Origin of the sequence: Arthrobacter sp. D5-1 (assembly GCF_017357425.1) — a bacterium.
Taxonomy (GTDB): Bacteria; Actinomycetota; Actinomycetes; order Actinomycetales; family Micrococcaceae; genus Arthrobacter.
The window spans coordinates 963,268-1,192,522 of sequence record NZ_CP014571.1; the positions used below are offsets into that span (position 1 = coordinate 963,268).

Below are 229,255 nucleotides of genomic sequence, written 5' to 3' on the forward strand. Positions count from 1 at the left end.
GTCACTCGTGACCGGCGCTGAGAGCTACGCTGCCGTCGCAGTCGCTCCAGCCGGGGCACCCGGGTCCGCACTCGACGTCGTGCGTTCCACGTTCGGGGACCCCACCGTCGCCGCACGCCAGCGCACCGAAGCTGCCCGTCCGACGCCCCAGCAGGAATCGCGCCCCTCCGGCGTGCTGATCGACCTCGCCCGCCGCGAAGTGCACCTCGACGGCGAGTCACTGAACCTGACATTCAAGGAATTCGAGCTCCTCAACTACCTCGTCGAGAACGGCACTCGCACCGTGGGTCGCGACGAACTCCTTGAGGGTCTGTGGCGCAACGCCGAAGAGGTGCCCAACGAGCGCACCATCGACGTCCACATCCGCCGCCTCCGCTCCAAGCTCGGCCGCCTCGCCAACACCGTCCGCACGGTCCGCGGCCAGGGCTACCGCTTCTACGAGCACCCCGAAGTTATTGTCTGGGCCGCTCCGGAATACTCGATCTAAGTAGCACCGCAGCCGAAAGGCGGCAACATCCCTCTGCGCCGGCGCTCGTTCCTCCCCACGGCCGCCCTCACCTCGCAAGCCCACGGACCGGCGTGCGTGGGGTCCTGACCCACTTTGATCTGCCAACAGCCCTTGAGCAACCGCACCAGGTTGACCACGGGCTGTTGATCTCCCAAAGAAGGTCAGGAAGGCCCGGGGGAGGGAGTCTGCAGCGGATAGGGTTGGTTCATGAGCGACCACCACATCAAGCGCCTCGTGATCATGCGGCATGCCAAGGCTGATTGGCCCATGGGTGTGCCTGATCATGAGCGTCCCCTCGAAGAGCGTGGGCATCGGGAAGCGCCGCTCGCGGGCAAATGGTTGCTCAAGCAGGGCGTGGTGCCGGATTTCATCCTGTGCTCGTCCGCGCTGAGGACCCGCCAGACCTGCACCTGGGTCTGCGATGAGCTGGGTGACAAAGCGCCGACCCCTAAACTCGAGGACGGCCTGTACGCCGCCTCCGCGAACCGCATGTTGACGGTCATCAATCATGTTCCTGACACGGTGACCACGCTGATGGTCATCTCACACATGCCCGGCGTCCAGGATCTGGCCATGCACTTGGCTTCGCGTGATTCGGACCACGACGCGTACATGGATGCCGCTACCCGATACCCAACGAGTGCGTTGACGGTACTGGAGACGGAGAAGTCCTGGGCTGAGCTGGACGGGCAGGACGCGCGGCTGACGCACTTCAGCGTGCCCCGCGCATAATCTGCTATTGCGAGTTACTTGGGTCTCCGTGGGCTAACTGCGGCATGCACATGCAACGAATCTCGAAAACGGGCAGGCCCGCCGCTTCGTCTCCGTGCCCTGTTGCGATCAGATACTCGCCGTCGAACATATATACCGGCAATTGCGGTGCCATGTATTCGTTGTAACGGCTGGGGTACACCCATTGCCCGCGGATATCGAACGCCGGCAGTGCGTAGGGATCGCGCCGGTTGTGGGCACTCGGATACAGTCCGTCGTCGATCATGATGTAACTCACCAGGCCATAGGTGTGATGGTGGTTCATGTCCGTTGGAAAGAGGATTGCTTCCACAGTTGGGCCCCTTCAAAAGTTTCGACTATCGCGCTCCGGACGGCGCGGAAGGCTAGGTAAGGTTAGCCTAAGCTAACAGTGAGCCGAGCGTCGAATGTTCTCCTGTGTGACGTTGATCGCACCCGGTTAGCCTTAGGGCAGGGGCAACCCGTCCGAAACCTCGCGCAGTACGCGAACGGCCTGGCGAATGGTGGGGCTGGCGGTCATCGTTTTCCTGTACACAACCCCAACTGAACGTTGCTGGACGGGATTCATGACGGGGATGGCAACGACTCCCGGTGGGAGCAGCGGCCTTCCCAGGCGTGGTACCAGCGCCACGGCTACCCCTTGCTCCACCATGGCGATGTGCGTGGAAAAGTCCGGATCGTAAACGCGGATGTCGGGAACCCGCCCCAGCCCGGCGAAGATCTGCAGCAGGGCCTCGTTGCAGATAGCCCCCGCCGGGGTGCTGATCCAGGTCTCGTTTAGCAAGTCTTCACGCTCGACGGCGGTGCGGGACGCGAGAGGGTGGGTGCTGTTAACAAGGACATCGGCTTGGTCAACGCAGAGATCCTCGTGGACCAGGTTCTCCGGGATCACCAGGGGTACGGAGTTCCAGTTGTGGACCACTGCCAGTTCCGCCTCGCCGGATGCCACCCGCTGCACGGCTTCGCGCGGGTCTTCAGCCAGCACCGTAATCTTCACGGCGGGGTGGGTGGCCGCCATGCGCCCGAGCATGGGTCCCACCAACCCCCGGCATGCGGTGGAGAAGGCCACCAATCTCAGCAGGCCCGACGGCTTGGCGGGATCAGCGAGCAGCGTTGCCTGAAGCTCCTCGAGTTCACCCATGATCCGGCGGCCATAGCCGGCCAATGCCAGCCCACGCTCGGTGAGGAGCACGCCGCGGCCATTGCGCTCCAGGACCACAACACCGGTCTGTTTTTCCAGTTTTTTGATCTGCTGTGACACCGCGGAGGGGCTGAACCCCATGACGTCGGATGCTGCCACTACCGAGCCATGCTGTTCCACGGCTACAAGCGCCCTCAGGGCTGAGATATCGATCATGAAGCAAATCTACGCGGTTAGGTACAGAATTCAACGCTGGTGCTTCACGCTAAAGGGAGGCAGAGTGTACTTGTGAACCTTCGCCACGCTGCCCTTGCCGTCTTGGTCGCCGTCTTATGGGGTATCAACTTCGTCGCCATTGACCTCGGCCTGCACACGAACGGCAGGGAAGTCCCTCCGCTGCTCTTCGTGGCAATGCGCTTCCTTCTCGTCGTTTTTCCGTTCATCCTGTTCATCCGAAAGCCGGACGTGGGCTGGAAGGCGATAGTCGGCGTCGGACTCTTCATGAGTGCCGGTCAATTCGGCCTCTTGTACCTGGGCATGGCACTCGGGATGCCGGCGGGCTTGGCCTCGCTGGTCCTCCAAGCGCAGGTCCTGTTGACCATCCTGCTGGCATCGAGGTTCCTGGGGGAGAAGCCCAGCCGGCGTCAGATGGCCGGAGTGGTGCTGGGCATCGCAGGCCTGGGCGTGGTGGCACTGGGGCGCAGCGCTGTGGCGCCGGTCCTTCCCCTCGTGATCGTTTTGGCCGCGGCGTTGTCCTGGGCTGTTGGCAACGTGGTGGCCCGGCACTCCAAAGCCGCTTCCGGGTTGGGACTGGTGGTGTGGTCCGGCGCAGTGGTCCCTGTTCCGTTGGCGGGGTTGTCGTTGGTAGTCGACGGGCCTGGCACCGTGTGGGCAACGCTCACGGACCTGCAACCGGCCACCATCCTCAGTGCGATTTACACGGCGGTGTTTGCTTCCCTGATCGGGTATGGCATCTGGAACCGGTTGTTGTCGCTGTACCCGAGTTCCGACGTCGTGCCCTTTACGCTGTTGGTCCCGGTGGTGGGGATGACGGCGGCGTGGCTGGTCTTGAATGAAATTCCCACCCTTACCGAAATCATGGGTGGGCTGATCCTGCTGCTGGGCGTGGCCACGGCAGTGCTCGGGACTGGACGAAAAATCCGGCCCGAAGTGACCATTGCGGGGCCCGCTCTGCGGCTATAAATCCCGCGGAGTCATGCAGAGCGGGCCTCGCAACGGCGGAATCAGCGCAGCGTGAAGATCGTCCGGTGCCAGTCCTTCTTGATGACGCCGTCCAGCTCCACCATCACGTGCTTCACCTGGGTGTATTCCTCGAAGGAGTACGCAGACATGTCCTTTCCGAATCCGGACTGCTTGAAACCGCCATGGGGCATCTCGGAAATGATCGGGATGTGGTCGTTGACCCAGACGCAGCCTGCCTTGATCTCGCGGGTGGCGCGCATGGCTCGTTGGAGGTTGTTGGTCCAGGCTGACGCTGCGAGTCCGTAGACGGTGTCGTTGGCGAGATGGATCGCTTCGTCATCGGTGTCGAAGGGAAGAACCACCAGGACCGGGCCGAAGACCTCGTCCTTGACAATCTCCGAGTCAGGCGCCGCATCCACCACCAACGTGGGGCGGTAAAAGGCGCCGTCGGCAAGGCCCTTGCCCGTGGGAGCGTAGCCCCCGGCCACCACTTTGCTGTAGCCCCGGGCCCGCTCCACCATCCCCGCCACGTGGTCCCGTTGCTTGAAGGAGACCAGCGGGCCAAGGTCCGCGTCGGGATCCCCGGGTGCACCAAGAACGATCCCCTCGAAGTGCTCGGCGACCTTTGCCACGAACTCGTCATAAACACTGCGGTGCACAATGGCTCGGGTTGCTGCGGTGCAGTCCTGACCCGTGTTGATGAGGGAGCCGGCCACGGCGCCATGCACTGCGGCGTCCAAGGTGGCGTCGTCGAACACCACAAAAGGTGCTTTTCCGCCCAGTTCAAGGTGCACGCGCTTGGCGTTGACGGCAGCAGCTTCCAGGACCGTGCGGCCAATGGCGGTGGAGCCTGTAAAGGACACCATGTCCACGTCCGGGTGCTGCATGAGGGCGGCCCCTACAGAGGCTCCGTCACCCACCACCACGTTCACCACGCCGTCGGGCAGTCCGGCATCCGTGAGCGCCTGCGCGAACATGAGGGATGTCAGTGGTGTGATCTCGGCAGGCTTGAGGACAATGGTGTTGCCGGCGGCGATCGCGGGCAGTATCTTCCACGCCGCCATCTGCAGAGGGTAGTTCCACGGCGCAATGGACCCCACCACGCCAATCGCCTCGCGGCGGATGGAGGAGGTGTGCTGTGGCGAGTACTCAGCTGTGGCTTTGCCTTCGAGATGGCGTGAGGCTCCTGCGAAGAAGTCGATGTTGTCGATGGTGCCGGGGACGTCGAATTCGCGGGTCAACCGCAACGGTTTGCCCGTCTGTGAACTTTCCACCCGGGAGAACTCCGCGGCCCGTTCCTCCATAATCCGGGCGAACTTTTGCAAAATCCCGGCTCGTTCTCCTGCGGTAGTCCGGGACCACGCCGGGAAGGCTGAACGGGCTGCAGCCACCGCGGCCTCGAGGTCCGCCACCGAGGCGAGGCTGACGGTTTCCACCACGTCCGAAGTCGCCGGGTTGATGACGTCCAGGGTGTTTCCCGAGGTGCCGGGCAGGAGTTTTCCGTTAATGAACTGATGCATGGGGTGCCGTGCTTTCCCTGCCGGGCGTCGGTGTCCGGGCAGTGATGAAGGAACGACGCCGGGTGGCGGCGTGCGTGCGGTGAAGGTGGGTTGGGTGCGTGGCAGGCTGTCAGGCCTGCGGCGCCTGCGCGCTTTCGCGTTCGGCGCTGTCCAGGATGGCTGCGAGACCGGCTTGGAAAGCTTTCAGTGAGTCGAGGGTTTGCAGTGCAGCGTGGTGCTTTTCAAGGAGCGGGTGCCCGGTAATTCGGGTGAAGACCCTGGGGTTGAGCCAGGGATCGTGGCCCTCGGAGTCCGGGAGCCGCTGGATTTCCACCGCAATGCCGGCGCCGAGCGCAAGGGTGTAGCTTTCCAAGGCGGCGTAGTAGTGCACCACGCGGTCCTCTTCGAGCCCGGCGTCGGTGAGGCATTGGAGGACGAACTCGATTGCCGTCAATTCACCGGGGCCGTAAGTGTCCGTGGCGAAGGACTCGCTGCCAAGGGAGGGGTGCTGCATGAAGACCCGGAGGAGTTCATCGAGGTACGTCTCCAGCCGGGTGCGCCAGTCCTGGTCGCGTGCCGAGGCCAGCGTTCGATCCACGGACATCATGAACAACTTGTCCAGCGCTGCCCTGACGATTGCGTCCCGGTTCCGGAAGTGGCGGTAGACGGCGGTGGCGTCTACTTCAAGTTCCTGCCCCAGTCGTCGGACGGTCAGCCGCTCACTGGGTTCCTGGCTGGAAATCCGGAGGACGGCGTCAATGATGGTAGCTGGGTCCAAGCGCGTGCGGCGGTCCGTTGACTGTGCTGGCTGCACCATCTGTTGTCCGCCTTCCATGCGATCCCCGGTTGATTATCAACCTACATGATCCATGGCCACCTCCTTTCGAGGACAAGTCAAAGTCTTTGTCAGCACTGATGTCAACACCGTTGACATTAATGTGATCCGGCTCATAGTCTGTCTCGCAGAGTTGAATTTCCCACGAAAGGACTCGATCGTGCACGCAGAGATTTTGTTGGAGAACGGATGGGTTTACACCGGCAATGACGCCGGACCCGTCCAGGCCAGCGTGGCAATAGGCGAGGGCAGGGTGATCGCCGTCGGCGGCGCTGAAGACTTCGAGGCAACGGCGACGCCGGACACCCGCCGTGTGGACCTGGAAGGGCAACTGGTGCTTCCCGGATTCCAGGACGCCCACATCCACCCCATCTTCGCAGGGATAGAGCTGCTCCAGTGCGACCTGACGGAGGTGGGCAGCGCAGAAGAAGCTGTAGAAACAGTGGCCCGCTACGCCGCGGACAACCCGGACCAACCGTGGATCGTGGGCGCAGGATGGTCCATGGACCTGTTCCACGGGGGCACCCCTGGCCGGGAGTTGCTTGATGCCGTGGTCCCGGACCGGCCCGTGTACCTCGTCAACAGGGACCACCACGGAGCTTGGGCCAACACTGCGGCGTTCAAAGCCGCCGGGATCACCAAGGACACACCTGATCCGGACGGTGGTCGGCTGGAACGCGAAGAGGACGGCACACCGGCAGGCACCGTCCACGAAGGTGCCATGGACCTCTTCAACGCGGTAAAGCCGGCAGTGCCTTACGAGTTGGCGTACCAAGGGTTGCTCGCATCCCAGAAATTGCTGCTCGCCCAAGGCATCACTGCCTGGCAGGACGCCTGGGTCCCCATCCCGGAGGGCGGACATGCCGATCACCTGGAGGTCTACCAGGACGCAGCGAAGGCAGCGGACCTCAAAGTCAGGGTCACGGCATGCCAGTGGTGGGACAGGACCGCCGGTATGTCCCAGCTGGAAGCAATCGTGGAACGCCGGAACACGGTGGCCGCAGCATTCGACCCCCTGCAGCTCAACGCCAACACGGTCAAAGTCATGGTGGACGGCGTGGCCGAGAACTACACGGCCGCCATGCACCACGTCTACCTGGACCACCACGGCCACCACACGGACAACCGCGGGATCGAGTTCTTCGAGCCAGAGCAGTTGAAGGAGTTTGTCACCGCCATAGATGCCGAGGGTATGCAGGTTCACTTCCATGCCCTTGGCGACCGCGCTGTCACGGATGCCCTGGACGCGCTGGAGGCAGCCCGGAACAGCAACGGCGCCAACGATCACCGGCACCACCTCGCCCACTTGCAGGTGGTCCGCGGCCAGGACATTCCCCGTTTCCCTGAGCTCAATGCGGCCGCCAACGTACAGGCACTGTGGGCCTGCCACGAGGAACAGATGGACACCCTGACGCTCCCGTTCCTTGAACCGGGCGCCGAGGACAGACACTATCCCTTCGGTGAGCTGGCTTCTGCGGGTGCCCGATTGGTGGCGGGCAGCGATTGGCCGGTCTCCACTGCCGACCCCATTGCGGCCATCCATGTGGCAGTGAACCGCACAGCCCCGGGAGAAAACCTCCCCCCGCTCGGCCCGGCATCACAAAAGCTCAGCCTCAAACAGATCGTGGACGCCTACACCCACGGCACTGCTTGGATCAACCACCTGGACGCCGCAACGGGGACTGTGGAACCGGGGAAACTCGCCGACCTCGCGGTCCTGGATGTCAATCTTTTCGAGCTTCCTGTGGAGGAACTGCACCGGGGAGTGGTGACGCAGACGTGGATTGGGGGCGAGTGCGTCTATGACCGGGCGGCAGCCCAAAGCCCGGTCGCGGAAACAGCCCGCGGCCAGCAGCCGGCGGTGATGCAGTGAGGCCGCCAACAGCGGGTGGCACCATGCGCCGCAAACAGCGGACGACGCCGTCGCGCATCACCGCGGTGATGGTGGCCGGCGTCGTGCTCGGCCTGGTCCTGGGCGGCTGCGGCGCGCGGCCCGCCAGCGTGACCGGCTCCGCGGGCGGTGCCAAGTACACCCTGGCCGACTCCACAGATGCACCCACCAAGGAGATCGACAACTTCAGTTGGGCCATGTACGCGGAGCCGTTCTCCCTGGACTACGCCTACGCCTTCGACTACCCGGACAATACCGTCCTTTCCAACGTGTGCGAATCGCTCTTCCGATGGAACGCTGACCTCTCGACCTCGCCCGGCCTGGCCACGGGAGTGGAGAATCCTGATCCCCTGACGTGGATTTACACCATCCGCCAAGGGGTGAAGTTCCACGACGGCACCGAGATGACGGCGGATGACGTCGTCGCTTCCCTGAGCCGCCACCTCGACCCGGAGGTGGGCTCGTTCTGGGCATCGTCCTACCAAAACGTGGAGTCCATCGAGAAGACCGGCGACTACGAAGTCACGGTCACCACCACCCGTCCGGACTACGTGTTCAACTCTTCCCTGGTGGGCGCCCCGGGTGTGGTGGAGTCCGCAGCAACCCTTGAGGAAGCGGGCAAGGACTACGGCAACTCAAAAACGGGCGTGAACTGCACGGGACCGTTCCAGTTCGATCAGTGGGAAGCAGGGGAGAGCATCACCCTCAAACGCTTCGACGACTACTGGGATCCGGACCTGAAAGCCAAATCGAAGCAGGTCACGTTCACCATGCTCCCGGACGCCACCTCCCGCATCAACGCCTTCCAAACGGGCGAAATCGACGGCGGCTTCGCGATCCCGTCCAATGCGATCGACATCCTCAAAGCCAACAAGGACGCCGGGTCCCTGTACTTCGGCAATGACACCTCCGTACAGAGCATGGTCTTCACCAACCTGGCCGGGACCTTCCAGGACGTCCGGGTGCGCAAGGCACTCATGATGGCCATCAACCGGGACGCACTGATCAAGGCCGCGGAGCAGGGCTACGCCAAGAACACGGATGCACTGACCACCAGGAGCGTGTGGAAGGACGTCCCGGCTGCCACAGCTGATGAGGCCTTTGATGGGCTCCTCTCCACGCCCTATGACCTGGAAGAGGCAAAGAAGCTGGTGAAGGAAGCCGGGGCCGAAGACAGCAAGTTCGTCTTTGCCACCGCCTCCCTGAATGCCGCGTTCGACATCACTGCACGGGCCATCGCGTCCGCAGCCAAGGAGATCGGCTTGGAACCGGAAATCCAGACCATGTCCAACGACAAATACACCACCTTGTTCTCGGACCCGGAGGCCCGCAAGAATGTGGACCTGCTGGTGACGTCCTGGTACCTCTCCAGCACCGAGCCCTTGGAAATGTACAGCGTGCTGCGGACCGGCGACTTCAGCAATTACGGCGGCTGGAGCAACGCGGAATTCGATGACCTGGTGAACTCCGCCTACAGCGTGCAGGACCCGGAGGCCCGCGGCAAACTCACCGGCCAGGCCGCCAAGCTGGCCAGCGAGGAAGTGGTCTGGGGACCGCTCTACGAAACCGTCACCTCCATGTGGCTCGGCAAACGCATCACCGGTGCGGACCCGTCCATCAATTACATGTACTACCCGTGGGCAGCCCAGATAGGAGGTCGCTGATATGACCGCTACAGAACAAGTCCAGGCTGCCAACACGCCGGGCGCTCCCAGCCACAAGCGGGACAAACGCAGGGCGGTCCGCCCGGCGGTCTACATCGTGAAGAAGCTGCTTGCCCTGGTGCTGACGTTGTTCGTTGCCTCCGTGGCCGTGTTCTTCTCCCGTTTCCTGGTCCCCGGAGACCCTGCCCGCTTCCTGCTCAGGGGACGCAGCCCCAAACCCGAGGCACTGGAAGAGATCACCCGGCAGTTCGGCTTGGATAAGCCGGCCTGGGAACAGTACCTGAACTGGCTCGGCGGCATCCTGCACGGGGACTGGGGCCGCTCACTGACCTACCGCCAGGACGTCTCCGACGTCTTGCTCGGCCGGCTGCCCACCACCCTGCAACTCGTCGCCTTGGCCGCGGTGTTCATTACTGTCCTCGGCTTGTTTGCCGGGATCGTCGCCAGCCTTAACAAGGGTTTCAGCGACCGCTTCATCCTCATCACGCTCACTGCGGCCGGGGCTGTTCCTCCGTTCGTTGCGGCCATTGCCCTGGTAGCGCTCTTCTCCGTGGGGCTGGGCTGGTTCCCCTCCTTTGGAAGCGGCGACGGCGGATGGGACCGGATCTGGCATCTCACCCTCCCGGCGCTCGCGTTGGGCATCACCTACATCGCCATGGTTGCCAGGGTGACGCGGTCCTCCATGAACGAGCAATTGCTCCGCGAACACGTGGAGGTGGCCACCAGCCGTGGACTCACCCGTGGGTCCGTGATGGCACGCCATGTGCTGCGCAACGCCTTGGGGCCCATCCTGACCGTGAGCGGCGTGCTCGTGGCCGGACTCCTGGTCTCCAGCGCCATCATCGAGCGGACCTTCGGCCTCTCCGGCATCGGGCAACTCCTGGTGCAGTCCATCGACAGGCTCGACTTCGGTGTTGTCCAAGCGATCGTCATGGTGGTGGTTGCAGCGTTCGTCCTGGTCAACACCGTGGTGGATCTCGTCCAACCCCTCATTGATCCGCGGATCGCGGCCGGAACGGAGTCCCGATGACGTTAGCCATCCAGCTGCCACAGGCGGGGCTTCGCCGTTACGGCAGCCTCCTGTCACCCATGGCGTGGGGCGCGCTTGCCGTTGCCGCCGCCGTCGTACTTCTTTCCCTGTTCGCCCCGGTCCTGGCGCCGTACGACCCGGACTATGTAGACCTCAACAACGTTTTGGCCGGTCCCAGCGGGCAGCATCTGCTGGGTACGGATGCCTTGGGCCGCGATCTCCTCAGCCGGCTCATGCACGGTGGTCGGACGTCGCTGCTGGGGCCCACCATCGTGGTGATCGGATCCACTGTCCTCGGATTGCTGCTTGGCTTGGTGGCTGGCTGGTCGGAGGGCTGGCTGGGCAAGGTTTTGGGCCGCCTTTTTGATCTCCTCTTTGCTTTTCCCGCGCTGCTCATGGCCATGCTTGCCATCGCCCTGTTCGGTAAGGGGCTCTTGGCGCCCATCCTGGCCATGACCATTGCGTACGTTCCGTACGTGGCCCGGCTCGCGCAGTCATTGGTGGTGGCCGAACGCAGCAGGCCGTACGTCCAGGCTTACAGGGTGCTCGGTTTCCGAACACCCTGGGTGGTGCTGGGACGGGTTCTCCCCAACCTCATTCCCACTGTTGGGGCCCAATCGACCCTGAATTTCGGCTATGTGCTGGCAGACCTCGCGGCGCTCTCCTTTATCGGGCTTGGGGTCCAACCGCCCACCAGCGACTGGGGCGCCATGATCGAGGAATCCCGCGGCGCCCTGCTGGGCGGCTATCTCCTGCCTGCCTTCTGGCCCGCTGTGGTGGTGGTCCTGGTGGTGGTGGCCGTCAACGTCATCGGCGAGGAAATCTCAGACCGCATTGGAGGAAAAATTTCATGAGCCACCTCTTGCAGATTGAAAACTTTACGCTTGGGTTTCCGGGCAGGCCGCCGCTGCTGGACAGCGTTTCCCTGCACGTGAACGACGGCGAAGCAGTCGCCTTGGTGGGGGAGTCCGGCTCAGGCAAGTCCCTGACCACCCGTGCCGCGCTGGGGTTGTTTCCCGGTGGTGCACAGTCCTCCGGCGTCGTGTCCGTGAAGGGCCTCGACACCCTGACGGCCAGCAAGCAGCGGCTCATGGAGCTGCGCCGCGGACATGCCTCGATGATCTTCCAGGACCCCCGGGCAGGCATCAACCCGGTCCGGACCGTGGGGGACTTCCTCACTGAAACACTCGTGCGGTTTGACGGCCTGAGCCGCGCCGAGGCCACAGAACGCGCAGTGAAACAACTGGAGCAAGTGGGGCTTCGGCGGGCCAAGGAACTCATGGACCAGCACCCGCACCAACTTTCCGGCGGCATGCTCCAGCGCGTCATGATTGCTGCGGCCCTCCTGAACTCGCCGGACCTGTTGCTGTGCGACGAGCCCACCACCGCCCTGGATGTCACCACCCAGGCCGGGATTGTGCGGCTCCTGCGCGAAGAACAACAGTCCCGCGGGATGGGCATGCTGTTCATCACGCATGATCTCAACCTGGCTGCGGGCCTGTGTGAGCGCGTCTATGTTCTCCGTCGCGGGGAAGTGGTGGAACACGGACCAACCCAGGCTGTTTTCCTGACGCCCCAGCAGGACTACACACGGCAGTTGGTGGAGGCGACTCCTGTCATAGAGGTGGGGTCTGGCTCCGCCTTGGCTGCGGCTCCCGGGCATGAGCCGGCAGGGTCTCCTTTGCTGGAGGTCTCCTGGTTGTCCAAGAGCTACCACCTGCCCGGCGGAGAAGTCATCAGCGCCTTGGAGAACGCCCATTTCAGCTTGCCTGAGGGCGGGTCCTTGGGCATCGTGGGCGAGTCCGGTTCCGGGAAGTCCACGCTCGCCAGGCTGGTGCTGGGGCTTGAAACCGCCACAGCAGGCGAACTCACCCTTCGCGGAGTCACCAGGCCACACCGGCCGCTGAAGGCATCCGAAAGGAAAGTGTTGGCCAAGGAAGTACAGATTGTTTTCCAGGATCCGTACCTGTCCTTGGATCCCCGGATCGCTGTTGGCAATGCTGTTGCCGATGTTTTCCGGCTGCACCAAAAGCAGGGACGCAAGGAAGCCAAGGACAGTGCACGCGACCTCCTGGCAAGGGTGGGGATCGGGTCCGAACGGTTCGACGCCAAGCCCCGGGCCCTCTCTGGCGGACAGCGTCAACGTGTCGCCTTGGCCAAGGCCCTTGCCGCACGACCCCGCCTGTTGGTACTGGACGAGGCCACCAGTGCGTTGGACGTCTCCGTCCAGGCCCAGGTGCTCGAACTCGTGGAGGAACTGCGTGACCAGCTTGGACTGACCATCCTGTTCGTCACCCACGACCTGGCCGTGGTGTCACGCCTCTGTTCTGAGCTCATCGTGATGCATCAGGGACGGATCGTGGAGCAGGGGCTCACGGCACGAATCCTTGAGGACCCTGGAGATGAGTACACGCGGAACCTCATCGCCTCCCGTCCCCGGCCCTTGTGGGACGTCCAACCGGTCATTGCCTGACCGGATAAGAACATCACCATTGAAACAGGAGAACCTCCCGTGAAGACCACCGTTTTCGAACGGAATGTCCCGCAGACCGCCGTCGTATCCCACGCGCTGGAAGGTGCCGCCCATCGGCCCTTCTGGATCGACGACCTGAAGGACTCAGCTACTCATTACCCACAGCTCGACGGCGATGCTGCCGCCGACCTCGTGATCATCGGCGGCGGATACACCGGCCTGTGGACAGCACTTCGCGCCAAGGAACGTGACCCTGGCCGGACGGTGATCCTGCTGGAAGCAGAACAAGTTGCCTGGGCGGCGTCCGGCCGTAATGGCGGCTTCTGCGAGGCGAGCCTGACCCACGGCCACGAGAACGGCAAGAACCGTTGGCCCGGCGAGTTGGAGATCCTGGACCGTCTGGGCATGGAGAACCTGGACCGCATGCAGGAAGCCGTGGAGAAATACGGCATGGACTGCGACTGGGAGCGGACCGGTGAGCTCAACGTTGCCGTCGAACCCCATCAGGTGGCGTGGCTCCAGGGGGACGACAGCCCCGGCAGCGTCTTCCTGGACCAGGAGGCCATCCGGGCAGAGGTCAATTCCCCTACGTACTTGGCGGGACGTTGGCACAAGGACTCCGTGGCGATGGTCCACCCGTACAAACTCGGCCTTGAACTGGCGAGGGTGGCAGCGGAGTTGGGCGTGGTGATCCACGAAGGAACGCGTGTGCGTGAACTCAAGGACCATGATTCCGGCGTCACCGTGGTCACGGAAAGAGGCAACGTAGAGGCCGGGTACGTGGTCCTTGGCACCAACGTGTTTCCGTCCCTGCTCAAGCGGAACCAGCTCATGACTGTTCCGGTGTACGACTATGCGCTCATGACCGAACCCCTGACGGCAGAACAGCTGGAGTCCATCGGGTGGAGCAAACGCCAGGGAATTGGCGATGTTGCCAACCAGTTCCACTACTACCGCATCACCAAGGACCACAGGATTCTTTTTGGCGGGTACGATGCTCTCTACTTCTGGGGCCGTCGCGTGGACCAGCGGCACGAATACCAGCCGGAGACCTGGGAGAGGATCGCCTCCCACTTCTTCACGACGTTCCCGCAGTTGGAGGGACTGAAGTTCACGCACAAGTGGGCCGGTCCCATCGACTCGAGCACGCAGTTCTGCGCGTTCTTCGGTACAGCGCGGAAAGGGCGCGTTGCGTACGCGGCTGGTTTCACGGGGCTGGGAGTGGGGGCCACAGCCTTCGCGGCGGACGTCCTCCTGGACCTGCTGGCCGGCCTCGACACCGAGCGCACCCGGGTGGAGATGGTTAGGAAACGGCCGCTTCCCTTCCCTCCCGAGCCGCTGGCCTCCCTGGGCATCAACCTGACCCGCTGGTCCATGGACAGGGCCGACCACAATCAAGGAAAACGGAACCTCATCCTCAAAGCGCTCGACGCCGTCGGGCTGGGTTTCGACTCCTGACCCTCCCAACTAAGTAACAGCACATGTCGTAATGAGTGCCCATTGCGACATGTGCTGTTACCTACTTGGGGACGTTAGCGCTTGGGGGCCGGCTTGCGCTGGGCGGACGCGCTCGACGCCGGTCGCTTGGCAGGCGTCGTTGGCGTCCGGGGTGCGGGACGCTTCACGGCCGGGGTTTTCGTGGCGCCGGAAGTACGCGGTGCTGATTGAACCGGTCGCTTGGCCGGTGTCCCTGCGCGCGTCGCAGGTTTGCGCGGCGCGGGGGTGCGCTTTGCCGCCGTCGAAGGCCTTTCGGCAGAGGCAGCGGCACGCGAACCAAACGACGGCACCACCGCGCCGAGGAACAGCACAGCCAGTGTCCCGACCCCGGCCGCGGCAGCCAGGTAGAAGTAGATGTCGGAGTCCTGGGTGCTCCCGGCACTGCCCAAGGCGTTGGCATCCTGGTTGAAGGCGATACCCCACATCCTCAGGAACGCGATGCCGCAACCAATGAACAGGCTGGTGCCCGCCGCGCCAAGGAGGACCACGAAGTAGCGGCGGCGGTTGAAAACCTGGACGAGGGACGCCAAATAGCAGACCAGCACGGCGCCCAGGAACAGGTACAGCACCAGCTCTTCCAAGACCACGGCCGCCAGTACCAAGAGCCCGAGCGACACAAAGGCTGCCACTACCGCAAGCTTTCCACTGTTCCCCATGTGACGCATGAGGTTAATCATCGCCGACCAAGTGGCCACGCCACGCCGTCGTACATTGCAGTTGAATACCGTTCCGAGGCCCGCTCGGACTGCGCTACTTGATGACGTATCCGTGCATGATGGTCATCACGGCGTCGACGCTCTGCTCGCGGGTCCGTTCCGGGTTGTACGTCTGACGGTCCAGTCCCACCACGAAGATCGCTCCGAAGATCGCTGCCTCCAGTGAACCCCGGGCAATGGACTCGTTGACCTTGTACCCGGACGCAACGCTTTCCACGGCCGAACCAATCACGGCCAGGAGCTCAGCCCGGAGTTCGGCGAATACGGCGCTCCACTCGCCGGGCGTGCGCCAGTTTTCACTGACCCACAGGCGGGCGAAGGAGGGGTAGTCGTCCATGAATTCCATGGCTTGGCCCACCATGTTGTTCATGGATTCCAAGGGGTCGCTGGCCTGTCCGCGAACGTCCTGGAGCCGGACCAGCATGATGTCCACACCGTGCCGAAGCAGCTGGGCAATCAGGTCCGACTTACTGCCGAAGTTGTAATAGACGGTCCCCTTGGAGACACCAGCCGCCGCCGCGATCTCGTCCACTGTGACCCCCGCGGCGCCGCGCTCGCCGATCAATTCCATGGAGGCCTCGAACAGGCGCTGCTTGGTGGCGTTGGTGCGGCCGGGGCGGAGTTTCTTCTCTGCAGGACCGGTGGGGACGGGCTCGGTGGTGCTCATACTGCGATCTCCGGCTTCAGCGTCTTGAGGGTCCACACCTTGTGCTTGCGGACGGCGAGCGTGGACAACGCCATTCCCAGCAAAGTGTATCCAAGCAGGCCCAGGACAGTGGGCCAGATCATGCTGAGCTCACCTCCGTAGATCAAGTGCCGCATGCCGGTCACCACGTAGCCCATGGGCAGGACCTCGTGCACCACGTGCAGCGGCATGGGGGTGGTTTGCCACGGGAACGTTCCTCCCGAGGACACCAGCTGCAGGACCAACAGGATCAGCACCACGAACTTGCCGGGTGTCCCCATCAGCGCCACGATGCCCTGGATGATCGCGCTGAAGGCCATCACTGCGGCCAGCATGAACAGCCACATGCCGATGGGGTGTGCGGGGTTCAAGCCCAGGCCAAGGTTCACCACGAGAGTGAGGATGGTGGCCTGCAGCACCGAGACCACGAAGAACGGCAGCCAGCCTCCGACGGCGATTTTCCAGGCAGGGGCGTTCGACGCCAGGGCCCGCTGGGTGATGGGCCGCATGGCCTGGACCAACATAAACACGCCGATCCACAGTGCCAGGGTCAGGAAGAAGGGTGCCAGTCCGGCGCCGTAAGAGCCTGCCTTCGCCTGCGAGACGTTGTCCACCGCCACGGGATCAGCAATCACCTTGGACACGCTGCTCTTCTGTTCATCGTTCGGGTTGGGGATGTCTCCCGCCCCCTTGGCGAGCTCGGTGGCAAGGGTGTGTGAACCATCGGCTGCGGTCACTGCGCCGCTGGCTAGCTGGCTTGCACCGTCGTCCAGTTGGCGGGCACCGTCGTCGAGCTTGGCCGCGCCGTCCAAAGCGGTCTGCTGTCCGGCGGCCAGTGTGGCTGCGCCGGTGTTCAGCTGTCCGGCACCTGCGGCGGCTTTCGAAATCGCGTCGGTGAGTGTTGGCGTGGCGCCGGCGAGTTTGGCAGCTCCGGCGCTCACGGCAGCAGAGCCGTCCGAGAGTTGCTGGATCTTGGCGGCGTCGCCGGAAATCTTGGCCTTCGCGTCCGTCACGGGGCTCGATGCCGCGGCGGCGTCGAAGTCCGCCAGGACCTTGGCGGCCTGCTCCTGCGTCAGCACACCGGCCGCGACCAGCCGCGCGTTGGACTCGACCACCCGGTTACGGAGGCCTTTGTCTGCCGCTTCGAGCTGCCCGACGACGTCCTGGACTTTGGCGTTCAGCTCGGCGTTTCCGGCGGCTACTTGGGCGGCGCCGTCGGCGAGTTTCCTGGAGTCCGCAGGCAGCGTCGCCGTCTTGTTCTTCAGCTCCGTGAGGCCTGAGCTCAGCTGGCTGGCCCCGGTGTTGAGCTGGACAGCACCGTCCCGCAGTTTGGTTTGACCGGCCACGAGTTGGTCGGCGCCGGCCACCAGTTCGGTGGTGCCGCCATGGAGGGTTGTGGCGCCGTCGCTCAGCTTCGTCACGCCCGTGGCCAGTTCCGAGGCTCCGTCCGCGGCTTTGACGATGGAGGCATGGATGGTTCCGAAGCCTGTGAGGAGCTGGTTTGCCGTTTCCTCACCCACCTCCTTGGCCACTGTGGAGTGAACCGCCGTGGTGAGCTTGTCCACGATGGTGCTCAAAAGGTAGTTGTTGGCGTCGTTGGTGGTGACGTGCAGCATGGCCTGGTTGGCGGCGTCGAAGCTGCCGGGCGAGACCAGGTTGGCGGAGAAGTCCTTGGGGATGCGCAGCGCGAAGGCGTACTCACCCGTACGGACACCGGCGTCTGCATCCTCGGCGCTGGAGACCGGCTTCCAGTTAAAGACGTGTCCCTCCACCAAGCTGTCGGCCACTTTCCGGCCGGCCTGCAGTTCGGTGCCGTCCGACGACGTTGCTCCCGTGTCCTCCACTACCAGCGCGGCGTCGATCTGGTTCAGGTTGCCGTACGGATCCCAGTTCGCATAGAGGTACACGGCGCCGTACAGCAACGGGACCATCGTCAGGGCGAGGATGGTCAGCTTGGGCAGGAGCCCGCCGGTCATGCGCTTGAGTTCGGAGCGGGCGAGCCGCAGAACAGTCACTTTGCAGTCCTTTGGAGGTTTTCGGATTCGGGGTCGACGGCCGCCTGGGGCGCCGCTGGAGTTTCGAGTGTTTCCGGCTCTTCAGTCACCGGCTCGGCAGCATGTTTGGCTTTAGGCTCGACGGCGGCCGCTGGCTTGGTTTCGGAGTGCGGGCCCTCCGCCTCCGGTTCGGGTGGATGCATCACGGAGTTGCCGATCACCGCGGCGGCTCCGGTCCAGTTCTCCGGGAGGGCACCGACGACGGCGACCACGGCAAGCGGCCGCCCGGCGTCGGACGCCAAAGCCTGAAGCCTGGGCAACCACGCTGCGGGATCTGCGCTGTGGCGGTCGGGGGAGTCCACCACGAGGAGGTCCGTGGCCGGATCCGCGAGGGCGAGTGCGGTCAGGAGTTCGAGCCGGCGGGTGGCGGGAATTTGTTCGATCCAGAGTCCCGCGATGTCCTCGAAGCTGTTGACCTTCAGCCACGGTTTGCTCAGCAACGCGCCGCGGTAGCGGCGGGGGATGAGGGAGAGGTCTTCGGTGACGAGGTCACGGACGCTGAGGTGCTGCTCGGGTTCGTTGACGCCGGGGGAATCCACCAGGGCGCTGGCGAGCCGGATCTTCTTGGTTTTAGTGGTGGTGTCCCAGCTGAGGACGCCGTTGCTGGGCTTCATGCGGCCGCTCAGGGCCAACGCCAAAGCGGTCCGCTGGTCCTGGCCCTCTCCGGCAACGAGCAGAAGTTCGCCGCGGCGGACCTGAAGTGACGTTGCCGGCAGGAGATCGTCCCGGCGGCCGTTGATCTGGAGTTGCTGTACGGACAGCACAATGAAGCCTTTCGCAGAAATGGTGTCTGCTGAAAGTCTAACTAAACTGACTGGTCAGTTCAAATAGAGATTTAGAGTCCGTACTTTTCCAGTAGCCGCAGCCATACTTCGCTGATGGTCGGATATGAAGGAACGGCGTGCCAGAGGCGGTCCAACTTCACCTCGCCCACGATCGCGATGGTGGCTGAGTGCAGGAGTTCTGCAACGCCGGGGCCCACGAAGGTGGCGCCGATGATCACCTGCCGATCCTCATCCACCACGATCTGGGCCCAGCCCTTGTAGTCGGGGGAGTGCAGTTGGGAACCGGACACGTTGATGGGGAGTTCCACGCCAGTGACGTTCCTTCCCTGCAAGAGGGCCTGCTCCAGGCTGGGCCCCACGGAGGCAACCTCGGGGTCGGTGAACACCACGCTCGGCACGGCATGATCGTTGGCAGTATGGGCCCACGGGCTCCACGGTTTCGGTGTGCCCTGGAGCTTGCCGTTGGCCCTTGCCACGATCGCGTCACCGGTAGCGCGGGCCTCGTACTTGCCCTGGTGGGTCAAAAGGACCTTGCCGGCGGCATCCCCCGCGGCATACAGCCAGAGTCCGCTGGTGCCATCGCTGGCCGGGCCCTCAACCAGGCCGCTGGCATCGGTCGTGACGCGGAGCGGCTTGCCGTTCCGGGGCTCGACGCCAACATTCTCCAAGCCCAGATTGGCCAGTGCGGGGTGCCTGCCTGAGGCCACCAACAGTTTGTCAGCGGTGACAGTTTTGCCGTCGAACGCGACTGTCACTGTGCCGTCGTCGTTCTTCTGTGTTCTCTCCACATCGGTGTGGACGTGAACGGTGACGCCGTCGGCGCGGAGTCCGGCCATCACCAGGGTGGCCGCCTCTTCCGGATAGCTGCTCAACAAACGACCCCGGGCAATCAGGGTCACGTCCGAGCCGAGCCGGGCGAATGCCTGCGCCATCTCCACGCCCGCTACGCCGCCGCCGAGCACGGTAAAGCGCCTGGGAATTTCCTTCGCTGCCGTGGCTCCGCGGGTGGTCCAGAACGGGACATCTTTCAAGCCGTCAATGTCCGGGATGGTGGGGGTGGAGCCGGTCGCGACCACCACGGCATGGTGTGCCTTGAGCGCGTAACTGTTACCGTCGAGGCCATCCACCTGGACCTCGCGCGGGCCCGTGATGCGGCCGCGGCCACGGATGAGCTCGATGCCCGCGCTGTCCAGCCACTCCACCTGGCTGCCGTCCTGCCAGTTGTTGGTGAACCAATCCCTGTTCTTCAGCGCAGCTTGGGCGTCAACCACTCCAGTAACAGCCTCGCTCGCGCCGGGCACCACCTGGGCAGCGTGGAGCACGTTCCCGGGACGAAGAAGTGCCTTGGAAGGGATGCAGGCCCAATAGGAGCACTCGCCGCCCACCAACTCGCTCTCGATAATCACCGCCGTAAGGCCGCCGCGGACCACCCGGTCCGCCACGTTTTCCCCTACGGCGCCCGCGCCGATCACGATTACATCGAATTCCCGGGAGGTCTCGGCAGTCATGGGAGAAGCCTACAACCGGCACCTGTACGTTGTGGGGCCCGCTCTGCGCGCCAGCGCCGGATTTTGGGGCGCAAAAGGGCCCAGCCAGGCGGCCACACTGTCCATATTTCGAGATGCACATCTCATATTGTGGGATTGGTGGCTAGGCTGCTTCGCATGGGAGAAGATTTGAGGCCTTTCGTCGATTGGGACTGGTGCAAGGAGAACGCTGGAAAAGTCGTTCTTGCCGATTCCCGCTGGTATCTGGACGGATCCTCCGGGAAGGACGCCTATGACCGCGGCCATCTTCCTGGTGCTGTTTTCATGGACCTTGACCAATGGTTGTCCGGGCCGGCGTCTCCTGAAGCCGGGAGGAACCCGTTGCCCGACCCCAACGTGTTTGCCGAAGGCATGCGGCGTGCAGGGATCAACGACTCGGACACGGTGATCGCCTACGACGACGCCGGCGGAGTCATCGCGGCCAGACTCGTGTGGATGCTCCGGTCGACAGGACACAACGCAGCGATACTGAACGGCGGCATGGCCGCTTACCAAGGCGAACTCACCACGCAGGCACCTTCACCACGGATGGGGGACTTTTCGGCCCAGGCCTGGCCAGCGCATCTACTGGCGGATATCTCCGAGGCCTCGTCTGCCACGTACCTGAGAGTGGATGCGAGGAACCGTGACCGCTTCGATGGACTCCGGGATCCCGTGGATCCCCGTCCCGGACACATCCCCGGTGCCGTGAATGTTCCGTGCCGCGGGAACCTCGACTCCACGGGACACTTGATCCCGGAACTGCAGGTTCGCGCGAACTTCGAGCTTGCCGGCGTTCTGTCCGCAGAGGGCGTCGTCTCCTACTGCGGCTCTGGAGTAACGGCCTGCCATAACCTGCTGGCCATGGAGCATGTGGGTATGGGCCATGGGAGGCTGTTCGTCGGCGGGTGGTCCCAGTACTCCCGTGCGCAGGAGATGCCAGAGGCGACGCTGTCACCGGGGTTGTGAGGCCTGCTTTGCGGGCCCGGCGCGGATTTTGAGGTGCGGAGCGGGCCTCGCAACGCTGCGAATCACGCGTGCATTGCGCCTTTGAACCAGCCCGTGATGGTGGCCGGGTGCGTGATGGCGGTGCCCACCACCGCGGCGAACGCCCCGGCGTCAAGGGCTTGCCGTGCGTGCGCAGGGGTATGGATGCGGCCCTCTGCGATGAGTGGCTTGCCCAGTTGGGCGGACGCGATCTGCTCCAGGAGCTCCAGGTCCGGGCCGTCAGTCTTGGGGCGCTCGCCGGTGTAGCCGGACAATGTAGTGCCGATCAGGTCAGCACCCGCCTCGACGGCGGCAACAGCGTCGTCGAAGGAACCGCAATCAGCCATGACCAGTGCGTGTGATTCCGCGTGGAGACCAGCCACCGTTTCGCCCAGGGAAAGCCCATCCGGGCGGGCCCTCCGCGTTCCGTCAATCGCCACAACGTGCGCACCGGCATTCGCTACCGCCAAGGCGTGGCGCAGCGTGGGTGTGATGAAGACGCCATCGTGGCCGTCTTTCCACAGGCCAATGACAGGAACCTCGACGGCGGCGCGCGTGAACTGCACGTCCGCCAACCCTTGGACGCGGATCGCCGCAGCGCCTCCGCTGACAGCCGAGGCCGCCACCTGGGCGGTGGTCCGGGGATCGCGCATGGGCTCGCCGGGGTAGGCCTGGCACGAGACGATCAGTTGTGAGCGGAGGGCCTCGAGGCCTTCGGTGGTGAGAATCATGGGATCTCCCTTTACTTAGGGCCTGGTAGGACGAGTTTCGCGGCGCCAACAATCGCCGCCGTGTTGCCAAGTGTTGCCCGGAGGACAGGGATGGCAGCCAAGGGAGCCAGGAGTTCTTCCCGGAGTGCCGTTTCCATGGGCTTCCACCACAGTTCACCGGCATCGGCAAGGCCGCCGGAGATCACCACGGTTTCAGGATCAAGGATGTTGATAAGGCCGCCCACTGCCTGTCCAGCAGCGGCTGCGCCAATGTCGACAGCACGCAAAGCCGCGGCGCGGCTGTCCGCAGAGCCTGCGGCAGCACCGCCGTCGTGGGCTTCAGCAGCGGCCAGCGCAAACACGCCCCGCGCGTCCAATGCCTCCCGTGCAGAACCGCCACAGCGAAGAAACGCCTCAAAAAGAGCGGGCCCGGAAGCCACAGCCTCAACGTGCCCGGAACCACCGCACACGCACGGCAGTGGAACACCGTCGGAGTAGGCATAGGGAGAAGCGAAATGCCCCACATGCCCACCCACAAAACGGTGACCCACTACAGGAACGCCGTTCAGGACAAAACTCCCGCCAACTCCTGTTCCGAACGCCACCATGAGTGAACTCGATGACCCGGCGGCGGCGCCAAGCCAAGCTTCTCCGAGCGCGTGTGCGTGGACGTCGTTGACGGCGCGGACGGCCGGGGCAGGAAGCGAAAGACGCGCGGCAAGCCCCGAAACAAGCGCAGTCCCGGCCCAACCATGAATCGCATCGGTCGCGGAGACCACCACCCCTGAAGACGCGTCTATCACACCGGCGGAGCCGATGCCGACGCCGGAAACCGACATGCCGGCGTCGGCAGCGCGCTCCACCAAGCCCGCGATCAGCGCAGCGGTGGCGTCCAAAATTGCTTCGCCACCGGCCCGGTTCAACGTAGGAATGGTCTCCGACATCAACACGTCGCCGGAAGGCGTGACAACTCCGGCGGCGGTTTTGGTGCCGCCGAGGTCAACGCCGATCACGTGGTTCATGGAAGGGGTCATCGAAGCTTAGACCAGCCCGTTCCGCTCCAGGATTGAACGAATGAGAGCAGTCTCGGAGTCATCCAAGGAAAGCATCGGCGAGCTCATGGTGTTGGATTCGATGACGCCCATTACCTGCAGTGCGGTCTTGAAGGCGCCCAGGCCCGCAGCACCACCGGAAACGCGGCCGTTGGGGGCGTAGACGATCTCGAAGACGTCGGCCAGGCGGTCCTGCTCCCTTGCCGCGAGAGCCCAGTCACCGGCCTGGGCGGCGTCGAACAGGCGGCGGTAGCCGGCCGGATCAACGTTGCCGAGGCCCGGAACAACACCCTGCGCGCCGCCGAGGAGAGCGCCGTCCACCACAACTTCGTGACCCGTGAAGATGTCGAAGTTGGGGATGTCCTTGGCCGCGAGGAGGAGTTGGCGGAAGGAGACGTCGTCACCGGAAGAGTCTTTGACGCCGGCAATGACGCCATCGCGGCCGAGCCGGACCAGCAGGTCGGTGGGCAGCTTGAAGTGCGTGCGGACAGGAACGTCGTAGGCGAAGATCGGCTTTTCGATGGCCGCGTGGATGCTGCGGAAGTGCGTTTCGGTCTCCGCGGCGTTGCCGATTGCGTAGTACATGGAGGTGACCACGATCGCGTCAGCGCCGAGGTCAACCACCTTGCGGGCTTCCTCGATGACGCGGGTGGTGGTCTGCTCGTTGGCACCCACGATCAGCGGGACCGCCCCGGCATTGGCGTCGGCGATGGTGGAGACCACCAGTTCACGCTCGTCGTTGGTCAGATAGGGGACTTCGCCGGAGGAGCCCAGGACGAAAAGGCCGGACACACCGCCGTCGATCAGGTGCTTGGTGACGTTCTTCAGCGACGCGGTGTCGATGCTGCCGTCTGCGTGGCGGGGGGTGATGACCGGGGGGATGACGCCCTGGAACTGAGTGGACACAGAATTCTCCGTTGTTTGTAGCTTGTGAAAGGAAAAACTAGATGTGGAGCAGGCTCGGCGCGGCACCCAGCAGCTTCTTGGTGTAGTCGTTGCTCGGGTTGTCGAAGACCTGGCTGGCTGTGCCTTGCTCGACGATTTTGCCGAAGTACATGACGCAGATCCGGTCCGAGACGTAGCGGACGGTCTGGATGTCGTGCGAGATGAACACCATGCCGAGGTTGAGCTGCTTCTTCAGGTCGGACAGCAGGTTCAGGACCTGCGCCCGGACGGAAACGTCCAGGGCCGACGTCGGCTCGTCCGCCACGATGATGTCCGGGTCCAAGGCCAGCGCCCGGGCAATCGCCACGCGCTGGCGTTGACCTCCGGAAACTTGCGACGGCGTCACTTCGGCTGCCGATTGCGGCAAGCCCACCAGCGCCAACAGTTCCTTGACCTTGGCAGCACGGGATGACGCGTTGCCGATGCCATGGATCTGCAGGGGATCCGTCAGGATGTCCAGGATGGTCATGCGCGGGTTCAGTGCCGTTGCCGGGTCCTGGAAGACCACGGAGACCGAACGGCCGAATTCCTTGCGCATGGCCGCGTTCCGTTTGATGGCCGGTTTTCCGTGGAAAAGGACCTTGCCCGACGTCGGCGGTTGAAGTCCCACAAGCACTGACGCGAGTGTGGACTTGCCGCAGCCGGACTCACCAACGATGCCCACGGTTTCGCCGCGGCTGATGGTGAAGTCCACGCCGTCCACCGCTTTGACGATGTTCGGACGGAACAGGCCACCAGTCCGTGCGTGGTGATAGACCTTGACGTCCCTGAGCTCAATGACCGGCTTTGATTCTTGGTGAATTGATTGGCTCATTTCGCGTCCTCCTTCAAATGGCTCGCCCAGTAGTGGTCGGCGTCACCGCCGTTGACGGAGTCAACCGAAGAAACCGTGGTGAGGACCAGCTTCTGGTGGGGATCGGCGTCGGGCCTCAGTGAGCGGGCCGCGAAGCGGTCTCCCGTGGCAAAGTCCCGAGGTGACGGCACCGTGCCCGGAATCTGGTGGAGACGGACGGCGTCGGCCTCAATGGAGAGGACAGCACCCAGCAGGCCACGGGTGTACTCATGCTTGGGGTTCTGCAGGAGCTCGGAGGCCTGTGCGGACTCCACCACCTGGCCCGCGTACATCACCGTGATGCGGTGCGCCAGGGAAGCAACCAAGGCGAGGTCATGGCTGACGAACACCATCGCGAAGCCGAGCTGTTCGCGGAGCTCGTTGAGGAGGTCCACCACCTGTTTCTGGACAGTGACGTCAAGGGCGGTGGTGGGCTCGTCGGCTACAACGATCTTCGGTGAACGCGACAACGCCATGGCGATCAGCACGCGTTGGCGCTGGCCGCCGGAGAGCTCGTGCGGGTAGCTGGCGAGGGTCCGGACGGGATCCAGTTTCACCATCTCCAAGAGCTCGGTGGGAGTCTTGCGGCCGCCGCGCTTGGTGAGCTGTTCCAGCTGGTCCTTGATCTTCATGGACGGGTTCAGCGAGCTCAGCGCGTCCTGGTAGACCATGGCGATCTGCTCGCCGCGAAGGCCTTCGTACGCCTTGGGGTTGCTGTGTTCGGTGGTGGAGTCCAGGAGTTCCTTGCCATCGAAGGTGATGGACCCGGTGACTTGGGCGGTCTTGGGCAGGAGCCCCATCACAGCAAGTGAGGTGATGGACTTGCCACAACCGGATTCGCCTACCAAGCCCATGGTCTCACCTTCGCGGACCGTGAAAGAGACGTTGTCCACGATTGCAATGTCGCCGAAGCGGTTTGGGAAACGGATGGACAGGTTCTTCACTTCGAGGACATTGCGGGCTCCTGGGGAGACCTGCGGGAGCCGGTCGGTGCGCTTCGCCTCGATGGCTGCCAGGAGCTCCAGTTCGCGGTCCAGGAGGAGGTGCGGGTTGGCGGCGGCCAGCCTCACGTCGGTGAGGACGGCCGCAGTCTCGACACCGGAGGTGACGGTGTCGCTGGAAGCCGCACGAACGCCGTCGAGCTCGTGTTGCTCAACCACGGACGGCTGGGCCACCGAGGTTGCTACCTCAGCGTCGACAGCAACGGCGGCTGAAGCACCGTCGTCGTCCTTCACCACCGGCGCGCGCCGAAGCTTCGGGTTCACCATGGCGTCGGTGAGGCCCTCAGCCAGGATGTTCAGGGACAACACGGTCAGCAGGATGGTCAGACCCGCGAAGGTGGTAGCCCACCAACCGCCGGAGAGGACCAGGTTGCGGCCATAGGAAATCACATTTCCCCAGGACGGCGCGGGATCCTGGACGCCGGCCCCCAGGAAGGAAAGCGAGGCTTCCAGGATGATGGCGTCAGCCACCATGACCGTTGCGAACACCAGCACTGGAGCCGCGGTGTTGCGGACGATGTGCTTGACCAGGATGTAGAAACGTCCGGCGCCGATCACGCGTTCAGCACGGACGTAGTCTTCGCCGTACTGTGCCAGCACGTTGGCGCGGACTACGCGGGCAAGCTGCGGTGTGTAGATGATGGCGATGGCAATGATGATGGTGGGGACCGAGTTGCCGAACGCGGCCAGCAACACAGCTGCGAGAGCGATACCCGGGAACGCCATGAGGATGTCCATGAGCCGCATGATGATCTCGTTGACGGATTTGCTGGAGGTCGCGGCGAAGGAACCAAGGAGCGCTCCGGCAAGGATGGCCAACGCAACCGCCCCGAGGCCGATCATCAGCGAGGACTGTGCGCCGAAGAGGAGGCGCGAGAAGATGTCGCGGCCCAGGCGGTCGGTGCCGAAGAAGTGCTCGGCGCCGGGCGGGGTGGCCGGGATGAAGGTCTCCAGTGGATCGTGCGGGGCGATGACCGGCGCGAAAATGGCGGCGAGGACAATCACGATGAGGAAGAGCAGGGCGATACGCGAGCCCCAGGGCAGGGCCTTGAAACGAATGCCCGGGGCACTTAGCCGTTCTGCGAGCTTGCTGCGCATGAGCTATACCGTCCTGATTCGGGGGTTGATGAGCAGGTAGAGAAGGTCCACCACGATGTTCACCAAGACAAAGGTGACCGAGATGGTGAGCACCACGCCCTGGACCAGGTTGACGTCAAGGTTGGTGATGCCGTTGAGGATCAGTTGGCCCATGCCGGGCAGGGCGAAAATCATTTCAATCACGACGGCGCCGCCCAGCAAGTAGCCGACGCGAAGTCCCAGCACGGTCACCGGGGTGACGAGCGCGTTGCGGAGGACGTTCTTGGAGACGACCTCGCGGTAAGGGACCCCGTTGCCGATGGCGGTGCGGACGTAATCGCGGTCCAGTTCTTCCACCATTGAGGTACGGACCACGCGGATCAGCGACGCAGACACCGGGATGCCGAGCGCCAAGGCCGGGAGGGCCATGGAGTTGAGCCAACCGCCGAAGCCGGATTCCGGCGTCGCGATTCCGCCCGAGGGGAACATGGGGTTGGCGCCGAGCGCGAACCACTGGATGAGCAGGATGCCCAGCCAGAAGGACGGCGTGGCGATCGCGGCGATGGAGAAGACGCGGACCAACTGGTCCTGCCACTTGTCGCGATACAGGGCGCCGAGGATGCCGAACGCGAGCGAGAGCACAATCGCGATAAGGACACCCAGGAAGGTCAGCTGCAGCGTCAGGGGAAACGCTGAGCCGATCATGGACGCCACCGACTTTGCCGGTGGGGTGGTGACACCGAGGTCGAACTGCAGGAGCTTGCCGAGGAATCGGAAGTACTGCAGGACCAGGGGATCGTTCAGGCCATTGTCCTGGCGGTACTGCTGCTTGGCTTCTTCGCTGGCGCCGTCGCCGAGGGCCGAACTGGCCTGGTCGCCGGGAGCGGCCTGCAGGACGAGGAAGACGAGCAACGTAATGCCCAGGATCATTAATGGCAATGCTGCAAGTCTGCGGCCAAGCAAACGCAATATCGTGACCAATGTGTTCTCCGGTTGGTTGGGGTGGTGCTGGTTGTGGGGCCCACTCTGCGGGGCTATTAGGGAGATTCAGGCCGCAGGGCGGGCCTCACAACAGGGAGGGTGCTTAGGCGGTTCGTCCGACGTCGATAAATGACAAGCCGGTGGTGGGCAGAGGCTGGAAGCCGTTGAGCTTCTTCTCGTCCCAGGCGCTGGGGAGCTGGCGATGGAAGACCGGGTACAACGGAACCTCGTCGGAAACCATGTCCACGATTTCACCCACGATCTTCTTGGCCGCGTCACCGGATGCCTGGGAGCCCTTGTTCATGAGTTCCTGCAGCTTGGCGCGTTCCGGGGTGGTCCAGAAGGCGCGCTTGTCCATCCAGGTTGCGCCGGAGTAGAACCAGCTCAGGAGAAGGTCTGCGTCATTGCCGAAGACCGAGGGATCGCCAGGGGCCGCGACTACGGAGAAGTCGCCCTTGCCCACGCGGTCGCTGTACAACGCGCCGGACTGAAGGCTCTTGACGGTGACCTTGACGCCCGGGATCTTGTTCCAGGACTCGAGGATCAGCGGTGCAACGTCCTTGACCCAAGCGGTGTCCGTGGTGAGGAGCTCGAATTCGAGGGTGGTGACGCCGGCCTGCTTCAGGAGGTCTACAGCTTTGGAAGTATCAAAGCTGTAGACGTTCTTGGCCTTGACGTAGTCCGGGTGGCCTTCCTGGAAGTAGGAAGTGGCGGCTTTGGCGTTGCCGAACAGCGCTTTCTTGATGATGGATTCTTTGTCCATGCCGTAGTGCAGGGCCTGGCGGACCAGCTTGTTGTCGAACGGGGCCTTGGCGCAGTTGAACATGAGGAACAGCAAGCCGAAGGATTGGACGGATTCAACTTTGACCTTGGACTTCAGTCCGTCGACGTCAAGGTAAGGAACGTCTTCGATCGCTTGGACACGGCCGGACTGGACCGCCGTGACACGGGCTGCGGCATCTGAGAGCAGCAGCCAGGTCATGCCCTTGGCCAGCGCAGGCTTGGGGCCGTTGTAGTCGGCGAACGCCTCGAAGACGATCTTGTCGTCCTTGACTGCGGAGATGAGTTTGTACGGTCCGGAGCCGACTGGCTTAGCGTCGAACGCCTTAAGGTCGGTAGCGAGTGCCTTGGGGACGATCTTGACCACTGAGATGCGGGGTCCGAAGCCGGGGAAGGCGTACTTAAGGGTGAACTCCACCGTCTTGGCGTCCAGCGGCTTGACGTCCTGGATGAAGGGAATGAACTGGGAGAACAAGGACTTGTTGGCCGGATCCATCACACGGGTGAAGGAGAAAGCGACGTCCTCGGTGGTGACGGGGGAGCCGTCGTGGAATTTCGCGCCCTCGCGAATGGTCACCTGGTAGGTGGTGTCGTTGATCTTTTTGGGGTCCGCTGCGGCGAGGGCGTTGTAAGGCGCGCGGGTGGCCGGGTGCAGTTCGATGAGGCCTTCGAAGATGTGCAGGTTGGCGGCCATCGGCGTGGCTCCGGAGGAGCTGAGGGGATCGAAACCGGTGGACAGCGCGTAGGAGATGCCGGCCTCAATGGTGAGGTCCTTATTGACCGCGGCAGTGTTGGTGGTGGTACCGGTGGTGGTGCTGGCAGCGCCGCCGCACGCAGAGAGTGTTGCCGTGAAGGCGGCTGCTGCACCAACTGCGCCGCTTAGCTTCAGGAAGTTCCGGCGGCTGGCGTCGTTGACCAGCGGCAGGCTGTGGATCGTCTTGCTCATAGGGTGCCTCACCATTCGCGTTTCGTGGGTTATCGGATGTAGGACGTCCGATGCTCGTATGGAAACTGTAAGGGCGGTCACAACGGAACGTCAAGTGAGAATGTGCGCTTGGGTTGCTGCCGCGCGCCTGGCGGCCTGCCGGCTGCGGCCGGTCCTGAGGGGAAATCTCAACGATTTCCCAGTACATAGCTATGACGGAGGTGGGACATCCGATATTGTATGTTGCGAGTCACTCATTCTGGGGTGGGCACTAAGCTCGCCTCAATATTAACACCGCACCTGCTCTCGGAACCGGCCTTTGCCGGTCTGCGGGCCGGTGCATCGGCAAGGAGAAAGCCATGACAACTTCCGGTGTGGTTCCGCAGGCGCGGTTCAGTGCACAGGCCCGGCTGCGTGCGTTGCAGTCGGACATTATGGAATTGATTCTTGAGCGCGAGCTCGAGGCGGGCGATCCGTTGCCGACCGAGAGCGAGCTGTCCGGTGCCCTGGGCGTGGGCCGCAACACGCTCCGAGAGTCACTCAAGGTGCTGCAGGCCTTGGGTGTCATCGAAATCCGTCACGGCTTCGGCATGTTCGTGGCGCCGAGCAACTTTGACGCACTGGCTGACGGCCTGACGTTCAGGGGCCGGCTCTCACTGCGGCATCAGGGGCTGGAGGCCTTGCAGCTGGTGGATGTGCGCCAGGCGTTGGAGTCCGGCCTGATCGGCTCGTCCATGGATGTCATGACCAAAGAACAGCTCGCGTCCATCGAAGAAGCCGTGAAGCAGATGGAAGAGCTGGCCGCTGCCGGCGAAAACTTCGTGGCCGCGGACGCCGAATTCCACCGTCGCCTCTTCGAACCCCTCAACAACGAGCTCCTGATCAACCTCATGGGCGTGTTCTGGAAGGTGTACCGGAAGATCCACGTGGAGATCGGTCCAGGGAACGAGGACCTGGCGAAGACTGCTGCGATGCACCGAGACATTTACGGAGCTGTGGCGGCAGGGGACAAGGTCCTGGCGTCCGAGCTGCTCAACCGACACTTCGATGGCATCCGCCGCCGCATCAGCGAGGCAGTCGGGGAGTAAACGCCCCGTACTTAACGAAAGGGCCGTCGTCGTACTTTTGAAAAGTACGACGACGGCCCTTTGCGTTCGGCGTGCAAGTCACCGCACATGCAAGTCAGTGGGGCTGGCCCGGGCACAACAAAAGACCCGCACCGGCGAACCGGTGCGGGTCTTGATTTGTGCGCCCAAAGGGATTCGAACCCCTGACCTTCTGTTCCGTAGACAGACGCTCTATCCAGCTGAGCTATGGGCGCATTTCGTGTGATTCTCGGCGGTCTGTTTCTCTGACCCCCTCGAACCTCAATAAACTTTACAGAAGTTCATGTGAAGTTCCAAATCGAAAAGCTGTAATCTGCGCAACTAGACCGGTCTACGTGACCTTAGTCACTTAAATCTCCGTTCTGGCTAACCCAACCCCTTATTTCTAGCGGTTTTTACTTTTGGGCTGTGTGGATGTCCGATGTCTGACAACGGATTGGTCTGGTCCGCGGCCCCTATCGTTTAGGACACACCACTGAACCCGAGGAAGGGAACCGCAATGGGCGATCTGGCGCGACTGCCGCTGCTTGAGAAGGCACCTACTACGCATGCACGCCTGCTGGCCTGGGTTGAGGAAGTTGCCGAGCTGACTCAGCCGGACCGCATCCACTGGGTTGATGGCAGCGAAGCAGAAAACAAGAAGCTCACCGACGAACTCGTTGAGGCCGGCACGTTGAAGCGGCTGAACCCGGAGACGTTCCCGAACTCTTTCGCAGCATTCTCCGACCCTGCTGACGTTGCCCGTGTAGAAGAGCAGACCTTCATCTGCTCCGAGAACGAGCGCGACGCAGGCTTCACCAACAACTGGATGGCCCCGGCCGAAATGAAGCAGAAGCTGCGCGGATTGTTCGCCGGCTCCATGCGCGGCCGCACCATGTACGTCATTCCGTTCGTCATGGGCCACCTGGATGCCGAGGACCCCAAGTTTGGCGTCGAGATCACCGACTCCGCCTACGTTGTTGCCTCCATGCGCATCATGGCCCGCATCGGCACGGATGTCCTGGACCGCATCACACAGACCGACGCCTTCTTCGTCCCCGCCCTCCACTCGCTGGGTGCACCGCTGGAAGCCGGCCAGGCTGACGTTGCCTGGCCGTGCAACACGGACAAGTGGATTGTGCACTTCCCCGAAGAGCGCTCCATCTGGTCCTTCGGCTCCGGCTACGGCGGAAACGCCCTCCTGGGCAAGAAGTGCTACGCGCTGCGCATCGCTTCGGTGATGGCACGCGACGAAGGCTGGCTGGCCGAGCACATGCTCATCCTTAAGCTGACCTCGCCGGAGCAGAAGACCTACTACGTTTCCGCGGCATTCCCGTCCGCTTGTGGCAAGACCAACCTTGCGTTGCTCGACCCCACCATCAAGGGCTGGAAGGTTGAGACCCTTGGCGACGACATCACGTGGATGCGCTTCGGCAAGGAAGGCGAACTCCGCGCCGTCAACCCCGAAGCCGGCCTTTTCGGCGTTGCACCGGGTACCGGCTGGGGCACCAACCCGAACGCCATGCGCGCCATCGCCAAGGGCAACAGCATCTTCACCAACGTGGCACTGACCGACGACGGTGGCGTCTGGTGGGAAGGTATGACGGAGGAAACTCCGGCGCACCTGACCGACTGGCGCGGCGAGTCCTGGACTCCGGACTCCGACGCCCCGGCAGCGCACCCGAACTCCCGCTTCTGCACGCCGATCGACCAGATCGACATGCTGGCCGAGGAATACTTCAGCCCGGAAGGCGTGGAGCTCTCCGCAATCCTGTTCGGCGGCCGACGCAAGACCACCATCCCGCTGGTCACCGAGGCCCGCGACTGGTCCAACGGCATCTTCATGGGTTCCACGCTGTCCTCCGAGACCACCGCTGCTGCCGCCGGTGCCGTCGGCGTCGTCCGCCGCGACCCCATGGCCATGCTGCCGTTCATCGGCTACGACGCGGGGGACTACCTGAATCACTGGGTGAACCTGTCCGCCAAGGCCAATCCGGAGCGACTGCCAAAGATCTTCCTGGTCAACTGGTTCCGTCGCACGGCCGAAGGCGGCTTCGCCTGGCCTGGCTTCGGAGACAACGCCCGTGTGCTCAAATGGGCCATCGAGCGTCTCGAGGGCAAGGCCGACGCTGTGGAAACGCCGATCGGCTTCGTGCCCACCGGCGAATCCATCGACCTGGAGGGCTTGAACATGACCCCGGCCGAGGTTGAGTCGGCTGTTCGAGTCGATCCTGAGGAATGGGCAACTGAGTTGGCATCCATTGAAGAATGGTTCGCGAACTTCGGCGATTCGCTCCCGGCGGCGCTCCAGTCCGAGCTGGACGGTCTGAAGACCCGTCTGGGCTAGACCTCTTAGGAACAACGGCGTTCTTAAGTGAACGACGACGGCCCGTCACCTTTCGATTGAAAGGTGGCGGGCCGCCGTCGTTCTTGCGGCAGATGTCACCGGCGGGTTTTCCTGCCTTGGTTGGCGGGCCGCACGTCCGGGCCCAAGACTTCGTTGTGGATCCGGGTGGAAGTCGGTGTTCGCAGCGTCTGCCGTCATTGCCCACTGAGTGCCCAGCCCACCCAAGGTGCCGGAACGGTGGCCCCTTATGGCTGGGCGGCCGGTACCCTGAACTCCGGCCGCAGCCCGATGGACTGGAACACCGGGTTCATCTGGCGGGCGTGGGGGAGAGAAGCGATAACCACGGTATCCAGTTCGGTGTAGAACGCTTCCCTGGCCCGATTCATCGCGTGGCGAAGGGCGCATTCATTGATGAGCGGGCAGTTCTTGGTGGGGGACTGGCACTCCGCTGGATCCTGTCGGCTGTCCAGATGCCTCAGGACTTCCCCAACGGTGGCTCGCCGCCCTGATTCATTGAGCCGGGAACCGCCCAGCCGTCCTCGTTCAACGTCGATATATCCCAGGGCACGGAGGCGGACCATGGCCTTGCTGACATGGTTGTACGGTGTACCCACGGCATCCGCCACTGCCTGGGTGGTCAGGAGCAAACCTTCGGGGGCCGCGGCCAACACCATGATGGCGCGGAGGCTGACATCTGCGAACGCGTTGATTTTCATGGCATCAGCTCCCGGGTAGGGTCCAGCTCACGGGCAGGGTCTAGTCCACCCAGATGGATGGCTCGTGTGTATCGGGTTCCATCGCGCTGAAGGCAAAGCCCTCCGCCGTGGGAGTGTACGGAATGATCGCTGCCAGGACTTCGCCGTTCCGGTGTTCGGCTGCACCATGGATACCGTCGGACCCATGGTCCGGCAGGCTGACGTCGCTCACCACTGCTACGGCCCGGTAATCGTCCCGGCCCTGTCGCAGCAGATCATGGACGTCGGTCAGCATTTGGCCGGCGTCGACGTCACCGTTTTCGTCCGGCTCACCGGGAGCAATCATCACTATCCGCAGTTCGCCGTCGTTGGACAGCGTGATGCCGAAAGGGAAAAATCCGCCGTTCTGCTGGATGTGTTCCTGGGCAGTGCCCAAAGCGGTGCCCAAGGTTTCACGGAGTTCGCGGTCCTGGTCGGTTTCTTCCGGGACGTCTGTGGCAGCGTGCTGATCGTTCATGCCTGAACCTAGGCCCGGACCAGTGCGAGGACGCGGTCGCGGATCTTTTCCATGGTGGGCTGATCCTTCGCTTCGGCGTTCAGGCGGAGGAAGGGTTCGGTGTTGGAGGGGCGCAAGTTGAACCACCAGCTGCCGTCCTTGGCCGTAAAGGTGCTGCCGTCCATGTGGTCGATGTCAATGTCTTCTGTTTCAAAGTCGGCGCGGACGCGTTCAACGGCGGCTGCTTTGTCCTCGATCTCGGAGTTGATTTCTCCGGAAGAGACGTAGGGCTCGTACTGGCGGCCGAGTTCGGACAACGGACCGTCCTGCTCGCCCAAAGCAGCCAGGACGTGCATGGCGGCGAGCATGCCGGTATCGGCGTTCCAGAAGTCCCGGAAGTAGAAGTGAGCGGAGTGCTCCCCGCCGAACACGGCACCTTCTTCGGCCATGACGGCTTTGATGAAGGAGTGTCCCACACGGGTCCGTACCGCACGGCCGCCATCCTTGGCGACGAGCTCCGGGACGGCTTTTGAGGTGAGGAGGTTGTGGATGATCACAGGGGTTTCTTCCCCTGCGGCCTGGGCACGGGCGATTTCGCGCCGGGCCACCATGCCGGTGATTGCAGACGGCGAGACAGACTCGCCCTTCTCGTCGATCACGAAGCAGCGGTCAGCGTCGCCGTCGAATGCCAGACCGATGTCCGCGCCGTGCTTGACGACGGCGGCCTGCAGGTCGCGCAGGTTCTCCGGCTCCAGGGGGTTGGCCGGGTGGTTGGGGAAAGAACCATCCAGTTCAAAGTACAGCGGGACAATCTCAAACGGCAGTGCCGGGAGCAGTTTGTCGCCAAGGACTGCCGGGGTGGTCAGCCCCGCCATGCCATTACCGGCGTCGACCACGATCTTCAGCGGACGGGAGCCGGAAAGGTCCACGAGCTGGCGCAGGTATTCCGAGTAGTCCTTCAGCACATCACGCACGCCGATCTCGCCGCGGGTACCCGCAGCCGGGATGGTCCCGGAGTTCAGGTACTGCTCTGCCAAGGCCTGGATTTCCTTCAGGCCGGACTCCGAGGAGATGGGCTGGGCGCCGGCTTTGGCCATTTTGATGCCGTTGTATTCTGCCGGGTTGTGGCTGGCCGTGAACGTGGCACCGGCAGCGTTCAACGCACCGCAAGCGTAGTAGAGCTCATCGGTGGAGATCAGGTCCAACAGAAGGACGTTCGCTCCGCGCGTTGCTGCGCCGTTGGCGAAGGCCTGGCTGAACTCCGGAGAGGACGGACGCATGTCCCCTCCGACCAGGACGGTCTCGCCTTCGAGGCCCAGGACGTCGATAAAGGCAGCACCCACGGCCTCGACGATTTCCGCCGTGATGGACTCACCAACGATCCCACGGACGTCATACGCCTTAAAGGATGCCGAGAGGTCGAATGTCTTGTTCTGCTCGCTAGTCACGCGCTCAATCCTACTGTGGCAACGCAAACGGGCTGGAATGCGGAACCTGGCTTGTGGATAATCGTTGTCCACATAGCAGGACCTGCAGGTTATGGCTGTCAGGGTCGGCTGGAATACTGGGGTGATGGCCAACAACTCCCAGAACGCTGCCGTTTCCGTGCAATCACCTACCCAGCACCAGGCTTTGGAATGTCTGCGGGAGTTGGTGGGGCACCCGGAAGCCCAGTTCCATGACGGCCAGTACGAGGCCATCGAAGCGTTGGTTGATGCCGGACGCCGGGCCTTGGTGGTTCAGCGTACCGGTTGGGGAAAATCGGCTGTCTACTTCGTTGCCTCGCTGCTGCTGCGCAGGCGGGGTGCGGGCCCCACTCTGATTGTTTCGCCGTTGCTGGCGCTCATGCGGGACCAGGTTGCCGCTGCCGCACGGGCAGGAGTCCGGGCTGTGGCCATCAACTCCGCCAATGCCCTGGAATGGGACACCGTCCTGGCCCAATTGGCCGCTGATGAGGTGGATGTCCTCCTGGTCTCTCCTGAACGGCTGACCAACCCCTCCTTCCGGGAGAACCAGCTCCCGGAACTCATCCGCCGTACCGGCCTTTTGGTCATTGATGAGGCTCACTGTATTTCGGACTGGGGACATGACTTCCGTCCGGATTACCGCCGGATTGCGGACCTCATTGCACAACTGCCGGCGTCGGTTCCCGTCCTGGCCACCACGGCCACCGCCAATTCCAGGGTGGTCCATGACATCGAGGAGCAACTCGGTGATGGCGTACTGACCATCCGTGGCGCCCTGGGCCGTGAATCGCTGCGCCTGGGCGTCCTGACACTGCCCGATTCCCGGGACCGCTTGGGCTGGTTGCTGACGCATCTGGCGGATATGCCTGGCAGTGGCATCATTTATACGCTCACGGTCTCGGCGGCTGAGGATACTGCCAGGCTTCTGGCTGAAGCCGGACACAATGTTCTCTCATATACCGGACGCACAGACCCTGCCGGCAGGGAGCGCGCAGAACAACTCCTTAAGGACAACCAGGTAAAGGCTCTCGTGGCCACGTCCGCCTTGGGAATGGGATTCGACAAGCCGGACCTGGGCTTTGTCATCCACCTCGGCGCGCCGTCCTCGCCTGTGGCTTACTACCAACAAGTTGGCCGTGCAGGACGTGGAGCGGCCAACGCAGATGTCCTGTTGCTTCCAGGCTCCGAGGACCGTGAAATCTGGCAGTACTTTGCCACGGCCTCCATGCCGTCGGCCGAGAAAGCGAACGCTGTCCTCACTGTCCTCGGCGAAGCCGGTTCGGCGCTGTCCACGGTGGCTCTGGAAGCCAGGGTGGATCTTCGCCGAACACCGCTGGAACTCCTCCTCAAAGTCCTGGCGGTCGATGGAGCCGTGGAACGCGTCGGTGGGGGCTGGCGCTCCACCGGGGTCCCGTGGAACTACGACGCCGATCGTTACTCACGTATTGCCGAGGCACGCGTGGACGAGCAGGATTCCATGGTGATCTACCAGGACACCGCCGGGTGCCGCATGGAATACATCACCTCGGTGCTGGACGACGAAACCGCGGCCGCGTGTGGGCGCTGTGACAACTGCGCCGGCCGATGGTTTCCCGTGGACGTGGCAGCCTCCGCCGCCGATGCCGCAGGACAGACTCTGCGCCGGGCCGGAATAGCCGTGGAACCACGCCTTCAATGGCCCAGTGGAATGGACCGTCTCGGTGTTGCGGTCAAGGGAAAGATCAAGCCCGATGAGAGTGTGTCCGAGGGACGGATTCTTGCCAGGCTCACCGACCTTGGCTGGGGTGGGTCGCTCCGCGAACTGTTCGCTGCCGGGGCGCCGGACCGGGCGGTGGATCCAGCCATGCTGCAGGCATGTGTCCAGGTCCTGCGCGAATGGTCAGGTGCTGAGGGTGGGACTCCCTGGAGCGGAGTCGGCCGTCCGGCAGCCGTGGTCAGTGTCCCCTCACGGAGCAAGCCGCAGTTGGTCGGGACCTTGGCTCAAGGAATCGCGGGCATAGGGCAAATGCCCTACCTCGGACAACTGCAACCCCAGCACGGCGGGCCCACCGGCGCACGTGGAGGGAACAGTGCGTACCGGCTGGCAGGGGTGTGGGACAGGCTGGTGGTCGGTCCCGATCTCGCCCAGGCTTTGGCGGGCCTCGGTGGCCAACCCGTGCTGTTGGTCGATGACCTCATTGACAGCCGATGGACCATGACGGTCTCGGCCAGGGCGTTGCGCCAAGCCGGAGTGGGCGCGGTGCTGCCGCTCGCGCTGGCCCAAGCTGGGTAGTCCGGCGAGAGCCGGGTAGTGCCGCCCAAGCTGGGTAGCCCATCGGTCCCTCTCCGCTGGAACTACGTCATGTTGTGATCGCTCCCACGCTGCATCTATAGGATCGAGCAAACAGCCTGCTCACCGTGGCAGGCACACGCCAGAACCCGGACCGGAGCCATGAGCGCAAACCCGAGCAACACCGACGTCGATGCCGCCGACCAGACGACGTGGCGGCCGCGCCTGGCGCTGCTGGTGGCTGCGACGTTTTTCATGGAGTTCCTGGACGGGACCATCCTCACCACGGCCATTCCCAGCATTGCCTCCGATTTCCGGGTAGCACCGGCCGACATCAACATCACCATGACGGCGTATCTGGTAACGGTCGCCATGGGCATCCCGTTGAGCAGTTGGCTGGCGGAGCGTTTCGGCGCGCGCAGGATTTTCTGTCTCGCAATCTCGGTGTTCACTCTTGCCTCCCTGTTCTGCGCGATCAGCACCGACCTGACCATGCTCACGCTCAGCCGGGTGGCCCAGGGCATGGGCGGAGCCATGATGGTTCCCGTGGGGACCCTGGTGGTGCTGCGGGGCACTCCCAAATCCGAACTTCTCCGGGCCACCGCCTACCTCGTGTGGCCTGGCCTGCTTGCTCCCGTGCTGGCTCCGATGGTTGGCGGCGCCCTGACCACCTTCCTGTCATGGCACTGGATCTTCATCATCAACGTCCCACTGGGGCTGGCTGCCTTCATTGCGGCCCTCAGGCTGGTGCCGCGGACACAATTCGACGGGAAGCGCCGACTGGACTGGTTCGGCCTGTTGCTGACCACGCTGGGTGTAGGCGCGTTGGTGGTGGGCTTGGAGACCCTGGGTGGGCACGCATCAAATGTCCTGGCCGCCGGAGTTGTCTTTGCCGGAGTACTGTCGCTGGCCGGCGCGGTCTGGTGGATGAGCAAAGCGAAAGTTCCCCTGTTCAACCTCAGCGTCTTCGGTACCCGGACCTTCAGGGCAACATCCACCGGGGGTTTCATCTACCGGTTGACCATCAGCTCGGTCCCTTTCCTGCTGCCCCTGATGTTCCAGGACGGGTTTGGCTGGGATCCCCTGAAGGCCGGTGTCATGGTGGCGGCGGTGTTCGTGGGCAACATTGGGATCAAACCGGCCACTACGCCGTTGATCCGGCGTTTCGGATTCAAACCGGTGCTCGTTTTTGCCTCGTTCGCGTCGGCCGTGACGTTTGCCATGTGCGCTTTCCTTGACGCCCAAACACCCGAACCGCTCATTTTCGCCCTGCTGCTGTTCAGCGGCGCCTTCCGTTCCATTGGTTTCTCCGCCTACGCCTCGGTGCAGTACGCAGATATCGTCCCGGGGCAGTTGCCCTCGGCCAACGCCATATCGGCAACGCTGGTTCAGTTGGCGGCAGCGGCCGGGATCGCCGTGGGTGCTTTGTTCCTGCGCCTGTTCGAGGCCACCGAGGTGTTCGGTCCGGATCAAGTGGCGGCCTATAAGGGGGCCTTCGTGGCCATGGCAGTTCTGATGCTGATCAGCACTGTGGACAGCCTCACCCTCCACCGCCATGCGGGGGCTGAAGTCAGCGGCGGTTCAAAGCGGCGTTAAACGCAAAAGGTCCCGGTTTGAAAACCGGGACCTTTTCGCGGAGACGGGGGGATTTGAACCCCCGGTGGAGTTGTGCCCCACACTTCATTAGCAGTGAAGCCCATTCGGCCGCTCTGGCACGTCTCCCTTTGCTATTGCTAGCCCACCAAGGATACGCAGAACGTGCCGTCGAGCGCAAAACGCGGCCATTCTCCTGCCCATTTCGCTGGTTCGCGGCGGGACGGGCCGTGCGAACGGCCTGGCAGGCAGCGAACCAGCGAATCGGACCTGACGGAGCGGCTAGTTGCTTCCGGCCAGCGAACGCCACAAGAAGTGGTTGCTCCGCGCCTGCAACGCCGCAGCCTGCCTGTTGTCCGAGGCACCGGCATGGCCACCTTCGAGGGCTTCGTGGAACCACACATTCGGGATGCCCATGGCCTGCATGCGTGCAGCCATCTTTCGGGCTTGGACGGGTCCCACCCGGTCATCCGAAGTGGCAGTCCAGATGAACGTCTCGGGGTAATCCACGCCGTCATGAAGGAGGTGGTACGGCGAGAAGGTGCGGATGAACTCCCACTGCGCGGGGACATCGGGGTCCCCGTATTCAGCAATCCACGAGTACCCGGCCGAGAGCTTGGTGTACCGGCGCATGTCCAGGAGCGGCACGCCGCAGGACACGGCACCGAACAGTTCGGGGTACTGGGTCAGCATGTTTCCCACCAGAAGCCCGCCGTTGGAGCCTCCGACGCAGCCCAGACGCGGACGGCTGGTAACGCCGCGGGAGATCAAGTCCCGGGCCACCGCAGCGAAGTCCTCGTAGGCGCGGTGGCGGTTTTCCTGGAGGGCAGCGCGGTGCCATGAGGGCCCGTATTCGCCACCGCCCCGGATGTTGGCCACAACGTACACGCCGCCGCGCGAGTGCGTGCCGGTGCCGTCCTCGGAGGCAACGCCCACTGTTCGCCGCTCAAGCCATGCCCGGCCGATGGATCCGCTGTAGGCCGGGGTCCGCGAGATCTCGAACCCGCCGTAGCCGGAAAGCTGCGTGGGGTTCTGGCCATCAAGTACCAGATCCTTGGACGCCACCTGGAAGTAGGGAACCTTCGTTCCATCGGCAGAGACAGCAAAGTGCTGTTGGACCTCGTACCCGGCTTCGTTGAAGAACGACGGCGACCGCTTCACTTCGGCATGCCGGCTCACCACGCCGCTGGACTGCCCGTCATCGCCGCGTGTCAGCGCTCCCCGGGTGAGAGTGGTGGGAGTGGTGAAGCCGGTGGCCACCAGCCAGAAGTCGTTGCCGGCTGCGCCCAGGTCTTCGTCGTCCACGGCATAGGCATTGACATCGTGCAGCGGCGGGCAGGCATCCAGGAGGGTGGATGCCCATGCACCCGCGGAGTCAACCGTGGAAGGGTCCAGCACCCGGATTTCCGAGGAGACGTCGCGCAGGAGGTTCAGCAGCAGGTAATCCTTGGTCCAGCTCCAGGACTGCAGCGAGGTTTGGGCATCCGGCGTAAACAGGACCAACAGCGAACGGGACCCCGCCAGGTAGGAGTCGAAATCGGCCGCCAGCAGAGCTCCCGCCGGGTACACGGAGCCCTCAACCTCCCAGTCTTTCTGCGGACGGAACAGCAGCCAGTCGCGGTGGGCGCTGATGTTGACGTCGGTGGGAACGTCGATTGCCACCCACGAGTCCTCGCGCAGCAGCCAGGTGCTCCGGTTGTAGAAGTCGATGTAGTCCACGGCGAAGGTCCGCTCGTAGCCCGGGGTCGAATCGTGGGCCACCATGGCCAGCATGTGGTCCTCGGGAATCTCAAAGAGGCGCTCGGCCTGGGCCAGCGTCTGTCCGCGCCTCAGCTTCACGCCGGTCCTCGCATAGGAAGACGTCGTTGCAGGCAGTCCCTCCGCAGTGCTGGACACCAGCAGGGTGTCGGCATCGAGCCAGCTGACGTTTCCCTTGGCAGTGGGGAGGTCAAAGCCGCCCTCCACGAAGGTGCGGGATTCGACGTCGAACTCGCGGTGGCGGTCTGCGTCGCCTCCGTCGGGGGAGAGTGAGACCATGGCCAGGCGGTACTCGTCGCCATCGGCCGGCCGGAGGAAACCGGCGCCGTGGAAGACCCACTCCACACCTTCGGCGGCGGCAAGGGCATCGACGTCCAGCAGGACGTCCCACTCGGGCTCGTCGGTGAGGTAGCTTTCCCAGGTGGTGCGGCGCCAGAGGCCTTTGGGGTGTTCCTGGTCCTTCCAGAAGTTGTAGTAGTAGTCGCCCCGCTTGGAGACCATGGCGATGCGGTCTGTTGAGTCGAGGACCTCAAGGATGCCGGCTTCAACAGCCGCATATTCGGCATCCTCGAGCAATTCCTCGGTGCGGGCGTTTTGTTCGCGGACCCACGCCAGCTGTTCCTCGCCGTGGATGTCCTCGAGCCAGACGTTTTCATCCGTGGGCTCAGCCGCCACGTCCGCAGCATGGCGGGGCCCGGAGGTGGTGGCGGTGTCATTCTCGGGAAGTGGCGTCTGATCAGCTTCTGTGGTGGTCATCGCCCCATCCAAGCAACACTGTTCGACCGTAAGCAAGTCACAGGAAGTTAGGCTTGAGCGTGGCTAAATCGCAAACCATCCGTGTTGCCCTTATTGGGGCCGGCCCTCGGGGCACCAGCGTCCTTGAGCGGTTGCTTGCGAATTGGGCTGCCGGTAGCCCTCCGGGAACCACCCTGCACCTTGATGTGGTGGATCCTTTTCCGGCCGGATCGGGCCACGTGTGGCAGCCCGAGCAGTCGCGCTTGTATCTGATGAACACCCAGTCTTTCTATCCGACACTCATCCCCGAAGACCCGAGGCTGGCCCCGCCGCTGGCAGGTGGTTCCTTCGACCAGTGGCGTGAGGCCCGGCGTCGTGATGGTGCGGGACTGAACGATGCTGAGAAGGCCGAGTTGGCCACCCTCGAGTCGAACAATTTCCCCAGCCGCGCGCTGTACGGCAGGTACCTGCGCCAAACCTTGGCGGGATTGCTGGAACGGCTTCCCGACGGCGTCGAGGTCACCTTCCATGAGACCACCGCCGTGGCGGCACGCCCTTTTGTGAACAGCACGGCGAACAGCGCGGGGGACGGGTTCGACGTCGAACTCGCCAATGGCCTCACCCTCACCGTCGGCTCCGTGGTCCTCGCCCTGGGGCACATTGAGTCCCGGCTGAATCCGGAACAGCGCTCATTCAAGCGCGCCGCTGACGAACAGGGCCTGCTGTATTTTCCGCCCGCACCGCCGGCCGACGTGGACTGGCAATCCGTGCCGGATAACGAGCCAGTGCTGGTCCGGGGCATGGGATTGAACTTCTTTGACGTCATGGGCCAGCTGACGGAGGGGCGCGGGGGCAAGTTTGTTGACGCCGGTGCGCCGGGAGCCGGGGTATTGGAGTACAGGGCATCGGGGCGCGAACCGAAAATCATCGCCGCCTCCCGCCGTGGCACGCCGTACCGGGCCAAGGCCGGCCTGGATGCCTACTATCCGGGCAGCATCACCATGCGGTACCTGACCGAAGACGCAGTGGACCGGTTCCGTGCAGCGGGAATCCAACCTGGTTTTGACCATGATCTTTGGCCACTCCTGCACCGCGACGCCTTCTGGGCCTACTACTCAACGCTGGCCCGCTCCCAGCCGACGGCAATCAAGGACCCTGCGCAGTTCCTGGCTGATCTTGAGGATGCGCTCCAACCGCACGCGCACACCACCACGCACTGGGAAAGCAGCGTGGGCGACCTCGTGGAAAAGCATGTTGTGTCTTCCCGCCGGTTGAACCTCCGCGGACTGGCCGCTCCACTGGCAGGACGCACCTTTGCCTCTCGACGTGAGCTGGACGCAGCCATCACGGCCTACCTGGATGATGACGCGCGACGATCGGCCCTCGGGGAGGCGGACCCCGTCAAGATGGCCATCGGTGCGCTCCACACCGGCCGGGCCATCCTCAAATCGGTGGTGGCAGACGGCGGCATCACGGACGAATCGTGGCTCTCAGGGTTGCGCGGCTGGTTCGAGTCCTTCGTCGAAGGGCTGGCCAGCGGAGCCCCTGCACTGCGCTCGGAGCAGCTGGCCGCTTTGGCGCGTGCCGGCGTCGTGAGTTTCGTGGGCCCCGACCCGAAGTTCAGCGTGGACCGGGCAGCCAAGGTGTTCCGGGCGGTTTCGCCGTGGGTGCACGATGCGCCGGCCGAAGCACCTACCTTGATCGAGGCGATGTCGCCGGCCAACAGGGTGGGAATGAACGTCTCCCCGCTGCTGGAGCAGCTGATGGCTGATGGCCTGGTGCGCACCAAGATCATGATGGGCGGCGAAGGCGCTCCTGTGCAGACCACGGGATTGGACGTTGAACCGCATCCATACAGGCCCCTGGCGGCGAATGGATCCGTCACAAGGAACCTGTACGTCTTGGGTCTTCAGCTCTCCGCGGTGCAGTGGGGCACGGCCATCGCTGCGGAAGCCCGACCCCGGACCGGACCGGCCTACGCCAGCGGACAGCGGACCCTCAGGGATGCCGACGAGATTGCCCGCAGTATTCTGGCCCGCTGAGCCACGCACGGCTACGGATCGGCGTAGCGTTCGGCACTAAGTCATAGCGTTCAGCACAAAGGCAGGGCCCTCACGAAGGGTAAGTTCGTGAGGGCCCTGCCTTATGGCGTTACGGGTTTGCTAGCCCCGCAGGCACCTCTGGTACTCCAACCAGGCGAACGCGTACCGCAGCCACCCCACAATGTCGTACCACTTGGACGGCTTGGTGGGCGCGGTGCATTGCGGCGGGTTCGGGCCGCTCTCAGCAACCGTCACGAGCGTCTTCACCACGGTTCCGCTTTCGACGGCGGTGAGCACCAACGTGCCAGTGCCGGCCGCTGCCGAGGCGGGAACCTTGAGGTCCACCGTGGCTGCACCTGCTGTTACCGGTACGGATCCGAGCGTCACCGCTGCACCCTTGCTGTCAACAAAGACGGCATTGAGGGTGGCATTGGCGGGGCTGCCGATCGATGTCAGGTTCAGCTTTGAGACAGCCAGTGCGATGGGTTCGCCGGCCTTAACCCCGGCTGCGGTGGAGTTCACCACAGCGACGGAACGACGGGCAAAGTCCGGCGACACCGGCTTGTGCTCCTGCAGGTATTTGATCCAGGCATCCCGGTCCACCAGTCCGGTGTCCTTGGTGTTGCTGCCTTCCTTGAAGACCCGGAAGTTGTCACCACCGGTGGCCAGGAAGCTGAACGTGCCGATCCTGTACTGCTTCGCGGGATCGATGACGGCGCCGTTCACCCAGATGCCGGTGACGCGGTCTCCTGCGGGACGGGCGGCGTCGTAGGTGTAGTTGATGTTCTTGGACAGGCCAAGCTGCTGGTAGGGGCGGCTGGGCACGGTTCCGTCAGCGTTGGTCTGCCACTGCTGCTCCAGGAGCGTCTTGAACTGGGCACCTGTCAGGGACGTGGTCCACAGGTTGTTCACGAACGGCAGGACCGCGTTGGCCTCTGCGTAGGTGATGGTGCCATCCGGGGCGTAGTAGAGCTCGTTACGCAGGCCTCCGGGGTTCACGACGCCGATCTCCGCCGCACCCAGTTCGGGTGCCTTGAGCGTATCCACCAGGGAGTCTGCCACCAGGTTGCCCAGCGTGGATTCATTCGCGCGGTCGTCCCGCTTGGGGGCGCCTCCGGCAGGATCCGGGGTGAAGGCGGTGGTGATATCGGCGGTCACTGCACCAACGGGCTGGTTGCCGATTTCAGCAGCTTGGGCCAGCGCCTTGTCCACGATGGTCTTCACTGCGGCCACCCTCGGGTACGCAGCAACCAGGCTTTCGGCGGTCTCGGTGGTCCGATCCACGATTGCGGCCTTGTACGCCGTCACGGACTTGCTGGCGGTGTCCACAGTGAGCGTCACGCTGCCCACGTTCTCGCCGTAGTTGCCGGTCTGCACGATGGGACGGGTTTTGCCGGTCGGCTGGCCGTTGGCGTCCAGTACCGGTGCGTCCCAGGCGTATTCCTTGTGGGTATGTCCGGTGAAGATGGCAGCGACGTCGGGAGTGGTTTCGTTGACCAGCTTGGCGAAGGGGCCGCCCGCGGCGACTTCCTGCTCCAGCGTGGCGCCCTCAGGAGTGCCGGACGCGGCGCCGTCGTGGCTTTCCACGATGATGAGGTCGGCTAGATCGTCGGCCTTGATCTTCGCGGCCACCCGGTTGATGGCCTCCACAGGATCCCCGAATTCGAGGTCCGAGATTCCGGCGGGAGTCACCAGTGAAGGAACTTCCTGGGTGACAGTGCCGATGACGGCCACCCGCATGCCGTTCATATCCAGCACCTTGTACTCCGGCAAGACCGGCGTGGTGGTGCCCTTTTGGTAGACGTTCGCACCGAGGTACGCGAACTTTGCGTTGGTACCTCCTGCGACGACGCGGTCGCGCAGGTCCTGCCAGCCGCCGTCGAACTCGTGGTTGCCCACAGCGGAAGCCTGCAGCTCCAAGGTGTTCAGGACGTCGATGGTGGGCTGGTCCTTCGCCACTGAAGAAGCGAAGAGGGAGGCGCCGATGTTGTCGCCGGCCGAGATGAAGGCCGTAGCCCCGGGGGCAGCTGCCGCGCGGAGCTTCTCCACCGTTCCGGCAAAGAGCACGGTGTTGGTGTCGATGCGGCCGTGGAAGTCGTTGATCCCCAGGAACTGCAGGTCAACGCTTGCGGGTGCCTCCGCAGTCAGGTCCAGGCCCACCACCACAGGATCGTGGTCGCTGGCCCGGAACTCGTCCGCGGCATAGTAGTTGGTCACATTGTTGTTATACCTGCTGTACTCCAGTGCGACGGACTCCACGGAATTGATGTTCCAGATGTCGGTTCCCGTGACGGCCTTGGCCGCTGCGGGTGAAGCCAGGATGTGGTCCAGGGAACCCACCATGCCCCCGAACAGGTATGAGTGCTTGCCGGTGCCCACCTCAAGATCGGCATAGCCGGCGCCCGTGAGGACGTTGATGGGATCTTCCTTGGCGTAGGCGTTGAAGTCACCGATCAGGAAGACCTTGTCCGTGCCCTTGGACGCCTGAAGATCCTTCGAGAAAGCGAGCAGCGATTCAGCCTGCTTGGTGCGGGCAATGTTCGAGGCACCCTGGCCCTTGTCGGTATCGTCCGGGGTAGCGGCCGAGCCCTTGGACTTGAAGTGGTTCACGATCGCGATGAACTTCTTGTCATCGGCACCGCCAACCGGTTTGAAGACCTGGGCCAGCGGCTTGCGTGCGCTGGCGAAAGCCACGGTGTCGTTGTGGATGATGGACTCGCCCACGGGCTCCGCCACGGCCTTTTTGTAGATGAACGCGGTGCGGATCATGTCTTCATCGCTCAGCGGGGGAGCGTTGGCGGGCGTCCGCACGTAGTCCCACACGCCAGGTGTTTTGACGTTGAGGGCCTCCACCAGCTTGGACAACGCGTAGTCGCGCTCCTTGCCGAACTGCGCGGAGTTCTCGATTTCCTCGAGGGATACGACGTCGGCGCCGGACTTGGTGATGGCCGCTACGATCTTGGCCTGCTGGCGCTCGAAGTTCTCCGCGTTGGCAGCACCGCGGGCGTTGCAGCCTTCCTTGACCGTGATGGGGTTGCCCTCGCGGTCGGTATAGAAGACGCAGCCGGCCAGCTGGTCACCGGTGGTGGGGAAGTAGTTGAGCACGTTGAAGGAAGCGAGCTTGAGGCTGCCTCCCACATCGGCAGGACCTTCCGGCCGGGTGGCGGTGAAGCTGGCCGGTTGGACCGAACCAGCATTGGCCGCGTTGAGTGCGGTGAGCGGCTGGAACTTCCAGGAGTTGTTGCCGTAGCCAAGGATGACGTCGGTCCGGAACTGTGCGGGCGAACCCACACGAACGGGATCCGAGGTTGTCAGGTACGGCAGTTGCTGGGCCTTGGTGGTGGCGTCCTTGAGGAAGTTGGTGGACGCACCGTCGTCGAGCTTGATGCCCCGCAGCGCGTTGTCCGCCACCACGGCAGCGTACTCCGGCGAGCCATAAGCGGCCACGGCCGTGGGCTGCACCAAGGGCGAGGTCCCGGCCGCGAGGCCGATTTCGCCGTACTGGTTCAGGGAGTAGTTATCCGTGACCGTGAAATCGCCCTGGGGGGCTACGAGCATGCCTTCGAGGCTTTCCCTCGCGGCCTCATTCGCCGGCAAGGCAAACGGCGTGGACTTGACCTCGGGGGCCGCCTCAGCGAGCTTCTTCAACCCTGCAGCTTCAACCGTGAGCTGGGTCTGGTTGGCGAATTCGCTGACGACGCCTGTGAGTTCCAGGTAGTCGCCCTGCTGGACGGTTCCCGTGGTCGTGGGTGAGTAGACGAACAAAGCGTCCGACGCCGTCCTGGCCGCCCCGGCAGTATCGCCGCCGGTTCCGGGGGTCTGGACGTAGTAGCCGTTGAACCCGCCGGTGGCGTACAGTGCGGTGACCTTGCCGCGCGTGGTCACGGTGCTGCCGACCAGGGGGCTCGCCGTACCCGTTCCCTGGATCTCGGCAATGGCCTTGACACCGGGCTCCGGCTCCGGATCCGTGGGAGGGGTTCCACCGCCGTTGGAGGCCGTGGGGGTAATGGTGGCGTTCAGGCTGAAGTCCGTGGCGTTGGAGTCCGTGTCCGCCCCGTTGGTGCGGTTCAGGCTCTTGACGTCCGAGTTGCCGGTGGGCGCAGTGGCCGCGGCGGTTTCGAACGTGTTGGAGGTGCCATAGCCCAGGAGGTCGGCAATGGCGGCGTTGCCGGTCACTGATCCAGCCGGGAGCGGGGACACAGCGGTGGACTGCTTGGCCAGGACCAGTGTTCCTGTGGTTCCGCTGGGGTTCAGCGTCCCGGTGGCTTGGACATCGGCCGTGGGAAGGGCCGGGGCGGTGGAGGCTCCGCTGTTGGTGGCTCCCTGGACCAGGAAGTAGCCCTTGGCAGGGATGGTGCCGGTCAGGGGGGTGATCCCCGTGGGTGCGGCGGTGGCTGTGCCTGAACGGTACTGCAACGACCAGCCTGACAGGCTGACCGGGGAATCCGAGGAGTTGTAGAGCTCAACGAACTTGTTCTTGAACGCGGCGCCGGCACTGCCACCGCTGAGGTAAGCCTCGTTGATGACTACCGCCGATGAGCCGGCAGGGGCGGACGGATCATCCGCCGCCATGGCCGGAGCGGCCGTCAGCGGGGCGGCGAGCAACCCCACTGACAAGACCGTTCCTGCCAGTACTTTCCACTGTTGTTGGTGCATCCGCTCTAACTTTCATTAGGGGACCCTGTGGGGCCCTTTGGACGACGCCCACAATCTTGTGAAGTGGGCGTTGTTCCGGAAGTTACTCCGGGGTAAACCTATTGCTCGGGCATAGCAGAACACGATGGAATGAATGGGAGGTGGACCGGGGGTGGCCGCTGGGTTCCCTTGGCACTCGTGCGTTACCTGGCGGCACCCTTAAGGGTGCCGGTGGTGGCGGCTCCGGCCTCGCCACCGATCAGGCAGACGATCTCCCGGTCACCGTTTTTCCAGGAGTCGCTGGTGGGGTGGAGGAAGGTCACATCCAGCGCAGATTCCTCGAACGGCAGGCCAACAAACGTTGCGAACTGGGCACCGCAGTATTCTTCAGCCTGGGTGCCCACCTCAGTGTCGCCGGGGAACGCAGACGCGTCCATGTTGGTCAGCGCGTAGGCCTCAAGGTCGTGGCTCTGATCGCACGGAATGATGGTGACATCCATAACTTCCTGGCTGTCCGGATTGGCGATGCAGTCGCCCAACTTCACCTTGAAGGCATCGGCCTTGGACGATTCCGTAGGCTTTCCTGACTCATCCCGCTTGGCGTCGCCGCTGCTGATCAACGAACAGCCCGCCAGCGCAATCGATGCCATGCCCAGCACGGCAGCGGTCCTCAATCGTCGTGAAAAGTGGTGCATGTGGGTCCTCATTCCCCGCGGGACAGCAGGCAAGGGGCCTGCGATCGACAGTGAGGGACCTGACAAGGACCCACGCCGGCTGATCCCCCAACGCCGGCAATGAGTGGATCCGGCCGGCTGCCCTCGGTGGAGGGCGCCGGGCAGACCCGGTGCAGTGAAACCCTAGGCCGTTTGGCCCAGGTCCTGGATGACTTTGAAGACAGCTCCCGTGGGGTCCTGCAGCGTAGCCAAACGACCAAACGGTGTGTCCTCTGCAGGTTGTGTGATGGTGGCGCCCAAGGCTGTTGCTTGCTCCACTGTGGCGTCCGTGTCCTCCACGGCGAAGTACACGCTCCACATGGAGGGGACCTGTTCCGGAAGGAAACCGGAGGCATCCATGATGCCCGCCTTGGCGTCGTCTCCGGCGCCGAGGGTGGTGTACCGGAAATCCGGAGTATCGCTCATGACGTCCGTGTCCCAGCCAAAGACTTCCTGGTAGAAGGTGACCGCTGCCTCGTAATCCTTGGAAAGGAGTTCGTGCCACGCAGGAGCGCCGGCCTCAGCCGCCAGCTCGTAGCCCGTCATTTCCCCGAATTCCCAAGCTCCGATGGACGCGCCTGAGGCGTCACCGTACATGGCCATGGTGCCCTGCTCGGGAACTTCCATGGGTTCCAAATACACCTGACCCCCATGGGTGGCTGCTGCCTCGGTGGTTGCCTTGATGTCATCGGTACGAAGGTAAGTGGACCAGACATCCGGCATGGCACCCATGTCAGCCTGCTTCGCCATGATGCCCGCCACCATCCGGCCGTCCTTCAGCGCCGTGATGTAGCCGCCGTACTTTTCCTCATCCCCGGTCTCATACGTCCAGCCGAAAAGCGCGCTGTAGAACGTCTTCGCTTTCTCAGTATCGGACGTCATCAGATCAATCCAGCAGGGTGCGCCGGGAGTGATGTCAGGCTTAGGCATGGGTCAGGCTCCTGTTGTTATTCCGCGGCCAAAGCTACGGCATATGTCAGTGGTGTGGAGACAGAAAGAACACTATGCGGGGGGTCTGACAGTTTCAATGATCTACCGGGTGTCAGTTCTCAGTTGCGCGCTTGGCGGCCCTGCGGAACAACAATCAAACAAACAAAAATGCCCCGGGTCCTGGAACCCGGGGCATCTCATTGGCGGAAGGTAAGGGATTTGAACCCTTGGTACGGGGTTACCGCACACTGGTTTTCAAGACCAGCTCCTTAGGCCGCTCGGACAACCTTCCTCGCCTAGTAGTGTTTCATAGGGAGTTGGCTGTTCCAAAACATCACGTCCTCCAGCCCCTGCCCCGGGGGTTTGAGGACCAGCAAGAAACCGGGAGTTCGTCATGAAAGCCGTCTACATCTCAGAGCCAGGCGGGCCCGAAGTCCTCGAAATCCGCGAGGTCCCCGCACCGGTGCCAGGCGCCGGGGAGGTCTTGATCGACGTCGTGGCTGCCGGACTGAACCGTGCGGACGTCCAGCAGCGGCGCGGCTTCTACCCGCCACCGCCAGGCGCATCCGACATTCCAGGGCTTGAAGTCTCCGGACGCATCGCAGCCTTTGGTCCCGGCGTCACCAAGGCGTTCTCCGTGGGGGATAAAGTCGTTGCGCTGCTCTCCGGCGGAGGCTACGCCCAGCAGGTGGCCGTACCTGCGGAGCAGGTTTTGCGGATTCCCGAAGGTGTGGACCTCATTACCGCCGCGGCCCTGCCTGAAGTTGCGGCCACCGTCTATTCCAACCTCATCATGACAGCGCAGATGCAGCCCGGGGAGACAGTACTCATCCATGGCGCCACCGGCGGCATCGGCACCATGGCCATCCAGTTGGCCAAGGCCTGCGGTGCAACGGTAGCGACCACTGCCGGAACCGACGAGAAGGTGGGAACCGCCAAGGCCTTCCTGGGCGCCGACATCGCCATCAACTACACCGAAGAGGACTTCGCTGAAAGCCTCAAGGCGCAAAACGGGGGCAAAGGCGCGGACGTGATCCTCGACGTCGTGGGTGCCAAGTACCTCCAGCAGAACGTCGACGCGCTCGCCGAGTACGGCCGCCTGATCGTCATTGGCCTGCAGGGCGGGACCACCGCCGAGATCAACCTCGGCCAACTCCTCAGCAAACGGGCTGCCGTGATTGGTACGGCGCTTCGGCCGCGGTCCGTGGCCGAAAAAGGCATCATCATGTCCGCGGTCCGCGAGTCCGTATGGCCGATGCTCACCGACGGCAGGATCAGGCCGCTCGTGGCCAAATCCTTCCCACTGGAACATGTCCGGGAAGCCCATCAGTATTTCGACTCGGGCGAGCACGTGGGCAAGGTCCTGCTGCTCCTCTGATCGTTCCGTCCAACCGCTGCGAGGAGCCATATGTCCATCCGGCACAGTCTGCTGGCCCTGCTTCAGGACCAGCCCCGGTACGGCTACGAACTGCGCGTCGAATTCGAGGACCGGACCGGTGCCGCCTGGCCGTTGAACATCGGACAGGTTTACACCACCCTGGACCGCCTTGAGCGCGATGGCCTGGTCAGTAAAGACGGCGACGACGGCGGTGGCCACGTCATCTACAGCATCACTGACGCCGGTGCCGAGGAAGTCGAGGCGTGGTTTGGCGGCGCCGTGGACCGTGGCGCCCCGCCGCGGAACGAGATCGCCATCAAGCTTGCCCTTGCCGTGACGCTGCCCGGTGTGGATACCTCCGCGGTGATCCAATCCCAGCGTGAGGTGTCCGTCAGGGCGTTGCAGGAGCACACGCTGGCGAGGAAGGCAGTGTCCGCCAACCAACGTTCCGTGGACACCGCGGGGCTGCTGGTACTCGATTCCTTGATTTTCCAAGCCGAAGCCGAAGTGCGCTGGTTGGACCTGTGTGAAGCGCGCATGGTGCAGGCGCAGGCCAACGGGGGAGCCACCTAGTCTCCTCCGGTGCGGGAGCATGGTCATCCGCCGCAAGGCTGTGACCGTTCACCGCCGCGTTGTTCCACGTTGGCGCGTTCCCCCTTTACTTGTCTGTGACGGTTGTTACTGTGCTGGAAGGCACCCGGCGATGCGGCCCCCACCGCGAAGATCGCCACCAACGGCAGCACCCATCACTGCAGCAGTTCTCAAGGAGGAGATATGGGCAAGGTTTCTGACAAGGCCGGACTCACGGAAGGATTGGATCCTACGCTGCCTTCCCCGGCCGTGGATGACTCAGTCCGTGAGGCAGAAGAGCGGAGATGGACCCCGGCAAAGATCGGGCTGTGGGTGGCGATCTCGCTGCTGGGAGCGGTGGCATGGTTCATGCTGGCGCTGGTACGCGGCGAAACCGTGAACGCCATCTGGTTCGTTTTCGCTGCGGTATGCACCTATCTGATTGGCTACCGGTTCTATTCCAAGGTTATTGAGCGCTACTTGCTCAAGCCGGATGATCGCCGCGCCACTCCTGCCGAGTACAAGGCTGATGGCAAGGACTATGTCCGCACCGACCGGAATGTGCTGTTCGGCCACCACTTCGCCGCCATTGCCGGCGCGGGGCCGCTGGTGGGACCTGTCATCGCAGCCCAGATGGGCTATCTGCCAGGCACCATCTGGATCATCATCGGTGTCGTTCTTGCCGGTGCCGTGCAGGACTACCTGGTCATGTTCTTCTCCATGCGCCGCGGTGGCCGTTCCCTCGGCCAGATGGCACGTGAAGAACTTGGCGTCATTGGCGGCACGGCGGCCCTCGTGGCCACCCTGCTCATCATGATCATCATTGTGGCCATCCTTGCGCTCGTCGTGGTCAACGCCCTGGGCGAGAGTCCGTGGGGTGTCTTCTCTGTGGGGATGACCATCCCCATCGCACTGTTCATGGGCGTTTACCTGCGCTTCATCCGGCCAGGAAAGGTGATGGAAGTGTCCATCATCGGCTTCGTTTTACTGATGGCGGCCATCATCGGCGGCGGCGCAGTGGCCGGAACCGAATGGGGTGCAGCCTTCTTCCACCTCGACAAGGTCACCATTGCCTGGGGCATCATCATCTACGGCTTCATTGCTGCCATCCTGCCGGTGTGGCTGCTCCTGGCCCCTCGCGACTACCTCTCCACCTTCATGAAGATCGGCGTGATCGTGATGCTGGCTTTGGCCATCATTGTGGTTCGTCCGGAAATCACTGTCCCCGCGTTCAGCGAGTTCGCCAGCCGTGAGAACGGACCCGTTTTCTCCGGGGCGCTGTTCCCCTTCCTCTTTGTCACCATCGCCTGTGGCGCCCTGTCAGGATTCCACGCCCTTATTTCCTCCGGCACCACTCCCAAGCTGATCGAGAAAGAACGCCAGACGCGCTTCATCGGCTATGGCGGCATGCTCATGGAGTCCTTTGTGGCCATCATGGCCCTGGTAGCTGCGATTTCGATCGACCGCGGCATCTACTTCGCCATGAACGCACCCCTTGCCCTCACCGGAGGCACGGTGGAATCCGCAGCGCAGTGGGTGAACAGCCTCGGCCTGGCCAACGTGAACATCACCCCGGACGTGCTGGCCCAGACGGCCAAGGACGTGGGCGAGGAGAGCATCGTCTCCCGGTCCGGTGGTGCACCCACACTGGCCGTAGGCTTGGCGCACATCATGCAGCAGTTCATCGGTGGACCCGGCATGATGGCCTTCTGGTACCACTTCGCCATCATGTTTGAGGCGCTGTTCATCCTGACCGCAGTTGACGCCGGCACGCGTGTTGCCCGGTTCATGCTGCAGGATTCCATTGGCAACTTTGTTCCCAAGTTCAAGGAAGCCTCCTGGCGTCCCGGCGCTTGGCTATGCACCGCCATCATGGTGGGTGCATGGGGTGCAGTGCTCCTGATGGGTGTCACCGACCCCCTGGGCGGGATCAATACGCTCTTCCCGTTGTTCGGCATCGCCAACCAACTCCTTGCGGCCATCGCGCTGGCGGTGTGCCTGGCCATCACTGCCAAGCGTGGCGTCTTCAAGTGGCTGTGGATCGTGGCGGTCCCTCTGGCCTTTGCGGCAGTAGTGACGATTACTGCCAGCTTCCACAAGATCTTCTCGCCGGTTCCGGCAGTGGGCTACTTCGCCAACAACCAGGCCTTCTCCAAGGCCTTGGCGGACGGCAAGACGGAGTTCGGCACGGCAAAGACCGTTGCAGCCATGGAAGCGGTGGTCCGTAACACCATGATCCAGGGCGTCCTTTCGGTCATCTTCGTGACGTTGAGCATCATCGTGATTGTCGCCGCCCTGTTGGCGACCATCAGGGCAATCCGTGCAGGCGGCGGACAAGACCATGAGGACCCGGCCCTGCCATCCAAGGTGTATGCTCCGGCCGGACTGATCCCCACCTCAGCGGAGAAGGCCCTGCTGGCGGAGTGGAATGCCCTGCCTGCGGAGAAGCGCACGCAGAAGGCCGGGCATCACTGATGAATGCGGTGGCCAAAGGGCTTCGCGGGTTCGCCACCTACATGGGTTCGCTCATGGGTGCAGACGCCTACCGCAAGTATCTGGAACACTTCAATGCCAGCGGCCATACCGGTCCTGCCATGACGGAGCGTGAGTTTTGGCGGGACCGGATGGACCGGCAGGACAGCAATCCCCAGGGCCGCTGCTGCTGACGGAGAACCAAGTTTCGCTACGAACGAAGTCGGAATCGAGGAACTGGACGGGGGTTCGCGTGAACCCCATGAGAGTATGAACGAATGAGCGATCTGAACGACATTCAGCCCACGGATGAGGCTTCGGACGACACCCCCGTGGAGGGAACCATGCTGGAAGAGGGCCACAATAGGCCCAACGGACAGCAACCCGGCGGGGGAGAGTCCGGAAAGGATGCCAAGCCCAAGGGCGGCAATCTTCACGAACTTGTTGACGAACCGGCAAAGGTGATGCGGATCGGCACCATGATCCGCCAACTTTTGGAGGAAGTTAAAGCCGCGCCCCTGGACGACGCTGCACGTGGGCGCCTCGCCGAAATCCATGAGCGCTCCATCAAGGAACTCGAGGACGGTCTCGCACCTGAACTCATCGAGGAGCTGGAACGCATCAGCTTGCCTTTTCCCGACGAAAAGGCGCCCTCCGATGCGGAACTTCGCATCGCCCAGGCACAGCTGGTGGGGTGGTTGGAAGGCTTGTTCCACGGCATCCAGGCCGCCATCGCCGCACAGCAGGCCGCCAAGGAACATGCCGCCGCGCAGATGCAACTTCGCCAGCTCCCGCCGGGAACTGTCATCGCGCCGGGCATCGTCATTGGCGAAAATGGCCAGCCGCAGCGTGCCGCAGCGCCGGGGGCTCCCGGTGCTGCTTCGCACGGCCGGCCGGAAGACCCCGACCACGGTCCGGGTCAGTACCTCTGAGTTCGCTCGTGGGTTTCTTTGGGGCCGTCCGCCAAGGACGGAAGGACGATCTGGAGCTCGGTAAGGGGTTGTGGCGACGCGCCCACGACCGTTTCCACCGCGGCCTGGACCGGTACCACCAAGTTCTTGAGGGCGTTGATGATGAGCAGCTGTACAACGAGCTTGTGCAGATCGCCAATGATCTTGCCGAGTTGTCTCCGCGCGTGAGGACCATTTGCGTCGAGGCGCAAAGACGATCCCCAAGCGACGGCCTGGATGTTCCGGGGGCCCTGGCAGGGGTGCACCGTGCGTTGTCCAAGGCTGGAAATTCCCTGGCCACCACCGCGGAGGCGGCCGCGATGTTGAGGTTGGCCGTTGGCCCGGTTCCTGTGGGCGCACTCTCCGTGAGGCGGCGCTCGGAAGCCGTCTTTGAGCAGGTTGCCGATGCAGAGCGCCAGCTCGGAGCCTGAAGGGCCGGGAGAAAGATGCAAGGCGTGAGCAACTACAAGCGTGCGCCTTTATTCCTCCTGCACAAGAAGTTAAGCGCATAGCTGATCTCCGTAACATTCCGGGCTTTTCACAGGTTCGTGCTGGCAGTATGGCAATCATGACTTCGTCACCAACACTTACTTTCAACGACGGCAACACCATCCCCCAGCTCGGCTACGGGGTGTGGCAAGTTGAAGACGATGTAGCCGAAAAGGTGGTGCGCCAGGCTTTTGAAGCCGGCTTCCGCCACATCGATACCGCCAAGATCTACGGCAATGAGGCAGGTGTCGGCCGGGCCATCGCCTCCTCCGGCCTCTCCGCCGACGAAATCTTCATCACCACCAAGCTGTGGAACGCAGACCAAGGCTACGACTCCACGCTCGCAGCCTTCGAGGAGTCCATGGACCGACTCGGCCTCGAGACCCTGGATCTCTACCTGATTCACTGGCAGCAGCCCAAGCAGGAAAAGTACGTTGACACCTGGAAGGCGCTCATCGAGCTCAAGAAGCGTGGCCGCGTCAAGTCCATCGGTGTATCCAACTTCACCAAGGAAGGCCTGCAGCACATCATCGATGAAACCGGCGTTGTTCCGGCCATCAACCAGGTGGAACTGCACCCCTTCTTCAACCAGGCTGACCTTCGCGAATTCAACGCTTCCAAGGGCATCCTGACCCAGGCTTGGTCCCCACTGGGCCAGGGTGGCGAGCTCCTTCAAAGCGCCACAGTTGCTGAAATCGCCGCCAAGCACGATGCCACGCCCGCCCAGGTGGTCATCGCCTGGCACCTGGCCATCGGCAATGTGGTCATTCCCAAGTCCGTCACCGAGTCCCGCATCCAAGAAAACTTCGCGGCGCTCAACGTCACGCTGGATGCCACCGACATCGAGGCCATCAACGGCCTCGACCGCGGTGCCGAAGGCCGCATCGGACCGGACCCGGCAGTCTCCGACTTCGCTTAAGTCCCAAGCCTTGACCCTGGTGCCCCGTCCCCTCCTTGGGGGCGGGGCACCTGCCGTTAAGGCACGACGCCGGCATTCGCCGTCGTGACGTAACGCACCTCAGTCCGTGGTGGAATTGAGCAACCCCAGCGGACGGAGGACGGAGCTTGCATGGAGGTTTTTGACGCATTGGAGCGGCAGATCGTTGCCGCGCTCCAACTGGATCCGCGGTGCCCCTGGCGGAAGATGGCGGCGGTCCTTGGGGAAGCAGAACGAACTGTCGCGCGCCGGGGTTCACAGCTTGTGGAGTCCGGAGCTGTCGCTGTAGTGGGCATCCGGCCCCGGCCGTCCGTGGTGTTGGTGGAGATGAGATGCATGCCCGGCACTGTGCGGGCCGCGGCCCACGCACTGGGGCAGAGGCCGGATACCACCTTTGTCTACACCACCACGGGTACCGGAGACTGCGTGGCAGAGATCCTCACCGAGCCTGCACGCATGGCCGATGTCCTCTCTGACGAGTTGCCCGCCACCATCGGTCTGCGCGATTCCACCAGCTACCCCGTGTTGCGTTACTTCCGCACCATCCGGGGGTGGCGGCCGGAAATCCTCACCAGTGACAAGGCGGAGGCGCTCCGCTCCAGTCTCACCCCGGACTCCGGCATCCTGGTGCCGCGGCAGGATTTGAGCAGGCAGGACCACGAGCTCGTGGCTGCCCTCTGTGCCGATGGCCGGATGAGTTTTGAAGCGTTGGGCCGCCGGGTGGGTGTTTCTGAAGCAACAGCACGCCGCCGTACTGAGTGGCTGCTTGCCAATAACCAGGTTCACTTGCGCGCCATCGTTGAGCCGGCATCCTTTGGCTTGTATGTCGAGGCACTGCTCTGGATCCGGGCTTCTCCGCAGCACGTTGAACAGGTTGGCAAGAGCCTGGCGGAGCTGCCTACTGTCCGTTATGCGGCGGCGATCGCCGGTAATTACCAGATTATGGCCGATGTCACGGTGGAGGACATGGCAGACCTCTACCGCTTCATCACGGACTCGGAGTGGGCGCAGCATGCTGTCACTGTGGACGTGTCCATCCTGCTGGACGCCCGAAAGCGTGGCGGGCGGGTTATGCGCGCACGGTAGTGATGGCCTCGCCTGCCGTAGAAAAAACAGGAGCGATCGCGGCGTAGCCGGTCTGCTGTTCGAAGGCACGGCCGTAGCGGAGCAACTGCATGTCCGTGTAGTGGTTGCCGGCGAGCTGCAAGCCGATGGGGAGCCCTGCGGAGCTGAAGCCTGCCGGGACGCTGAGCACGGGCAGCCCTGTGGCGGACAACAGGCAGGCTGAGCGCATCCAGTCGAGGTAGGTCTGTGAAGGAACACCCGCGATGTCCTGGGGGTACCGCAGTGCGGCGTCGAAGGGAAGGACCTGGGCGCAGGGGCTGGCAAAGAGGTCGTAGCGCCCAAAAAATGACTGGACGCTGCGTTCCAGGCGAGTGCGGGCTGCGGCTGTCTCGATCAGGTCGCGGGCGGTGAGGTCGAAACCTTTGTGGACGTTCCAGTGCACTTCCGCTTTGATAACGTGACCAGAGCGCTCCAGGATGGGACCCAGTCCTGCGGCGAAGTCCATGGCGCGGGTGTTCCCGAACACCAGGTCGGCTTCGCTGAAATCGGGGGTGGCTTCTTCCACGATCGCGCCGAGGCCTTCGAAGACCGCGAGTTGCCGTTCGAGATGCTCCAGGATTTCAGGGTCCACCGGCACCCCAATGCCAAAGTCCCGTGACCAGCCAATCCGGACCCCGCGCATATCGGCCTCGAGCCCAGCTCGGAAAACCTCCGGATCAAGGCCTTCCGGATGGGGCACTCGAGGGTCCTTGCCGGCCGTCACGGACATGAACAGGGCAATGTCCTCCACGCTGCGTGCCATGGGTCCGGTTCGGCCCAGCCACCCGTAGGCGTTGACGTCGGACGGCATGGGGATCACTGCCGTCGATGGCCTGAAACCCACCACATTGCAAAAGGAGGCCGGGATGCGGAGCGAGCCGCCCATGTCGCTGCCGTCGCCGATGCTCTGGACGCGGGAAGCGACGACGGCGGCCACCCCGCCGCTGCTGCCGCCGGCGCTGAGGGTGGGTGCGTACGGGTTGGTGGTGGTTCCGAAAAGGTCGTTGAACGTGTGGGATCCGGCGCCAAACTCGGGAACGTTCGACTTCCCGGTGCTGACAACCCCGGCCGCCTTCAGCCGGGCAATGATGAGGTCATCGGCGTCGGGCACAAAGTCGCGCAAGGCAAGCGAGCCCTGAGTGGTGCGCATCCCGGCGGTATTGTTCGTGTCTTTGTGGGTCATGGGCACGCCGTGCAGGGGCGGAAGGTCTGCTCCCGAAGCCGTCACGTGGTCCGCGCGGTGGGCCAGGGCCTGGGCGCCTTCGGCGTCGAGAGTCACCACTGCGTTGATCACGGGGTTCACGTCCGCGATGCGCTCCAGGTGGTCGGCAAGGGCTTCGCGCGCAGAGATCTTCTTCTCCCGGATCGCTGCGGAAAGTTCGACGGCGGACAGCTCGCCGATGGTGTCAGGCATGGTGCTCCTTTGCTGGATGTCTACTGCTTGAAGTGTGCCCGGTCACACCTGACCGCGGAAGCCGGAACCCGAAGAAAGCAAGCCGTGACGGATTCAGCCAACATTCCGGCTGATTCCGTCAGCTATTGTGTGTGATCCGGCTCATAGTAAATGGTGTTGGTAACCCCATGGCCGATCTGGTTACTGGGTATGGATTTGCCCCACAACGCCACGGGCCGCACAGCGTCGTCCGGCCGCGGACTGGGGGGCTCACACCCGGAGGTTCCCATGCACCAACCCCTGGCACTGCAACCGTTCACCCCCACCGATTCGACCGACATCATGGCTATCGCCAACAATCCTGTCCTGTGGATCTGCGTGGCCGGTGTCTTCGGCGTGATCATCATCCAGTCCGTCATCTTCATGAAGGCTGCCCAACGCGCAGCGCCATCCGTAGAGATGAGTCCGCAGGACATCAAGACTTCGTTCCGTTCCGGTGCGGTCTCCGCCATCGGACCATCCCTGGCCGTATCACTCGTTGCCATCGCCCTGCTGGGCCTCTTCGGCGCCCCGGCTGTGCTTTCCAGGATTGGTTTGATCGGCTCTGCTGCGTACGACGTCTCTGCGGCCGGCATCGCCGCAGGCTCCATAGGCGCGAAGCTCGGCGACGCCGGCTACACGCAGAGTGTCTTCGCCGTCGCGTTCTTCGCCATGAGTATCGGCGGTGCCATGTGGATGCTCGCCACCCTGATCCTGACACCGCTGCTTCGCAAAGGTGATGCCAAGATCCGCTCCGTGAACCCTGCGGCCATGGCCATCGTCCCAGCGGCTGCCCTGATGGGAGCCTTCTCCTGCCTGGGCTTCACCGAACTCCCCAAGTCCGGCGTTCACGTTGTGTCCTTCCTTATCTCCGCCGCAGTCATGGGGTTGTGTCTGCTGCTGGCCAGGAAGCTCGGCAAGAGCTGGCTGCGCGAGTGGGGGCTCGGCTTCTCCATCGTCATCGGACTGGGCGCTACCTACCTCGCCGTCGGCGCCTGATCCACACGTCCATCCCCTGTCTTTGAGCACGAAAGGAACACCCCGTATGTCTTCCACTACTTCCGCTCCCATCACCACCAGCACCTCCGCCATGGCTGAGTTCGGCCGCACCACGTCCCGTTGGGGTCAGATCACCATGATCTTCGGACTGCTGGTCTCGGTAGCTGGTCCACTGTTTCTTGTCTTCGCCAGTGGCCTGGACATAGGCCCCGCACAGCTTTGGATCGCCTTTGCTGCGGTGGCCGCAACCTTCGGCATCATCTGGATCGTTGAGCCACTCACGTACTACCCGATCCTCGGGCCTGCCGCGATGTACCAGGCCTTCATGATCGGCAATATCTCCAACAAGCTCCTGCCGGCCGCTTTGATCGCGCAAACCAATATCGGTGCCAAGCCGGGCAGCAAGCGCGCCGAGCTGGCCGCCGTGGTCGCCATCTGCGGTGCCGCGGCAGTCCACCTGATCTCGCTTGCGATCTTCGTGGGACTCCTGGGGAGCTGGCTGATCAGCGTCATCCCGCCGTCGGTGCTGCTGGTGACCCGCCTGTACGTGCTGCCCGCCGTTCTTGGCGCAGTGCTCGTGCAGGCCATCGTGTCCATGAAGCAGCCCCGCACCACAGTGTTTGCGCTGGTCGTCTCGGCCGTCGTCGTGTTTGTTGTGCTGCCCCTGGCGCCGTCGCTCGCCATGGTGTCAACCGCTATCGCCGTGCTGGGCACCATCCTGCTCGCATGGTTCTTCCGGGGTAGGACCACCATCACCGAAGCGAAGCCGATCCACATCGAATAGCACTCTCCAGCACCCCGTCCCCACAATCACCAGGAAGACAGGCCCATGACCCACACCGCCACAGCCCTCCAGCTCGACGCCCAACAAACCGCCAAGCTTCACTCCCTGTACCGGCACCTCCACGCACATCCGGAACTGTCCATGCAGGAGTTCGCCACTGCTGAATTGATTGAGGAACAGTTGGACGGGCTCGGTTTCGAGCACTTCCGATGCGGCGGGACGGGCGTGGTGGGAATCCTGCGGAACGGTGAGGGTCCCGTGGTGGCGTTCCGTGCCGACTCGGATGGCCTTCCGATCGAGGAAGCCACCGGGCTGGACTACGCCAGCACCGATACCGGAACCCTCCCGGACGGCACAGTGGTCCCCGTTATGCACGGCTGCGGTCACGACACGCATGTAGCCAGCCTGCTTGGCGCCGCGGAGGTGCTGGCAGGGAATCCGGAGGCTTGGTCGGGAACGCTGGTGCTGATTTTCCAGCCTGGCGAGGAAACTGCCGCCGGCGCGCTCGCCATGCTCGACGACGGACTGTGGGACAAGGCGCCGCGGCCGGAGGTGGTTTTCGGGCAGCACGTCATGCCCCGGCCTGTCGGCACTGTCGCGATTTCCAGCGGCCCGGTGGCTGCCATGGCAGATTCGCTGCGGGTCACCGTGTACGGCCAGCAGTCGCATGGCTCCCAGCCGCAGGACTCCATCGATCCCATCGTCATGGCCGCCCATATGGTCACGCGACTCCAGGGGATAGTGTCCCGTGAGCTGGATCCGCGGAAGTCCGCCGTCGTCACTGTGGGGACCTTCCACGCGGGACTTAAGGAGAACATCATCCCGGCCTCGGCCGAGTTCACGCTCAACATCCGAACCTTCGACGACGACGTCCGCGGCCAGGTCCTCGCTGCCGTTCGCCGCATCATCGAGGCCGAGGCCGCTGCCTCGGGGGCGCCCGCACCGGACATCGAGGAGATGTACCGCTTCCCGCAGTGCTTCAACGATCCCGACGCCGTCCCTCCCGTCATCGAGGCACTGCGGCTGGCGTTGGGGGCTGAGGCAGTGGACATCACACCGCCGATGATGGGCAGCGAGGACTTCGGGCACCTGGGTACCGCGATCGGAGTGCCGTCGGTGTTCTGGATGTTCGGTGGCACGCCCGCCTCGGGGATTGAAGGTCCAGTGCCCGTCAACCATTCGCCGTTCTTCGCACCCGAGCTGGAAGGTTCTCTGGCCGGGGGAGTATCGGCCGCCGTCGCCGTGCTGATGTCCCGGCTGGGCAGCTGACTCCCGCGACCCACGTTCCGGGTTCCAGACAGTCCAGGATCTGAACGGCCTGGAGCGTCCTAGGAGGGGGCCCATGGGGGAAATTGAAGATCCTTTGGGATTCGACCACGCTGATGACCTCTTCTTCGGTCATGGGCTCTGCAGCGCCTTCCCGAGCGGGGGCTTCCCCGGGCGGCAGGACCTGGACGGCACCGGCGCTCTCAAACATTTCGAGAATTTGGGGAAATGTTCGATATTTCCACCATTAAGCTGGGCGGCTCAGTCCCGGACTTAACAAACAAAAACCCCGCTGGTTCAACGAACCAGCGGGGTTTTTCTCTGAGCTTCCTATCAGAATCGAACTGATGACCTTTTCATTACGAGTGAAACGCTCTACCGACTGAGCTAAGGAAGCACCGCGCCAATCACCGGTTTCCCGGGCGATCACGCAAGACACAACTGTAGTAGAGGCACCGCATCCGGGTCAAAACGAGAGCGGTGGCGGCCGTTGCAGGGATGTTCACCCCAGCGTCGGGCCGGGTTCAGGCAGGCGTTTCCCTGCCGCCGGAAGCTGGGGAATCAACTGTGGCGAGGTACACCCGCCACACAGACAAGCCAAAGGAGCCGCTCAATGACCGGGGACGCATTGACCAGGGACGCCAGCCACACATCCAACCGGCTGAGGCTGGCGGTGGTGGACATGGTGGGCACCACCATCACCGATGATGGCCGCACGGAATTGGCCATGTCCCGGGCGCTGGCCGAGCACGGCATCGAACCCGGCAGCAGCAGATTCGAGAGCATGTTGGGCTATGCCCGGGACACCATGGGCTTTTCGAAAATGACCGTGTTCAGCCACCTTTTCGACGACGCAGAGGTGGCTGCCAGTGCCAACAAGGTCTTTGAGAAGGCGTACGACGAAATGATCGACGACGGCGGCGTCCGCGCCATTCCGGGCGCGGAGGACGCCATCCTGTGGATGCGTGAGTCCGGCATGCAGGTGTGCCTGGCCACGGGCTTTGGCCGGCACACGCAGAACATGGTGCTGGAATCTTTGGGATGGATGGGCCTGGCCGACCTCAGCCTGTGTCCTGCCGATGCCGGACGTGGCCGGCCTTACCCGGACATGATCCTGACTGCCGTGCTCGCCCTGGACCTTGACGACGTGCGCGAGGTAGCGGTGGTCGGCGATACGAGCTCGGACATGCTCTCAGGCATCCGCTCGGGCGCGTCCCTCATCGCCGGGGTGCTGACGGGCTCGCACTCCGAAGCGACGCTGCGAGCAGCCGGCGCCACCGTCGTGGTGGATTCCATTAAGCAACTACCGCTCTTGGTGGAAAAACGCGAAGCCAGGCACCTCTAGCACTTCAGGCCGTCCTGCGGCAGCTTGCCATCAACAAAGTACTCGTCGACGGCGGTGCTGACGCAGGAGTTCGAGCGGCCGTAGGCGGTGTGCCCCTCACCTTCCCAAGTGACCAGTGAGGCGTTTTCCAACTGCTTGCGCAGCGACTGGGACCACTCCAGGGGAGTGGCGGGGTCGCCGGTGGTGCCCACCACCACGATGGGAGCGGACCCGTTGTATTCAACAGGTGCAGGCGTGCGGGTGTTCTTGTACGGCCAGTCCTTGCAGTTGACTCCGCCGTAGGCAAAGAAGGAACCGAAGGTGGGGGAATCCTGGATCAGGCGGGCTTCCTCGGCCCGCATACCCGCGGTGTCAGTGACCATGGGGTAGTCCAGGCAGTTGATGGCCTGGAACGCGAAGGCGGAGTTGGAGCTGTAGGTGCCGTTGGCCTCACGGTCGGCCCCAAGATCGGCAAGCCGCATCATCTGGGACACGTCCCCGGAGAAGGCGCTCTCCAGAGCCTGGGTCAGGGCGGGCCAGCTTTGGTCGTTGTACAGCGGCAGGATCAGTCCGTTGACGAAGTCATTGCTGGTCACCAAACGGCCGTCCTTGGCGGTCTGGGGATTCTGGTCCACGGCGTTGATGAGGTCCCTGATCTCCTGGACGCCGTTATCTACGGATCCGCTGAGGGGACACTGGTTCTGGCCCTGGCAGCTGGCTACGTAGGTGCGGATCGCCCGTTCGAAGGCCCGTGCTTGTCCGGCGGTCAGTTCCTCGTTGCTGATGGACGGATCCACGGCGCCGTCCAGGACCAGGCGGCCCACGTTGTCCGGGAAAAGTGCAGCATAAGTGGATCCAAGGAAGGTGCCGTAGGAGAAGCCCAAGTAGTTGAGCTTGGCGTCGTTGACCACGGCGCGAAGGACATCCAGGTCCTTGGCCGCGCTGACGGTATCAATCTGTCCCAGGACATCCCCGGTCTGCTCCAAGCACTGTTCAGCGAAGGCTTTGTTGAAGGCCAGTGCGGCTTCCAGTCCTTCGTCGGTGTTCTTCCGGAACACCTTTTCGCGGGCAGCATCACGTTCGGCGTCGGTCATGCACTTGACGGGAGCTGAGCGTTTCACGCCGCGGGGATCAAAGCCCACCAGATCGAAGTTGTTCTTCAGTTTTTCGGTGAAGTTGGTGTTGCCTGCATCCTTGATGTAATCCACCCCGGAGCCGCCGGGGCCACCGGGGTTGACCAGGATTGATCCCTGCTTGTTGCCGGTGCTGGGCAACTTGATGACGGAGAGCGTGATGTCGCCGGCCCCTGGGTTTGCGTAGTCCTTGGGCACCTGGACTTCGCCGCACTGGAAGCCATTTTCGCAGGAACTCCACTCCACCGGCTGCGAGTAGAACTTCTCCAGGCCCTTGGGGGCCGAGGCCGCTATTGAGGGATCCACGGTGCTGGTGGACGGCTTGGCCGTGGGTGCCGGCAGGAACGGCACAGTGCAGGCGCTCAGCACCAGTGCGGCAGCTACGGCAACACCAGCAGCCACGAAGCCGCGACGGGCCCCACGCTGGGCGGACCGGTCCCTTGAAGGGGCACCGGCGGGCCGGTGGGGTGCGGACGTCATGGGTTCTCCTATTGCTGGATGAGGCTCGTGGCCATGGACTCGACCGCCAACAGGGGAGCCACATTGGTGGTGGTGATTCGGACACGGGCTTTGTTGATGGCGTCCATCCGGGCCAGGGTGGTTTCCGGGGTTGAACTGCCGGCGTAGTCTTCCAGTTCGCTCTTGAGCTCAACGTTGACCAGTTCCACAGCGTTCCCCAACTGGATGATCAACACGTCCCTGTAGAAGGACAGCAGATCCGTCAGGGTACGGTCCAGGGAGTCGGTGATGGACCGCTTGGCCCGCCTTTTCTGGTCGTCCTCAAGTTGTTTGACCTGGCTGCGCATGGAGGGCGGCAACGTGCCGGACTCTGGGGCGCCGAGGCTTGCCAACAGGGCGATTTTCTCCGCCGCATCACGCTCGTCATTGGAGCTGTTGGCCTCTTCGGTGGCGATTTTCACCAGCTTCTCGGCCATCATCACCGCAGCGGTGACGCCGCGAAGGCCAAGGGGAATCTTTACCGTATCCAAGCGGCGTTGCCTGGCATCGGCGTCGCGTGCCAGCCGCCGGGCAATACCGATATGGCTTTGCGCAGCGCGTGCGGCGCGGTCAGCGAGTTGCCGTTCGACGCCGTCGCGCCTTACCAGGAGATCGGCGACGTCGGATGCCGGCGGAAGTCGAAGGCTTACCGGACGGCACCGGGAACGGATGGTGACCAGGACATCAGCGGGGGAGGGGGCACACAACATCCAGATGGTGCGGGGCGTGGGTTCCTCGATGGCCTTCAACAGCACGTTGGTGGTCCGCTCGGCCATGCGGTCTGCGTCCTCCACCACGATGATCCGCCACCGGCCAGTCGCCGGCCTGTCGCCCGCTTTGGATACCAGTGCACGGGCCTCGTCAATGGTGATAGTGACTTTCTCGGTCCGCACGAACGTCACATCAGAGTGTGTCTCGCCGAGAATCGTGTGGCAGGCCGCGCATTGACCGCAACCGCGAAGGGCGACGTCGTCCTGCTCGCAATTCAGCGCTGCCGCGAAGGCCTTGGCTGCATTGGAACGTCCGGATCCCGGCGGACCGGTGAACAGCCACGCATGGGTGAGACCGGTTTCACCCTGCGCCGCCTGCTTCAATTGCGCTACGACGGGTGCCTGCCCTTGGAGGTCGTCCCAAACACTCACGGACGGTCGCCCGGAACGCGGTCACCCAGCAAAGATTCCACCCGTTCAAGGATCTGGGCGGCGAGGGTGTCAATGTCGGAATTGGCCGGCAGGACCAAGTAGCCCGTCGGTGTGGCCTCGGCGAGTTCCAGGAAAGCATGGCGGATGGCGGCGTGGAAGGCATCAGGCTCGGACTCCAGCCTGTCCTCCGCGGCGTCCCCGGCAGTCCGCCGCCGGCGGCCGTCGGAGGGGTCGACGTCGAGCAGTACGGTCAGGTCCGGGCGCAAGCCATCAGTGGCCCACTGGTTGAGCGTCAAGACTCCCTCGGCACCCAAACCGCGTCCAGCACCCTGATAGGCCACTGACGAGTCGATGTAGCGGTCAGTGATGACTACCGTTCCCTCAGCCAATGCAGGGCGGATCACCTGGCTCGCATGGGCGGCGCGGGCCGCAGCAAACATGAGCGCTTCCGTACGGGCATCGATGGTTCCGTGCCCATGGTCCAGGACCAGGGAACGCAATTTCTCGCCAATGGGGGTGCCGCCGGGTTCCCGTGTGTGCAGCACGGAAAATCCCCGCGACTGAAGGGCGTCAGAGAGCCGGGCGGCCTGCGTGGACTTGCCCGCTCCATCCCCGCCTTCGAAGGCAATAAAAAGACCTGGGCTCTGAATACTCACGCGTCTAGCCTACCGAGCTTCACTGACATCAAGACGCGTAACGCCTTTCATCCGCAGCCTTGCCCGCGGCTACGCTGAAACCATGAGCCTTTCCGATCAGCATGCCGCCGATTTGTCTCCGGAAACCGTTGTCGTTGCTGCAGGCCGCCCCGAACGGGCCCACGATGAGCCGGTGAATCCGCCTATCGTCCTGTCCTCGACCTATTTCGGCACAGGTTCATTAAGCGACGGGGACCGCGGCTACGGACGGTATGCCAACCCCACGTGGGACCCGTTCGAGGATGCACTCGCCAAGTTGGAAGGTGCCACCCTCCCGGGCCTGCTGTACGCCTCCGGCCTCGCGGCCGTCAGTTCCGCACTATCGCTGGTACCTGCAGGCGGCGTGGTTGTCATGCCGTCCCACAGCTACGCGGGGTCCTTGGTGATGGCCACGGAGCTGGCAGAGAAGGGTTTCCTGGAGCTGCGCACTGTGGACATCACGGACACGGATGCCGTGAAGGCCCTCATCAGCCCGGAGACCGGCAAGAAAGCCGATCTCCTCTGGCTGGAGAGCCCCACCAACCCCATGCTAGGCATCGCCGATATCCGTGCACTGGCCGATGCCGCGCACGCAGTGGGCGCAATCGTGGTCACGGACAACACTTTCTCGACGCCGTTGGTGCAGCAACCGCTCAGCCTGGGATCCGACGTCGTGCTTCACTCGGTGACCAAGTACCTGGCCGGACATTCGGATGTGGTCCTTGGCGCCCTGGTGACATCCAATCCGGAGCTGCGCGCCACGCTTCTGCACCACCGCATCATCCATGGTGGCATCGCCGGGCCGTTCGAAGCCTGGCTGGCTCTGCGCGGCCTCCGCACCCTCGCCCTGCGGATTGAACGCTCGCAGGCAACGGCTGCAACCCTCGCCGAACGCCTCAGCACCCACCCGCGGGTTGAAGCGATCCGCTATCCGGGCCTTCCCACCGATCCCGGACACGAGCGCGCCAAGGTGCAGATGAAGGGCTTCGGCTCCATCCTGTGCATCCAGATTGCCGGAGACGAACAGCGCAGCGGTGCTGACGCTGCGGACGAACTGGTCCGGGCGCTGCAGCTCTGGCTGCCCGCAACGTCGCTGGGTGGCGTCGAGTCACTGATTGAGCGCCGGCGCCGGCACACCGCTGAGCCGCTGAGCGTTCCGGAGAACCTGGTCCGGTTGAGCGTTGGAATCGAGAACGCGGAGGACCTCTGGTCCGACCTTGAGCAAGCGCTGAAGTCGCTGGACGGCTAGGCTAAAGGGCGTGGACGGAAAATTCTTGATCGCGATTGTCACCAATGCGGTGTACTTCATCCTTGGCCTGGTAGCCCTTGCCTTGGAAGTGTGGGCCTTCGCTGACTGCCTGCGCCACCGCCCGACGCTCTTCGTGGCCGCTTCCAAGCGGACCAAGACGTTCTGGACTGCGCTCACCGGCATTGCTTTCGCCATCGGGGCACTGACGGTCTTCACCGGCGGAAGCGGCTTGGGCCTCTTCGGTATCGCTGCAGTCACCGCGGCCTGCGTGTACCTTGCCGATGTCCGCCCCGCCCTGCGCGAGGCCGGCAGCGGCGGCAACCGCAACGTTGGCCCTTACGGTCCCTGGTAAGCACTTCCGGAAAGCGCTACTGGGGCGCCACAGCGTCCCACGCCACGGTCACTTCACCGAGGCGCCACCGCGCCGGCCCGTCGTGAAGCGGCCATCCGGCGTCGCGCAGTGAACGGCACATGTCTGTCCACCGCTGCCGGTTTCCGAACGACGCCAGAGGTGCCGCCTCCAGCCACGCCTTGTCCATCGCCTGCAGGAACGCGTGAACCGGTTCGCCGGGAACGTTCCTGTGAATAAGGGCTTTTGGCAGCCGCTCAGCGATTTCGGACGGCAGTTCGAAACTGCCGAACCGTACTGAAAAACTGAGGCTCAACGGGCGCTCGGAATCCAGGGCCACCCATGTCACCCGGCGGCCGATCTCATCACATGTGCCGTCAATGAACAGGCCTCCCGGCGCCAGCCGCGACTGCACCAGCCGCCAAATTCGGGCAACGTCGGCTTCCTCGTATTGGCGCAGCACATTGAAGGCGCGGACCAGCACCGGATTTCCGGGTACGGGAACCTCGAAGCCCCCAACGTGGAAGCTCAGCCCGGGCCGCTCCAGTGCTTTGGCGGTCCTGACGCGTTCCGGTTCAATCTCGATCCCGCAGACGCGGACATCCGGCCGTACGGACTGCAGGCGTTCAAAAAGCTCGACGGCGGTGGTCGGCGAAGCGCCATACCCCAGGTCCACCACCAGGGGCTCGACGGCGGCGCGAAGCCGCCACGCCTGAGGCCCGGCAAGCCAACGGTCCAGGCGGCGCATGCGGTTGGGATTCGTGGTGCCGCGGGTGATGTTGCCGATCGGTTTGCCTGACAGGTTGCCGCCCCGACTGCGGGGAGAACCCACCCGTTCCGCTTTTTGCACCACGGCCCCCACTTTATCTCGCGCGGACGTAATGCCGGGCAGGCAATGGAGCCGCTCGGCTAGGATGAAAACCATGACTTACAAGCTGATTCTGCTGCGCCATGGCCACAGCGACTGGAACGCCAAGAACCTGTTCACCGGCTGGGTGGACGTAGACCTGAACGATCAAGGCCGCGAAGAAGCAGTCCGCGGTGGAGAGCTCCTCGTGGAGAACAACATCCTGCCGGACGTCCTCTACACCTCGCTCTTGAAGCGTGCCATCAACACCGCCAACATGGCACTGGACAAAGCCAACCGAGGCTGGATCCCGGTCAAGCGCGACTGGCGCCTGAACGAACGCCACTACGGCGCGTTGCAGGGCAAGGACAAGGCCCAGACCCTGGCCGAGTTCGGTGAAGAGCAGTTCATGGAATGGCGCCGCAGCTACGACACTCCGCCGCCGCCCCTGTCCGACGACAGCGAATTCTCCCAGGCACACGACGTCCGCTACAAGGATCTTGGTGACGCACTGCCGCGCACCGAGTGCCTCAAGGACGTCCTGGTACGCCTGCTCCCTTACTGGGAATCGGACATCAAGGAAGACCTCAAAGCCGGCAAGACCGTCCTGGTCACCGCGCACGGCAACTCCCTGCGTGCCCTCGTGAAGCACCTGGATGGCATCAGCGACGACGCCATCGCCGGGCTGAACATCCCCACGGGCATCCCGCTGGTCTATGAACTGGATGAGGACTTCCAGCCCATCAACCCCGGCGGAACCTACCTGGATCCCGACGCCGCAGCCCAGGCCATCCTCGCGGTAGCCAACCAGGGCAAAAAGTAGCGCCTGAGCACCACACGACGGCGGCCGGTCACCTGAGGGGCGGTTTCTAGGAGTCGTTGCAACACCTGTTGGTTAGGTGGTTAGTAGTAAATCACGTAGGCGCTCGGCTGGGGTTTTCCAGCCGAGCGTTTTGCGTGGGCGGCCGTTGAGTTCCTGGGCGACGTGTTCGAGGTCTTCGGGTCCGTAGGCGGATAGGTCGGTGCCTTTGGGGAAGTATTGGCGTAGCAGGCCGTTGGTGTTTTCGTTTGAGCCGCGTTGCCAGGGGCTGGCGGGGTCGCAAAAATAGACCTGCATGTCGGTGGCGAGGGTGAAGGATTTGTGGGCTGCCATTTCGGCGCCTTGGTCCCAGGTCAGGGAGCCTCGCAGGTGTGCCGGCAATGTCGCCATTGTTTTGATGAGGCCGTCGCGGACAGTTTCGGCGGTGTGGTCGCCCGGGAGGTGGACGAGCATCACGTATCGGGTGGTGCGCTCGACTAAGGTCGCGATCGCGGACTGGTTCAGGGCCCCGGTGATGAGGTCGCCCTCCCAATGGCCGGGCACCGCGCGGTCCTCGATCTCGGGTGGTCGTTCGGAAATCATGATCATCGGGTCGACGAATCTGGGGGTGCGCTGCTCGTCCGTGCGGTGGGGTTTCCGGCGGGTCCGGCCGGTGCGTAGCGCTGCCTGGACCTCGCGTTTGAGTCCGCCCCGTGCCTGGAGGTAGAGGGCCTGATAAATGGTCTCGGTGCTCACGCGCATCTCCGGTCTGTCGGGGAATTCTTCGACCAGGGTGTGGCTGATCTGCTCTGGAGACCAGCGTAGGAGCAACTTGTCTTTCACGTAGTTGCGCAGGCCCGACTCGATGGCCAGTTTGGCGGACTTGGGCCGCCTCCGCCGGGTAGCTGCCTTGCGATGCGCTCCGTGGGGCAAGTAGCCCAGGAGGGGGTCGGTATTTCGTGCCAGCTCCCGGCTGACTGTTGAAGGCGATCTGCCGATGGTGCGGGCGATCGCCCTCACCGAGGAGCCAGCTGCCTGCAGATCCCGGATCAATTCCCGTTCCTGAACATTGAGGTATCGCGGGTCAATAGGTTTCTCTAACGCTGATACTTCCACCGGCACCACTCCTGGTGTGCCGGTGGAAGAGGTCTTAGTGGTCACACCACGTTTGTAATCGACCACCCGGCCATCCGGATAAATGCGTCGCCCACCAGACTTCCTGATCCCGCGTTCCCACTCCCGGGCGGTCTTAGGATTGACACCTACGGCGGTGATGGCTTCGCTTCGGCTCATTCCGACCTTCCGCAGCCGGAGGAATTTTTCCCGCCGGTCGGATCCTGGGGCTTTGCTGGCAATTCCCGCTTCCGAGGCCCAGCGGTGGCAGGTATTGACGTTCAAACCAAGTTCGGCAGCGGCCAGAGTCACGCTCTCCACGCGCCGGAGGACCGTGAAGAACTCTTCCTTCTGCTCTGGCGCGTACTGCGTCCTGACGACCTTCTCGTTCCGGACGCCGGCCTTCCGGCACCACTGGTAACAAGTCACCCGATTCAGTCCAAGTTCCGAAGCTGCGGCAGTGACGCTGCCAAGACGATCAAGGGCTTGAAAGAACTGAGTCCTTAGCTCAGGCGCGTACATCCGCCGGTTTACCGGTACCTTCTTTAAAGACGACACGGTCGTTGCAACTCCCAAAAATTCTGGGTGTTGCAACGACCGCTAGAACCGGCCAGGTGACCGGCCGCCGTCGTTGTTTCTGCGGTATAGGAAGGGCTAGAAGCCTTCAGGCTGCCATTCACCCGTCACCAGGTAGGTGACCTTGCGGGCTACGGATACACCGTGATCAGCGAAGCGCTCGAAGTACCGGCTGGCCAAGGCAACGTCCACGGTGGTGGACGGGCTCTCGCTCCATTCAGGGGCGGCGATGGCCTTGAAGACGCTGAGGTGGAGGTCGTCCACGGCGATGTTGATCTTGAGGATGTCGCGGGCGACCTCAAGGTCGCGGGTTTCAAGGAGCTCGATGACCTTGGAGGTGATCTCGATGTCGTGCTGCGCCATGGCCTTGAAGGTCTGGGTCAGCGGAGCAGGGATCACGGTGGCCGGGTAGCGGAGACGCGCCAGCTGGGCTACGTGTCGGGCCAGGTCACCCATGCGTTCCAGCGACGCACTCATGCGCAGCGAACCCACGATCATGCGGAGGTCGCTGGCCACAGGGCCCTGCAGGGCAAGGATGTCGATGGCACGCTCGTCGAGGCTGTTCTGCAGGAAATCGATCCGTGCATCCGCCGCGATGACGTCCTGGGCAAGATCCACGTCGGCGCCTTCGAAGGACGTTGTGGCCTTCGTGATTGCTTCGTGAACCAGCTTGGAGATCTCGATGAGGTCGTCACCTACCTGGGTGAGCTCCTCCTGAAAAACCTTGCGCACTAAGGCGTCCTTTCTTTGGAAATCCGGTTCCCTGGATGCGGGCCGGACTTCAAAACCATTGGCAGTCCAACCAGTAACTGTGTCAGGAGCCAGTGAACTGTTCGGCACCTTTAGATGAACGTTAGTTGAACCGTCCGCGTTTGGCGCCGGATCAATGCTTGTCCGTCTTTCCACAGCATAAGCTGGAGCCGTGGATCCATTGCTCATAGGTGTCGTCGCCGGCCTCGTTGGCCTGTCGTTGGGCGTCTTTGGCATGCTCGCGTTCAGGATCAGTGAGCGGCAGCGGAGCATTGTGGACCTGGACGTTGCTGAGCCCCGCCTTCCTGACGGAGCTGCGGAAGTGCTAGCCGTCGTCGGGCGCGCGTTTGTTGTGGTGGACGTGATCGACGGCGTGGTGCGTGCGAGTCCCGCTGCGTATGCCTACGGCCTGGTCCGCGGGCACACAGTGGTGCACAAGCAGCTCCTGGACATGACTGCGAAAGTCCGCCGCGACGGCGTGATCCTGGAGGAGCAGTACGAGCTTCCCCGTGGTCCTTTGGGCAAGGGAACCATCGTGGTGCAGGTGCGGGCGGCCATGCTGGGCCAGGAATACATCGTGCTCCTCGCGGACGACCGCACGGAAATCACCCGCACCGAAGAGATCCGCAACGACTTCGTGGCCAACGTGTCCCACGAGCTCAAGACTCCCGTCGGCGCCATCTCCCTCCTGGCTGAAGCTCTGGAAGCCTCGCCGGATGACGAGGAAGCCGTACGCCGCTTCGCCAAGCGCATGCACAAGGAGTCCGGCCGGCTCGCGGCCCTGGTACAGGACATCATTGAACTTTCCCGCCTGCAGGGTGCCAACGTCGCCCAGCAAGGGCATGCGGTGGACATCAACACCGTGATCACCGAGGCAGTGGACCGCTCGCAGCTGCCGGCGGAGAGCAAGAACATCCAGATTGTCGTGGGCGGCCATTCAGACTCACTGGTCTTCGGCGACCGCGACCTGCTGGTGACTGCGCTGCGCAACCTGATAGACAACGCCATCCGCTACTCACCCGAAAACACCCGGGTGGGAGTGGGCATCCGAACCCGGGAAGGCGTCGTCGCCATCTCAGTGACGGACCAGGGCGAGGGTTTGACACCCGAGGACCAGGAACGCGTTTTTGAACGCTTCTACCGCGTTGACGCCGCCCGTTCGCGGCATACAGGCGGCACCGGTCTTGGCCTGAGCATCGTCAAGCATGTGGTCTCCAACCACGGTGGCGAGGTGACCGTCTGGTCCCAGCCCGGCCAAGGGTCCACGTTCACTATCCGCCTGCCGGAGATGGAAGGCCAGGAGGACGACGGCGCCCTCCCGGCTCCCGCTGGCACAGCGGACGCGTCCGGGGAACCTAAGGCGCCTGCTGCCGCCGTCGAACCCCACCGGGCGGTTAACCAAGCCAACACTGCGATTCAACAAACCCCTGTCGCGGGGCAACAGCCCCATATCGCGGGTCAACAAGGGGGCGCCAGCGGCGCCCAAGAGCAAGGAGCCAGCGCTTGAGCCGGATTTTGATTGTGGAGGACGAAGAGTCCTTCAGCGACCCTCTGTCCTATCTCCTGGGCAAAGAGGGCTTTGACGTCGAGGTAGTGGACAACGGCAGCGATGCCTTGGTGGAGTTCGACCGGAACGGTGCGGACCTGGTCCTCCTGGACCTGCAACTGCCAGGAACTCCGGGAACGGAGGTGTGCCGACAGTTGCGCCAGCGTTCCAGCGTGCCCGTCATTATGCTCACGGCCAAGGACTCGGAGATCGACAAGGTGGTTGGCCTGGAACTCGGCGCCGACGACTACGTCACCAAGCCCTACTCCTCCCGTGAGCTGGTGGCCCGTGTCCGTGCGGTCCTGCGCCGTCAGGGCGAGCCGGAGGAGCTCATCACATCCACCGTGCAGGCCGGTCCTGTCCGCATGGACATTGAACGGCACGTGGTCAGCGTCAACGGCGAACAAGTATCTTTGCCGTTGAAGGAGTTCGAACTGTTGGAGATGCTGCTCCGCAACTCGGGCAGGGTGCTGACGCGCGGCCAGTTGATTGATCGTGTGTGGGGTTCGGATTATGTTGGCGACACCAAGACGCTGGACGTTCACGTGAAACGCCTCCGCAGCAAGATCGAGCCCGATCCCTCTGCGCCCCGCTACCTGGTGACGGTGCGTGGACTCGGCTACAAGTTCGAGCCGTAAAGATTTCGCTGCAATAGCTGCGGTAATGACAAAAGGAAGGGTCCCGCCTCGGCGGGACCCTTCCTTGTGTTGTCTGTCTTGCAGCGCGCTGCCTGCTAGTGGCCGGCTGCTGCGGATTCGGTGGACGTCGACGTCGACGTCGGCGTTGCCGTGGGAGTAGGCGTGGTGGGCAGGTACTTGGTGTACTCAGCCAGCGTGCCGTCGACCACCGGAACGTTGATCGTGGCGGAATCCGACCCGCTGCGGATGGTGACCGGAGTCAGTCCACCCGGGATCACGCCTGCGGTGCTCAGGATGGCGGCGTCCGTGGTGTCGTTCAACAACGTTTCCGAGTTGGCCTTGACCGGGATCTCCGTCTGGGCGCCGTTCGCGCCGCTGATCGTGAGCGTCGCATCAGTGCTGGACTGGTTGAAGACGGCGCCGATCACACGGCCGGGCTCGTTCTCACCGGAGGCAACAATCAGGATGTTGCGCAACTGCAACTGACCGAGATCAGCTTTGATCCCGTCCGATGCCGAGTACTGGTGGGTAGTCTGCTGGGCGTTGACGAATCCGCAGCCGGTGACGGACAGAAGACCGACGCCGATTGCAGCCGCCGCAATTGCCAGCTTGCCGCGCTGGACAGGGTTCATCGCAGTATTGCGCACGACACCTACTCCTCAAGAGTCATTGGAACACTTTTCAGCCATAGCCTATCGGCAAACCCGCCAAAATAAGGATTCGGGAGGCCATTATGGCGCGGGCATCGGAGGAGATCTTGGTCGCACGTTGCTTGCTCGAAGCATCTTTCCCGGATTACGTCAAGACCTTGGAGGAAGTCGTTTAAGGCCTTTTTCCCTGTATTGGCGCGGTAGAACGGCCTGCTGGGTGCCAGTCGTATGCCTTAATCGTGATAGACTAATCTGCGGGAAAGGGGAAAGTCCACATGGTTTTTGAGGTCGGCGAGACAGTAGTTTACCCTCACCACGGTGCAGCAAAAATTGAGGAAATCAAGATGCGCACCATCAAGGGCGAAGAGAAGATGTATCTCAAGCTCAAGGTGGCTCAGGGTGATCTGACCATTGAAGTTCCAGCAGAGAACGTTGACCTTGTTGGGGTCCGGGACGTAGTGGGCAAAGAAGGCTTGGAGCACGTTTTTGACGTTCTCCGCGCCGAGTTCACTGAAGAGCCTACCAACTGGTCACGTCGTTACAAGGCGAACCTGGAGAAGCTTGCTTCAGGCGATGTCATCAAGGTGGCGGAGGTCGTTCGCGATCTTTGGCGTCGTGATCACGATCGCGGCCTTTCCGCAGGCGAGAAGCGGATGCTGGCCAAGGCGCGGCAGATTCTGATTTCAGAACTGGCCCTGGCTGAGAAGACAGACGAAGAGAAGGCTGCAAGCGTTCTTGACGAGGTCTTGGCTTCCTAAGAATTGAGCCCCGGTGGTGCGAAAGCGCCGCCGGGTTTCTTTTTGCCACAAAGTACTCTGGTGACCATGAGTAATCCTTCCAAGCGCGCCGTTACGGCCGTGATCGTGGTTGCCGCCGGTTCCGGTGAGCGCCTCGGCTACGGCATGCCCAAAGCCCGGGTTCCGCTGGGCGGCGAAGCCATCCTGATGCATGCCCTCCGTGGGGTGGTCGCAGCGGACGTCGCGCGCCAGATCTGCATTGCAGTGCCCAAGGGCGACACCGAACTCCGCGAGTTGATCGCCGACTTCACCATTGACCTGGTGGATGGTGGCCCGGAAATCTCAGTGGTCGACGGCGGATCATCCCGTGCTGATTCCGTCCGGGCCGCTTTGGCTGCTTTGGAAGACGGCACGGAATTCGTCCTTGTGCACGATGCAGCCCGCGCCTTGGCCCCGGAGCGCGTCTTCGAGCGCGTAGCCGATGCCCTGGCCTCCGGTGCGAAAGCTGTCATTCCGGCCATGCCGGTGGTGGACACCATTAAGACCGTCGCCGAGACCACGGGCAGGGACTCGTCCATTGCGCCGGAGATAGTCACGGGAACGGCGCCGCGCGAACACCTCAGGGCCGTGCAGACGCCGCAAGGCTTCGAACTGGCCACCCTGCGCCGCGCCCACGAGGCTGCTGGACTCTTTGACGACAAACAAGCCGCCACCGTGACGGACGACGCCATGCTGGTGGAGCTGCTGGGTGTTCCGGTCCACTCCGTCCGCGGGGCCAGCCAGTCCCTTAAGATCACCACTCCGCTGGACCTCATCATCGCTGAAGGCCTCCTGGAAGGTCCGCTGGGGATTCGATGGGTGGAGGGCTGATGACGTCGAGCCGGGACATGATCCTGCCCCGTACCGGCATCGGTGTGGACGTGCACGCGTTCGCCCCCGATGATGATCCCCAACCGCTCTGGTTGGGCGGGCTCTTCTGGGAAGGCGAGCAAGGACTCTCGGGGCATTCGGACGGCGATTGTGTGGCCCACGCGGCAGCCGATGCGCTCTTCTCCGCCTGCGGGATCGGGGACCTCGGCACGCACTTCGGTACGGACCGACCCGAATATGCAGGAGCCTCCGGGGTGACGCTGCTCAGCGAGGCAGCCCGCATCGTCCGTGCAGCAGGGTTCGAGATCGGGAACGTCGCCGTGCAGTTCGTTGCCAACCGACCCAAGTTCGGCCCCCGACGGGAAGACTCCCAGCAGGTTTTGAGCGAGGCCGCGGGTGCTCCCGTCAGCGTTACGGCCACCACCAGCGATGGCCTGGGCTTCACCGGCCGCGGCGAGGGAATCTCCGCTGTCGCCACGGCCCTCGTTTACCCGGTCAGCGCCCACGAGGTGGCGCCGGCGGAGCCGAGTCCCGCGAAAGGTGCGCCGCATGCGTAAGCTGCCTGCCGACGTCATGCGTTCCGCAGTGGCGCTGTCCGCAGGCCTTGCCGCGGTCCTCCTGCTGGGCGGTTGTGCCGGGACACCGAAGATGGACGTGGCGGCCAGCTGCGAGTTCCTGAACAACGACACCTTCAAGCCCGAGGGCAACCAGCAGCAGCAGTCCAAGCAGATCGCTGCGCACTATCACGGGATCGCGGACAAACTGGCTCCGGAGATCGGCAACCCGATCAAGGACATGGCGGCGATCATGGACGAAGCCGCCGCTTCATCGCTCGGCGCGGCCACCAAGGACCAACAGGAGAAGCTCACCGTCCAGTTCAACAAGATCGGCGAATACTGCAAGTAGGCAGGTCATGCCGTGTCATCGGCTAATCTGGAGCGGTGACCCTGCGCTTCTATGACACCGCCTCCGCCGAAGTCCGCGACTTCGTTCCCCTCGAAGACGGCAAGGCCAGCGTCTACTACTGCGGGGCCACTGTCCAGGGAATGCCGCACGTGGGCCACGTCAGGTCGGCCATTGCCTTCGACCAGCTGACCCGCTGGCTCGAATTCCGTGGCCTCCGCGTCACAGTGGTGCGGAACGTCACCGACATCGACGACAAAATCCTTGCCAAGTCCGCCCAGTCCTTTGGGCCGGACTGGGACGCCGAACCCAGCGCGCGCCAAGCTGAAGAATGGTGGGCGTTGGCCTACCGCTACGAGCAGGAGTTCGAGGACGCCTACGACTCCCTGGGAGTCCAGCGGCCAACCTACGAGCCCCGCGCCACCGGCCACATCCCGGAAATGCACGCGCTCATCCAGCGCCTCATCGACCGCGGCCATGCCTACCCTGCCTTGGACGATTCCGGCGATGTCTACTTCGATGTCCGCTCCTGGAGCAAGTACGGCTCGCTGACGCGGCAGAATATCGATGACATGCAGGGAGCCCCCGACGCCGACCCTCGCGGCAAGCGTGACCCGCGGGACTTCGCGCTGTGGAAGGGTTTCAAGGACGGCGAGCCCGTTACCGCCAAGTGGGACTCCCCGTGGGGTGCCGGACGTCCCGGCTGGCACCTCGAATGCTCTGCCATGGTCACCAAATACCTTGGCCCGCGGTTCGACATCCACGGTGGGGGGCTGGATCTCCGTTTCCCGCACCACGAGAACGAGATGGCCCAGTCCCAGGCTGCCGGCGATGAATTCGCCAACTTCTGGATGCACAACGGCATGGTCACCTTCGAGGGCGAAAAGATGTCCAAGTCCATCGGCAACACGGTGAGCCCGGCCGAAATGCTGGAGCTCGCATCGCCCCGCGTGGTCCGTTACTACCTGGGCCAGGCGCACTATCGCTCCATCCTGGATTACCGGCCCACCTCGCTGCAGGAGGCAGCTGCCGCCGTCGAGCGTATTGACGGTTTCATTGCCAAAGCGTCGGCCAGGCTCAGCGGCGGCTCCGCCGCTGAGGTGGCACCGCAGGCCAACATGCCGGCGGCCTTTATTGCTGCCATGGACGACGACCTGAATGTTCCGCAGGCGCTGGGTGTGCTCCACGAGACCGTCCGCGCGGGCAATACCGCCTTGGCGTCCGGCGACCTCGATGCCGCCAAGGCTGCCCTTTACAGCGTGCTCTCCATGACCGAAGTTCTTGGCTTGGATGCGGTCAAGCGTCCGGAAGCCGTGCAGGGACGCGAGCACGCCGCATTGGAGGTACTGATCGACGCTCAACTCGCAGCCCGGGCCACCGCCAGGGCCAGCAAGGACTGGGCCGCATCCGACGCGATCCGCGACACCCTGGCCGCAGCCGGCGTCGTCGTCGAAGACGGTGCGGACGGGGCCACCTGGAGCCTTAAACGCGACTGAAGAACCCGCGCGGCGGCCGAATTGCATCGGGTCAGTAGACTTGATTCCAGACTTACTCACAAAATCAAGGATGGAATCTCATGGCCAACAATGGTCGCCGGTCGGTCAAGCAGAAGAAGGGCCCCACCACCGGAACCGGTGGCCACGGCCGCAAGGCCCTGGAGGGCAAGGGTCCCACGCCCAAGGCGGAGGAACGCACCTACCACAAGGCATACAAGAACAAGCAGCTGGCTGAACGCTCAGCTGCCAAGCGCGGATCCGGCACCCGTCCCGGTGGCGCCGGTGCACGCTCCGGCCCTAAGGGACGTGCAACCGAAGAGCTGGTCACCGGCCGTAACTCGGTGGTCGAAGCCCTCCGCGCCGGCATCCCGGCCAAGGCACTGCACGTCGCCATCCGCATCGAGATGGACGACCGCGTCAAGGAATCCCTCAAACTCGCAGCTGAGCGTGGCATCCCCCTGCTCGAAACCGGCAAGGTTGAGCTGGACCGCATGACCGAGGACGCTGTCCACCAGGGCCTCGTCCTGCAGATCCCGCCGTACGAGTACGAGGACGCCTATGACCTCGCAGAGACAACCCTGGCCAAGTGGAAGAAGGGGCACATCTCCAACGCCCCCATCTTCGTTGCCCTGGACGGCATCACCGACCCCCGTAACCTCGGTGCAATCATCCGCTCCGTGTCCGCGTTCAGCGGCCACGGCGTGATCGTTCCCGAGCGTCGCTCCGTAGGCGTCACCGCGTCCGCGTGGAAGACCAGCGCCGGTGCCGCTGTCCGCGTACCTGTGGCCCGCGCGTCGAACCTCAACAATGCGCTCAAGCAGTTCAAGAACATGGGCATCTACGTCCTGGGCCTGGACGGCGATGGCGATGTCTCCCTGCCTGACCTCACCGTTGCCACCGAGCCCGTCTGCATCGTGGTCGGCTCCGAAGGCAAGGGCCTAAGCCGGCTCGTCCGCGAAAACTGCGACCAGATCGTCTCCATCCCGATCGACTCCGCCATGGAGTCGCTCAACGCTTCCATGGCCGTAGGCATTTCGCTGTACGAAGTGTCGAGGCAGCGCGCCGCTAAGTAGTCCTTGCTGAGGCGCCGCAAGCGCCATCCTTCGCATGCTCGATCGTTCTCCGCTTGGACGCATGCTTCCGGATGGCCCCTGCGGCGCCTTTTGTGTGCCTGGAGTGCCGTAGGCGGCTATAACCCTCTCTCACGTCCCTCGGGCTTGAGCGGCACGCTCTCTCACGTCCCTCGGGCTTGAGCGGCACGCTCTCTCACGTCCCTCGGGCTTGAGTGGCACGTTCTCTCACGTCCCTCGGGCTTGAGTGGCACGTTCTCTCACGTCCCTCGGGCTTGAGTGTGGCACGTTCTCTCACGTCCCTCGGGCTTGAGTGGCACGTTCTCTCACGTCCCTCGGGCTTGAGTGGCACGTTCTCTCACGTCCCTCGGGCTTGAGTGGCACGTTCTCTCACGTCCCTCGGGCTTGAGTGGCACGTTCTCTCACGTCCCTCGGGCTTGAGTGGCACGTTCTCTCACGTCCCTCGGGCTTGAGTGGCACGTTCTCTCACGTCCCTCGGGCTTGAGCGGCACGCTCTCTCACGTCCCTCGGGCTTGAGTGGCACGCTCTGAACTCTTCGGGGCCTCTTGCTTTCGGTAGTAGTCCCAGTACCCAGCGAGCTTTCCTTCACTCAGAAACCTCGGGACGTGAGAGAGCGTTGGTTTGAAGGGCTAGGGATGTGAGAGAGCGTTGGTTTGAAGGGCTAGGGATGTGAGAGAGGATCGGTGGGGGAGTCAGAAGTCGCGGCGGTTGGCCAGCACCGGGAGTTTTTGGCGGGCTTCCTGCACCACGGCGGGATCCAGGTCGTGGAAGATCAGGCCGGGTTCGCCGTCGAGGGATTCCAGGACCTGGCCGAACGGGGATACGACGGCGGAGTACCCCACCCCCGTGGGCGCGGCACCTTTGGGCTCAACGCCCTGCGTGGCGGGATCTCCTTGGCCGCACGCGAGCACGAACGTGGTGGTGTCCACGGCGCGGGCCCGGGCAAGAAGTTGCCACTGCTCGGCTTTGCCCGGCCCGGCTCCCCAGGACGCCGAGACGATGTTCACCACCGCGCCACGATCAGCGTTGGCCGTGAACAAGGCAGGGAACCGGATGTCGTAGCAGGTGGCTAAACCAAAGGTGAGGCCGCCGGCGTCGAACGTTACGGGGTCTGTACCTGCCTCAACGGTGTCCGACTCGGCGAAGCCGAACGCGTCAAAGAGATGGATCTTGTCGTAGCTAGCCTCGACGCCAGGCCCGGTGGCCAGCAGCGTGTTCCGCACGCGACGCGCTCCTGAATCCGAAGGAGTGCCGGGGGTGAACATGCCGGCCACGATCACTATCTGCAGTTCGTCGGCGAGGGCGCGCACCCGCCCGGCCCACGGCCCATCCAGGGGTTCAGCGACATCCAGAAGAGAATTCCCGAACGCGCGCATCATGGCTTCGGGGAAGACCACAAGTTCGGCGCCGCCGCCTTTCGCCAGACGGGCGTACTCCTCCAGGAGCCGCAGATTGTCGGCCAGATCCCGGCCGGTGATGACTTGGGCGAGTGCCACGCGCACGATAGAACCTCCTGTTGTCTCCGTCCCAGTATGCCAAGCGGGTGGGACAACAGCTGGTCCATGCGACTTATTCGCGTCGTCTCCCCGCCGCGCAGCTGGCGTCGGAACAGCGTTCCAGCACGTGAGCGGCCCAAGTAATCCGGCCATCAGCAGGCAAGTAATCAAATCGCGACGAGGAACGTCGTCACATGCGCGGCCGGCGCGGCACATACTTGGCGTGGAACTAAACTTGCAAGCAATGGTTATGCCTATTTTTGACACAGCAGCCGCCGTCGACGCCTCGCGGCCACGGCCCCTCGGACTGAGCACGCCCCAGCCCGGCCTTGACGATGCCGAAATGACGCAGGACCACCAGGTGAACGTGGCAGTTTTCGCGCCCGACCTGAAACAGGTGGAGATCGCCTTCCAGGCTCCCGGAGAGCCGTGGCGCGCCCACATCCTTCCCAACCTTGAGGATGGAGTGCATTTCGGGCTGGTCAGTGGGATGCCTCCGGGCACCCGTTACGGTTTCCGCGAGGCCCCTTCCGAGCGCGGCTTCCCCTTGTCCCTGCCGGCTGTGGACCTGGACGACGACGGCGAACATCGCCTGTTGCTTGACCCCTACGGCCGCGCTGTGGACCAGCGGGGCGAGTTCCTCACCAGTGTGCACGTGGAAACAGGTTTTGACTGGGGCGAGGACCGGCCGCCCCGCATTCCTTTGCGAACCTCCGTCATCTACGAAGCGCATGTCCGTGGTCAGACGATGCTGCACCCGGAGATACCGGAACACCTAAGAGGTACCTACGCCGGGATGGCACATCCGGTGATGATCCAGCACCTTACCGAGCTCGGCATCACGGCCGTCCAGCTCCTGCCCATCCACTTCCACCTGGATGAGTCCCACCTCCAGGACCTGGGCATGACCAACTACTGGGGCTACAACACAGCCGCCTTCTTTGCACCGCATTCGGACTATGCCACAGAGGCGGCGCGCAAGGCCGGTCCCCACGCGGTACAGGACGAGCTCAAGGGCATGATCAAGTTGCTGCATGCGGCGGGCATCGAGGTCATCCTGGACGTGGTGTACAACCACACCGCCGAAGCTGGTCCGGATGGACCGCCCCTGAGCTTCCGTGGACTGGCAGAGAAGCGCTACTACCGGCACGATGCCCATGGGCGCTACCTGGACACCACCGGCTGTGGAAACACCTTGGACTTCAGCGATCCCGTGGTGGTGGACCTGGCCCTGGATTCCCTGCGGTATTGGGTGAACGACTTCCACGTGGACGGCTTCCGCTTTGACCTTGCCGTGACCTTGTGCCGGGACGCGGGCAACACCTTCGACCCCCAGCATCCCTTCCTGCAGGCCATCGCGGAGGACCCGGTACTGTCCGAGGTCAAGCTCATTGCCGAGCCGTGGGACGTCGGTTACGGCGGCTGGCAAACAGGCCGTTTCCCCCACGGTTGGTCGGATTGGAACGACCATTTCCGTGACGGCGTCCGCAGCTTCTGGCTGTCCGACCGTGCCGCCATCGAAGCAGGCGGCCAGGGCGGTTCCGTGGCATCGTTGGCTGAACTCATGGCCGGTTCCGCGAACCTCTTCGCATCTTCCGGACGCACGCGGCTTGCATCGGTCAACTTCATCACGGCCCACGACGGCTTCACGTTGAAGGACCTGGTGAGCTACGACCGGAAGCACAACGAGGCCAACGGTGAGCAGAACCGCGACGGCCACGGCGATAACCGCAGCTACAACCACGGTGTTGAGGGCCGGAGCGAGAACGAGGCCATTGTGGCCGCCCGCGCCCTGTCCGTCCGCAACCTGATGGCAACCCTGCTGTTGTCCTTCGGCGTCCCCATGATCACGGCAGGCGACGAAATCGGCCGGACCCAGCAGGGCAACAACAACGCCTACTGCCAGGACAACCCCACGGCATGGCTGGATTGGAGCCGCACCCAGGAAGCCAACGCCATGTTCCGGACTACGCGTGAGCTGGTCCGGCTCCGCCGCTGGTTCCTGCGCCACCAGCCTGAGAGTTTCCCCGGCAACGCGAACGATTCCAGCCTGCAATGGTTCGACGACAAAGGCCAGCGGATGACTCCCGCACGTTGGAACGATCCCAATGTGCGCTCCGTCCAGCTCCTGATGGGGCACGAGGACAGCGAAATCCGTGGCTTGATCGTAGTGAACGGAAGCAACCAGGATGTGAAGATGGTGCTGCCGGAGATCCTGAGTGAAACGGGCATCGGCAAGCGCATGTTTGAGCTCCGCTTCACAACGTCGGTGCTGCATGAACGGCGGAAGGGCGCGTTGGTGGCCTCAGGCGAGCGGGATATCCTGCAAGCCAACACCATCAACATCTACCGCACGTAGGCACTCACCCTTCAGGAGCTCTTCGCATGAACCGCAGCCGCAGCAAACTGGTGGCGTTCGCGGGGTTGGTGATCGCCGTCGTCGTGTTGGTGGTCGCCATGGTGGGCGGTGGCTCGCTCACGGCCACACCCACAGCGCCAAGCACGACGCCGGAACCTGGCTCCGTGTCGACGTCGGCCGCAGCGGTGGCAAACCCCTCAACGCTGCCCGCCATCAATGCCTCCCAGTTGCCCAAGGAAGCCCGTCAAACGCTGGCGCTGATCGCCAAAGGCGGCCCTTATCCCTATAGGGAAGACAACGGAAATTTCGGCAACTTTGAAGGCCGCCTGCCCAAGAAGACCAGCGGCTTCTACAAGGAATACACGGTGACCACGCCAGGAGAATCGGACCGGGGCGCCCGCAGAATCGTCGTGGGCAAGGACTCAGCCAAGTACTACACCCCGGACCATTACAAGTCGTTCAAGTTCATCGTCGAAGGCAAGTAGGAGCCCATGAAGATATATTCAGCAGACACCTGGACCCTGGAAGAACTGCAGGAACAGATTTCCGACGCCGGCCGCAGGACCGTGATGGTCCCCCCGGCAACCACCAAGCAGGCGGTCCTGGAAGTCTTCGCCCAGGTCCTGGACTTCCCTGAGTACTACGGCGTGAACCTGGACGCCCTGAACGACTCCCTGCACGACTACGCCGACGCCCTCTCTGAGGACGACGGCGGCCCCGTCACCATGATCTGGCAGGTCCCGGCCGCCTACCGCACAGACCGATCCTTCGGGGTAGTCTGCGAAGTCCTCCAAGACGCAGAGCGCTACGCCGGCCGCGACCTCGCAGTCATCGCCGTTTTCGAGAATTAGTCGCGCCAAGGTTGCTGGCCACTGCACAAACAGCGGCTTGCGTGCTCTGACGGAGAGCTGGGATGTGGCTCAGCATTGATTCCCGTGCGTTCGTGATGCCCGCCGAGACGCTTAAGTGGTGCGTGCCACCCAATCGTGACGCAAGAATTTAAACATTTCTGTGCTTTCTCCGGTTATTACCATAGTTTGACGTTAAATGTGTCGAGCGATACATTTTGAGGGGCCTTTAGGGTCTACGTCAATGCGTGTTGGGGAACGCGCAGGATTAATTGCTGACCTCATTCCGCACCAGCTGAAATGAGGATCACGATATGAAGAAGCTTGCACGGATGGCTGCTGTCATCGCACTATCTACCTCGGTGCTCTTTGCCGCCAGTCAGTCGGCGAATGCCAGTATTTTCTATGCAGACAATAACTACGGCGGTGCTACATACGGAGCCGACAACTCGACCTGGATGGGGTCGTTTGATAACAAGGCAAGTTCGGTAAAGAACTTCGGCTACTACGTCACTTGGTGGCAGGACATCAACTATGGCGGTGCCGGCTTTGGCAGCGCTAACGACTATAGCGCCATGGGTTGGTATGTACCCTTCCTGGGTACGTGGAATGACAACATCAGCAGCTTCCACAGGGGCTAAACCTACACGGCCGTTCGCATAACGAAATGTGAATAGCACCATGTTTTGACCTGCTGATCAAAGAATTGGCAGGTCAAAGTTCCTGTCTGTGAAGAGGCTCGGCTACTACTAAGTCGAGGCGTAAGAAACGAGATTGGATGCGGGATGGTGTCGAGGACAACTCTTAAGCGACGGGCATGCTGGAAAAGGTATTTTGTGGCCTCGCTTGCCATAGGCGTAGCGTTGGCTATTTCGTCGTGTTCGGAGGGTGTGGACAGTTCAATCACGCCGGACTCATCGGGAAAAGTGAATCTGGATTACGAGAACTCTCTGATCGTATTCCCAGTGGACGCGTATAGGATTTCGGCCCGTGATCGCTCTCAGATTCTCCTGGCGAGGGAAGTCATCATGACCACGTGCATGAAGAAATTTGGCTTCATCGATGATCCGAATGCTGCTTATCCGAAGGCAGAGAACCGGAACTTCGGCGTGTGGAACGTTGATCGCGTGAGACAGCACGGCTTTCGGCTTATTGGAGAAGACGCTCAATCGAACAAGAAGCACGACGAGGCAGGTACGTGGGGGGATGCCAGGTACAAGTGTCTTGCCAGTGAAAAGAGCAAGATCGATGAAGTCACTCCACCTGATGACCTGATGAATGGTGGTGCTGCAGCGGAGATCGCTGTGAAAAGTCTCGGTATGGCATCAGAAACTGACGCTTGGAAGAATGCCAAGGGCGACTGGGACAAATGCATCTCAGCGGCTGGCCTGACACCCGGGCGGGACGCCGCCAACGCCAAGTGGTCGAGCCAGCAGTCCTTTGACCTGCAGGCGAGGACAGATCAGCAAAACCCGTCGAAGTCGGACACAGCCGAGGGCGTCCGAATCGCCACGATTGAGGCCGAATGCAACCAGGAAGTCCGACTCACCCAAACGCTCGGTGATATTCAGGCAAGCTACCAGCTGCCGCTTATCAAGCAGAATGAGGCAGTTCTTACCGAGCTCAAGAAGAAGAGCCAGAACTATGTAGATGCCGCTGAGAAGTTACTGAAAGAGACGCAGTGATCGATGAGCATCCCCGGCAGAGAGCTGCGGAAGCTGTCGGATTGAGTCGACTCTCGCGACGGTGGCTAATCGTCCTGTTGGCAGTCACCGCAGTTATGTCCGCGGGGGTGGGGTTGCTCGCTGGAATCGTCTTTGATCAATCAGAGATCATCCGGCCAGAGGACTCCATGGCTGAGATTCCTGTCTATGCCATGGTTGAAAACCGTGTCGTCGACGACCGTCTTACCTACTCAGGAGTTGTTAAGGCCGGACCGGCGGTGCCTATCCACATTGACTTAGAGGGTCAGGAACCGATTGTCGTGCGCCAGACGCTTCAGGCGGGGGACACGTTGAAGTGGGGCGACCTTGCAGGTGTGGTTTCAGGCAAGCCCTATTTCGTCCTGCCTGGTCCGCTCCCTTTGTATCGCAATCTTTCCCGAGGAGATGCGGGAGATGACGTTTTGGCGCTGCAACGGGCACTTCTGCAGTTGGGGTACCCTTCCTCCGAATCTGGTCACATGGACAGCGCAACCATGGATGCTGCATCCTCTTTCTTTGCCAGCGAGGGTTTCGCCTTGAGCAGCGGGAGAATGCCTACCGAGCAAAGTCAACAAGTCGAACCGGGAGCTACACCAAAAACCACGGCACCAGTCGACGCTAAAACCGCCACGCTCTCGATCCCGTACAGGCAACTGATAGCCCTCCCCGTCGCCAGCGCGACCGTTGTCTCCGCGCTGAACATAGGGCAGAAAGTTACGCCCGAGAGTCCTCTCGCCATGTTCCAGGCCGAAGATAACTTCGTGGAGTTTATCGCCGAGGTCCAGCAGGCTGAGTCTCTCAAGGCAGGCCAGGATGTCACTGTCAGGGTCGCGGAAAAGCAAATGACAGGACGGATAACTGGGCTGGGTCCATTCACTGATGCGGGAGATGGCCGACGTGCGGGACATCCCGTGACGGTTGAGCCTACGAGTAAGGCGGATCTGGTCTTATTGACTCCCAATTTGAGTGTCACGGTGGCTGGCCAAGGTAGCGCGGCAGAAGCCCTCGCTGTGCCGTTATCTGGTATCCGACAGGATGCCGAAGGCACCTACGTTCTCAGAAGCTCGGGCGACGGAAGAAACTCAAAGGTCCCCGCAACGCGCGTCGCCATCACGATTCTTCGGTCAGGGGGAGGTTTCGCCGCAGTCTCTGGTGATCTCAGCCAAGGTGACGAGGTCCAAATATCGTGACGATTTCACGACCGGGGCCTCTCACGCGCAGAGCAGAATATACAGGCTCCGATAACGCATTGGCGATCAGCCTGGAGAGAGTATCGCGTACATATCCAGGTGCCGATTCCCCCGCTCTATCTGACGTCTCACTGGCAATTGAGTCCGGTGAGTTCGTGTCCATTGTGGGCCCTTCAGGCTCAGGGAAATCGACGCTTTTGAACGTCTTGGGCTTGTTGGACAGAGCAAGCTCCGGACGTCTCGCCATTCGTGGGCAAGCCGTCGACGCCGCTTCAGAACGAAGCCTCGACACGATGCGATTACGCCTGATTGGGTTCGTTTTCCAGTCCTCAAACGTCATCGGTGACGATAGTGTGATCAGCAATGCTGCTATCGGATTACGGGTCCAAGGCGTGCCGATGGACGAGCGGGCGTCGGCTGCCTTGGACGCGCTGGAGTTCGTAGGTCTGGAGCATAAACGCAAGGTCCAAGCCAAGCTCCTATCAGGCGGCGAACGGCAACGACTTGCAATAGCACGGGCAATTGCGACACACCCGCGGATCATTCTTGCCGACGAGCCAACAGGCAATCTTGATTCAAACAACAGCAGACGGGTCATTGAATACCTTCGGAAACTCAACTCCGAAGGTGTCACCGTCATTGTCATCACCCATGATGTGGACGTGGCGAACCAAGCGGATCGCCGAATTGAGATCCGGGACGGTCGAATCACGAGTGACGTCGAAACGAAGTCCCAACCAATGCCGCAACCTAGGGTTCCGGTCGACCTCGAGCCGTTTGGTGCAGCCAGTCAGCAGTCATGGGTCTCTCGCACCGTGTGTTCCCTCATGGATGACTGGGGCGATGCACTGAGCGCGCTCTCGGCCCGCACCCTGCGAACAATGCTTCTCATTCTTGCATTTGCGATTGCCATCGGGGGGATGACGGGTGCCCTGGGTATCAGTTCGACGACGTCGAATGCCATAAACAATCGGCTGGCTATCGCCTCACAGGATCGGCTGTCCATCTCCATCGAAGACGGACCTGCCGTGCTTCGAGACGATTTCGATGGGCTTCGCTCCGGGGTAGATCGCATTGCCCGTCTTCCTCATGTAGTCGGCGCATCCTATGTGTACTCAGCGGTTCCGGCAGACGTACACATAACACGGGTTAAGCCCTCCGACCTGGAACCCGAAACGCCATTGTCACTCCACTCCTCCTCGAAGAACTACTTCAATGACTTCGGAATCGAGCTAATTCCCCACAACATCCGAAGTGCCCTCGATGACCCACTAGCTGGTCCACTCGCAGTAGTCTCGACAAAGGCGGCAATTGCGCTCGACATACCGTTCAGCAAGAAATCCGGGCCGGCGACAGGGGTGAGCATATGGATCGATGACCAACTTGTGCCGATTGTTGGTGTCTTCGAACCTGGCCCAAACTTTCCTGAGTACGCTGACTCCGTATTCGTAAACGCCAGCATCATGCGTGCCGTCTCAAGATCAGACCTAAAAGTTCAAGTTCGAACCGAAAAGGGCTTCTCGGCTGCGATTGCCCGAGTAGCACCGCTTGCATACTCGCCGAGCGACCCGGGGAAGGCAAAAGTAGACGTCACAGCCGATATTCAGTCAATCAGGCAGGATGTCTCAAATGATCTCGGGTCGCTCATCGCATTGCTATCGCTGGTCCTGATGCTCCTGGCGATCATCACTGCGGCTTCCTCGATGTACCTGACCGTTCAGAACCGATCGGCAGAGATAGCCCTTCGACGAGCGATCGGCTCAAGTCGATGGCTAATTTGCCGATCCTTCATCCTTGAGGGCTTCATCGTTGGAATGACAGCAGGTTCGCTCGGCGGCATCATCGGAACTGTGACCACGCTTTGCGTCTCCTGGATCCAGGCCTGGCCGCCCGTATTGCCCCCGGAGCTATGGCTGGTGGGAGTCCTTCTGGGTGCGACCACCGGTATTGTGAGCGCCATATACCCCGCGTGGGTCGCCAGTCGCCAAGATCCCGCTATTGCGATTCGCGCGTAGCAATCCCACCTGAGTTTCCCCCCGAACCAGCTTCGTGGATGCTAAACAGTACCCTCCCCCAGCGGCCGCCCGCTTTTCCGTCGTTGAGCAACAACGGAAAAGCGGGGCCATACACTTTCAAAGGCTTAGGCGTTCGCGATCAACCCCAGCTCAGCTTTGGAAGCCAGCGCCGAGTGCTTCGGGAACACCCGGACGGTGTAGCCGAAGGAACCGGACCGATTGATGACCACGGAGCCGTTGAACAGATGCCGTCCGTTGCCGAGGTCTTCCACGGAGTCCAGTTCAGCCACCACGATGTCCTCGAGTTCGTCGGACTCCTCGGCCCGCCCAAAAGCTACCTCGACGGACACGTCATCCGGGGTGAGGCTGTTGAGGGCCACGTAGGCGTTGACCTGGAGGCTGTCGCCTACCTGGGGTTCCTCGGAGACCCCCACGGAGTCAACGTGCTCCACCATTACCTGGGGCCACGCGTTCCGGACCTTGGTGGTCCAGGCGGCGAGTTCCTTTGCTTCCTTGAAGGATTCGGCAACAGCCCTGCGCCCGGAAACAGCGGCCGGGCAGTAGAGGTTGTTGACGTAGTCGTGGAGCATACGTTCCGCGGAAACGGCGGGGCCGAGGTTTGCCAAGGTGTGCTTGATCATGGATACCCAGTGAGTGGGAACGGTCTCGCGGCTGGACTCGGACGGTCCCGCAGCTCCAGCGCCTTGGGCAACGGTGGTGCCGTAGAAGCGCGGAGCTACCTGGTTTTCGAGGAGCTCGTACAGAGCGGACGCTTCGATGTCGTCACGTTCATCCGCTGAGGCGCCGTTGTTGGCTGTGGGAATCGCCCAACCGTTTTCGCCGTCGTACATTTCGTCCCACCAGCCGTCCAGGACGGACAGGTTGAGTGAGCCGTTGATGGCTGCCTTCATGCCGGAGGTGCCACAGGCTTCCAACGGGCGGAGCGGGTTGTTGAGCCACACGTCGCAGCCCGGGAACAGGGTCCGTGCCATGGCGATGTCGTAGTTGGGCAGGAAGACGATCCTGTGCCGGACTTCGGGATCGTCGGTGAAGCGCACCAGGTCCTGGATCATCTTCTTGCCGGCATCGTCTGCGGGGTGCGACTTGCCGGCGATGACCAGCTGGATGGGGTGTTTCGGATCGAGCAACAGGGCCTTCAAGCGTGCGGGGTCGCGCAGCATGAGGGTAAGTCGCTTGTAGGTGGGCACGCGACGGGCAAAGCCGATGGTGAGCACGTCCGGGTCCAGCACGGAGTCGGTCCAGCCGAGCTCGGCGTCGGCGGCGCCGCGCTTCTTCCAGGAGGCCCGGAGCCGGCGTCGGACGTCTTCGATGAGTTGGGCGCGGAGCTCCCGGCGGAGTGCCCAGACGTCTTCGTCGCTGACGTTGTAGGCAAGGTCCCACCGGCCCAACGCTTCAGCCTCGGCGCCAAACTGGTTCCGGGCCAGGGTGGAGATGCGGGGGTCCACCCAAGTGGGGACGTGGACGCCGTTGGTGACGGAGGTGATGGGGATCTCGGAGTGGTCGAATCCCGGCCACAGGCCTGCGAACATTTCGCGGGACACCACGCCGTGCAGCTTTGCCACGCCGTTGGCACGCTGCGCCAGGCGCAGGCCCATGACTGCCATGTTGAAAACGGAAGGGTTTCCGCCGTCGAAGTTTTCACGGCCGAGTTCCAGGATGCGGTCCGTGGGCACCGCAGGTGCCAGTCCGGCTTCGAAGAAGTGCTTGATCTGGACGGTCTCGAAGCGGTCGATGCCGGCGGGGACGGGCGTATGCGTCGTGAAGACGGTGGACGCGCGTCCGGCCGCGAGGGCCTCGTCCCAGCTGAGGGGCACGGTGGGATCGGACATGGCTTCCTGGATGCGTTCGATGCCCAGGAACCCTGCGTGGCCTTCGTTGGTGTGGAAGACTTCCGGCGCGGGGGTGCCGGTGAGTTCCTGATAGACGCGGAGGGCCTTGACGCCACCCATACCCAGGAGGAGTTCCTGCTGAAGCCGGTGGTCGCCCCCGCCGCCGTACAGGCGGTCGGTGATGCCGCGGGCGGCTTCATCGTTGGAGGGAACGTTGGAGTCCAGCAGCAGCAGCGGAACGCGTCCGACGTCGGCACGCCAGACGTGCGCGTGGAGTTCGCGGCCGTTGGGCAACGGAAGGGAAATGTGGACGGGCTTGCCGGGCATGCCGTCCTTGCCGGGGTGGCGAAGAAGCGTGAGCGGCAGGCCGTCGGGGTCCAGCACCGGGTAGGTTTCCTGCTGCCAGGCGTCCCGGGACAGGGACTGCTTGAAGTAGCCGGCCTGGTAGAGGAGCCCGACGCCGATCAGCGGCACGCCGAGGTCCGAGGCGGCTTTAAGATGGTCGCCTGCCAGGATGCCGAGGCCGCCGGAGTACTGCGGAAGGACCTCAGTGATGCCGAATTCGGGGGAGAAGTACGCAATGCAGGCGGGAGCGTCTTCGCCGAGGCCCTGGTACCAGCGCGGTTCGCTGAGGTACCGGTCCAGGTCGGAGGCAGCTGCCTGAACCCGCTCCACCACGTCGCCGTTGTTGGCGAGGTCCTGCAGTTGTTCGCGGCTGATGGACCCCAGAAGGGCTATGGGGTCGTGCTGCGACGCCTCCCAAAGAGCCGGGTTGAGGCTCCCGAAAAGTTCCCGTGTGGGCCGGTGCCAGGACCAGCGCAGATTGGTCGCCAATCGGGCCAGGGGCCGGATGGGCTCGGGGAGGACGGTACGGACTGTAAACCTTCGAATAGCCTTCACGAGCGCCACACTAACGGACGGACATGGCAGTCGGAACTGGATTGGGTTTCTTTTAGGTAAAAGTCATCTTGCGTCGAGTAGATAGGTCGTGTGCTTAGCATTCTGTGATTTTTGTCGCTAACGTCGTGGTTGTGACGAAAACCGCGCGAACCATCACCGCTCTGAAATCCAAGACGACTACGGACATCACCCAGGGACTGCGCTTCGGCCGGTTCCCCATCACTGCCGTGCAGCCGGTGGTTGAAGGTGGCCGTTTCCCGGCGAAGGCCTTGCCGGGCGAGGACCTCGTCGTCGGCGCCACAGTCTTCCGTGAGGGCCATGACCAGCTCGGCGTGTCCGCTGTGCTGCTCGATCCCCGGGGCAAGGAACGTCAGCGTGTCCGCCTGACCCCTGCCGAGGGTGAGCAGTGGAAAGGACTGGACCGCTGGGAGGGCCTGATCACGCCCACCGGCACCGGGGCTTGGTCTTTCGTTATTGAGGCGTGGCACGACCGTTACGGCACCTGGCATCACAACGCTGAGGTCAAGGTGGGCGCAGGCATCGACGTTGAGCTGATGCTCGCCGAGGGCGCTGCCCTCCTCGCGGAAGCAGCCGACGACGCCGGACGCAGCGCTGTTGAGAAGCGCACCTTGCGTGCCGCTTCCGTCGTGCTGGCCGATACCACCAAGACTGCCGAGGAGCGCCTTGGCGCCGGTTTCAGCCCTGAGGTGCTGGCCGCCGTCGGACGTGTTCCGATCCGTGAACTGGTGACTGTTTCCGAACGTTTCCCGCTGCAGGTGGAGCGCGACCTCGCGGGTCGTGGTTCCTGGTATGAGTTCTTCCCCCGCTCAGAGGGCGCTGTCCTGGATCACTCCACTGGTGTGTGGACCTCCGGTAATTTCCGTACGGCAGCCAGGAGGCTCGACGCCGTGGCGGAGATGGGCTTCGATGTCATCTACCTGCCGCCCATCCACCCGATCGGTTTCCAGCACCGCAAGGGCCGCAACAACACCTTGACGCCGGGACCACAGGACCCGGGTTCGCCGTGGGCCATCGGTTCCAAGGACGGCGGCCATGACGCCATCCACCCTGAACTGGGCACCTTTGACGACTTCGACGCCTTTGTGGCGCGCGCCAACGAGCTGGGGCTTGAGGTTGCCTTGGACCTTGCCCTGCAGGCAGCCCCGGACCACCCGTGGGTGACGTCCAACCCCGAGTGGTTCACCACGCGGGTGGACGGTTCCATCGCCTACGCGGAAAACCCACCGAAGAAGTACCAGGATATTTATCCGCTGAACTTTGATAATGACCCGACGGGACTGTCCAAGGAAATCCTGCGCATCGTGCAGTTGTGGATCAGCCACGGCGTGAAGATTTTCCGCGTGGACAACCCGCACACCAAGCCTGTGTGGTTCTGGGAATGGCTGATCGGCAAGATCAACAAGAAGAACCCCGAGGTTGTCTTCCTGGCGGAGGCCTTCACACGCCCGCCGATGATGCACGCCTTGGGGCGTGCTGGCTTCCAGCAGTCCTACACCTACTTCACGTGGCGGAACACCAAGACCGAACTGGAAGAGTACTTCCACGAAGTCAGCCATGTGAGCCCGGCGTACTTCCGCCCGAACTTCTTTGTGAATACCCCGGACATCCTCACCGAGTACCTGCAGTATGGCGGTCCGGCAGCCTTCCGCATCCGGGCTGCACTGGCTGCAACGGCCAGCCCGCTCTGGGGTGTCTACGCAGGGTTCGAGCTCTACGAGCACGTGGCCCGTCCGGGTGCCGAGGAGTACATCGACAACGAAAAGTACGAGTTCAAGGCGAGGGACTGGGAGGGCGCCGCCGAATCAGGACGCACGCTGGCGCCCTACATCACCAGGCTCAACACCATCCGCAAGAAGCACGTGGCGCTGGGCGACCTGCAGAACCTGACACTGCACAGCAGCACGGATGATGCCACGATCGTGTACTCCAAGCACAAGACGCTGCCGGATGGCACCAAGGACACCTTGATCATCGTGGTCAACGTGGATCCGCACAGCACCCGCGAAAGCACGGTCTCCCTGGACCTCGCGGCCCTGCAACTGGACCCACGGGACCTTAACGAGGACGGCCGGTTCCGGGTGGATGACCTCATCAGCGGCGAGAGCTGGGAGTGGGGCGAGCACAACTACGTCCGCCTGGATGCGCATGTTGAACCGGCACACATCCTGAGCATCCGGAGGCAGCTTTAGTGAGTTTTTCTCCGCAGAACCCCAGCCAGTACTTCACTCCGAAGAACACCTTCGAGTTGAACGCCCCCGGTCTCCAGCATGATCCACACTGGTACCGCAAGGCAGTCTTCTACGAGGTACTGGTGCGGGCCTTTGCGGATGCCAACGGGGATGGCTCCGGCGATTTCCATGGGTTGATCGAGAAACTGGACTACCTCCAATGGCTGGGCGTTGATTGCCTCTGGTTGCCACCGTTCTTCCATTCGCCGCTGCGGGATGGTGGCTACGACATTGCGGACTACACGTCCGTGTTGGATGAGTTCGGCACCATCAGCGATTTCAAGCGGTTGGTTGCCGAGGCACATGCCAGGGGCGTCCGCGTCATTATCGACCTTCCGTTGAACCACACCTCGGACCAGCACCCGTGGTTCCAGGAGTCGCGCAAGGACCCCACGGGTCCCTACGGCGATTTCTACGTCTGGAGCGATACGGATGAGAAATACCAGGACGCCCGGATCATCTTCGTTGACACCGAGGAATCCAACTGGACGTTCGATCCCATCCGCCGGCAGTTCTTCTGGCACCGCTTCTTCAGCCACCAGCCGGATCTGAACTTTGAGAACCCCAAAGTCATCGAGGCCCTCTATGACGTGATCCGGTTCTGGTTGGACCAGGGGATTGACGGGTTCCGTGCGGACGCCATTCCCTACCTGTTTGAGGAAGATGGCACCAACTGCGAGAACCTGCCGGCCACGCACACCTTCCTGCAGGACCTTCGGCGCATGGTGGACGCGAACTATCCCGGCAGGGTGATCATTGCGGAGGCCAACCAGCCGCCGCATGAAGTGGTGGAATACTTCGGCACCGAGGAAGCACCCGAATGCCATATGGCGTTCCACTTCCCCATCATGCCGCGGCTCTACTACGCACTGCGTGACCAGAAGGCCGCACCCATCATCGAGACCCTGCGGGAGACCCCGGACATTCCCAAGGGCGCCCAGTGGGGAACTTTCCTGCGCAACCATGATGAGCTCACCCTGGAGATGGTGCCGGCCGAGGAACGCGCCGCGATGCTGGGCTGGTATGCCCCTGATCCCCGGATGAGGGCAAACATCGGCATCCGCCGCCGGCTCGCGCCGCTTCTGGACAACTCCCGGTCCGAGATTGAGCTCATTAATGCGCTGCTCCTTTCCCTGCCCGGCAGTCCCTTCCTGTATTACGGGGATGAGATCGGGATGGGCGACAACATTTGGCTCGATGACCGTGATGCCGTCCGCACGCCGATGCAGTGGAACCCGGACCGCAACGCAGGTTTCTCCGGAGCAGATCCGGGCAAGCTGTACCTGCCGGTCATCCAGTCGCTGGTTTACAACTACGGCATGGCCAACGTTGAGGCCCAGGCCGCGCACTCCGGTTCGCTGCTGCGCTGGACCCGCCAGATCCTCAGCGTCCGCAAGAACCACCCGGTGTTTGGTCTGGGCGGCTTCCGTCACATCGAAGCCGATCATGAAGTGGTATTGGCCTATGTACGGGAATTGCCGGCAGGCAACCCCGAGGGCGAGGACGCCGAAACGATTCTGTGCGTCTTCAACCTCTCCCAGCACCCTGTGTCGGCAACGTTGGACATCCCCGAATTCGCGGGCCGCGGCCTGCGCGATATTTTCGGCGGCCAGCCATTCCCGGCCGTCGGCGACAACGGTCATCTGACCGTGATGCTGGGCAGCCACAGCTTCTACTGGCTGCGGGTGCGCTCGGCCTTTTCCAATCCGTCGTCGCCTTTTACCCAGGCGATTCCCGTGGTGACCTCCAAAGGATGAGATGAGCAAGGCAAACTTGAACCCCTCCATTGAAGGACTTCTCCGTCACTGGCTGCCAGGCAAGCGCTGGTTCCCGGTCCAGAGCCCCGACTTTGCGCTGGAGCAGGTGGGCGCTGTCAGCCTCCCTGGCACTCACGGCGACACTGCTTTTGAGGTGGTGCTGCTGGCGGTGACCCACCGGACGGCCGACGGCGGTCCCCGGACTGACGTGGTGCAGGTTCCGTTGAGCTACCGGAGCCAACCACTGGTGGACGCCCCGGCGGCATTGTTGGGGGAGTTTACGGACGACTCGGGCCTGCGCCTGGTGTACGACGCCGTCTACGATTCCGATTTCGTCACCGCCTGGCTGGAACTGATGCGGAGCGAAGGCAGCGTGGGAGGTGCACGGGGACACCTCACCCGTGGCCGCGTCGCGCTCCCTGAAAACCCCACCTCCGTACGGGTCCTGTCCGGCGAGCAGTCCAACACGTCGGTCATCATCGACGACGGCGATTCGGCCGCGATCGTGAAGATCTTCCGCGTGCTGGCGGCTGGAAAGAATCCCGAAGTAGAGCTTGGCGCCGCCCTGACCGCCGCCGGGACCGCCGAAGTTCCTGCGACGCTCGGCTGGATCACCGGCTCGTGGGAGGGCCCGGCATCGAACGGATCCGCGCCGGCTACCGGAGAACTGACCGTGGCACATGAATTTCTGCTTGGTGGGTTGGACGCCTGGCGGTTGGCCGTCGAAGCAGCCGCAGCCGGTAAGGATTTCACTGCCGAGGCCCGCGGGCTCGGGGCCGCGACCGCCACGGTTCACGCAAGGCTGGCGGAAACGTTCGGTACCCAGGACGGGCAGGAACAGGGGCCCAATATCATCGCAGCTGTAGCACGGCGCGTCCGCCAGTCGTGGGCTGAGGCGGCATCCGCCGTCGGGCCCTATGACGGCAACCTCGACCAGCTGCTGGCCGCACTGGATCCCCGCGATGTGGGGCAACTGCAGCGCGTCCACGGAGACCTCCACCTGGGACAGATCCTGTTGGTTCCTGCAGACGAATCGGTGTCCGGCGACGACGGACGGCCAGGGCGGTGGGCCATCCTCGACTTCGAAGGCGAGCCCCTGCGGACCATTGACGAGCGCAACAGTCCTGATCTTCCCCTGCGTGATGTCACGGGCATGCTGCGCTCCTTCGACTATGCGGCGGGTGCTGCTACGCGCGAAAATTCCCATGCCAACGTGCCTGAAACCTGGGTGGATGACTGCGCTGCAGCGTTCCTTGAGGGCTACAGCGACGTCACCCCCGGAACCATAGACCGCCGCTCGCCGCTCTTTGTGGCATTGTGGCTGGACAAGGCCTTATACGAGGTGGTGTACGAGTTGCGGAACCGGCCCGACTGGCTGTCGATTCCGGTCAACGCATCACGACGAATCCTCGACAACACAAGCCGCGGCAAGCATGCGGCAGCTACAGCGGAAGGTAATGACATGACTGGCTCTGCACGCACCGAACGGCCCCGAGTTCCCTTGCACGTGGACTCCGAGACCTTGGAACGCGTGGCAGCCGGCGCCTATCACGCGCCGCACTCGGTCCTGGGCGCACACTTGGACGACCACGGCCACGTCACCGTCCGTACGGTGAAGCACCTCGCAAAGTCCGTGGCGGTGGTGACCGAAAGCGGCCGGACCGACATGGAACATGAAGCCCATGGCGTGTGGGCCGCCGTCCTGGAACCGCTGCAGGCCGGCCACGTGCCGGACTACCGTTTGGAAGTGGTGTACGACGTCGAACCCGTCACCATCGATGACCCGTACCACTACCTGCCTACCGTCGGTGAAGTGGACCTGCACTTGATCGGTGAAGGCCGCCATGAGCGCCTTTGGGATGTGCTCGGCGCCCACGTGCAGCACTACCGTTCCGCGCTCAGCGAGGTGGACGGTGTCTCGTTCGCAGTGTGGGCCCCGAACGCCCAGGCAGTTCGCGTCAAGGGCGACTTCAACGGCTGGGATGGCCGTCAGCATGGCATGCGTTCCCTGGGTTCCTCCGGAGTCTGGGAACTCTTCATTCCGGGGGTTGTAGCAGGGGCGTGCTATAAATACGAGATCCTGACCAAGTCCGGCCACTGGATAGAAAAAGCCGACCCGTTGGCGTTCGGTACAGAGGTCCCGCCATTGACGGCGTCGCGCGTTGTGGACACCAGCTACCGCTTCAAGGATGCGGAGTGGATGACAGCCCGCGCCGCGAAAGATCCGCATAACTCGCCCATGAGCGTTTACGAAGTTCACCTGGGCTCTTGGCGATTGGGTCTTGGCTACAAGGAACTTGCCAAGGAACTTGTGGACTATGTGAAATGGCTCGGGTTCTCCCACGTCGAGTTCATGCCAGTGGCCGAGCACCCCTTCGGTGGTTCATGGGGCTACCAGGTGACGTCCTACTTTGCGCCGACTTCCCGCTTTGGCCACCCGGACGAGTTCCGTTTCCTGGTGGATTCACTTCACCAGGCCGGCATCGGCGTCCTCCTCGACTGGGTACCTGCGCACTTCCCCAAGGACTCCTGGGCGTTGGCGCAGTTCGACGGTCAGCCGCTGTACGAGCACTCCGACCCCGCGTTGGGTGAACACCCGGACTGGGGAACCCTGATCTTCGATTTCGGGCGCAGCGAGGTCCGCAACTTCCTGGTGTCCAATGCGCTGTACTGGCTGGAAGAATTCCACATCGATGGCCTCCGGGTGGACGCTGTTGCCTCGATGATCTACCTGGACTACTCCCGCGAAGAAGGGCAGTGGAAGCCCAACAAGTTCGGCGGCCGCGAGAACCTCGAAGCCATCTCCTTCATGCAGGAAGTCAACGCCACCGTCTACAAGTCCCATCCCGGGGCCATCATCATCGCCGAGGAATCCACCGCCTTCCCCGGTGTCACGGCCCCCACCAACCACGGTGGACTGGGCTTCGGGCTCAAATGGAACATGGGCTGGATGCATGACTCGCTCAAGTACATCTCCGAAGACCCCATCAACCGCAAGTGGCATCACGGCACCATTACGTTCTCCCTGGTTTACGCCTTCACCGAGAACTTCCTGCTGCCCATCAGCCACGACGAAGTAGTTCACGGCAAGGGCTCAATGCTCCGGAAGATGCCCGGTGACCGCTGGCAGCAGCTGGCCAACCTCCGCGCCTTCTTCGCCTACCAGTGGGCGCATCCGGGCAAGCAACTCATCTTCATGGGCACCGAGTTCGGCCAGGAAGCCGAATGGTCCGAGCAGTATGGACTGGACTGGTTCCTGGCGGACATTCCGGCGCACCGCGGACTGCAACTCCTGATCAAGGATCTCAACGAGCTCTACACCTCGACGCCCGCCCTTTACCAGCGGGACAACGATGCCGGCGGGTTCCAGTGGATCAACGGCGGGGATGCCGACCACAACGTCTTGTCCTTCATTCGCTGGGACCAGGATGGCAAACCGTTGGTCTGCGCTGTGAACTTCTCCGGCGGTCCGCATAAGGACTACATCCTGGGTGTGCCTGCAGCGGGGGAATGGACCGAAGTCCTGAACACCGACTCGGAAACGTACGGCGGCTCCGGAGTGGTGAATGCAGGTTCCCTGAAAGCCTCGTCACCCGGAACCGATGGCCAGCCCGCCGCGCTGACCGTTACTCTTCCTCCGCTCGGCGCCTCCTGGTTCGCGCCGGCCGGGCAGCCTCGGCGTTCGTAATCACCCAATAGGGCAGTAGGTCTTCAGGCGGAGAGGGCCCGGATCCAGGATTCCGGTCCCTCTTCCCTTTGTTTCCGGGGATTTTGCCAGGCTAAGCGACCGTGTCGTTGCCGGGTTTTGCCATCGCGGGGAAGTAGGGGTATAGTTAGTACCCGCGCTGCTCCCCAGTGGAGGACGGTGAAGCTGACAAGAAACCGCAAGGAAAATCAAGTCAAGTTCGCCGATTTGACCCGGAGGCAGGCAGCGTGTAAGTTTGAAAAGTTGCTCCGGAGCGATCCAGCGAAGGCTGGTGGTACTGCTCTGGGATTGTGACCTGTTGTTTGAGAACTCAATAGTGTGCCAAGTTTGTTGATACCGATTGTTTTATTGATTGGTTGAAATTATGGCTGGATCATTGCGCACCCCCGTGTGTGGTGGTCTGGTTTTCAGCTGGTTTCGAATTTTGTGCAGCCGTGCCGGCCGTTATTTCCGGTGGGTGTGGTTGTGTCTGTTTGATTTGTTTTTCTTCAACGGAGAGTTTGATCCTGGCTCAGGATGAACGCTGGCGGCGTGCTTAACACATGCAAGTCGAACGATGATCCCAGCTTGCTGGGGGATTAGTGGCGAACGGGTGAGTAACACGTGAGTAACCTGCCCTTGACTCTGGGATAAGCCTGGGAAACTGGGTCTAATACCGGATATGACCGTCTGACGCATGTCAGGTGGTGGAAAGCTTTTGTGGTTTTGGATGGACTCGCGGCCTATCAGCTTGTTGGTGGGGTAATGGCCTACCAAGGCGACGACGGGTAGCCGGCCTGAGAGGGTGACCGGCCACACTGGGACTGAGACACGGCCCAGACTCCTACGGGAGGCAGCAGTGGGGAATATTGCACAATGGGCGCAAGCCTGATGCAGCGACGCCGCGTGAGGGATGACGGCCTTCGGGTTGTAAACCTCTTTCAGTAGGGAAGAAGCGAAAGTGACGGTACCTGCAGAAGAAGCGCCGGCTAACTACGTGCCAGCAGCCGCGGTAATACGTAGGGCGCAAGCGTTATCCGGAATTATTGGGCGTAAAGAGCTCGTAGGCGGTTTGTCGCGTCTGCTGTGAAAGACCGGGGCTCAACTCCGGTTCTGCAGTGGGTACGGGCAGACTAGAGTGCAGTAGGGGAGACTGGAATTCCTGGTGTAGCGGTGAAATGCGCAGATATCAGGAGGAACACCGATGGCGAAGGCAGGTCTCTGGGCTGTAACTGACGCTGAGGAGCGAAAGCATGGGGAGCGAACAGGATTAGATACCCTGGTAGTCCATGCCGTAAACGTTGGGCACTAGGTGTGGGGGACATTCCACGTTTTCCGCGCCGTAGCTAACGCATTAAGTGCCCCGCCTGGGGAGTACGGCCGCAAGGCTAAAACTCAAAGGAATTGACGGGGGCCCGCACAAGCGGCGGAGCATGCGGATTAATTCGATGCAACGCGAAGAACCTTACCAAGGCTTGACATGAACCGGTAATACCTGGAAACAGGTGCCCCGCTTGCGGTCGGTTTACAGGTGGTGCATGGTTGTCGTCAGCTCGTGTCGTGAGATGTTGGGTTAAGTCCCGCAACGAGCGCAACCCTCGTTCTATGTTGCCAGCGCGTTATGGCGGGGACTCATAGGAGACTGCCGGGGTCAACTCGGAGGAAGGTGGGGACGACGTCAAATCATCATGCCCCTTATGTCTTGGGCTTCACGCATGCTACAATGGCCGGTACAAAGGGTTGCGATACTGTGAGGTGGAGCTAATCCCAAAAAGCCGGTCTCAGTTCGGATTGGGGTCTGCAACTCGACCCCATGAAGTCGGAGTCGCTAGTAATCGCAGATCAGCAACGCTGCGGTGAATACGTTCCCGGGCCTTGTACACACCGCCCGTCAAGTCACGAAAGTTGGTAACACCCGAAGCCGGTGGCCTAACCCTTGTGGGGGGAGCCGTCGAAGGTGGGACCGGCGATTGGGACTAAGTCGTAACAAGGTAGCCGTACCGGAAGGTGCGGCTGGATCACCTCCTTTCTAAGGAGCTGCTAGCAGCTGTTCCGTGTTCTGTGTATGCAGTTCGTGGTGGTTGTCAGTGTTGCCCATTGCGCAGGCGTCTGTTCTGCGGTGGGTGCTCATGGGTGGAATATCAACGAATCAAACTTGTTTGGCATGGCCTTTACCGGTTGTGTCCTGGTGCCAGTACGGCAGCATGTGTCTCTGCTTTTTGTGGGGGTGGGTGTTGTTGGGAACGCTGCCGGGGTGCATGGTTTGTGGGGGTTGTGTTTGGCGCACTGTTGGGTCCTGAGGCAACAGGACCTTTTTGCAGCAATGCAGAGGGCATCGTTCTGGTGTTTCTTTTGTTCCTGCTTCCGGTTCTGCCGCGTGTCCCTGTGTGGGGTGGTGGTGGTCTGGTTGATGGGGTTGTTGTTTGAGAACTACATAGTGGACGCGAGCATCTGAGACATGCATGGCTGGCCTTTCGGGGTTGGTGTGTGTGTTTCTACAGCAATTTCTTATGAATGAACCTGGCCCTTGTGGTCGTGGTTCTCTCGAGTAAGTTTTTGATCTTTGTGTGGTCAAGTTTTTAAGGGCACACGGTGGATGCCTTGGCATTAGGAGCCGAAGAAGGACGTAGGAATCTGCGATAAGCCTGGGGGAGTTGATAACCGAGCGTTGATCCCAGGATGTCCGAATGGGGAAACCCCGCACAACGCTGCAAGGTGATTGTGTGACCCGCATCTGAACACATAGGGTGCGTGGGGGGAACGCGGGGAAGTGAAACATCTCAGTACCCGCAGGAAGAGAAAACAATAGTGATTCCGTTAGTAGTGGCGAGCGAACGCGGATCAGGCTAAACCGTTCCATGTGTGATAGCCGGCGGGCGTTGCATGGGCGGGGTTGTGGGACTTTCCGTGATGGTTCTGCCGGACCGTTGGGGTGATGTGCAGGCATAGGTGAACGGTCTTGAAAGGCCGGCCAGAGAGGGTGGGAGCCCCGTAACCGTAATGTTGTGTGCAGCCTGGAGAGTATCCCAAGTAGCACGGGGCCCGAGAAATCCCGTGCGAATCTGTCAGGACCACCTGATAAGCCTAAATACTTCCTAATGACCGATAGCGGACCAGTACCGTGAGGGAAAGGTGAAAAGTACCCCGGGAGGGGAGTGAAACAGTACCTGAAACCGTGTGCTTACAATCCGTCGGAGCAACCGCGAGTGATCGCATAGTAGTTGTGACGGCGTGCCTTTTGAAGAATGAGCCTGCGAGTTAGTGTTACGTCGCGAGGTTAACCCGTGTGGGGTAGCCGTAGCGAAAGCGAGTCTGAACAGGGCGAGTGTAGTGGCGTGATCTAGACCCGAAGCGGAGTGATCTACCCATGGCCAGGTTGAAGCGACGGTAAGACGTCGTGGAGGACCGAACCCACTTCAGTTGAAAATGGAGGGGATGAGCTGTGGGTAGGGGTGAAAGGCCAATCAAACTCCGTGATAGCTGGTTCTCCCCGAAATGCATTTAGGTGCAGCGTTGCGTGTTTCTTGCCGGAGGTAGAGCTACTGGATGGCCGATGGGCCCTACAAGGTTACTGACGTCAGCCAAACTCCGAATGCCGGTAAGTGAGAGCGCAGCAGTGAGACTGTGGGGGATAAGCTTCATAGTCGAGAGGGAAACAGCCCAGACCACCAACTAAGGCCCCTAAGCGTGTGCTAAGTGGGAAAGGATGTGGAGTTGCGAAGACAACCAGGAGGTTGGCTTAGAAGCAGCCATCCTTGAAAGAGTGCGTAATAGCTCACTGGTCAAGTGATTCCGCGCCGACAATGTAGCGGGGCTCAAGTACACCGCCGAAGTTGTGGATTTCACACATTGCCCTAGCCTTCGTGGTTCAGGGGTGTGGAGTGGTAGGGGAGCGTCGTGTGGGCAGTGAAGTCGCGGTGGAAACCAGCGGTGGAGCCTACACGAGTGAGAATGCAGGCATGAGTAGCGAAAGACGGGTGAGAAACCCGTCCGCCGAATGATCAAGGGTTCCAGGGTCAAGCTAATCTGCCCTGGGTAAGTCGGGACCTAAGGCGAGGCCGACAGGCGTAGTCGATGGACAACGGGTTGATATTCCCGTACCGGCGAAAAACCGCCCATGCCAAGCGGGGGATACTAACCGCCCGGAGCCTGCCCGCTCACCCTTGTGGTGTTGTGGGTTTTGGCCGAGCGCGGGACCTGATCCCGGGAGGTAAGCGTATTAACAGGTGTGACGCAGGAAGGTAGCCGGGCCGGGCGATGGTTGCCCCGGTCTAAGGATGTAGGGTCAGGGATAGGCAAATCCGTTCCTGTGTGCTTCGAGCACGTTCCTGAGATCTGATGGGACTCCCGTATGGGGGGATCCGGTGATCCTATGCTGCCTAGAAAAGCATCGACGCGAGGTTTTAGCCGCCCGTACCCCAAACCGACACAGGTGATCAGGTAGAGAATACCAAGGCGATCGAGAGAATTATGGTTAAGGAACTCGGCAAAATGCCCCCGTAACTTCGGGAGAAGGGGGGCCTGCCCCGTGATGGAGACTTGCTCTCCGTGAGCGGGTGTGGGCCGCAGAGACCAGGGGGAAGCGACTGTTTACTAAAAACACAGGTCCGTGCGAAGTCGCAAGACGATGTATACGGACTGACTCCTGCCCGGTGCTGGAAGGTTAAGAGGACCGGTTAGCCACCTTGTGTGGCGAAGCTGAGAATTTAAGCCCCAGTAAACGGCGGTGGTAACTATAACCATCCTAAGGTAGCGAAATTCCTTGTCGGGTAAGTTCCGACCTGCACGAATGGAGTAACGACTTCCCCGCTGTCTCAACCATAAACTCGGCGAAATTGCAGTACGAGTAAAGATGCTCGTTACGCGCAGCAGGACGGAAAGACCCCGAGACCTTTACTATAGTTTGGTATTGGTGTTCGGAGTGGCTTGTGTAGGATAGGTGGGAGACGTTGAAACCCGGACGCCAGTTCGGGTGGAGTCATCGTTGAAATACCACTCTGGTCACTTTGGACATCTAACTTCGGCCCGTGATCCGGGTCAGGGACAGTGCCTGATGGGTAGTTTAACTGGGGCGGTTGCCTCCTAAAAAGTAACGGAGGCGCCCAAAGGTTCCCTCAGCCTGGTTGGCAATCAGGTGTCGAGTGTAAGTGCACAAGGGAGCTTGACTGTGAGAGAGACATCTCAAGCAGGGACGAAAGTCGGGACTAGTGATCCGGCGGTACATTGTGGAATGGCCGTCGCTCAACGGATAAAAGGTACCTCGGGGATAACAGGCTGATCTTGCCCAAGAGTCCATATCGACGGCATGGTTTGGCACCTCGATGTCGGCTCGTCGCATCCTGGGGCTGGAGTAGGTCCCAAGGGTTGGGCTGTTCGCCCATTAAAGCGGTACGCGAGCTGGGTTTAGAACGTCGTGAGACAGTTCGGTCCCTATCCGCTGCGCGCGCAGGAAATTTGAGAAGGGCTGTCCTTAGTACGAGAGGACCGGGACGGACGAACCTCTGGTGTGTCAGTTGTACTGCCAAGTGCATCGCTGATTAGCTACGTTCGGATGGGATAACCGCTGAAAGCATCTAAGCGGGAAGCTCGCTTCAAGATGAGATTTCCATACACATTTATGTGTGAGAGGCCCCCAGCCAGACCACTGGGTTGATAGGCCGGATGTGGAAGCGAGGACTAAAGACTCGTGAAGCTGACCGGTACTAATAGGCCAACAACTTACACCACACAACACACTGCACGCGTCCACTATGTGGTTCCCGAACAACAACCCGCACCAAGGGTTGCCGGAACCAACAACTAAATAACAACACCACAGTTGTAACCACAAAGTCTTCCCACCCACCCCCACCAACAAGGGGGCCGGGACGGGTAACAGAGTTACGGCGGTCATAGCGTGGGGGAAACGCCCGGTCCCATTCCGAACCCGGAAGCTAAGACCCACAGCGCCGATGGTACTGCACCCGGGAGGGTGTGGGAGAGTAGGACACCGCCGGACAACCATTAAGGCAAGAGCCCCGACCACAGGTCGGGGCTCTTCCCCTTTAACCACCCTTACCACCCCCTTCAAATTCCTGCGCCGGCGGTAGAGTTGGTGGTCATGGAAAACCTCTTCAGCCACCCCGCCTCTGAACCCGAACCGTCCCAGCAGGCAGGCGACGCACTTCAGCCGCTCATCTTCACTGTTGTGGTGCCCACCAACGTTTCGCATGCTTTCCAGGGATTCACTGATCATCCGCACCTGTGGTGGCCGCTGGAGCAGGAAAGCGTGTTTGGTGGCTCTTCGCGGTTGATGGTGAAACAGGTTCCGTGTCTTGAAATCTGAAGGGCTCGTAGCCCTGCTGTGATGGATGTTCTCTACGCATTCATCAAGAGTCAGGAGCTACGAGCCTTGAACGAGCCTACTTCGCCGCGCCCCGATGCTGCCACCGCCATTTTCAACCTGCCCGACTACCGGGTCACCGGCACCGAGGTCCTCGCCTTCGGGCAGCGACGGATCCGCGTCGTGGCCACCGCCGAGGCCGGCTGCCCGTCCTGCGGCGTGATCAGCACCCGCGTGCATTCACGCCGGTCACAACGCCTGCGTGACATCCCTGTCGCCGGCCCGGTCGAAGTGGTCTGGGCCAAGCGGAGGTTCTTCTGCGATGAGTACCTGTGCCCCCGCCGGACATTCACCGAGGAGACAGCCGAGGTACCGCGCCGGGCACGGTCCACCCGCCGGCTCCGTGAGGCCCTGGTGGCCGCCGTGATCGGTTCCGGGAGGGCCGCCGCCGAGGCTGCCTCTTCATTCGGTGTCTCGTGGTGGCTTGTCCAGCGGGCACTGGATTCCGCGGCGCTGACGCTGCCCGATGTCGATGCCCTGGCACCGCGGATGCTCGGCATCGATGAACACCGCTACCGGTCCGTGCGGTTCTTCCGCGACCCTGCCACGAAGGCCTGGAAACGCTACGAACCCTGGATGACCACCATCGTCGATCTCGACACCGGACAAGTCCTCGGGATCGTTGACGGCCGCGACAGCGAGGGGGTAGGAGACTGGCTGTTCGCCCGCCCGCTTCAGTGGCGGCTGGGCGTGCAGGTCGTTGCCATCGACCCCTCGGCGGCGTTCCGCAATGCCCTGCGGATGTGGCTTCCACGCACCGCTGTCTCAGTCGACGCGTTCCACCTGGTCAAGCTCGGCAACGACATGCTCACCGAAGTCCGGCAACGACTCACCCAGCAGACCCATGGTCGGCGGGGGCGCTCCATCGATCCGGTCTGGGCCAACCGGCGACTGCTCCTGCGCGCCGGGGACACGCTCTCGGATCGGGCCCGGGACAGGCTCAGCAACGTGTTCGCGACCGACGATGTCACCGGGAAGCTGCAGGCCGCGTGGCTGGTCAAGGAACAGCTCCGGGCCCTGCTGACTACCGGCTCTCTTGCCGACGCTGCCGCCGCGAAGGACCGGCTGCAGGTCCTGGTCGAGCGAGCCGCGCAGCCGGAGACGAACCGGCTGTGGCGCACAATCTGCCGGTGGTGGAAAGAGATCGAAGTCCTCATTGTCACCGGTGCGACAACCGCGAAAGTGGAAGCCAACAACACCGCGATAAAACACATAAAGAGGACGGGTCGGGGATTCACCAACGCACGCAACTACAAAACCCGTATCCTGTTGCGCAGTGCCGCCAGAACAGCGGCATGAACATCCCTCACGGCAGAACGTTCACCACGAACCGTGAAGAGCCTGTTTGGTGCGGGGTCCCATGTTGAGTTTGAAGAGAACCTGATTCTTGAAACGGCCGAGGACGGCCGGACGTCGGTGTGGGGCACTATTGATGACTGGCAGCCCCCGCTGTCCTTCCACGCCAGCTGGTACCCGGCTGGAACGCCGTTGTGGTCCACGGAGATCCGGGTTGTTTTTGGTGCCGTGGATGAGGGCACGGAGGTACGCCTGATCCACGACGGGTGGGAAGGTGCCGAGGATCCGGTAGCGTCCAGGGCATCTTACGCCGAGGGCTGGCCCCGCGTGCTGGCATGCTACGTACGGTTCATGGGTGGAGCCAGTGCCTAGGGTCCGCCGGCTCCAACCCAGTGATTGGCGTTTGCTGCGTGAGGTGCGGCTGGAGATGCTCAAAGACACACCTATGGCTTACGTGGAGAGCCTGGAGTCAGCGCGGCGGCAGACCGATACGCAGTGGCAGGAACGTGCGGCTGCAATGTCCAGGAACTGCAGCCTTACATTGGTTGCCGATGCAGGCCAGGACGGCAGCACCTTCTGCGGATTGATGCGTGTGGTGGTCAAGGACCGCCAAAGCACGGAGAAGCCGCTGCAGGCCATGCTGCTCAGCGTCTACGTGGCACCCGGGCACCGGGGGCTGGGATTGGCCGACGAACTCCTCAACGAGGCGTGCAAAGCCGCCTCGGAAGAACTCGCCGCCGGGAGCATCCAGCTGGGGGTGCATGAGGACAATTCAAGGGCGCTGGCCTTCTACCGGCGTCACGGTTTCGAGACCACGGGTGCCAGCAGGCCTTATCCGCAGGACACTTCCAAGCTTGAGCTCACCATGGAGCGCCAGCTGTCGTAGCAGTCGACTCGAGGAGCACAGCAAGAAGCTGCTAGAAGGTACCTGCTTTGGGAACCGCGGTACTGGAGCGCACCACCAGCTTAGTGGGGTGTTCGGTATCGGCAGGTTCCAGGACGAGGTCCTTGGTGATGGCACCCAACAAGGTGCGGACGGCCAGCGCTCCTTGGCCTTTGGCGTCCTGGTCGATGGTGGTCAAGCCCAGGACATTGCCGAGATCATGTCCGTCGATCCCCATGACCGAGAGGTCATCCGGGATGCGGAGCCCGAAGTCCCGCGCCGCGAGGATGGTGCCGATGGCCATTTCGTCGGAGGCAGCGAAGACGGCGGTTGGCCTGTCCGGGGCACTGGCCAGCAGCTGCCGTGCCGCAGCGTAAGCGCCTTCAATGGTGAAGTCAGCGGAAACGATCCATTCGGGCCTGACGGGACAGCCGGCGTCGTTCATTGCTTCTTCGAATCCGCTCCGACGCGTTCCTGGAAGATGGAAGTCCTGGTCGTAGGCTTCGTTGCCGGTGATGTGCGCGATCTTGGTGTGCCCCAGACCGAGCAGGTGGTTGGTGGCCTTTCGCGCGATCGAGGAGTCGTCGATCCTGATGGTTGATGCTCCGGGTAAGGGCCCGCCAATTCCGACGATCGGCCGGTGCATGGCGTGGAGCTGCTGGAGCTCGTCCTCGCTCAGTTCCAGCGATACCGCGATGACCGCGTCCACCCGCTTGCGCAACAGGAAGTCGTTGAAGACGCTGTGCCGGTGCTCGGGGTTTTCCCCGATGTTGTACAGGGTGAGGTCGTACCCCGCTTCAAGCAGCGCGGCCGATGCGCCCTCGATCACCGCTGAGAAGAACCAGCGGTGGACCGAGGGCACCACCAAGCCAACGTTGTGCGTGCGCCCGGAGGCCAAGCTGGAGGCGTGGTAGGACAGCACGAAGCCCAGCTCTGATGCGGCGGCGCGGGCACGCTCCCGGCTGGTCGGCGATACATTGCCCTTGCCGCTGAGCGCCCGTGACACGGTGGCAACGGACAGCCCTGCTCGCTCGGCCACGTCCTTGATGCCCGTCATGCCGCTCCTAGGTGAAAAATCAGCTGACTGTCAGCCAGATTGTCTCCCCTGAGCCTAGTTGATCAGCGCCTGATGCAGGGGCGCTGCGCAGGATGGTGCTACCGGCCGGGAGCGGCAGGGGATCGGGGCCTACGTTCATGATCACCAGGGTGTTGCCATTCAGGTACGCCAGCGAAGACCAAGTGCAGTAGTCCTCAACCCAGGCCAGGGAACCTTGCCCGAGCCGGAGCGTGGCGCGTTCGGTGAGCATGGCGCGGTACAGGTTAAGGTGCGACGCCGGATCGGACTCCTGCAGGTCCCTCGCCAGCGTGGGCCAGGACTCGGGCTGCGGCAACCAAGGGTCCATGCCGCTGCCAAACCCGGAGTGGGGTTCGGCCGAACGCCAAGGGAGCGGCACGCGGCAACCGTCGCGGCCGATACGGGCTCCGCCGGTGCGGGCGAAAGTGGGATCCTGGCGCATGCTGCCGGGAATGCTGGAAGAATCGGGCAGGCCCAGTTCTTCGCCCTGGTAGAGGTATGCGCCGCCTGGGAGGCCGAGCATGAACATGGTAGCCGCGGCAGCCCGGCGTCGTCCGAGTTCTTCGTTGGGCTGCGCGTCATCGGGGCCGATGCCGTCTCCGTCGCGGGGACCAGGTCCGTCGTACCCGAAGCGTGAGACGTGCCGGACAACATCATGGTTGGACAGTACCCACGTGCTGGGGGCGCCGACGGCGTCGAGGGACACCAACGAGTCGGTGATGATGTGGCGCAGGCGATGTACGTCCAGGCCGGCGTGCAGGTAAGGGAAGTTGAAGGCCTGGTGCATTTCATCAGGGCGGACCCACTGCGCCAGTCGGGGGAGCGGATCCACATTGGCTTCCGCACAGAGGATTCGGTCCGGGCCGTACTCTTCCAGGATGGAACGCCACCGGCGGTAAATGTCGTGGAGGGCAGGCTGGCCGAACATCGGAGCGTCCTGGCCCGGGAAACCATCGGAGCTGTTGCCGTCGGCGCGGCCGCCCCAGTTGGGCAGGCCGGCTGCCTTGACCAGCGCGTGGGCTACGTCCACCCGGAAGCCGGAGATGCCGCGGTCCAGCCAGAACCGGAGCACGCGTTCGAATTCAGCGTGGACGGCTGGGTTGTCCCAGTTGAAGTCCGGCTGCGAGGAGTCGAAGAGGTGCAGGAACCATTGACCGGGCTGACCGTTCGGCTCGGTGATACGCGTCCATGCCGGACCGCCGAAGTGCGACTGCCAGTTGTTGGGCGGCTCGCTGCCGTCGTGCCCCTGGCCGTCGCGGAAGATGAACATCTCCCGCTCCACGCTGCCTGCACCCGCGGCAAGTGCTGCTTGGAAGGCGACGTGCTGGTCGGAGCAGTGATTGGGGACGAGGTCCGCGATGACGCGCAGGTTGAGCCTGTTGGCTTCGGCGATGAGGGCGTCGAAGTCGGCCAAGGTGCCAAACAGGGGATCGACGTCGCAGTAGTCGCTGACGTCATAACCCGCGTCCCGCTGGGGTGAGCGGTAGAACGGCGACAACCACACGGCGTCGACGCCCAACGCCGCCAATTGCGCGAGTTCAGCGGTGATGCCCGCCAAGTCTCCGACGCCGTCGCCGTTGAGGTCCCGGAACGAGCGCGGATAGATCTGGTAGATCACAGCGGAACGCCACCAACCGTGGGCCGCGGAGGCATCGTGGATCGGGGTCAGCTGCGTAAAAGCTGCAGTGGGCTCGTGGGTCGCAACCGAGAGCAATGAATCAACGGACATGAACACATCGTAGAAGAGAATTCCCCAAAGTGTAAACGTTTCCAGTCCTAAGGCTACTGTCTTTGCAATGCGACCGACGGCTGGGCTTTTCAAATTCGCATGCCGCCCTGTACTTAGTGGAAGCGCTTGCAGTTGATTCGGTGGTGGCCCGCTGGCTGAGCCGCCGTTCAACCTCGATAGCTGGAGGATCGACGTCGGCAATATGACAGGACGCCTGGGATCTGTAGATCTCAACCATGAGGTTGCCCGGCTTATCGCGGACCGGGTTCGTGAGATCAACCCGAACGCGGCCCTGCTGGCGGCGGAATCCACGGCCGACGCCGCCCCCGATTTCACTGGCGAGCACTGGCCAGGCGCCATGACCTACTCCAACCTCACCCGCCCGCTGTGGTCCGTGGCTCGCCAAGGACGCCCCCAACATCAACTTCTGTGGCTCGCCCCAAACAGGGCCGCACAGGATCGACGCCGAGGACTTCCTCGCGACGCACCAGGACCTCGCCGCGGGATTTAGCTGGAGTGTGCGACAAAACAACATGAGCGCACTGAACACGCACGACACGGCGCGGGCGGGAACGGTCATGATCGACGGCGGCCCGGACGTGGGCGCCGCGCTCACCTTCTGCCTGCCGGGGGTGCCCGTGGTGTTCGCCGGTGACGAGTTCGGCTTGGAAGGGTTCAAGGGGTTGGCCTTTGTTCGGGAAACGGCAGAGTCTTCAGTACTGGTGTTCGTCACGAGGGAGGCCGCCGACATTGTCCTCGACAACTCGGTTCTCAGCGACGCGCAGCTCGAAGCGTTGCTTGCATCGCCGCTGCACCGCTCCGGAACAGTGACGTCGGCACCTGCCCAGCCAGCCGGCGTCGAGGGTGTCTATCTACGCGCCGACGGCATCTCTGCCGGGATCTGGGAGCTGCCCGGAACGGTGATCCCCGCCGGGTAGCAGGTGGGTGTGGCCGTGCTCTGCCGTTCTGTGCTGGCTAGACTGTGAGCACCAAAACACTGCGAAGACTGCCGGTTTGGCGTGTCCGCGGTGCGTACGTGGAGGGACCACTGTGTCGGACGAAACGGCTATGGCCGGAACATCAGCGGAAAGCATCACTGGCAGGACGACGGGCCATCGGGAAGCCTCCCAGCCCACAACTGGGCGGCAGCTGTTCCTGAAGGAGCTCGCAGCCGGACTACGTGCCGGGCAGGTGGCAGGGGATGAAGAAACCCTCACCGTGTACTCCGTCGATCAAGGACCACTGCTGGAGCGGCACCTGCCGCTCGCCGTCGTCTGGGCGGAATCGGTGGAGGACGTCCAGCACATCGTTCGCAGCTGCGCCGCGCACCGGATTCCTATCGTGGCCAGGGGAGCAGGCACCGGTGTGTCCGGCGGAGCCCATGCCACGGAAGGCTGCATCGTCCTGAGCCTTGTACGGATGACCCGCATCCTGGACCTCAACCCGGACGACGAGACCGCCGTCGTCGAGCCCGGCGTCATCAACGCCGATCTGAACGCTGCCGCCGCAGAGCACGGCCTCATGTATGCGCCTGACCCCGCAAGCTACAAAATGTCCACCATCGGTGGCAACGTGGCCACCAATGCCGGGGGACTGCGATGCGCTAAATATGGCGTCACAAGGGACTCCGTGCTGGCACTCGACGTCGTCATGGCTGATGGCTCGTTGATGCACACCGGACACCAGACCTTTAAGGGAGTTGCCGGCTACGACCTCACCGCGCTGCTGGTGGGCTCCGAAGGGACGCTGGGGATTGTGGTGGGCGTGACCGTCCGCCTGAAGTACCTGCCGCGAGAGGTCCACACCATTGCGGCGTTCTACCAGGACTTCCGCAGCGCGGCCGCCGGAGTGCTCGCCGTGGGCAAGGCCCGGGTCCAGCCGGCCATCATGGAACTGCTGGATAACGGAACCCTGGTGCAGTTGGATGAAATGCATGGAGGTGACCTCCAGACCCGTGGCAAGTCGCTGCTCCTGATCCAGACCGATGGCTTCGGCGCGGCTGCGGAAGCGGACGTGGTGCGGCAAGTGCTGGCCGCAGGCGGCGCAACGGTGACCACCGAGGCCAGCGAGGAAGCCGAGATGCTGGTGGAACTGCGACGCAACAGCCGGGGCGCGGAAGTGGATGACGAATTCAGGGTTGGCGAGGACATCGCCGTGCCACGATCGCGGTTGGTGGACTTCGTGGCCGAGCTCGAGGCCATGGCGGCCCGCTTCAGCGTGATGCTTAAGGTGGTGGCGCACGCCGGAGACGGCAATCTGCACCCGACGTTCTGGATGGAACGTGTGGACCCTGTTACCGATGCGGCTGCTTTGGAGCGGCTCAACGCGGCGTTGGATGAATCCATCCGGATAGGCCTCGAAATGGGTGGCACCATCACCGGAGAGCACGGCGTGGGGCAATACAAACTGCGCTGGCTGGGCCTGGAACAACCGGAGCCCGTGCGGGAGTTGCAGCGGCGGATCAAGGAGCTGTTCGATCCGCAGGGAATCCTGAATCCGGGAAAGGCAATTTAGGTCTTCTGGTATTCCAAAAGGTCCATGCGGCCTGCCTGTCACATCTGATCAGCTAAATTACCTGCATTTACTTCCCACCATTCTCCCCCTAGGCTTACTTGGTATACCAAAGTTGCTATGAGGAGAAGATGTGCGCGAGAAGCGGCAGGCCCGGGTTGGAGCAAGTCCGAGGTTGATGACGGGCTTGGTGCTGCTTGCGCTGGTCATGGTGTCCATCAATCTCCGGCCCGCCATCACCACCATCGCCGGTGTGATGGGCCAGATTCCGGACGTCTTCGCCCTTGACCCCGCACTGCTGCCGCTCCTGGGAACCTTGCCGGTCCTGGCGTTCGGAATCTCCGGGCCGATGGGACCCTGGCTGGCTCGGCGATTCGGAACCGGTCCAGCGGTGGCCATTGCGCTCACCGCCTTGGCCGCCGCGCTGGTCCTCCGGGCCACAGTCCCGGCGCTCTTGCTGCCGGGCACCTTCGTTGCAGGCATGGCGATCATGACAGCCAGCGTGCTGGTTCCGCAGATCGTCAAAGCCAACCGGGGCACAGGCTGGTGGACAGGGCTCTGCACCATGGGCTTTGGACTGGGGGCCGCGCTGGGGGCCGGCCTGGTTCAACCTCTCCAGCAGTCCTTTGGGGGGAGCCTGGCCGGGGCGCTGGCTGTGTGGGCGGTGCCGGCACTCTTCGGAGCTGTCCTCATCCAGCGCACCGGAAGACGCCCGACGGCGGCACTGGCTGCCGCGGGCAAAGCCACCTCAGCGGCGGGGGACGCTTCGACGCCGCGGTGGGATGCGGCGTCGTCCGCTGTTGTCCCCCCCGCACCCGCTATGCCCCTGCGGAAGCAGCGCACAGCCTGGGCGGTGACGGCATTCTTCGGGCTCCAGGCGATGCTTTACTTTGCCATCACATCCTGGCTGGCCGTGTACCTGGTGTCCCGGGGGCTCGCGTCCGCGGACGCTGCAGCGCTCTTGGCCTGGTTCAGTCTCGCGGGGCTCCCGGCCAGTCTGCTGGCCCCGGTCCTTGCCAGCCGACCGGCCATTCTGCGCTGGATGGCTCCGGGACTTGGCGTGCTGGTGGCCGTGGCACTGCTCGGTGTTCTGGTGGCACCAGCGGAGCTTCAGTTCCTTGCTGTCGGGGTGCTGGGAATCGTCCAGAGCGCCGGATTCGGGCTGGCCATGGCCCTGGTGGTGATTCGCTCGGCCGGGCCGCAATCCGCGGGACGATTGTCCGCCATGAGCCAGGGATTTGGGTTCGCTGCGGCGTCGCTCGGTCCACTCGGAGCGGGGCTTCTGCACTCCATGACAGGCGGGTGGGAAGCAACGTTCTGCGCGCTCGCGGCCGAGGCTGTGGTGCTGGCAGGCGCTGGCTTCTTTGCCATCCGGGGGCCGTTGGTGCGGGTGGATGAGGTTGGGCTGGTTGCGGAGCGTGACATGTCCACAATAGGCGTGGCAGGAACGAACCCCGCCGCGAGATAGGTTGCCAGAGCGCCCTTGTTGGCGCCTTCTGCGGCCACCACCACACTGGAGGAACCCATCTTCCGCAGTACAGCGGCTCCCGGCGGGGGTGATCTCCGCCCCCTAACCGCGCCCACGATAGTCCATGTGCACGCCCAAATGCGCAATGGGGCCGGGACGCCCTGACCCGGCAGACCATACAGTGGTCACCGCGACGGCCTTGCCGCTCTCATCGAAGGCGACGAGGCTACGGGATATCTCTGCCAAGGGCCCTGAGGTCATGGTCAGCCATCGATTGACGAACGTCTGCCGCATTCCATCATCATGCAGAGGCTGAGAAGGACGAGTGAGCGATGTCCAAGCAGTCCGCAGCACCACGGGCTTAAGGACAAGCAGCCGTTTCTGTGGATCGTGAGAGCATCATGGAGTGACCGACAGTACTTTGCTTGAATTGCCGCCCCTCTACGAGTCCCTGACCTGGCTTACCCCGCTGTCCGAGGAACGCGCCGCGCACCTTGTATCGTTCTTGTCCGCGCCGGCGCCGGCTGAAGTTCTGGACATGGGGTGCGGATGGGGTGAACTACTACTTCGGGTTTTGACGGCGGCCCCGCAGGCACGGGGACGCGGAGTGGACAGTGCTGGCTCGTTCATCGACCGAGCCAGGCAACAAGCTGTGACTCGTGGGCTGCCCGGCAGGGCGAGGTTTGATTCGATGCCCGGGCTCGAGGTCCAGGATCGCCCTGCAGACGCTGTCATCTGCATCGGCGCGAGTCAGATCTGGGGGCCGCCGGTAGAGGACGCGCAGCCGCTCGACTACGCCGCGGCCCTGCGCGCCCTTCGAGCACTGGTGCTTCCCGGCGGCCGGCTCGTCTACGGCGAGGCAATCTGGGCGGCAACACCTCATCCGGCTGCCACCGCCCCTCTGGCCGGACGCGATGACGAGTACCTCACCCAAGATGCGTTACGCGAGCAGATCCGCGCCGCTGGTTTCGAGGTGGTGGACGAGGACCGGGCAAGCGTTCAGGAGTGGGATGTCTTCGAAGCCGGGTATCGCGGCAGGTTCACCCGTTGGCTGGAATCACATGATGCCGATCATCCCGCCGCAGGGCAGGTCCGCCGGCGATATGAGGAACAGCGCGCCGCATATGAAGAGGGCTACCGGGGTGTACTCGGGATGGCGTATTTCTGCCTAAGGGGCTAGGCGTCGGCTGCGCCCCTGGCCGAACCGGCGCTTCTTCCGATAAGTGGGCACCGGCCGGAGTTCTCAGTCGAGTACTACGACGGAGCCGGCGAGCACTTGCCAGCGCCCGTCAATGATCCGCCATTCCCGGTGCCAGAGCAGCTGGATCTCGATCTGTGATCCGTTGATGTGGAGCACAGCGCGGGCAGTGGTGTCTGTTGTGCCGCTGCCGTCGGATTCGAGGGTGCGCCGGTTGGTTTCCTCGATTCGGGCAAAGTTGGTGGCCCCAGTGCGGTGTGCTTCCAGATCTGCCTTCTTGGTGAGGACGGTGCCCTCAGGGTCGATGAACTTCAGGTCATCGGAAATGAGCCGGTCCAACGCTTCAAGGTCACTCGCTCGCATGGCATCCAGGAGTTCGTCTTCGGCGGCCTCCATTGTGCGGCCAGCATTGTCGTGGGTGGTCACATCGAAACACTAGCAGCGCCTTGGGCTGGTGCCGCTGAAGGATGTCTGTCGAGATTGGCCTTCGCGCCCGCGTCATGACCGAGGAGCCGGCGCTACCCCAGCCCTCGTCCGGTAAGCCGTGGCCTGTTGAATGTCAGGGGCCCGGCGTATCCTCTGCGGTATGACGACTTCACCAGCCGGGACCAATCAACCAGGCACGCCCGCCACGGAAATTCTTGAGACCAACCAGTGCTGGGAGCTCCTCCGCGGAGTCTCAGTGGGACGGCTTGCCGTCTGGGTGGACGACCACCCGGACATCTTCCCGGTGAACTACAAAGTGGACCACGGAACCATGGTGTTCCGGACGGGTGAAGGTACCAAGCTCCATGCCGCCCTCAGCGACGCCCCGGTGGCCATAGAGGCTGACGGCGTCAACGTCGAAACGGGCGTGGCGTGGAGTGTGGTGGTCAAGGGCCAAGCGGCCGCGGTGAAGCTTACCGAGGACGTCTTGGATACCGTCGGGCTTCTCCTGTTTCCGTGGGAGGCGGGGCAAAAGGACCAGTTCATCCGTATCACCCCCACCACCGTGACGGGCCGCCGTTTCACGGTGACACCCCCGGTCACCTGGTGGACCCCGTTGGATGATGCGCCCACAGGGCGGAGCGAGTAGCGCTAGGGTCGTCGCTGGACCAGTTCCAACTGGTCTGCCACCACCTGGCCGGCATGGATCACCGTGCGGTCCTTGCCCCGGTCCATCACAGTGGAGGCCACCGTTTCGCCGTCCACCAGCAGCAGTTCCGCTGGGTCGCCAACCTCGACGCCGGGACGGTGGGCAGTGTTCTTGAGCCGGGTCGCGTTGGGGTCAAGGATGCTGGCGCCGCCGATGGTGGCGATGGCCAGGCAGTGTTCGATCAGCTCGTCCTTGCGGAAACCGTGAGTGAAGGCGAGTTGCCAGGTGCGGTCCAGCATGTCGGTGTTGCCGTACGGGGACCAGTAATCACGCTGTCCGTCCTCGCCCAAGCCCAATCGGACCCCGGCCTCGGTGAGGAGCGGGATGGGCAGTTGGCCGGCAGCGGACGGAGCAACCGATGCGAGGGAAACATCCAATTCCGCGAACGCATCAATCAGCCTGCGGGTGGTGGCCTCGCTGACGCTGCCCAGCTGGTAGGCGTGGGACATGGTCACCTTGCCCTGCATACCCAGCGCGCGCGTGCGCTCAAGCACCAGCTCCGTGCTGAACACACCCAGCTCGCCCGGTTCGTGGAGGTGGATATCGATGGGAACCTGGTACTTCTCCGCCAGGCCGAAGACGATGTCGAGGTGCTTCGCCGGGTCCCGGTCCAGCGTGCAGGGATCGATGCCACCCATCACGTTGGCCCCGGCTTTCAAGGCCTCTTCCATAAGCACAACAGTGCCCGCTTCAAGCAACAGTCCAGCCTGCGGGAAAGCGATGATGTCCACCGAAGCCTGACCGGCAAACTTCTCCTTGGCGGCAGCAACGGCGTCGAAACGCTCCAGCCTGCAGTCCACATCCACCTGCGCATAGGAACGTACGCGGGTGGTGCCCCTCGCGATCATCCGCCCCAGAGTGTCATTCACCCGATCCTGCAGCGGGACCTCGGCGTTGCGCCAGTTCTGACGGTCGTTCATCATCATGGTCCACACGCCCGGACCGCCGGTGTGCTCACGGAAAGGCAAGCCGATCCGGGTGGAATCGAGGTGTACGTGGACGTCGGAGAACGACGGGAGCAGAATCCGGCCGCGGCCTTCAACCACGGTTGTGTCGCCCGGGACAACGGTGGCAGGGTCATGCGGCTTCACGGCGGTGATCTTGCCGCCTCCTTCGGCGGCAACGAGGGTTACGTCGCTCAGTGATTGCCCCCAAGGGCGGACGGCGCGGATCAGGGTGTTCAATGGTTGCTCCCTTGGTGGCCGCCCCTGTTCAACATCGACTCGACGAAGACAGTGAAAGCGGATGCTGTGAAATTCTTGTATACCAAAGTACCGTAGGGCTAGCGTCACTCAAAGGACTGGCGTCGGCATGAAAGGAAGTTCGACAGTGGCTGAGGCGATGCCGGGTACCGGAAACGGCCGTGATGATGAGGCCCGCGCGGAAAACGTCTACCAACTGGTGTTGGAAGGCATTGTCACGGGTACCTACGCGCAGGGCATGCGTTTACGCGAACGCGAACTTTCCGAGCTCTACAACGTGTCCCGCATACCGGTCCGGGAAGCCATCCAGCGCTTGGAGCAGGACGGTTTTGTCGCAACGTTCCCGCGCCGTGGTGCCGTGGTGCGCCAACTGACACTCACGGATGTCAATGAGCTCTTCGATATCCGGCTGTGCCTTGAAACCTTCGCCGCGCGCATGGCTGCCACCCGTGTTGCCGAAGGCAGCGATGGCGGACGACTCGAAGAACTCATGGAAGCGTCCAAGACTGCCATCGACGAGGAGCGGACAGACGACGTTGCCGTCATCAGCGCCAAGTTGCACGCCGAAATCGTCCGCCTGTCCGGCAACCGGCTCCTGATCGAATCCGTGAAGCCCCTCTTTGGCCGGATGCGTTGGATCTTCGGGCTGGCCCACAACCGCAGCAACGAACTCCAACGCGACGAGCACACGGAACTGTGCAATGCGATTCTGAAAGGCCGGCCGGACCTGGCTTACTCGCTGGCATACTCGCACATCGAGCTGGGGCGGGAACCAGTCCTGGCCGGCCTCGCCGAAACCCTGGAACCGTAGTAGTTAAAGAGCTCGACGTCGGCACTCACCTGAGTGCCGACGTCGAGTTCGTCTCACCGTGTGTCAGTCGTCGGCGTCCGGGTATTCGTCCTCGTCTTCATCGTCGTACCGGCCGGATTCCTCCACCTCGACCTCAAGGATCTTCAGCAGCTCCGTATCCGGGTTCAGCATGATGGCAGCCTCGTCGCGACGGTGTTGCAGCACAGTGTCCAGGTAGGACTGAACCGTCTCTGCCAAGGGGACGTACCTGTCCTGTTTCTGGCTCATGTACCAGCGATGCTCCAGGACCTCGTGCACCACTTCCGCGGGCTCCAGCTTTCCGGCCAGGTGCCGTGGAATGGAACGGACTATGGGCTCAAAGATCTGGCTGACCCAAATGTGGGCGCTGATTTCCTCGTCCAGGTCCGGGTTGTTGTCCGCCCGGAATTGGTCCATGTCGTTCAAGAGCCGGCGGGCCTGGTTCTCTTGGGCGTCCAACCCGGTCAGGCGCAGCAAGCGACGCTGGTGGTGGCCGGCGTCGACCACTTTGGGCTGGAGCTGGATGGTGGAGCCGTCCGCCGTGGTCTTGATGGCGTATTCCTCCACGTCGAAGCCCAGCTCGTTGAGGCGCCGGATACGGGCAGCCACGCGCCACCTTTCGCCCAATTCGAAGGACTCCTTCTCCGTCAGCTCGGTCCAGAGACGGCGGTAGCTGTCCATGATCAGCTCACTGGTGGCCACGGGATCCACCTTTTCCTCGATCAGCCCGCCGTCCAGCAGGTCCATCAGTTCACCAGCGATGTTCACGCGGGCGATTTCGAGGTCGTATTCACGTTGGCCCATGGAGAGGTCCGGATAGAGCTCGCCCGTTTCGGCGTCCACCAAATAAGCGGCAAAGGCCCCGGCATCACGGCGGAACAACGTGTTGGACAGCGAAACGTCGCCCCAGTAGAAGCCCACAAGGTGCAGGCGGACCAGCAGCAGTGCCTGCGCGTCAATGAGCCGGGTCAGGGTGTCCTTGCGCAGCATCTGCGAGAACAAGGCACGGTACGGCATGGAGAACTTCAGGTGCCGGGTCACCAGCACAGGGTTCAGCGGCCGGCCATCCGCGGTGGTGCGTCCGGTGATCACAGCAACCGGCTCCACGCACGGAACATCCAGCCGGGCCAGCTTCCGCAGCATGTGGTACTCGTGGCGGGCCACGTGCTCGGAGGTTTCCTTGATGGCGATGACCGAACCACCCAAGTGCGCGAACCGCACAATGTGCCGCGAAATACCGCGGGGGAGCGCCGCAAGGTTCTCCGCCGGCCAATCCTCCAAAGCGATGTGCCACGGAAGATCCAGCAGTTCAGGATCGGCCGAAGCCGCCGTGATGTTCAGGGAACCGATGACGCTCGCGGGCGGTGCCGTGTCCTGCGCACTCGCCGCTTCAGTGCGGGGGAGCTTGCCGATCTGCCCGTAGTCGGTAGGTTCGTCGTGCCACTGGGCTCCGTTTTGCTCGCTCATACTTCAATTGTTCCGTACTGGGAGGGCGGGGCCGCAAACGGCCAGTCCGGCTTGGCAACCCAGTCGACGTCGGGCGCCTCTTGGAAGGTGACACCCTGCTTGGCGAGCCGCTCACCCAAGGCGCCCAGCCGACGTCGGAAGTCGCCGGTGTTCCGTGCTTCCTGGCCGGACCATGCCACTTCCGCCAGCGAAACCAGCCGCGGGTACAGGAGCCAGAAGGCCTGTTGGCTGTTTCGGACCGTCTCGGTCCAGAGCGGACCTTCGACGCCGAGGATATGGTGGTCTTCCAGTCCGCCTTGGGCAGGATCCCAGTTGTAGTACTCGGCCCAGGTGAAGGGGCCGCCTTCCACCCACTGGAGTCCGATGGGGCTGCTGTCGTCGTACTTCTGATCCAGGTAGGTGTTGGCTGCCGGGGACATGATCACCGTGGAACCGCCCTCACCAGCCTGCCGGACCACGGGCGCGAAATCGCCGTGCCAGTACTGGATCACGGAACCTTCAGGAAGCTCGACGGCGGCGAATTCATTCCAGCCCACCACGGACTTTCCAGTGTCCGCGCCAATCCGGACGAACCGCTGCACCATCTCGACGTATTCGTCGTGGCCCGTGACGTGGGCTTCGTCGCCGCCGATGTGCAGGTAAGGGCCGTCCGTGATGGCAGCCAACTGGGTGAGGACTTCGCGCACAAACTCATAGGTGGCAGGCAGCTCTGCGCTCAGGGTTGACCAGCCCACCTCCGCAGTGGTGCTCATGGCTTTGGCCTGGCCGTCCGGATTGAGCTGCGGGATGGCCGCAAGGGCCGCGTTGACGTGGCCGGGAAAATCGATCTCCGGGATGACCAGGACATTCTTGGTGGCGGCGTACGCCTGGATGTCCTTGAAGTCCTGTTGTGTGTAGAACCCCCGGTTCCCACGGGTGGGAACGGCAGTGGGTACCTCCACCGCCCCCGGCCCTCCGATCGCGGTGAGCTGGCCGTAGGGCAACCCGGACGGGTTTCCCGCTGGCCCGGGATCGTTGATTTCGAGGCGCCACGCCTGGTCGTCGGTGAGGTGCAAGTGAAGGGCGTTCAGCTTGAACCGCGTCATGACGTCGATCTGCTCCTTCACCTCCTCCACGGTGAAGAAATTGCGGGCAACGTCCAGCATCAGGCCGCGGTACGCGAAGCGAGGGGCATCAAAAATTTCGACGGCGGGAATCACCCAGGTGCCGTCGTGGGAGGCCTCGCCGGTGGGGGAGTCCTCAATCGCGGACGGGAAAAGCTGACGGAGTGTTTGGGCGCCGTTGAAGAGCCCGGCCGGGGTGGTGGCCGTGAGCAGGGCCCCGCTCCCGGTGACGGCCAGTACGTAGGCTTCCGGTCCGCCGTCGAGCGTGTCCGTCACAGCCAGGGCGATGTCACCGTCGCGGGAGTCCGCGACGATGGGCAGGTCGAAGCCCGTAGCGCGGCGAAGCAGCGAGGCGAGCTGTTCAGCCACGGTAGCCGCGGCATCGCTTGCGGCGATACGCGCGGTGGGGTGGAGCGTGAAGGCCGGGCCGTCGGTGAGTGCGACGTGCGAGGGCCGGGGGATCAGGTTATCCGTCGTGTTCATGCCGTTCTTTCTGGGAGAAAGGTTAACGCGAGAGCGGCCCGACCGGGAAGGGTCGGGCCGCTATCACAATGCGGAACTTACAGACGCGTTAGCGCCACCAGCGGGGACTAGTCGCCCAGGCGGAGGCCGGTCTTGGTGTCGAACAGGTGCACGTGGCCGGACTGCGGACGAACGAAGATGGACTCGCCCTTCATCGGGGGGCGACGACCGTCGACGCGTGCAACGATGTCGTGGCTCTTGCCATCGAGGATGGTGTGGCCGTACACGTAAGCGTCGGCGCCGAGTTCTTCGACGACGTCAACCTCAACCTGGAGGCCTTCGCCGTTGCCGACGGTCTCGAGGTCTTCCGGACGCGAACCAACGGTGACGGTCTGGCCGTGAGCCTCTTCGAGGATGTTGCGCGGCACGGGGTAAACCGTTCCACCGAACTGGACACCGCCGTCGACTACCGGCAGTTCCAGCAGGTTCATGGCAGGGGAGCCGATGAAGCCTGCAACGAAGACGTTCTGCGGGCGGTCGTACAGGTTGCGCGGGGTGTCAACCTGCTGGAGCAGGCCGTCCTTCAGCACTGCGACGCGGTCGCCCATGGTCATGGCCTCGACCTGGTCGTGTGTCACGTAAACGGTGGTGACACCGAGGCGGCGGGTCAGGGATGCGATCTGCGTACGGGTCTGGACGCGAAGCTTGGCGTCAAGGTTGGACAGCGGCTCATCCATGAGGAAGACCTGCGGGTTACGGACGATTGCACGACCCATGGCAACACGCTGGCGCTGACCACCGGAGAGAGCCTTCGGCTTGCGGTCCAGGTACTGCTCAAGGTCGAGAAGCTTGGCGGCTTCGCGAACACGCTCGGCGCGCTCTTCCTTGGAGACGCCGGCGATCTTCAGGGCGAAGCCCATGTTGTCGGCAACGGTCATGTGCGGGTACAGGGCGTAGTTCTGGAAGACCATTGCAATGTCGCGGTCCTTCGGCGGAACGTCGGTGACGTCGCGGTCGCCAATCAGGATGCGGCCGGCGTTGACGTCCTCAAGGCCTGCGAGCATGCGCAGCGAGGTGGACTTACCGCAGCCGGAGGGTCCAACGAGGACCAGGAATTCGCCATCGGCGATGTCGATGTTGAGCTTATCGACGGCGGGCTTATCTGTGCCCGGGTACAGACGCGTAGCGTTATCAAAAGTAACTGTAGCCACAGTTATCAATCCCTTCACCGGCAGGTACGTGCCGGACGATCCGTTGTGAATGGTTCATTTTCTTCAGTTGAACTCCCCGGCCAATGGCCGGGGAGGATCATGTGACGTCGCACGGTACTGTGCGTCACATCACATCCAAGAGTATGTCAGACTTTTGGACTTACTGCCTAACTGTTACAAACATCACATGTAGCCATGGTCACACGCTAAGCCTCGGCGGTGACCTTCCGGCGCTCCCTTAGGAGGGCTTCCAGCAACTCCGCCACGTGTACCGGCGCCTCCACCCTGTACTGGGCCTGAGTGAAGTCCAAGCCAACCTTGATGCCCACATCATCGCCCAGGAGCCGGCCCAGCGCGTCCTCATCGGTGACGTCGTCACCTGCGAACAGGATGGCAGTGGCGCCGGTTGCCTGACGCAGGAACTCTACGGCCTCGCCCTTGGAGGCGTGAACCACGGACGTCTCCAGCACACGTTTGCCCGTCTTGAGGTAGACGCCCGGATGCTCCCGGAGCACCCGCATGGCGGCCTCGACGGCGTCTTCCGCGACGTCGTCGTCGGCCATCCTCGTGTGGAGGACGACGCCGGCGGGCTTGTCTTCGAGCAACGTCCCCGGAGCGATGTTCACGATTTCCGCGAGGACCTCACGCACCGAGGCCAGTTTGCTGCGCTGCTCATCGTCCAGTTCCAGGCCAAGGGATCCTTCGCCGAGCCACACTTCAGCCCCATGGCTGCCGATCAGCAGCGTGTCTGCCGGAGGTGAAGCGACCAGCCGCAGGCTGTCCAGGGCCCTGCCTGAGATGAGTGCCGTCGTCGTGCGCGGAAGTTCGGCGAGGCTCGCCAATGCGGCAGCCGAGCGGGGCAGGGGGCGGGCATCCTCCGCCCGGTCCACGATGGGGGAGAGGGTGCCATCGAAATCGAGGGCTACCAACAGATGCTCCGTGCCGGAAATGCGCCGGACTGCTTCAAGCAACTCCGGTGACAGGGAAAGACTCTCAGCTGTCATCGCGCACCACCTTCTCTTCCAGGGCGGCCAGGAACTCCGCCGACCAGTGATCGACGTCGTGATCCAGAATTTGCTTGCGCATCAGCTTCATGCGGCGGCGCGCTTCCTTGGCTGGCATGTTGATGGCCCGCAGAACGGTGGACTTGAGTCCGTCGATGTCGTGCGGGTTGATCAGGAGCGCCTGTTTGAGTTGGTCGGCAGCGCCGGCGAATTCACTCAGGACCAACGCGCCGTCATCCTCGGAGCGGGCCGTGACGTACTCCTTGGCCACCAGGTTCATGCCGTCGCGCAGCGCGGTGACCAGCATGACGTCCGCAGCGAGGTACAGCGCCACCATTTCTTCCACCGGGTAGCTGTGGTGCAGGTAGCGGACCGCAGTGTTCTGGATGGTGTCGTAGGTGCCGTTGATGTGGCCCACGGTGCCTTCGATCTCCTCGCGGAGCAGCCTGTACTGTTCAACCCGTTCCCGGCTGGGGCTGGCCACCTGAATCAGGGTGGCGTCCTCCACCTTGATGTGGCCGTCCTCCAGGAGTTCCTCGAAAGCCTTGAGCCGGTGCCGGATGCCCTTGGTGTAGTCCAGGCGGTCCACGCCCAGGAGGATGGTCTTCGGATTGCCGAGGTCCTTGCGGATCTGCTGGGCGCGCTGGATGATCTCAGGCTTGGACGCGAGCTCGCGGATCTGGGCAACGTCGATGGAGATCGGGAAGGCCTGCGCCCTGGCAATGTGCGTGACCTCGCCGTCGGGACCCTTGACGTGCACCTGCTGCTGCTTGACGCTGGCGCCCAGGAAGCGGCGGGCTGAACGCATGAAGTTGCCGGCGTCGCTGGGCCGCTGGAAGCCCAGGAGGTCCGCGCCAAGCAGGCCGTCAATGATTTCACGGCGCCACGGCAGTTGGGCGAAGATCTCCGGCGGCGGGAACGGGATGTGGTTGAAGAAACCAATCTTGAGGTCCGGCCGGGTCTCGCGCAGCAGGCGGGGAACCAACTGGAGTTGGTAGTCCTGCACCCACACGGTGGCGCCGTCGGCGGCATGGCGGGTCACGGCGTCGGCGAACTTCCGGTTGACCTTGCGGTAGGAATCCCACCACGTACGGTGGAACTCCGGCGGCGCAATGACGTCGTGATAAAGCGGCCAAATGGTCGCGTTGGAGAAGCCTTCGTAGAACAGCTCGACATCATCGCTGCTCAACTGGACCGGTATGAGGTCCATACCTTCATGGCTGAACGGGCGCACCGTCTCGTCCGGGGCGCCATGCCAACCTACCCACGCGCCGTCGGACTTCGTCATCATTGGCGCCAGCGCCGTTACGAGACCGCCGGGCGAACGCCGCCAACCGTCGCTGCCATGCCCGTTGTCATCGCTGATGCGGTCAACGGGCAGCCTGTTGGAGACCACCATGAAGTCGAACTTGGTTGCCGTGGGCTTCTTGACGGGAGAAGCCCGAACGCCTTCTTCGGTCTTGAGTTTCTCGCTTGCCAAATCCTGCATTAATGCTCCCTGGGGTTGCTGTGACTCAACTCCCAGCCTACTAGCGGAATCTTCCATGGCACTTGATCGTTCAACAACCGGGCAAGGGGTCTGCGCCAGATCTTCAAGTTTGCTCCCGTAAACTGACCCCGTTGCCCTAGCTATGCCCTTTGACGTCGAATACCCCGAGGAACTGATGAGCCCCGCAAACGAACAACGCCTGTCCAAGGCTGAACGCACCGCCCAGGCACGGGAAAAGGCGCGCGCAATCCGAGAAGAGCAGCTGAAGAAGGACAAGCGCAACAAGCTTTTGGTCGGCTGGGGCATTGTGGTTGCCGTTGTGGTCATCATCGCCTTGGTGGCGTTCGTGGTCATCGGCCAAGCGCAGAACAACGCACCTATCGCCGATCAGGGCCCGACGCCGGCCAACGGCAACGTCCACGGCGGCGTGACGCTGCTGGCCAACAGTGAAGTTGTTAAGTCGGAGCCGGCCACCGTCAACGTTGCCGACGTCCCCAGCCCTGCAGCTACCCCGCCTGCCACCGTGACGGTGCCTGGCGGCGAAGCCGAAGCCGGCAAGCCCGTCAAGGTCATTGCCTACATCGACTTCATCTGCCCCGTCTGCAAGCGGTTCGAGACCACTTACGGAGAGTCGCTGACCAATCTCCGCAATGAGGGCAAGATCTCCCTTGAGTACCGGCCCCTCGGGTTCCTGGACCGCCAGTCCACCACCAACTACTCCTCCCGCGCGGCCAACGCCGCTGCGTGCGTAGTGAACTCATCCCCGGAAAAGTACGCGGACTTCTTCAACTTGCTCTTCGAGCGCCAGCCGGCTGAAGGCGGAGCGGGCATCTCCGACAACGACCTGAAGAAAATGGCCACCGAGGTTGGTGCGGCCAACATCGACACCTGCGTTGACAGCAAGCAGTTCCGTCCGTGGGTGAAGGTTGCCACGCAGGAAGCTGCGGCAGTAGGCATCACCGGCACTCCCACCGTGTTCATTGACGGCAAGCAGTGGGACGGCAGCACCGATCTGAACGCTGAAATCCAGACGGCCGTTGACGCCAAGGGCTAGTAGCCCCCGCTGAATGCACGACGGCGGCCGGTCACCCTTGTTCCTGGGTGGCTGGCCGCTGTTGTACCGTTCGCTTCCGGTTTGGTCCCGGCGAATTTCGTTGACGGGGATGGTCTGGGCTAACCTTATCTAGCGCTCTTTCGCGCTGTGCTTCGGGTAACCGGAGCGTGCCTCCTTAGCTCAGTTGGCCAGAGCACCGCTCTTGTAAAGCGGGGGTCGTCGGTTCGAATCCGACAGGGGGCTCCACGAACCCCTCCATTCCGGCGATTTTTCCGGAGTGGAGGGGTTTTTGTGTCGGGTTTTGGGCGCGACGCACGACTGTTGTTGCAGGAATCAGATTTCAGCAACAACGAGTCCGGGCGGACCCAGGCGCTGAACGGCGTCGAATTCGGCGCTGGCGGCGCACTGCGCTACTCCAAGAGGCGTCTCACATGGATGGATTATTTGGCCTCACCAGGTCTGCGGCAACACTGAAAGCGGCTGGAAGGTGCTACTTTCGGACGCTGATCACCGGTGCAGTCTTCTGACGAAGCTGCATCAGGCCAGCGACAGTCAGCCCGGCAGTAAGCGCCAGGGCCGCTACCCACAGTGTGAGGCCGGTGAGGTCGTGGATGGCCATTTGGGGGAGCCGTCGATCAGGCACGGCGATCACGCCAATAAAGGCGCCGACGAGGCCGAAGTAGCTTCCGGTCATAAACCGCTGATGCGCCCGGATGTTGCCGCGGCGGACGGTCACCAGGCCCATCGTCAGGGTGCAGAACGTCAGCACGGACAGGGCGTGAAGCCAGTTGAATCCGCCGTCGATGGTCCGGATCCCGAACGAGGTGAGGACCACGACATACATGGCCACCGCCCAGATGCGCCCCAGGATTTTGTGCGCTGCGCTGCCTTTGTTGCGGCGGAGCAGGTTGACGGCGCCGAAGATCAGGGCGTAGCCCGCTGCGATGGCGTGCAGAGCGATCAGGAAAGTCCACGGGGAGGGCATACGGCCAGCCTAGCGAATTCGGAAGTGACTATCGGGCTGTGGCAGCGTGGACGATCGTTGATCAAGGGGCAATCGGGCCGGGCCCTCCGGCCCTACCGCATCGCCGGCGGCGAGCAGTTGAAGTGCTTCCGCGGCCGGCGTCCCCGGGTCCGCAGCGTACATGAGGATCCTGTGCCCGGACTCGTCGGGCGGTGTGAGGACCTCGAAATTCAGCTCCAGGTCACCTACTTCGGGGTGGTGCATATGCTTCAACCCGGACATGCAGTTCTCAACGGGGTGCCGAGCCCACAATTTCGCGAACTCCTCACTCTTCAAGGTGAGCTCACCCACCAAGGAAGCGAGTTCAGGGTCATCTGTGGCCCGGCCGGCGACGAGCCGTAGTGATGACACCGCACGCGTGGCTTCCTCCAGCCAGCGTGGGTAAAGTTCGCGGGTGTGCTGGTCAAGGAACAACAAACGAGTCATGTTTGGCCTTGTTGCAGCCGACTTCGGTGCGTCGTAGTCCAAGTGCCCTGCAACCAATCGATGACCGAGCCGGTTCCAGGCAAGCACCTCGCTGCGGCGTCCCAGCACGATGGCGGGGGTGCTCGACATTGACTGAATCAGGCGGAGCGTCCCGGTCCTGGCCTTGTCCGGCTTCGTCACAGTGCGGCGTTTGGTGGCGCGGGCCCGGGCAAGATTGAACAGGTGTGCTCGCTCGTCAGTGTTGAGATTCAGGGCCCGGGCGATCGCATCAATGATGGCATCAGAAGCATTGTTACTGAGGCCCTGCTCCAGACGGGTGTAGTAGGTATTGCTGACTCCCGCGAGCATGGCCAGTTCCTCCCGCCGGAGGCCTGGTACGCGGCGGATGCCGTAATTGAGCAGGCCAACGTCTTCCGGCTGCAGAGCCGCCCTTCGGACTCGAAGGAACTCCCCAAGTTCACTCACCATAGTCATGACCACCATTCTGCCGGTCCCCACCGGCAGTGTCCTGTCCCTGTCAGGGGTAGGCAGGAGGGGGTGTGGTTCATCCGGGCACATGCGTAGACCGTTGGAGCTGTGAAGAAGCCGCCCACGGGCGGTTACAGCTCCAGCAAAGGATCACCGATATGACGACACAACCGGATGTCACCAAAGGCACCAGCCTTCCATCTGCCATCGTCCACGAACCCCAACCGGACTCGAAAAGGCAGATGACAGGCCGGCAGCGGCTGGCCCTTATTGTCCTGCTCGCAGCGAGTTTCACCCTCGCTGTTGACTTCTCCATCCTTAACGTCGCCCTCCCGGCCATCGGCACCGATGTTGGCTTCAGCCTGGAGAACCTTCAGTGGATAGCGACGTCATTCGCCCTGTGCGCTGCGGGCCTGACATTGCTGTTCGGACGTGTCGCCGATATTGCCGGACGCCGCAAAATGTTCATCATCGGCATGGCCCTGCTTGGCGCGGCGTCGCTGGCCGGCGGATTGGCTGCCGACCCGGCCTTGTTGCTCATTGCACGCGTGGGACAAGGCGTCGCGACGGCCATTGTCGTTCCCGCTGCCCTGTCCCTGTTGCTGGCATCCTTCCCGGAAGGCCCGCTGCGCGATAAGGCACTGGGCCTTAATGGATCACTCATGGCCGCGGGCTTTACGACCGGCGCTATCCTCGGCGGACTGCTGACGGACCTGCTGAGCTGGCGGTGGGCGTTCTTCATCAACGTGCCTGTTGCCATCGCAGTACTGGTTATCGCTCCCATCGTCCTCGCCGAGAGCAAGCCCACCACGAAGTTGAAGCTGGACGTTCCGGGTGCTGTCACCGTTACCCTCGGCCTTCTGGCCCTTGTCTTCGGTTTGACGAACGCCGCCGAGCACTCCTGGACCAATCCATTGACTTTGGGCTCCCTCGCGGCAGCCGTCGTGTTCTTTGTTGCCTTTGTTGCGGTCGAACGCCGGGCAAGCTCGCCGCTGGTACCGCTGGAGATCTTGAAGCGCTCCACTGTCGCCTGGGGCAACATCGCCGGCATCCTGGCCTTCGTCACTGAAACCTCCCTGGTGTTCTTGCTGACGCTGTACCTGCAGCAGGTTCTCGGCTACACCCCGCTCGGTGCAGGATTGGCCTTCGCGGTCCTCGGTCTCGGCACGGTACTCGGTGGCGTCCTCGGACCCAGGGTGATCGGAAAGATCGGCAACAAGAAAGCCATCGTCTACGGATTTATAGTCCAGGCCATTGCCACAGGCATCCTCGTCCTGCTCAGCGCAGACCCCGCATCCATCGGTCTGCTCCTGGTCGCCACCTTCATCGGTGGTGTAGCAAACCTTGTTGTCATCGTCGGCTTCATGGTCACTGCAACATCCGGGCTGCCTGATGAAGAACAAGGCCTGGCCACGGGACTGGCAACCATGAGCCAGCAGATCGGCATCACCATGGGCATCCCCATTATGAGTGCCATCTTCACGGCTCAAATCCTCAGCATCGGTAACAACGAGGCCCCCGCCGTCCTCAGCGGTGTCACAACCGCCATCTGGGTCAACGCCGGCCTTTGCCTGCTCACCGCACTGGTTGTGGGCCTGTTCCTGCGCAAACCGGCGATGTCCGCCAACTAAGCCCCAGAGGCAGAAGCCCTACATCTGGCTCACGGGCAGTTCAGTGTTCCTGTCAAGGGTGCGCCCGCCCACGCGTTGGTGGAGTTGGGCACCTTGTAGTAACCGCGGATCTGGTAGGTCCAGGTGCCTGAGAGGTTGCTAGTGCTTTGGACCCCTGAGCTGTAGGCCTTTCCTGAGGCCTTGCTGAGGTCGCCCGTGAACCGTACGACGCCGTCGGGGTCTATGACCTTAAGCTCGTGGTAGTTCGCGTAGGCGACGGCCGCGAAACTGCTGACGCTGATTTTGGCTTGGCCAAACCAGAGGAATGAATCGCAGGACTTCGACACACTTACCGTGCTGGCTGCCGGCGCGGGGATCTTTGCCGCACTGACAGCCATCGCACCTGGCGCGGTGTCGCTGAACTGGGCGTGCGCAGGTGAAATGTAGACGCCCATCAGCAGTAACATGACCGCCAGGATGGTGGCCGGTACTTGCCGGATGATGCCTTTGCCATGCATGTGCGTGATGCCGTCCCGGTAGTGCGGATGATGTGTTTCCAGTGTGCCGAACGGGCCTCAGGAAACACCTCGGTGAACACTCAAGGTCCGCTCAAGACCGAAAAAAACCCCGGTGCCGGCTCAGCGATGTATGCGCGGCCCTGATGAGGTCGGACCGTGAAGCGAGACAGCGGTCTGCCGTCTGCCTCAGCGCCGGCAGCGCATGGGCGGCGTCGTCGAAGTGGTTTTCCCGGATCATTGATTCGATGGCCCGGCATTGGTGCTCCGTTTCCCTGGCTCCCACCATGGAAGAGCTGATCTTGAGGCTAAGAACAGCGGTGGTGGTCTCCGTTGCGTCATGCTCGTCCACAGCGTGGACTATGCGTTCGACGCGCTGCGGAAGCATCGCGAGGTATTTGGCGAGGAAACGCAGTGCCGGTTCAGGGCTTCCCAGTTCCTCGGCGAGTGATTGGAGCCTGCCCAGGTCCAGTTCACCGCCTGGATTACCCGATGGCTTCATCGCGGCCTCCGGCCGTTTCCCCGGGTGTGGTCTTGGCGGGCTCTTTGGTCCAGATGGAGGCGAGCATTCCGATGACCAGTACGGCGGGTGCGCCGTACATCAGGATGTTCATGACGATGGGTTCGCGAAGGGCGCGGATGGCGTTGCCTACGTAGGGGATGGTGGTGACCTGCTTGTCCACGGTTTGCCCCTGCAGGGTGGCTATCCAGGGGTCGATACCGTTGTTGGCGTCGCCTTTGGTCTGGACTGCCACGCCGCCGTCGGCGGTGGTGCTGATCTCCGTGATCCGGTGGGTTTCCACCCGCTGGTCTTCGACCGGGATGTGGTAGGTGATGATGTCGCCGACCTTGACGTCGGTGATGGGGGTGGGGACGGTGACGACGACGTCGCCCGGGTTGATCAGCGGGGCCATGGATCCTGTGAGCATGGTGGAGGTCTGGTAACCCAGGACGCGCGGGCCGATCGCGAGGAACAGGAACACCAACGCAGCGAGGACCAGCATGCCCACGCCCATACCCCTCACCACTTTGCCGGCTATCCGGCGGAGGGAGCCGGTTGTGCCGGCAAAGGAGGTGGCCGCTGCGGGCTGCTTCACAGCGGCGGTCTTAGGAACGGAAGGAACGACGACGGCGGCTGGCTGGGGTCCGCTCCCTGCTGCGGCCGAACGCCGGCCGCGAACTGCGGGGGTGGTGATGGTGCTCAGTGCGCTCATGCCTGGCGTTCCTTTCGTGGTGTTCGACGTGCTTTCAGTCTGTCCTTCCCCGCTCAAGAGAGTGTGCGGGCGGGCCTCAAGACTTGATCAGGAAATGGCCAGGAACCGGCCGGAAGGGCATGCCGGCCGGCCCCTGGGGTCTATCGGGCTGCCTGTTGGGGGTCAGCGGGTGGGTGTTATTTGGTGGTTTCGGTGCGCTGGGTGCCGGTGAAGGAGAAGGCGATGGTGGAGGTGGCGCCTTGGAAGTCGTTGTTCGCGGTGGTGGGGAACGCGGTGGTGATTTTGAGGTTGTCGGTCTTGGCGGACGTCAGTGCGGTCAGGTTGGCCAGGGCCTTGTTGGCGGTGATGACCGGGGCGGAGGCCAGGACGGTGCTCTTGGTTCCGGTGCAGGTGTAGGGGGCTGCGGTGCCGGTCCAGGCCACGGAGCAGTTTTCGATGGTCAGCTGCAGACCGTTGGTCACGTCGGTGGTGAGCAGGGATCCGGTGGCCCCGGCGGAGGTGGTGAGGGTGACGTTGTTCAGGTCCGAGTTGCCGGTGTTGGCCAGGGTGACGAGCTTTTCGACCTTGTCTCCGGGCAGCAGTCCTGCGATGGGGACGTTGAGGGTGTTGGCCGGGCCGGGGGCGCCCAGGGCGATGGTGACCGTACCTGCGGTGACAGCCTGTGACGCGGAGGTCGATGAGGTGAACGCACCGTAGGTTCCCATGCCGGCGACGGCGGCTGCGGTGCCGACCAGTGCGACGGAGGCGAGGATTTTGCCGGAGGTGGTCTTGAGGCTGATGGCCATCTGAGTATGGTCCTTTCGGGAGGCCACCGCGGGTCCGGCCGGCCGTTTCTTCCAGCCTCTCTGGCTGACAAGAACTACTGTGCCGGGGCTGGATCAAGAACTAATCCTGCAAACCCGCAACAGTTCCTCAGGAAAACCTCAAGACTCACCACAGCCCAAAGCCAGGACCCGGAGCATCCTCCCCGACCACATGGAAGAGTTCTTGTCAGAGTGACGATAACTCTGGTACGGTATTTATTATTAGGTTGATAATAAAGAACGGAAGAACGATGATGATGGCACTGCTTGACTGGATGAATTCCGCAGCAATCCCCAACCTCTTCGGCAGTCCTGTGAGCTGGATCGAAGTCATCGGCTTCGTCACCGGTGCTGCCTGTGTTTATGGCGTGGCCCGGCAGAAGCTTTGGAACTGGCCAGTCGGCATCCTGAACAATCTTGCGTTTATCGTTCTGTTTCTCGGAGCCGGCCTTTATGGCGAAACCGTTCTGCAAGTGATCTTCGCGGCTGTTGCCGTTTATGGCTGGTACAACTGGGTGCGCGGAAACGCCGATACCGAGAACAAGAATGACCTGCGGATCCGCGATGCCGCCGGCAAGGAGCTCCTCCTTGGGGTGGGTGCCACGGTGGCCGGTACTGCAGCTGTGGCGCTGGTGCTTACCCACGGAACCGATTCCCAGGTTCCTTGGCCGGACGCTTTCGTGCTGACCGCCTCACTCGTAGCAACATACGGGCAAGCCAAGAAGATCTTCCAACACTGGTATGTATGGATTCTCATCGATGTGGTCTCCATCCCGCTCTACTTCAGCCGCGGTCTGGCACTGACAGCGATCCTCTATCTCGGATTCCTGACCCTCTGCATCTACGGACTGATCGACTGGAAACGTGCCCGCAGCACTGAAACACCGGTTATCCCCGAAGCTCTCAAGACAGGAGCATGACATGTACAAGCAGGCCCTGGTCATCGGTAAGTTCTACCCGCCGCACGTAGGCCACGCCCACCTGATCACCACTGCCGCGGCGCAGGCCGAAAAGGTCGCTGTCCTGGTACTGGGCACCCGCTTTGAGTCCATCAGCGTTGAAGACCGTGCCACGTGGCTTGCCGAAGAGTTTGATGGCGTCGGCGGCGTGGAGGTCATCGGTATGCGCAACGACTGCCCTGAGGATTACTACTCGGACGAAATCTGGAAGGCCCAGACCGAGCTGATGCGTCTGGCGCTGAAGTCCCACGGCGTAACCTCCATTGATGCCGTGTTCAGCTCGGAAGAATACGGCATCCAATTGGCCGGGGCCTTTGACGCTGAACACGTCCTGGTGGACCTGGCCCGGACCACCTACCCGATCAGTGGCACTCTATGCCGTGATGACCTTGGGGCGGCCTGGTCCTGCATCATCACACCCGCCCGCCAGGAGATGGCAACGCGCATCATTGTGGTTGGCGCCGAGTCCACGGGCACCACCACACTGGCCAAGGCGCTGACCGAGCATTACCGGCCGCGCTTCCCCCGGCTCACGGAAGTCCCAGAATTTGGCCGCGAATACACCTACACGAAGTTCGACGAACTGCGCGCCCGGACCGCGGACGCGGAACTTCAGAACATGGTGTGGACAGCGCAGGACTTCGGCCTGATTGGCGCGCGACAGACCGATATGGAAAATGCGGCAGCTGACTCCTGTCCCTTGGTGATTGCAGACACCGACGCACTGGCGACCACGCTCTGGGAGCGGTTCTACCTGGGGGAAGGAAGTTTCGGTTCGTACCACGCTGCCGACGTTCTGCCTCGGCGTGATGTGTACCTGATCACCGATCACGAGGGTGTGGAGTTCGAAGACGATGGGTGGCGTGAAGGCGAACACCGGCGTGCAGAAATGACTGAGTGGTTTAAAGAGACCCTGACTGAGGAAGGGCACTCGTGGATATTGGTCACGGGCGACCACGAACGGCGCATGAAAACCGCCGTCGAGATTATTGACCTGATCCTTGCCCAACGGAGCAGCCTTACTTCTCCGCCCTGGGCGACCAGGACCGTTCTGGAAGGAGTAGGGGCATGACACCCGAAACGGATTCCGCCGGGAAATTTCTGGAAAGCTACAACCCCCGGGACTATCCCTCCGTAGCCCTGACGGTGGACCTGGTGGTCTTTGCCGTCGCCCGAGGGGTGCTGAAAGTCGCTTTGGTCCGGCGGGGAGAGCACCCTTTCAAGGATGTGCTTGCCCTGCCAGGAGGCTTTGTCGGCGCAGAGGAATCAGCCGGAAAAGCAGCAGAGCGTGAGCTCGCTGAAGAGACAGGTCTGGACCTCGGAAGACTGCCGGTCCATATCGAGCAGTTGGCTACCTACACGAGTCCGGATCGGGATCCCCGGATGCGCGTTGTCTCGGTGGCCCATCTGGCGCTCTTGGCTTCCAGCGGGACCTCGCTGCCAATGATCGCCGCCGGGTCCGATGCTGCCTCTGCTGGCTGGTATGCCGTCCATGACATTCTCAGAAGCGACGGGCTGGCCTTTGATCACGCCGTTATCCTGGGCGACGGCTTGGCGCGGCTGGCAGGAAAAATGGAATACACCACCGTCGCTGCCCGACTTCTGCCGGAGGAGTTCACGCTGACTCAGCTTCGCACCGTCTATGACGCCGTGTGGGAAACAACGCTGGCCGCTGGTAACTTCACCCGCAAGATGATGCCTCAGTTGAATGACACCGGCCGGAAGACCCGCGGTTCAACCGGCGGTGCCCCGGCCGCGCTGTTCACCGCCACGGACCGGCACATCCATCCGCCGCTCAAACGCTTCCCCACGGCTCCCGTCCAACCACGCCGATCGTGAGCTGATTTGCACGCCAACGGGGTCGGGTTACTGACTGAAAGCGCCTACTTGGCGCTTTCCTTTCCCCGTTTTACCCTCCGGACAACGAGCCACGCAATGAAGGCGGCAAGCCCTGCGTATACGGCGTAGTTGAGGAACCGTGAGTACTGGTCAACCAAGTGGTATTGCTTGCCGAGCAACGCGCCCAAGCCGATGAGCAGCGCGTTCCATACTCCGGTGCCGGCGATGGTGAAGATGCTGAAGGTCATAAGGTTCATGCGTTCGGCGCCCGCCGGGAGGGAGATGAGACTGCGCACCCCGGGCAAAAGCCTGCCGAAGAAGATCGCGGACTTACCGTGGCGTTCGAACCAATCGGCGGCTTTCTCGAAATCTTCCCGATCAACCAGTGGAAGTTTCGACAGCAAGTGGATGGAGCGCTTAAGCCCTACTTTGTACCCCAACCAGTACAACAGCAGCGCTCCCACATAGGCGCCGAGAGTGCTGGTAAGGAACACCAGGAGCAGGTTGATGCTGCCCTGCTGGGTGAGGAAACCTGCCAGGGGGAGGATGACCTCGCTGGGAATCGGCGGGAATACCGTCTCCAGAAGGGTCAGCAGGCCCACACCCCATTCGCCGAGGGCCTCGATTACTTGAGCGGCGACACCGACGATCCCGGTCAGCTCGTCGGTGGAACCACCCGTTTCCAGAGAGCCGATCAAAGCGATGTCCTTCCCAAGAGCTGACAGGTTCACAAGGGAAGCCCAGTGATGGGGGACCACTGGGCTTCCACCCTCAACGCTATTCCCATGAGCGCCTGTGGGCAATGAGCAGTTCTTTGTACAGGATTGCTAAGCCGGTGAATGCACTGCTACGGACGCCCGCTCAACCGGCGGACAGGCGATCTTCACAGCGGACTCAAGGGGAGCAGCATCCAGGCCCAGGAGCATGCGTACGCCGGCTGCGCCCAGTTCGTAATGAGGCAGTGACACTGTGGAGAGCGGCGGGCGCAGGTGGGCAGCGATGACTTCCTGGTTGTCGAAACCCACCACGGCAATGTCCTCCGGGATGGACAGCCCGTTTTCCCGCAGCCCATCGTAAAGTCCCATGGCCATACGGTCGTTGTAGCAGTACACGGCACTCACCCCAAGCGTGAGCAGGCTTTCCGTGGCCCCGTAGCCGCCTTCCTGATCAGGGTAGGCCTCCAGCACCAACGCCGGATCAAAGGGAATTCCGGCGGCATCGAGCGCGTCTTTGTATCCCTGGAGCCGGCCATCCCTGGCCGGTGCAGGGGTGGTGGCGTTGATGAACGCGATGCGACGGTGGCCACCGCGGAGCAGGATCTCGGTTGCCGATTGTCCGCCTTGGGTCTCGTCGGGGACCACGGCGCGGGCTGCTCCGGCTTCTGGTGAAAAACAGTTGACCAGGACGAAGTCCGATTCCCGCAGGGTTTCGGGGATGTCCGTGGGGCGGTGAAACCAGGTGGAGTACAGGATGCCGCGTACTTTGTATTCCAGCATCATGGCGATCGCGTCTTTTTCGAGCTCCTGGTTGCCTTCGGTATTCGCGATCAGCAGGGCATAACCATGTTTCCAGGCTTCGTCTTGAGCGCCGTGAATGATTTGGCCGGCGAACGGTGTTGTGGCTACGCCGTCGGCAACCAGTCCGATGAACTTGGACGTGCCACTCACCAACGTTTTGGCCATGGCGTTGGGACGGTATCCCAATTGGGTGATCGCTTCGGTGACGCGTTGGCGGGTTTCGTCGGCGATCCGTGCGTTCTTCTTCTTGTTGATCACCAGCGAGACCGTGGCAGTGGACACTCCGGCCAGTTCAGCCACTTCGCGGAGGGTCACCGGATGGGCGCGGCCTGTTCTGGCAGGAACGGCGGGGGTGGCCGCGTTGCCTGACTCTCTCTCCTGCGAAATCATCTGTCCTCCATCAGGAGTATAACCGTCGGCCATAGCGGTCATCCCTTGTTCGCTCCGCTCTCAAGGCCTTGGATCATGGCCTTGTTGAGGACCAGGAAGACCAGCAGCAGCGGTGTGATGGTCACGCAGACGGCGGCGAAGGTGGCCGTCCAGTCCACCTTGCCCATGGCGCCGATGTAGTTCTGCAAGCCCAGGGGGATGGTCTTGAGGTCCTCGGAGAGAACAAAGGTGTTGGCGAAGATGAAGTCGTTCCAGATGAAGATGCTGTTGACCAGCACCACGGTGACCACGGTGTTGAGGGAGAGCGGCAGCGTGATCAGCCCGAAGATCCGGTACGGTCCGGCCCCGTCCAGGGATGCTGCCTCGTAGGTTTCGCGCGGAATGTACTCGAAGAAGGACGAGAAAAGGTAGATGGACATCGGCAGGGCGAAGCCGGCCAGTGGGATGATCATCGACTGGTAAGTGTCCAGCAGGTTCACGGCGGAGTAGTCGATGAACAGCGGGACCAGCGCGATTTGGACGGGAACAATGATGCCGATGAGGAACAAGCCCCGGACGAACTTGCTGAGGCGGAAGCCAAGGACCTGGATGGCGTAAGCGGCCATCATGCCGAACAGGACAATCAGAATGTTGGCGCCCATGGTGACGATGAAACTGTTCAGGATGTTCCGTCCCAGGTCGCCGGTTTCAAAGGCGCGGGCATAGTTTTCCCACGTCAACGAGCTGGGAAGCCCGAACGGATCACCGCTGGCAAAGTCGTTTTCGGTCCGCAGGCTGGTCACGAACAGCCAGGCGAGCGGGTACACCTGGACGATCACGATGAGCAGGATCAGGACCCTCGAGAGTGTCCGGTACAAGCTGGGCTTCCGACGCCGGCGCTGGGGGACGGGGGAAGGAACCCTGGCGCGGGTCGGCTGAGCCGGGGCTGTCTGGGTGATCATGAATCTGCCTTCCGCTTGAGCATGAACAAGATGAGGCCGACGGCGACAAGGCACTCGATCACGATGAAGACGGCGATGGTACTTGCGTAGCCAAAATCCGTGCTGGTGAAGGCTGTCTTGTACATGTAGGTGGTGAGGAGCTCGGAGGATTGTCCCGGGCCGCCGTTGGTCATGAGGTACGGGATATCAAAACCGCGCAGGCCGTAGGTCGTGGCCATGATGGTGGTGGTAATCCACACGGGCCGGATGTAAGGGAAGCGGATCTTGGTGAAGAGCGTCCACTTCGATGCGCCGTCCAGGACCGCGGCTTCTTCGAGTTCCTTGGGTACGGCGATCAAGGCCGCGTAAATGATGAGCATGTACAGCCCGGTGAACCGCCACCCTTCAGGGGCGGAGACCGCGGCCAGCACTGTGGTGACGTCGGACAACCAGGCACGCTCCAAGGAACCCAGTCCTATCCAGTGCAGCAGCTGGTTCAGCAGGCCGACAGGGTCAATGGAGTAGATACGGACAAAAAGGAACGCAATGGCGACCGTGGAGATCACGGCGGGCAGCAAGTACAGGGTCTTGATCAGTTCACGTCCCCTGCGCAGGGACGTGAGCAGGCTGGCGACAACCAGGGCACCGCCCAGCTGCAGGACCAGGCAGATGGCCAGGTAGACCAGGGCGTTGAAGAAGGAACGCCAGAAGATGTCATCAGCCGTGAGCATTCGGACGTAGTTGGCCAGCCCGACGAACTCCATGTCACTGATGCCGTTCCAGGAGAAGAAGCTTAGGAACAGGGACTGAAGGATGGGGAAGAGGACTGCTGCGCAGTAGAGCAGCAATGGTGGGAGCAGGAAAACCAGGACTGAGGTCCTTGACCTGTTGGGAAGCATGGTGGGCCTTTCGGGCGGGGGCCTTACCGGCCCCCGCCGTTTCGGTTTACTTGAAGAACTTGGGCGCGTTCTGCTTGATGGCGTCGTCCATGGTCTTGGTGAATTGTTCGGGCGTGATGTTGCCCTGGACCAGGAGGACCAGCTCTTGCTGCAGACGGCCGTTGGTGGTGGGGTCCAGTTGGGTGTCCCACGGCATGGCCTGCTTTTCGCCGAGGGCGTTGGCCGTTTCGAGGGCCTTTTTGTACAGCGGTGTAGCGTTCGCGGGGACGGTGGTTTCCACGGTGGTGGTGGGGGAGAGTGCCCCGGTGGCAGCGTATTCAGCCGGGTACTTCTCCAGGGCGAACTTCAGGAAATCGCTGACCAGGGGATCGTAAGTCTTTGAGTTCACGGCCATGCCGATGCCGGACGGGGAAACGAACTCGTTGGCCGCTGTCACGGAACCCGGTGTCGTGGGAAGGGTGAAGAAGTCGACGTCATCCCGGACGTCAGGGTTGAGTTTGTCCGTGGCGAGGCTGGGCAGTTCCCACGTGCCGATGTTGTACATTGCGGCTTGGCCGGAGGTGAACTGGTTCTGGGCATCGGAGTAGCCCTGCGCAGAGAATCCTTCCTGGAAGCACTTGGCCTTGCCGAGTTCGGCCATCCATTGAACAGTCTTCTGGCCCGCGGGATCGCTGAACGCAGCTTCGCCCTTCTTGAGTTTCTGGACGAAGTCGGGCCCGGCAGCCCGGAACGGCTGGTAGGCGACATAGCGTTCCAGCGGCCACTGGTCCTGCCCGTCGATGGCGATCGGCGTGATTCCTGCGTTGCGCAAAGCCGTGCACATCGCTGGGATGTCGTCCAAGGACTGAGGGACAGCCACGCCCGCTTTTTGGAGTAGGGCCTTGTTGTACCAGATGAATTCCAGCTCGAACTGGAACGGGATCATGTAGAGGGATCCGTCATCGAAGCGCTGGTAGTCCAAGGCTCCGGGCCGGTAGTCGTCGTAGAGGTCCAGCGACTTCAGCAGTTTGTCGGCCTCCACCATTTTGCCCTGCTTGGCCAGCTGCTGCGCGAATGGGGTGGCGTCCGTGTCAAACAGCTCGGGGAGCTTGTTGGCCGCAGCCAGGGTTTCGAGCTTCTGGATGTAGGAGGGCCGGTCCGGGGTGGTGATGAGGTTCAGTGCAAACCCCGGGTGGTCCTTGGCGTAATCGTCGGCGAGCTTCTTCATGATGTTGATGACGGCGCCATCGGCAGGCCTGGAGAGGAGCCACGAGATTTCGCGGGGCTTGATCTCCCCGGTGGGGCTGACGTTGGAGGGGTCTGTAGCAGCTCCTCCGCCGCCACAGGCTGTCAAGGCCAACGCGGCGACGGCTGCGACGGCAGCAGCACGGAGTAGTTTCTTCATTGCGGCAATCTCCCTTGATTGGAACAGAGGTTGGGGTGGGATATTCAGTTGTCGATGCGCTGTCGTATCTCAAGTTCGGTGACGGTGACGGTTCCTTCGCCGGCAAAGACGCCGATCCTGCCGGTTGTGAGGTCGTACATCCTGGCGCTGAGCGCCACTTGACGGTCGACGACGGCCACGCAAATGTCGCCGTCGACGATGACCTCAAGCGTGTGCACGCCGGGGGTGAGGTCACAGGGCCGCTCAAGTTCGACGTCGAACGGCACGTCACCTGAGACGTGCCACTGGGCATCTCCGGTGATGGCGCGCGGCCAGCGGTCGAAGACGAGCCGGCCACGCTTGGGTTCCAGACGGAGGACGTAGGAACGGTCGCCGTCGGCGCTTGAGCGGAGCAGCAACCCGCACTCGGTGGTGTTCGGAGCTATGTCCAGCACCACCTTCGCGTAAAATTGCTGCGGCAACTCCTCATCGGACAGCAAAGCCGTGTACCCGTCCGGCACATCGACCCGGGCAGGCAACGCACTGGCCAAGGACACCGGGACGTCATCCCAGAAGCTCTCTACCAGCTCGTCCGCGAAGGAGAATGCCAAGGTTCCGTCCGGGTTTTGGCGGGCTTCCAGCACGGACATGGTGCCGGCCCACTGCCATGGCCCATGATCGGTGTTGCCTTCCTTGGTGGCGATCCAGCCAAAGAAGAACCGGCGACCGTCGCGTTCTGCGGACTTTGAGGCGTAAAAGGCGCGGCCGTCGATGCTGTCCAGGTGCGGCACAGTCCACGGGCCGTCGGGGCTCTTGGCCATGCGGTAGCGGGTGGTGAACGATTCCGAGAACTCGGAGTACACCATGTACCACCAGTCACCCCAAACGAACACATCCGGGCATTCGTGGGTGATGTACCGGCGCGGGTCCCAGAACGGATCGGTGTACTGCCAGGCCATCAGGTCAGTGGACACACACTGGGCTATGACGCCGCGGCGGCGTTCCGGACCGGTGGAGTGCCGGGCTGCCAGCAGCATCCTCCACTGCTTCTTGTCGTCATCCCACAACACGAAGGGATCGCGCCAGTCTCCGGACTCATAGCCGTCCGGAGCGCCGAAAGTCAGTTCCGGATGTTTTTGCCAGGTCCGCATGCCATCGGTACTGGTGGCGTGCATGACCAACTGGAGGGGCGCGCCGTCGGCCCCGAGGTTCCGGGGGTTTTGTCCGGTGTAGAAGAGGTGGTGGACGCCGGACCCGTCCGCCACGACGCTGCCGGTGTAGGCGTTGAAGTCCATGTCGCTTTCGCTGCCATGGTGCAGGGAGACGCCATGGTTCTCAAACTGGGTGAGGTCCTTGGTGGTGACGAGGTTCCATGATGTTCCGGGTTTTGGGTCTGAGCGGTCTTCGTGAAGGTAGAAGAGCCAGAACTCCCCGTACTTCTCATAGGGGATAAGGTCCCCAACCCATCCGTCGGCGGGTTGGAAGAAGACTGGGCGTTTCATCTGCGCTGATGTCCATTCTGCTAAAGCGTTTGATCACTCGTAAGCTAGCGTGAAAACTCCGGTCGATCAAGCGTTTTAGCAATTTTTGTTTTCCACCAAAATTGTGGTGCTAAAACGCTTGACCGTCGAAGCGGCCGCCACTAATGTCCTGCGTAGCCGATGACTCACCGGGCCGCTCGATGCTGAGCCGTCCGAACCCGGCCATGAGTACCAATCCAGCTCTCCATCTCACGCGCAGTACCAGGCTGCCCGGGACTTTCCCGACGGCCGCGCACGTTCATCACCATGACGTTTGGCAGGCCGTCGCGCCCGCCAAGCACTGAGAGGAAACACATCAATGACGTATGACATCTCTCGCCGCACTGCCCTGCAAGGTGCAGGAGTTGGTGCCCTGGCACTGTTCATGAGCAGCGCCGTCCCCGTGGCAGCCCACGCCCAGACATCCCTCCGGGCGATTTACCACATGACGCCGCCCACGGGCTGGCTGTGTGATCCGCAACGTCCCGTTCATACCAACGGCGCCTACCAGCTCTACTACCTTCACTCAGGCCAGAACAACGGACCGGGCGGATGGGACCATGCGACCACCTCCGACGGAGTGTCGTACACCCACCATGGAGTGGTGATGCCACTGCAGCCGGACTTCCCCGTCTGGTCGGGATCGGCCGTAGTGGACACCGCCAACACCGCCGGCTTCGGTGCCGGCGCAGTTGTCGCGCTCGCCACCCAGCCCACGGACGGCATCCGCAAATTCCAGGAACAGTACCTTTACTGGTCTACGGATGGCGGCTTCACCTTTACCGCATTGCCTGACGCGGTCATTGTGAACACTGATGGACGGACGGCCACCACCCCCGCCGAGGTGGAGAACGCAGAATGGTTCCGCGACCCCAAGATCCATTGGGACGCGACGCGCAACGAATGGGTCTGTGTCATCGGGAGGGCCCGCTACGCTGCCTTCTACACCTCTCCCAACCTGCGTGATTGGCAATGGAAGTCCAACTTCGACTTCCCCAACCACGCCCTTGGCGGCATCGAATGCCCGGATCTGTTCGAGATGACAGCCGGAGACGGCACCCGGCATTGGGTGTTCGGCGCGAGCATGGACGCCTACAGCATTGGATTGCCCATGACTTTTGCCTACTGGACAGGTTCATGGAACGGCACCGCGTTCATCGCGGACAACCTCACACCGCAGTGGCTTGACTGGGGATGGGACTGGTACGCCGCCGTAACCTGGCCGGCCGTGGAAGCACCTGAGACGAAGCGACTTGCCACCGCATGGATGAACAATTGGAAATACGCAGCCCGCGACGTACCCACAGACGCATCCGATGGTTACAACGGACAAAATTCCATAACGCGCGAGCTCAGGCTTGAGCGCCAACCGGGTGGCTGGTACACCTTGCTCAGCACGCCCGTTCCGGCGCTTTCGAACTATGCCACGTCCAGCACCACACTGCCGGACCGCACGGTCAACGGCAGTTTCATACTGCCGTGGAGCGGGCGCGCGTATGAGCTGGAGCTCGATATCTCTTGGGACATCGCCGCGAATGTTGGAGTGTCGGTGGGCCGCTCGTCGAATGGCAGCCGTCATACGAACATCGGCAAATACGGCGACGAACTGTACGTCGATCGCGCACCATCGGACCAAAGCGGATATGCGCTGGCACCGTACACCCGCGCCGCGGCGCCAATTGACGCCAATGCCAGATCCGTCCACCTGCGTATCTTTGTCGACACCCAAAGTGTTGAGGTTTTTGTGAATTCCGGGCACTCGGTGATTTCGCAGCAGGTGCATTTCGCGGTCGGGGACACGGGGATCTCCCTTTATGCTGACGGCGGTCCGGCAAACTTCACCGGAATCACCATCCGCGAGTTCGGGACCCCCATCTAAGGCTGCGCTCCAAGGTTGGAAAGAACGACGGCGACACTAAAGCGGGCGGCAGCGTCGCCGTCGTTCTTCCGGTCCGGTGGGTGGTCTCAGCCTTGACAACCCGCAGGCACCCACGACACTGATGTCATGTATAGGAATTGCCGGGTCTCGGCCCAGTTTTCGATGTCCCTGGACGGCTTCATCGCCCGCGTGGATGACACCGTGGGGCCCTTGTTCGATTGGTACGAGGCCGGGGACGTTGAGACCTGGATGCCGGGACATCCCGTTCCGTTCCACCTGAGTGAAGCCGATGCTGCGTACTGGAACTCACTTCCGCGTGAGGGGGCGTTCATCTCAGGCCGAAGGCTGTTCGACATCACCAAGGGGTGGGGAGGCCATCCGCCCAATGAATCGCCCACCGTGGTGTTGACGCACCGCGAACTCCCAGTGGATTGGCCGCCCACCAGACGGGACGGCCGGCCCGTGCCCTTCGAGTTTGCCGGGGACCTGGAAACGGCGCTGGAGCGGGCCGCCGTTCACGCCGCCGGCGGAGAAATCGGAGTTGCCGGGGCAGACGTCGTGCAGCAGTGCCTAAGGCGCGGCGTGGTGGATGAGCTCCGTGTGGACCTGGTGCCGGTGCTGCTCGGAAGCGGTATCCCGTGGTTTGGAGCACTGGATGGCGACCTCCTGTTTAATGAGCCCGTAATTGTGCCGGGCACCCGGGTGACCCACCTGGTCTACCGGGTCCGCCGATAGGGGCGAAGGCAACAGGGCGTTATCCACAGCGGGTCAAGCAGCGGACGACGTCGGGTCCCCGCCTCCGCTAGGCTGGACACCTCGGCTGATGCAAGTGGCCGCAGGAACCTCTATGCGGAGCCACCCTACGAAATGTCTGTTGACCTTGCCCTGAGCGCCCTCGCGGCGTCCTCTTTTTCCCTTCCTGAACTGCGTGATGGCCAACTCGCAGGTATGAGCGCCCTTGCTGAGGGCCGTGATGTCCTGGCTGTCATGCCCACCGGGTACGGCAAATCCGCAACCTATCAGGTGGCGGCACAGTACCTTTACCAGCAGACGGGACGGCCCGCCGTCGTGGTGTCGCCTCTCATTGCCCTGCAGGAGGACCAGCTTGACGGGCTAACGGAGGACCTGGGCCACCATGCCGCCGTCGCCATCAACTCTTCCCGCAGCGATTCCGAAGTGGAGGCCGCCTGGCAGGCGGCCGAATCCGGCAAGGCCACCTTCTTGTTTCTCGCTCCGGAGCAACTGGCCAAGCAGGCGACCGTAGAACGGATCGCCGCGCTGGACATCACCATGTTCGTGGTGGACGAGGCCCATTGTGTGTCCTCCTGGGGCCATGACTTCCGCCCCGATTACCTCGACTTGGGCACCGTCCGCGAACAGTTGGGCAACCCACCTGTGGTGGCGCTGACTGCCACCGCCTCCCCGCCGGTGCGCGACGAAATCGTGGAACGGCTGGGAATGAAGGCCCCCTTGGTCCTGATCCGCGGCTTCGACCGGCCAAACATCAGCCTCACAGTGGTCCGGCACCAGGAAGACAAAGCCAAGCGGGAAGCCGTGCTGGACCACGTTGCCTCCCTGGCCGCGGCGAAAGGGATGGGATTGCTGTACGTTGCCACCCGCAAGGACAGCGAAAAGTATGCAGCCAAACTGACAGATGCCGGGCTCCGTGCGGAGGCGTATCACGCGGGCAGATCGGATACTGACCGGGAGACCATCCACGAGTCGTTCATGGATGACCAAGTGGATGTAGTAGCGGCCACAACGGCGTTCGGCATGGGCATCGATAAGCCCAACGTGCGGTTTGTGGTGCATGCCGACATTCCGGCGTCATTGGACTCGTACTACCAGGAGGTTGGCCGGGCCGGCCGGGATGGCGCGCCCGCCGAGGCGATCCTGCATTACCGGGCGGAGGACCTGGGGCTGCGTAAGTTCTTCAGCACCCATTCCCCGGACCCCGATGCACTAACGGCGGTGCTGAAAGTCATCAAGAATGCCGGCGCTCCCGCCCCGAAGACCGCATTGGTGGAACTCACGGGCTTCCCCGCCCGGCGGATCACCGCACTGGTGAACCAGTTGGAAGAAGTGGATGCCGTCAGCACCGGCAAGCGTGGAACGCGGCTTGAATCGAAAGCCAGGCTGTCCACCCTGGTGGGCCGCGCCGTCGAACGTGCTGAGGCCCGGCAACGAGTGGAACAGTCGCGGCTCACCATGATGCGCGCCTACGCGGAGACGGACAGTTGCCGCCGCCAGTTCCTGTTGGGCTACTTCGGTGAGGACCTGCCGGAGCCTTGCGGCAACTGTGACTCGTGCGCTGACGGGCACGACGACGGCAGGCTGGACCGGGCGCCCGTCTCCGACGCGGAGGAGACGTTTCCTTTGCAATCCACGGTGGTGCATAAGGAATGGGGGCAGGGCTTGGTGATGCGCCACGAGGATGACGTCATCACTGTCCTGTTCGAGCAGGAGGGCTATAAAACCCTGTCCCGTTCCGCCGTCGTCGAGCATGAATTGTTGAAGCCTGCCTAGGTGCCTGCGGCAGCCGCCGGCCGGCTGCCGCAGGGCTGGAGCTCAGGTGTTCAGCTCCAGCATCAGGGCCGGCAGTTCGTCGGCCAGTTCGCGTGCCAGGAAACCCAACGGGCCGAGCTTGCTGGCCAAACGGTCAGCCGCCGCTGCGTGAAGGTGGGTTCCCCAACAGGCGGCCTGCGCATCACTGGTTCCCCGTGCCCGCAAACCGGCTACGGCGCCAGCGAGAACGTCACCGCTGCCGGACGTCCCCAGTCCGCCGTACCCGGTGGTGATTTTCCATAACTTCCCACCTGCGCCCGACGGCCCGGCAATAATGCCCTGGCAGCTCACCACTGCATCAAACCGGTCTGCCACAGCGGCAACATCGCGTTCGAGGTCTTCCACGTCCCGGCCCAGCAATATCCCGGTCTCCGTCGGATTGGGCGTCAGGATCAGCCTTCCCCGCCACGGTTCGAGCTCCTCCTCGATCCTGCCCAGCACTCCCAGGGCAAAAGCATCAAGAACGACGGCGGGACCTCCCGCGGTGCCGCCGCCGTCGTCGGACTGTTCCTGCTCCAGTAACGCCCGCAGCAGTGCCTCAGCGAGGTCGAGGTCGTCCAGGCCGGGCCCAATGAGGAGGGCGTCCGCCTTCTCCAGGTCGCCGGCGATGCGCTCCAAGCCTTCTCCGGTCACTGAGCCGTTGGGGTTTTCGGGCAGGCCAACAGATCCGCATTCAGGCAAGGCCACGCCAATCTGCACCGCAGCGGACTCGGCGACTGCCAGGGTGATTTTCCCGGCCCCGGCACGGAGCGCCGCAGTGCCGGCCAGCAGCGCCGCGCCGGGCGTAGTCCGGGCCCCTCCGATCACCAGCACTGCTCCCCGCGAGTACTTGTCCTCGCCCGGTGCCGGCAACGGCCAGTCACGCAGCAGCGAGGGCGTCACCAGGATGGCGGCACTGGATTCACTGCGGGTGGACACTGGCGTCTCCTGCATGTTCTGTCACTGCCACTCCCTGCTCGGCCAGATGGTCAGCCACATTGAAGCTCTCCAGTTCCCACGGGCCTGAGCCGGTGGGACGTACGTAACGGGTGATCGACGCATTCAGCACCGACGTGGTCGCGGCCAGGTCCAGGATTTCGTCCTCGGACATCCCTTCCAGGACGTAACGGACCAGCAGGATGACGGCATCGTGGCAGACCAGCATCACGCGGTGCCCTGTTCCCAGGGTGTTGAGCTCATCCAGGATCGAACGCAGGCGGAGTGCGACGTCAGCCCACGACTCCCCGCCGGGCGGGCGGTAGTACAGCTTGCCCAGCCAGAGCCGCCGCTCGGCTTCGTCGGGGTACCTCGTCTCGACGCCCAAGCGCGTCAGCCGGTCCAAAATACCCAGTTCCCGGTCCCTGAGGCGTTCATCGGTGAGTACCTTGACAGGCCAGCCGGCGGTCTCCACAGCGATTTCCGCTGTCTGTCTGGCACGGGCATAGGGGGAGGAAACCACAGCATCGGGCCGGAGCTCTTCGGCCATCCGGGCGAGCGCCGTTCCCAGTGCTTTCGCCTGCTCCCGGCCGGTGCCGGATAAGTTCACGTCGGGATCCCTGGCAGGAACCTGGATAACCTCCGCTCCAGCCAAGCGTGCCTCCGTCGCGGCCACGTTTCCTTCGCTTTCACCGTGCCGGATCAGCAGCAACTCCACGGCACCGGCCTCCTGGACTGCGTCCGTCAGTCCGTCCTCGTTCACAAAGATCACTCCTCCGCGTGTGTTGCCGAATGCAGAACACTACCCAGTGCGTACCCACGGGTCCAGAGAATAAACGCACGACGGCGTCCGGGAACCTCTGTCGCCCGGACCTTCAGTGAAGTAAGTTGCTCGCATGGAGGACTCATATCAAGTCATCGTTGTGGGTGCCGGATTCGCGGGCGTAGCGGCAGCCAAGGAACTCGGGCGCAAAGGCGTCAAGGTCTTGCTGATCGACTCGAACAACTACCACCAATTCCAGCCACTCCTTTATCAGGTAGCTACATCCCAGATCGGAGTCTCGGCAATTGCGCGGCCACTCCGGTCCGTGTTCCGACGCTTCAAGTCGGTTAAGGTCCTCACGGCGAAGGTCGAGTCCGTGGATGCAGCACAGCGGTCCGTCAGCACGGAAGACGGACAGACCCTGCGCGCGAAGATCCTCGTTATTGCAGTCGGCGCCGTTCCGAACTTTTTTAATACCCCTGGCGCAGAGGAGTTGGCGTTCCCGCTGTATTCCGTCACAGACGCCACCAGGCTGGGCACTGGCCTTACCCGGCTGCTGGACCAAGCCGACAGAAACCCCGACGGTTCCGTCGACGTAGTGGTGGTGGGAGGCGGGCCCACCGGCGTGGAGACCGCCGGAGCGATGGCGGAAAACGTCAAATATGTGGTGAGCAAGTATTTCTCGCCGGAGCTCGCAGCACGATGCCGGGTGCATTTGGTGGACATGGTTCCCAGTGTCCTGAACATGTTCTCCAAGAAATCCCAGAGCTATGCCACTGATCATTTGAAGAAGGTGGGCGTTCACCTTCATATGGGAGTGGGCGTCACCGAGGTCCGGCCGGACGGAGTGATCCTGGCAGACGGCAGCTCCGTGCCGGGACAGATCGTGGTGTGGGCCGGAGGCCTGAAAGCGGGCGATCTCATTGCCGGGTCCGGGCTGACGCAGGGGAGAGGGGGGCGCATTGACGTCAACACTGACCTGACGGCTCCGGACGCGAAGGGCGTATACGTCATTGGGGATTGCGCCAACATCACCGACTCCACCGGTGCGAAGCTTCCGCAACTGGGGTCCGTGGCTCAACAGGCAGGAAAATGGGCCGCCAAGAACATCCTTGCGGACCTCGGCGGGGGCATCCGGACGCCCTTCCACTATGTGGATAAGGGTTATATGGCGATGGTGGGTCGTGGCGCCGCAGTGGCAGAGTTGGGTCGCAAGCGAATCCAGCTGCAGGGGATTTTCGCCTTCTTATCCTGGCTCCTCGTCCACCTCGCATTGTTGTCCGGCCTCCAACAAAAGATCCGTGCCTTGTTCTCCTGGCTCAACGGCTATCTGCTGCATAGCCCCGCGCAAGTTGTTGTCAGCGGGCCCATCGAGAAGGAACCAACGGAACAGGATCCACCGGGCCCGGAGGTTTCCCAGGGGTCCTGACGAGGAACCGGCAGCTGTTTTGCGGGGTCCCTGGTTGAACAGCCGCGCTTCTTCTTCAGGCGGCAAGCAAGTTCTTGGCTGCAGCAATCAGCTCAGCATTGCCTTCAGCGCGCTCTCCATGGGGGAGTAGGAGCGTATCTTCGAGACCGATTCTGGTGTCCAATCCCCACCGGGCTGCCAGCTTCAGCGCAGCCCAGGTGGACCGTTCCTCGCCGTGGAGCAGGGTCGGCACCTGGACCGCTGGTTCCCGCAACAGTTCCAAGAGACATTTGGCCTCGCCTTCCACAGCCTCGGCCGGGATGTCCTGTAGCTCGATCAACACCCTCAGGCATTCAGCCCGGAATGGCGAGCAGGCCCATCGGCGGGCAGCGTCCGCATGCCAGATTCCCGCCTCGATGCCAATACCGCGGGCGTGAAGGGCGCCGGCCACTTCTTCGGCACCGTCCTCGTGCCAATTTACGGATGCAAAATCCGGTGCCTCACGCCATGACTCCACCATCTTCACGCGCGACGATGCGTCGGGGGAAGTCCAGGCACCCGTTGTCACGCCCACAGGTACGTCAGGACAGGCATGACGCACTGCGCGCAGCCATTGGGTGACGTAGTGCGGTTCCATGGTGTCCGCGCCCTGAGGATTCTTAGGATGGACATGCAGGCTGTGGGCGCCTGCAGCCACGGCCGCCGCAGCTTCCTGGGCAATCATGGCGGGATCTGCCGCCAGCCGTTGGTGGAGCGAGACGTTCCGAGCCCCGTTGAGGCAAGCCTGTAGCATCACACCGCCCATGGTACGAGGTTGTCTCCGTGGGGCGGGATCTTATTGAGCGGCCAAACTGGGAAGATAGCAGAAGGAATCCCGAATCAAGGAGCAACATCATGACCCTCAAAGAACGCCTGAAAGCCGACGTGGTTGACCACATGAAGGCGGGCAACAAGGTTGCGCTGACCACAGTGCGCAACGTGCTGGGTGAGATTACTACCCGTGAGAAGTCCGGGAAGACGCCGGTCGAGTTGGACGACGCCCAGGTGACATCACTGCTCCAAAAGGAAGCCGCCAAGCGCCGGGACACTGCCCGCATCTACACGGAGGCCGGCGAATCCGAGCGCGCAGCCGCCGAAGTGGCGGAGGCTGAAATTATCGAGGCTTACCTGCCAAAGGCCCTGACCAGGGAAGAAGTGGAAGCAATCGTCGACGACGCCGTCCAGGCGCTGAAGGCTGATGGCCAAGAGCTTTCCATGCGTTCCATCGGAGCCGTGATGAAGCCCGTCACCGCCAAGGTTGCAGGACGTTTTGACGGCAAGACTGTCAGCGAGATCGTGCGCGGACGCTTGGCGTAGCGAGGTCAGTTGACCCCCAGCAGCCACCGCAAAGTGTCAGCGTTTCGCACGGCGTTACCACCGCCGTCGTTGTTGAAGTAGACGTACACGTCCTTGCCGGAACCGTCCCACTCCCGAATCCGTTCCGCCCACCAGCGGAGATCGTCATCGGAGTATGAGCCGCCGTAGAGGTGCTCATGGTCCGGGCCGTGCAGTCGAACGTAAACAAACGGCGCGGTGGCGCGCAGGATGCAGGGCAGATTGGCGCCACTCATGATGCAGTATGCGGCCCCGTGGCGCTCCAGCAGTGAATAGACGTCGGGGTGGTCCCAGCTGTCGTGGCGGAACTCGACGGCAACTCGGATCCAGTGGGGCAGGGCGGCCAGGAAGTAGTCCAGCCGGGCGTCGTCGCGGGCAAAACCGGGTGGGAGCTGGACCAACAGGACGGCCCGTTTGTCGCCGAGCTCGTGCCAGCAGCGAATGATCCGTTCCACCCACACCTCCGGGCTGTACAGCTTCTTGGCGTGTGTGAGTCCCCGTGGCGCTTTGACGGACATGGCAAAGCCCGGAGGCAGGCGGTTTCGCCAACTCGCAAACGAGGTGTCCCGGGGCCAGCGATAAAAGCTCGCGTTGAGCTCCACTGTGGTGAACCTGGCCATGTACTGGGCCAGGCGCTTTGAAGCCGGAAGCCCCGGCGGATAGAGCACATTTTCCCAGTGGTCGTAGCTCCAGCCCGAGGTGCCGATGTGGATGCCCATGGTGTGAATGTACCCGCGCTGGACCTCCCCAACCCGGGTGTTACAGCTTGCCGCTCCGGGCCATCAGGGCCTGGAGATCTTCGGCCACCTTGGCTACTTCGCGCTGCCGGGCGCTGGGCGTTGGATTGGAACCGGGTTTGCTGCTGCGCGTTGCCGGGTGTGCAGGCCGTCGGGACGTGCGGGCTGGGCGGTGAAGCTGCGGATCGCGCGAGGGCGCGTCGACAGTGACGGCTCCCTGCAGGGGATCGTGGAAGAGTGGGAGGTTCATACTTCCCGATCCTGACAGAAGCGGCCCTGGGCCGGTATGGACAGGTGCATACGCCGTCACGGCACGGCTGTGCAAATGTCCATCCGGGCCGGGGCAGGCACCTAGCCCCAGAGAGCCTTCTTCAGCAGGGTCCTCAATTGGGCATTCTCGTCCTCGCTGAGTCCCGCAAGCTGGGTCTCTTCGCACACTTCAAGGGCAGCCCTCGCCTTGTTGTGGATCCGCCGGCCCTCGGCTGTGGAGACGATGATCTTCGCCCGGCGGTCCTGTTTGCCCTGAGCCCTCTTGACCAAGCCGCGGTGTTCCAGGTCGTCCACAAGGCTGACCACCTGGCTGGGGTCCAGGCTGAGGAAATCGGCGAGCTCCCGCTGCGTAGGTTCCAGCCCGCTGCACGCAAGAGTCAGCACGGAGAAGGACCGCTCCCTGAGTCCGTAATCTGCCAGGGCCTTGTTGTTCAGCAGTGAACCCGTGGCATGCAGTTTGGCCAGCAACAGGCCCACATCGCTGCCGATTTTTGCTGCGGCCAAGCGCGGGGTTTCCACTTCGGTGCTTTGCGGGCCCATGACAACTCCAATAGTAATGAAAAACAATCGTTGACTTTTTCAATGATCCGTATTCTCATTGATCATGACAAGGATCTCACGACGCAGTGGGATCGGCCTCACCGGCTCCGGCCGGTTACTGCATGCGAAGGAGCACGCCATGAGCTTGAACGGCAAGGTTGCAATCGTTACTGGAAGTGGACAGGGTCTTGGACTCGCTTATGCGAGGGAGCTCGCCCGCCAGGGTGCCGCCGTCGTTATTAATGACGTGAACGCTGAAACCGCTGCGGAGGCTGTCGCGCACATTGAGGCCGACGGTGGCCGGGCCGCCGCCGTGGTGGTTCCGGTGGGCAGCACTGATGCTGCGAAGGCGTTGGTGGCGGGTGCTGTTGAAGCATTTGGCCGGCTGGACATCCTGGTCACCAACGCCGGGATCCTGCGGGACAAGAGCCTGTTGAAGATGACGGATGAGGATTTCGATCTGGTCATCAACGTCCACCTGCGCGGAACCTTCACCTGCGTCCGCGAGGCGTTCGCCTACTTCAAGGAAAACAACATTCCCGGGCGGATCATCACCATCGGTTCGCCCACGGGCCAGCGCGGTAACTTCGGCCAGACCAACTACGCCGCTGCCAAGGCCGGGATCGTGGGCATGGTCCGGACCTGGGCGCTTGAGATGAAGAAGGCGGGCGTGACCGTCAACTCCGTCATTCCGGTGGCGGCGACGGCGATGACCAGAACGGTCCCGTATTTCCAGAAGGCCGTTGAAGCAGACGAGCGTGGCGAGGCCATGCCGGCGTTCTTCCGCCACGACCTCGGTTTCGGAACGGCCGACGACGTCGCCGGGCTGATTGCCTTCCTCGCCTCTGACGCGGCCGCCGGGATTACCGGCCAGGCAATCGGTGCCGGTGGTGACCGGCTCCAGGTCTGGACCCACCCGGCGGCGGCCACCACCGAGTACCGCGACGGTGGCTGGAGCTACGAGGCCCTGCAGGAGAATGCAGCTTCGCTGTTTGGTTCGGATGCGCTGCAGAGCTACGGCGAGGAATTCCTGCCGCTGCCTGAGGAACTCCGGCCCGAGCCGGCGGCCGTACCGGCGCAGGCCCGCTGATCATGGCCGACCGCTACGAACTGGGCATCGACGTTGCGAAGCTCGACGCGATCGACATGCACGTCCACCTGGAAGTGGACAGCTGCGGTCATGGCTCGCTCCCGGAAGAACTGACGGAGGCCTCGGCGAAGTATTTCAAGTCCGAGGACAGGACGCCGTCCCTGGACCGGATCGCTGAGGTATACCGCGAACTGAACATGGCCGCCGTCGTCTTCACTGTCGACGCGCGGACGCAGCTCAAGCATGAGCCCAACAGCATCCCGGAGCTGATCGAGGGCGCTGCCCGGAACAACGATGTGCTGATTCCCTTCGGCAGCGTTGATCCTCGGACGGGGGAGGACGCAATCGCCGGGGCGAAGCACCAGGCTGTTGAACGTGGTGCCCGGGGTTTCAAGTTCCACCCCTCGCTGCAGGGCTTCGACCCGTCCAATGAGGCCTTCTATCCGCTCTGGGAAACCCTTCAGGAACTTGGGCTGCCGTGTATTTTCCACACGGGCCAGAACGGCATGGGTGCAGGGCTGCCCGGTGGGTATGGGATCAAGCTCGCGTACTCCAACCCGTTGCTGCTGGATGCTGTTGCCGCTGACTTTCCGGGCCTGCAGGTCATCATGGCCCACCCCTCGGTGCCGTGGCAGGACGAGGCGAACTCGATCGCGACGCACAAGTCCAACGTGTTCATTGACCTGTCCGGATGGTCGCCGAAGTATTTCCCGGAGTCGCTGGTGAAAGCCTCGAATTCGGTGCTGCAGGACAAGGTCCTGTTCGGCACGGACTACCCGCTGATCACCCCGCAAAAGTGGCTGGGTGCGTTCGCTGACCTGCCACTGAAGGATGAAGTCCGTCCAAAAATCCTCAAGGACAACGCTGTCCGGCTGCTGGGACTCGGTGGCTGACATGACCACGAGTACGGCAACGAATGCGGAACAGCGGCTCTATTCCGTGGCGGACTGGTACGACGCCGAAGCACTCCTCACCACTGAAGAGCGTCAGGTTTTGGGCCGGCTGCGCGGCTTCCTTGAGGCGGAAGCGAAGCCACTGCTGGCTGAGTACTGGGAACGGGGAGAGTTCCCGGAGCAGTTGGCTCAGCCGCTGATCGATCTTGACGTGATGGAACCTTCCGATCTCACCGTGGAGGGGCCGGCAAGAGGGATCTACCACGGCTTCCGGATCTTCGAACTGGCCCGCACGGACGCTTCGTTGGCAACCTGGTACACCGCCCAGGCGGGGCTGTTCAGGACAGCGATCCGTGTTGGTGCTTCCGAGGAGCAGCAGCGCGAGTGGATGCCCAAGGTCATCGACTTCTCCCTCAAAGGTGTCTTCTCGCTGACCGAACCAGGGCACGGCTCGGACATCGCCGGAGGGCTTTCCACCACTGCCCGTTTCGAAGAAGGTCCCGACGGCGGAAGCTGGGTTCTGGACGGCGCAAAGCGGTGGATCGGGGGCGCCTCCACGGCCGATGTATTGTGTGTGTTCGCCAGGGACGTTGCCGATGGACAGGTCAAAGCGTTCCTCGTGGACCGGACCGCCACCGGCGTCAGCCTGGAAAAGATCCATGGCAAAACCTCGCTCCGGATGATGCAGAACGCCCATATCACCCTGAACAAGGTCCGTGTACCCGAGGCCATGCGCCTCCACAAGGTGAACTCGTTCAAGGACGTTGCCTCGATGCTTCGGGCGATGCGCTCGGACGTAGCCTGGATCGCCACCGGCATTCAAGCAGGCGCGTTCGAAGCAGCGCTGGCCTACGTCAAGGAACGCCAGCAGTTCGGCCGGTCGCTGGGGTCCTTCCAGCTGGTCCAGGAAAAGCTGGCCCGGATGCTCGGCAACATCACCGCTTCGCTTTCACTGGTGGTGCGGCTGACTGAGCAGCAGGGATGGGGCATCTACCGGGACCAGGACTCGGCCTTGGCCAAGATGCAGACGTCCTTGATGATGCGCGAAACCGTCGCCTTGGCCCGTGAAGTGGTGGGCGGCAACGGCATCACCCTCGCGGCCGACGTCGCGCGTTTCCATGCCGATGCCGAAGCCGTCTACTCCTACGAAGGCACCCACGAGATCAACGCCCTCATCGTGGGACGCGCCCTCACCGGCGCCAGCGCCTTTACCAACTAATCCTTCTCAAACCTCAACACCAACTGCCAGGAGGCAAAGATGCCCAATCTCGTCGTCGATTTCGACACCCTGCTCACCATGTCCGGCAAGGACCTCGGCACCACCGATTACCGCGAGATTACCCAGCAGCAGATCAACCTGTTCGCTGACGCCACGGACGATCAGCAGTGGATCCACACCGACCCCGAGCGCGCCAAGAGCGGTCCGTTCGGGGCTCCGATCGCGCACGGCTTCCTCACCCTGTCCCTGATCATCCCTTTCTGGGGCGAACTGTTCGACGTAGACGGGGTCACCACCAAGGTCAACTACGGCCTGGACAAAGTCCGCTTCACCTCCCCGGTCAAGGTCGGCTCCAAAGTCCGTATGAACGGCAGCATCGCCGAAGTTACCGAAGTCAAGGGCGGCGCCCAGATCAAGGTCAACGCCACCATTGAAATCGAAGGCCAGGAACGCCCCGCTGTCGTGGCCGAATTCCTGGCCCGTTTCTACAAATAAAGATCCAATTCCCTTCCCTCCTCTCCCAAGGAACAGCCATGTCAGGACACACTGCGCTCGCACAGCCGAGCACGGCCGCCAAGCGCAAAGAGGCGCGCACGGTCATCATGTCCAGCTATCTGGGCAGCACCATCGAGTTCTACGACTTCCTGCTCTACGCAACAGCGGCAGCGGTCGCTTTCCCCAAAGTCTTCTTCGCAGGCACCGATGAATGGGTTGGCGTAGTTGCTGCCTATGCCACGTTCGCGGCAGGCTATGTTGCCCGTCCCTTGGGCGGCATCATCTTCGGCCACTTCGGCGACCGCATAGGGCGCAAGGGCATGCTGATCGTGTCCATGGCGATGATGGGCATTGCCTCCACGTTGATTGGCCTGATTCCGGGAGCCAGCGTCATTGGCCCGTGGGGAGCTGTGATCCTGGTGGTCCTGCGTGTCTGCCAGGGGATCGCTGTCGGCGGTGAATGGGGTGGGGCCGCACTGATGGCCCTGGAACACTCCGATCCCAAGAGGCGAGGCTTCGCGGCGTCGTTCGTGAACGCTGGCGCACCCACCGGGGCTGTCCTGGGCACCGTGGTCATGGGCATCTTCTCCGCCCTCCCGCAGGACGCATTCCTGGCATGGGGCTGGCGGGTGCCGTTCCTGTTGTCCTTCGTGCTGCTGATCGTGGGCATGTTCGTGAGGTTGCGGGTTTCCGAAAGCCCCATCTTCGCCGAAGCCGTGGCCAAGGAAAGTGCCCAGGGGACCAAGCGCAAAATCCCGCTCCTGGAAGTTCTGAAACGCCCCAAGGCGCTCATCATGATCATGTTTGCCGGTGCCGCCGGCTTCGGACTGCAGGTAGTACTGCCCACCTTCTCCGTGACCTACGCCGTATCCAAGGGCGCACCACAGCAAGGCGTGCTCTATGCCTTCGCAGGTGCCTCGGCTATTTCCATCCTGTTCGTCCTCTTGGGCGGCAGGCTCTCGGACCGTTTCGGCCGCCGCCCGGTCATGGTGACTGGCTTGGCCTTGTTCATCCTTTACCTGTTCCCCATGTTCGGGATGCTCAGCTCCGGCAACATCGCTTTGGTCTTCCTGGCCTTCACGGTGGCGCTGGTTCTGCACTCGTCCCTCTACGGACCCCTTGCCGCGTTTGTTTCCGAACAGTTCGGCACCACCAACCGCTACACGGGGGCAGCCGTCGGCTACCAATTGGCCACCCTGATCGGCGCGGGCTTCACACCGGGCATTGTGGCCGGCCTCTATAAGGACTCCGGCCAAAGCATCGTCCCCGTGGTGGTGTTCCTGTCCATCATGTCGCTGGTATCGATTGTCTTCATCCTGCTGACGCGGGAGTCTAAGAACAACGACCTTTCAACGGTCAGTTAGGAGTAGCACACCATGGACAACAACGGAGTTGGATCCTGGCTGCACCGCCGCCGCAATAAGTCCGGAACCGCAACGGCCCTCATTTCCGGTGATCAAGCGCTGAGCTACGACGCGCTCGCCGACCGCACCGACCGTTTGGCCAACGCCCTCAAAACCAGGGGAGTAACCAAAGGGGACCGCGTGGCCTACCTCGGTGAGAACCACGCGTCCTTTGTGGAGACGTTCTTCGCCTGCGGTCTGCTGGGCGCGATCTTCGTTCCGTTGAACACCCGCTTGGCGGCTCCGGAGCTGCAGTTTCAACTGCAGGATTCCGGCGCGCGGCTCCTGATCAACGCCGAGGCCCTGGACGTCGTGGCCTCCGCGTCCGTGACCGACACAGTGGTAACCCACCGTCTTGTAGTGGCGTCCGACGGCGGCACTGATGGTTCCGCCCATAAGCTGCCGTCCGGCGTCGAGCACTATGGCGAGGTGCTTGACGCTGCAACCGCGGAGCCGCTTGATGAGACCGTGACGCTGGACGACGCCGCCATGATCCTCTACACGTCCGGCACCACCGGCAAGCCCAAAGGCGCGCTGCTGACGCATGGCAACATCACGTGGAACTGCATCAACACGGTGGTGGACATGGACCTGAACCGCAACGATGTAGCGCTCATGATCTCGCCGCTGTTCCACGTAGCGTCCCTGGATATGGGTCTGCTTCCCATGCTCCTCAAAGGAGCCACCGTGGTGCTTGAAGCGAAGTTCGACGCCGGGCGGGTCCTGGAGTTGGTGGGCCGGCACAAGATCACCACGCTCAACGGCGTTCCCACCACCTTCCAGATGCTCTGTGATCACCCCGGATGGTCGACGGCGGACCTCAGCTCCCTGGATAAGCTCACGTGCGGTGGTTCCGCGGTACCGGGCAGGGTCCTGGAAGCATATGAGGCCCGCGGTATTGGATTCACCAGTTGTTATGGCATGACCGAGACCGCGCCTGGCGCAACGATGCTGCCGGTATCGCGGTCCAAGGAGAAGGCCGGATCTGCCGGGCTGCCGCACTTCTTCACGGACGTGCGGATCGCCGGTCCGATGGGCGGCGTTGCTCCCGCGGGCGAGGTAGGGGAAATCCAGATCTCCGGGCCCAACGTGATCAAGGAGTATTGGAACCGCCCGGAAGCCACCGCAGACAGCTACGCGGATTCCTCGTGGTTCCGCTCCGGCGACATGGGCCATCAGGACGCGGAGGGATTCCTGTTCGTGTCCGACCGGATCAAAGACATGATCATCTCCGGCGGCGAGAACATCTACCCGGCCGAGGTTGAGGCGGCCATCGCGGAGTTGACCGCGGTAGGGAGCGTGGCGGTGATCGGCGTTGCCGACGATACCTGGGGTGAAGTGCCCCGCGCCATCGTCACCCTGCGGGACGGAAGTTCCCTGACCGAGGAGCAACTGCGCTCGCATCTCGACGGCCGGCTGGCGCGGTACAAGATCCCCAAGTCAGTGGTGTTCGTTGAGGAAATGCCGCGCACGGCCAGCGGCAAGATCCGCAAGACGGACTTGCGGAGGCACTACGCCCTGTGACGCCGCCGGCCGGGCCCGGTGGAAATCGACGTAATTCGTGTCGGGTAATGAGGGGTCTGAGAGCAGCCAACGGCCGACATAATCCGTTATCAGGCTAAATCCGGGTTAATTTCATCCATCGAACTGCCTAATTGGCCTCGGGGGCATTACGATAGGCACGACTCATCACCTGAGTACGAACGCATCGTAACGACTCACACCTAACCCCGGGGGATATACCAATGAGCACTTACCCGCAACAACCGCAGCAGACCCAGCCCTACACCGCACAGGCTGGCGAACCGCCGCTGTGGGCACCGTACTACGGCGCTCCGATCGGTGCAGCCGTCAAGCGTTTCTTCAAGAAGTACACCGCGTTCAGCGGCCGCGCCAGCCGCAGCGAATACTGGTGGGTGGCACTGGTTCTGGGTGTCGTGGGCTTCGTCCTGCAGATCCTGACCCTGGTTCTTGGCAGCGCCGGCGCCACCGTTTCTGCAAACGGAACCACCACTCCTGGCCCGGGCTCTGTTGTCGGCCTGATTCTGGCCGTCGTTTTTTACCTGGCAATCCTCATCCCGTCCATCGCCCTGCTGGTTCGCCGCCTCCACGACGGCAACTTCAGCGGGTGGCTCGTCCTGATCGGCCTGATTCCCGGCTTGGGCGGACTTGCGCTGCTGGTGTTCTCGCTTCTGCCGTCCAACCCGGCCGGCCAGCGTTTTGACCAGCCGACTGCATAGTCAGCCAAGCACTAAGTAAAACGCTCCAACGAAAAAGGGCGGCGCCTCGTGTGCCGCCCTTTTTTGTGCCCTCTTTGTCCCCCCTTCACCGTTCCGCCCCGGCGGTCATGACATGCTGGGACTGACGCGGACCGAGCCCCAATGACGAGGAGTGCCATGCCCAACCGTCCACGCAGGAGAACCATCAGGCGTTGCGCCGTGGTGGGCGGTGGGATCATCGGTGTTGCGGTGGCCAGGGAGCTCGCCACCACACTCGACGGCGTCCAGGTCACCATTTACGAAAAGGAAAACCGGCTCGCGGCACACCAGACCGGCCACAACTCGGGTGTGGTCCATGCGGGCCTCTACTACGAGCCGGGAGGGCTGAAAGCAAGGCTGTGCCGCAGGGGAGTGGAGTTGCTGCGGGAATTTTGCGCCGCGAAGAACCTTCCCTATGAGGCCTGCGGCAAGTTGGTGATCGCCCAGACACCGGAGGAGTCCACGCGTTTGGACGCCATCTTCGCCCGGGCCACAGCCAACGGTGTCCCCGGAGTGAGGATGCTGGGCGGCGGGCAGATACACGATGTGGAGCCGAACGCCGTCGGACTTTCTGCCTTGCACTCGCCGGAAACGGCGATCGTCGACTATACGGCCATTACCGAGGCGCTCGCCGAGGACGTTCGAGCCATGGGCGGGACCATCCGGCTGGGGCAGGAAGTACTCGGGCTGGAGCAGCAGGCCAGTGGGGTAGTGGTGACCACCCGGGATGGTGGCGAACATTTCGACCTGGTGGTGGCGTGCGCGGGGCTCCAGTCGGACCGTCTGGCTGAGGCGACTGGCGAGCCGGCGACCCCGAAAATCGTCCCGTTCTTCGGCCAGTACTTCCTGGTGGGCCCCGAAGCCCGCCACCAGGTGAAGGGCTTGATCTATCCCGTGCCGGACCCCAAACACCCGTTCCTCGGCGTGCACCTCACCAAGCGGATTGACGGCGAAATGATGCTTGGCCCCAATGCCTTCATCTCCTTCGGGCGGGAGTCCTATGCCTGGAACCAGGTGAAGATGAGTGATGTTGCCAGCTATGCGCTCTTTCCGGGCTTCTGGAATTTTGCCCGGCAGAATGTGCCGTCGGCGGTCCGAGAATTCCAGACCGTAGTGAGCCGGAAGAAATTCATCCGGGAAGCGATGCGCTTTGTTCCGTCCTTGGAAGGCGCCAGCATCCTGCCCGGCACCCGTGGCGTGCGCGCACAGGCCATGAACAGTGATGGCTCGCTGGTGGACGATTTTGTGATTGCGCGACGCCGGGACACGGTTTTGGTGCGTAACGCACCATCGCCGGGGGCGACGTCGTCGATGGCCATCGCGGAGTACATCGTGGAGCAGGCGCTGCAGGACTGACAGTTAACACGCCGGTGACGCAGCCGAAACCGCCTCCACATCAGGGCTGGATACGGTTGCCGCATGATCGCTTCATTGGCTTCGCTGGCAACCCGTCTCGGCACCACCTTGGGGCAATGGATCGAGGCCGCCTACGTCCTGGATTGCGCTGAAGTGGAGGCCAGGGACGAGCACCGTCTGGCGTGGCTGCCCGCGCTGAGCGGCGTGACGGTGGCCAGCGCCCAGGCCATCCAATCGCACACTGCGAGGGTGCAGCCAGAGCCATAGAGAACGCTGCGAAAGCTGCCATATGTTGCGTTGGGCACACTATTCGTTAAACGCGGGGAGTATGCCCTAAACTGCTTCACTGAGGTGCCGGAATAGGCACTATGCAGCAACGAAAGCGAACCCTCAATGGCTACTGATTACGACGCCCCGCGCAAGACCGAAGAAGACTCTCCGGCTGAATCTCTTGAGGCTCTTCAGGCATCCCGTGGCAACGCTGCACAGACTGCAGTCATCGACGTCGAAGAAAACGACACTGCCGAGGGTATCGACCTTCCCGGTGCTGATCTTTCCGGTGAAGAGCTGACCGTCATTGTTGTCCCGGAGCAGTCGGACGAATTCACCTGTGGTTCATGTTTCCTGGTCCGTCACCGGTCCCAGATTGCGCTCGAAAAGAACGGCCTCAAGTTCTGCAAGGACTGCGAAGGCTAGATAACGCCGGGGTCTCGTTATCTTCGATCACGAACATGGGTGCGAAGGCCCTTAAAAACTGCCCGCACCGGCCGTGGATTTGGTATTTGATGTCCCTCCCGTGACCACCTTGTTGCCCCTTTAACGGTTATGCGCCGAAGCGGCAACAACCAGTCCAAAGTGGCTTGCGTCCTCCTAATGTTGAAGTATCAACTTCGCCTGAAGGGGGCACAAAAAATGAGGAAAATTGGAGCGGGTCTGGCAGCCGTCCTGGCCGCAGCCGGACTCGGTCTGGCGGCGCCGGGGCCTGCCTCGGCGGCATCTTACTGCGGACTTGCCTGGGGTTCGTTGGCCAAAGCCGACCCCGACATGAGTTCCGCCTACGTCACCAATGTCCGCACGGGCCAACAGTCGTGTTTCGACCGTCTGGTGATCGACATGACCGGAAAGGTGGCCGGCTATTCCGTCCGCTATGTCCCGGTAATCACCCAGGACGCCACCGGCTACCCGATCCCCGTGCTTGGTGACGCAGACCTGCAAGTGGTGGTGACTGCGCCGTCCTATAACCAGTACAGCCAGCCCACCTACCTGCCCGCAGCCAAAGCGGAGCTCTCCAACGTCTCCGGTTATCAGACCTTCCGCCAGGTGGTTTATGCCGGCAGCTTTGAGGGCACCACGAGCATTGGGCTGGGTGTCCGTGCCCGGCTTCCGTTCAGGGTCTTCACCTTGGACGGGCCCGACGGCGGCTCCCGCCTGGTGGTGGACGTCGCCCATCGCTGGTGATTGAAGCTGCGGGTCGCCGAGAATGTACGAAAGCGGCCAGTTCGCCGGAACTTTCCGGGTGAACTGGCCGCTTTTCAGCGTTTTCGACGCTCGTTATTCAGGCACCACCAAAGCCGGGGTATCCTTCCGGATTGTCTCGCCGCGGAAGAACCCGGGCCGGACGCGGGACATGATCAGCATGACAACGGCGCCGAATACCAGGATGCCGATGCCGAGGACGAATACCAGTCCCACTCCGAAGATCTCCGAGCCACTGCCAAACTCCGGAGCCCAGCTGTCCACTGCGGTCTGCAGGAACACCACGAACAGGCCTACGCCACCAATCAACGGGCATACGAGCCGCAGGAAGAAGTTCCGGGCATTGGCGAACAGGCTGTTCCGGAAGTACCAAACACAGGCGATGGCGGTGAGCCCGTAGTAGAAGCAGATCATCAGGCCCAGGGCCAGGATGGTGTCGTTCAGGACGTTCTCACTGATCACGTGCATCACCGCGTAGAAGCCCGCGGACAGGACGCCGGCCGCGACGGTGGCGAAGCCCGGCGTCGAGAACTTCTTGCTCATGTGGCTGAAGCGTTCCGGCAGGGCCCCGTAGTGCGCCATGGCCAGCAGGCTGCGGGACGGCGACGTGAAGGTGGACTGCAGGGACGCCGCGGAGCTGGAGAGCACGGCGAGGGACATGAGGATTGCGAACGGGCCCATTACGGGTGAGGCGAGTGCGGTGAAGACGTTTGCGTGGTTTTCCTCGTTGTTCAGGCCGATTCCTGTGTCACCCACGCCGGCAAACATCATGGTGGCGATGGTGACCAGCAGGTAGATGCCCAGGACTATGACGGCCGTGAGAGTGCCCGCAAGTCCGGCGGTCTTCTTGCCGTTGGCGGTTTCCTCGTTCACGGTCAGGCAGACATCCCAGCCCCAGTAGACGAAGATCGACAACGAGATGCCGGCTGCGATCTGGCCAAAGGTTTCGATCTTGGTGACGTCGAACCAGTCCCAGCTGAAGGGAACAGCCGTCTCTGACGTGGACCAGTTGGCGAAGGCCATGCCCACGAAAAGTCCAAGGACCAGCAGTTGGAAGCCCACCAAGCCGTACTGCACAATCTTGGTGGTGTGCAGGCCCCGGTAGCTGATCCAGACGGCCAAGGCCACGAATACGAAGCACGTGGCGACGTTAAGGAGCTTGTTGGAGGCGAGATCGGCGAGCTCCGGTGAGCCGGTGGCCTGCGCGAGGAACAGGTAGAAGAAGTCCACGGCGACGCCCGCCAGGTTGGACAGGACAATGATATTGGCCGCGAGCAGGCCCCAGCCACCCATCCAGCCCACCCAGGGGCCGAACGCTTTGGTGACCCAGGTGAACGTGGTGCCGCTGTCCGGGGAGTCTGCGTTAAGTTCCCGGTACGCGAGCGACACCAGGATCATCGGGATGAAGCCGATCAGGAAGATCACGGGCAGTTGCAGCCCCACTTCGTTGACCGTAGGGCCAAGGGCGCCCGTCAGCGTATACGCCGGGGCGATGGTTGAAATGCCAAGAACGACGACGGCGAGGAGCCCCAACTGCCCCGTCTTCAGTCCCTTGCCGCTGATGTCGTGCGACGTTGCAGCGTCACTGCCGCTGCGGCGGATTGTCTGGCTCATAAGAGGCCCTTTCTAGATGGCCGAAGGCTGTTGCTGCGTGATGCAGTGGATGCCGCCGCCCCGGGGGAAGAGTTCCCGGGCGTCAACACTGACCGCGCGGCGTCCGGGGTAGGAATCGGAGGGAATGCGGAGGGCGTTCCCGTCCATGGGGTCGTTGAAACTGCAGGCGATGACGTCGTCTGCGACGGCAGGCGCCAAGCGCTCAAGCGAAGACTGCCTCGGGTTGGGCCTGTGCTGGCGCGGCGCCGAGTGGGGTGTTCAATCATGGTGGCAAGTACTCCGTGAGACGACAATCACTAAATGAATAGCGTTCATTTAGTATGGCGGGAGTCACGCTTGAGCGCAAGAAGGGTCCAGAATGCCATTCGTTTATGACTGGTGCGGGGGCGGCGTTGGCTGGGGTGCGCAGGGGTGTGTGCAGGGGGCCATGGTGAGGCCGCTAATAATGTCTGTGCCCTCTGGGAGAGTATGGACATGGAGCAGATTCGGGAACCGCAAGCGGGGGCAGTAGTCTCTGCTGCGCTTGTTCCTGCGCCAGTTCCTGCCTCTTTTCCGGGCACAATGGCGGTCGATTCCGGGCGTGCTGCTCGGCTGACGGGTCCAGTTGTTGACGAGTCCGGTCCCTCCGGTCCTATCAGCGGTGATCTGATCGATCAACTGCGGGCGCTGGAGGCGATGAAGTCGGCCATCGTTGGTTTGCAGGCGCGGATTGCCGTGGCTTTTGATCTGGCGCAACGTCACGAACAAGCCGAGGCCGGTGTTCCTTCGTCCGAACGAGGCAGGGGTGTGGGTGCGCAGGTGGCGTTGGCGCGGCGGGAGTCCCCGAACCGGGGCTCCCGGCTCTTGGGGTTGGCGAGGGCGTTGGTGACGGAGATGCCGCGTACGTTGGCCGCGTTGGAGTCAGGTCAGCTCAATGAGTGGCGGGCGACCCTGCTCGTGAAGGAGACGGCATGCTTGTCCGCGGAGGACCGGTGTGCGGTGGACGAGGAACTCGCCCCCGACACCGGCACTTTCGAGGGGAAGGGTGATCGGGCGATCATCGCGGCGGCCAAGGCTGCGGCGTACCGGCGTGATCCTCGCTCGGTGGCCCAGCGTGCCAGTCATGCCGCGACCGAGCGGACCGTGAGCCTGCGTCCGGCGCCGGACACCATGACGTATCTGACGGCCCTGCTTCCGGTCGCCCAAGGCGTGGCTGCCTACGCGGCCTTGACCCGGGCTGCTGATTCGGCCCGTTCCACTGGGGATGCCCGTGGCCGTGGCCAGGTCATGGCGGATACCCTCGTCGAACGCGTCACCGGCACGCCCGGCGGCGTCGCGGGGGTAGATCTGCAGCTCGTCATGACCGACCGGACGCTCTTTCAGGGCGACAGTGAACCAGCCCGCCTCAAGGGCTACGGAATCGTCCCCTCAGAATGGGCCAGAACCCTGGTCGGTGCAGGAAGGTCAGCGCGATCAGGACACAAGCCGAAGGCCGGTCCCGAGTTCTGGCAGCAGCAGGGCCTGCGGCCGGGCTTCGGGTCCTGGCCGGACCAAAACTCGCGGGCCGCACGGTCTGGGCCGCCGAGACAGGAGGTCGCGGGGAGGCTGTCGGGCATAGAAGTCCCGCCGAGCAAGGAAGTCCCGCCGGAGCAGGATCGCGAGTTTACGGTGTGGCTTCGCCGGCTTTACACCGCGCCGGCCACCGGCGAGCTCCTGAGCATGGACTCCAAAGCGAGGATCTTCCCGCCGCGGCTTAGACGCTTCATCGAAACCCGCGACGACACCTGCCGCACCCCTTACTGCGACGCGCCCGTCCGCCACATCGACCACATCGTTCCGTGGCACTCAGGCGGTACTACTACAGTGACCAACGGGGCTGGACTTTGCGAAGCCTGCAACCACACCAAGGAAAACCCCGGCTGGACCGCGAGCCCGATCAACGGGGGCGTCCACACATTAGAACTCCGCACGCCCACGGGGCATGCCTACCGTTCCCAGGCCCCACCTTTGCCGGGGAGGGATCGCTCCGCAGGCGATGGCCGTGCCGTGATTGATGCTTCGTCCGAAGATACGGATCGGGCCGTGCCAGACTTAGCCCGGCAAAAGCGGCAGAACCTTGCCCGTTTTTAGGTCCCAGAACCCACGCCTGGAGCGCTCTCTTGTCGGGGTGCCTACTAATCGGCGTCAGCCCACCATGGCGGGCATGCCGGGACCAATCCAGTCAGCTGCCTAGGGGAGTGTCGGCAGCGTGAGGATTTCGGCTCCGTCCTTGGTGATGGCAATCGTGTGCTCGCTGTGGGCGGTGCGGCAGCCAGTGACGCTTCGGAGGGTCCAGCCATCCGCGTCAGTGACCAGCTGCGCAGTGTCCGCCATAACCCAGGGTTCCAAAGCCAGCAGCAAGCCGGGGCGGAGTTTGTATCCGCGGCCGGGCCGTCCCATGTTGGGCACGTGCGGATCCTGGTGCATGGTCGATCCGATGCCATGGCCACCGAACTCTGTGTTGATGGGGTAGCCGGCCTCGCCGAGGACTGAACCGATGGCGTACGAGAGGTCGCCGATGCGGGCGCCGGGGCGGGCAGCCGCGATACCGGCACGCAGGGCCCGTTCGGTTGCGTCAATCATCGCGACGCTTTCCGGGGGCTGTGATTGACCCACGATGAAGCTGATGGCCGAGTCTGCAGCAACGCCGCGAAGGGAGACGGCGAGGTCGAGGGTCAGCAGGTCGCCGTCGGCAAGGCTGTAGTCCCGGGGTAGGCCGTGCAGGACGGCATCGTTGACGCCGGTGCAGATGTAGTGGCCAAAGGGCCCTCGCCCAAAGGAAGGAGCGTAGTCGACGTAACAAGACACGGCTCCCGCTTCAAGGATCATGGCCTTGGCCCACTGGTCGATGTCCAGGAGGTTTGTCCCAACTGCGCAACGGCTCTTCAGGGTGTGCAAAATGTTGGCGACCAGGGCGCCCGCCTCCTTTGCGCGGAGCAGTTCGGCAGGGCTAAGGATCTCGATCATGCGGCAACTTTCTCTCATGTGACCAATAACTATCCCGGCCATATTATCCCGGTATTAGAATTGGAGCCATGGTCAGGTTGCCGCTAACACCCGCAGAGGCCGAGCGTGGACAGCGTCTCGGTGCTCTCTTGCGACGCGCGCGGGGTGAGCGCTCGATGTTGGAGACAGCCCTCGACGCCCGTGTCTCGCCGGAAACACTCCGGAAGATCGAGTCCGGCCGCGTGGCGACGCCGGCCTTTCCCACTGTCGCCGCGATCGCCGAGGTCCTTGGCCTTTCCCTCGACGAGGTGTGGGCGGAGATTAATCGGCCCGAGCTCGGTGTTGAGCCAGGAGGTTCCCGCCGGAACGCCCGTGAATGGCTGGCCTCCTAGGGCTCAGTGTCAACAATCTCATCGCTGGGGCCGCGCCCTGACGTGAAGCCGCTCGCCCTGCTGGCCGAAGAGTGTCAGCAGTTCCACCGGCTCCGTGGTGGCACTCGCAAACCAGTGCGGAGTGCGCGTATCGAATTCCGCTACCTCGCCCGGCTTGAGGACGAGGTCGTTCTCGCCGAGTACCAGCCGTAGTTTGCCATTGAGGATGTACATCCAGTCGTAGCCCTCGTGGGATTGCGGTTGGGGAATCTCCTTGCCTGTGCCGCTCTTCAAAACCATTTTGAACGCCTGGATTCCGCCGGGTCGCTTTGTGAGCGGAAGGGCTGTGCCCCATTCGTGGACGTGCGGCTTGAGGTGGACGCGTGGATCACCCGTTTGCGGAGCATCAATCAATTCTTCGAGGGGAACCTGATGCAGCCGCGCTATGGGGAGGAGAAGTTCCAGCGTGGGTTTGCGCTGGCCTGACTCCAATCGTGAGAGCGTGCTGACGGAAATGCCTGTAGCTTCCGAGGCCTCGGCGAGGGTCACGTTGCGTTGGGTCCGCATGGCGCGCAGGCGCGGACCGACGGCGTCGAGCATGGTGCTGAAATCGGTCGTCATGCCTTCAGTTTGCCATAACGGCAAATTTCCTTGCTGATCCTGCTGGTGGTGCCGAACCATGGAAGAAGCGGCACAAAGCCGCCTGGAACCCGTGGAGGCACAGTGAGTGAAGAACCAAGCAAGAGCCAAATGGCCGGACAAGCCGAACAATACGACGTCGTTGTCGTCGGTGGTGGCGCGGCTGGGTTAAGTGCGGCGGTCACGTTGGGGAGGGCTCTTCGGTCAGTCCTCGTTGTCGACGGCGGCGAGCCACGGAATGCACCCGCCGCGGGCGTGCACGGCTTCCTGTCCAGGGACGGGATCAACCCCCGGGAACTACTGGCACTTGGACGCGCGGAGGCGAGCCAGTACGGGGCCGAGGTGGTGGCCGGAACAGTCGTCGCGGCACGTTCGACGGCGGACCCCACCGCAGGTGCGGAGCTTGCGTTCGAGCTCGACTTGGCCGACGGCCGGACGGTGGGTGCCCGCCGGCTGCTCGTCACCACCGGTTTGACGGACGTCTTGCCCGACATTGAGGGCATCCGGGAACGTTGGGGACGCGACGTTCTCCACTGTCCCTATTGCCACGGCTGGGAGGTGCGGAACAAGGCTATTGGAATTCTGGGGTCAGTGCCGATGGCGTTGCACCAGACGCTGCTGTTCCGTCAATGGAGCCCCAACATTACGCTGTTCCTCAACGACGTCGTGGAGCCGACGGAAGAAGAATGGGAGCAATTGCGTGCCCGTTCCATCACCGTGGTGGACGGCAAAGTGCGGTCGCTGGAAGTAACCGATGACGCCTTGAGCGGCGTTGTCCTGGCTTCGGGCACAGTGGTTCCGGTGGAAGCCGTGGTGACCGGAACCCGTCTGGAGGCCCGGTCTGCCGTGCTGGAATCCCTGGGCGTCCCCTCAGTGCAGCATCCTATTGGAGTGGGGACCCACGTTGAAGTGAATCCGCAGGGTGGGGCGACCTCGGTGCCAGGTGTCTATGCTGCGGGAAACGTCACCGATCTTATGGGCCAGGTGATGGCCTCCGCGGCTTCGGGGAATATGGCTGGGGCCGTGATCAATGCCGACCTCATCGCCGAAGAGACCAGACTGGCAGTGGACGCCGCGCGGTTGTCGATGCTGTCAGGATGAATGGTCGGTGGACCTGCTTCGCTGGCTGATCCAGCGCGAAGTCGGCGCCAGCCTCTTCTTCGACCATCGCGACCCGGCCATGGTGAGCTGGTTGGGCAACCGCCGTTACAACTGATCAAAAAACAGTCGACTTGTCGCGTTGACGAGAGGACCATTAAAGGACAGCCGTTGAAGGAGGTTGGGTATGTGTTACGCGTACTACGACGACTTCGAGCGGCGCACGAAGAAGGACTCCGCGCGCAAGCCCGAGATGTACACGTCTGATGCAAAAAAGGAAGAAGCCCCGGCTGAGAGCCGTCCACGGACCGAAGGAACGCTGTGGACCTTCCTGGCCCGCCGTCGCAGGGAATTTGAGGTTTCCGAACCGAAGATCGACCGCATCCGCGAGAAAGTCTAGGCAGACACCGGACTGGACCCGCACACACGAAAGGCGCTGCACCCGCAGCGCCTTGCGTGTGCTTAGCGCGCCAGCTCGGCGCGGAGAGGATACTTGGCGCCGTCCAGGATCACTTGGAGGCAGGAGCCGTCCACCGGATTCAGCAGAATGGGCGCCATGAGATTTACCGTGGTCTTCTCCGGCGTCGGGTTGACCACCACCAACACCGTCAGCTCTGAAACAGAGGCAAGGCCAAGCGCCTCCAATGCCGCCGCGGGGATACCCGGAGCATAGTCGGGTGCGTAAACAGCGGCGTCGGCCACGAACATCCGCACTCGCGGCTCGGAAACTTCCAGGGCGTACAGACCCTGGGCGCCGGGGACTTCGCGCAGGGAGAACCCCTCCGCCGACTCCAGTCCAGGCATGGGTGAGGCAAAGACCAAGGTGTCGAAAGCCAGCGCCGTGCTCATCGGAGGAAATCCATGAGCGTGGGCTGCAGCACCTTGGCCGTCACGGCAAGCGCCACCTGATAGTTGGTTTCCTGCAATTTCAAATCCATAACCGCCTTTCCCAAGTCCGTGTCTTCGACGCGGGCTCTTTGAGTTTCCAGCGTAGCCTTCATCCCTTCCAAGGAGTCCTGGGCCTGGCCTAGGCGCGTTTGCCGCATGCCCACATCGGATCTGCCATCGATCACGGCCTTGATGCGCTCGCCAAGAGCGGCCAGCCGTCCGTTGGGATCGGCCCCGGAACGGATATCCGCGACGACGTCACTCACCAGCGCGAAAACGGAGCCGGCGCCGTCGCCAAAGATGGCTCCGCCGTCGGAATCCACGCGGACGGTCCGTGCCGGGTCGACGCGACGTTCCACGGAACTGCCGCCGGTTCCAACAAAGGACGGGGGAGTGGTGTTGGTGAAAGCGCCTACTGTGTCCGAACTTCCGGCAAAGACATTGCGCCCCAGGTACTGCGTGTTGGCCTGCGTGAGGAGGTCCTTGCCCAGGCCTTCGATCTCGACGGCGATCGCTTCCTTTGCGGTGCTGTTGAGGGTTCCGTTGGAGGCCTGGACCACCAGGTCCCGCACGCGGTTGAGGATGTTGGTGGACTGCCCCAGTGCGGTGTCCGCGGCGGCGAGCCAGCCGTTGCCGTCGCTGATGTTGGTGCCGTATTGCGCGGCCGCACTCAGTTGGGCACGCATGGCGATGGCCTGGGCCGCGCCAGCGGGATTGTCCGATGGGCGGCTGATGTTCTTCAACGTCATGGCCCGTTCCTGCAGTTCGGCGAGCCGGGACTGGGCCGACTGCAGGTTCCGCTGCGCGGAGGCGGACATCATCTGGTTGGTGACACGATTGAGCACGGCTTACCTTCCCACCAATCCGGTGCGGTTAATCAGGACATCCAGGGTCTCGTCAATGGCCGTCATCACGCGGGCCGCTGCCTGATAGGCGTGCTGGCTGGCGAGCAGGGCCACGTTTTCTTCGTCCAGGCTGACGGAGGCGCCGGAGGACCGCTGTCCGACGGCGGAAACACTCGCCGCGTCGGACAGCTGAGAGTGCTGCTGCGCAGACCTCGAGGCCATGCCAATGCCGGCCACCACCCCGCCCCACAACGTGTCAGGGGAGCCCGGGCGGGAGCCGATCTGGGCTACGGCGTCGGCAATACTGCCATCCAAAGAGCCGGAACCAGCGGCTCCGGTCGCGATTCCGGCGGCGCTGGTGGGAACTACCCGGAGGGAAAGTGCTACGGGAACTCCGGGCGTACTGGTGAAGAAGTCCAGGTTGCCGGCTCCACTGGAGGACTGACCGGTGCGGTGGACGGCATTGACGTCGTTCATCAGTTGCGTGGCGAACGCGTTGTAGGCGGCGGCTGCTTCGGCGATGGCGCCGCCGGTTCCTGCTCCCTTGCTTCCGGCGGCTGCAGGGGCCAGGAGCGACACCGCTCCGGCGAGCTGTCCGCCGTCGAGGTTTACTGGGACGCCTGGGCGGTCCGCCCACTCCAGCTGAACCGGCTGCCCGGCCGCGCTCATGGAGGTTTGGCCCGCCAGCTTCACTTCCCGGTGCGAGGTCCCCGAGACCAGTGCGTTGCCTCCGATGAGCACGTCAGCGGTGCCGTCGGAATATTCGCGGACCGTGCCGCCAGCCAGCGCGGCAATGGATTCTGTCATCTGGTTCCGGGCATCGATGAGTTCGTTGGCGGAACCACCGGAAGCCAGAACCGAGCGAATGGTTGCGTTGAGTTCGGCCACGCGGCCGGCAACGGCGTTGAGCTCATCGACCGTGGCCGACGCTTCGCCGCGGACACGGGTCCACTGCGCATCAAGTGCCTTGTAGCCTGCGGACACCGTTGCGCTGAGCGTCGCTGCGGCTTCCAACAAGACCGACGCCGGAGCGGACTCGCCCGGGTGGTTGGAAACTCCCTGCCACGACGCCCAAAAGGTTTGCAGCGCCGTCGAAATTCCATGCGGGCCTGGCTCCTGCAGCGCATCCTCAAGCCGCTGCAATTCCGTGGACCGGATCCCGGCGAAGCCGGACTGGGCCGCGGTGTTGCGGACACCGGCGTCCAGGAAGCTGCTGCCCAGCCGGGCGATCCCGTCGATGGAGACGCCCTGGCCGGCCTGGCCCGTGGTCGGGTTGAGACCAACGGGCCGGGGCGCGCCAATGGCCGACTGCTCCAGCCGTTGCCGGGTATAACCGGGCGTGGTGGCATTGGCGATGTTCTGCCCGGCCAGGTTGATGGCCTGCTGCGCTGCGGTGAGGCCACGGTATGCCGTGTTGAGTCCGCCGAAAGTGCTCACGTGAATGTCCTTTGCTGGTCCAACCGCTTGGTCAGAATTGCCGGTCGACGAGGTGGGAGGACGAGGTTTCCCCGGTCCGGCCATGGGAGTCGTACGTGCCGGCTGCGGGTTTCAGATCTGCCAGTGTTTCCTGTGTGGACCGGACGGCCGCGCGCAGGAATTGCTCGTTGGCGTCCCGAAGTTCCTTGATGGCCACAGTCTGCTGGCGCATTGCCGACAAGTGGGACGAAAGGACCTCGGCCCAGGCAGGATCAGGTGCCGCTGCGGCAAGTTCAGCCAGCGAGCAGTCAGGGGAAATGCCCCATTGCCCGGCCACGGCCGCGATTTCCACGGTACGCGCAAGTCCTGCCTTGGAGACTCGGTCCAGGACCTGCTCCACTTCCCGGGTGCCATGCGGCAGCCAGCGGGACTTTCCTGTAGTCAACAACAGTTGCTCTTCCTCGAGCTTGAAGGTCAGGAGATCCAGGAGTTCGCGCTCGCGCCACAGCAGGGCTGACAGTTCATGGATGGCCACGTGGGTCAACTCCAGTTCAGGTCGGTAAGGGTGCGGGATGGGATGGCGATACTCCCGCCAACTCCCCAATAGCTATCGGCCGCCAGGGATCCGTCGTTAGGCCGCAAGGCCCGCCAAACGCTGATTCTTTTCCTTGTGATTTCTACTTACCGGTAGGGAAAGGGCCGTCGATAGTGGGGTGTGACGGCCCACGGATGGGCTGCCGCACAGTAAGTCCACATCACGGAGGAAATTTTCATGGGCATGCAGATCAACAACAACCTGATGGCGAACAACGCTTACCGCAACCTGAACGCCACGCAGGACACCCTGTCCAAGTCGATGGAGAAGCTTTCCAGCGGCCTGCGCATCAACCGTGCTGCAGATGACGCAGCCGGCCTTGCCATTTCGGAAGGCCTCAAGTCCCAGGTCAGCGGCTCCGCGGTTGCCGCACGTAACGCCCAGGACGGCATCAGCCTCATCCAGACCACTGAAGGTGCCCTCGGCGAGGTTCACTCGGTACTGCAGCGCATGCGCGACCTTGCAGTCCAGGGTGCATCGGACACCAACAACACGGCTGCACGCGATGCCATCAAGGACGAAGCCGATTCGCTGGGTAAGGAGCTGGACCGCATCACGCAGTCCACCAACTTCAACGGCATCGACCTTCTCAAGGGTGGCTCGAAGAACATCCAGGTTGGCACCGCTGGTACGGCCAACGACACCATTGCCGTAACCCTCGGCGACGTCGCAACGGCAGCGGGCACGCTGTCCTCGGCAACGGGTGCAACTGGCTTCGACGTCAGCACCAACGCCGCAGCCCAGACCACCATCACGGCTATCGACGCTGCGATCACCACGGTCTCCGCCCAGCGTTCGGACCTCGGTGCAAACCAGAACCGTCTGGACCACGCGATCAAGACGCTGAACGTCTCCGGTGAAAACCTGCAGGCAGCACAGTCCCGCATCGCTGACACGGACATGGCAGCCGAAATGGTCAAGTACACCAAAGCCAACATCCTGTCCCAGGCAGGTACGGCAATGCTGGCCCAGGCAAACCAGTCCGGCCAGGGCGTTCTGTCCCTCCTGCGCTAGGCCTTCACAGCAATAGCCGCATGAGTTGACTGACCGCATTAATCGACGACGGCCGGCCTGGCCCCATAAAACCGGCCGGCCGTCGTTGAGCACTTTGATACACGTCTTCCGGAAGGGACACCCGTGGCAACTGCCATCGACGGCCTCGCCAGCGGCCTGAACACCACAGCGATCATCAATTCGTTGATGTCCGTCGAGGCCCTGCCGCAGACCCAGCTCAAGACCAAGCTGGCATCCAACCAGACCATCATCTCCACGCTCCAGTCCTTCAACACCAAGCTCACAGCGCTGAAGGAGTTGGCCTCCGGCAACGCCGCCGCGGGGGCCCTCAATCTGTTCACAGCCTCCAGCAGTTCGCCGTCCGTCACGGCTAAGACCACGACGACGGCCGCCGCCGGATCGATCGACCTCACCATCACGCAGTTGGCCCAGACCCAGGTCAACGTCACTGCAGCCATGACCACGTGGCCTACCGATGGTGGTGGCGCCCCGGCCCGGCTCACGATTGTGGACTCCAAGGGTAAGAAGACCGAAATCGCCCCGGCGAGCACTTCCCTGGATGATGTAGTCATCGCCATCAACGCCGCATTCGGCGGCGCCCAAGCCGTCAAAGTTCCTGCCGGCAACGGCACGTACCGCCTGCAACTGACCGCAACCGCATCCGGTGCGGCCGGTGCCTTCACCGCCTACCAGGGAACCGCGGCCCAAGTCACCGCAGGCACAGCGGTGGACCTGATGGCGAACCCGGGCGCCGCCGTCGTGAGGTCCGCCCAGGACGCGAAAGCGACACTGTATGCAGGCACCCCGGCCGCCCAGGTGCTGACGTCCGGCACCAACACTTTTGCCGACGTCCTTCCCGGCGTCTCCGTCACCGCCACGGCGGTGACCACCGGCCCCGTGACCATCACGGTGGCGAGCGACGTCCCCGGGATCACCAAAAAGGCCGAAGACCTGGTCAAATCCGTCAACGATGTCCTGGGTTTCATTGCCATCTACACGGCAGTGTCCAAAACCACCGATGCCAAAGGCGCCACCGTGCCCAAGGCTGGCATCTTCACTGGCAACAGCACCGTGCGCGCCGTCAACGACCAAGTCCTCGCCGCGCTGTCCAGGCCTATCAACGGAAAGTCGCCCGCCGAGTACGGAATCAACATCACCAAGGCAGGCGACTTCACGTTCGACGCGGAGAAGTTCTCCAAGGCCCTCGCAGCGGACCCGGCGGCAGCCCAAGCCGCCGTGCAAGGGCTTGCCATCCGGGTTGCGGATGCGGCCAAGGCTGCAGCGGATCCGTACAACGGGTCCGTTTCCGGCCTGATCAAGGGCCGCGAATCGGAGGTCCGGGACCTGGGCAACAGGATCGCCGACTGGGACCAGCGACTGATTACCCGCCGCGCCACCCTGCAGGCCGTGTACACCAACATGGAAGTGATGCTGGGTGGGCTCCAGTCACAGTCGGCCTGGCTGTCGGGCCAAATTTCCAGCCTCTCGAAACAGTCCACAGGAGAATAAGCCATGACCTACAGTGCCCTCCGCGCGCAGCAGCTCTCCCGGTACAACGATGACGCTGTCCTGTCTGCACCGCCGGCACGGCTGCTGACCATGCTGTATGACCGGCTCCTACTGGACCTCAAGCGTGCCCAGCTGGCGCAGGAGGGCAGCAACTGGGATGTGGCACGGGAGAACCTGCTGCACGCCCAGGCCATCGTTGCCGAATTGCGCTCGACGCTGCGGACCGATGCTTGGGACGGCGCGGCATCGCTGGCGAGCATTTACGACTACGCCATGGAAGCCCTGATTGGCGCCAATATCTACCGCGATGTGGAGCGAACCAAGGAATGCGTTGAGCTTCTCGAACCGCTGCGCCAGGGCTGGCATGAGGCAGCGGCGCAGTTGTCGGCTGACACACCCGACGTTGCTGTTGCGAGCGGCAGGGCGCTCGGTGTCGCATGAGACCTGGTCCGCCGTGCTGGACGGTTTTGAACGCGACATAGCCCTGGCCGTGTCCGGAGGAGCTGTCCCGCAGTGGGCGCCGCCTGTGAACGCCGGACCGTTGCCTGCCTCGTTGGCCGAGCGCGCCCGACGGGTCCTGGACGCCCAATCAGAGGCGGTCGCCATCCTCAACCGCGTCAAGCACGACGCCGGCACCCAGTTGGGTGCCATCGACGCCGTGCCGTCGGGGGCGGGTTCGGACAGGCCGCTGTTGCTGGACGTCCGCGGCTAGTTCGTGGATGTGCCCCCGAGGAATTCCCTGGCTGCCGTCACCAGGGCTTCCGAGCCATGCGTCAACGTCGGCTGGATAACCGGTGCGAAGTAGGGGGAGTGGTTGGACGGAATATCGGGGAGCCTGCCGGTGGTTGCCCACTCCTTGAAAAGCGCAGGGTCAGCGCCGCCCAGGAACCAGAAGACCAAGGGCGCGTCGGCGGCCTTCGCCAAGGCTCCAACGTCTTCGCTCCCGGAGACAGGGCCGGGGTCCATGATCTTGCTGTCCCCAAACTTTGCCCGGAACGACGCCGAAAGCCGGTCCACCGCCGATTCGTCATTGACGGTCAGCGGGAAGTGTTCCTCGTAGTGGAAGTCTGGTTCCTTGGGTGCCCCCGAGGCTGTTGCTTCGCTCTTGACGATCCGTTCGATGGAACCCAGAATCTTCTCCCGCGTGGCGTTGTCGAAGGACCGGACGCTGAGCCCCAAAGATGCTGTTTCAGGGATGATGTTGTTCTTGGTGCCGGAGTGGATTTGCCCGACAGTGACAACTGCTGAGTCACTGGCTGCGAGTTCCCGGGAAACGATGCCCTGCAAACGCACGGTAGCGGCCGCCGCCATCAGGACTGGGTCCACCGTGGTTTCGGGGCGCGAACCGTGACCGCCCCGGCCATGCAGGGTAATGCTGAGGGAATCCGCGGACGCCATGGTGACGCCGGGCCGGATGCCAAACCACCCGGCCGGGAACGGTGCTACGTGCTGGCCCAGGACGACGTCGGGCTTGGGAACACGGTCATAGAGGCCGTCCGCGACCATGGTTTCCGCACCGCCACCCCATTCCTCGGCAGGCTGGAACACTGCGATCAGGGTGCCCTGCCATTCGTTCCGTTGGGTGGCCAGGGTTTCCACTGCTCCCACCAGGCATGTGACATGGACGTCGTGTCCACAGGCATGCATGACGGGCATATCCTGGCCTTCATGATCGACCCCTACTGCCGTGCTTGCGTAGTCCAGGCCTGTGGCTTCCTTGACCGGCAGGGCATCCATGTCTGCACGGAGCATGACCACCGGTCCCGGCCCGTTGTCGAGGACGCCCACCACACCGGTTTTCCCCACGTTCCGATGAACCGTGAAGCCAAGGTCTTCGAGATGACCGGCCGCGATCCCGGCAGTTCGGGTTTCCTGGAATGACAGTTCCGGGTGCGAATGCAGGTCCTTGTAGAGCTCTTCGAGGTCAATGGTCATGAGTCTGCCCTTTTCGTTCGACGCCTAGGTTTGGCCAGTCTATCCACACGAAAACCTGCGCGGTTTGGGAATCACGGGCACACTGGGTGCCATGAATAATTCGGAGTCAGTCACCACGCGGGGATCCACTGTTGAGGACTGGACCCGGGCCCTTGCCGAGTCCACGGGCTCTCCTGGCGGTGGTGCCGGGACAGGAGTGATGCTGGCAATTGCCGCGTCCCTGACCTCGATGGTGGCGGGGTACACGGAGGGCGGCCATGCTGAGTTGGCGGGCCTCCACGGACGGGCGCGGGCGATGCGCGAAACAGCGCTTCAGTTGGCCGACGAGGATGCCGAGGCCTCCAAAGCATTCGGTGCCGCCTTTCGGCTGTCCCCGGGCCCGGAACGGGAAGACGCGATTCACCGGGCATCCGTCGATGCGGCGAAGGCCTCTGCCGTGCTGGGCCAGCGGGCGATCGAGGCCATTGACGACCTGGGCTGGCTTGCCGCCCATGGGAACCCTGCGCTCATAGCGGACGTTGTGGTGGCCTTCGGAGCGCTCAGGGCGGCGATCGCAGGTGCCCGCACCAACGTCAGTTTCGACCTCTCCTCGCTCACTTCTGCTGGCGCTGACCTGGAGCAGGTTCGGGAAAAACATCCTCATCTGTGGGAGACCGTAGAGCGGCTAAGCGATGCCTTGGACCGCATTGACGAACTGACGGCAAGCGTGGACGAAAAAGCGGCGCCTACAACGGCTTAAGTGCGCACCACGTTTGCAAAATTAGTGCGCTGAATTTGCTAACGGGCATTCGAGCGCTGCCGATAGCTGTTGCTGAGCAGGGATCGCTCGATGCATGGCCACGGATTGGCCTTACGACACCACCAGGCAGGACTTTGTGCTTGAATCCGTGACTTCCGCCGCCTTGGCCAGCGCCTTGGACGCGCTTTCCTTGCGCCAGCGGACCATCGCCAACAACATCGCGAATGTGAACACGCCCAATTACCAGGCCAAGAGAGTCTCTTTCGAAGACCAGTTGGCGGCCTCAGTGCGTTCCGGTGATGGCCACGTCAATGCCACAATTTCCCCGTCCGATGAGCCAACCCGGACCGACGGAAACAACGTCAACCTGGATACTGAGACGCTGTCCAACATCGACACCGTGTTGCGCTACCAGTTCGCCTCGAGGGCTGCGGCGGGCGAGTTCACCTCGCTGCGCACGGCGTTGAGGACCAACTGATGACTTTCGACGCAATTGGTATCGCGGGCTCGGCCCTGACCGTCCACCGCAAATGGCTTGATGCGGTCTCGGACAACCTCGCCAACATGAACAATGCCTCCCGTACCGATGGAGAGGCTTTCCGCGCCCGCTACATCGAGGCGGCGGAAGGCAACAACGGCGATGGGGTGTACGTCAAGAGCACGCCTCTGGGGGACGGCGAAGGCCGCATCGTGTACCAACCCGACCATCCCCTGGCTGATGCTGACGGCAATGTGCGATACCCGGACATTGATATGGCGGAGCAGATGGGCACGTTGATCATTGCCCAACGCGGATACCAGGCCAACGCCCAAGTGGTGGACCGGGCCCGCGAAACGTACTTGGCAGCACTCGAGATAGGGAAGTCCTGATGGCGTTGGGACCCATTGAAAGCATTCAGGGCGTCACCGGAACCGGTTACGTCAGCGCTGCACAGCCAGCCGCAGCAAGTGGCGACTTCGGCAGCGCGCTCAGTGGCGCCGTCGACAATTTGCAGTCCCTGCAGTCAACATCCAAGGAACTGGCGGTGTCCGCCGTGACCGGGAACCTGGACGACATCCACAAAGCAACCCTTGCCTCGACGCGCGCGCAGGTGACGTTCGAACTGGTGGCCGCCGTCCGGAACAAGGGCATTGACGCGTTCAACGAGATCATGAGGATGCAGGCCTGATGCCACCCGCGATTACCCAGTTCTTCCGCAAACTCGGCAGCGGAATCCAAGCGTTTTCGCCCGCCCAGCGGACGCTCGCTATTTTGGCCGTCGCCGTGCTGGTCCTTGGCGGCGTCGCGCTGACGGCGTGGTTGGGGAAGCCTGCCTATTCGCCGCTGTTCTCCGGGTTGAAGGACACGGACGCCAACAGCATCGTGGAGCAGCTCCGCAAGGACAACATTCCCTATGAGCTGAGCAACGGCGGTTCCACCATCCTGGTCCCCGAAGACAAGGTGTACGACGAGCGACTGAAGGCTGCCGCCGCGGGGCTCCCGTCAGCTGCTGCCACCGGGTACTCGTTGCTGGACAAACTGGGTGTCACCTCCTCCGAGTTCCAGCAGTCGGTGACCTACAAGCGGGCGCTCGAGGGTGAGCTGAGCACCACCGTCCAGGCCATGGACGGCGTCAAGAGTGCGGCTGTCCGGCTCGCCATCCCTGAGAAGTCAGTCTTTGTGGACACCACCCCGGAGGCCACGGCGTCCGTGTTCGTGGAAACCCAACCCGGCACCACGTTGTCATCGGACAAGGTCCAAGCCATTGTGCACTTGACGTCGGCGGCCATTGAGAACCTCAAACCCACCAATGTCTCAGTGGTTGATTCCCAAGGAAACGTCCTCTCGACGGTAGGCGGCGGGGCAACGGGTTCGTCGTCCAAGCAGGCCGCCGATTACCAGCAGCGGACCTCGGACGCCGTGCGGGCAGTGTTGGACAGCGTAGTGGGACCTGGCAACGCCACAGTGGCTGTCGCCGCCGATGTCACTGCGGAATCGGCCCAGCAGCGCAGCGAAACCTTCACCCCGGCAGCGGACACCCCGGCGCTCAGCGAATCCACTAAAACGGAGACATACACCGGAACGGGCGGCGGAGCAGCAGGGGTCCTGGGGCCGGACAACATCGCAGTTCCGGGCGGCACCGATGCCAACGGCAGCTACGATTCCAGCGATACCACCAAGAACAACGCCGTCAACAAGGTCACTGAGGACCGCACCATCCCGCAAGGTGCCGTTAAGCGCCAGACCATCTCCGTGGCGATCAACCAAGCCGCTGCCGGCGGCGTCAACGTGGACTCTGTGCGCGCGCTGGTCACCTCGGCGGCCGGGATCGATGCCGCTCGCGGTGACGTGGTCACTGTAGAGGTGCTCCCGTTCAGCACTGCGGCGGCGGACAAAGCCGCCGAGGCACTGGGGGCTGCACAAGCCGATGCGGAAGCAGCCAAGGAAGCTGCGCTGATGAACACGCTCATCCTCGCCGGCAGCATCATGCTGGCAGCGATCGCGCTGATCGTGGCAGTGCTCATCACCCTGAAGCGCCGCCAACGCCGTGAGCCCGTGGATCTCGGGGAACGGCCTGATTTCGACGCCCTGCCGGTACCCAGCCCGACGCCGGCCATCACCGGACCGGCGACCACCGCCATCGAGCTGACGTCCATCCAGCCCGCTGCGCCCATCCAGCCGACTCCGGCGTTGCCCCTCCCGGGCTCGGACGCCCTGGACGGCGAGCTGAAACGCGCCCAGATCGAGGCCATGGTGGCGGACAATCCCGCCCGCACAGCCGAGTATCTGCGCGGTCTCATGGATGAAAGGCAATCCGTATGAGCCACGCGGTTCCGGAAGCATCAGCCCTGAACGGAGTGCAGAAGGTGGCGGTGGTGCTCATGCAGATGAGTCCCACCAGCGCGGCCTCGGTCATGGCCCAATTCTCCGAATCCGAAGCAGAGGACATAGCCGCCGAGATCGTACGGCTCCGCCGCGTCTCCTCGGTCGTGGCGGACCACGTCATCAACGAGTTTCACGGACTGGCCCTCAGCGGCCGCCGCACGGCCCGCGGCGGCCAGGAATTCGCCGTCGGGCTTCTTGAAGCGTCCTTCGGCGCGGACAAAGCCGCAGGCTTCATGGACCGCCTCGCATCCACCATGGCCGGGAAGTCCTTCGAGTTCCTGGAAATGATGGACCCCGGGCAGATACTGGCTTTGATCGACGGTGAGCTCCCGCAAACCATCGCACTGATTTTGGCCCACTTGCGCCCCGGGAAGGCCTCCGCGGTGATGTCCGGTCTGGGGGATGTGCAACGGATCGAGGTTGCCCGCTGCATCGCGACCATGGGCTCGGCATCGCCAGAAGCAGTTGGCATCGTGGCTGAGACCCTCAAAATCCGGGCAGGCGCCGTCATGTCGCAACGGAAGTCGAACGAGATCGTGGGCGGCATCCAGCCATTGGTGGACATCATCAACCGGTCCGACGTCACCACTGAACGCTCTGTGCTGGACGGCTTGGGCACGCTTGATCCGGAGCTCGCCACCGAGGTTCGCGCCCGCATGCTCACGTTCGTGGACATCGTGAAGTTGGAGCCGCGGGACATCCAGCAGATCCTCCGCGGGGTCAGCGCCGACGTCCTGGCCGTGGCCATGAAAGGCGCCCCCACGGTGGTGCTGGACACTGTCCGCGCCAACATGTCCGGTCGCAACCTCGAAATCCTCGAGTCCGAAATGGCGGCGTCCGGTCCCGTCCGGGCCTCGCAGGTAGAGGAAGCCCGGGCCGAGATCGTCCGCTCCATCCGCGAACTCGAAGCCGAAGGCGCCATCGTTGTCCGCCGCGGGGACGAGGACGACTTTGTCTACTGAGCACTTCACCCGTGTCACCTTCCCGGCTATTGGCGGCCCGGAACGTTCCACCGAGACCGATCGCGGATTCGTCCAGGGCCACGCTGCCGGCTACGCCGCCGGGATCCACGCTGCTGCGGCCGAGCAGCGCCAGCTTCAGGAACGTCTGAGGACAGAGCATGAGGACATGCTCGACGCCGGCCGCTCGGCTGCGGCACATGCCGTTCAGCTTTTGCAGGCGGCAGCTGCAGCGGCCCAGCAGCGCCAGGAAGTCGCTGTGGACGACGTGCAGGATGTACTGGCGGCCAGTGCGGTCGAACTCGCCGAAGCCATCCTGGGTTACGAACTTGCCAAGGGGGAGAACACCGCCTGGGCAGCGCTGGACCGGGCGCTGGGAGCGCAGGGTACCGGCGTTGGACGCGTCACCGCGGTGCGCCTCCACCCGGGCGACGTTGCGGCGCTGGCGACGTCCGGCGTCGTGGACGTTGCCGGTGTTGAACTGAAGCCGGACCCTACGCTCAACCCTGGTGACGCCGTCGGGGAGTATCCGGACGGGTGGATCGATGCCCGCATCGGCAGCGCGCTGGAGCGGGCCAAACAGGCGCTGCTGGGACCTGAGGCATGAGGCCCCACGCGGTCCGCTTCCACGCTGCGTTGGCCGCTGCCGCGCCGCAGCGGGTCGGGACCGTCACGTCAGTGCTTGGCCTGGGGCTGGAAATCGCCGGACTGGATTGCGCGGTTGGCGAGCTCGTCACAGTGGGCGCCGGTCCTGAAACGCTCGACGCCGAAGTGGTTGCCTCGGTCAGCGGGACCGTGCGGTGCATGCCCCTCGGCCGGCTGACCGGTGTTGCCGCGGGAGCTCCCGCACGAGCCAAAGGTGCGCCGATGCTGGTGCCCACCGGCGCCGGCTTGTTCGGACGGGTGCTGGATGCACTGGGCCGCCCGATCGACGGCAAAGGTCCTCTGCCCGTGTCCCGCATGGTGCCCTTGGATCAGGAAGCGCCGTCAGCCATGAGCAGGGCACGCATCGACACGCCCCTGCAGACCGGTGTCCGCGTCCTGGACACCATGACGACCCTCGGCCGTGGCCAGCGCATGGGCCTGTTCGCGGGATCCGGTGTGGGAAAGTCCTCGCTGCTGTCCATGGTGGCCCGTGGCACGGATGCCGAAGTCTCAGTGATCGCCCTGGTAGGGGAGCGCGGCCGTGAAGTGCGCGAATTCCTCGAAGACGACCTCGGCCCCGAAGGCCTTGCCCGCTCCGTGGTGGTGGTCGCAACATCGGACGAGCCCGCCCTCATGCGGCTCCGGGCCGCCGTCACAGCCACCCGCATCGCCGAGTCCTTCCGCGAAGCCGACAAGGACGTGGTGCTCATGATGGACTCCCTGACCCGTGTGGCCATGGCGCAGCGCGAGATCGGCCTCTCCGCAGGTGAGCCACCCGCGACACGCGGCTACCCGCCGTCGACCTTTTCCGTCCTGGCGAGGCTCCTGGAGCGCGCCGGAACCGCGGAAACCGGCTCCGTTACCGGGATCTACACCGTGCTGGTGGACGGTGACGACCACAACGAACCTATCGCCGATGCCGCCCGTTCCATCCTGGACGGCCACGTGGTCCTGGACCGCAAACTCGCCGTCACCGGGCATTTCCCCTCCGTGGACGTGCTGGGCTCCGTGTCCCGCGTGGCGTCGAAAGTGAACGCCCGTGAGCACTCGGCGCTCGCGGTCTCGCTTCGCCGCGTCCTTGCGGCACGGCGTGGTGCCCAAGACCTGATCGACGTCGGCGCTTACCGGCACGGCAGCAACCCACTGGTGGATGCAGCCCTGGACCACGAGGCCGCCATCAACCGGTTCCTCCGGCAGGGGATGGGCGAATCGACGCCCCACGGCGATGCATGGGCCGAGCTTTCCAGACTTTCAGCGAACTTTGGACATTTTGAAGGAGCCGCGTGAACCGACAATTCTCCCTGGCCGGGCTCTTGCGGCTGCGACAGGCCGAGCAGAAATCCGCGGAAAGCGGACTTGCCGCGGCAAACTCGCGTTCGGCGTCGTTGCGTGTCCGCCGGGCGGAAGCCCGTGAAGCCCTGGCCGATTCCGCAGGGCATGCCGGGGACTCCGCATCCTTGCTGGCCATCGCTGCTGCCCGCGCCTCCTCGCAGAGCATGCTTGCCGAGTTGGATGCTTTGGCAGCTGTGGCCGAAAGCGAGGCTGCCTCAGCCCGGGCCGAGTACACGGAGGCGAAGCGTCGCGCCGTGGGGCTGGAGAAGCTCGAAGTCCGTCACGACGCCGAATATGCCGCGTCCGCACTCCGGGCCGAGCAGGGCGTCCTGGACGAAATCGCGTCCACGGCGTGGCACAGGAAGGCCGGCTCATGAGCATGACCGACGCCATCGGGCGAATCCAGAGCATCGAGGCCCAGTTACAGCAGTTGGCCCAAGGCGCGCGTGTGTCCGCTGCTGCTGCTTCTTCGACCGCGTCGACCGCTTCGGTTGCCGACGCCGCGTCCTTCGCTTCGGCGTTGAGCAGTGCGATGGGGACTTCGTCCGCGTCCTCTTCGCTGGCGTCCGGGTTGAGTGCTGCTGGCTTGGGCTCGCTGTTGCCGGCTGCCGGAAGTACGACGGCGACCGCAGGGACGGCGGCTGTCGGCACCCGCGGCGGGGCCGTCACGGGTGACGCCGTGGTGGCCGCGGCTAAGAAGTACATTGGTGTGCCCTACGTCTGGGGTGGGACCAATCCCGCAGTGGGCATGGACTGCTCCGGATTTGTCCAACGGGTGTTCAAGGATCTTGGGGTAGAACTGCCGCGCGTGGTTAGCGACCAGATGCAGAAGGGCACGCCCGTCGCATCGCTGGCAGAGGCCAAGCCAGGAGACCTGGTGGTCAGCTACGGCGGAGAACACATCTCCATTTATCTTGGCAACGGCAAAGCCATCGACGCTCCCGTACCCGGCCAGACCATCCAGATCCGGGACGCTTGGGAGAAGTACTCCAACTTGACGTCCATCCGCCGGATCGTCCCGGCAGGGGGCGCATGATGCAGGCGGTGGTTGGAGGTGGCATCCGTGCGGCTGCTGCCAGCCCCGCAGGCACACGTGCTGGTGGCGGCGGGGTTCTAGGCGGCTCTTCGAATGCTGGGGCCTTTGATGTGGTGATGGCTTCCGAGGGCGTAGCGTCTGCACGATTCGATGGTTCGCTGCCCATTCGATGGCTGGAACGGCATAGTGCGCAGGGAACCCCCGAAACGGGTGGGCTTGTGACGGACGCATCTACTGATGCCGGCGTCTCCGAGGAGTCGTCGTTCGCCCATTTCGATGGTTCGCTGCCCATTCGATGGTTGGAACGGCATGGTGCGCAGGGAACCCCCGAAATGGGTGGGCTTGTGTCGGATGTGCTTGGGGATGCTGCGCTGGGCGGTTTTGTGCCCCTGACTGGGAACGCCCCCATGCTTGAGGTTGAGGGCGCGGTTGACGCTGTGGGCGGTGATGCAGGGATGGCTGCGTCAGGCCGTGTGGCACCGTCTCCTGCCGCCGCCGAATCGCCAGCAGCCCTGGACACGGACACGGAAGCGCAGCCCGCCCATTTCGATGGCTCGCTGCCCATTCGACGCTTCCTACCGTCTAATCCGCAGCAAGCCGTCGAATCGGAGGGGCTTGATCCGGACATAGCAGCGAGCGCTGGCGTGGTTGTGGCTGCCGGTGGCCCTGAGGTTGCCCCGGATCTTGCCAGCGACGCATTGCCGCTCGCCCATTTCGACGGCTCGCTGCCCATTCGATGGTTGGAACGGCATGGTCCGCAGGGAACCCCCGAAATGGACGAGCTTGAGGCGGACGTAGCTGCGGGTGCCGGTGGCGCTTCGAGTGCTGGCATGCCTGCGGTTGCGGCAGTGCCTGTGGTCGCTCCGGGCCCAGCTGCCGAGGCGTCGCAGTCTGCCCATTTCGATGGCTCGCTGCCCATTCGACGGCTCGTACCCTCTAGTCCGCAGCAAGCCGTCGAATCGGATGCGGATGTTCCGGGTGCTCCCGTTCCAGGTACTCAAGACCTCGCCGCTGACACGTCCGCCCATTTCGATGGCTCGCTGCCGGTTCGATGGTTGGAAAGGCATGGTGCGCTGGGAACCCCCGAAACGGGAGTAGCTGCGCTGGGAACCCCCGAAACGGGAGTAGCTGCGCTGGGAACCGCTGCGAGTGGGACTGCTGGCATGCTTGCGGTTGCGGCAGTGCCTGTGGTCGCTCCGGGCCCAGCTGCCGAGGCGTCGCAGTCTGCCCATTTCGATGGCTCGCTGCCCATTCGACGGCTCGTACCCTCTAGTCCGCAGCAAGCCGTCGAATCGGATGCGGATGTTCCGGGTGCTCCCGATCCAGGTACTCAAGACCTCGCCGCTGACACGTCCGCCCATTTCGGGGCTTCGCTGCCGGTTCGATGGTTGGAACGGCATGGTGCGCAGGGAACCCCCGAACCGGGCGCGATCCACGCCATGCCAGCCCCGCTCACTGTCCACCCCGCGGCCACACCCACCACGCTCCCGCCAACCCCCGCCGGAACCGCGCTCCAGCCAACCCTTCAACAACCCCTCACACCCCAACTCGCAGCCCCCCTCTTTTCCCTGGCGTCGGCGGCTCCGGGGGAGCACGTGATGACGCTGCGGGTGTCCCCTGAAGACCTGGGACCCCTCACCGTCCGTGCCCACATCGACGGCACCGGCGTGCGCATCGAGCTGTTTGCCCCCGGGGATGCCGGCAGGGAAGCCGTGCGTCATGTCCTTCCGGAGCTACGGCGGGGCTTGGAAGACTCCGGCGCAAGCCTGAGCCTGTCCTCCCACAACAGCCCGACGGACACCGGAAAAGACCCCGGCCAAGGAAGCGGCAGTGCAACCCGTGACGCGGAGCAGCCAGCCCGGCGCGACGGTGACCGGCGGGCAAACAGCACCGAAGACCAACCGCAGCAACCACGGCAGCCGCCACCCGGCGTCGTGCCTGACGCCAGCACTACAAACCGCCTGGACATCCTCGTCTGACGTGAAGGAGAGACAACCATGACCATTCCCGCAATTGCGGCCAGCAACGGCGTCGGATCGGGTGAGGCTGCCCGCACTCCCGTCAAGACCATGGATTCGGAGGTTTTCATGTCCTTGCTGGTGACACAGCTGAGGTACCAGGATCCCAGTGCGCCCATGGACACCAACCAGATGATGAGCCAGTCCGTGCAGCTTTCCATGATGGAGAAGATGACTGAGCTGACGACCGGTGCCAGGGAGAGCTTCTCTCTGCAGATGCGTACCGCTGCGGCACAGATCATCGGGACCCAGGTGAGCTACGCGCTCGCCGACGGGACCAAAGGCGACGGCGTGGCCAGCGCTGTGTCTTTCGCTGATGGCGTTCCGACGGTGACGGTGGGCGACGCCAAGGTCCCGCTGGATCTGATCACCGGCATGACCGCACCAAGCAAAAAGACTGAAACCTCAATCTGATTTTTCCCAAGACCTACCCCGAACCAACCCGAAGAAAGGCAACACCATGCTCCGTTCGCTGTACTCCGGAATTTCCGGCCTCCGCGCCCACCAGACCATGCTGGACGTCACCGGCAACAACATCGCCAACGTGAACACCACCGGCTACAAGTCGTCGTCCGCGCAGTTCCAGGACACGCTCTCGCAGATGACCCAGGGCGCTGCCGGCCCGCAGCAGGAAGTTGGCGGCTCCAACCCGGCGCAGATCGGGCTCGGCGTCCGGGTGGCGGGCGTCAGTACCAACTTCGGCCAGGGCTCGTCGCAGAGCACCGGCCGCGGCACTGACCTGATGATTTCCGGCGAGGGCTTCTTTGTCACCGGCAAGGGGACGCAGCAGTACTACACGCGTGCCGGCAACTTCCAGATGGACGCTGCGGGCCGTTTGGTCAGTCCCGACGGCGGCATCCTCCAGGGCTGGACGGCCACCAACGGTGTCGTCAACACAGGCGGAGCCACGGGCCCCATCACCTTGTCCCCGGACACCACTGCACCGGCAGTTGCCACGACGCAGGCCACCCTCGGCGGCAACCTGCCGTCCGACGCTGCGGTAGGAACCTCCGTTGAACGCCAGGTCAAGGTGTACGACTCCAACGGAGCAGAGCGCAGCCTCACCCTGACGTTCAGCCGTTCGGCCACTGGCTGGAACGTAGCCGGCGCGGATGCCAACGGGGCTACAGGAGCATCCACGCTCACGTTCGCCAACGGTGCGCTGACGTCCGGCGGGACCATGACAGTTGGCGGGATCACCGTCAACATGGGCGCGGTCACAGGGTTTGCGCAGCTGAACACCTTGGCTGTCACCAGCCAGAACGGCGCAGAAGCCGGTGAGCTTGAGTCCTTCACCCTTGCCGGCGATGGTTCGCTGATTGGTTCCTTCAGCAACGGCGCCAAAGAAGTACTGGCCCGGGTGGCACTGGCCCGTTTCACCAACCCCGAGGGCCTCGAAAAGGCCGGCGGCTCCACCTACGTTGCCACGGCAAACTCGGGAGCGGCCCAGCTTGGCGGTGCCGGTGATGGAGGACTTGGTTCGCTGGCCTCCGGTTCGCTGGAGATGTCCAACGTGGACCTGTCCCAGGAATTCACCAACCTGATTGTGGCCCAGCGTGGTTTCCAGGCAAACGCCCGCATCATCACCACCTCCGATGAGGTCCTGCAGGAACTGAGCAACCTGAAGCGCTAAGCCCGGTGAGGAAGGCGGTGATCCGGCCGCCTTCCTAACGCCGAGCCCACCGTGGCCGACAGTAGGGGAAAGAACCACCTCCGCCCCCAGCCAAAGCAGAACAGCCCATGATCGTTGTCACCCGCCTGAACGGCACACGCTTCGCCGTGAATCCGGACATCCTCGAACGTATCCATGAGAGTCCGGACACTCACTTGGTGACTCTCGACGGCGCCGCTTACGTTGTGCGGGAATCGCTGGTTGAGGTGGTGGAACTGATCGCGAATTATCGTGCCAGTGTGCTGCGCCGTGCCCAGGACCTTCCGGCGGTAGCGGGCTATCCGCTGAGCCTGGTCAGGTCGCCTGAGGCTGGCGAAGAGCCAGAGCCCAACCACCCCAACGGAAGGTAGTCCATGACAATCGTCGGTCTGCTGCTGGCCTTCGCATCCGTGGTGGCAATGGTCACCCTGGAACACGCCAACCTGATGTCGCTGCTCCTGCCCGCACCCATGATCCTGGTTTTCGGTGCCACCATCGCGGTGGGGTTGGCAGGCAATACGCTCCGCGATGTGGTCCAGTCCTTCAAGGACGTACCCAAGGCTTTCATTGGCAAGCCTGCCAAGCCCACTGAGAGCATTGACGAGTTGGTTCGCCTCGCCGAGAAGGCCCGCAGCGACGGCCTGCTGTCCCTCGAGGAAGAGGCCAACAACGCCAAGGACCCGTTCCTGCAGCGCTCCCTTCAAAACATCGCCGACGGCACGGACGCCGAGGAACTCCGCCTCTTGATGGAGGATGAGATCGACACCAAAATGCGTGCCGACCACGTGTCCTCCAAGTTCTTCGCAGCACTGGGCGGGTATGCGCCCACCATCGGCATCATCGGAACCGTGGTTTCACTGACCCACGTCCTCGAAAACCTGTCTTCTCCCGACCACCTCGGCCCGATGATCGCAGCTGCCTTCGTGGCCACCCTCTGGGGCTTGCTGTCCGCGAACTTCATCTGGCTGCCGTTGAGCGCCAAGCTCAAGCGCCTGTCGGAGCTTGAAATCGAACGCATGACGCTCCTCATGGAGGGATTGCTGGCGGTGCAGAACGGCACCCAACCGCTGCTGCTGGCCGAACGGCTCCGTGCCATGGCTCCTGCCGAGACGAAGGGCAAGTCGAAGCAAGCCAAGGACAAAGCGGACGACGGCGGCAAGCCCGGCAAGCTTTCGGCGTCCAGGGCAGCATGAGGTCCCGCAGGAGACGCGGCGGGCAGCCTGAAGAGCACCACGTCGACGAACGCTGGATGGCCTCCTATATGGACATGGTCACCGTCTTGATGTGCATGTTCATTGTCCTGTTCGCCATGTCCTCGGTGGACCAGGTGAAGTTTGAGAAACTGCGCAACTCCCTGGCCACTGGATTCGGCACGGAAATCAGCCAGAAAGTGGACACTGCCAGCGGCGTAGTGGTGCCGGCCGAACTCGCCACGTCCAACGGCGAAGGCTTCTCGGCATTGGACCTGGCCATCAAGGAGGCCGACAAACTCTCGGCACTGCAGGGCGCCATGCAGGCTAAATTGGACGCCCAGGGCCTGTCAGCAAACGTTCAGTTCGTGGTGGGGGAGCGTGGGCTGACGGTAAAGCTGGTGGGTTCCCAAACGTTCTTCCAGCCCGACATGCCTGACCTCACCCCCAAGGCCGTCCAGATCCTGGATACCATCGCTCCCACCGTGGTGGGTTCCGGCCTGGAGGTCATGGTGGAGGGCCACGCGGCCAAAGGCGTCACGGCTTTCGCGTCCACGTGGGAGCTCTCAGCAGCACGTTCCGTGAACGTACTCCGGTATTTCGTTGACAACTCAGGCATGCCACCCGGGCGGATCGGCGCCGTTGCTTTCGGTGCTGCCCGCCAAGTGACGGACGATTCCACCGAGGAGCTCATGGAACTGAACCGGCGCGTGGACGTGGTGCTGCTCTCGGCCAGTCCGGAGGATGTCCGTGCGTTGATTCCGGGTGCCATCGAAGCGCAAACCAAGGAGTCTGCCGCCGCGGCGAAGGCGGCAAAATAGCGCCCGCAGCAGCCGCCACATAGTCCTGCGCAGAAAGCCTTACGCCCCTCCCTGACATGCCGATAGTGCCATCCGTGGGAGAACAGGAAGATCGCGCGGCGGCACGCCAGCGCACTGTGGACGTCTATGACTTCCGCCGACCCACCACCCTGCCCCGCCAACACAGCCGCGTGCTGGAAGTGGCCTTTGAAACCTTCGCGCGCCAGTGGGGGACGCAGCTCACCGCCAAAGTCCGGTTGAAGTCCACCGCCACCTTGGAACAGCTCAGCATGCAGAGCTACGACGAATACTCTGCCTCTCTTCCGTCGGTGACCTCCATGGTGTTGTGCAGGATCGACGGCAGCGAGTCCCGGCTGGTCATCCAGTTCCCCGCGACGGCTGCCTTGTCCTGGCTCAGCCGGATGCTCGGCGGGTCAACAGACACCGCGGCTCCGGAGCGGAAATTCACCCAGATCGAGCACGCACTGATTTCCCGCATGGTGGAGGAAGTGCTGGAGGATCTGCGGTATTCGCTGGGCAACCTCCTGACCCAGGCCGTGGCCATGGACGGTATCCAGTACAACTCCCAGTTCGCGCAAGCCGCTGCGCCGTCTGAACTCATGATCGTGGCCTCCTTCAGCGTCAACGTGGGCGAGACCCAATGCGCTGCCACCCTGGCCATTCCCGCAGACGTCCTGCTGTCTGGGCTCGGCGACGTGAACCCCACCGTCCACAGCGTGGATAACGAGGCCTTGGTCCGGACGCAGCTCGCCCAGGTGCCCGTGGATGTTGCCGTGCAGCTGACCCCCGCACCGGTGACGCCGGCGCAGATCCTGGGCCTCGCCGTCGGCGATGTCTTGCACCTGCCGCACCTGGAAAACCGGCCGTTCGACGTCACCATCAACGGCACCCGCCTGGCCACCGCCGCGGCTGCCCGCCACGGCTCCAGGGCCGCCGCCGTCATCGTCACAACCGAGGAGCACCAGCGATGAGCAACATTTTGACCCTTCAGGCGGCGGCAGCCGAGCGCCTGGCCCTGCATCTGCCGAGTGCTTCCACTCTCCGCGTTGCGGGCATCGTCCCGGCCCAGGACGCAGCAGCCTACGCTTCTCCCGCCGTGACGGCCACGTTTGTGGGTGCCTCGACCACGGACTTCGCTTTGTTGCTGGTGGACCGGTCCTTCCTGGCCGCCGCAGGCGGGTCCGGGCTGCTGGGTGCGGTCTCCGCCATCGATGTCTTGCGTCCCGCCTTGGAACAAGCCGCGTCAGCGTTCGACGCCGGTGTGCTGGGGGAGCTGCGCGAGGAAGACGCCGCCGGGCTGCTGTCCGATCCGGGAACCGCAGTATTCGAGCTCAACGACGGCGGTGCCCCCTTTGGCTGGTTCGCCGTCCGCGTGCGGGACAACGGTGCTGCGCTGAACACGGCCCGCGCCGGCCAGGACAGTGACATGGCTGCGCGTCTGGGCCTCATCAGCAATGTGGAAATGGCGCTGACCGTGGAGATCGGCCGTACACGGATGTCTGTCCGGGATGCCCTGGCACTGGAGCCCGGACGCGTCATTGAACTGGATCGTTCGGCCGGGGCGCCGGCCGATGTGCTGCTGAACGGCCGGCTCATCGCTCACGGCGAGGTAGTGGTGGTGGACCAGGACTACGCCGTCCGCATCACCCGCATCCTGGACGGGGCAGAGGGAACATTCTAGATGGACTCATTCATCCTCGGGCTGCGCGTGCTCGTGGCTCTGGGCGCGGTGCTGGGGCTGATCTGGTTCGTCCAGAAGCGACTCGGCAAGGGCAAAGGCCGCCGACGCGCCGACGCTGCCCTCACGGTGGTCAGCCGACAGGTGGTGGGCCAGAAAGCCTCTGTGGTGGTGGTCGATGCCGGGGACAAGCGCTTCCTGCTCGGCGTAACCGAGCACGCGGTCACTGTGCTGCACAGCAGCGACGCGCCCGTTGTTGTTTCGGAGACTGTCGAGGCAGTAGAGGCTGTGCAGGAACAGCCATCGGCGAGCTTTGCAGAGCTTTTCCGCCAGGCCTCGGGCGAGCCGCTTCCCGAGTTGCGCCGTCGCAGCGAACTCCACCTCCGGAGCCAGCCGCGCCGCCTCCCTGACGGTACCCGCGCTGACGGCACCCGCGACCCCGCGCGCACTGCACCACCGATGCACGGCTCCATCCTGTCCGCGTCCACGTGGCGTCAAGCCTCGGATGCCTTCAGGGGACGCCGCAATTGAACCGATCCGCTGATTTTGCCGTGCCGCGGCTGGTGTCCGTGCTGGCGGTTTTGCTGCTCACGGCAGCCTTAGTGTGGCTTGGCATGGCAGCGGCACACGCGACGCCGATCGACCCCACCCAGCCCACGCCGCCCACCTCGCCGGCGGCGCCGGAATCCGGTGGAAACGTCAGCATCGATATCAATGGTCTGGACGGGACACCCTCCACGGCTGTCGTGACGCTGATCGGGATCACGCTGCTCTCGGTGGCCCCGGCGCTGCTGCTCATGATGACGTCCTTCACCAAGATCTTCGTGGTACTGGCGATGACCCGGAACGCATTGTCCTTGCCCGCGATCCCTCCGAACCAGGTCCTTGCCGGCCTCGCCCTTTTCCTCTCCCTGTTCGTCATGTGGCCGGTGGTTTCGGACATCAACGTTGTTGCCGTGCAGCCGTACCTGAATGGCGGCCTGGACTTCAACGGTGCAATGGCTGCCGGGTGGTCGCCGCTGCAGCACTTCATGCTGGCCCATACGCGTGAAGAGGACATTGCACTGATGACAAGGGCCGCGGACATGGCCAACCCGGCCAACCCCGAATCCGTCCCGTTCCAGACGTTGGTTCCGGCGTTCATGATCTCGGAACTGCGGGCCGCCTTCATCATCGGGTTCGTCATTTTCATCCCCTTCCTGGTGATCGACCTGGTGGTCTCGGCAGCACTGATGTCCATGGGCATGATGATGCTCCCGCCGGTGATGATTTCGCTGCCGTTCAAGATCCTGTTGTTTGTCCTGGTGGACGGTTGGGGACTGGTCATCACGTCCCTGATCCAGAGCTATTCGAGCGGCTGATGGATACCAACGCAGTCCTGGACATCTGCCTCCAGGCCATGATTGTGGCAGCCAAGCTGGCTGCGCCTACCCTCGTCACCGCGCTGGTGGTCGGGCTGGCCATCTCCCTCCTGCAATCCATTACCCAACTCCAGGAAGCCACGCTGTCCTTCGTGCCCAAAGCTGTGGCAGTCGCCATCGCCTTGGTGGTGTGCGGCCACTGGATGATCTCGGAAATGGTCGCGTTCACCAACGAACTGTTCGCCCGCATCCCAGGACTGATCGGCGGAGCGTGAGGTGGACATTCCCCTCGACCAATCGTGGATCCAGGTCATGTTGCTGGCCTCGGTCCGCATGACGGCCTTCCTGATGGTGGCCCCGCCGTTCGCCCATCACGCCATTCCGGCCCGTATCAAGGCCATGCTGGGAATTGGACTGGGGTTGGCAGTCTCCCAGAGGCTGTCCGCTGATGCCGTTCCGAAAGACACCGCCGGCTTCGTCATGGCTGTGGTGCTCGAATTGGTCACAGGGTTGTTCCTCGGCTTCCTGGTGATGGTGATCTTCGCCGCGATCCAGTCCGCGGGCAGCCTGGTGGATCTGTTCAGCGGCTTCCAGATGGCCCAGGCATTCGACCCCCAAATGATGGTCAACGGTGCCCAGTTCACCCGCCTGATGCAAATGGCAGCCCTGGCCCTGCTCTTCGCTTCCGACGGATACCAACTGGTCATCGGCGGCCTTACCGGGAGCTTCAGGGCCTTGCCGCTGGCCGGTGGAATCGACCTCAGCCAGCCTGTCGAAGCCATGATCGGTGCCCTGACAGGAATGTTCCTCGCAGCAGTCCAGATCGCAGGTCCGCTGCTGGTGGTCCTGGTGCTGGCCGACGTCGGGCTCGGGCTCCTGACCCGCGTCGCCCCTGCGCTGAACGCCTTCGCCTTGGGCTTCCCGCTCAAGATCTTCATCACGCTGGCTCTGGCTGGGTTCCTGTTCCTGGCGCTGCCCAGGCTCGTGGCAACCCTCGCCGAGCAGGCGGCCAACACCGTGCTGGGGGTGGGCTAGTGGCGGATTCACAGGAGAAAACCGAACAAGCCACGGACAAGCGGATGCGCGAGGTCCGGGAGAAGGGCCAGCTCTCCAGGTCCCAGGACTTGATGGCCTGGCTGGCAGTGGGGGCTGCCGCTGCGATGCTCCCCGCCACCATCGACCACGCGTCCAACGCGGCAGTGGACCAATTGTTCACCGTGAAGAGTGTCATCGCAGAGCCCGACCCCGCCAAGGCCGTGGCCGCGCTTGAAGCGGGTCTGGGTTCCCTTGCCGGAATCCTGGGGCCGCTACTCCTCGTTGTCACCGTGGTGGTCCTCGCCGGATCCGCGCTTCAGGGTGGCATCCGGTTCAAGAAGTTTCGTGCTGAGTTCGAGCATTTCAACCTGCTCGCGGGCTTCAAGAGGATGTTTGGTGGCCAGGCACTCTGGGGAGGCGCCAAAGCGTTGCTGAAGACCGCCGTCGTGGGTCTTGTCCTGTACACCGTGGTGCAGGGGTTGATGCCCGCGCTCCTGACGGCCGGCGGCCTTCCGGTGGCCGGTGTGCTGGCGGCGGCCGCCGGTGGAGTCGGCGCACTGATCCAGTTTGCGGTAGCGGCCGGTTTGGTGTTGGCCGCGGCCGACATTTTTGTGGTGATGCGGCGCAACCGCAAGAAGACCCGGATGTCCAAGAAGGAAGTCCAGGACGAGAACAAGAACACCGACGGCGACCCCCTCATCAAATCCCAACGCCGCTCGCGCCAGCTCAGCATGAGCCGCAACCGCATGATCGGCGCGATCGGGGACGCCGACGTCGTGCTGGTCAACCCGACGCACGTGGCAGTTGCGTTGAAGTACGACGCCGGCAAATCGGCACCACGCGTCGTGGCCAAGGGATCGGGGCTCATCGCAGCCCGCATCAGGGAAGAAGCCGAAGCGAAGGGTGTGCCGATGGTTCAGGACATCCCCCTCGCCAGGGCGCTCCACTCCGCCTGCGAACTGGGGCAGGAGATCCCGGTGGAGCTGTATCGCTCCGTCGCCGCCGTACTGGCGTTCGTGATGTCGCTGAAGACGCGGGGAACTGCGCGAGGCATACACAGTATGAAAGAGAGTTTCCAGGCATGAAGAACAACAAATTCGCCCGGCTTTCCGTGCCGGTTGGCATCGTAGGTATTGTCCTGCTGCTGGTTGTTCCGCTGCCGGCGCCGCTGCTGGACTTCCTGATCGTGTGCAACATCCTGCTCGCGCTCCTGATCCTGCTGACCAGCATGTTCGTCAAGAAGCCCCTGGATTTCTCGGTCTTCCCATCATTGCTGCTGGTGGCCACGCTCTTCCGGCTTGGGCTCAACGTCGCGTCCACCCGTCTTGTACTGGGTCAGGGCTTTGCAGGGCAGGTCATCGAGGCTTTCGGCAAGGTCACCGTTGGCGGTTCGCTGATCATTGGCGCCGTGGTGTTCCTGATCCTGGTGGTCATCCAGTTCGTGGTGGTTACCAAGGGCGCCGAACGCGTTGCCGAGGTGGGCGCCCGCTTTACCCTGGACGCCATGCCCGGCAAGCAGATGGCCATCGATGCCGACCTCAACGCTGGGCTCATCACGGACGCCGAAGCCCGGAAACGCCGTGCCGAGGTCTCCGCGGAGGCCGACTTCTATGGCGCCATGGACGGTGCCTCGAAGTTCGTGAAGGGCGATGCCATCGCGGGCATCATCATTATCATCATCAACTTTGTGGGCGGCATCGCCATCGGCGTGCTGCAGCGCGGCATGGACGCCGGCGATGCCCTGAACACGTACGGCCTCCTGACCATGGGCGATGGACTGGTGACCCAGATCCCGGCCCTGCTCATGGCTGTGTCCACCGGCATGATCGTCACCCGGTCCAACGCCGAAGAGGACATGGGCCGTACGGCCTCCTCGCAGCTGATGCAGTCGCCCAACGCCCTGCTGATCGCAGGTCTGGCCGCAGGAAGCATGGCGCTCATTCCCGGCATGCCCATCCTTCCGTTCGTCGTGGTGGGAGCGCTGTTGGTCCTCGCTTCGCGGCGGGTAGCCACCCAACAGAAGCTCCAGGCTGAGGCGCAGGCCGCCGAGGCAGTCGCCGCCGGCACTGTGGAAGAAGATCCCAACGAGCGGCTCATGGAAGACATGCGCGTCCATCCCGTGGAGATCCTGCTGGCTCCGGACCTGGTGGACATCGTCTCCGGTGCCTCCGACGACTTGCTGGCACGGGTGCGTTCCCTCCGGCACAAGATCGCCATGGAACTCGGACTCGTGGTTCCGCCGGTCCGCACGCGGGACGCGATGGACCTGCCGCCGTCCACCTATGCCATCCGTATCGCCGGAGTCGAGGCTGGAAGGGGAGTGGCGCCGTCGGGCAAGCTGCTCGCCTTGGGCGACTTCCTGGACGCACTGCCCGGAACGGCAACCGTGGAGCCCGTCTTCGGGTTGTCCGGCAAATGGGTTCCCACGGAGATGCGCCACAGCGCGGAAATGACGGGGGCAACGGTGATAGACCGCGTGTCCGTTCTGGTTACACACCTGTCCTCGATCATCTCGGCCAACGCTGCCCGGCTCCTGACCCGTGAGGGCGTCCGCGTGCTCACCGAAGGGGTCCGTAAGCAGAGCCCGTCCGCCGTGGAGGAGCTCACACCGGGGCTGATGTCCTTGGCCGAAATCCAGCGCGTGCTGCAGGGCCTGCTGGAAGAGCAGGTCCCCATCAACGATCTCCCACGGATCTACGAGGCACTCGCGCTGAGGGCCAAGGTGTCCACCGACCCTGAGTCCCTGGTCGAGTCTGCGCGGCACTCCCTGGGCCCGGTTCTGGCCAACAAGTACCTCGACGGCGCAGTGCTCAACGTGATCATGATTGATCCGTTGCTGGAGCAGTCGATGCTTGAGGACATGCGCCCGGCCGAGGGTGGGACGCAAATAATCATGGGCCAGGCGAAACTCGACGGCGTCCTGACCTCGCTGAAGTCCGCCGTCGACGGAGCGGCCGCGGCCGGCAGGGAAGCAGTCCTGGTGTGCGCACCGGCCTTGCGCCCTGCCATCCGCCGCCTCGTAGCAAGCCCCGACGGCGGTGTCCCCGTCCTCTCGTACCGCGAAGTTACCTCGGCCAACATCCGCATTGAAACAGTAGGGGTGGTCCGCTATGCAGAAGCGCTACAAGCTTAGTGGCGCCTCGCTGGAGGCCATCCGGGAGAAGGCAGTTCAGCAATACGGTCCAGGGGCGAGGATCGTAGCTGCTGAGAAGGTCACCAATCCGGGCATTGTGGGGTTGTTCGCCGCAGCCCGCTTCGAGGCGACAGTGGAGGTTGCGGATGTGCCGGATGCCGCCCCTCCCTGGCCTGTTCATGAGTTGCACGGGCCGGCGATTGCGGCGTTGCTGGAGCGTGCCGACGCCGCCGAACTTGAGCTGCACAAGGCCGCACCCGCTCCCGTGTCCACAGCCTCTCCGGACTTCGCGGGCCTCCTGGAACAGCTCGGCAAGGAACTGCAACCAGCGGCTCCGCCGCGCTTACCCGCTCCGGTGCCCTTGCCGCCGTCGAGCGCTGTTCGCGTACCCCAAGCCATGACGGGCGACGGCAACCTCATCGTCCTCCTGGGCTTGGGCGATGACGCCCTCGGCCCCGCCCTGGAAATGTCCATCGCCGCCGGCGGCTCCGACGTCCGCACGGCCGGGGATCTCAGCGCCTTCGGTCACCGGCACCTCCAAGGACGGCAAAGTGCGACGGCGGCACGCGCCCAGGCGGTCCTGACCGGGCAGACCGTGGTGGTTGCCTTCGGACTGGGGCGCCCGCGCGACGTACCGCCGAAAGCTGCCCACATCGCAAGCCTCGCTGCCGATCAACTGTGGATTGTGGTCGACGCCCGGCGCAAGCCTGAGGACACGAAGGCCTGGGTGCAGGCGTTGCAGGATGTGTTGGCAGGAGAGTCAGCGGCGGTGTCGGGGCTAGTAGTCATCGGTGCCTCGGAAACAGCGAGTCCGGAGACAGTGGACATGCTTGGCATTCCCGTTGGCTGGGTGGACGGCACTCCGGCCACCGCACCGGCCCTAGGAAAGGTACATTGAAGGCATGTTGGTACTGACGCGTAAGCCGGGCGAAAAGATCATGATCGGGGACGACATTGTCATCACCGTCATGGAAGGGCGCGGCGACGGCGTTCGGATCGGAATCGAAGCCCCCCGGGGTGTGTCCATCCAGCGGAGCGAGGTGGTGGCGGCTATTGCTGCGGCGAACCTGGCCGCGACGCAGGCCGGCCCCGAGGCTGAGGAACTCCTGGCGAACCTCCGCCCGCCTGCCCCATCCGGCGAATAGCACCCTCTCTCACCTTCTGCTGTCGCTATTCTGAAGCTGTCAGGCTGAACTCGAAGGGATTCGAGCCCATTATTGGGCTGTCGGCACCCGACTGCTTGTCGCGGGCTTAGCCCAGGTCTCGGGCAAGGGGCCCACTGCAGCGATCCTTGGCGCATCAATTTCGACTGTTCAGGAGAAGCAACTCACACGCGAACTCGGCATGGCCAACGTGGGCATGGGGCTCTCAGGCCTTCTCGCGCTGGTGCCGGGGTGGGCGCTTCCCGCGGGATTCGCTGGCGGTGTCTTCCTTCTCGTCGCCGGCATCATGCACGTACCGAAGAAGAATAAGAACGCCAAGGAGGCGCTGGCCACCTGGACTGACCTGATCGTTGGAGTCACGGTGATGGTGCTCGCCGCCTATGGACTGTACCGTGCCGTTGCCGGCTGAAGGGGCGTGGGATGTGAGAGAGGGCGTTCGGGAAGCTAGCCCAGGCCCAGGAAGTCCCGGAGCAATGGCAGCGTGGCACCCCGGACAGCCGTGATGGCGCGTTGGACGTTGGCATCCCGGGCCAGGAGCGCAAGATCGTCCGTGTCACCGGCCAGGTCAGCAATACCGGGCTGCGGGAGTGGCGCAGGGGCCTGTGAGTCCTCCAACAGCGTGACGTTGGCGGCAACGGCGTCGTCAATTCCAGCCAGAAGTTCAGCCATCCCGCGGCGGTGATCCTCAAGAAGTTCAGGCCAGATTCCCGGCGGTGCGATCGAAATGAGGGCCGGAAGCGTCAAATGGTCCGGCGCTTTCCATTCGGCGGCCAGCGCGGACGCCTCAACACCGCGTGCGAGTGATTCGAATCGGAGATTTTCGAGGACTTTTTCAAGTTCGGCCGCGGTGAAGTTCAGCCGGTGCCAGTTGCCTGCCCGGAGATGCAGGAGCTGCGTTTCGAGCAGGAAAAGCAAGAAATCAAGTTGCCTCCGCTCGCGCCACAGCGTTGCCGATAGCTCGTCCGCCCCCACGGTTCCCCAATTCATTTTATTGCCCGCCAAAATCACGATTTGGCAGGGTTTGTGTTTACTTCTGTTGAGCGTACACGCAGAGTCGTTTTCAGGTGGTATGTTCACTGAACACGTACCTGAACGAAGTCCCGAAACGCCGCTGTGATTGGTCTCTAGGCGGCCTTGCGGGACTCAGCATTTCAGGTTCTTGCAACTCAGTAATCCGGTCTCATGGGGGGACTCACTTTTGAATCGCGAACAGCGCAACGAGCTGGTGTTGCAGCACCTTCCGCTCGTTGGTTACTTGGTCTCTGACCTTTGCGCGCGTGCCACGCATTTATCGCGCGACGATTTTGCTTCTGTTGGTTCCATGGCGCTCATTACGTCGGCGGACTCCTTTGATCCTGACCTCGGCGTTCCCTTCGGCGCATTTGCCCGCCGCAGGATCGTGGGCGCGTTCGCGGACGAGATGCGGGCCGGCGATTGGGCCACACGCTCAGCCCGCAAGCGGATCAAGGAAACCACGGCCATCCAGGAGACGCTGACGGGAGTCCTGGGACGGAGCCCCAGTGTTGCCGAGATGGCGTCCGCGCTCGGTGTGGAACGCAGCCACGTTGAGGCTGCGTTAGCCGATGCCTCGCGAACCCTCACCTCCCTCGACGAAGTCGTCGCGGATACTGTGGCCTCTCCTGCCGAATCTCCGGAGCACTCGGTCCTGGCCGATGAGCGCATCAAGTACCTTCGGGCCGCCGTCGATGCCTTGCCGGAAAAGATGCGCTTCGTGATCCAGGAAATCTACCTGGCAGGGCGTTCCGTAAAGGAGCTTGCCGAGGAGCTGGGCTCAACCCACGCCGCCGTATCGCAGCAGCGGGCCGAGGGTATCCGTCTCATGCGCGACGGTTTGGCCGCCCATTACGCGGACAGCCCGGATCAAGCCTTTGAACCTGAATCCCGCATCACGGCGCGGCGCCGCAACGACTACTTGTCGGCGCTGGCCACCGCAACCACCGGCGGTATCACCCGCGGCCTGGGCCTGGGGTCCTCACTCAACAGCGCTGTTTAGGTAGCCACCACGTAAAAGAGGCCGGGCCGCTGAGCGACCCGGCCTTCCGTTCTTGACACGAGGACTAATGCGATTACTGCGCCTTCGGCACACGCCGGAGGACGACGGCGGCGAGCACTGCCGCGCCGGCCATCAGGACCAGCCCAATCGCCGCAGTGATGTGGACGCCGGACTCGAAAGCTGTCCGGGCGGCGACTGTCAACGCTTCCGACAATGGCGCCGGGAGTGCGGCTGCCGCATCAACAGCACCGGCGAGGGTTTCCCCTGACTTCCCGGCGGCTTGTGAGGAGACGCCGTCCGGAATGATGAGGTTGTGCTGGTAGGAAGCCGTGAGGATCGAGCCGAGCACGGCCGTCCCCAAGAGCGAACCCAACTCGTAGCCGGTCTCGGAAATGGCTGAGGCGGCGCCGGACTTGTCGGCAGGTACTGAGGCCAGGATGAGGTCGTTGGAGATGGTCTCCGCAGCACCCACGCCCACGGCGAGAACGGTCAGGGCTGACAGCAGGAATATCGGGCCGCTGCCGTGGTCGCCCACCACCACAATCAAGTAACCGATGGCGCTGAGCGTCAGACCAGCAGCGACAACGAAGCCGGGCCGGACACGCTTGACCAGCGGCACCACCAGCAGGCCTGCGATGACTGTTGCCAGGAGGGCAGGAATCATGGCGATGCCTGCCTCCATGGGGGACTGTCCCTCAACCAGCTGCAGGTGCTGGGCGAAGAAGTAGATGAAGCCCGTCATGGAGAACAAGGACAGCACGTTTGCCACGATTGCCGTGCTGAACACCTTGTTCTTGAACAAAGCGACGTCCAGCATGGGGTTTTCGATCCGCTGCTGGCGGCGAACGAACAGGATGCCCATCACCAGGCCGAAGCCCATGAAAGCTGCAGCCGACGCTCCGAAGCCGTGAACTGCGAATTCCTTGATGCCGTAGACGAACGGGGCCATGGTGACCACGGACAGGACAATGCTGTTCACGTCCACGCGGCCAGGATTGGCGTCCTTGGACTCGGGAATCAGGACCCGGCCGAAGGCCAGAAGCGGCAGGAGCAGGAACGCTGCCACCAGGAAGACGGCACCCCACCAGAAGTGCTCCACCAGCCAGCCGCCGAAGATCGGGCCGAGCGCCGCACCACCGGAGAAGCCGGCAGCCCACACAGCGATCGCGAGCCGCCGGCGGTTGGGATCGGTGAAGATGTTCCGGATCAGGGACAGCGTTGAGGGCATCAGCATGGCGCCGAAGACACCAAGGCCCGCGCGTCCGGCAATGAGCCATTCAGCGGAAGGCGCGAATGCCGTAGCAGCCGAAACCGCCGCGAAGCCGGTGCTGCCGATCAGCAGCAGCCGCCGTCGTCCGATTCTGTCACCGAGGTTGCCCATGGAGACGAGCAGTGCGGCGAGGACCAGGGGATAGGCGTCAACAATCCACAGCAGCTGAACGCCGCCCACGTCCAGGGATCGGGCGATCTCGGGCAGGGCGAAGGTGAGCGCGGTGTTGTCGACGGCCACCAGCAGCACCGGGAACATCAGGAGTGCCAGTGCCGTCCAATCGCGCCACGGTGCTGCCTGGCCCATATCGGGACGAGCGGAACGGGGTGCTTGGGTTGAGGACGGCGAGTACATGTTATTTACTATACCGTCCAGACGGTACAGTTTCAAATACAACCCGGCGAGCCTTTAGGGAATGATGGACACATGCCACGAAAACCAGTTGCCCGGGACGCCGTCCTGGATGCTTTCGAAGCCCTCCTCATCGAGGTGGGGGAGCGAGCTGCCACGCTCGACGCCGTTGCCAAGCGCGCAGGGGTGTCCAAAGGTGGGCTGCTCTACCACTTCCCCAATAAGGAAGCACTGATCACGGCCCTGCTTGAACGGCTGGATCTCTTGGCCGACGAGGACACGGAGCTGATGAAGGCGTCGCCCGATGGTTCCGCCGCCTACTTCATTCGCTCCTCGCTCTGGGCGGACACGCCGATGGACCGGGCTTTTGTTGCCGTCACCAGATTGGCTGAAGTGGCCCACGAGGAAACGCGTCGCAGATTCGCCGCCATTCAACAGCGGTGGCTGGACGTGCTCGCCGAGGACGTCGGCCCAGAGGTTGCCAAGGCAGTCAGTTACATGGGTGACGGGCTCTATTTCAACGCGATGTTCGAGGGCGGGCAAGAGGGCGGCAATGTCGGGCGGGAGGCCGACGTCGAAATCCTGCTGGGAGTCCTTGAGCGGCTGAGGAAGTAACGGGCAGTCCATTTGCGGCGGCGACCGTGACGTAGGACAATTAACCCCTGTGGCCTGCCCTGATCGGGGTCATACATAACTGAAAATGCCTTTGATCTGCGGCGGGAGAGTCCTGCAAGCATGTGATGCAGGCGCCGTAGGAGCAAACCCTCCCCAGGAATCTCTCAGGCCCACGCACCGCCGCGGCGAGGCAACTCTGGAAAGCAGCAGGCATTCTGCCCACCTCAAGGGTGAAAGAGTGCTGTGCTCACCGACGGTGCAAGCGATGGTTGTTCACGCAACGCGCGGAAACTCTCAGGTCCAATACAGAGCGGGGAGGAACCCAGCCGCTGTGGCGTACCCAAACGCCGCCCAAGTAATGGAGTTCCTTCGTGACGGTTAGTTCTGCCTCCACCACCTTCGTTGATCGGCATATTGGCGCCCGCCGCCAAGCCGACATTGAGACCATGCTCAAGTCCGTCGGCTATGACACCGTTGATTCGCTGGTGGACACCGCCGTCCCGAACGACATCCGCCAGGACGTCGCCCTCACCCTGCAGAACGCTTTGAGCGAAGTTGAGGTTCTGGCCGAGCTCCGCAAGCTTGCGTCCAAGAACAAGACCGCTGTCCAGATGATCGGTCAGGGCTACTTCGATACCGTGACGCCGCCGGTGATCCGCCGTAACATCCTTGAGTCCCCGGCCTGGTACACCGCCTATACCCCCTACCAGCCGGAAATCTCCCAAGGCCGTCTCGAGGCTCTCCTGAACTTCCAGACCATGGTCCAGGATCTGGTTGGCCTCCCGATCGCCAACGCCTCCCTGCTGGACGAAGCCACGGCCGTGGCCGAGGCCGTCCTGATGATGCGCAGGGCCAATAAGAACGCAGGTGCACGGGATGGCAAGACCGTCCTCGACGCAGACTGCCTCCCGCAGACCATCGCCATTGTGAAGGGCCGCGCTGAGGCTCTCGGCTTTGAGGTCGAGGTTGCTGACCTCTCGCGCGGTCTCCCGGAAGGTGACATCAACGGCGTCGTCCTCCAGCAGCCCGGTGTTTCCGGCCGCGTCTTCGATCACTCAGCTGTGATCGCCGAGGCCAAGGAGCGTGGCGCGCTGGTGACGGTCGCTGCCGACCTCCTGTCCCTCACTCTCATCACCCCTCCGGGCGAGCAGGGCGCGGACATCGCCGTTGGATCCGCGCAGCGCCTGGGTGTTCCGCTGTTCTTCGGCGGCCCGCACGCCGCCTACATGGCGGTCCAAAAGGGCCTGGAGCGTTCCATGCCGGGCCGTCTGGTGGGCGTTTCCAAGGACGACGCCGGTGTCCCCGCCTACCGCTTGGCGCTGCAGACCCGCGAGCAGCACATCCGCCGCGAGAAGGCCACGTCCAACATCTGTACCGCGCAGGCGCTGCTGGCCATCGTGGCCTCGATGTACGCCGTTTACCACGGCCCCGAGGGCCTCAAGGCGATCGCTGAAACCGCGCACGGCCACGCCCGCACCCTGGCAGCGTCACTGAAGGCTGCCGGCGTCGAGGTCCTGCACGGATCCTTCTTCGACACCATCACCGTCCGCGTTCCCGGCAAGGCAGGCGAGATCGTCGCCGCCGCCGAGGCCAAGGGCATCAACCTGCGCGGCGTCGACGCTGACACGGTTGGCATCTCTGTTGATGAAACCACTACGTCCGAGATTGTCGGCGGTCTCCTTGATGTCTTCGGAGCTTCGGTTTCCGAAGCCGCTGAAGGCTTCGCTCTTGAGGCTTCCGTGGAGCGCACCAGCGACTTCATGCAGCACCCGGTATTCAATACGCATCGTTCCGAGACGCAGCTGTTGCGCTATATCCGCAAGCTCTCGGACCGCGACCTCGCGCTGGACCGCACCATGATCCCGCTGGGTTCCTGCACCATGAAGCTCAACGCCACCGCTGAAATGGAAGCCATTTCCTGGCCGGAGTTTGCCTCCATCCACCCGTTCGCTCCGGATTCCCAGACCGAGGGCTGGCGTGAACTCATCACCGACCTCGAGGCGCAGCTGACCGAGATCACCGGATATGACCAGGTCTCCATTCAGCCGAACGCCGGTTCCCAGGGTGAACTGGCAGGTCTGCTGGCGATCCGCGGCTACCACTTGTCCCGCGGCGACGAGCAGCGCAATGTTTGCCTCATCCCCGCTTCTGCCCACGGCACCAACGCTGCCTCGGCAGTGCTGGCCGGCATGAAGGTGGTAGTTGTTGCTACGGCGCCTGACGGCACCATCGACCACGTTGACCTCAAGAACAAGATCGAAGCGCACCGGGATGCCCTCTCGGCCATCATGATCACCTACCCCTCCACGCACGGCGTGTACGACGCCGACGTCCGCGAGGTCTGCGACGCCATCCACGAGGCCGGCGGCCAGGTCTACATTGATGGCGCAAACCTCAACGCACTCGTTGGCCTTGCACAGCCGGGCAAGTTCGGCGGCGACGTGTCCCACCTGAACCTGCACAAGACGTTCTGCATCCCGCACGGCGGCGGCGGACCGGGCGTGGGCCCGGTTGCTGCCAAGGCACACCTCGCACCGTTCATGCCAGGCGATGCAGCCTCCTGGACCGAGGGCAACGACGTCCCGATCTCCGCATCCCGCTTCGGTTCCGCCGGTGTCCTGCCGATTTCCTGGGCCTACGTGAAGCTCATGGGTGGCCAGGGACTGACGGAAGCAACCAAGTCGGCCCTGCTCGCTGCAAACTACATCGCATCCCGTCTCAACGACCACTTCCCGGTGCTTTACACCGGCGAAGGCGGACTCGTGGCCCACGAGTGCATCCTGGACCTTCGTGAACTGACGGCCAAGACCGGCGTCACCGCTGAGGACGTGGCCAAGCGCCTGATCGACTTCGGCTTCCACGCCCCTACCCTGGCGTTCCCGGTTGCCGGCACGTTGATGGTGGAGCCGACGGAGTCCGAGGACCTTGTGGAGATCGACCGCTTCATCGAAGCCATGATCACCATCCGCAAGGAAATCGACCAGGTTGCCCACGGCGAATTCACGGTAGAGAACTCGCCGCTGCGCAAGGCACCCCACACGGCTGCCGCCGTCGTAAGTTCTGATTGGGACCGGGCGTACCCGCGCGAGCAGGCCGCCTTCCCGGTCCACCACCTCAAGCAGGACAAGTACTTCCCGCCCGTCGGCCGCATCGACGGCGCAGCCGGTGACCGCAACCTGGTCTGCTCGTGCCCGCCGATCGAAGATTTTGAGAACTAAGGACTGACTCCATGTCTGAGAACTACACCGCTCTCTACGAAGAGCACAAGAAGCTCGGCGCGTCCTTCACCGACTTCGGTGGCTGGCAGATGCCGCTGAAGTACTCGTCCGAGTTGGCCGAGCACCACGCCGTCCGCAAGTCCGCGGGCTTGTTCGACCTCTCCCACATGGGTGAAGTCTGGGTCACCGGTCCAGAGGCCGCAGCGTTCCTTGACTACGCGCTGGTGGGGAAGATCTCCGCCATGGCTGTGGGCAAGGCCAAATACTCGCTGATCTGCCAGGAAGACGGCGGCATCATCGATGACCTCATCACGTACCGGCGGGGTGACCAGAAGTTCCTGGTGGTTCCGAACGCCGGCAATGCTGCGGTTGTTGCTTCAGCACTGCTGGAACGCGCCGCCGGGTTCGACGTCGTTGTTGAAGACGCTTCCGCTGAGACCTCGTTGATTGCTGTTCAGGGGCCGCTGGCCGAAGCGATCCTCCTCCGCCTTGTGCCGGCTGAACAGCACGCACTGGTCACTGAACTGAAGTACTACGCGGCGGTTGATGTCCCGTTCACGGTCGACGGCGGCACTCAGGAACTCCTGCTGGCCCGCACCGGCTACACCGGCGAAGACGGTTTTGAGATCTTCCTTGCCAACGACTCCGCAGCCGCCCTCTGGCAGGCCATCGCCGACGCCGCTGAAGAAGGCGAACTCATCCCGGCAGGCCTCGCTTCCCGCGATTCCCTCCGCCTCGAAGCCGGCATGCCCCTCTACGGCAACGAGCTCTCCCGCGAAGGCAACCCCTTCGCAGCAGGGCTCGGGCCCGTGGTGGCTCTGTCCAAGGAAGGCGACTTCGTTGGCAAGGACGCACTCGCGGCGTTGAAGGCCGACGGTGCCGGCTCCACCAGCGGGCGCAAGCTCGTTGGCCTCAAGGGCCTGGGGCGTCGCGCCGGACGCGGACACTACCCGGTCCTCAAGGACGGCGCAGTGGTTGGCGAAGTCACGTCCGGCCAGCCGAGCCCGACGCTCGGTTACCCGGTAGCGTTGGCCTATGTCGACGTCGAGCATTCGGAGCTTGGTACCGCCCTGGACATTGACCTGCGCGGTAAGAGCGAGCCGTTCGAAGTCGTCGCACTGCCGTTCTACAAGCGCCAAAAGTAAGCCTGAAGACTTTGGGACCGACATCCTCCGCGGGCTCGGTCGCTTAGGCGTCCGCTGAGCGGACGCGAAGCTCCCTTGGACGCCCGCTTCCGGATGTCGGTTCCAAAGGGGAGAGTCTTCCGGCGCTTCGTGAACCGCTAAGGTGCTGGGGGAGTGGCGAGCTGCCGAAGGTGATCCTTTGCCACACCCCCATGCCAACCGCCCAGACGGCCCCCGCCGCGACACAATTAGATTTAGACCACTCAACCTTAAGGAAAAAGAATGCCCAAAGTAGCGCCCGAACTTCAGTACTCCGACGAGCACGAGTGGGTCTCCCGCGGCGAAGGGAACTCGGTGTCCGTTGGTATCTCCGAGGTTGCCACCGACGCACTGGGTGACATTGTGTATGTTGACCTCCCCGAGGTTGGCTCCACGGTGACCGCTGGCGAGACCTGTGGCGAAGTTGAGTCCACCAAGTCCGTCTCGGACCTGTACTCGCCCGTTACCGGCGAGGTCACGGAGATCAACGACGCAGTTGTCGGCGACCCCGCACTAATCAACAACGACCCCTACGGCGCCGGCTGGCTCTTCAAGGTCGCTGCTGAGTCCGAGGGCCCGCTGCTCTCGGCCGAGGAATACGCCTCCAAGAATGGCGGAGACCTCTCCTAAGTTCCTCCGACCGAGCGGACATGGCCCGATTGGGCCGACGTCCTCTGCGACCTCGGTCGCTTGGGCGCCCGCTGGGCGGACGCGAAGCTTCCTTAGACGGCCGCTGCCGGACGCCGGTCCCAAGAGGCCAGTTACAGGACGACCGTGAGGTGTGGTCAGTCCGATTCGGGGGTTGGCTGCGGGATGTGCCGTGGGCACGGCATGTTCGGCAGCAAGGCCCCGTTTCGGGCGCTCCAGCGAACGAGTCCGCGGAGGACGGCGGCCCAATGGGCCGCACTCAGACAGGTCACCACTCAATCGCAGTGGCGTAGCGTGGGATTGTAGAACTGAATAGAACTTGCGACGCCGGGTTGCCGCCTCTGGGGGCCGTCCGGCGTCGTGCTTCGGTCGCCTTCTGCCACAAGCGGGAGAGACCATCCGGCAGGACCATCTGCCGGACCGTTTCAAACTGTATTAAGGAATCCCGACCATGGCTGTTGGTGTTTTCGATCTTTTTTCCGTGGGTATTGGCCCGTCGAGTTCGCATACTGTGGGGCCGATGCGCGCTGCTGCTGTGTTCGCCGGTGAGCTGAAGGACGCTGGTGTCCTGGGCTCGGTGGCCTCGTTGCGCGTTGATCTGTACGGCTCGTTGGCTGCGACGGGTCGTGGCCACGGGACCATGACTGCCACGCTGTTGGGCTTGGAGGGTTACCACCCTGAGCTCATTCTGCCGGACGAGGTGGAGGCGCGGTTGGCCGCTATCGCGGAGACGGGTGTGCTGAACCTTGCAGGTGCGTCCGGTGAAGGTGTGGAGCTGCCGTATGCGGTGGGGGATATGGTGTTGCATCCGTTGACGGTGTTGCCGCGGCACACGAACGGGATGAAGTTTGCTGTCAGTGATTCCAACGGGGAGGTGTTGCGGGAGGCGACGTTCTTTTCGGTCGGTGGCGGGTTCATTGTCCGTGAGGGTGAGGAGAACGCGGCTCAGCAGGAGTTGGAGGAGTCGAAGAAGGAGTTGCCGTTGCCGTTCCGGACGGCGGCGGAGTTGTTGGGCCGGTGTTCGTCGAAGGGTTTGGGGATCAGCGACATCATGTTCATCAATGAGCGGGCGTCCCGGTCGGAGGAGGAGATCCGGGAGGGTTTGCTGCATATCTGGTCGGTGATGGAGGCCTGTGTTGAAACGAGTTTGAAGCGTGAGGGTGTGTTGCCCGGTGGGTTGAGGGTCCGGCGTCGTGCTCCTGACTGGTTGGAGCGGCTGCTGAAGGAGGACAAGGACCGGAACGATCCGAAGTATTGGCAGGAGTGGGTGAACCTGATCGCCCTGGCCGTCAATGAGGAGAACGCCTCGGGTGGCCGGGTGGTCACGGCGCCGACCAATGGTGCTGCGGGGATCATTCCGGCGGTGCTGTATTACGCGTTGAATTATGCCCCGGGCATGGATCAGGCCTCCCAGGAGGATCGGGATGATGTGGTGGTGAAGTTCCTGCTCACTGCCGGTGCTGTGGGTGTGTTGTACAAGGAACAGGCCTCCATTTCGGGGGCTGAGGTGGGCTGCCAGGGTGAGGTGGGGTCGGCGTCGTCGATGGCTGCTGCCGGGTTGGCTGAGGTGATGGGTGGTACGCCGGGGCAGGTGGAGAACGCCGCGGAGATCGCGATGGAACACAACCTGGGGCTGACGTGTGATCCGATCGGTGGGTTGGTGCAGATTCCGTGTATTGAGCGGAACGCGATCGCGGCGGCGAAGGCTATCAACGCCGCGAAGATGGCGTTGTGGGGTGATGGGACGCACCGGGTGTCCCTGGATGAGGTGATCGTGACCATGCGGGAAACGGGCAAGGACATGTCCCATAAGTACAAGGAAACCGCGATGGGCGGCCTCGCCGTCAACGTCGTCGAATGCTGAGTCTGTTTACTGTCAGTGCCTAGTGCCATGCTGTATCCATGAGCGGGGGATACGACAGGGATTTTTTGCGGGCACGCCTTGAGCTGCCCAGTCCGTCGGCAACGACGATTCTTTTGGACTACATCCACTTCTCCGTGCGCTTCCGGGCTGCCCGGAAGCTCGCGGCGATCGTGGGGGTCAACATCCACGGCAAGGAACTGAATCCACTGGCCCGTGAGGGCACCTGGCATTTCGACGACAGGATTCCCAGGGAACAGCAGGCCGGGCCGGACGTTTACAAGAACAATGCTTTTGACCGCGGCCACCTGGTGAGACGTCTGGATCCCGTCTGGGGTGACGCGGCCACGGCCAAGAAAGCCAACCAGGACACGTTTGCCTTCACCAACGCTGCGCCGCAGGTGGATGACTTCAACCAAGGCAAAGAGCTGTGGGTAGGGCTCGAGGATCACGTGCTGAGCCACGCCGATGCCCACGACGCCAAGCTCAGCGTGTTCACGGGGCCCGTCTTCCTTGACGATGACCAGCCCTACCGCGGCGTCCAGATCCCGCGGAAGTTCTGGAAGATCGCCGCCTGGACCAACGATGCCAAGCTGGCCGCCGTCGGGTTCGTCCTTGACCAGTCGCCGATGCTGGGCAAAGTGGAACTGAAGAGGGCCATCGACCAGAAGCTTCTGGAAGGGGAGCCACCCCCGCTGGGACCGTTCCGGACCTTCCAGGTTCCCATTGGGCAGATAGCAGACCTGACAGGACTGAGCCTTAGCAGGCTCACCAACGCGGACCGGCTCGTCAGCGGCCAGCGTGAACTGGGCAGGCAGCCGAAGGCGATCGAGTTGGAGAGCGCGGACCAGATCAAGCTGTAAATAAGCTCACCTGACGAGAAAGGCTGTACTTTGGTTCTGACCAGATCCGGATAAGCGCCCATTGCCAAACCCGAGGTGTCGATTTCAGGAGTCTGAGCTGGAGCTGTTGCGCAACCTGAGCATCGTCGGTGTTTTGAATTTCGCAACCAGAACCCTGGGTCCAGTGGAACCCGAAGGCTACAAAGTTATCGCTGATATGAGCACCAAGCTCACCAACGAGGGGGAGTAGCGCCCGCGGCGGCGCCAAGCTATATGGATGAGCAACAGATACAGGAGATCGTCGACAGAGTTGTCAAAGCGCTGGAGGGATTGAAGCCAATTGCCCCCTCTCCCACCCAGGATTGGCAAGTCTGGGGTGCGTTCGGCTCATACGCGACTCTCGCGGCCGCCATCGTCGCCTTCCTCATCGGGTGGTGGACTATAAAGCAAAAGCGCGAGGCAGATGCCAGAGCCGAATGGTGGCGCCGAACTCAGTGGGCCTTGGAAGCAGCCGCCGATCCGGACAATGATGCGATGAACGCTTACGGTACGGGCATGCTGGATCTCCTGGCCCGGAGCGAATTGGCTAGCGTCAAAGACAAGGAACTCCTCGACGCAGTGTGGGAGGTAACCGATACTGAGATGAAGGACGACAGTATTGTGAACTTCGTGAACAGGGCTGCACATCTGACGGGCCTCAGCACGGAAGAAATGGATGTCGTTCGCAGTTTCTACTCCGTAGACGGGCCCTCGGAAACAGGAGACAATGAGGACAAGAGCGAGTCCACGGACGACCGGAGGGAGGCAAATGGCTCAGCGAGTAAATAGCAATCGAGAGAGCAAAGAACAGGTGTTCAGGAAGCTACGTCGCGAGATCCTCGCGGCCCGACTGAAGGTTACTTTGGACGAGCAGCTTAATCGCAAGACTTCGCCAACCGTGAAGAGACTGTCTGAGATGAAGTTGCCTCCGATTGTGAGGCCTGTAGATCTGAGAGTCGATACGTCGACGACCGCGGACGAGCCCCAACAGGGCATCTCCTACGTTGGTCCTCAGGTCAGTTCGTTTATGAATCCGCAGCAACGAGCCTCGGGCACCTAGACTTCAAAAAAAGAAACCCCATCCCGACGAACCGGGTGGGGTTTCTTCGTGGGGAACATGGAGAGGAAAACGAGCTAGCGTCTTCTGCCAAACCGGGGAGTCACGCGTCTGGTGTGAACTCTTTCGCTGGTACCGGCGGCTTTCGAAGATCGTGATCTGCCGAGTCGGGGTGCCAGCGGCCGGGGATGCTGCCATTCAAGTTCAGACATACCTCGAGCCTTCGAGATCAATGAAGCGCTGGTCAGCAATAGGATTGGCGGGCCCGCGATCGCAAACAGAACAGCCCACAGGGGCGGTGAAAGAGGTGTCTGGATGCCTGCAGCGGCAATCCCCCCGATCCCAGCGGGTACAGCAGCCAGCCCCAGGCTGAAGATCGAGACTTGAAGAAATCCTGCCCAGCCCAGAGAGTCAACGGGGGTGCGATAAGCGTCATCGATGAAGACGGTCCTCAGGTTCTTTCCGTTGAGATGGTCCTTGATGATCCGGCCGCGTGAAAGAGACATGTTGATGAAGCTGACTATTGAAAGTCCTATGACGGAAGGCATTACCAGATAGAACGGGATGCCGGTTTCATCGGTGGGCTTCTGCCAGGCTTTGTCCCAGGTAAGTTCATTCGGCGGTATCTGGCCGACCATGAATCCGAGCATGGCGCTGGCGGAAATAGCAAAGACGAGCGTGATGGCCGGCCAGATAATTCGGCGGGCAGGCAGCAGCTGCAGGGCAATGACCCGGGCTGTGGCCTCCCGCTGTAAGCTCTGAAATACTGCAACATCGCGTGGCAGGGCGTTGGATTGGGACGCCATTTCACGCCAGAAAACTGCCCGACGCCTCAGGCGTGAGGCAGCCGTAATCTGGTCCAAGGCAATCAGAATGCCCAAAAGTGAGCCGACGATGGTGACGACCGGAACAATATAACCGACAATGTCGGTAAGCCATTTCACTTACCAAGTATCCCCGGACAACGCTCCTCGTTCAGCCCCAAGGGCAGGCGACGCGCCGGAGTAGACGCCAACATGAACGGTGGCCGGTCAACAATTCCCCTATGGTCAGGGGACAGCTTCCAACCCGTGCTTCTTCAGATACTTCTTCCACCAGCCCAAGCACTCATCGGCAAGTGCGATGACGTCCTTTGTCTGTGGCTTGCCATTCTTCTCATAGGTGATGGTCGCAGAGGTCGAATGACCTGCGCTGCCATCAACGACGGTGACTTCGTCGATCCGCACATCATCGCCTTTGCCTGGATCCCGACCAAAGTGCTCGGAATGGCTGTGTCGTCATGCAGCAGCGGCGGTAGCACGACTGAGGCGCAGCCCAGTTCGGGTGTGACTCAGCAGCAAGCAACCCCAAGCATTTCAGCAACACCGAAAGCCATCTGCGAGCCTTTCCTGAAAAGCCTTCCGTGCGGGACGTATTCGAGCACAGGCGGTACGGACAACGGCCAGGAGATCCCATGGCCGGCCAACGGAGCTGTGCAAGTGCGACTGGACAAGATCGACAATGAAACGTATCTCACTGCTGTCCTGCCTTGTGGCCCGCTGAATACTCCGGTCAAGATCAACGGCACTGTGCTGAAGGCAGACGGAGAAATAGCATTGGGTGCCTCAGCCTGCATCGATCCGGCTCTGAATGAGCAGCAGACGTGGGCTCTCGATTTGATCAAGAAGGGCTTCCAGATGAGTTTGATCGAAGGCGCCTTCACATGGACCAACGGATTGGACACCTTGAGGTTCGCTTCGATCTGAGGCCACACAACATTCTGCGAAAACAGAACCCCCGCGCCGAAGCGCAGGGGTTCTGTGTGTATCAGGGGGTTTGTGCAGGGCCATTGCAGACCTCCAGGCGAGTCCGCCGATTCCTGGATGTCGGTCCACCCCTTCCATTCAGTCGACCACGGCGGCCCGAGAAGCCACATTGTGAGATTCCAACTGGCGCGGGGTTCACGTGTGGGCGTTGGCAAATGGATGTTGTGCAACTTCGTACAGGAGAACGGGAGCTCATTTCGGTGGGTATGCATTCACCATTTGCTGTCCCAAATACCCGTTTGACCCTTTGGTTCGCGTCACATTCCACAAATTCCTGAATGTTGGCTGGATTTTCCTTGGCAAAAGCCTTAATGCCCGATAGTCTCCTCTCGCTAGTCGAATTTGGGGGCTCGTACGGCGCTACTTGCTGCATCCCTCTGTCGAGTGTCTCGCTCCAGAAAGTGATGCTGTGGGTCCTTCACCTGCGTTTCTTCGCCGTGCCTGCGTTCCGGCTCTTGCTCTGTCATTGTTGGTTTCGGGGCTGACAATCCCATCCGCACTGGCCCTCCCTGGCCTGCAATCTGCCGAGACGGCGCCGGCGGTTGCCTCTGAGGCGACGGCCCCTGAACCGGGATCCGAGCAGGCCGCCCAGGCGGAAGCCAAAGAATCGGGGGAGAAGATCGTGGTTGATTCAGCGACCACTCCTACGGATCTGACTGTTGCAAATCCCGACGGCACGTTCACCCGCACGATGAACACCGCCCCGGTCAGGATGGAAACCGTCGATGGCTGGGCGGACATATCCACTGACTTGGTGAAAACCGTAGTGGACGGCAAGACAATCATCAGGCCTGAGCAAGTACCTGTTGACGTGACTATTGGCGCCGGCGGCTCCAACGAGATGGCGAAGATTGACGACAAGGAAGGCCACTCAATTGAACAATCCTGGCCGTTCGGGACCCTGCCGGTGCCGATCCTTGTCGAGAACACCGCAACATACCAACAGGTGCTACCCGGCGTGGACCTTGTGCAGATAGCTCATCAGGGCGGTGTATCCCAAGTCTTGAAGATCGAGTCAGCTGCGGCTGCACGGGATCCGCGCGTAGTCCAGATGCGGCTGTTCCTTGACGCCGACAACGCGACACTTTCGGCAACCCCAGAGGGAACAATTACTGCCACTGGTACCGAGAGCGGGGAAGCTGAGCTGCACATGAGCGGGGGCCAATGGTGGGATTCATCCCAGCCGGGTGCTTCTGCACTGGATCCGGGAACCCCGGGTGTGACCAGACCCTTCAAGTTCACGCTCGGGGAGGAAGCTGGGAAACAAACTCAGGTCTTCGGGATGGACGAGATCCTGAACGCCATAGACGTGACGTACCCGATCTATGTCGACCCTCCGTGGAATGTGCCGCGCACCTCATATGTGATGGTGGACACTGCCTACCCGAACACCTCGTACTGGAACGGCGCCTTTAGCACCGAGACCCTTAACGTTGGATACCTGCCTCCGAACTGGCCCACGGACGGGAACGCGCATTTGGCCCGTTCGTACTACCAGTTCGAGGGCAAGACGTTCGACGCCTCGGCTGATCTGATCAATGCCCGATTCAGCGTCCTGGAGACGTGGTCGGCGTCCTGCACCCCCACAGGAGTGGCGTCGTGGCTGACCGGTGAAGTGGGAACGGGCACGACATGGAACAACCAACCTGCATTGGGAGTGCGCACTGACCGCGGCAACGTCGCCAAGGGCTGGAGTTCGGCGTGCCCGCAAGGGATGGTTGGCTTCGACTTGTTGGCCGGCGAGAGCACACTGTTGAATTCAGCGAAGTGGACGATCATGCTCGCTGCCGATAACGAACTCGACACCAGCGGTTTGGCTTGGAAACGCTTCTCCAACGCCGGACAGGTAACAGTCGACTACAACCGGAAGCCCTATGGACCTGCCATCCACTCGGTAGGAGAGGGTCGATGGGCAGGTGCGGCGTGGACGTCGAAGTACGTCACCCGCGACCGTACGCCGACGATGGCCGTCTTCGCCGGCGATATAGACCTGAGGCCGGTAAACGGTACGACGGGCGGCCCCATCACTGTCTTCTTCAGCGTCCGCCCAAAGGCTGGAGGTGGCAACGTCTTTTGGGGAAATGTCCCCAACTTCAGTCAGGAATGGGGCATAGCGACCATCGAATGGGGCTCAAGCTTCGGCGTCTTGGGCGACGGAGACTACATTCTCGATGCCAAAGGTGTGGACATGTTCCAGGCAGAGTCACCTCTTATGAGTTTTCCCTTCACCGTCGACACTGTCGGACCCGCGGTACCGACGGTCGCCGCGCTTAGTGCCGAGTTGAGCTCAACAACACCTGGCGAGTTCAAAGACCTCAGTCGTGCCCCGGGCGACTTTACCTACAAGTTCAGAATCAGCAACACCTACACTTCAGCCCGCGTGCCCAGGGCCAGCGGCTTCATCTATTCGGTGAGCGAAACCGGATCCGAGGCTCCTCCGGAAACTGTGACATGTCAGACACCGCCAGTGAAGGAATTCATCGTGCTCTGTCCGAACGCTGACAGCGTCGATATCAACATCGGAGCCGTCGCACCTACTTCATATCTCAATGTCTGGGCGTTCGATGAAGCAGGGAACATCGCGACCCTGGAACCCTACGTGGCAGGTGCTCCCAAGAAAATCACCCTGAAGGTGGCTTCACCGACAACCGCAACGGGAACACCGATGCCTTTGACCCGCAGCGGCGGTGCCACGTGGGTCAAAATCAACGCTTGCGGCAAGGCCGTCGAGTCACACCGCATCCCCGATGGAACGTGCACTGCGGAAAACACTCCTGCCGCAGGGTACGAGGCTTACGCGCTGGCGTTCAATGGCGGTAAGGCGGAGACGTCAGGTGCCGCCATCAACCCCTCCGAGAGCTTCAGCATGGCCGCATGGATTCGTCCCGACACTGCTGCGGGCAATATCCAGTCAGTGATTACCCAACTTGCCGGCACCGGCCCGGGTGCGGCGCTGGAGATGGGAGCAGATGGCTACGGCCGTCTCCAAACTTGGTATTCCGCGACGACCAGCGAGCATGTGAACAGTGACGGCATCCTCCCTCCGGGTGAGTGGAGCTACGTTACCGCCGTCTACGACAAGATCAACCGGCAACTGCGTCTGACCGCGAACACCGATGGCCTCATCGGCACCTGGGTGGTGGCCGCTTCCCAGCCAAATGTGGTGAGTGCAACCACCCAAAAGGTGATTCTGGGCCAGAACGCTGCCGGAGCACAGAAATTTGCAGGGCAGGTCTACCGACCGATCCTGACGAATGATGTGCTCACCAAAGCACAGTTCTTCGCCATGGAAGCGGCTTTCAAGAGTGCCAGCGGAACGGAAGCAGGGGTTTTGGTCAAGTGAAAATTTCCAGGTCAGGAATCCAGTCCATGCGTTCGCTTCTGACTGTGGCACTCGCTGTAACGCTCGTAGCAACCGGTGCCGCCTTTACCGTTCTCCCGGAAACGGGTGCAGTCTCGCAAGTGGCGGGCGCTTCCAACATCACTCCGCTCGACCCGGTGCCTGTTGAGCAATGGCAAGAGCCAGCAGCAGACCCCATCGCCCCACAGGGAATCGACGTCGCGGTGGGCGCGGCCTCAGACACTGTTCTGGGAGATCAGGCGCCATTGGCGAAGACGGCGGGCGTCCGCACGATCGTGCCTATGTCCGGCACCAACTCCGGTCCTGTTCCCTCCAATCCCGGTGGCGCGGGCAACTTTATGGCTCTGCCTGGCCTGGGATCCGGTTCTTGGGGAACCACCGGCCAGACCGGTGGGTTCACCTGGAACTATCCCTTCCCGATCAGGGAAGCCCCCGCTGGAAGCACGCCGGCGCTGAGCCTGTCTTACGACTCCACCCGCCTCGACGGCCTAACCAGCGCCACAAACAACCAGGCTTCCGTGGTTGGTGACGGCTGGGCTCTGGGCGGTGCCGGAACCATTCGCCAGAAATTTGGATCCTGTAAGGACCAGCTCCCGGCTGGTACCCAGACATGGGATCTCTGCGGAAACCCTGGAGGCCAGGAATTCACTATCTCTTTCGGCAGCCGCTCCGGTTTGATAATCAAAGATTCCAACGGAAAGTACCATCTGCAGGCAGACGACAACACCCGCCTGGAGTTCTTGCAAGACACGAACACCGCGAACGGCACCAGGTACGGCGATTACTGGAAAGTCACCGATCCTGAGGGAACCGAGTATTACTTCGGCCTGAACAAACTCCCGGGCTGGACCAGCGGTAAGGCAACCACCAACTCAACCGACTATGTTCCTGTCCGTGCTGCTACATCGACTCAGCCGTGCAACGACATCGGAACAGCACTCTGTCAGCAGGCCTACGCCTGGAACCTTGATTATGTCGTGGACGTTCACGGCAACTCCCAGGCGTTTTATTACACCCAGGACCTGAATTACTACGCTTCAGCAGCTGGCACCGGGCCTCGTCACATCTACGTCCGGGCCAGCCGACTCGCACGGGTTGACTATGGCATGCGGGAGGGGACCGAACTCACAGCCAAGGCCCCAATGCAGGTTCATCTTGGCTACACGGGCCGTTGTGAAGGCGGAACGGTTTGCACGGACGGCACCGAACACGACGTTCCGACCAACTTCACCTGCAACACCACGACCTGTGCCATCCAGGCACCGACCTTCTACACGTACTACCGCCTGCAGACGGTGATCTCGCAGACACTCGTTGGGGCCAGCTACGGCAACGCCGACATCTGGACTCTCGGCCACTGGATGCCCGACCCAGAGGACGGAACCAAACCTTCTCTCTGGCTGCGGTCTGTCACGCACCAAGGTGCCGACACAACCTCCACCGGTTTCGGCGGCTGGATCACTGATCCAGCTACTATCTTTGACGGTCAGGGTCGGTACAACCGTGTCTGGGACGTCCGGACCGGACAGGCGCCCATGAACCGCATCAGGCTCATGACGATCATCAACAGCACGGGGGCGAGGACAACAGTAAATTACATGCCCGCGGACCCCGGCTGTACCTATGACTACATCGCCGCGATCGTTCCTGAGACCAACACCAAACGCTGCTTCCCGCAATGGTGGCAGCCGGTAGACCCGGTTCCTCAATCCGAACGGCGGGACCTTTTCAACATATATCCCGTCCAGAGCGTTAGCACGACTCCCAGCCCGGGCTTTGATGGCAGCGCCGCGGTTTATCAGGAATACAAGTACGAAGACACTCTGGTCTGGAAATATGCCGACCCGAAGTACGACTCCAGCACAAGCGGTTCCAAGAAGACCTGGTCCGTGTTCGGCGGCTGGTCCCAGGTTAGGAAAACAACAGGCAACGACCCCGGCGGCAGCAACCCCTACACCATCACTACATACCTGCGCGGCATCAACGGCACACCGTCCAACTCCTCCGGCGGGGTCCGGGCAGCAACCCTGACGGCCACTGACGGCGTCACCCAAATAGCAGATCAGCCATGGCTGGCCGGCCGTGTCTTGGAACAACGCAGTTTTGCAGGCACCGGAACGAACTACTTGAGCAGCACGATCACCTTGCCCTGGTCCTCACTGAACCCCACGGCAAAAGCTCCGGTGTCCCTGGATTCCGTTGAAGCGCACTACACCGGAACCTCTGCAACGAAGACCAGGACAGCTTCCAGCGTCACCGGTGGCTGGCGCACGACCTACGTGGCGAACACCTTCGATGCGCTGGGTCGTGTTACAGCAGTCGCTGACCACGGTGACTACACAGCCACCACGGCCGACGACATCTGCACGACCACCAGCTACGCCGACAATGCCACAGCAAACATGCTGAACTTACCGGCCGTGAGCGCCACATTCTCTGCAGCCTGCAATGCCGGAGCCCCGAATGGACCCTTGCTGCGCTACACAAGGACCCTGTACGACACCTCCACTTCGGCGGTCCCGGGGTCTGCGGGATATGTTGCCCCGACCAAGGGCGACAAAACCCGGACTGACGCTGCTACGGCAACTTCAGGCGTCGTCGTCACTGGTTGGCAGACCGGCCCCACCATGGGCTATGACGCTCTCGGGCGTACTGTTACAGCCACGGACAACACAACCGGTGCGCCGCGGACCACAACAACCACATACACACCTGGCACTGGTGCGCCGACGACAGTGACTGTCTCCAATGCGCTTCAGTGGAAGACGGTGACGACCCTGGATGTTATTCGCGGAAACACCCTGAAGAGCCAGGATCAGAACCTTCACGAAACCAGTGCCGCTTACGATCAGTCGGGTCGCGAGATCAAGTCATGGGACGCACGTCGGCTCCAAGCGGCTGGCACCCCAACAATGACCACCAGCTACGGGATCTCCAACACCAGCCCGTCTTGGGTAAAGGCGACGACCGCAACCGGCGTAGAAAGCTTCACGATCTACGACGGCATGGGACGAGTCCGTCAAACCCAGGCGAAGTCCCCGGGGGGCGGGTCTATAGTCACCGACACGATGTATAACTCGGCTGGGGCCAAGAACCTCGAACGCCACGGCTACTACGTCGATTCCAACCCCAACGGGGTCCTGGTAACTCCCACCATCGCTGTTCCGGCCTCCACGGAGTACACCTACGACACCGCGGGCCGTGTTGCGACTGCCAAGCGGCTTGGCAACGACAACATCGAACAATGGACGACGAGCTACAGCTACGTTGGTATAGACACCACCACAACTAAGCTCACGGCTTCCGGATGGAGCGGCTCCCCTGAGACGACCGTGTTGAATGCCCAAGGAAAGGTCGAGAGCAAAACGTCCTACCACGGCACTACCCCTACTGGCAGCGCCGACAAGACCACTTTTGTCTATGACGCCTTCGGCCAACGCACAGGCATGGGTGACGGCCAGAACCTTTGGACATGGAAATATGATGCCTTGGGCCGGGGAACGTCAAGCATCGATCCCGACGCTGGCACGAGCAGCGCTACGTATGACGCCGCAGGCCGTGTTGCGACCCGTACCGATGCATTGGAAACAGTGACTGGCTACGTCTACGATGCCTTGGACCGGGTAACCAAACAGACAGTCACCGCTCAAGGCGGCACAGCCAAAACCCTCGTCACGTCCACATATGACAGCGACAACGCCAATCTGGGGCAACTCACCTCCACGACGCGCAACAATGGCGTGAACTTCGACCAGCCCGTCACCACCACCTATAGCGGCTTCGACCTCGCTTACACTCCGGGCACGGTCACAACCACACTTCCGACTACGCTGACTGGCTTCGGTGGTGCCTACACGTTCACGACGACTACTACGTACACCGGTCAGATCAAAGCAGCGGGGACACCCGCTATCGCTGGTCTCCCGGCAGAGAACGTCGCCTACGGATATACGGCGTTTGACACTCCTTCCAGTATTCAAGCCAACTTGAATATCTACGCCGGAAACACCCAGTACGACCACCTCGGCAAGCTCGTTTCTTACGAGCAATTTGACAACGCTGAGTCGTCAGGGACAAACACCACCGGCAAGAATGTTGTTAGCTTCAACTGGAGCCCCAGCACCGGGAGGCTGATCGACAGCCAAGCTTTCAACGTTCTACCTGGCAAGGACGAATCAGATCTCGGTACCACCCGCTACAAGTACGATCCTGCAGGACGTATCACCTCACGGGAGCAGGCCTACACGGCACGAGCGTCCTCGCCGTCGGACTACCAGTGCTACAGCTATGATCACGCCGACCGCGTGAAAGCTGCCTGGACGCCATCTGTTATTGCGGGCTGCTCTACGGTGCCTGCCTCTACCGCCGGGAGCGTTACAGGCTTGACTGGGCCGGCACCATATGCGCAGACGTACACCTACACAGCTGCAGGTGACAGGGCCCAGGTCAAGCGGTTCAGCTCCAATGGCGCCCTCGCGGTCACTGAGTCGTATGCTTACCCAGCACCTGGAACAGTGGGCCCTCACCGGCTGCAGTCAGTGACATCCGTCGCAGGTTCGACCACATCTACACAGTCCTTCACCTGGGACGCGGCCGGCAAAATGACCGGACGTGCGGGCCAATCGCTGACTTATACGTTGGACGGCAGCTTGAGCACCACCACGGGAGCCACCGATGTCGTCGCAAACCCCAACCCCGGAGCAACAGCCGGAACGCCGCCGGCCCCAGCCGCAGCGGTGGCTGACGATGCAGCCTCCCGCTTCTACGATGCCTCAGGAAACCTGGTCGGTGTCAAAGACGGCACCGGCGTAACCGTGACGTTGGGCAGCATTACTGCCCACAACACGATTGGCGGCACTAAGTCAGCAACCAAGACCTACAGCTTTGCTGGAAAGGTCGTTGCCCAGCGCACTAGTAGCAGCGCTGTCACTGGAACGAAGCTGGCGTTTATCATCGGGGACAGAGTTAATACCGCTCAGACCATGACACTGCCGAACACGGGCACTGGGCCCACAACGGTCATCACGCGTCGTACCGACCCCTTGGGCCTGGCTCGAGGTGCTAACGGAACTGCTACTGCCAATGGCAGCTTCGCGACAGCCCCCAGCACCACCGCAGGAACCGGATCAAACGCGGCAAGTTCAACTGGGTTCAGCGCGGTCAACGGCTACATCGCAGGGCTCGACGACACCGTTAGTTCGCTCACCCATCTTGGGGCCCGGGAGCTTGACCCAGTCCTTGGTGTCTTCACAGCACCGGACCCGATCCTGGACATCAGCAAACAAGAAGGCTTCACCCCGTATACATACGCCTTTGGCAACACCATCAATACGTCCGACCCCTCAGGTCTGAAGCCCACTTGTGACTGCGACGAGGACCGTGGGGGGACATATTTGAAGGCTGAATACGTTTCGGGCCCTAAGTTCTACGGTGTCGAGCAGGAGCAGCGCGCTGCCGCCCCCGCGACGTCCGGCGCGTATGTACCTACATTTGCGGACAGGCTCCGATGGGCCTATAAGAAAAGTTACTCGGCCCACGCTGGTGAGATTCGTCCTTATAAAGCGACCGAAGATATGAGTCTTAAGCAAAAAGTGTGGTTCCTGAACCACTTGAGCAACTATGGTGTTCCCGACGACGAAGACATGTCCTGGGACGAGGCATTCGCGGGACCACTCGGTGACAGTCTTCTGATGGCGGTCGGTGGTCGCGGCGGAGCTGGGAAGGGCTCGGTTGGAAAAGGTGGCGGCAAAGGTGGGCTTCCTGGTAGCGGGAGTCTCATAAGGACCCTGAAGGATCCACAATCCCTGCGTGGTGCCACCCCAGATCAAGTGAAACAGCTGATTCCCGATAGCTGGACGCAGAGCCCGCTGAGAAAGGGCGACGGAACCAGGTACACCAACCCAGACCGTCCGGGCGAAGCGATTATGATCGAAAAGGGTACTCCAGGGGCACAGGACCCAACTCACGGAGGCCCGTACGTCCGGATCAGTAAAGACGGTAAAATTGATCGCATCCCTCTAGAAGGAAATCCGGCCCTCAAATGAATGAACCACTGACGCCTAGTCAACGCATCCTTTTATGGCAGGCAATAGAGGACTATTCTGGATTATGGGAATGTCCTTGGGAGCTCCGGGCGATCAAGCCCTCTGCCGACGAGGAATCTCTTAAAGCGGAGGCAGCACAGATCATTGCCGGCCTAATATCCGAGGGGCTCGTAGAGCTCTATTACTGTCAGGAGCCGTACGGAGAAATGACCAAAATCCCGGAGTCCAAGGCCTTCGATTTACTTAGCGCCGATGAAGTTTGGAGCCAGCCGGTTAAGGATGCTATCTCTGTCAGATTCACTGCTACGGAAGAGGGGAGTGCCCTTTATGAACGCCAGTTGTGAGCTTGGTTGATGAGGTCTGGGAGCCTATTTGCATTTGTTCGACATCGATGCGGGAAAACGGTGGCCCCCATGGTGCCGCATAGCCGAAATTTATCTCGCTGCCGCTCTGAAGCTCACCTCTCGGGGTTATTTTGCAGGTACAACAAAAGGTAAAACTCAAAGCAGGCGGCGTGTTGGTATGCCGGCAGCTGTAGCCTGAGGAGCTGGTGGCGCTCCTGGAGCTTGAAATGGAGACTGTTCCTCCTGAGTCCACTGCTCGGCATGATTGGCGCTGTCGGGCTCAGCGCCTTGAACAACATCGGCAGATTTAGTGTCGCTTAAGAGCTACGTCCTAACGAAGAAGCAGTGATAGCAGCAGCAGTAGACGTCGGGTTGCAAAGTACTGCATCTCTTCGAGATCGAGTGATGTTTCGGAGCGATAGACTCGTGGTTGGAAGGTACACAGGGTCAGCCCCCCCGGCAATCCTAGGGGGAGCGCATCATGAGCCAGGAACTTCAGCGACAATCGGAGCCTGCAGGCACGGCAGGTCAGCCACTTGCACTCAGCGCACACGATGCGACACGGTCACGCCATTGGCGGTTCTGGTTGGGACTGTTTCATGTGCTGGCGGGCCTGATTGCTGGATACCTGGCTCTTCGCGGTTGATGGTGAAACAGGTTCCGTGTCTTGAAATCTGAAGGGCTCGTAGCCCTGCTGTGATGGATGTTCTCTACGCATTCATCAAGAGTCAGGAGCTACGAGCCTTGAACGAGCCTACTTCGCCGCGCCCCGATGCTGCCACCGCCATTTTCAACCTGCCCGACTACCGGGTCACCGGCACCGAGGTCCTCGCCTTCGGGCAGCGACGGATCCGCGTCGTGGCCACCGCCGAGGCCGGCTGCCCGTCCTGCGGCGTGATCAGCACCCGCGTGCATTCACGCCGGTCACAACGCCTGCGTGACATCCCTGTCGCCGGCCCGGTCGAAGTGGTCTGGGCCAAGCGGAGGTTCTTCTGCGATGAGTACCTGTGCCCCCGCCGGACATTCACCGAGGAGACAGCCGAGGTACCGCGCCGGGCACGGTCCACCCGCCGGCTCCGTGAGGCCCTGGTGGCCGCCGTGATCGGTTCCGGGAGGGCCGCCGCCGAGGCTGCCTCTTCATTCGGTGTCTCGTGGTGGCTTGTCCAGCGGGCACTGGATTCCGCGGCGCTGACGCTGCCCGATGTCGATGCCCTGGCACCGCGGATGCTCGGCATCGATGAACACCGCTACCGGTCCGTGCGGTTCTTCCGCGACCCTGCCACGAAGGCCTGGAAACGCTACGAACCCTGGATGACCACCATCGTCGATCTCGACACCGGACAAGTCCTCGGGATCGTTGACGGCCGCGACAGCGAGGGGGTAGGAGACTGGCTGTTCGCCCGCCCGCTTCAGTGGCGGCTGGGCGTGCAGGTCGTTGCCATCGACCCCTCGGCGGCGTTCCGCAAGGCCCTGCGGATGTGGCTTCCACGCACCGCTGTCTCAGTCGACGCGTTCCACCTGGTCAAGCTCGGCAACGACATGCTCACCGAAGTCCGGCAACGACTCACCCAGCAGACCCATGGTCGGCGGGGGCGCTCCATCGATCCGGTCTGGGCCAACCGGCGACTGCTCCTGCGCGCCGGGGACACGCTCTCGGATCGGGCCCGGGACAGGCTCAGCAACGTGTTCGCGACCGACGATGTCACCGGGAAGCTGCAGGCCGCGTGGCTGGTCAAGGAACAGCTCCGGGCCCTGCTGACTACCGGCTCTCTTGCCGACGCTGCCGCCGCGAAGGACCGGCTGCAGGTCCTGGTCGAGCGAGCCGCGCAGCCGGAGACGAACCGGCTGTGGCGCACAATCTGCCGGTGGTGGAAAGAGATCGAAGTCCTCATTGTCACCGGTGCGACAACCGCGAAAGTGGAAGCCAACAACACCGCGATAAAACACATAAAGAGGACGGGTCGGGGATTCACCAACGCACGCAACTACAAAACCCGTATCCTGTTGCGCAGTGCCGCCAGAACAGCGGCATGAACATCCCTCACGGCAGAACGTTCACCACGAACCGTGAAGAGCCGGATACCTGGCCGTGACGAACACCGTGTGGGTGAGCGCACAGATACAGGACTGGCAAAGCGTGGGGCAGCGACCGCCGGGTGGACCACTTGCTGGGTTGATTTTCATCATCGTCGGCTTCAGCTTGGTGTCCGGGGTCGGCGTGCTGGTCGGCATCTGGAATCTCATGACCATGAAGGGCACGAATCCGCGGCCTCTGCGCTCAGCAGCCGTGGTGTCCATAGTCTCCTTCATGCTGATGATGACCTTTGTTGATGGGCCCTTGAACGATCCGGGGAAGATTGGGCTCCCTATTCTGCACGCAGTGGTCGCTGCCTGGAAAGTCGGCATTCTCCGTCTCAAGAAGGTGCCAACGCCGGCGACTGTTGCTCGCTGAAGAGGGCTGAGCTTCCTGCAGCATCGTGACGCCTCGCCGTTTGATTTTCTGAGTCCCAGTGCACGACGATTGCCCTCATGACGACTGAAACCTCCCAAGAACAACTGGTTGATATTCCCGAGTGGGTGTCTAAAGTCCGGGCCATAGGTATCGACACCAATGCGGTGGGGAAGGGTTCGTTCAACCTTGCACAACTGAAAGGGCTGTCCCACAAAGCTCAGCAGCACGGAGCCATGGAGATTTGGATTGCTGAACCGGTGATCTGGGAATGGGCCGATCACCTCAGGGAGGACTGGGTTTCTCTCAACAAGGTCAGAAGCAATCTCAAGGCCGCAGGCATCGAGATGGCCGCACAACCCACAGATGTCAACGAGGCCTTGGAATTTGTTCTCAGTGGAGTCCACGGTTTAGGGGAGCACGTAAAGGTGATCCCGATCGAGCCGGTTGTTGTCGAAGCAATGAAGGATCAGATTCTCGTTCGCGCACCGGGTGAGAGGGTGACCCGTGACGGCCGGGCCGCCAAAACCAAACATGACAAGTCCGTGAAAACGGGCGCCGCGGATAGTGCGATATTTCGTGCCTACCACCATCACGCCGGAAATAGAGGCGAAACCTACGTCATTCTGGGCGGTGATAGCGATCTTGCAAAGGCTCATGAAGAGTGGGGCGTCAAGGACGTCAAGTCATTCTCAAAAACTGATGCACTGAACGAGCACATTTTCCGGATGATTCCGGCGCCGGACTACCTGGTGGTACGTTGTGCTGCATTTCTCGATTCGGAGGTCGCAACCGTGGACCTCACTTCTTTCGAGTCGCCGAGTAGTTTGATCGGAAGTTATGACCAGGAGGTCCCGCTATCTTTTGCCGCTACCGGACACAAGATGCTCCTGGGACTTTCAAACGCGAAGCTGGACAGGGTCG

General features: G+C 62.8%; 203 protein-coding genes, 5 tRNA genes, 3 rRNA genes, 2 pseudogenes and 1 riboswitch (2 of these 214 running past the window's edge). Of the genes and pseudogenes, 135 read left to right on the forward strand and 78 right to left on the reverse strand.

The features are described from left to right. Both AYX22_RS04525 and AYX22_RS04530 read left to right on the forward strand, forming a co-directional pair. Window positions 1-487, forward strand: partial view of a winged helix-turn-helix domain-containing protein gene (locus tag AYX22_RS04525; RefSeq protein WP_207596294.1) — the 3' portion only. It extends 380 nt beyond the left edge of the window; only the last 487 of its 867 coding nucleotides appear in the window; its start codon lies beyond the left edge, outside the window; the stop codon is at window positions 485-487. Window positions 488-715: 228 nt separating this feature from the next. Continuing rightward, the gene (locus AYX22_RS04530) at window positions 716-1,240 is read left to right on the forward strand and encodes a histidine phosphatase family protein (RefSeq protein ID WP_207596295.1); all 525 of its coding nucleotides are present in this window, start codon (window positions 716-718) and stop codon (window positions 1,238-1,240) included. A gap of 4 nt (window positions 1,241-1,244) precedes the next feature. Here the strand turns inward: AYX22_RS04530 and AYX22_RS04535 are convergent, their stop codons facing one another. Both AYX22_RS04535 and AYX22_RS04540 read right to left on the reverse strand, forming a co-directional pair. Further along, a complete protein-coding gene (locus AYX22_RS04535; RefSeq protein WP_242703527.1) occupies window positions 1,245-1,571 on the reverse strand; it encodes a hypothetical protein in 327 nt (108 codons plus the stop codon). Between the two features lie 132 nt (window positions 1,572-1,703). Then, window positions 1,704-2,615 (reverse strand): LysR substrate-binding domain-containing protein, encoded by a 912-nt coding sequence (locus tag AYX22_RS04540; protein WP_207596296.1) that lies wholly within the window; start codon window positions 2,613-2,615, stop codon window positions 1,704-1,706. A 72-nt stretch (window positions 2,616-2,687) separates the two neighbouring features. Here AYX22_RS04540 and AYX22_RS04545 point away from each other — a divergent pair, with 72 nt between their 5' ends. Next, a complete protein-coding gene (locus AYX22_RS04545; protein ID WP_207596297.1) occupies window positions 2,688-3,602 on the forward strand; it encodes an EamA family transporter in 915 nt (304 codons plus the stop codon). A gap of 41 nt (window positions 3,603-3,643) precedes the next feature. Here AYX22_RS04545 and AYX22_RS04550 read toward each other — a convergent pair whose 3' ends face one another. After that, window positions 3,644-5,122, reverse strand: a complete 1,479-nt coding sequence (locus AYX22_RS04550) for a gamma-aminobutyraldehyde dehydrogenase (RefSeq protein WP_207596298.1) — start codon at window positions 5,120-5,122, stop codon at window positions 3,644-3,646. Between the two features lie 109 nt (window positions 5,123-5,231). After that, the gene (locus AYX22_RS04555; RefSeq protein WP_242703528.1) at window positions 5,232-5,918 is read right to left on the reverse strand and encodes a TetR/AcrR family transcriptional regulator; all 687 of its coding nucleotides are present in this window, start codon (window positions 5,916-5,918) and stop codon (window positions 5,232-5,234) included. A 178-nt stretch (window positions 5,919-6,096) separates the two neighbouring features. On the opposite strand from AYX22_RS04555, the gene AYX22_RS04560 reads away from it, so the two are divergent. From AYX22_RS04560 to AYX22_RS04585, 6 genes are read left to right on the forward strand one after another with little or no spacing between them, the layout of a single operon-like run. Then, entirely contained in the window at window positions 6,097-7,809 is a 1,713-nt protein-coding gene (locus AYX22_RS04560; protein ID WP_207596300.1) for an amidohydrolase, read from the forward strand. Window positions 7,810-7,832: 23 nt separating this feature from the next. Beyond that, window positions 7,833-9,491: an ABC transporter substrate-binding protein gene (locus tag AYX22_RS04565; RefSeq protein ID WP_207596301.1), complete on the forward strand. Its 1,659-nt coding sequence runs from the start codon at window positions 7,833-7,835 to the stop codon at window positions 9,489-9,491. Window position 9,492: 1 nt separating this feature from the next. Next, window positions 9,493-10,521, forward strand: coding sequence for an ABC transporter permease (locus AYX22_RS04570; RefSeq protein WP_207596302.1), 1,029 nt, complete (start codon window positions 9,493-9,495; stop codon window positions 10,519-10,521). Further along, window positions 10,518-11,375 (forward strand): ABC transporter permease, encoded by an 858-nt coding sequence (locus AYX22_RS04575; protein WP_207596303.1) that lies wholly within the window; start codon window positions 10,518-10,520, stop codon window positions 11,373-11,375. The genes AYX22_RS04570 and AYX22_RS04575 overlap by 4 nt, the downstream gene beginning before the upstream one ends. Continuing rightward, the gene (locus AYX22_RS04580; protein WP_207596305.1) at window positions 11,372-12,994 is read left to right on the forward strand and encodes an ABC transporter ATP-binding protein; all 1,623 of its coding nucleotides are present in this window, start codon (window positions 11,372-11,374) and stop codon (window positions 12,992-12,994) included. Before AYX22_RS04575 ends, AYX22_RS04580 begins: the two co-directional genes overlap by 4 nt. A gap of 39 nt (window positions 12,995-13,033) precedes the next feature. After that, window positions 13,034-14,452 carry an FAD-binding oxidoreductase gene (locus AYX22_RS04585; RefSeq protein ID WP_207596306.1) on the forward strand — a complete coding sequence of 473 codons (1,419 nt, stop codon included), beginning with the start codon at window positions 13,034-13,036 and terminating at the stop codon, window positions 14,450-14,452. A 74-nt stretch (window positions 14,453-14,526) separates the two neighbouring features. On the opposite strand, the gene AYX22_RS04590 is transcribed toward AYX22_RS04585, so the two are convergent. The 5 genes from AYX22_RS04590 to AYX22_RS04610 form a co-directional block, all read right to left on the reverse strand. Continuing rightward, window positions 14,527-15,147 carry a hypothetical protein gene (locus AYX22_RS04590; RefSeq protein WP_242703529.1) on the reverse strand — a complete coding sequence of 207 codons (621 nt, stop codon included), beginning with the start codon at window positions 15,145-15,147 and terminating at the stop codon, window positions 14,527-14,529. A 94-nt stretch (window positions 15,148-15,241) separates the two neighbouring features. Continuing rightward, on the reverse strand, window positions 15,242-15,874 hold the full coding sequence (locus AYX22_RS04595) for a TetR/AcrR family transcriptional regulator (RefSeq protein ID WP_207596309.1): 633 nt from the start codon (window positions 15,872-15,874) through the stop codon (window positions 15,242-15,244). Further along, window positions 15,871-17,907 (reverse strand): YhgE/Pip domain-containing protein, encoded by a 2,037-nt coding sequence (locus AYX22_RS04600; RefSeq protein WP_207596311.1) that lies wholly within the window; start codon window positions 17,905-17,907, stop codon window positions 15,871-15,873. The genes AYX22_RS04595 and AYX22_RS04600 overlap by 4 nt, the downstream gene beginning before the upstream one ends. After that, on the reverse strand, window positions 17,904-18,710 hold the full coding sequence (locus AYX22_RS04605) for an ABC transporter ATP-binding protein (protein WP_207596313.1): 807 nt from the start codon (window positions 18,708-18,710) through the stop codon (window positions 17,904-17,906). Before AYX22_RS04605 ends, AYX22_RS04600 begins: the two co-directional genes overlap by 4 nt. A 71-nt stretch (window positions 18,711-18,781) precedes the next feature. After that, window positions 18,782-20,239: an NAD(P)/FAD-dependent oxidoreductase gene (locus AYX22_RS04610; protein WP_207596315.1), complete on the reverse strand. Its 1,458-nt coding sequence runs from the start codon at window positions 20,237-20,239 to the stop codon at window positions 18,782-18,784. 156 nt (window positions 20,240-20,395) lie between these two features. Here AYX22_RS04610 and AYX22_RS04615 point away from each other — a divergent pair, with 156 nt between their 5' ends. Beyond that, window positions 20,396-21,226, forward strand: a complete 831-nt coding sequence (locus tag AYX22_RS04615) for a sulfurtransferase (protein ID WP_207596317.1) — start codon at window positions 20,396-20,398, stop codon at window positions 21,224-21,226. Between the two features lie 62 nt (window positions 21,227-21,288). Here AYX22_RS04615 and AYX22_RS04620 read toward each other — a convergent pair whose 3' ends face one another. The 7 genes from AYX22_RS04620 to AYX22_RS04650 form a co-directional block, all read right to left on the reverse strand. Then, a complete protein-coding gene (locus tag AYX22_RS04620) occupies window positions 21,289-21,975 on the reverse strand; it encodes an N-acetylmannosamine-6-phosphate 2-epimerase (RefSeq protein WP_207596318.1) in 687 nt (228 codons plus the stop codon). 11 nt (window positions 21,976-21,986) lie between these two features. Next, on the reverse strand, window positions 21,987-22,976 hold the full coding sequence (locus AYX22_RS04625; protein ID WP_207597474.1) for an ROK family protein: 990 nt from the start codon (window positions 22,974-22,976) through the stop codon (window positions 21,987-21,989). A gap of 18 nt (window positions 22,977-22,994) precedes the next feature. Beyond that, the gene (locus AYX22_RS04630; protein ID WP_207596319.1) at window positions 22,995-23,912 is read right to left on the reverse strand and encodes a dihydrodipicolinate synthase family protein; all 918 of its coding nucleotides are present in this window, start codon (window positions 23,910-23,912) and stop codon (window positions 22,995-22,997) included. A 37-nt stretch (window positions 23,913-23,949) separates the two neighbouring features. Beyond that, window positions 23,950-24,765 carry an ATP-binding cassette domain-containing protein gene (locus tag AYX22_RS04635; RefSeq protein WP_207596321.1) on the reverse strand — a complete coding sequence of 272 codons (816 nt, stop codon included), beginning with the start codon at window positions 24,763-24,765 and terminating at the stop codon, window positions 23,950-23,952. Beyond that, window positions 24,762-26,882 carry a dipeptide/oligopeptide/nickel ABC transporter permease/ATP-binding protein gene (locus AYX22_RS04640; RefSeq protein WP_207596322.1) on the reverse strand — a complete coding sequence of 707 codons (2,121 nt, stop codon included), beginning with the start codon at window positions 26,880-26,882 and terminating at the stop codon, window positions 24,762-24,764. The genes AYX22_RS04635 and AYX22_RS04640 overlap by 4 nt, the downstream gene beginning before the upstream one ends. A gap of 3 nt (window positions 26,883-26,885) precedes the next feature. Next, window positions 26,886-27,791 carry an ABC transporter permease gene (locus tag AYX22_RS04645; protein WP_141285599.1) on the reverse strand — a complete coding sequence of 302 codons (906 nt, stop codon included), beginning with the start codon at window positions 27,789-27,791 and terminating at the stop codon, window positions 26,886-26,888. 154 nt (window positions 27,792-27,945) lie between these two features. After that, window positions 27,946-29,583 (reverse strand): ABC transporter substrate-binding protein, encoded by a 1,638-nt coding sequence (locus AYX22_RS04650; protein ID WP_207596324.1) that lies wholly within the window; start codon window positions 29,581-29,583, stop codon window positions 27,946-27,948. Between the two features lie 323 nt (window positions 29,584-29,906). On the opposite strand from AYX22_RS04650, the gene AYX22_RS04655 reads away from it, so the two are divergent. After that, complete coding sequence (locus AYX22_RS04655) at window positions 29,907-30,635, forward strand: FadR/GntR family transcriptional regulator (RefSeq protein ID WP_089593757.1); 729 nt, start codon at window positions 29,907-29,909, stop codon at window positions 30,633-30,635. Window positions 30,636-30,794: 159 nt separating this feature from the next. Here AYX22_RS04655 and AYX22_RS04660 read toward each other — a convergent pair. After that, a tRNA-Arg gene (locus AYX22_RS04660) sits at window positions 30,795-30,868 on the reverse strand. Window positions 30,869-31,152: 284 nt separating this feature from the next. Here AYX22_RS04660 and AYX22_RS04665 point away from each other — a divergent pair. Then, window positions 31,153-32,979, forward strand: a complete 1,827-nt coding sequence (locus AYX22_RS04665) for a phosphoenolpyruvate carboxykinase (GTP) (protein ID WP_207596326.1) — start codon at window positions 31,153-31,155, stop codon at window positions 32,977-32,979. Between the two features lie 245 nt (window positions 32,980-33,224). Here the strand turns inward: AYX22_RS04665 and AYX22_RS04670 are convergent, their stop codons facing one another. The 3 genes from AYX22_RS04670 to AYX22_RS04680 are packed head-to-tail and all read right to left on the reverse strand — an operon-like array spanning window position 33,225 to window position 35,618. Next, window positions 33,225-33,695: an Rrf2 family transcriptional regulator gene (locus AYX22_RS04670; RefSeq protein ID WP_207596328.1), complete on the reverse strand. Its 471-nt coding sequence runs from the start codon at window positions 33,693-33,695 to the stop codon at window positions 33,225-33,227. A gap of 40 nt (window positions 33,696-33,735) precedes the next feature. Further along, window positions 33,736-34,191 carry a hypothetical protein gene (locus AYX22_RS04675; RefSeq protein ID WP_207596330.1) on the reverse strand — a complete coding sequence of 152 codons (456 nt, stop codon included), beginning with the start codon at window positions 34,189-34,191 and terminating at the stop codon, window positions 33,736-33,738. An 8-nt stretch (window positions 34,192-34,199) separates the two neighbouring features. After that, the gene (locus AYX22_RS04680) at window positions 34,200-35,618 is read right to left on the reverse strand and encodes a phosphomannomutase/phosphoglucomutase (protein WP_207596331.1); all 1,419 of its coding nucleotides are present in this window, start codon (window positions 35,616-35,618) and stop codon (window positions 34,200-34,202) included. 124 nt (window positions 35,619-35,742) lie between these two features. Here AYX22_RS04680 and AYX22_RS04685 point away from each other — a divergent pair, with 124 nt between their 5' ends. Together AYX22_RS04685 and AYX22_RS04690 are read left to right on the forward strand one after the other, a co-directional pair. Next, window positions 35,743-37,908 (forward strand): RecQ family ATP-dependent DNA helicase, encoded by a 2,166-nt coding sequence (locus tag AYX22_RS04685; protein WP_207596333.1) that lies wholly within the window; start codon window positions 35,743-35,745, stop codon window positions 37,906-37,908. Between the two features lie 159 nt (window positions 37,909-38,067). Then, a complete protein-coding gene (locus AYX22_RS04690; protein WP_207596335.1) occupies window positions 38,068-39,501 on the forward strand; it encodes an MFS transporter in 1,434 nt (477 codons plus the stop codon). A gap of 38 nt (window positions 39,502-39,539) precedes the next feature. Here the strand turns inward: AYX22_RS04690 and AYX22_RS04695 are convergent. Together AYX22_RS04695 and AYX22_RS04700 are read right to left on the reverse strand one after the other, a co-directional pair. Beyond that, a tRNA-Ser gene (locus AYX22_RS04695) sits at window positions 39,540-39,627 on the reverse strand. Window positions 39,628-39,780: 153 nt separating this feature from the next. Next, window positions 39,781-42,012 (reverse strand): prolyl oligopeptidase family serine peptidase, encoded by a 2,232-nt coding sequence (locus AYX22_RS04700; RefSeq protein ID WP_207596337.1) that lies wholly within the window; start codon window positions 42,010-42,012, stop codon window positions 39,781-39,783. A gap of 59 nt (window positions 42,013-42,071) precedes the next feature. Here AYX22_RS04700 and AYX22_RS04705 point away from each other — a divergent pair, with 59 nt between their 5' ends. Next, window positions 42,072-44,033 carry an FAD/NAD(P)-binding protein gene (locus AYX22_RS04705; RefSeq protein WP_207596339.1) on the forward strand — a complete coding sequence of 654 codons (1,962 nt, stop codon included), beginning with the start codon at window positions 42,072-42,074 and terminating at the stop codon, window positions 44,031-44,033. Between the two features lie 120 nt (window positions 44,034-44,153). Here AYX22_RS04705 and AYX22_RS04710 read toward each other — a convergent pair whose 3' ends face one another. The 4 genes from AYX22_RS04710 to AYX22_RS04725 all read right to left on the reverse strand — a co-directional run bounded on the left by AYX22_RS04710 (window position 44,154) and on the right by AYX22_RS04725 (window position 50,603). After that, entirely contained in the window at window positions 44,154-48,689 is a 4,536-nt protein-coding gene (locus AYX22_RS04710; protein WP_207596340.1) for an ExeM/NucH family extracellular endonuclease, read from the reverse strand. A gap of 182 nt (window positions 48,690-48,871) precedes the next feature. Further along, entirely contained in the window at window positions 48,872-49,363 is a 492-nt protein-coding gene (locus AYX22_RS04715; protein WP_207596342.1) for a septum formation family protein, read from the reverse strand. Between the two features lie 162 nt (window positions 49,364-49,525). Next, window positions 49,526-50,311, reverse strand: a complete 786-nt coding sequence (locus tag AYX22_RS04720; protein ID WP_207596344.1) for a VOC family protein — start codon at window positions 50,309-50,311, stop codon at window positions 49,526-49,528. A gap of 201 nt (window positions 50,312-50,512) precedes the next feature. Next, window positions 50,513-50,603 (reverse strand) — tRNA-Ser (locus AYX22_RS04725). Window positions 50,604-50,705: 102 nt separating this feature from the next. Between AYX22_RS04725 and AYX22_RS04730 the strand changes: the two genes are divergently transcribed. The 8 genes from AYX22_RS04730 (at window position 50,706) to AYX22_RS04765 (ending at window position 58,193) form a co-directional block, all read left to right on the forward strand. Continuing rightward, a complete protein-coding gene (locus AYX22_RS04730; protein WP_207596345.1) occupies window positions 50,706-51,689 on the forward strand; it encodes an NAD(P)H-quinone oxidoreductase in 984 nt (327 codons plus the stop codon). A gap of 30 nt (window positions 51,690-51,719) precedes the next feature. Beyond that, window positions 51,720-52,262, forward strand: a complete 543-nt coding sequence (locus tag AYX22_RS04735; RefSeq protein ID WP_207596346.1) for a PadR family transcriptional regulator — start codon at window positions 51,720-51,722, stop codon at window positions 52,260-52,262. A gap of 201 nt (window positions 52,263-52,463) precedes the next feature. Then, the gene (locus AYX22_RS04740; RefSeq protein WP_207596347.1) at window positions 52,464-54,734 is read left to right on the forward strand and encodes a carbon starvation CstA family protein; all 2,271 of its coding nucleotides are present in this window, start codon (window positions 52,464-52,466) and stop codon (window positions 54,732-54,734) included. Next, window positions 54,734-54,925, forward strand: a complete 192-nt coding sequence (locus AYX22_RS04745) for a YbdD/YjiX family protein (RefSeq protein WP_207596348.1) — start codon at window positions 54,734-54,736, stop codon at window positions 54,923-54,925. The genes AYX22_RS04740 and AYX22_RS04745 overlap by 1 nt, the downstream gene beginning before the upstream one ends. An 84-nt stretch (window positions 54,926-55,009) precedes the next feature. After that, a complete protein-coding gene (locus AYX22_RS04750; protein ID WP_207596349.1) occupies window positions 55,010-55,663 on the forward strand; it encodes a bacterial proteasome activator family protein in 654 nt (217 codons plus the stop codon). An 8-nt stretch (window positions 55,664-55,671) separates the two neighbouring features. After that, entirely contained in the window at window positions 55,672-56,112 is a 441-nt protein-coding gene (locus tag AYX22_RS04755; protein WP_207596350.1) for a hypothetical protein, read from the forward strand. Between the two features lie 137 nt (window positions 56,113-56,249). Next, window positions 56,250-57,089: an aldo/keto reductase gene (locus tag AYX22_RS04760; RefSeq protein ID WP_207596351.1), complete on the forward strand. Its 840-nt coding sequence runs from the start codon at window positions 56,250-56,252 to the stop codon at window positions 57,087-57,089. 150 nt (window positions 57,090-57,239) lie between these two features. Then, entirely contained in the window at window positions 57,240-58,193 is a 954-nt protein-coding gene (locus tag AYX22_RS04765; RefSeq protein ID WP_207596352.1) for an AsnC family transcriptional regulator, read from the forward strand. On the opposite strand, the gene AYX22_RS04770 is transcribed toward AYX22_RS04765, so the two are convergent. Then, complete coding sequence (locus AYX22_RS04770) at window positions 58,177-59,625, reverse strand: amidase family protein (protein WP_207596354.1); 1,449 nt, start codon at window positions 59,623-59,625, stop codon at window positions 58,177-58,179. The two genes, AYX22_RS04765 and AYX22_RS04770, sit on opposite strands and share 17 nt — an antisense overlap. Window positions 59,626-59,892: 267 nt before the next feature. On the opposite strand from AYX22_RS04770, the gene AYX22_RS04775 reads away from it, so the two are divergent. From AYX22_RS04775 to AYX22_RS04785, 3 genes are read left to right on the forward strand one after another with little or no spacing between them, the layout of a single operon-like run. Beyond that, entirely contained in the window at window positions 59,893-60,642 is a 750-nt protein-coding gene (locus AYX22_RS04775; RefSeq protein ID WP_207597475.1) for a DUF5058 family protein, read from the forward strand. Window positions 60,643-60,688: 46 nt separating this feature from the next. Continuing rightward, window positions 60,689-61,426 (forward strand): hypothetical protein, encoded by a 738-nt coding sequence (locus AYX22_RS04780; RefSeq protein WP_207596355.1) that lies wholly within the window; start codon window positions 60,689-60,691, stop codon window positions 61,424-61,426. A 45-nt stretch (window positions 61,427-61,471) separates the two neighbouring features. Further along, window positions 61,472-62,695: an amidohydrolase gene (locus tag AYX22_RS04785; RefSeq protein ID WP_207596357.1), complete on the forward strand. Its 1,224-nt coding sequence runs from the start codon at window positions 61,472-61,474 to the stop codon at window positions 62,693-62,695. Between the two features lie 321 nt (window positions 62,696-63,016). On the opposite strand, the gene AYX22_RS04790 is transcribed toward AYX22_RS04785, so the two are convergent. Continuing rightward, window positions 63,017-63,089 (reverse strand) — tRNA-Thr (locus AYX22_RS04790). A 216-nt stretch (window positions 63,090-63,305) separates the two neighbouring features. On the opposite strand from AYX22_RS04790, the gene AYX22_RS04795 reads away from it, so the two are divergent. Further along, window positions 63,306-64,037, forward strand: a complete 732-nt coding sequence (locus AYX22_RS04795) for an HAD family hydrolase (RefSeq protein ID WP_207596359.1) — start codon at window positions 63,306-63,308, stop codon at window positions 64,035-64,037. On the opposite strand, the gene AYX22_RS04800 is transcribed toward AYX22_RS04795, so the two are convergent. Genes AYX22_RS04800 through tmk form a run of 3 tightly spaced genes read right to left on the reverse strand, consistent with a single transcriptional unit; the run spans window position 64,034 to window position 67,445 of the window. Then, window positions 64,034-65,629 carry an alpha/beta hydrolase gene (locus AYX22_RS04800; RefSeq protein ID WP_207596361.1) on the reverse strand — a complete coding sequence of 532 codons (1,596 nt, stop codon included), beginning with the start codon at window positions 65,627-65,629 and terminating at the stop codon, window positions 64,034-64,036. The two genes, AYX22_RS04795 and AYX22_RS04800, sit on opposite strands and share 4 nt — an antisense overlap. 8 nt (window positions 65,630-65,637) lie before the next feature. Next, entirely contained in the window at window positions 65,638-66,789 is a 1,152-nt protein-coding gene (locus tag AYX22_RS04805) for a DNA polymerase III subunit delta' (RefSeq protein ID WP_207596363.1), read from the reverse strand. Beyond that, complete coding sequence (tmk, locus tag AYX22_RS04810) at window positions 66,786-67,445, reverse strand: dTMP kinase (RefSeq protein ID WP_207596365.1); 660 nt, start codon at window positions 67,443-67,445, stop codon at window positions 66,786-66,788. Before tmk ends, AYX22_RS04805 begins: the two co-directional genes overlap by 4 nt. 82 nt (window positions 67,446-67,527) lie before the next feature. Between tmk and AYX22_RS04815 the strand changes: the two genes are divergently transcribed. Both AYX22_RS04815 and AYX22_RS04820 read left to right on the forward strand, forming a co-directional pair. Further along, on the forward strand, window positions 67,528-68,712 hold the full coding sequence (locus AYX22_RS04815; RefSeq protein WP_207596367.1) for an aminotransferase class I/II-fold pyridoxal phosphate-dependent enzyme: 1,185 nt from the start codon (window positions 67,528-67,530) through the stop codon (window positions 68,710-68,712). 10 nt (window positions 68,713-68,722) lie between these two features. Then, complete coding sequence (locus AYX22_RS04820) at window positions 68,723-69,064, forward strand: DUF2516 family protein (RefSeq protein WP_089593784.1); 342 nt, start codon at window positions 68,723-68,725, stop codon at window positions 69,062-69,064. Window positions 69,065-69,080: 16 nt separating this feature from the next. On the opposite strand, the gene AYX22_RS04825 is transcribed toward AYX22_RS04820, so the two are convergent. Then, the gene (locus AYX22_RS04825; protein WP_207597476.1) at window positions 69,081-69,914 is read right to left on the reverse strand and encodes a class I SAM-dependent methyltransferase; all 834 of its coding nucleotides are present in this window, start codon (window positions 69,912-69,914) and stop codon (window positions 69,081-69,083) included. 70 nt (window positions 69,915-69,984) lie between these two features. Here AYX22_RS04825 and AYX22_RS04830 point away from each other — a divergent pair, with 70 nt between their 5' ends. Continuing rightward, window positions 69,985-70,731, forward strand: coding sequence for a phosphoglyceromutase (locus AYX22_RS04830; protein ID WP_207596368.1), 747 nt, complete (start codon window positions 69,985-69,987; stop codon window positions 70,729-70,731). 72 nt (window positions 70,732-70,803) lie between these two features. Here the strand turns inward: AYX22_RS04830 and AYX22_RS04835 are convergent, their stop codons facing one another. Next, entirely contained in the window at window positions 70,804-72,000 is a 1,197-nt protein-coding gene (locus AYX22_RS04835) for an IS30 family transposase (RefSeq protein WP_207597452.1), read from the reverse strand. A 474-nt stretch (window positions 72,001-72,474) separates the two neighbouring features. After that, entirely contained in the window at window positions 72,475-73,128 is a 654-nt protein-coding gene (phoU, locus tag AYX22_RS04840) for a phosphate signaling complex protein PhoU (RefSeq protein WP_207596369.1), read from the reverse strand. A 199-nt stretch (window positions 73,129-73,327) separates the two neighbouring features. Here phoU and AYX22_RS04845 point away from each other — a divergent pair, with 199 nt between their 5' ends. Further along, complete coding sequence (locus tag AYX22_RS04845; protein WP_242703611.1) at window positions 73,328-74,653, forward strand: ATP-binding protein; 1,326 nt, start codon at window positions 73,328-73,330, stop codon at window positions 74,651-74,653. Continuing rightward, a complete protein-coding gene (locus AYX22_RS04850) occupies window positions 74,650-75,330 on the forward strand; it encodes a response regulator transcription factor (protein WP_020608526.1) in 681 nt (226 codons plus the stop codon). The genes AYX22_RS04845 and AYX22_RS04850 overlap by 4 nt, the downstream gene beginning before the upstream one ends. A 95-nt stretch (window positions 75,331-75,425) precedes the next feature. Here AYX22_RS04850 and AYX22_RS04855 read toward each other — a convergent pair whose 3' ends face one another. Beyond that, window positions 75,426-75,962: a hypothetical protein gene (locus AYX22_RS04855; protein ID WP_207597477.1), complete on the reverse strand. Its 537-nt coding sequence runs from the start codon at window positions 75,960-75,962 to the stop codon at window positions 75,426-75,428. A gap of 293 nt (window positions 75,963-76,255) precedes the next feature. On the opposite strand from AYX22_RS04855, the gene AYX22_RS04860 reads away from it, so the two are divergent. The 6 genes from AYX22_RS04860 to rlmB all read left to right on the forward strand — a co-directional run bounded on the left by AYX22_RS04860 (window position 76,256) and on the right by rlmB (window position 81,059). Next, a complete protein-coding gene (locus tag AYX22_RS04860; RefSeq protein ID WP_011690592.1) occupies window positions 76,256-76,738 on the forward strand; it encodes a CarD family transcriptional regulator in 483 nt (160 codons plus the stop codon). Between the two features lie 66 nt (window positions 76,739-76,804). After that, a complete protein-coding gene (gene ispD / locus AYX22_RS04865; protein WP_207596371.1) occupies window positions 76,805-77,587 on the forward strand; it encodes a 2-C-methyl-D-erythritol 4-phosphate cytidylyltransferase in 783 nt (260 codons plus the stop codon). Next, window positions 77,587-78,144 (forward strand): 2-C-methyl-D-erythritol 2,4-cyclodiphosphate synthase, encoded by a 558-nt coding sequence (gene ispF, locus AYX22_RS04870; RefSeq protein WP_207596372.1) that lies wholly within the window; start codon window positions 77,587-77,589, stop codon window positions 78,142-78,144. The genes ispD and ispF overlap by 1 nt, the downstream gene beginning before the upstream one ends. Then, on the forward strand, window positions 78,137-78,493 hold the full coding sequence (locus AYX22_RS04875) for a hypothetical protein (RefSeq protein ID WP_207596373.1): 357 nt from the start codon (window positions 78,137-78,139) through the stop codon (window positions 78,491-78,493). Before ispF ends, AYX22_RS04875 begins: the two co-directional genes overlap by 8 nt. A 35-nt stretch (window positions 78,494-78,528) precedes the next feature. Continuing rightward, entirely contained in the window at window positions 78,529-79,986 is a 1,458-nt protein-coding gene (gene cysS, locus AYX22_RS04880; protein WP_207596374.1) for a cysteine--tRNA ligase, read from the forward strand. 80 nt (window positions 79,987-80,066) lie between these two features. Continuing rightward, the gene (rlmB, locus tag AYX22_RS04885) at window positions 80,067-81,059 is read left to right on the forward strand and encodes a 23S rRNA (guanosine(2251)-2'-O)-methyltransferase RlmB (RefSeq protein WP_142936564.1); all 993 of its coding nucleotides are present in this window, start codon (window positions 80,067-80,069) and stop codon (window positions 81,057-81,059) included. 710 nt (window positions 81,060-81,769) lie between these two features. Here the strand turns inward: rlmB and AYX22_RS04890 are convergent. Continuing rightward, a complete protein-coding gene (locus AYX22_RS04890; protein ID WP_207596375.1) occupies window positions 81,770-82,579 on the reverse strand; it encodes a carbon-nitrogen hydrolase family protein in 810 nt (269 codons plus the stop codon). A gap of 238 nt (window positions 82,580-82,817) precedes the next feature. Between AYX22_RS04890 and glgX the strand changes: the two genes are divergently transcribed. The 7 genes from glgX to AYX22_RS04925 all read left to right on the forward strand — a co-directional run bounded on the left by glgX (window position 82,818) and on the right by AYX22_RS04925 (window position 90,688). After that, window positions 82,818-84,932, forward strand: a complete 2,115-nt coding sequence (glgX, locus tag AYX22_RS04895) for a glycogen debranching protein GlgX (protein WP_207596376.1) — start codon at window positions 82,818-82,820, stop codon at window positions 84,930-84,932. Window positions 84,933-84,958: 26 nt separating this feature from the next. Beyond that, the gene (locus tag AYX22_RS04900; RefSeq protein WP_207596379.1) at window positions 84,959-85,417 is read left to right on the forward strand and encodes a ribonuclease domain-containing protein; all 459 of its coding nucleotides are present in this window, start codon (window positions 84,959-84,961) and stop codon (window positions 85,415-85,417) included. A 6-nt stretch (window positions 85,418-85,423) separates the two neighbouring features. After that, window positions 85,424-85,783 carry a barstar family protein gene (locus tag AYX22_RS04905; protein WP_207596380.1) on the forward strand — a complete coding sequence of 120 codons (360 nt, stop codon included), beginning with the start codon at window positions 85,424-85,426 and terminating at the stop codon, window positions 85,781-85,783. A gap of 311 nt (window positions 85,784-86,094) precedes the next feature. Further along, window positions 86,095-86,421, forward strand: coding sequence for a hypothetical protein (locus tag AYX22_RS04910; protein ID WP_207596381.1), 327 nt, complete (start codon window positions 86,095-86,097; stop codon window positions 86,419-86,421). 195 nt (window positions 86,422-86,616) lie between these two features. Then, window positions 86,617-87,465 (forward strand): hypothetical protein, encoded by an 849-nt coding sequence (locus tag AYX22_RS04915; protein WP_207596382.1) that lies wholly within the window; start codon window positions 86,617-86,619, stop codon window positions 87,463-87,465. A 167-nt stretch (window positions 87,466-87,632) separates the two neighbouring features. Beyond that, entirely contained in the window at window positions 87,633-88,673 is a 1,041-nt protein-coding gene (locus AYX22_RS04920) for a hypothetical protein (protein WP_207596384.1), read from the forward strand. A 164-nt stretch (window positions 88,674-88,837) separates the two neighbouring features. Next, on the forward strand, window positions 88,838-90,688 hold the full coding sequence (locus AYX22_RS04925) for an ATP-binding cassette domain-containing protein (protein WP_242703612.1): 1,851 nt from the start codon (window positions 88,838-88,840) through the stop codon (window positions 90,686-90,688). 125 nt (window positions 90,689-90,813) lie between these two features. Here the strand turns inward: AYX22_RS04925 and glgP are convergent, their stop codons facing one another. Then, entirely contained in the window at window positions 90,814-93,438 is a 2,625-nt protein-coding gene (glgP, locus tag AYX22_RS04930; RefSeq protein ID WP_207596392.1) for an alpha-glucan family phosphorylase, read from the reverse strand. Window positions 93,439-93,563: 125 nt separating this feature from the next. Here glgP and AYX22_RS04935 point away from each other — a divergent pair, with 125 nt between their 5' ends. The 10 genes and pseudogenes from AYX22_RS04935 to AYX22_RS04980 all read left to right on the forward strand — a co-directional run bounded on the left by AYX22_RS04935 (window position 93,564) and on the right by AYX22_RS04980 (window position 109,693). After that, complete coding sequence (locus AYX22_RS04935) at window positions 93,564-95,648, forward strand: alpha-1,4-glucan--maltose-1-phosphate maltosyltransferase (RefSeq protein ID WP_278251956.1); 2,085 nt, start codon at window positions 93,564-93,566, stop codon at window positions 95,646-95,648. Beyond that, complete coding sequence (gene treS / locus AYX22_RS04940) at window positions 95,648-97,444, forward strand: maltose alpha-D-glucosyltransferase (protein ID WP_207596393.1); 1,797 nt, start codon at window positions 95,648-95,650, stop codon at window positions 97,442-97,444. The genes AYX22_RS04935 and treS overlap by 1 nt, the downstream gene beginning before the upstream one ends. Before the next feature lies 1 nt (window position 97,445). Continuing rightward, window positions 97,446-101,132: a 1,4-alpha-glucan branching enzyme gene (locus AYX22_RS04945; RefSeq protein WP_207596394.1), complete on the forward strand. Its 3,687-nt coding sequence runs from the start codon at window positions 97,446-97,448 to the stop codon at window positions 101,130-101,132. A 506-nt stretch (window positions 101,133-101,638) separates the two neighbouring features. Further along, window positions 101,639-103,158, forward strand: a 16S ribosomal RNA gene (locus tag AYX22_RS04950). Window positions 103,159-103,698: 540 nt separating this feature from the next. Next, window positions 103,699-106,856 (forward strand): 23S ribosomal RNA (locus AYX22_RS04955). A gap of 154 nt (window positions 106,857-107,010) precedes the next feature. After that, window positions 107,011-107,127 (forward strand): 5S ribosomal RNA (gene rrf / locus AYX22_RS04960). Together the 16S, 23S and 5S rRNA genes form the textbook arrangement of a ribosomal RNA operon. A gap of 102 nt (window positions 107,128-107,229) precedes the next feature. Continuing rightward, complete coding sequence (locus AYX22_RS04965) at window positions 107,230-107,454, forward strand: hypothetical protein (protein WP_207597698.1); 225 nt, start codon at window positions 107,230-107,232, stop codon at window positions 107,452-107,454. A 21-nt stretch (window positions 107,455-107,475) separates the two neighbouring features. Then, window positions 107,476-108,810, forward strand: coding sequence for an ISL3 family transposase (locus tag AYX22_RS04970; protein WP_242703530.1), 1,335 nt, complete (start codon window positions 107,476-107,478; stop codon window positions 108,808-108,810). 36 nt (window positions 108,811-108,846) lie between these two features. Next, window positions 108,847-109,179, forward strand: a pseudogene (locus AYX22_RS04975) (hypothetical protein); the annotation flags it as partial. Then, a complete protein-coding gene (locus AYX22_RS04980; RefSeq protein WP_242703531.1) occupies window positions 109,163-109,693 on the forward strand; it encodes an N-acetyltransferase in 531 nt (176 codons plus the stop codon). The pseudogene AYX22_RS04975 and the gene AYX22_RS04980, both read left to right, overlap by 17 nt. 31 nt (window positions 109,694-109,724) lie before the next feature. On the opposite strand, the gene AYX22_RS04985 is transcribed toward AYX22_RS04980, so the two are convergent. Next, on the reverse strand, window positions 109,725-110,747 hold the full coding sequence (locus AYX22_RS04985) for a LacI family DNA-binding transcriptional regulator (RefSeq protein ID WP_207596395.1): 1,023 nt from the start codon (window positions 110,745-110,747) through the stop codon (window positions 109,725-109,727). A gap of 19 nt (window positions 110,748-110,766) precedes the next feature. Next, complete coding sequence (locus AYX22_RS04990; RefSeq protein WP_242703532.1) at window positions 110,767-112,494, reverse strand: glycoside hydrolase family 13 protein; 1,728 nt, start codon at window positions 112,492-112,494, stop codon at window positions 110,767-110,769. Between the two features lie 202 nt (window positions 112,495-112,696). Here AYX22_RS04990 and AYX22_RS23980 point away from each other — a divergent pair, with 202 nt between their 5' ends. The 4 genes from AYX22_RS23980 (at window position 112,697) to AYX22_RS05005 (ending at window position 116,473) form a co-directional block, all read left to right on the forward strand. Next, window positions 112,697-113,005, forward strand: coding sequence for a hypothetical protein (locus tag AYX22_RS23980; protein WP_242703533.1), 309 nt, complete (start codon window positions 112,697-112,699; stop codon window positions 113,003-113,005). Next, window positions 112,953-113,432, forward strand: a complete 480-nt coding sequence (locus AYX22_RS23985; protein ID WP_242703613.1) for an alpha-amylase family glycosyl hydrolase — start codon at window positions 112,953-112,955, stop codon at window positions 113,430-113,432. The genes AYX22_RS23980 and AYX22_RS23985 overlap by 53 nt, the downstream gene beginning before the upstream one ends. Window positions 113,433-113,562: 130 nt before the next feature. Then, complete coding sequence (locus AYX22_RS05000) at window positions 113,563-115,008, forward strand: FAD-linked oxidase C-terminal domain-containing protein (RefSeq protein WP_207597481.1); 1,446 nt, start codon at window positions 113,563-113,565, stop codon at window positions 115,006-115,008. Window positions 115,009-115,138: 130 nt separating this feature from the next. Next, complete coding sequence (locus AYX22_RS05005) at window positions 115,139-116,473, forward strand: MFS transporter (protein WP_242703534.1); 1,335 nt, start codon at window positions 115,139-115,141, stop codon at window positions 116,471-116,473. 102 nt (window positions 116,474-116,575) lie between these two features. On the opposite strand, the gene AYX22_RS05010 is transcribed toward AYX22_RS05005, so the two are convergent. Further along, window positions 116,576-116,767 carry a hypothetical protein gene (locus tag AYX22_RS05010; protein WP_207596397.1) on the reverse strand — a complete coding sequence of 64 codons (192 nt, stop codon included), beginning with the start codon at window positions 116,765-116,767 and terminating at the stop codon, window positions 116,576-116,578. Window positions 116,768-116,879: 112 nt separating this feature from the next. On the opposite strand from AYX22_RS05010, the gene AYX22_RS05015 reads away from it, so the two are divergent. Beyond that, window positions 116,880-117,653, forward strand: a complete 774-nt coding sequence (locus AYX22_RS05015) for a class I SAM-dependent methyltransferase (protein ID WP_207596399.1) — start codon at window positions 116,880-116,882, stop codon at window positions 117,651-117,653. Window positions 117,654-117,716: 63 nt separating this feature from the next. Here AYX22_RS05015 and AYX22_RS05020 read toward each other — a convergent pair whose 3' ends face one another. Then, window positions 117,717-118,097 carry a nuclear transport factor 2 family protein gene (locus AYX22_RS05020; RefSeq protein WP_207596401.1) on the reverse strand — a complete coding sequence of 127 codons (381 nt, stop codon included), beginning with the start codon at window positions 118,095-118,097 and terminating at the stop codon, window positions 117,717-117,719. A gap of 160 nt (window positions 118,098-118,257) precedes the next feature. Between AYX22_RS05020 and AYX22_RS05025 the strand changes: the two genes are divergently transcribed. Beyond that, a complete protein-coding gene (locus AYX22_RS05025) occupies window positions 118,258-118,746 on the forward strand; it encodes a pyridoxamine 5'-phosphate oxidase family protein (RefSeq protein WP_207596403.1) in 489 nt (162 codons plus the stop codon). Between the two features lie 2 nt (window positions 118,747-118,748). Here AYX22_RS05025 and AYX22_RS05030 read toward each other — a convergent pair whose 3' ends face one another. After that, window positions 118,749-119,990: an amidohydrolase family protein gene (locus tag AYX22_RS05030; protein WP_207596405.1), complete on the reverse strand. Its 1,242-nt coding sequence runs from the start codon at window positions 119,988-119,990 to the stop codon at window positions 118,749-118,751. A 127-nt stretch (window positions 119,991-120,117) separates the two neighbouring features. On the opposite strand from AYX22_RS05030, the gene AYX22_RS05035 reads away from it, so the two are divergent. Further along, complete coding sequence (locus AYX22_RS05035; protein WP_207596407.1) at window positions 120,118-120,819, forward strand: GntR family transcriptional regulator; 702 nt, start codon at window positions 120,118-120,120, stop codon at window positions 120,817-120,819. A gap of 63 nt (window positions 120,820-120,882) precedes the next feature. Here the strand turns inward: AYX22_RS05035 and AYX22_RS05040 are convergent, their stop codons facing one another. The 5 genes from AYX22_RS05040 to AYX22_RS05060 form a co-directional block, all read right to left on the reverse strand. Further along, on the reverse strand, window positions 120,883-122,304 hold the full coding sequence (locus tag AYX22_RS05040) for a DUF4032 domain-containing protein (protein ID WP_089593812.1): 1,422 nt from the start codon (window positions 122,302-122,304) through the stop codon (window positions 120,883-120,885). Next, a complete protein-coding gene (locus AYX22_RS05045; RefSeq protein ID WP_207596409.1) occupies window positions 122,301-123,890 on the reverse strand; it encodes a beta-N-acetylhexosaminidase in 1,590 nt (529 codons plus the stop codon). The genes AYX22_RS05040 and AYX22_RS05045 overlap by 4 nt, the downstream gene beginning before the upstream one ends. Before the next feature lie 107 nt (window positions 123,891-123,997). Beyond that, window positions 123,998-125,080 (reverse strand): sn-glycerol-3-phosphate ABC transporter ATP-binding protein UgpC, encoded by a 1,083-nt coding sequence (gene ugpC / locus AYX22_RS05050; protein ID WP_207596410.1) that lies wholly within the window; start codon window positions 125,078-125,080, stop codon window positions 123,998-124,000. 206 nt (window positions 125,081-125,286) lie between these two features. Next, a complete protein-coding gene (otsB, locus tag AYX22_RS05055; protein WP_207596418.1) occupies window positions 125,287-126,084 on the reverse strand; it encodes a trehalose-phosphatase in 798 nt (265 codons plus the stop codon). After that, a complete protein-coding gene (locus AYX22_RS05060; RefSeq protein ID WP_207596420.1) occupies window positions 126,074-127,573 on the reverse strand; it encodes a trehalose-6-phosphate synthase in 1,500 nt (499 codons plus the stop codon). Before AYX22_RS05060 ends, otsB begins: the two co-directional genes overlap by 11 nt. Before the next feature lie 175 nt (window positions 127,574-127,748). Between AYX22_RS05060 and AYX22_RS05065 the strand changes: the two genes are divergently transcribed. From AYX22_RS05065 to AYX22_RS05075, 3 genes are all read left to right on the forward strand, one after another. Beyond that, entirely contained in the window at window positions 127,749-128,627 is an 879-nt protein-coding gene (locus AYX22_RS05065) for a thioredoxin domain-containing protein (protein ID WP_207596422.1), read from the forward strand. A 169-nt stretch (window positions 128,628-128,796) separates the two neighbouring features. After that, a tRNA-Thr gene (locus AYX22_RS05070) sits at window positions 128,797-128,873 on the forward strand. Window positions 128,874-128,918: 45 nt separating this feature from the next. Further along, the gene (locus AYX22_RS05075) at window positions 128,919-129,101 is read left to right on the forward strand and encodes a hypothetical protein (protein WP_207596424.1); all 183 of its coding nucleotides are present in this window, start codon (window positions 128,919-128,921) and stop codon (window positions 129,099-129,101) included. Window positions 129,102-129,117: 16 nt separating this feature from the next. Here the strand turns inward: AYX22_RS05075 and AYX22_RS05080 are convergent, their stop codons facing one another. Together AYX22_RS05080 and AYX22_RS05085 are read right to left on the reverse strand one after the other, a co-directional pair. Next, window positions 129,118-129,612, reverse strand: a complete 495-nt coding sequence (locus AYX22_RS05080) for a DUF2306 domain-containing protein (protein ID WP_207596425.1) — start codon at window positions 129,610-129,612, stop codon at window positions 129,118-129,120. A gap of 9 nt (window positions 129,613-129,621) precedes the next feature. After that, window positions 129,622-130,551: a helix-turn-helix transcriptional regulator gene (locus AYX22_RS05085; protein WP_207596427.1), complete on the reverse strand. Its 930-nt coding sequence runs from the start codon at window positions 130,549-130,551 to the stop codon at window positions 129,622-129,624. A 236-nt stretch (window positions 130,552-130,787) separates the two neighbouring features. On the opposite strand from AYX22_RS05085, the gene AYX22_RS05090 reads away from it, so the two are divergent. Next, window positions 130,788-132,176 (forward strand): MFS transporter, encoded by a 1,389-nt coding sequence (locus AYX22_RS05090; protein ID WP_207597483.1) that lies wholly within the window; start codon window positions 130,788-130,790, stop codon window positions 132,174-132,176. Between the two features lie 29 nt (window positions 132,177-132,205). Here the strand turns inward: AYX22_RS05090 and AYX22_RS05095 are convergent, their stop codons facing one another. The 4 genes from AYX22_RS05095 to AYX22_RS05110 form a co-directional block, all read right to left on the reverse strand. Then, window positions 132,206-132,673 (reverse strand): hypothetical protein, encoded by a 468-nt coding sequence (locus tag AYX22_RS05095; RefSeq protein WP_207596429.1) that lies wholly within the window; start codon window positions 132,671-132,673, stop codon window positions 132,206-132,208. Window positions 132,674-132,764: 91 nt separating this feature from the next. Next, entirely contained in the window at window positions 132,765-133,172 is a 408-nt protein-coding gene (locus AYX22_RS05100; RefSeq protein WP_207596431.1) for an Hpt domain-containing protein, read from the reverse strand. Then, window positions 133,156-133,884, reverse strand: a complete 729-nt coding sequence (locus AYX22_RS05105; RefSeq protein WP_207596433.1) for a signal peptidase I — start codon at window positions 133,882-133,884, stop codon at window positions 133,156-133,158. Before AYX22_RS05105 ends, AYX22_RS05100 begins: the two co-directional genes overlap by 17 nt. A gap of 176 nt (window positions 133,885-134,060) precedes the next feature. Further along, the gene (locus tag AYX22_RS05110) at window positions 134,061-134,669 is read right to left on the reverse strand and encodes a TasA family protein (protein ID WP_242703438.1); all 609 of its coding nucleotides are present in this window, start codon (window positions 134,667-134,669) and stop codon (window positions 134,061-134,063) included. A 293-nt stretch (window positions 134,670-134,962) separates the two neighbouring features. Here AYX22_RS05110 and pnuC point away from each other — a divergent pair, with 293 nt between their 5' ends. From pnuC to AYX22_RS05125, 3 genes are read left to right on the forward strand one after another with little or no spacing between them, the layout of a single operon-like run. Next, window positions 134,963-135,607, forward strand: a complete 645-nt coding sequence (gene pnuC / locus AYX22_RS05115; protein WP_242703535.1) for a nicotinamide riboside transporter PnuC — start codon at window positions 134,963-134,965, stop codon at window positions 135,605-135,607. Window position 135,608: 1 nt separating this feature from the next. After that, window positions 135,609-136,718, forward strand: a complete 1,110-nt coding sequence (locus tag AYX22_RS05120) for an AAA family ATPase (protein ID WP_207596435.1) — start codon at window positions 135,609-135,611, stop codon at window positions 136,716-136,718. Then, entirely contained in the window at window positions 136,715-137,485 is a 771-nt protein-coding gene (locus AYX22_RS05125; protein WP_207596436.1) for an NUDIX hydrolase, read from the forward strand. Before AYX22_RS05120 ends, AYX22_RS05125 begins: the two co-directional genes overlap by 4 nt. A 44-nt stretch (window positions 137,486-137,529) precedes the next feature. Here the strand turns inward: AYX22_RS05125 and AYX22_RS05130 are convergent, their stop codons facing one another. From AYX22_RS05130 to AYX22_RS05155, 6 genes are all read right to left on the reverse strand, one after another. Then, window positions 137,530-138,210: a DedA family protein gene (locus tag AYX22_RS05130; RefSeq protein ID WP_242703615.1), complete on the reverse strand. Its 681-nt coding sequence runs from the start codon at window positions 138,208-138,210 to the stop codon at window positions 137,530-137,532. 102 nt (window positions 138,211-138,312) lie between these two features. Beyond that, a complete protein-coding gene (locus tag AYX22_RS05135; RefSeq protein ID WP_207596439.1) occupies window positions 138,313-139,392 on the reverse strand; it encodes a LacI family DNA-binding transcriptional regulator in 1,080 nt (359 codons plus the stop codon). Window positions 139,393-139,430: 38 nt separating this feature from the next. Beyond that, window positions 139,431-140,333 (reverse strand): carbohydrate ABC transporter permease, encoded by a 903-nt coding sequence (locus tag AYX22_RS05140; RefSeq protein WP_207596440.1) that lies wholly within the window; start codon window positions 140,331-140,333, stop codon window positions 139,431-139,433. After that, window positions 140,330-141,211 (reverse strand): sugar ABC transporter permease, encoded by an 882-nt coding sequence (locus tag AYX22_RS05145; RefSeq protein ID WP_207596442.1) that lies wholly within the window; start codon window positions 141,209-141,211, stop codon window positions 140,330-140,332. The genes AYX22_RS05140 and AYX22_RS05145 overlap by 4 nt, the downstream gene beginning before the upstream one ends. 46 nt (window positions 141,212-141,257) lie before the next feature. Then, window positions 141,258-142,595: an extracellular solute-binding protein gene (locus tag AYX22_RS05150; protein ID WP_207596447.1), complete on the reverse strand. Its 1,338-nt coding sequence runs from the start codon at window positions 142,593-142,595 to the stop codon at window positions 141,258-141,260. Window positions 142,596-142,639: 44 nt separating this feature from the next. After that, entirely contained in the window at window positions 142,640-144,076 is a 1,437-nt protein-coding gene (locus AYX22_RS05155; protein ID WP_207596448.1) for a GH32 C-terminal domain-containing protein, read from the reverse strand. A gap of 337 nt (window positions 144,077-144,413) precedes the next feature. Here AYX22_RS05155 and AYX22_RS05160 point away from each other — a divergent pair, with 337 nt between their 5' ends. The 3 genes from AYX22_RS05160 to AYX22_RS05170 all read left to right on the forward strand — a co-directional run bounded on the left by AYX22_RS05160 (window position 144,414) and on the right by AYX22_RS05170 (window position 148,499). Further along, window positions 144,414-145,973 carry a glycoside hydrolase family 32 protein gene (locus AYX22_RS05160; RefSeq protein ID WP_207596449.1) on the forward strand — a complete coding sequence of 520 codons (1,560 nt, stop codon included), beginning with the start codon at window positions 144,414-144,416 and terminating at the stop codon, window positions 145,971-145,973. 126 nt (window positions 145,974-146,099) lie between these two features. After that, on the forward strand, window positions 146,100-146,708 hold the full coding sequence (locus AYX22_RS05165; RefSeq protein ID WP_207596451.1) for a dihydrofolate reductase family protein: 609 nt from the start codon (window positions 146,100-146,102) through the stop codon (window positions 146,706-146,708). A 132-nt stretch (window positions 146,709-146,840) separates the two neighbouring features. Continuing rightward, window positions 146,841-148,499: a RecQ family ATP-dependent DNA helicase gene (locus tag AYX22_RS05170; RefSeq protein WP_207596453.1), complete on the forward strand. Its 1,659-nt coding sequence runs from the start codon at window positions 146,841-146,843 to the stop codon at window positions 148,497-148,499. Window positions 148,500-148,541: 42 nt separating this feature from the next. Here AYX22_RS05170 and AYX22_RS05175 read toward each other — a convergent pair whose 3' ends face one another. Then, entirely contained in the window at window positions 148,542-149,456 is a 915-nt protein-coding gene (locus AYX22_RS05175) for an NAD(P)H-hydrate dehydratase (protein WP_207596455.1), read from the reverse strand. Then, window positions 149,440-150,225, reverse strand: a complete 786-nt coding sequence (locus tag AYX22_RS05180) for a histidine phosphatase family protein (protein WP_207596458.1) — start codon at window positions 150,223-150,225, stop codon at window positions 149,440-149,442. The genes AYX22_RS05175 and AYX22_RS05180 overlap by 17 nt, the downstream gene beginning before the upstream one ends. A gap of 124 nt (window positions 150,226-150,349) precedes the next feature. On the opposite strand from AYX22_RS05180, the gene AYX22_RS05185 reads away from it, so the two are divergent. Beyond that, window positions 150,350-151,645 carry an NAD(P)/FAD-dependent oxidoreductase gene (locus AYX22_RS05185; RefSeq protein WP_207596460.1) on the forward strand — a complete coding sequence of 432 codons (1,296 nt, stop codon included), beginning with the start codon at window positions 150,350-150,352 and terminating at the stop codon, window positions 151,643-151,645. A 55-nt stretch (window positions 151,646-151,700) separates the two neighbouring features. Here the strand turns inward: AYX22_RS05185 and AYX22_RS05190 are convergent, their stop codons facing one another. Then, the gene (locus AYX22_RS05190) at window positions 151,701-152,429 is read right to left on the reverse strand and encodes a 3-keto-5-aminohexanoate cleavage protein (protein WP_207596462.1); all 729 of its coding nucleotides are present in this window, start codon (window positions 152,427-152,429) and stop codon (window positions 151,701-151,703) included. 89 nt (window positions 152,430-152,518) lie between these two features. On the opposite strand from AYX22_RS05190, the gene AYX22_RS05195 reads away from it, so the two are divergent. Beyond that, window positions 152,519-152,980, forward strand: a complete 462-nt coding sequence (locus tag AYX22_RS05195; RefSeq protein ID WP_207596464.1) for a GatB/YqeY domain-containing protein — start codon at window positions 152,519-152,521, stop codon at window positions 152,978-152,980. A 5-nt stretch (window positions 152,981-152,985) separates the two neighbouring features. Here AYX22_RS05195 and AYX22_RS05200 read toward each other — a convergent pair whose 3' ends face one another. The 3 genes from AYX22_RS05200 to AYX22_RS05210 form a co-directional block, all read right to left on the reverse strand. After that, complete coding sequence (locus tag AYX22_RS05200) at window positions 152,986-153,717, reverse strand: DUF72 domain-containing protein (RefSeq protein ID WP_207596466.1); 732 nt, start codon at window positions 153,715-153,717, stop codon at window positions 152,986-152,988. A 40-nt stretch (window positions 153,718-153,757) separates the two neighbouring features. Next, window positions 153,758-153,985 carry a hypothetical protein gene (locus tag AYX22_RS05205; RefSeq protein ID WP_207596468.1) on the reverse strand — a complete coding sequence of 76 codons (228 nt, stop codon included), beginning with the start codon at window positions 153,983-153,985 and terminating at the stop codon, window positions 153,758-153,760. A gap of 101 nt (window positions 153,986-154,086) precedes the next feature. Beyond that, window positions 154,087-154,545: a MarR family winged helix-turn-helix transcriptional regulator gene (locus AYX22_RS05210; protein WP_207596470.1), complete on the reverse strand. Its 459-nt coding sequence runs from the start codon at window positions 154,543-154,545 to the stop codon at window positions 154,087-154,089. Between the two features lie 139 nt (window positions 154,546-154,684). On the opposite strand from AYX22_RS05210, the gene AYX22_RS05215 reads away from it, so the two are divergent. The 11 genes from AYX22_RS05215 to AYX22_RS05265 all read left to right on the forward strand — a co-directional run bounded on the left by AYX22_RS05215 (window position 154,685) and on the right by AYX22_RS05265 (window position 164,717). Beyond that, window positions 154,685-155,635 carry an SDR family NAD(P)-dependent oxidoreductase gene (locus AYX22_RS05215; RefSeq protein WP_207596471.1) on the forward strand — a complete coding sequence of 317 codons (951 nt, stop codon included), beginning with the start codon at window positions 154,685-154,687 and terminating at the stop codon, window positions 155,633-155,635. Window positions 155,636-155,637: 2 nt separating this feature from the next. Next, complete coding sequence (locus AYX22_RS05220; protein ID WP_207596473.1) at window positions 155,638-156,528, forward strand: amidohydrolase family protein; 891 nt, start codon at window positions 155,638-155,640, stop codon at window positions 156,526-156,528. A gap of 1 nt (window position 156,529) precedes the next feature. Next, the gene (locus AYX22_RS05225) at window positions 156,530-157,747 is read left to right on the forward strand and encodes an acyl-CoA dehydrogenase family protein (RefSeq protein WP_207596475.1); all 1,218 of its coding nucleotides are present in this window, start codon (window positions 156,530-156,532) and stop codon (window positions 157,745-157,747) included. Window positions 157,748-157,786: 39 nt separating this feature from the next. Beyond that, window positions 157,787-158,242: a MaoC family dehydratase gene (locus AYX22_RS05230; protein WP_207596477.1), complete on the forward strand. Its 456-nt coding sequence runs from the start codon at window positions 157,787-157,789 to the stop codon at window positions 158,240-158,242. A gap of 38 nt (window positions 158,243-158,280) precedes the next feature. Continuing rightward, window positions 158,281-159,606, forward strand: coding sequence for an MFS transporter (locus tag AYX22_RS05235; RefSeq protein ID WP_207596479.1), 1,326 nt, complete (start codon window positions 158,281-158,283; stop codon window positions 159,604-159,606). A 12-nt stretch (window positions 159,607-159,618) separates the two neighbouring features. After that, entirely contained in the window at window positions 159,619-161,169 is a 1,551-nt protein-coding gene (gene menE, locus AYX22_RS05240) for an o-succinylbenzoate--CoA ligase (RefSeq protein WP_207596481.1), read from the forward strand. 221 nt (window positions 161,170-161,390) lie between these two features. Continuing rightward, window positions 161,391-161,885 carry a DUF805 domain-containing protein gene (locus tag AYX22_RS05245; RefSeq protein WP_207596483.1) on the forward strand — a complete coding sequence of 165 codons (495 nt, stop codon included), beginning with the start codon at window positions 161,391-161,393 and terminating at the stop codon, window positions 161,883-161,885. A gap of 156 nt (window positions 161,886-162,041) precedes the next feature. Further along, complete coding sequence (gene lhgO / locus AYX22_RS05250; RefSeq protein WP_207596484.1) at window positions 162,042-163,259, forward strand: L-2-hydroxyglutarate oxidase; 1,218 nt, start codon at window positions 162,042-162,044, stop codon at window positions 163,257-163,259. A 63-nt stretch (window positions 163,260-163,322) separates the two neighbouring features. Continuing rightward, window positions 163,323-163,526, forward strand: a complete 204-nt coding sequence (locus tag AYX22_RS05255) for a hypothetical protein (RefSeq protein ID WP_207596485.1) — start codon at window positions 163,323-163,325, stop codon at window positions 163,524-163,526. A gap of 126 nt (window positions 163,527-163,652) precedes the next feature. Next, complete coding sequence (locus AYX22_RS05260; protein ID WP_207596486.1) at window positions 163,653-163,955, forward strand: DUF4193 domain-containing protein; 303 nt, start codon at window positions 163,653-163,655, stop codon at window positions 163,953-163,955. Window positions 163,956-164,171: 216 nt separating this feature from the next. Continuing rightward, a complete protein-coding gene (locus AYX22_RS05265) occupies window positions 164,172-164,717 on the forward strand; it encodes a hypothetical protein (protein WP_207596487.1) in 546 nt (181 codons plus the stop codon). Window positions 164,718-164,810: 93 nt separating this feature from the next. Here the strand turns inward: AYX22_RS05265 and AYX22_RS05270 are convergent, their stop codons facing one another. After that, on the reverse strand, window positions 164,811-166,349 hold the full coding sequence (locus AYX22_RS05270) for an APC family permease (protein WP_207596488.1): 1,539 nt from the start codon (window positions 166,347-166,349) through the stop codon (window positions 164,811-164,813). A 12-nt stretch (window positions 166,350-166,361) separates the two neighbouring features. Beyond that, window positions 166,362-166,523: pseudogene (locus AYX22_RS05275) on the reverse strand (agmatine deiminase family protein); the annotation flags it as partial. A 300-nt stretch (window positions 166,524-166,823) separates the two neighbouring features. On the opposite strand from AYX22_RS05275, the gene AYX22_RS05280 reads away from it, so the two are divergent. Further along, the gene (locus tag AYX22_RS05280; RefSeq protein ID WP_242703536.1) at window positions 166,824-168,458 is read left to right on the forward strand and encodes an HNH endonuclease signature motif containing protein; all 1,635 of its coding nucleotides are present in this window, start codon (window positions 166,824-166,826) and stop codon (window positions 168,456-168,458) included. Between the two features lie 99 nt (window positions 168,459-168,557). Here AYX22_RS05280 and map read toward each other — a convergent pair whose 3' ends face one another. After that, a complete protein-coding gene (gene map, locus AYX22_RS05285; RefSeq protein ID WP_207596490.1) occupies window positions 168,558-169,334 on the reverse strand; it encodes a type I methionyl aminopeptidase in 777 nt (258 codons plus the stop codon). A gap of 68 nt (window positions 169,335-169,402) precedes the next feature. Between map and AYX22_RS05290 the strand changes: the two genes are divergently transcribed. Continuing rightward, window positions 169,403-169,705 carry a helix-turn-helix transcriptional regulator gene (locus AYX22_RS05290; RefSeq protein WP_207596492.1) on the forward strand — a complete coding sequence of 101 codons (303 nt, stop codon included), beginning with the start codon at window positions 169,403-169,405 and terminating at the stop codon, window positions 169,703-169,705. An 18-nt stretch (window positions 169,706-169,723) separates the two neighbouring features. Here AYX22_RS05290 and AYX22_RS05295 read toward each other — a convergent pair whose 3' ends face one another. Next, window positions 169,724-170,305 (reverse strand): XRE family transcriptional regulator, encoded by a 582-nt coding sequence (locus AYX22_RS05295; protein ID WP_207596494.1) that lies wholly within the window; start codon window positions 170,303-170,305, stop codon window positions 169,724-169,726. 129 nt (window positions 170,306-170,434) lie between these two features. Here AYX22_RS05295 and AYX22_RS05300 point away from each other — a divergent pair, with 129 nt between their 5' ends. Together AYX22_RS05300 and AYX22_RS05305 are read left to right on the forward strand one after the other, a co-directional pair. Next, a complete protein-coding gene (locus tag AYX22_RS05300; RefSeq protein WP_207597485.1) occupies window positions 170,435-171,424 on the forward strand; it encodes an NAD(P)/FAD-dependent oxidoreductase in 990 nt (329 codons plus the stop codon). Between the two features lie 184 nt (window positions 171,425-171,608). After that, window positions 171,609-171,821 carry a hypothetical protein gene (locus AYX22_RS05305; protein ID WP_207596496.1) on the forward strand — a complete coding sequence of 71 codons (213 nt, stop codon included), beginning with the start codon at window positions 171,609-171,611 and terminating at the stop codon, window positions 171,819-171,821. A gap of 62 nt (window positions 171,822-171,883) precedes the next feature. Here the strand turns inward: AYX22_RS05305 and AYX22_RS05310 are convergent, their stop codons facing one another. From AYX22_RS05310 to AYX22_RS05325, 4 genes are read right to left on the reverse strand one after another with little or no spacing between them, the layout of a single operon-like run. Then, window positions 171,884-172,270, reverse strand: coding sequence for a flagellar assembly protein FliW (locus AYX22_RS05310; RefSeq protein WP_207596497.1), 387 nt, complete (start codon window positions 172,268-172,270; stop codon window positions 171,884-171,886). Next, window positions 172,267-173,154, reverse strand: coding sequence for a flagellar hook-associated protein FlgL (gene flgL, locus AYX22_RS05315; RefSeq protein ID WP_207596498.1), 888 nt, complete (start codon window positions 173,152-173,154; stop codon window positions 172,267-172,269). The genes AYX22_RS05310 and flgL overlap by 4 nt, the downstream gene beginning before the upstream one ends. A 3-nt stretch (window positions 173,155-173,157) precedes the next feature. After that, window positions 173,158-174,591 (reverse strand): flagellar hook-associated protein FlgK, encoded by a 1,434-nt coding sequence (flgK, locus tag AYX22_RS05320; protein WP_207596499.1) that lies wholly within the window; start codon window positions 174,589-174,591, stop codon window positions 173,158-173,160. Between the two features lie 31 nt (window positions 174,592-174,622). Beyond that, window positions 174,623-175,105: a flagellar protein FlgN gene (locus tag AYX22_RS05325; RefSeq protein ID WP_207596500.1), complete on the reverse strand. Its 483-nt coding sequence runs from the start codon at window positions 175,103-175,105 to the stop codon at window positions 174,623-174,625. A gap of 237 nt (window positions 175,106-175,342) precedes the next feature. On the opposite strand from AYX22_RS05325, the gene AYX22_RS05330 reads away from it, so the two are divergent. The 4 genes from AYX22_RS05330 (at window position 175,343) to AYX22_RS05345 (ending at window position 178,400) form a co-directional block, all read left to right on the forward strand. Beyond that, entirely contained in the window at window positions 175,343-176,179 is an 837-nt protein-coding gene (locus AYX22_RS05330; protein WP_278251948.1) for a flagellin, read from the forward strand. A 123-nt stretch (window positions 176,180-176,302) separates the two neighbouring features. Further along, a complete protein-coding gene (gene fliD, locus AYX22_RS05335) occupies window positions 176,303-177,688 on the forward strand; it encodes a flagellar filament capping protein FliD (protein WP_207596501.1) in 1,386 nt (461 codons plus the stop codon). Between the two features lie 3 nt (window positions 177,689-177,691). Next, window positions 177,692-178,129: a flagellar export chaperone FliS gene (gene fliS, locus AYX22_RS05340; protein WP_207596502.1), complete on the forward strand. Its 438-nt coding sequence runs from the start codon at window positions 177,692-177,694 to the stop codon at window positions 178,127-178,129. After that, on the forward strand, window positions 178,119-178,400 hold the full coding sequence (locus AYX22_RS05345; RefSeq protein WP_207596504.1) for a hypothetical protein: 282 nt from the start codon (window positions 178,119-178,121) through the stop codon (window positions 178,398-178,400). Before fliS ends, AYX22_RS05345 begins: the two co-directional genes overlap by 11 nt. Here AYX22_RS05345 and AYX22_RS05350 read toward each other — a convergent pair. Next, window positions 178,397-179,623 carry an amidohydrolase gene (locus AYX22_RS05350; RefSeq protein ID WP_207596506.1) on the reverse strand — a complete coding sequence of 409 codons (1,227 nt, stop codon included), beginning with the start codon at window positions 179,621-179,623 and terminating at the stop codon, window positions 178,397-178,399. The genes AYX22_RS05345 and AYX22_RS05350 overlap by 4 nt on opposite strands. Window positions 179,624-179,714: 91 nt before the next feature. On the opposite strand from AYX22_RS05350, the gene AYX22_RS05355 reads away from it, so the two are divergent. From AYX22_RS05355 to AYX22_RS05485, 27 genes are all read left to right on the forward strand, one after another. Further along, entirely contained in the window at window positions 179,715-180,362 is a 648-nt protein-coding gene (locus AYX22_RS05355; protein WP_207596507.1) for a cyclodeaminase/cyclohydrolase family protein, read from the forward strand. 136 nt (window positions 180,363-180,498) lie between these two features. Next, window positions 180,499-180,840 (forward strand): flagellar basal body rod protein FlgB, encoded by a 342-nt coding sequence (gene flgB / locus AYX22_RS05360; RefSeq protein ID WP_207597486.1) that lies wholly within the window; start codon window positions 180,499-180,501, stop codon window positions 180,838-180,840. Then, window positions 180,840-181,232 (forward strand): flagellar basal body rod C-terminal domain-containing protein, encoded by a 393-nt coding sequence (locus tag AYX22_RS05365; RefSeq protein WP_207596508.1) that lies wholly within the window; start codon window positions 180,840-180,842, stop codon window positions 181,230-181,232. The genes flgB and AYX22_RS05365 overlap by 1 nt, the downstream gene beginning before the upstream one ends. Further along, window positions 181,232-181,531 carry a flagellar hook-basal body complex protein FliE gene (locus AYX22_RS05370; RefSeq protein WP_207596509.1) on the forward strand — a complete coding sequence of 100 codons (300 nt, stop codon included), beginning with the start codon at window positions 181,232-181,234 and terminating at the stop codon, window positions 181,529-181,531. Before AYX22_RS05365 ends, AYX22_RS05370 begins: the two co-directional genes overlap by 1 nt. Continuing rightward, window positions 181,531-183,165 carry a flagellar basal-body MS-ring/collar protein FliF gene (fliF, locus tag AYX22_RS05375; RefSeq protein WP_207596510.1) on the forward strand — a complete coding sequence of 545 codons (1,635 nt, stop codon included), beginning with the start codon at window positions 181,531-181,533 and terminating at the stop codon, window positions 183,163-183,165. Before AYX22_RS05370 ends, fliF begins: the two co-directional genes overlap by 1 nt. Beyond that, the gene (gene fliG, locus AYX22_RS05380; RefSeq protein ID WP_207596511.1) at window positions 183,162-184,190 is read left to right on the forward strand and encodes a flagellar motor switch protein FliG; all 1,029 of its coding nucleotides are present in this window, start codon (window positions 183,162-183,164) and stop codon (window positions 184,188-184,190) included. The genes fliF and fliG overlap by 4 nt, the downstream gene beginning before the upstream one ends. Next, window positions 184,180-184,794, forward strand: coding sequence for a FliH/SctL family protein (locus AYX22_RS05385; RefSeq protein ID WP_207596513.1), 615 nt, complete (start codon window positions 184,180-184,182; stop codon window positions 184,792-184,794). The genes fliG and AYX22_RS05385 overlap by 11 nt, the downstream gene beginning before the upstream one ends. Continuing rightward, complete coding sequence (locus AYX22_RS05390; RefSeq protein ID WP_207596515.1) at window positions 184,791-186,119, forward strand: FliI/YscN family ATPase; 1,329 nt, start codon at window positions 184,791-184,793, stop codon at window positions 186,117-186,119. Before AYX22_RS05385 ends, AYX22_RS05390 begins: the two co-directional genes overlap by 4 nt. Further along, complete coding sequence (locus AYX22_RS05395; RefSeq protein WP_207596516.1) at window positions 186,116-186,541, forward strand: flagellar FliJ family protein; 426 nt, start codon at window positions 186,116-186,118, stop codon at window positions 186,539-186,541. The genes AYX22_RS05390 and AYX22_RS05395 overlap by 4 nt, the downstream gene beginning before the upstream one ends. Next, window positions 186,538-187,200 carry a C40 family peptidase gene (locus tag AYX22_RS24295; RefSeq protein ID WP_207596517.1) on the forward strand — a complete coding sequence of 221 codons (663 nt, stop codon included), beginning with the start codon at window positions 186,538-186,540 and terminating at the stop codon, window positions 187,198-187,200. Before AYX22_RS05395 ends, AYX22_RS24295 begins: the two co-directional genes overlap by 4 nt. Further along, window positions 187,197-189,179 (forward strand): flagellar hook-length control protein FliK, encoded by a 1,983-nt coding sequence (locus AYX22_RS05405; RefSeq protein WP_207596518.1) that lies wholly within the window; start codon window positions 187,197-187,199, stop codon window positions 189,177-189,179. Before AYX22_RS24295 ends, AYX22_RS05405 begins: the two co-directional genes overlap by 4 nt. An 18-nt stretch (window positions 189,180-189,197) precedes the next feature. Beyond that, window positions 189,198-189,632 carry a flagellar hook capping FlgD N-terminal domain-containing protein gene (locus AYX22_RS05410; RefSeq protein ID WP_207596519.1) on the forward strand — a complete coding sequence of 145 codons (435 nt, stop codon included), beginning with the start codon at window positions 189,198-189,200 and terminating at the stop codon, window positions 189,630-189,632. A gap of 46 nt (window positions 189,633-189,678) precedes the next feature. Beyond that, window positions 189,679-190,851, forward strand: a complete 1,173-nt coding sequence (locus AYX22_RS05415) for a flagellar hook protein FlgE (protein ID WP_207596520.1) — start codon at window positions 189,679-189,681, stop codon at window positions 190,849-190,851. Window positions 190,852-190,958: 107 nt separating this feature from the next. Next, entirely contained in the window at window positions 190,959-191,240 is a 282-nt protein-coding gene (locus tag AYX22_RS05420; RefSeq protein WP_207596521.1) for a flagellar FlbD family protein, read from the forward strand. A gap of 3 nt (window positions 191,241-191,243) precedes the next feature. Continuing rightward, complete coding sequence (locus AYX22_RS05425; RefSeq protein WP_207596523.1) at window positions 191,244-192,062, forward strand: MotA/TolQ/ExbB proton channel family protein; 819 nt, start codon at window positions 191,244-191,246, stop codon at window positions 192,060-192,062. Then, window positions 192,059-192,880 carry a flagellar motor protein MotB gene (locus AYX22_RS05430; protein ID WP_207596525.1) on the forward strand — a complete coding sequence of 274 codons (822 nt, stop codon included), beginning with the start codon at window positions 192,059-192,061 and terminating at the stop codon, window positions 192,878-192,880. Before AYX22_RS05425 ends, AYX22_RS05430 begins: the two co-directional genes overlap by 4 nt. Before the next feature lie 74 nt (window positions 192,881-192,954). After that, a complete protein-coding gene (locus tag AYX22_RS05435; RefSeq protein WP_242703537.1) occupies window positions 192,955-193,851 on the forward strand; it encodes a flagellar motor switch protein FliM in 897 nt (298 codons plus the stop codon). Next, window positions 193,848-194,561 (forward strand): flagellar motor switch protein FliN, encoded by a 714-nt coding sequence (gene fliN / locus AYX22_RS05440; RefSeq protein WP_207596529.1) that lies wholly within the window; start codon window positions 193,848-193,850, stop codon window positions 194,559-194,561. The genes AYX22_RS05435 and fliN overlap by 4 nt, the downstream gene beginning before the upstream one ends. After that, window positions 194,562-195,089, forward strand: coding sequence for a flagellar biosynthetic protein FliO (fliO, locus tag AYX22_RS05445; protein WP_207596531.1), 528 nt, complete (start codon window positions 194,562-194,564; stop codon window positions 195,087-195,089). Then, window positions 195,086-195,919 carry a flagellar type III secretion system pore protein FliP gene (fliP, locus tag AYX22_RS05450; protein WP_242703538.1) on the forward strand — a complete coding sequence of 278 codons (834 nt, stop codon included), beginning with the start codon at window positions 195,086-195,088 and terminating at the stop codon, window positions 195,917-195,919. Before fliO ends, fliP begins: the two co-directional genes overlap by 4 nt. Further along, window positions 195,919-196,194 (forward strand): flagellar biosynthesis protein FliQ, encoded by a 276-nt coding sequence (fliQ, locus tag AYX22_RS05455; RefSeq protein ID WP_159708780.1) that lies wholly within the window; start codon window positions 195,919-195,921, stop codon window positions 196,192-196,194. Before fliP ends, fliQ begins: the two co-directional genes overlap by 1 nt. 1 nt (window position 196,195) lies before the next feature. Beyond that, window positions 196,196-196,954: a flagellar biosynthetic protein FliR gene (locus tag AYX22_RS05460; RefSeq protein ID WP_207596533.1), complete on the forward strand. Its 759-nt coding sequence runs from the start codon at window positions 196,196-196,198 to the stop codon at window positions 196,952-196,954. Then, window positions 196,954-198,039, forward strand: coding sequence for an EscU/YscU/HrcU family type III secretion system export apparatus switch protein (locus tag AYX22_RS05465; RefSeq protein ID WP_207596534.1), 1,086 nt, complete (start codon window positions 196,954-196,956; stop codon window positions 198,037-198,039). Before AYX22_RS05460 ends, AYX22_RS05465 begins: the two co-directional genes overlap by 1 nt. Continuing rightward, the gene (locus AYX22_RS05470; protein WP_207596535.1) at window positions 198,036-200,087 is read left to right on the forward strand and encodes a flagellar biosynthesis protein FlhA; all 2,052 of its coding nucleotides are present in this window, start codon (window positions 198,036-198,038) and stop codon (window positions 200,085-200,087) included. The genes AYX22_RS05465 and AYX22_RS05470 overlap by 4 nt, the downstream gene beginning before the upstream one ends. Then, window positions 200,065-200,985, forward strand: coding sequence for a hypothetical protein (locus AYX22_RS05475; RefSeq protein WP_207596536.1), 921 nt, complete (start codon window positions 200,065-200,067; stop codon window positions 200,983-200,985). The genes AYX22_RS05470 and AYX22_RS05475 overlap by 23 nt, the downstream gene beginning before the upstream one ends. A gap of 4 nt (window positions 200,986-200,989) precedes the next feature. Beyond that, on the forward strand, window positions 200,990-201,232 hold the full coding sequence (gene csrA, locus AYX22_RS05480; RefSeq protein WP_207596537.1) for a carbon storage regulator CsrA: 243 nt from the start codon (window positions 200,990-200,992) through the stop codon (window positions 201,230-201,232). 199 nt (window positions 201,233-201,431) lie between these two features. Then, the gene (locus AYX22_RS05485) at window positions 201,432-201,659 is read left to right on the forward strand and encodes a hypothetical protein (RefSeq protein ID WP_207596538.1); all 228 of its coding nucleotides are present in this window, start codon (window positions 201,432-201,434) and stop codon (window positions 201,657-201,659) included. A gap of 35 nt (window positions 201,660-201,694) precedes the next feature. Here the strand turns inward: AYX22_RS05485 and AYX22_RS05490 are convergent, their stop codons facing one another. After that, window positions 201,695-202,237: a flagellar protein FlgN gene (locus AYX22_RS05490; protein WP_207596539.1), complete on the reverse strand. Its 543-nt coding sequence runs from the start codon at window positions 202,235-202,237 to the stop codon at window positions 201,695-201,697. Between the two features lie 211 nt (window positions 202,238-202,448). Between AYX22_RS05490 and AYX22_RS05495 the strand changes: the two genes are divergently transcribed. Then, a complete protein-coding gene (locus AYX22_RS05495; RefSeq protein ID WP_207596540.1) occupies window positions 202,449-203,264 on the forward strand; it encodes a sigma-70 family RNA polymerase sigma factor in 816 nt (271 codons plus the stop codon). A gap of 73 nt (window positions 203,265-203,337) precedes the next feature. Here AYX22_RS05495 and AYX22_RS05500 read toward each other — a convergent pair whose 3' ends face one another. Further along, window positions 203,338-204,888 carry an MFS transporter gene (locus AYX22_RS05500; RefSeq protein WP_207596541.1) on the reverse strand — a complete coding sequence of 517 codons (1,551 nt, stop codon included), beginning with the start codon at window positions 204,886-204,888 and terminating at the stop codon, window positions 203,338-203,340. A gap of 72 nt (window positions 204,889-204,960) precedes the next feature. On the opposite strand from AYX22_RS05500, the gene AYX22_RS05505 reads away from it, so the two are divergent. The 7 genes from AYX22_RS05505 to AYX22_RS05535 all read left to right on the forward strand — a co-directional run bounded on the left by AYX22_RS05505 (window position 204,961) and on the right by AYX22_RS05535 (window position 214,060). Next, on the forward strand, window positions 204,961-205,500 hold the full coding sequence (locus AYX22_RS05505) for a TetR/AcrR family transcriptional regulator (RefSeq protein WP_207596542.1): 540 nt from the start codon (window positions 204,961-204,963) through the stop codon (window positions 205,498-205,500). Between the two features lie 92 nt (window positions 205,501-205,592). Continuing rightward, a riboswitch (glycine riboswitch) is annotated at window positions 205,593-205,690 on the forward strand. Between the two features lie 181 nt (window positions 205,691-205,871). Continuing rightward, entirely contained in the window at window positions 205,872-208,718 is a 2,847-nt protein-coding gene (gene gcvP, locus AYX22_RS05510) for an aminomethyl-transferring glycine dehydrogenase (RefSeq protein ID WP_207596543.1), read from the forward strand. Window positions 208,719-208,729: 11 nt separating this feature from the next. Then, window positions 208,730-209,863 (forward strand): glycine cleavage system aminomethyltransferase GcvT, encoded by a 1,134-nt coding sequence (gene gcvT / locus AYX22_RS05515; RefSeq protein ID WP_207596544.1) that lies wholly within the window; start codon window positions 208,730-208,732, stop codon window positions 209,861-209,863. A gap of 261 nt (window positions 209,864-210,124) precedes the next feature. Then, entirely contained in the window at window positions 210,125-210,511 is a 387-nt protein-coding gene (gcvH, locus tag AYX22_RS05520; RefSeq protein WP_089593885.1) for a glycine cleavage system protein GcvH, read from the forward strand. A 469-nt stretch (window positions 210,512-210,980) separates the two neighbouring features. Beyond that, a complete protein-coding gene (locus AYX22_RS05525; RefSeq protein ID WP_207596545.1) occupies window positions 210,981-212,393 on the forward strand; it encodes an L-serine ammonia-lyase in 1,413 nt (470 codons plus the stop codon). Window positions 212,394-212,431: 38 nt separating this feature from the next. Further along, complete coding sequence (locus tag AYX22_RS05530; protein ID WP_207596546.1) at window positions 212,432-213,253, forward strand: DNA/RNA non-specific endonuclease; 822 nt, start codon at window positions 212,432-212,434, stop codon at window positions 213,251-213,253. A gap of 252 nt (window positions 213,254-213,505) precedes the next feature. Next, window positions 213,506-214,060, forward strand: a complete 555-nt coding sequence (locus AYX22_RS05535) for a hypothetical protein (RefSeq protein ID WP_207596547.1) — start codon at window positions 213,506-213,508, stop codon at window positions 214,058-214,060. Window positions 214,061-214,405: 345 nt separating this feature from the next. Here the strand turns inward: AYX22_RS05535 and AYX22_RS05540 are convergent, their stop codons facing one another. Both AYX22_RS05540 and AYX22_RS05545 read right to left on the reverse strand, forming a co-directional pair. Continuing rightward, entirely contained in the window at window positions 214,406-215,272 is an 867-nt protein-coding gene (locus AYX22_RS05540; protein WP_207596548.1) for a hypothetical protein, read from the reverse strand. Window positions 215,273-215,377: 105 nt separating this feature from the next. After that, the gene (locus AYX22_RS05545) at window positions 215,378-215,554 is read right to left on the reverse strand and encodes a hypothetical protein (protein WP_207596549.1); all 177 of its coding nucleotides are present in this window, start codon (window positions 215,552-215,554) and stop codon (window positions 215,378-215,380) included. A gap of 99 nt (window positions 215,555-215,653) precedes the next feature. Between AYX22_RS05545 and AYX22_RS05550 the strand changes: the two genes are divergently transcribed. From AYX22_RS05550 to AYX22_RS05580, 7 genes are all read left to right on the forward strand, one after another. Further along, window positions 215,654-216,073 carry a hypothetical protein gene (locus tag AYX22_RS05550; RefSeq protein ID WP_207596550.1) on the forward strand — a complete coding sequence of 140 codons (420 nt, stop codon included), beginning with the start codon at window positions 215,654-215,656 and terminating at the stop codon, window positions 216,071-216,073. Window positions 216,074-216,755: 682 nt separating this feature from the next. Next, window positions 216,756-219,476 (forward strand): LamG domain-containing protein, encoded by a 2,721-nt coding sequence (locus AYX22_RS05555; RefSeq protein ID WP_207596551.1) that lies wholly within the window; start codon window positions 216,756-216,758, stop codon window positions 219,474-219,476. A 26-nt stretch (window positions 219,477-219,502) separates the two neighbouring features. Continuing rightward, window positions 219,503-225,538, forward strand: coding sequence for an RHS repeat-associated core domain-containing protein (locus AYX22_RS05560; protein WP_207596552.1), 6,036 nt, complete (start codon window positions 219,503-219,505; stop codon window positions 225,536-225,538). Beyond that, window positions 225,535-225,882 (forward strand): hypothetical protein, encoded by a 348-nt coding sequence (locus tag AYX22_RS05565; protein WP_207596553.1) that lies wholly within the window; start codon window positions 225,535-225,537, stop codon window positions 225,880-225,882. Before AYX22_RS05560 ends, AYX22_RS05565 begins: the two co-directional genes overlap by 4 nt. 699 nt (window positions 225,883-226,581) lie before the next feature. Then, window positions 226,582-227,916: an ISL3 family transposase gene (locus AYX22_RS05570; RefSeq protein WP_231941989.1), complete on the forward strand. Its 1,335-nt coding sequence runs from the start codon at window positions 226,582-226,584 to the stop codon at window positions 227,914-227,916. A gap of 55 nt (window positions 227,917-227,971) precedes the next feature. After that, a complete protein-coding gene (locus tag AYX22_RS05575; protein ID WP_207596554.1) occupies window positions 227,972-228,334 on the forward strand; it encodes a hypothetical protein in 363 nt (120 codons plus the stop codon). Window positions 228,335-228,411: 77 nt separating this feature from the next. Beyond that, window positions 228,412-229,255: the 5' portion of a hypothetical protein gene (locus AYX22_RS05580; RefSeq protein ID WP_207596555.1), read on the forward strand. It continues 578 nt past the right edge of the window; 844 of the gene's 1,422 nt are visible here — the first part of the coding sequence; its start codon is at window positions 228,412-228,414; its stop codon lies beyond the right edge, outside the window.

Excerpts from the sequence above, each read along its gene's own strand:
- AYX22_RS05190 (WP_207596462.1), bottom strand. The coding sequence starts at position 152,429 with ATGGGCGGTGTGATGCTACAGGCTTGCCTCAACGGGGCTCGGAACGTC.
- AYX22_RS04775 (WP_207597475.1), top strand. The coding sequence starts at position 59,893 with ATGCACCAACCCCTGGCACTGCAACCGTTCACCCCCACCGATTCGACC.
- AYX22_RS05225 (WP_207596475.1), top strand. The coding sequence starts at position 156,530 with ATGACCACGAGTACGGCAACGAATGCGGAACAGCGGCTCTATTCCGTG.
- AYX22_RS05155 (WP_207596448.1), bottom strand. The coding sequence starts at position 144,076 with ATGAAACGCCCAGTCTTCTTCCAACCCGCCGACGGATGGGTTGGGGAC.
- AYX22_RS04795 (WP_207596359.1), top strand. The coding sequence starts at position 63,306 with ATGACCGGGGACGCATTGACCAGGGACGCCAGCCACACATCCAACCGG.
- AYX22_RS23980 (WP_242703533.1), top strand. The coding sequence starts at position 112,697 with ATGACAGGACGCCTGGGATCTGTAGATCTCAACCATGAGGTTGCCCGG.
- AYX22_RS04875 (WP_207596373.1), top strand. The coding sequence starts at position 78,137 with ATGCGTAAGCTGCCTGCCGACGTCATGCGTTCCGCAGTGGCGCTGTCC.
- AYX22_RS04855 (WP_207597477.1), bottom strand. The coding sequence starts at position 75,962 with ATGAACCCTGTCCAGCGCGGCAAGCTGGCAATTGCGGCGGCTGCAATC.
- AYX22_RS04760 (WP_207596351.1), top strand. The coding sequence starts at position 56,250 with ATGACTTCGTCACCAACACTTACTTTCAACGACGGCAACACCATCCCC.
- AYX22_RS05140 (WP_207596440.1), bottom strand. The coding sequence starts at position 140,333 with ATGATCACCCAGACAGCCCCGGCTCAGCCGACCCGCGCCAGGGTTCCT.
- AYX22_RS05040 (WP_089593812.1), bottom strand. The coding sequence starts at position 122,304 with ATGAGCGAGCAAAACGGAGCCCAGTGGCACGACGAACCTACCGACTAC.
- AYX22_RS04575 (WP_207596303.1), top strand. The coding sequence starts at position 10,518 with ATGACGTTAGCCATCCAGCTGCCACAGGCGGGGCTTCGCCGTTACGGC.
- AYX22_RS05310 (WP_207596497.1), bottom strand. The coding sequence starts at position 172,270 with ATGAGCACGGCGCTGGCTTTCGACACCTTGGTCTTTGCCTCACCCATG.
- AYX22_RS04830 (WP_207596368.1), top strand. The coding sequence starts at position 69,985 with ATGACTTACAAGCTGATTCTGCTGCGCCATGGCCACAGCGACTGGAAC.
- AYX22_RS05045 (WP_207596409.1), bottom strand. The coding sequence starts at position 123,890 with ATGAACACGACGGATAACCTGATCCCCCGGCCCTCGCACGTCGCACTC.
- AYX22_RS04570 (WP_207596302.1), top strand. The coding sequence starts at position 9,493 with ATGACCGCTACAGAACAAGTCCAGGCTGCCAACACGCCGGGCGCTCCC.
- AYX22_RS04815 (WP_207596367.1), top strand. The coding sequence starts at position 67,528 with ATGAGCCTTTCCGATCAGCATGCCGCCGATTTGTCTCCGGAAACCGTT.
- AYX22_RS05265 (WP_207596487.1), top strand. The coding sequence starts at position 164,172 with ATGAGGAAAATTGGAGCGGGTCTGGCAGCCGTCCTGGCCGCAGCCGGA.
- AYX22_RS05290 (WP_207596492.1), top strand. The coding sequence starts at position 169,403 with ATGGTCAGGTTGCCGCTAACACCCGCAGAGGCCGAGCGTGGACAGCGT.
- AYX22_RS05500 (WP_207596541.1), bottom strand. The coding sequence starts at position 204,888 with ATGTACTCGCCGTCCTCAACCCAAGCACCCCGTTCCGCTCGTCCCGAT.
- AYX22_RS05245 (WP_207596483.1), top strand. The coding sequence starts at position 161,391 with ATGAGCACTTACCCGCAACAACCGCAGCAGACCCAGCCCTACACCGCA.
- AYX22_RS04965 (WP_207597698.1), top strand. The coding sequence starts at position 107,230 with ATGGAAAACCTCTTCAGCCACCCCGCCTCTGAACCCGAACCGTCCCAG.
- AYX22_RS04620 (WP_207596318.1), bottom strand. The coding sequence starts at position 21,975 with ATGATTCTCACCACCGAAGGCCTCGAGGCCCTCCGCTCACAACTGATC.
- AYX22_RS05090 (WP_207597483.1), top strand. The coding sequence starts at position 130,788 with ATGACAGGCCGGCAGCGGCTGGCCCTTATTGTCCTGCTCGCAGCGAGT.
- AYX22_RS04625 (WP_207597474.1), bottom strand. The coding sequence starts at position 22,976 with ATGAACCACGTGATCGGCGTTGACCTCGGCGGCACCAAAACCGCCGCC.
- AYX22_RS05025 (WP_207596403.1), top strand. The coding sequence starts at position 118,258 with ATGACGACTTCACCAGCCGGGACCAATCAACCAGGCACGCCCGCCACG.
- AYX22_RS05260 (WP_207596486.1), top strand. The coding sequence starts at position 163,653 with ATGGCTACTGATTACGACGCCCCGCGCAAGACCGAAGAAGACTCTCCG.
- AYX22_RS04920 (WP_207596384.1), top strand. The coding sequence starts at position 87,633 with ATGGCTGAGATTCCTGTCTATGCCATGGTTGAAAACCGTGTCGTCGAC.
- AYX22_RS04735 (WP_207596346.1), top strand. The coding sequence starts at position 51,720 with ATGTCCATCCGGCACAGTCTGCTGGCCCTGCTTCAGGACCAGCCCCGG.
- AYX22_RS05415 (WP_207596520.1), top strand. The coding sequence starts at position 189,679 with ATGCTCCGTTCGCTGTACTCCGGAATTTCCGGCCTCCGCGCCCACCAG.
- AYX22_RS04910 (WP_207596381.1), top strand. The coding sequence starts at position 86,095 with ATGAAGAAGCTTGCACGGATGGCTGCTGTCATCGCACTATCTACCTCG.
- AYX22_RS05065 (WP_207596422.1), top strand. The coding sequence starts at position 127,749 with ATGAGCCCCGCAAACGAACAACGCCTGTCCAAGGCTGAACGCACCGCC.
- AYX22_RS04905 (WP_207596380.1), top strand. The coding sequence starts at position 85,424 with ATGAAGATATATTCAGCAGACACCTGGACCCTGGAAGAACTGCAGGAA.
- AYX22_RS05390 (WP_207596515.1), top strand. The coding sequence starts at position 184,791 with ATGAGGCCCCACGCGGTCCGCTTCCACGCTGCGTTGGCCGCTGCCGCG.
- AYX22_RS04770 (WP_207596354.1), bottom strand. The coding sequence starts at position 59,625 with ATGCCTGACACCATCGGCGAGCTGTCCGCCGTCGAACTTTCCGCAGCG.
- AYX22_RS04655 (WP_089593757.1), top strand. The coding sequence starts at position 29,907 with ATGACAACTTCCGGTGTGGTTCCGCAGGCGCGGTTCAGTGCACAGGCC.
- AYX22_RS04730 (WP_207596345.1), top strand. The coding sequence starts at position 50,706 with ATGAAAGCCGTCTACATCTCAGAGCCAGGCGGGCCCGAAGTCCTCGAA.
- AYX22_RS05035 (WP_207596407.1), top strand. The coding sequence starts at position 120,118 with ATGAAAGGAAGTTCGACAGTGGCTGAGGCGATGCCGGGTACCGGAAAC.
- AYX22_RS05230 (WP_207596477.1), top strand. The coding sequence starts at position 157,787 with ATGCCCAATCTCGTCGTCGATTTCGACACCCTGCTCACCATGTCCGGC.
- AYX22_RS04750 (WP_207596349.1), top strand. The coding sequence starts at position 55,010 with ATGAGCGATCTGAACGACATTCAGCCCACGGATGAGGCTTCGGACGAC.
- AYX22_RS04720 (WP_207596344.1), bottom strand. The coding sequence starts at position 50,311 with ATGCCTAAGCCTGACATCACTCCCGGCGCACCCTGCTGGATTGATCTG.
- AYX22_RS04670 (WP_207596328.1), bottom strand. The coding sequence starts at position 33,695 with ATGAAAATCAACGCGTTCGCAGATGTCAGCCTCCGCGCCATCATGGTG.
- gcvH (WP_089593885.1), top strand. The coding sequence starts at position 210,125 with ATGCCCAAAGTAGCGCCCGAACTTCAGTACTCCGACGAGCACGAGTGG.
- ispF (WP_207596372.1), top strand. The coding sequence starts at position 77,587 with ATGACGTCGAGCCGGGACATGATCCTGCCCCGTACCGGCATCGGTGTG.
- AYX22_RS05530 (WP_207596546.1), top strand. The coding sequence starts at position 212,432 with ATGAGCGGGGGATACGACAGGGATTTTTTGCGGGCACGCCTTGAGCTG.
- AYX22_RS05205 (WP_207596468.1), bottom strand. The coding sequence starts at position 153,985 with ATGAACCTCCCACTCTTCCACGATCCCCTGCAGGGAGCCGTCACTGTC.
- AYX22_RS05305 (WP_207596496.1), top strand. The coding sequence starts at position 171,609 with ATGTGTTACGCGTACTACGACGACTTCGAGCGGCGCACGAAGAAGGAC.
- AYX22_RS05000 (WP_207597481.1), top strand. The coding sequence starts at position 113,563 with ATGGCCGGAACATCAGCGGAAAGCATCACTGGCAGGACGACGGGCCAT.
- AYX22_RS05270 (WP_207596488.1), bottom strand. The coding sequence starts at position 166,349 with ATGAGCCAGACAATCCGCCGCAGCGGCAGTGACGCTGCAACGTCGCAC.
- AYX22_RS04800 (WP_207596361.1), bottom strand. The coding sequence starts at position 65,629 with ATGACGTCCGCACCCCACCGGCCCGCCGGTGCCCCTTCAAGGGACCGG.
- AYX22_RS04540 (WP_207596296.1), bottom strand. The coding sequence starts at position 2,615 with ATGATCGATATCTCAGCCCTGAGGGCGCTTGTAGCCGTGGAACAGCAT.
- AYX22_RS05295 (WP_207596494.1), bottom strand. The coding sequence starts at position 170,305 with ATGACGACCGATTTCAGCACCATGCTCGACGCCGTCGGTCCGCGCCTG.
- fliN (WP_207596529.1), top strand. The coding sequence starts at position 193,848 with ATGAGCAACATTTTGACCCTTCAGGCGGCGGCAGCCGAGCGCCTGGCC.
- AYX22_RS05365 (WP_207596508.1), top strand. The coding sequence starts at position 180,840 with ATGACTTTCGACGCAATTGGTATCGCGGGCTCGGCCCTGACCGTCCAC.
- AYX22_RS05060 (WP_207596420.1), bottom strand. The coding sequence starts at position 127,573 with ATGCAGGATTTGGCAAGCGAGAAACTCAAGACCGAAGAAGGCGTTCGG.
- AYX22_RS05195 (WP_207596464.1), top strand. The coding sequence starts at position 152,519 with ATGACCCTCAAAGAACGCCTGAAAGCCGACGTGGTTGACCACATGAAG.
- AYX22_RS04550 (WP_207596298.1), bottom strand. The coding sequence starts at position 5,122 with ATGCATCAGTTCATTAACGGAAAACTCCTGCCCGGCACCTCGGGAAAC.
- AYX22_RS04715 (WP_207596342.1), bottom strand. The coding sequence starts at position 49,363 with ATGCACCACTTTTCACGACGATTGAGGACCGCTGCCGTGCTGGGCATG.
- AYX22_RS05215 (WP_207596471.1), top strand. The coding sequence starts at position 154,685 with ATGAGCTTGAACGGCAAGGTTGCAATCGTTACTGGAAGTGGACAGGGT.
- AYX22_RS05095 (WP_207596429.1), bottom strand. The coding sequence starts at position 132,673 with ATGCATGGCAAAGGCATCATCCGGCAAGTACCGGCCACCATCCTGGCG.
- AYX22_RS05570 (WP_231941989.1), top strand. The coding sequence starts at position 226,582 with ATGGATGTTCTCTACGCATTCATCAAGAGTCAGGAGCTACGAGCCTTG.
- AYX22_RS05105 (WP_207596433.1), bottom strand. The coding sequence starts at position 133,884 with ATGAGCGCACTGAGCACCATCACCACCCCCGCAGTTCGCGGCCGGCGT.
- fliG (WP_207596511.1), top strand. The coding sequence starts at position 183,162 with ATGAGCCACGCGGTTCCGGAAGCATCAGCCCTGAACGGAGTGCAGAAG.
- AYX22_RS04685 (WP_207596333.1), top strand. The coding sequence starts at position 35,743 with ATGGCCAACAACTCCCAGAACGCTGCCGTTTCCGTGCAATCACCTACC.
- AYX22_RS05160 (WP_207596449.1), top strand. The coding sequence starts at position 144,414 with ATGACGTATGACATCTCTCGCCGCACTGCCCTGCAAGGTGCAGGAGTT.
- AYX22_RS05210 (WP_207596470.1), bottom strand. The coding sequence starts at position 154,545 with ATGGGCCCGCAAAGCACCGAAGTGGAAACCCCGCGCTTGGCCGCAGCA.
- AYX22_RS05560 (WP_207596552.1), top strand. The coding sequence starts at position 219,503 with ATGCGTTCGCTTCTGACTGTGGCACTCGCTGTAACGCTCGTAGCAACC.
- AYX22_RS05470 (WP_207596535.1), top strand. The coding sequence starts at position 198,036 with ATGAAGAACAACAAATTCGCCCGGCTTTCCGTGCCGGTTGGCATCGTA.
- AYX22_RS05370 (WP_207596509.1), top strand. The coding sequence starts at position 181,232 with ATGGCGTTGGGACCCATTGAAAGCATTCAGGGCGTCACCGGAACCGGT.
- AYX22_RS04675 (WP_207596330.1), bottom strand. The coding sequence starts at position 34,191 with ATGAACGATCAGCACGCTGCCACAGACGTCCCGGAAGAAACCGACCAG.
- AYX22_RS04640 (WP_207596322.1), bottom strand. The coding sequence starts at position 26,882 with ATGCGCAGCAAGCTCGCAGAACGGCTAAGTGCCCCGGGCATTCGTTTC.
- AYX22_RS24295 (WP_207596517.1), top strand. The coding sequence starts at position 186,538 with ATGAGCATGACCGACGCCATCGGGCGAATCCAGAGCATCGAGGCCCAG.
- AYX22_RS04740 (WP_207596347.1), top strand. The coding sequence starts at position 52,464 with ATGGGCAAGGTTTCTGACAAGGCCGGACTCACGGAAGGATTGGATCCT.
- AYX22_RS05565 (WP_207596553.1), top strand. The coding sequence starts at position 225,535 with ATGAATGAACCACTGACGCCTAGTCAACGCATCCTTTTATGGCAGGCA.
- AYX22_RS05170 (WP_207596453.1), top strand. The coding sequence starts at position 146,841 with ATGTCTGTTGACCTTGCCCTGAGCGCCCTCGCGGCGTCCTCTTTTTCC.
- AYX22_RS05425 (WP_207596523.1), top strand. The coding sequence starts at position 191,244 with ATGACAATCGTCGGTCTGCTGCTGGCCTTCGCATCCGTGGTGGCAATG.
- AYX22_RS04555 (WP_242703528.1), bottom strand. The coding sequence starts at position 5,918 with ATGGTGCAGCCAGCACAGTCAACGGACCGCCGCACGCGCTTGGACCCA.
- map (WP_207596490.1), bottom strand. The coding sequence starts at position 169,334 with ATGATCGAGATCCTTAGCCCTGCCGAACTGCTCCGCGCAAAGGAGGCG.
- AYX22_RS04580 (WP_207596305.1), top strand. The coding sequence starts at position 11,372 with ATGAGCCACCTCTTGCAGATTGAAAACTTTACGCTTGGGTTTCCGGGC.
- AYX22_RS05490 (WP_207596539.1), bottom strand. The coding sequence starts at position 202,237 with ATGAATTGGGGAACCGTGGGGGCGGACGAGCTATCGGCAACGCTGTGG.
- glgX (WP_207596376.1), top strand. The coding sequence starts at position 82,818 with ATGGTTATGCCTATTTTTGACACAGCAGCCGCCGTCGACGCCTCGCGG.
- AYX22_RS04745 (WP_207596348.1), top strand. The coding sequence starts at position 54,734 with ATGAATGCGGTGGCCAAAGGGCTTCGCGGGTTCGCCACCTACATGGGT.
- fliO (WP_207596531.1), top strand. The coding sequence starts at position 194,562 with ATGGACTCATTCATCCTCGGGCTGCGCGTGCTCGTGGCTCTGGGCGCG.
- AYX22_RS05200 (WP_207596466.1), bottom strand. The coding sequence starts at position 153,717 with ATGGGCATCCACATCGGCACCTCGGGCTGGAGCTACGACCACTGGGAA.
- AYX22_RS04650 (WP_207596324.1), bottom strand. The coding sequence starts at position 29,583 with ATGGTGAGGCACCCTATGAGCAAGACGATCCACAGCCTGCCGCTGGTC.
- AYX22_RS05120 (WP_207596435.1), top strand. The coding sequence starts at position 135,609 with ATGTACAAGCAGGCCCTGGTCATCGGTAAGTTCTACCCGCCGCACGTA.
- fliQ (WP_159708780.1), top strand. The coding sequence starts at position 195,919 with ATGGATACCAACGCAGTCCTGGACATCTGCCTCCAGGCCATGATTGTG.
- AYX22_RS04700 (WP_207596337.1), bottom strand. The coding sequence starts at position 42,012 with ATGACCACCACAGAAGCTGATCAGACGCCACTTCCCGAGAATGACACC.
- AYX22_RS05080 (WP_207596425.1), bottom strand. The coding sequence starts at position 129,612 with ATGCCCTCCCCGTGGACTTTCCTGATCGCTCTGCACGCCATCGCAGCG.
- AYX22_RS04690 (WP_207596335.1), top strand. The coding sequence starts at position 38,068 with ATGAGCGCAAACCCGAGCAACACCGACGTCGATGCCGCCGACCAGACG.
- AYX22_RS05410 (WP_207596519.1), top strand. The coding sequence starts at position 189,198 with ATGACCATTCCCGCAATTGCGGCCAGCAACGGCGTCGGATCGGGTGAG.
- ispD (WP_207596371.1), top strand. The coding sequence starts at position 76,805 with ATGAGTAATCCTTCCAAGCGCGCCGTTACGGCCGTGATCGTGGTTGCC.
- AYX22_RS04635 (WP_207596321.1), bottom strand. The coding sequence starts at position 24,765 with ATGAGCCAATCAATTCACCAAGAATCAAAGCCGGTCATTGAGCTCAGG.
- lhgO (WP_207596484.1), top strand. The coding sequence starts at position 162,042 with ATGCCCAACCGTCCACGCAGGAGAACCATCAGGCGTTGCGCCGTGGTG.
- gcvT (WP_207596544.1), top strand. The coding sequence starts at position 208,730 with ATGTCTGAGAACTACACCGCTCTCTACGAAGAGCACAAGAAGCTCGGC.
- AYX22_RS05220 (WP_207596473.1), top strand. The coding sequence starts at position 155,638 with ATGGCCGACCGCTACGAACTGGGCATCGACGTTGCGAAGCTCGACGCG.
- AYX22_RS05485 (WP_207596538.1), top strand. The coding sequence starts at position 201,432 with ATGGCCAACGTGGGCATGGGGCTCTCAGGCCTTCTCGCGCTGGTGCCG.
- AYX22_RS05100 (WP_207596431.1), bottom strand. The coding sequence starts at position 133,172 with ATGAAGCCATCGGGTAATCCAGGCGGTGAACTGGACCTGGGCAGGCTC.
- AYX22_RS04530 (WP_207596295.1), top strand. The coding sequence starts at position 716 with ATGAGCGACCACCACATCAAGCGCCTCGTGATCATGCGGCATGCCAAG.
- AYX22_RS05085 (WP_207596427.1), bottom strand. The coding sequence starts at position 130,551 with ATGACTATGGTGAGTGAACTTGGGGAGTTCCTTCGAGTCCGAAGGGCG.
- AYX22_RS04900 (WP_207596379.1), top strand. The coding sequence starts at position 84,959 with ATGAACCGCAGCCGCAGCAAACTGGTGGCGTTCGCGGGGTTGGTGATC.
- AYX22_RS05110 (WP_242703438.1), bottom strand. The coding sequence starts at position 134,669 with ATGGCCATCAGCCTCAAGACCACCTCCGGCAAAATCCTCGCCTCCGTC.
- AYX22_RS05010 (WP_207596397.1), bottom strand. The coding sequence starts at position 116,767 with ATGCGGCAGACGTTCGTCAATCGATGGCTGACCATGACCTCAGGGCCC.
- AYX22_RS04610 (WP_207596315.1), bottom strand. The coding sequence starts at position 20,239 with ATGACTGCCGAGACCTCCCGGGAATTCGATGTAATCGTGATCGGCGCG.
- AYX22_RS05235 (WP_207596479.1), top strand. The coding sequence starts at position 158,281 with ATGTCAGGACACACTGCGCTCGCACAGCCGAGCACGGCCGCCAAGCGC.
- AYX22_RS05420 (WP_207596521.1), top strand. The coding sequence starts at position 190,959 with ATGATCGTTGTCACCCGCCTGAACGGCACACGCTTCGCCGTGAATCCG.
- AYX22_RS04990 (WP_242703532.1), bottom strand. The coding sequence starts at position 112,494 with ATGTCCGTTGATTCATTGCTCTCGGTTGCGACCCACGAGCCCACTGCA.
- AYX22_RS05330 (WP_278251948.1), top strand. The coding sequence starts at position 175,343 with ATGGGCATGCAGATCAACAACAACCTGATGGCGAACAACGCTTACCGC.
- AYX22_RS04785 (WP_207596357.1), top strand. The coding sequence starts at position 61,472 with ATGACCCACACCGCCACAGCCCTCCAGCTCGACGCCCAACAAACCGCC.
- AYX22_RS05255 (WP_207596485.1), top strand. The coding sequence starts at position 163,323 with ATGATCGCTTCATTGGCTTCGCTGGCAACCCGTCTCGGCACCACCTTG.
- AYX22_RS05350 (WP_207596506.1), bottom strand. The coding sequence starts at position 179,623 with ATGACCATTGACCTCGAAGAGCTCTACAAGGACCTGCATTCGCACCCG.
- AYX22_RS04780 (WP_207596355.1), top strand. The coding sequence starts at position 60,689 with ATGTCTTCCACTACTTCCGCTCCCATCACCACCAGCACCTCCGCCATG.
- AYX22_RS05300 (WP_207597485.1), top strand. The coding sequence starts at position 170,435 with ATGGCCGGACAAGCCGAACAATACGACGTCGTTGTCGTCGGTGGTGGC.
- AYX22_RS05280 (WP_242703536.1), top strand. The coding sequence starts at position 166,824 with ATGGAGCAGATTCGGGAACCGCAAGCGGGGGCAGTAGTCTCTGCTGCG.
- AYX22_RS04615 (WP_207596317.1), top strand. The coding sequence starts at position 20,396 with ATGGGAGAAGATTTGAGGCCTTTCGTCGATTGGGACTGGTGCAAGGAG.
- AYX22_RS04860 (WP_011690592.1), top strand. The coding sequence starts at position 76,256 with ATGGTTTTTGAGGTCGGCGAGACAGTAGTTTACCCTCACCACGGTGCA.
- fliS (WP_207596502.1), top strand. The coding sequence starts at position 177,692 with ATGACCTACAGTGCCCTCCGCGCGCAGCAGCTCTCCCGGTACAACGAT.
- AYX22_RS05475 (WP_207596536.1), top strand. The coding sequence starts at position 200,065 with ATGCAGAAGCGCTACAAGCTTAGTGGCGCCTCGCTGGAGGCCATCCGG.
- AYX22_RS05185 (WP_207596460.1), top strand. The coding sequence starts at position 150,350 with ATGGAGGACTCATATCAAGTCATCGTTGTGGGTGCCGGATTCGCGGGC.
- AYX22_RS05165 (WP_207596451.1), top strand. The coding sequence starts at position 146,100 with ATGTATAGGAATTGCCGGGTCTCGGCCCAGTTTTCGATGTCCCTGGAC.
- otsB (WP_207596418.1), bottom strand. The coding sequence starts at position 126,084 with ATGACAGCTGAGAGTCTTTCCCTGTCACCGGAGTTGCTTGAAGCAGTC.
- fliF (WP_207596510.1), top strand. The coding sequence starts at position 181,531 with ATGCCACCCGCGATTACCCAGTTCTTCCGCAAACTCGGCAGCGGAATC.
- AYX22_RS04970 (WP_242703530.1), top strand. The coding sequence starts at position 107,476 with ATGGATGTTCTCTACGCATTCATCAAGAGTCAGGAGCTACGAGCCTTG.
- AYX22_RS05525 (WP_207596545.1), top strand. The coding sequence starts at position 210,981 with ATGGCTGTTGGTGTTTTCGATCTTTTTTCCGTGGGTATTGGCCCGTCG.
- AYX22_RS04710 (WP_207596340.1), bottom strand. The coding sequence starts at position 48,689 with ATGCACCAACAACAGTGGAAAGTACTGGCAGGAACGGTCTTGTCAGTG.
- AYX22_RS04665 (WP_207596326.1), top strand. The coding sequence starts at position 31,153 with ATGGGCGATCTGGCGCGACTGCCGCTGCTTGAGAAGGCACCTACTACG.
- AYX22_RS04985 (WP_207596395.1), bottom strand. The coding sequence starts at position 110,747 with ATGACGGGCATCAAGGACGTGGCCGAGCGAGCAGGGCTGTCCGTTGCC.
- AYX22_RS04945 (WP_207596394.1), top strand. The coding sequence starts at position 97,446 with ATGAGCAAGGCAAACTTGAACCCCTCCATTGAAGGACTTCTCCGTCAC.
- rlmB (WP_142936564.1), top strand. The coding sequence starts at position 80,067 with ATGGCCAACAATGGTCGCCGGTCGGTCAAGCAGAAGAAGGGCCCCACC.
- AYX22_RS04765 (WP_207596352.1), top strand. The coding sequence starts at position 57,240 with ATGGAGGTTTTTGACGCATTGGAGCGGCAGATCGTTGCCGCGCTCCAA.
- pnuC (WP_242703535.1), top strand. The coding sequence starts at position 134,963 with ATGAATTCCGCAGCAATCCCCAACCTCTTCGGCAGTCCTGTGAGCTGG.
- AYX22_RS04645 (WP_141285599.1), bottom strand. The coding sequence starts at position 27,791 with ATGATCCTGGGCATTACGTTGCTCGTCTTCCTCGTCCTGCAGGCCGCT.
- AYX22_RS05145 (WP_207596442.1), bottom strand. The coding sequence starts at position 141,211 with ATGCTTCCCAACAGGTCAAGGACCTCAGTCCTGGTTTTCCTGCTCCCA.
- csrA (WP_207596537.1), top strand. The coding sequence starts at position 200,990 with ATGTTGGTACTGACGCGTAAGCCGGGCGAAAAGATCATGATCGGGGAC.
- AYX22_RS05405 (WP_207596518.1), top strand. The coding sequence starts at position 187,197 with ATGATGCAGGCGGTGGTTGGAGGTGGCATCCGTGCGGCTGCTGCCAGC.
- AYX22_RS05505 (WP_207596542.1), top strand. The coding sequence starts at position 204,961 with ATGCCACGAAAACCAGTTGCCCGGGACGCCGTCCTGGATGCTTTCGAA.
- AYX22_RS05150 (WP_207596447.1), bottom strand. The coding sequence starts at position 142,595 with ATGAAGAAACTACTCCGTGCTGCTGCCGTCGCAGCCGTCGCCGCGTTG.
- AYX22_RS05125 (WP_207596436.1), top strand. The coding sequence starts at position 136,715 with ATGACACCCGAAACGGATTCCGCCGGGAAATTTCTGGAAAGCTACAAC.
- AYX22_RS05135 (WP_207596439.1), bottom strand. The coding sequence starts at position 139,392 with ATGATTTCGCAGGAGAGAGAGTCAGGCAACGCGGCCACCCCCGCCGTT.
- AYX22_RS05535 (WP_207596547.1), top strand. The coding sequence starts at position 213,506 with ATGGATGAGCAACAGATACAGGAGATCGTCGACAGAGTTGTCAAAGCG.
- menE (WP_207596481.1), top strand. The coding sequence starts at position 159,619 with ATGGACAACAACGGAGTTGGATCCTGGCTGCACCGCCGCCGCAATAAG.
- AYX22_RS04595 (WP_207596309.1), bottom strand. The coding sequence starts at position 15,874 with ATGAGCACCACCGAGCCCGTCCCCACCGGTCCTGCAGAGAAGAAACTC.
- AYX22_RS05355 (WP_207596507.1), top strand. The coding sequence starts at position 179,715 with ATGAATAATTCGGAGTCAGTCACCACGCGGGGATCCACTGTTGAGGAC.
- AYX22_RS04835 (WP_207597452.1), bottom strand. The coding sequence starts at position 72,000 with ATGAGCCGAAGCGAAGCCATCACCGCCGTAGGTGTCAATCCTAAGACC.
- AYX22_RS05430 (WP_207596525.1), top strand. The coding sequence starts at position 192,059 with ATGAGGTCCCGCAGGAGACGCGGCGGGCAGCCTGAAGAGCACCACGTC.
- AYX22_RS04590 (WP_242703529.1), bottom strand. The coding sequence starts at position 15,147 with ATGGGGAACAGTGGAAAGCTTGCGGTAGTGGCAGCCTTTGTGTCGCTC.
- AYX22_RS04565 (WP_207596301.1), top strand. The coding sequence starts at position 7,833 with ATGCGCCGCAAACAGCGGACGACGCCGTCGCGCATCACCGCGGTGATG.